Genomic DNA, 228069 nt, shown 5'->3' with positions numbered 1-228069 from the left:
ACGGCCGCCGCGCTGACGCTGTCCGACGGCGCGAACCTGGTCGACACGGTCTGGAAGCAACTGGAGAAGTCCGGCGCGGGCCTCAACCTGCCCGAGCTGACGAAGGGCTTCACCGAGGAGTACGGGCTGGTCCTGCCGGACGACCTGAAGCCGCTGCTGGGCAAGAACCTGTCGGTCGCGGTCGACAAGGACAGCAGCAACGGCCCGAAGATCGCCGCCCGGATCGAGACCGACCCGGCCAAGGCCGAGGCGGTCGTCGACAAGGTGACCGACCTGATCCAGACCCACTCGCCGGTCGGGGAGATCCCGATCAAGAAGGCGAAGGACGACAAGACGCTCGTCATCGCCACCGATCAGGACTACGCCGACCAGGTCCTCAAGGGCGGCAACCTCGGCCAGTCCGAGAGCTTCAAGCAGGCGGTCCCGGACACGTCCGGCGCCGTGCTGGTCGGCTACGTCGACTTCGCCTCGATCGGCTCGCTGGACGAGGAGATCGGCCGCGACAAGGACTACGCCGCCCTCCGCTCCGCCGGCCTGACCAGCCGCGTAACCGGCGACGGCCAAGGCGAATTCACCCTGCGAGTAGTAGCCAAGTAACCCAACCCCACAAAGCCCGGACAGCCCCAGCGGCTGTCCGGGCTTTGTCGTTCAAGACCCTCGAACAATGCACCCTGGCCGGATGCAGCCAACCAGCCACAGCCCACGTCCCGTCACGCACTATGGCGTGGAGATGCTCGGTACTTGGCCGACGAAGCTCTACGGCTTGGCGGTTGAAGGAGAACCAGACCCTGTACTGCTGCATGCCGCACGTATGTTCGCAGAAGCAACCCTGCCGGCCGACTCCCAAGGCCGAGCCGCGTTCGTCATCGCTCACCGCGCCCGCCCAGCGAACTTCCTGCTCATCTACTGGTGGAGCAGCGACGTAGACCTCTCGCTGGCGTACTTCCGGTCGCCACTGGACCAGCCGACCGCCATCACACCCATGCCCGCCTTCGCGACCGGCTGCGTCTGGGAGCTGGCGCTCGCCGAGAATGAGCGGGTTGCTTGGGTTCGGCACCTGCTCACCGGTGAGCCGGACCTTGAGGCCTATCTCAATGAGGCGCCGCCGGGTGAGGTCAGGTGAGGACGCGGTAGCGGAGGTTGGCGGATGCGCCGACCTGGGAGATCGAGATCGGTTCGAGAGAAACGAGCGGGCCGGTGCTGCGGAAGACAGGGATGCCCTGGCCGAGGAGTACGGGGGCGACGTGAATGAAGAGTTCGTCGAGTAGGCCGGCTTCGATGCATTGGGCGGCTACCGTGCCGCCGAGGATCAGCAGGTCCTTGCCGTCAGCCGCCTCCAGGGCGGTTTTGACGACTGGGCGGATGTCGCCGCTGACGAACGTGTACGCCGGGTTCGGCTCGTCGGTGGGTGGGTTGTGGGTCAGTACGAAGATTGGCCCGTCGTAGGCGCCGCCGTACAGCTCGCCACCGACCCGGCGCCCGGCGTCGTACCCGTTCCGCCCGGCCAGCGCGGCGCCTGACGTCTTCGCCACCTCCATGCCCTCCGGTTGAGGGCCGCTGCCGGCCGCCTTCATCCACTCCATCGAGTGCTCCGGGCCGGCGATGAAACCGTCGAGGGACATCGTCACGTGGTACAGGACCTTCGCCATCGTTCTGCCTCCTTGGTGGGGTTTGACCATCAAGACGAGCGAGCCCGCGAAAACTCATCGGTGGATCGTGTCGAAATCCGGCAAACAGTCTCTACCTAGGGGTAAAGACACCTAGGAAGGACCAGAAAATGCCTCACATCACCGCAGTCCGGACCGTCTCGATCCCCGTCAGCGACCAGGACCGGGCGCTGGAGTTCTACGAGCGGAAGCTCGGCTTCGAGAAGCTGTGGGACGCGCCGCTGCCGCAGCTCGGCGGCCGCTGGCTCGTCGTCGGTCTGCCGGGCGGTACCACCACCGTCGCCCTGCTACAGGCGTCGGACACCGGCGTCGACACAGGCATCCGGCTCGCCACGACGGATGCCGCGGCTGCCCACGCGGCGCTCGGCGAGCAGGGCGTGGAGACGAGCGAGCTGATCTCCTGGCCGGGCGTGCCGCCGATGTTCACCTTCACCGACCAGGACGGCAACCGGCTCTACCTGACCCAGGAGTAATACCCTGCAGGTATCAGGAGGTGGCGTAATGGACGTCGATCTGCGCAAGGTCCGGTACTTCGTCGCGGTGGCCGAGGAGCTGCATTTCGGCCGCGCGGCGGAGCGGCTGCACATCGCCCAGCCGGTGCTGTCGCGGCAGATCCGGGCGCTGGAGGACGAGCTCAAGGTCCTGCTGTTCGTCCGTACCAAGCGGGCGACCGAGCTGACCGAGGCTGGCCGGCAGTTGCTGGAGGACGGACGTCCGTTGCTCGCAGCGGCCGAGGCGGCCCGGGTCCGGGTGGTCCAGGCCGCGCGGCCGGCGGGCACCTTCACGATCGGGTTCATGCCGGGTATCACCGTCACGACGGCGGTGCGCGCGTTCACCAAGCAGTACCCGGAGCTGACGATCGAGCTGCTCCGGACGTCGTGGCACGACCAGGTCGAGGTACTACGAGACGGCCGCGCCGACGTCAGCATCGTCCGGCTGCCGATCGACCAGCAGGGTTTGACGGTCCGCCCGCTGTTCGAGGAGTCGCGGGTGGTCATGCTGCCCACCGATCATCGGCTCGCGGGCAAGCCGTCGCTGCGGATCAGCGACCTCGCCGACGAGCACCTGTTGCAGGACCCGGACGCCGTACCGGAGTGGCGCGACATCGCCGTCGAGCTCCGGGAACGGCGGCCAGGCCGGGTACCGGTCTTCCACAACGTCGAGGAGAAACTCGAGCACGTTGCTGCCGGCAACGGAATCTCGGTGCTGCCACTCTCCACCGCAAGCTTCTACACCCGCCCGGACGTGGTCGCGGTGCCGATCGAGGACATCGGCCCGAACCACGTCTGCCTGGCCTGGAGCGCCGGCCGGCGGGCCCGAACCATCCATGACTTCGCGGAGATCGCGATCGGACTCACCTGGAGCACCTGATGAGCTATCAGAAGGACCCGCGGGTCGACGAGTACATCGACAAGCTGCCCGACTGGCAGCAGGAGATCTGCCACCGCGTGCGCGACCTCGTGCACGCGGCCGACCCCGAACTCGAAGAGACGATCAAGCGCACGGTTCAGCCGTACTTCGTGCTGCAGGGCAACGTCTGCGCGCTGCTGGCCGCCAAGACGCACGTCAACATCTTCCTGTACGACGGCGCGATCGTCCCCGACCCGGAAGGCATCATCACCGGCGGCCACGACAACAAGACCGCCCGGATGATCTCCCTCCACGAGAACGACCCGATCAACGAGCCCGCCCTGACCGCGATGCTCCGCCAGATCATCGCCAACAACCGCGCAGGCGGCTGGCGCAAACTCAAGAACGCCTAGCCCAAGGGGCTGCCCGATCGGGCCTCGACGTGACCCTCGGGGCACGAGACGATCTGTTGATGGTGAGGACTGGGGTGGTGTTCGCGGTGGCGATGGCTGTGCTGGTGGGTGGTTGCTCGCCGGACGGCAACTCGTCACCGGCGCCGAACTCGACCTTCACCGACGCCGGCGGGCAAATGCTGCCCGACCCAGCGACGACCGTGCTCGACCCAGCGAAGGCGGCGGCCTTGCAGGCCGTGCTGGCGAAGGTGATCAGCGATCCGTCGACCGAGTCGGGCTCCCGTGGCGTCACCGCAGCAGTGGTGACTGACAAGTGGATCTGGTCGGGCGCGGCCGGCAAGGACGCGGCCGGTACTGCGCTCACCCCGCAGACGAGTATGGGCGTCGCGAGCATCACCAAGACCTTCGTCGCCTCGGAGGTGATGCTGCTCGCGAAGGCCGAGAAGGTCGACCTCGACGCCCCGCTGTCGCAGTACCTGAAGCACAAGCTGACCGCCAACAACGCGACCGTGCGGCAACACCTCAGCATGCGTTCCGGCGTACCGAACTTCCTGGCCGACGACTACGCCAAGATGGACGTCGCGATCAAAGCCGCGCCCGGCAAACACTGGACGCCGGAGCAGGCGCTCTCCTACGACACGGCCGAGCCGACGAAACCGGACGTCCGCTACGACTACAGCAATCCCAGTTACGTCCTGCTCGGCATGCTGATCGAGAAGGTGACCGGCGAACCACTCGCGACCGTGCTCACCCGCGACCTGGCCAAGCCAGCCGGGTTGCAGCGCGCCGCCTTCCAGGACGGCCAGAAGCCGGCCGCCCCGCTCGCCGAGGACCGCAACCCGGTCTGCGGGAAAGCTGTCGACGGGTACACACCATGCCGCGCGGTCGCGAGCCTGTCGGCCGCCAACGCCGGCCTCGCCGCCGACGCGCCGACCGTGGCCCGCTGGGGATATGAGTTGTACGGCGATCGCGTCGTACCGGCCGACCTGGTCCAGCAGATGACGGCCGGCGACGGCGAGTACGGCCTCGGGACGATGCTGTTCTCGGAGATCTACGGCATCGGTACGGCGTACGGGCACCGCGGCGTACTGCCCGACTACACCAGCCTGCTGGTCACCGTCCCGTCCCGCAAGGTCTCCGTCGCCGTGATCCTTGCTGACGGCAACAAGCAACCGGAGGGCGTGGTCACCGAACTGATCACCGCTCTGCAGCCGCTGCTCGGCAGCTGAAGAAGATCACCTGGGCGGCCTCCTTCCAGACCGGTGTGTTGCCCACCGGCTCAGCCGTCCGCTCGATCTGCAGCCCTGAACCCACGAGAGTGTTGATGTAGGTGGAGAGCGTCCGGTGGTAGGAGACCCGCGGCAGGATCTCCCAGCGGGTCGGGCTGTTGTGCGGGCCTTCTTCGAAGTACCGGCCGGCGATCCGGCGGTAGGTGCCTTCGATGTGGTCGATCAGTTCGCCGTGGGCGGGCGGCTTGTAGCAGGGGTGGATGATCGCGGCCACGAACCAACCGCCGGGCTTGAGGATGCGGGCGACCGATCGGAGCGTCGGTTCGAGTTCGGGGATGTCCATCAGCGCCATGTAGCAGACGGCGCCGTCGAACGAGGCGTCGGCGAGCGGCTGGAGGTCGTGCGCGTTGCCGTGCACGTACTCGATCCCGCGCGGGGTGTGCTGTTCGAGTGACCGGGCATGGGCCAGCAACGGCGCGGAGGCGTCGATGCCGACCACCTGCGCGCCGAGATCCGCCAGCCGGCGCGCCTCCCGTCCTTGCCCGCAGGCGACCGCCGCGACCCGTTGGCCGCGGGGATCACCCACCAGCTCGTCGAAGGTCGGATCGTCCAGGCCGGCACCGTCCGGATCGATGGTCGCGTGGTAGGCGTCGGCCAGCTCGTCGTACGAACTCGTCAGATTGCTCATGCTCGTCCATGCATGTTCGTGCACCTTTTGGGTACCAGGGGTTGTTCTCCGTTGGAGAACGTACATGGCCGGCCGATGGTGCCGGGCACCAGCGAACACCAGTTCTGAGGAAGAATCATGGTACGAGTCGGCCTGCTGCTCCGCGTACACGCAAGACCGGGTAAGGAGTCGGAGGTGGCTCAGTTCCTGACCGACGCGCAGGCGATCGTCGAGGAGGAGCCCGATACCCGGGCCTGGTTCGCCGTCCAGTTCGACGCGTCCACGTTCGGCATCTTCGACGTGTTCCCCGACGATGCCGGCCGGCAGGCGCACCTGGCCGGCGGCGTGGGGACCGCGCTCGGGAAGCGCGCTGACGAGCTGTTCACCGTGGCACCCGCGATCGAGAACGTCGACATCCTCGCGTCGAAGCTTCCGGCCTGATCCCGCGGACGCGGGCCGGACAGAGGTCCGGCCTGCGTCTCGGCAAGGGCACTCAGCTCGCCCACTGAGAGGAATCGTCAATGCTGTCGCTGCGCGCCCGCCACCGCCTGCGCGTGGAGATGTGGGCAGGTCGACCTGCTGCTTGCCGACCGCGATGAACGGCCCGGTAGTGGGCAGGCGATCGCGGCCGCTTACTCTGCGGCGAGCGCCTCCAGTACGCCCTCGCCGTACTTGGCGAGTTTGTTCTCGCCGACGCCGCTGATCTTGCCCAGCTCGGCCAGGCTGCCCGGCAGGTCGGTGGCGATCTGCCGCAACGTCGCGTCGTGGAAGATCACGTACGCCGGTACGCCGGTCTCCTTCGCGACCGCGCCACGCCAAGCGCGCAGCCGCTCGAAGATCGGCTCGGCCTCCGGAGCGAGGTCGGCAACGGCCTTCTTCTTGCCGCCACTGGACCGCGAACTGGATCGGGCGGCCCGCTCCGGCTCGCGGCGCATCATCACGTCGCGGCGGCGGCCGAGCACCTCGGCGCTGTCCTCGGTGAGCAGCAGCGTGCCGTAGTCGCCCTCGACCGCGAGCAGGCGTTGCGCGAGCAGTTGGCGGATGACGCCGCGCCACTCGGTGTCCTTGAGCTCGGTGCCGATACCGAAGACGGTCAGGTCGTCGTGCCGGAACTGCTTGACCTTGTCGGTGGTCTTGCCGAGCAGGATGTCGATCACCTGGCCGGCGCCGAACTTCTGGTTGCGCTCGTGCTGCAGCCGGTAGACGGTCGAGAGCAGCTTCTGCGCCGGTATGGTGCCGTCCCACGACTCCGGCGGGGTGAGGCAGGTGTCGCAGTTGCCACACGGCTCACCGGTCTGCCCGAAGTACGCGAGGAGTTGTTGCCGACGGCATTGAACCGTCTCGCACAACGCGAGCATCGCGTCGAGGTGGGTGCCGAGCCGGCGACGGTGGGCCGCGTCGCCTTCGGAGGTGTCGATCATCTTGCGTTGCTGGACGACGTCCTGCAGTCCGTACGCCAGCCAGGCGGTCGACGGCAGGCCGTCACGGCCGGCCCGGCCGGTCTCCTGGTAGTAGCCCTCGACCGACTTCGGCAGGTCGAGGTGCGCGACGAACCGGACGTCCGGCTTGTCGATGCCCATCCCGAAGGCGATCGTCGCGACGACCACCAGCCCGTCCTCGCGCAGGAACCGCGACTGGTTCTTCGCGCGGACCCGGCTGTCCAGACCCGCGTGGTACGGGACGGCCTCGATGCCGTTCTGGGTGAGGAAGGTCGCCGTCTTCTCGACGCTGTTGCGGGACAGGCAGTAGACGATGCCGGCATCGCCGGCGTGCTCGGTGCGGAGCAGATCGAGCAGCTGCTTCTGCGGGCTGTCCTTCGGCACGATCCGGTACTGGATGTTCGGCCGGTCGAAGCTCGCGACGAAGTGCTTCGCCGACTTCAGGTTCAGCCGGGTGGCGATCTCGGCGTGCGTCGCCTCGGTCGCGGTGGCGGTCAGCGCGATCCGCGGTACGTCGGGCCAGCGCTCGTGCAGCTGCGACAGCATCAGGTAGTCGGGCCGGAAGTCGTGCCCCCACTGCGACACACAGTGCGCCTCGTCGATCGCGAACAGCGCGATCTTGCCCTGGTCGAGCAGCCGCGTCGTCGCCTCCACCCGGAGCCGCTCGGGCGCCAGATAGAGCAGGTCGAGATCGCCGGACAGGAACGCCTGCTCGACCTCGCGCCGTTGCTCGTAGTCCTGCGTCGAGTTGAGGAAGCCGGCCCGGACGCCGAGTGCCGTCAGCGCGTCGACCTGGTCCTGCATCAATGCGATCAACGGCGAGATGACCACTCCGACGCCCGACCGGACCAGGGCGGGGATCTGGTAACAGAGCGACTTCCCACCACCGGTCGGCATCAGCACCAGGGCGTCACCACCGCCGACGACGGTCTCGATGATGTCCTGTTGCTCACCCCGGAACGAGTCGTACCCGAACACCCGGTGCAAGACCTGCAAGGCCTCGCTCGAGGTGTCGTCCAGCGGCTGGCTCGTCTCTGTCACCCGGCGATTCTACGGAGTTCCCGCAGTCACTGCTGTTCCCCTGTGGACAACGCGCCGATCTCGCCGCGATAGGTCCCGATACTCCACACATTGCCCTCCGGATCAGCCACGCTGAATCCATACGAGCCGTAGTCCTCCGAGCGCCTTTCCCGTACTACGGTCGCGCCCGCCGCGATCACCTTGGGCCACACCGCATCGGGGTCCTCGCAGACCAGATAGATCGACTGCCGTTGCCCGGCGAAGTGGTCGAACTCGTTCGGCTCGGCGTTGCGGTCGACCGAGCTGACCATCACGCCACCACCGGCCGGCCAGACCAGCTCGGCGTGCGCGATCGAGCCCTCGGCGACCCCGGCGTACGAGGCGGCCAGAGTGAACCCCAGCCCTTCGGTGAGGAACTTCAGTGCGGCCTGGCCGTCGCGGTAGACCAGCGTCGGCCAGACCCCGATCACGGTGTCGTTCGTCGTCGTGTTCATACCCCCGACTCTGCGACCTCGGTCCGCGCGTCGTCTTGGACGAATGGGAGCTCTTCGAGCATCCATTGCCGCGGCGAGCACCCTGCGATCGCGTGCCATTCGCGAGTGAGGTGCGCTTGATCGGCGTACCCGAGATCAGCCGCGAGATCCGCCAACCTGGTCTGCGGTTTCGCCTTCAACCAGCGGACGGCCCGCTCGAACCGTAGGACCCGTGATGCGACCTTCGGCGCCAGCCCGTACTCCGCACGAAACTGCTCGGTCAGATGCCGTCGGCTCCACCCGACCTCTCGAGCCAGTTCCTGTACGCCGATGCCGCCCGCCGTCTCGCACAGCCGTCGCCAGGCCCAGCCGAGCTCGGCCCGTGGCGCGCCGATCGGCTCGTCCCGCCACGCCTCGAGCAGCAGCCGCTCTACGAGGTCGAATCGCTCGTGCCAGTGCGGCGTCGCGCGAAGCCGCTCGCCGAGCTCCTGTGCCGGCATTCCGAGCTGCTTGTCGAGGTCGATGATCGTGGTGGCGAGCTCACCCGACGGCAGACCCAGCAGCGCTCGCGACCCGGCCGGCGTGAGCGCGAGCTGGATGCCGGCCACGTTGGGGGAGTCGGCGATCCGGACTGCGGTCGAGTGCAGCCCGCCGACGAGGGTCTGGAACTTCTCCACCGGCTCGTCCGGCCAGGCGACACCGAGCGGCTCGTCCAGGCTGATCACGATCGTGAGGTACCGCGAGGGCAGGCCGCGATGCAGCTCCAGAGGCGCACCCCGGTACGCATAGCCGGTGAGGTCGCCGAGGTACGGGCGCAGGGCGGGATGCGCCCTGCGCACGTGGTACTCGAAGCCCTCCATCTGCCCAGGCTAAAGCCGGCCTAGGACAAAAGATTCAGCTCAGCGGTCGCCGCACGAGGATCATCCGGCCGAAGTCCGTCGGCGCCAGCCGGACCAACTCGAAGCCGGCCGCGACCGCCTCGGCGGCCAGGTCCTCGGCGGACCGCGCGAACGGCACCTCCTGACCCTGCGCGACCAGCTTCCGCAAGGCGTAGGCGGGCCGGTCTGACTCATCGGGCTCGGGCGGTTCCATCTCCTGCAGGACGAGCACGCCACCGGGCTTGAGCGAGCGCAGGATCACCGCGAGCGTCGCCGCCCGGGTGGGCTCGGGGAAGAAGGGCTGAGCCCAGAACGCGCCACTGAACGAGGCCGGCTCGTCGAAGTCCCGCGCGTCCATGCAGCGGACGTCGACCCGGTCGGCCACGCCGTGCTCCTTCACCCGGCGCAGCGTCTCAGCGGCCACGGTAGGAACCAGTTCGATCGCCACCGCCCGGAACTCGGGGAGCAGAGTGGCCAGCGTCAGCGTCGCTCCGGCGACACCACAGCCGACGTCGAGCCAGCGCCCGGCACGGATCGCTTCGCTCACCTCAGGCAGCTTCGGCAGGAAGCTCTGCTCGTACAGGGTCCGGGTGACCGTGGTGGCTTTTCCGCCGAGGGCGCGCGCGACGACCAGGGCATCGGGCTCGGTCAACGGCAGCGGTCCGGGACCCTCGGCCGCCGTACGGATCAGCCGGGACATCACCTCGGAGTGGTCGAGCAGCTCGTCCAGCCCGATGTAGGAGTCGTCCGCGGCCAGTGCCTCGAACGGCCGGGTCAGCTGGACGGTCCCATCCTGCTGCCGCACGATGCCGTTCGCTTCCAGCAACGACAAGATGTCGGCGAGCCGGGTCGGCGGCAGGCCGGAGAACTCGGCCAGCGTCTCGAGGTCGCGCGGCTCGGCGAGGTACTTCGTCCAGCCACGGTCCCGCAGCGTCGTGATCAAGGTCAGGACCTGCGCGCCGGTGGTCCAGGCGGCCAGCGACTCCCGGGCCGCCGAGGCCAGCGCGAAGCGTTCCAGTGGGTTTTCCGCGTCAAGGGTGCTCACGAGGACAGGATGCGGACGGCCGGCCGAAGTTCGATCGTTTGATTGTGAACTGGATCACGCTGAGATGGCGTGCGCCTGCCCGGCCCGGCTGGCGTGGAAGAACCTGCAGCTCTGCACCAGGCCGTCGCTCAGCTGCTGGACCCAGACGACGGCCGGCGGGCAGTGGTACGGGTCGTGGGCGGGGTTGATCAGGTCGATCTCGGCGACCGTGAGGTCATGGCTGGCGACGACGTTGGTGATCCGCCCACGGACACCGAGGTCGATGTCGTGGTCCATCCCCTTGACGAAGGCGTCGAAGCCCTTCAGGTGAAGGCCGCCCGAGAAGACGAACTCCGCCTCGGGTGACCAGGACGCGGCCAGCACGTCGGGCAGGTCGCCACGTTGCGCCGCGACGAGGACGTCCTCGACCTGGCGGCGTCGTACCGAGGCGAGTGCCGACACGTCGCCGTACGCGTCGTCCGCTGTCGCCAGGAGGCTCGCGCAGAGCTTGCTGCGGGCCTCGGACAGCCGGCTGCGGACGGTACCGACCGGCACTCCGCAGGTGGCGGCGATGTCCTGGTACGCCGTGACGCCGCTGAAGTGCCTCAACATGACCACGAGTCGCAGGGGTGGCGACAAGCGTTCCAGCGCATGCCACACCCAGTCGCGGGACGCGTGCTGCTCCAGGAGCTGGGCGGGATCGGGCTCGGCGGACGGTGGTACCGCGTGGAGGTGCTCATCGAGCGGCAACGGCTGCCTGGCACGTAGTTGCATCCGGCAAGCATTGCGAACGATCTGGCGCAGCCATGGCCCGATCGCCTCCGGGTCCCGGACGTCGCCGATCCGGGCCAGCGCGACCGTCGCCGCCTCCTGGACGGCGTCCTCGGCGTCGGGGCCGTAGCCGAGCACGCTGATCGCGACGGCGGTCATCCCGGGCCGGTGCCGGGCGAGCAGGAGGCCGAGGGCGGCGACGTCGCCGGACTGGGCCGCTCGTACCAGCTCTGCGTCGTCCACAGGGCCAAGATACGTGCTGCCGACCAGTCGCATTCTTGGTATACGGGACCAGTGTTTCGACATCTGGACCTGGAGTGGCACCATGACAAGCAGTCGTTCGCCAGTGGATTTGGAGAGATCGTCGTGCCTGAACTGAGGTCCCGTACCGTCACCCACGGCCGCAACATGGCGGGCGCCCGCGCCCTCATGATGGCCTCCGGCGTCGCCCGAGAGGACTTCGGCAAGCCGCTCATCGCGGTAGCGAACAGCTTCACCGAGTTCGTCCCGGGTCACACCCACCTGCAACCGGTCGGCCGGATCGTCTCCGAGGCGATCCAGGCGGCCGGCGGGATCGCCCGCGAGTTCAACACGATCGCGGTCGACGACGGCATCGCGATGGGCCACGGCGGGATGCTCTACAGCCTGCCGTCCCGCGACCTGATCGCCGACTCGGTCGAGTACATGGTCGAGGCGCACTGCGCCGACGCGCTGATCTGCATCTCGAACTGCGACAAGATCACCCCGGGCATGCTGATGGCCGCGCTCCGGCTGAACATCCCGACCGTGTTCGTCTCCGGCGGCCCGATGGAGGCCGGCCGGGCCACCCTGGTCGACGGCACCGTCCGCAAGCTGGACCTGATCGACGCGATGTCCGAGGCCGTCAACGAGAACGTCTCCGACGCCGACATCCTGCGGATCGAGGAGAACGCCTGCCCGACCTGCGGCTCGTGTTCGGGCATGTTCACCGCCAACTCGATGAACTGCCTGGCCGAGGCGATCGGCCTGGCGCTGCCGGGCAACGGCTCGGTGCTCGCCACCCACACCGCCCGCAAGGCCCTGTACGAGAACGCCGGCCGGACGGTCGTCGAGATCACCAGGCGGTACTACGAGACGGACGACGAGACCGTCCTGCCGCGCAACGTCGCGTCCCGCGCGGCCTTCGAGAACGCGATGGCGCTCGACATCGCGATGGGCGGCTCGACCAACACGATCCTGCACCTGCTCGCGGCAGCCCAAGAGGCCGAGGTCGACTTCGACCTGGACGACATCAACGCCGTCTCGCGTCGCGTGCCCTGCCTGGCGAAGGTCGCGCCGAACGTCGCTCCCGGTGGCACGTACTACATGGAGGACGTGCACCGCGCCGGTGGCATCCCGGCGATCCTCGGCGAGCTGTACCGGGCCGGGTTGCTGAACGAGGACATCCACACCGTGCACAGCGCCTCGATCGACGACTGGCTGAAGACCTGGGATGTGCGCGGCGGATCACCGTCGGCCGAGGCGGTCGAGTTGTGGCACGCGGCCCCTGGTTGCAAGCGGTCGGCGACGGCGTTCTCGCAGTCCGAGCGTTGGGAGACGCTGGACACCGACGCGGCTGGTGGGTGCATCCGCGATGCGGCGCACGCGTACTCGGTCGACGGCGGGCTGGCGGTGCTGAAGGGCAACCTCGCGGTCGACGGCTGTGTCGTGAAGACGGCCGGCGTCGACGAGTCGATCTGGACCTTCGAGGGGCCGGCCGTGGTCTGCGAGTCGCAGGAAGAGGCGGTCGAGAAGATCCTGGCCAAGGCGATCAAGCCGGGCGACGTGGTGGTCATCCGGTACGAAGGGCCCAAGGGTGGTCCCGGGATGCAGGAGATGCTCTACCCGACCTCGTTCCTGAAGGGTCGTGGGCTGGGCAAGGTCTGCGCGCTGATCACCGACGGCCGCTTCTCCGGCGGTACTTCGGGATTGTCGATCGGTCACGCGTCGCCGGAAGCGGCGTCGGGCGGGACGATCGCGCTGGTGGAGGACGGCGACCGGATCCGGATCGACATCCCCGGCCGGTCGATCGAGTTGCTGGTGACCGACGACGTACTGGCTGCTCGCCGCGAGGCGCTCGGCGGGGTCTACGCCCCGAAGGCGCGCGATCGCAAGGTGTCCGCCGCACTGCGCGCCTACGCCGCCATGGCGACCAGCGCCGACAAGGGCGCCGTCCGCGACGTCAGCAAACTCGGCTGACCTTCTTACAGATCGCCTTCGAGGTCGAAGGCGAGGGTGATTGCCTCGGCGAGGGCTGCTTCCTGGTCGGGGAGGAGGTAGCCGATCAGGCGGCCGAGCTGGAGTTTCGGGATGGTCTGGATGTTGTCGCAGCTGATCGCGCTGGGGTGATCCAGGCCGTTCTGGGCGCCGACCAGTACCTCGGTCGACAGGCCGCGGATGGTGCTGGTGATCGGGGCGACGGTGACGTTGGTCAGTCGCGGCCGGATCAGCTCGCGGGTCAGGACGACGACCGGCCGGGGTTTGTCCAGCCGGGCGATGTGCAGTGGCCGCATCAGTCGAGGTCGGTCAGTACGGTCCCACCGGCGGCGACCGCCAGTCCGTCGAGGTCTTCGTAGTCTCCGTGGGCGGCGAGGATGGCCGCGTCCCGCTCGGCCAGCTCACGCCGGCGCTCCCGCTCCATCGCGCGCGCGACCACCGACGCCCGGCTGGGCGCCTTGTTGTCATCAACCAACCGGTCCATGAACTCGACGAGCTCGTCCGGCAGCCGTACGGTGATCTGCTTGCTCATACCAGAACCATACCGTTCTGGGATTCAATTCTCTACCGCACGCGGTCGTAGACCATCGCCAGCTCGCCGAGCTTGCCGGTCTCCTGATGCGTGACGGCCCACTTCGTCGCCGGTACGCCGTCCTCGAACAGGCGCTCTCCGCCGCCGGCGATCTCGGGGGTGACCATCAGGTAGAGCCGGTCGAGCAGGTCCGCGGCGAGCAGTGCCTTGATGATGCTGGCGCTGCTGTTGACCAGGATCTCGCCCTCGCCGGTCGCCTTGAGCTCGGTGACGACGTCCGCGACGGGGCCGTTCACGAGGCGGGTCCGCTCCCAGGGTGCCTCGGTGAGAGTGGTGGAGAAGACGACCTTGTCGGTGTCGACGAGCCACTGCGCGTAGCCGCGATCGCGCGGGTCGGCGTCCTGGTTGCCGATGATCGTCGGCCAGAAGCCCAGGAATCCTTCGGCGTTGAGCCGCCCGAGGACTGCCGTGGTGGCGTTCTCGTGCAGGCGGGTCAGGTGGTCGCGGGCCACGTCGGTGGTCGCGTACGGGACGATCGCGGCCAGGTCGTACGGGCCGCCGGGGCCGTTGTAGCGGCCGTCGAGGGAGAGGCTGAGGTTCGCGGTCACCAGACGGGTCATTGCGCACTCCTTGGGGTGGTGGCGGCGAGGGTCGCCGCGAGCTTGTCGAGGCTCTGGCCGAAGCCGAGCTCGATCCCTGCGATGAAGTCGGCGGACTGGATCGTGCTGTCGGTGATCCGCAGCTCGACCTCCAGTTCGGTCCCGGCGTCGGACGGCCGGAGCGTGTAGCCGGTGTGAGCGGTGAAGGCGGTACTTCCGTCAGGCAGCACAGGGGAGTTGCGGTAAGCGAGCTGCTCGCCGGCCCGTACGTCGGTGACGACTCCTTCGGAACGGCCCGCGACCTGGTCGGAGCCGTCGGCATCCTCCGCGTCGCGGTACTCCAGTACGACCCGCCCACCCGGTCGCGCCTCGAAGACGAGCTCCGAAACCCGAAGATCCTCCGGCGCCCACCACTGAGCCAGCAGCTCGACCTCGGTCAGATACCGCCATACCTGCTCGGCAGATGCCGGCAATGACCGTACGAACCTGAAGGCCCGTCCATCGGCCCAGCCGGCCTCTTCGGCGGCGAGCCGCTCAGCGTCGACGCTGAGCCGGTGTCGATCGAAGCTCTCGCTGACCTGGTCAGCGCTGTCGGCCAATCGGTTGAGCGCGGCCGCTAGCTCCCGCAGCGGATGGGACTGCAGCGCATAGACCCGCCGCTGCCCAGTGCGCTCCGAGGTGACAACCCCGGCCCGCTCCAGCGTCTGTAGATGCTTGGTCGTCTGGGGCTGCCGCGCCTCCGCAAGCTGAGCCAGCACTCCCACCGACCTCGGCCGCTCGGCCAGTAACTCCACCAGCCGCCACCGAGCCGGGTCGGCAAGTGCGGTGATCAGTGCGTCCATGACCCAAAGCATTCCCCATGGAGAATATTCCTGTCAAGGAATATTTCTGATCACCCAGCAGTCAGGCGGTGGGGAAGTAGTGGCCGTTGTCCAGGTCGGTGAGCAGGCCGGGTTGGGTGGGTTCCCAGCCGAGGGTCCGGCGGGTGATGAGGTTGGAGGCCGGGTAGCTCTGCGTGACGATGTTCGCGAGGAACCCGAAGTAGCCCGGCAGCATCAGTTCGTCGAGGGGGATGCTTACGGCGGGCAGGCCCAGGCGGTTGCCGATGGCTTCGGCGATCTGGCGGAGCGGGATGCCTTCATCCTGGACCGCGTGCCAGTGTTTGCCGGCCGGGCCTTTCTCCAGCGCCAGGCGGAACAGGGAGGCGACGTCGCGGATGTGTACGGCGTTCCACAGGTTTGTGCCGTCTCCGGGGTAGCCGGCGAAGCCTTTTTCTTTCGCGAGTGCGATCAGGGTGGGGAGGAAGCCGGCCTGGTCGGTGGTGCTGTGGGCGATGTTGGCGATCCGTACGACCGACGACCGGACTTCGCGTTCGGCGAGGTCGAGGACGGCGGTTTCCACGACGTTGCGAACCCGCAGAGTGCCCTTGTGCTCGTCGCCGACGGGGAGGGCGGGGTCTTCCTCGGTGGCCGGCCGGCCCAGTTGCCCGGACGACCCGATGCTTCCTGCCGCGACCAGGGGCTTGTGAGTTCCCGCGAGCGCCTCGCCGTACGCGAGCATGATCGGGAGTTCTGCGGCGGATACGGCGTCCATCCCGCCGTACGGAAGCAGGTCTTGGCGGTGTGCGACGTGGATGACGCCGTCGGAGTCGGCGGCTGCCTCCATGAGCCCGTCGAGATCCTGGAGGTCGCCGCGACGCACCTTGGCGCCGAGCGCGGACAGTGCCGCCGCGGCCGGGTCCGACCGGGCCAGGCCGGTGACCTCGTGCCCGGCGGCGATCAGCTCGGGAATGATGTACGAACCGGAATGGCCGGTCCCGCCGGTGACGAAAACGCGCACGCTACTGCTCCTTGTGAATGATGCGGCGAAAAGAATGGCGGTACGAGTGCGTTCAGCCGGTGAATTCGCTGACGCCGAGGGCGAAGTCGAAGTGGCCGACCCCGTTTCCGGCCAGGCTCACCGTGACCAGGCCCATTCCTTCCAGCCAGTGCGCCATTTTCAGCCCGCCGGCATCCAGCGGGCGCAGCCCGAGGCTCTCGACGAACGCCGCCACGCCCGCCTTGGCCGGCGCGTCGTCGCCGGCGATGAAGACGTCGGGCCGGCCCTTCTCCAAGACGTTGCGGAAGATGGTGTTGAACGCCTTCACCACGCTGGCGCCGGCCGGGGCCACCTTGGCGGCCTCCTGCGCGATCGAGGTCTCCGCGCCGTGGGCCAGCCCGTCGAACGTGGCGTTGAAGGGGTTGCTGATGTCGACGATGACCTTGCCCGCGAGGGCGTCTGCGTACTCGGCGACGACCGGTACGACACCGTCGGCCAAAAGAGCCGTGATGACGATGTCCCCGGCCGGGACGGCGCCCCACTCGCCCGTCGTCGCGCCGCCGCCCAGAGCCTTGGCCAGGTCGTCGCGCTTGGACTGATCGCGTCCCATGACCTCGACGCTGTTGCCGCCCGCCACCGCGAGCGTGCCGATCGTCCGCGCCATGTTCCCGGTGCCGATGATGGTGATGCTACTCATAAGGTGTTCTCATTTCCTGTGGTCTGCAAAAACACAATCGATTTCATTGAAGTTGCATATTGAGGCTGCCATTGACCGGAGTTGGTGTCCAAGACCTCTTTCAGCCGTGGTGATACCTTGGCGGCATCACCGGAGGCGGGAGGCGTCATGGATCTGGACCTGCGCAAACTGCGCTACTTCCTCGCCGTCGCCGAGCAGTTGCACTTCGGCCGCGCCGCTGAAGAGCTGCATATCGCGCAGCCGGCCCTCAGCCGCCAGATCCGCGCGCTGGAGAAGGATCTGGGCGCGGCGCTGTTCACCAGGGACCGCCACGGCGTGGCGCTGACCGACGCCGGCCGGCAATTACTGACCGACTCCGGTCCGCTGCTCGCCTCGGCGGACGCGGTCCGCCGCCGGGTGACCGTGGCTGCCCACGGCAGCCGGCGACTGGCGGTCGGCTTCCGGACCGGGATCCCGGTCATCCCGGCGGCCCAGGCGTTCGAGGCCCGGCATCCGGACGTGGTCGTGGACGTGCAGCGGATCGAGTGGGACGACCAGGCACCGATGCTGCTGGACGGCCGTATCGACGTCGGCTATGTGCGGCTGCCCATCGACGAGACCGGCCTGCGCGTGATCCCGCTGTACGCCGAGCCGCTCATGGTGGTACTGCCCGCAGGCCATCGGTTGGCCGGCAAGGAGGAGGTCACCGAGGCCGACCTGGCCGGTGAGCCGCTGGTCTGGCATGCCGGCCCGAGCACGCACCCCACCAGGCGCCCACACCCCGACTCCGGGCTCCGGGTGCGCGGCGTGGAGGAGAAACTCGAGCACGTCGCGGCCGGCCGGGGCATCTCGTTCGTGGCGCGTTCGGAGACGCTGTTCTACTCGCGTCCGGACATCGGCTACGTATCCATCCCGGAGCTCGCGCCTGACCAGGTGTGCCTCGCGATGGCGGCCTCACGCATCTCGCCGCTGGCCGAGGATTTCTTCGCCGCGGCGCAGGCGACGGCCGAGATCACCGCAGAGTGTGGAAACTACGAGGCCTACGCAGGCGATCGAGCCTGAACCGTAACCGACCTCAGTTGGGGGACATGTCGGCCCAGGCGAGGTCGATCGCGGGGAGGGACGGGAGGGCGGTGATCGCGGCCAGCTCGGTGTCGAGGAGGCCGACGAGCTGGGCCAGGCGGGTGGTGGTGTCGAGGGCTTCGAGGAGCTTCTGGCGGTCGGGGGTGACCAGCGTCATCGCGGCCGAGATCAGGTATGAGAGTGTGCCGGGCTCGTCGGGGAGTGCGCCGATGTGCAGGCCGGGTTGCGAGATCTCGCTGACGGCAGCGGCGTACCGGCGGAAGCGCTCGACCGCGACGGTCGCAGTGCCGAGGGGATCGTCGCCTGGTTCCTCGTCGAGCCACTCGACGTCGGCGACGAGGTAGTCGCCGCCACTGTCGAGCTCGGCGACCTTGAAGCGCCGGTTGCCGGTCAGGGTGACCTCGACCGGGCCGTCGTCGTCGATGTCGAGCGAGATCTCCGAGATCGTCGCCGCGCAGCCGGTGCCGTACAGCGACCGGAACACCCGGTCGCCCAGCTCGTACCCGTCCCGGACCGCGACTGCGCCGCAGACCATCTCGCCGCCGTTCTCGACCAGATCCCGGATCACCGACCGCCCCTGGACGTCCGTGACCGGGATAGGAAGCACCAGCCCAGGAAAGATCACTGTGTCGACAGTGAGAAGCGGCAGGCGGGAGTCCATACCGTTGAGCCTAGGGCATGCCTGACGATCCCCCCTCGTGCTGCGCGGCACCCGGCACGGCACCTCGCACCGAGCACCTGCTCGCGACTGAGGGGGGATCGTCAGGCATGCCCGTGGCAACCACTCGCCGCCGTGGTCCGCGCAGTAGACGGCGCGCGGGGGCCGGGGGAGCCGACCACTAGACTGAGGCTCATGATTCGCCGCGTCGACCTGCGGGGCCGAGTGGCTGCTGGAGAGGTTCTCAACCTTCAGGCCCTGGTTCCCCGAGCCGTGTTCGACGTCGAGGCTGCCCTCGACGTCGTCCGACCGATCTGCCTGGACGTCCGTCATCGCGGGCTCGAGGCGATCAGGGAGTACGGCGAGAAGTTCGACCATGTGGCCGTGGCGGAGTTGCGGGTCCCTGCCGAGGCGTTGAAGACGGCGCTGGAGGAGCTTGATCCAGAGGTCCGCGCCGCGCTTGAGGAGTCGATCCGGCGGGTGCGTGAGGTCAGCATGGACGAGCGGGGCAGTGACGTCGAGTCGCAGCCTGCCCCGGGTGGCCGGGTGACCCAGCGGCTGGTGCCGGTGCAGCGGGTCGGGCTCTACGTGCCCGGCGGCCGCGCGCCGTTGGCGTCCAGCGTGGTGATGAACGTCGTACCGGCGCAGGTAGCCGGGGTCACGTCGTTGGCGTTGGCATCGCCGCCGCAGAAGGAATTCGGCGGACTGCCGCACCCGACCGTGCTCGCGGTGTGCGCGATGCTCGGGATCGACGAGGTGTACGCGATGGGCGGCGCGCAGGCGATCGCCGGGTTCGCGTACGGCTTCGAGGGCTGCCGCAAGGTCAACCTGATCACCGGGCCGGGCAACATCTACGTGGTCGCGGCCAAGCGGTTCGTGCAGAGCGAGGTCGGCATCGACTCCGAGGCCGGGCCGACCGAGATCGCCGTACTGGCCGACGACTCCGCCAATGCGGCCCACGTGGCCGCCGACCTGATCAGCCAGGCCGAGCACGACCCGATGGCGGCCAGCGTGCTCGTCACCCCGAGCGAGACGCTCGCCGCGGCTGTCGAGGCCGAGCTGGCCATCCAGGTTCCGCAGACCAAGCACCACGAGCGGGTCGCGGAAGCACTGGGCGGCCAGCAGTCGGCCGTCGTACTGGTCGATGACCTGGACCAGGGCACGGCCGTTGTGGATGCGTATGCGGCCGAGCACCTGGAGATCCAGACGGTCGACGCCGAGGAGCGTTCGCTGCAGATCAGCAACGCCGGCGCGGTCTTCGTCGGCGGCTGGTCGCCGGTCTCGCTGGGCGACTACTGCGCCGGGTCGAACCACGTGCTGCCGACCGCCGGCTGCGCGTGCCACTCGTCCGGCCTGTCCGTGCGCAGCTTCCTGAAAGCGATGCACGTCGTGAACTACACCCGCGAGGCCCTGCAAGAGGTAGCAGGGCACGTGGTGGCGCTCGCCCACGCCGAGGATCTGCCTGCGCACGGCGCCGCCGTGTCGGTGCGCTTCAAGAGTGAGGACTGATGGGCCGTTTCGATGGGCTGCCGATCCGCGACGAGCTGAAGAGCTTCGAGCCGTACGGCGCGCCGCAGCTGGACGTCCCCGTCCTGCTCAACGTCAACGAGAACCCGTACCCGCCGAGCGAGGCGATCGTCGCGGACATCACCGCGTCGGTGGCCGAGGCGGCGCGCGGGCTGAACCGCTACCCCGACCGCGAGTTCCTTGCCCTGCGCGCCGATTTCGCGGCGTACCTGGCCCGGGAGTCCGGTGCCCAGCTCACGGCCGAGCAGGTGTGGGCGGCCAACGGTTCCAACGAGGTGATGCTGCACATCCTGCAGGCCTTCGGTGGACCAGGCCGTACTGCGCTGTCGTTCGCCCCGACGTACTCGATGTATCCGGAGTACGCCCGCGACACCAACACCGCGTGGGTCACCGGTCGCCGCTCGGAGGACTTCACCCTCGACCAGAGCAAAGCGCTCGCGGCCATCTCGCGACACCGGCCGTCGGTCGTCCTGCTCGCCTCACCCAACAACCCCACCGGCACTGCGCTGCCGATCCAGCTGGTCGAAGCGGTCGCCGCCCGGACAGCCGCGATCGGCGCGGTGCTGGTGGTCGACGAGGCGTACGCGGAGTTCCGGCGTACCGGTACGCCGAGCGCGGTCACGTTGTTGCCGTCGTACCCCAATCTGGCGGTGGCCCGGACGACGTCCAAGGCTTTCGCTCTGGCGGGTGCCCGCGTCGGGTACCTTGCCGCGAGCAAGCAACTGGTCGATGCCCTGCGCATCGTCCGGCTGCCGTACCACCTGTCGGCGGTGACCCAGGCGGTCGCGCGGGCCGCGTTGCGGCACTCCGACGAGTTGCTCGGCCGGGTCGGCCAGTTGCGGACCGAGCGTGATGAGACAGTGGAGTGGCTGCGGGCGCAGGGGCTGCGCGCGGTCGATTCGGATGCGAACTTCGTCCTCTTCGGCACCTTCGCCGACCGGCACGCGGTGTGGCAGTCGCTGCTGGACGACGGCGTACTGATCCGCGAGACCGGGCCGAACGGCTGGCTGCGGGTGTCGATCGGCACCGGTGCCGAGATGGCCGCCTTCCGGGCTTCGCTGGAGAAGGTGCTCAAGACCGATCTAGGAAGGTCACTATGACCAGAACGGCCCGGGTCGACCGGGAGACCAGCGAGTCCAAGGTGCTCGTCGAGCTCGACCTCGACGGCACCGGGCGGGCGGAGATCTCCACCGGCGTCGGCTTCTACGACCACATGCTCAACGCGCTGGCCAAGCACGCGCTGCTCGACCTGCACGTGAACACGGTCGGCGACCTCGAGATCGACGCGCACCACACGGTCGAGGACACCGCGATCGGCATCGGCCAGGCGCTGAAGGAGGCGCTGGGCGACAAGCGCGGCATCCGGCGCTTCGGCGACGCGACCGTACCGCTGGACGAGGCGCTCGTGCACTGCACGGTCGACCTGTCCGGCCGTCCGTACTGCGTCCACACGGGCGAGCCCGACGGACAGGTGTACGCGATCATCGGCGGCGACTACGCCGGTTCGCTGACTCAGCACGTGTTCGAGACGCTCGCCTTCAACGCGGCGATCTGCATCCACATCCGGGTGCTGTCCGGCCGCGATCCGCACCACATCGTCGAGGCGCAGTTCAAGGCGTTCGCGCGGGCGCTGCGGGATGCCGCGGAGCTCGACCCACGGCAGCCGGGCATCCCGTCGACCAAGGGCGCCCTGTGAGGTTGGCACTGTGACCGCTAAGAAGGTCGTGCTGTTCGACTACGGCTCGGGCAACATCCGCTCGGGCGAGCGCGCGCTGCAGCGGGTCGGCGCCGACGTCACGGTGACGAGCGACTTCGACCAGGCGCTGAACGCCGACGGACTACTGGTCCCCGGCGTCGGCGCCTTCGAGGCCTGTATGAACGGGCTGAAGGCAGTCCGCGGTGACGAGATCGTCGACCGCCGGCTGACCGGTGGCCGGCCGGTGCTCGGCATCTGCGTCGGCATGCAGATCTTGTTTGCCAAGGGCATCGAACACGGCGTCGAGACCGAGGGCTGCGAGCAGTGGCCCGGCATCGTCGAGCGGCTGCAACCGCTCGGCGGCGAGCCGGTCCCGCACATGGGCTGGAACACCGTCGCGGTCGACGGTACGACGAAGCTCTTCGACGGGATCGAGAAGGAACGCTTCTACTTCGTCCACTCGTACGGCGTCCGCGACTGGCATCTCACCGACACCCGGGCCTCGGTGACCCCGACGGTGACCTGGACGGAGTACGGCGGTGACCGTTTCGTCGCCGCGGTCGAGAACGGGCCGCTGACCGCGACCCAGTTCCACCCCGAGAAGTCGGGCGACGCCGGCGCGGAGCTGCTGGCCAACTGGATCCGGTCCTTCTAGTGCCGTACTACGTCCACGGCGCGGATCAGCCGGATGTCCTGGACGGGCTGATCGAGCTGTCCGAGGCGCACTGGTCCTATATGGATCGGTTCGCCGATCGGCTGATCCTGCGCGGGCCGACGTTGTCGGATGACGGCGAGGAGCACACGGGGAGTGTGCATGTCGTCGATGTCGCGGATCGTGCGGCGGCTGAGCGGTTCGCTTACGAGGAGCCTTACTGGTCGGCTGGTTACTACCAGCCGCTCACGATCGCGCGAGCCGTCGTACTGGTCGATCGGCCGGACGACGCTCCGCGAGCCCTGGTGACCGCGGAGTGGGAGCCGGCCGACCTGACCGAGCTGGCCCCGTCGCTGCTCGAGGACGACCGGCTGAGCTTCGTGGCGCTGCTTGTCGAGGACGACGGCTCGCACTCCATCGGCATCGTCGCGGCAGTCGCCGGCGCGCCCTCCGAGGCAGCCGATGTGATCCGCCCCGCGGCCGACGGGCTGACCGGCGGAGTGGCGATGACGGTCACCGCCCGTCGCTGGCAGCGGGGCGGGCGCTCACAGAGCGATTCCTGACACGCGTTCTCTTGCCGTTCGACTGGCGTTCACCGTAGGTTCACTGGCGACCACTGCTTGTGCTGACAAGGAGACCGCCTGTGACCATCGAGAGCCCCCTGTCCAGACGTCAGTTCGTCGCTCGTGCCGCTGCGGCCGGTGTTGCGGTCGGGGTGGTGGGGTCGGTCGATGCGCTCTACACCTCCGAGCCGGCGCACGGTACGTCCGGCCCGAAGGTGGGCTACGGGCCGCTGGTCGAGGATCCGGCCGGCATGCTCGACCTGCCCAAGGGCTTCAGCTACAAGATCCTGTCGCGCGAAGGCGCCACCCGGCCCGACGGCGGGCTGGTCCCGAGCCGGTTCGACGGGATGGGTGCCTTCCCGGACCGGCACGGCGGGTCGCGGCTGGTCCGCAACCACGAGTGCTATCCGGACGCGCCGATCCCGGTCAAAGGGCCGGCCGAGCGGACGTACGACCCGGGCGCGGGCGGCGGCAACAGCACGCTGATCGTCGACCGGCACAACCACCTCGAGAAGGAGTACATCGCCCTCGGCGGTACGGCGATCAACTGCTCCGGCGGCAAGACGCCCTGGCGCACCTGGCTGACCTGCGAGGAGACCGAGGACAAGGCCGGCGTCAAGGGTTACACCAAGGACCACGGCTTCATCTTCGAGGTCGATCCGTACGACGACCGCCGCAACCGCAACCCGGTGCCGTTGAAGGCGATGGGCCGGTTCCAGCACGAGGCGGTCGCGATCGATCCGGCGACCGGGATCGTGTACGAGACCGAGGACGCGTTCGTGGCGCCGCTCGGCGGGTTCTACCGGTTCCTGCCCAACCGGCCGCGCGGCGGCTGGGGGAGTCTCCGGGCGGGTGGCGAACTCCAGGCGATGCGCGTGGCCGGCGTACCGGATCTTTCGGTGATCCAGGAGGCGGGCACCGTGCTGCGTGGTGTCGAGTGGGTCAAGGTGCCTGATCCGCTGGCGACCAGCGAGTCGGTGCGGGCGCAGGACTTCGCCAAGCCGATCACGGGTGGCTACAAGCTCGAAGGCGCCTGGTGGGGTGTGCTCGACCGGTGCGTGTACTTCGTGTCGTCGTTCGCGCTGACCAGCCTCGGGCCGAAGATGGAGCACAACGGCCAGGTCTGGAAGTACGACCCGCGGCGCAAGACGCTGCGGCTCGAGCTGATCTTCAAGCGCGCGGTGCCGACCGACCCGAACCCGGAGTTCGACTCACCCGACAACATCACCATGTCGCCGTACGGCGGCCTGATGATGTGCGAGGACGGCCTCGGCGACCAGCACCTGCTCGGCACCACCGAGGACGGCCAGGTCTTCAAGTTCGCCCGCAACCGGGTCAACAACGGCACCCCCGAGGCTCCCGAGTACGGCGAACTCTCCGGCGTCGGCTTCTCCGCCGACGGCCGCACGATGTTCTTCAACATCTACACCCCCGGCATCACCTACGCCATCACCGGCCCCTGGCGCCGTCGCCGCTGACCGACCCCGCCACCGCCGGCCGTGCCCCCCGCCCCGAGGCACGGCCGGCTGCCTCCGCGCATCGATAGCATGCGCAGAACGCAACAGAGGTGGGGGACAGGATTATGGAGCGGCTCACCGAGGACGATCCGGTCGAGGTCGGGCCCTATCGACTCATCGCGCGGATCGGGCAGGGCGGGATGGGGACCGTGTACCTCGCCGACTCTGCCGATAGCGGCAGTGGAAACGTAGCGGTCAAGGTTCTCCGTGCGGACTTTGCACGCGACGAAGCCTTTCTTGCGAGGTTCCGCCAAGAGGTCGGAGCATGTCAGCGCGTCAGTGGTCGCTGCTGCGTTCGATTCCTCGGCGCCGACCTGGAGGCATCGCCGCCGTGGCTGGTCACCGAGTACGTGGCCGGTCCCACGCTCGCAGAGTACGTCGCAAGCCGGGGCTCCTTGGGGTATCGCATGCTGACCGGCTTCGCGGCGGGCATCGCCGAAGGGCTCGCTGCCATCCATACGGTCGGTCTGGTCCACCGGGATCTGAAGCCGTCCAACGTGATCCTCAGCGCCGATGGCCCGCGTCTCATCGACTTCGGTATCGCCCACCACCCGGACGACACGTCCTTGACCGCCACTGGCACGGTTGTCGGATCGCCCGGCTGGATGGCCCCCGAGCAACTGCTCGGCGAAACGATCGGGCCTGCCACTGACGTGTGGGCGTGGGGCGCGACCGTTGCCTACGCAGCCACGGGACGGGCTCCCTTCGGTACCGGACCGACGCGGGAGGTGAGCCAACGGGTACTTTCCGGTTTGGCCGACCTCACCGGCTTACCCGATCCGATGGCCGGCCACGTGCAGTCGGCGCTTTCGCCGGATGCCGGTTCCCGGCCCACGGCAGCTCAACTGCTGACCATCTTCACCAAGACGTCCGAGCCCGGAGCGATCTCGGCAACTCTTGCTGATACCTGGCAGTCGTCGGATACCGGCGTGCTGCAGGCCTCAAGCGGGGCTCGCAGCAACAGGTGGCCGGTCGTAGCCGGGATGGCGATCGCGGTCGCAACTGTTGCGGTAGTTGTCGCTGCGCTGCTCACCGTCAACAGGAAGCCTCCAGTAAGTGCGTCCTCTGCGACCACATCGACTCAGCCCACGATCTCGCTCACGACCCGGCCAAGCTCTGCGAAATCCTCCGCTGCCAGAACGCCGACGCCGACGGACCCGTGGTCGATGGCCAAGTTCAGGCCGTCGAACGAGCGTTCGCTGGCCAATCTCTTCCGGGCCTTCTCGGAGCAACCCAACTACATCCCGGACTTCCCATTGACGATGAACGGTTGCGGATCGCGAGCCATGCGGACGCACTGGCGCAGTGTGGGCGACGCCATCACTGCCGGAAGGGTCGACTATTCGGACACGCCGGAGACGGCCACCCGGAAGGACGCCAGGCAGCTCGCCACCGCGACCAGCGGCTGGATAGACACCGGCGGCTGCGAGCAGCCTGTCTTCTTCGTCGGTACCGGCGGCCAGAGCACGCTGGTGGATATCACCTACGAAACCCGGATCTACGAAGCTGCGCCGTGATCGTGGTGCCTGACACCATCTCAGCCGGCCGGGCCGTCGTAGACCCACAGCCCGTTCTCGCGGAGGAAGTGGCTGTTCTCGGTCTGGTCGCCGGGTTCGCCGGCGGCGAGGTAGTTCGCGCGGAACTCGACGGTGCCTTCGGTGTGGAAGGGGGTGCCGTCGGTGGCGTTCAGGATTTCCAGGCCGGTCCACTCGATGTCGTCTTCGAGGTGGAGTTCGCGCGGGCGGGTTGTGGAGCGCCAGCTGCGGAGGAGGTAGCCGGCGTCTCGTACTGCGAAGGCGGAGTAGCGCGAGCGCATGAGTCGCTCGGCGGTAGTGGCCTGGGTCCGGCCCTCGTGGATGCTGCCGCAGCAGTCAGCGTAGGCGGCGTCGAGGCCGCAGGGGCAGGGCGTTCGTTTGGCCATCCCCCGATTGTGCCTTGGCACCAGAAGTGAGCAGGTACTGGCCAGTGGCGTAAGTGGACATCACCAGCGCGCCGCGTCCGGGGAAGTCGCGACCGGCCATCCGCATCGCGATCAGCGCGTCGGAGACGAGGAACAGCGCCCCGCCGAGGCCGCTGCGCTTGTCGTGCCAGCCCGAGGCGACAGCGGTTGCTGTGAGCAACAATGCGTAGGCCGCAACAGGGACCCGTTGCGAGCCGAGGTCCTTGGAGAGCAGGGCGATCAGGGCTGCCCACAACGCGCCGTACGCCGCCAGCACCCGCCACGACTTCTCGCCGGGCTTGGTGAGGTACACGGCGAGGTAGCAGGCGTGGGCGGCAGCGAAGGCAGCGATACCGGCCAGCTGCAGATCGGTCTCCAGCAACAGGTCGCCGGCTGCCGAGGCGAGCAGCGCCGCCTGGATCAGCGGAGGGATGTCCTCCTGCGTCCGGGTCCAGGACAACAGCAAGGGCATCAGCGTCACCTTGCTCGTCTGCTTAAGCAGTTTGATGTCGACGGCAACTGCCGCGACATGGATCGCCGCAGCACCCCAGTACGCCGCCAAGCGCCGCCGCCCGCTCGCCAGCTGTCCCAGCTTCATGCGCCGGAGTCTCCCGTACGCCGGTGTCGTACGGGCTAACCCTTGGTGACGAGACGGCTCAGACGGCGCCCGGGAAGGCGACCGGTGCGCCACCCCAGTTGAGCTGGGTCGTCGCCGTGGTGATCAGCGTCTGGATCGCCAGCGCCCGGACCTGGTCCTGCTCGGCACCCTCGACCAGGTCGGCGTACACGGCCGCCAGCCGCCGCTCGATCAGCAGGATCAGGCTGCTCGCCGTCTGCGGGGTCGACACGGCCAGGGGCAGGTCGTACGCCGGTTCCGCGGCAACCGGCGTCTCGCCAGCTGCCGTGAGGAGGGCGGCGAGCTTGTCACGCTGCCGGCGGTGCTGCTCGTACAGCTCGTCCGCGGCCCGGAACTTGGCCCCGTTCAGCTTGCCGCCGGCCACGCCCACGCCGTACAGGGCAGCGTGCTCGCCGGCCAGCGCCGACTGGAGGGCATCAACTTGGCTCACCGGGCGGCCTGCTTCTTCTTGGCGGTGACAGTCAGGGAGTTCGCCAGCTGGCTCTCGGCGGCGGCAACCATGGCCAGCAGGCGGGCGTTAGGCCCGGACAGCTTCGCCGCGGCGATCGCGTGGGCGACGGACAGCTTCTGCTCCCTCGTGGCCAGGTCGGCCATCGCGGCCTCGGACCCCTTCGGAAGGGCGGGCAGTGGGGGAGCAGTGGCCGGACCGGCCCCCGACACCTCGTTGAGCTTCGCCAGATGCTGAGCGTGGTACTTCGCTGCGGTGGTCAGCTGGGTGCGCAGCGCAGGGTAGAGCTTGCTGGCCGCTGTGAGCCGCTGGGCTACTTGGGCCACCTGCCCGGCCGCCGCTGACATGGCGGCGACCACTGCGGGGTCGGTGCTCGGCTCCGGCTTGCCGTCCGGGCCCTTGGTGCTCTTGGAGTCGCCGCCGGCCGCCGGCCCGCCACCTGGGTCGTCCTTGCACCCTGCGAGCAGGGCCGTAGTACCGGCTGACAGGGCAACCGTCCGCAGCGTGGCCCGGCGGGAGACCAGCGCTGCCGACCAGCGAGTGAGGGGCTCAGGATCGTTCGGCATAGGCCGAAACCCTATCCCGAACGGAGGTACGTGCTCGGCCACTTCGGTGGGCCGGATATGGTGGGCTACTGCCCTCGGTCGGATCGCCGGGGCGCACGGCGCTGCAGAACGCGGCGTCACAACTGGAGAGAGAGGCAGGTCTACCTGTGAGCCGAAGGACTGACCACACGGACCCCGAGAGCCTCGAAAACTTCCTGCGGCCGCTCGTCGCCCAGTTCGGCTGCGACCTGGAGGCTGCCGAAGTCACGCCGATCGGCAAGCGCCGGCTCCTGCGGGTGCTGGTCGACCGCGACGGCGGGATCAACCTGGACGATGTCGCCGACGTCACCCGGGCCATCTCGAAGGCGCTCGACGCCGACGAGGTGATGGGCGACGGCGCGTACACGCTCGAGGTGTCCAGCCCCGGCGTCGACCGGCCGCTCACGCTGCCGCGGCACTGGCGGCGCAACGTCTCCCGCCTGGTCGAGGTCACCCTGGTGGCCGGCGGCAAGGTGACCGGCCGGATCACCTCGGCCACCGACGAGGCGGCCGTACTGGACGTCAAGGGCCGGCCGCGGACGATCGCCTACGGCGACCTCACCAAGGCCAAGATCCAGATCGAGTTCAACCGGCCAGCCGGCAACGACGAAGCAGAATCCGCCGCTGACGGCGTGGTAGAGGAGAACTGATGGATATCGACATGGCCGTCCTGCGGTCCCTGGAACGTGAGAAGGACATCGCGTTCGACATCGTGGTCGAGGCGATCGAGCAGGCGCTGCTGGTGGCGTACCACCGGACCGAGGGCGCGCAGGCGCAGGCCCGGGTCGAGCTGGACCGCAAGAGCGGGCACGTCACCGTGCTGGCCAAGGAGCTCGCCGAGGACGGCACGGTCGCCCGCGAGTTCGACGACACGCCGGCCGACTTCGGCCGGATCGCGGCCACCACGGCCAAGCAGGTCATCCTGCAGCGGCTGCGCGACGCCGAGGACGAGGTCCGGTACGGCGAGTTCGCGGGCAAGGAGGGCGACATCCTGTCGGGCATCGTCCAGCAGGGCCGCGACCCGCGCTCGGTGATGATCGACCTGGGCAAGATCGAGGCCGTACTGCCCGCGCCGGAGCAGGTGCCGGGGGAGAAGTACGAGCACGGCTCCCGGCTGCGGGTCTACGTGGTCGGCGTCCGCAAGGGCTTCAAGGGCCCGCAGATCACCGTCTCCCGGACGCACCCGAACCTGGTCAAGAAGCTGTTCGCGCTCGAGGTGCCGGAGATCGCCGACGGCACCGTCGAGATCACCGCGATCGCGCGCGAGGCCGGGCACCGGACCAAGATCGCCGTCCGGACGCTGAACCCGTCGGTGAACGGCAAGGGCGCCTGCATCGGCCCGATGGGCCAGCGGGTGCGCAACATCATGCACGAGTTGCACGGCGAGAAGATCGACATCATCGATCACAGCGACGACCCGGCGACGTTCGTCGGGAATGCGCTGTCGCCGGCACAGGTTTCGTCGGTAGAGGTGGTGGACGCCGCGGCACGCGCCGCGCGGGTCGTCGTACCGGACTATCAGCTCTCGCTGGCGATCGGCAAAGAGGGGCAGAATGCCCGCCTGGCGGCCCGGCTCACGGGCTGGCGGATCGACATCCGGCCGGATACGGATGTGACTCGTGAGAACGAGAAGGTAGACTGATCTCTCGGTCGGTCGACTGAGTCGTCACCACACCCTGAGGAACTGAAGATTCACACTGCAGACGCGCGCCCTGAGAAGGTTCAGGAACGTACCTGCATCGGGTGTCGGAAGCGGGACAGTCCGGCTGATCTGCTGCGGATGACGGTTTCCGGAGGACGTGTCCTCCCGGATCCCGCGCATCGGGCACCCGGCCGCGGGGCGCATCTGCACCCGGTGACCGAGTGTCTCGACCTGGCCGAGCGGCGAAAGGCGTTCCCACGGGCCTTCAAGGTCCAGGGTCCGCTTGATATTTCGCTTGTGAGGGCACAGGTGGAGCGGTAAGCAATGAGTTGCAGCAAAGCGAGCGGCCGCCCGGCCGCCCATGGCCTACCAGGCCGTGAAGACATGAAGGCGGGTCATCGACTCATGACCACTCGATGAGTGTCGAACGATGAGTGCAATGCGATGAGCATGTACGTCAACTAACGGTCCGCGCCCCCAAGGCTCGGACCAGAGGGAGAGTAGTGGCAAAGGTCCGAGTCTACGAGCTCGCGAAAGAGCTCGGAGTTACCAGCAAGGTCGTCCTGACCAGGCTGAACGACATGGGAGAGTTCGTCCGATCGGCGTCCTCGACGATCGAGGCACCCGTCGTCCGACGGTTGGCGGAGGAGTTCGAGAAGAACCCGCCGAAGAAGCGCGCGGCCAAGAAGGCCGCCGCCAGCACCTCAGCAGCGCCGCAGGCGACCGCTCCGGTCACCCCGGCAGCGCCGCAGGCGCCGAGCGCTGAGAGCAGCGCACCGGCTGCCCCGGCCCCGGCCGCTCCGGTCAAGGCTGAGCCCACGGTGGTCGAGACCGCCGCGAGCACTGCCACGTCCGGCGCAGAGGTCACCGAGTCGGCCACCCCGGCCGCCTCGAGCCCGGCTCCGGCCAGCGCTGAGACCAGCACGTCGGTACCGGCACCGGCTCCGGCCCGTCCGGCTGGCTCCGCGCCGTCCCCGGCCCGTCCGGGTCCGCGGCCTGGCCCCAAGCCTGGTCCGCGCCAGGAGAGCCCGGCTGCTCCGGCATTCGAGGCTCCGGCGGCGAAGGCTGCCGAGGCTCCGGCTGCTCCGGCGCCGGCTGCCCCTGCTGCTCCGGTGGAGACCCCGGCCGCACCGGAGGTACAGGCTCCGGCCGCCTCCGCGGCGCCGTCGGCTCCGGCCGGTCAGCGTCCCGGTCCGGCAGCACCGCGCCCGACAGGTGACCGTCCCGCGCCGCGTCCGGCCGGTCCGGGCGGCAACGCTCCGCGTCCGGGTGCCGCTCCGCGTCCCGGTGGTGCCCCCCGTCCGGGTGGCGCTCCGCGTCCGGGAGCTCCCGGTGGCGACCGTGGTGGCCGTCCGGGCGCACCGCGTCCGGGCAACAACCCCTTCAGCTCGACCCAGGGCATGCAGCGCGGTGGCGCGCGTCCGGGTCCGGGTGGCGCTCCGGCGGCCCCGGCCCAGGGTGGTAGCCCGGCGGGTATGCCGCCGCGGCCGCCGCAGGCCCGTACGGGCGGTTCCGACCGTCCGCGTCCCTCGGGTGGCGTACCGGGCGCACCGCGTCCGAACCCGGCGATGATGCCGAAGTCCTCAGCCGGTACCTTCACCGGCCGTCCGTCGGGTCCCGGCGGTGGTTCGGGTGGTCCTGGTGGCGGTGGCGGCCGTGGCCGTCCCGGCGGCGGTTCCGGTGGTCCCGGTGCCGGTGCCGGCGCGCGTCCCGGTGGCGGCGGTGGCGGCGGCTTCCGTCCGGGTGGTGGCCCCAGCGGTCCCCCCGGTGGTGGCGGTGGCGGTCGTCCCGGTCCGGGTAACCGTGGCCGTGGCGGAACACAGGGCGCCTTCGGTCGTCCGGGTGGTCCGGCCCGTCGTGGTCGCAAGTCCAAGCGCGCCAAGCGCCAGGAATTCGACAACATGCAGGCTCCGGCCGTCGGCGGCGTGCGCGTCAAGCACGGCGACGGCGAGGTCGTTCGCCTGGCCCGTGGTTCCTCGCTGACGGACTTCGCCGAGAAGGTCGGCGTCGACCCGGCATCGCTGGTTCAGGTGCTGTTCGCCCTGGGCGAGATGGTGACCGCGACCCAGTCGGTCAACGAGGAGACCCTCGAGCTGCTCGGCACCGAGCTGAACTACGACGTTCAGGTCGTCTCGCCGGAAGACGAGGACCGCGAGCTGCTGGAGTCGTTCGACATCGACTTCGGCTCCGACGAGGGCGACGACACCAACCTGGCGGCCCGTCCGCCGGTGGTCACCGTCATGGGTCACGTCGACCACGGTAAGACGAAGCTGCTGGACGCGATCCGGCACGCGAACGTCGTGGCCGGCGAGGCCGGTGGCATCACCCAGCACATCGGCGCGTACCAGGTGACGACCGAGGTGGACGGCAAGGAACGCGCCATCACCTTCGTCGACACCCCGGGTCACGAGGCGTTCACCGCCATGCGTGCTCGTGGTGCGCAGGCCACCGACATCGTCATCCTGGTGGTCGCGGCCGACGACGGCGTGATGCCGCAGACGATCGAGGCGCTGAACCACGCCCGCGCGGCCGGTGTGCCGATCGTGGTCGCGGTCAACAAGATCGACGTCCCGGCGGCCGACCCGGTCAAGGTCCGCGGTCAGCTCACGGAGTACGGGCTGGTTCCCGAGGAGTACGGCGGCGACACCATGTTCGTCGACGTCTCGGCGAAGTCGCGGATCAACATCGACGGCCTGCTCGAGGGCGTCGTCCTGACCGCCGACGCTGCGCTGGATCTCCGGGCCAACCCGGACATGCCGGCCCAGGGTCTCGCGATCGAGGCGCACCTGGACAAGGGCCGTGGACCGGTCGCGACCGTGCTGGTCCAGCGCGGAACGCTGCGGGTCGGCGACTCGATGGTCGCGGGTCCGGCGTACGGCCGGGTCCGGGCGATGCTCGACGAGCACGGCAACTCGGTCGAGGAGGCCCTGCCGTCGCGGCCGGTGCTCGTCCTCGGTCTGACCGCCGTGCCCGGCGCGGGTGACAAGTTCCTCGTGGTGGAGGACGACCGGATGGCCCGGCAGATCGCTGAGAAGCGGGAAGCCCGGGCTCGTGCGGCGGCCAACGCCAAGCGGCGCGCACGTCGTACCCTCGAGGACTTCATGGCCTCGATGGAGAAGGGGCAGACGCAGGAACTGCTGCTCATCCTCAAGGGCGACGGCTCTGGTTCGGTCGAGGCGCTGGAAGACGCGCTGGTCCGGATCGAGGTCAGCGACGAGGTCTCGCTCCGCGTCATCGACCGTGGTGTCGGTGCGATCAACGAGAACGACGTCAACCTGGCCATCGCGTCCGACGCCGTCATCATCGGCTTCAACGTGCGGCCGGCCGGCAAGGCCGGGGATCTGGCCGAGCGTGAAGGCGTGGACATCCGGTTCTACTCGGTCATCTACGCCGCGATCGACGACATCGAGGCGGCCCTGAAGGGCATGCTGAAGCCGATCTACGAGGAAGTCACTCTGGGTCAGGCGGAGATCCGGGAGATCTTCAAGTCGTCGAAGGTCGGAAACATCGCGGGTTGCTGGGTCACCAACGGTGTGATCAAGCGGAACGCGAAGATCCGGTTGATCCGCGATGGCGCGGTGGTCGTCGAGAACGGCGAGCTGTCGTCGCTCAAGCGGTTCAAGGACGACGCCTCCGAGGTCCGCGAGGGCTTCGAGTGTGGTCTGACCGTGCAGAACTACAACGACATCCGGATCGGCGATGTCGTCGAGGCGTTCGAGCTGCGCGAGAAGGCCCGCAGCTAGTACGCAGTACTGCCCTAGTAACGTCCGGAGTGACGGTTTGTTCTCCCGTCGCTCCGGACGTTACGTATGACGTGGACACAGAGGGAGTGAGCCCTGATGGGTGAAGCAAGGGCGAAGCAGTTGGCCGACCGGATCCAGGTCCTGGTCGCGGAGCTGCTGGAGCGCCGGGTCAAGGACCCGCGACTCGGCTTCGTCACGGTGACGGACGCGAAGCTGACCGCCGATCTGGGCGAGGCGAGCGTCTTCTACACGGTGTACGGCGGCGAGCAGGACCGCGTGTCCACCGCGGCGGCGCTCGAGTCGGCCCGCGGGCTGATCCGCAGCGAGGTCGGCAAGGCACTCGGCCTGCGACGGGCTCCGAGCCTGGCGTTCTACCTGGACGCCGTACCGGAGACCGCTGGTCAGATCGAGGAGTTGCTGGCGAAGGCCCGCCAGGCCGACGCCGAGGTGGCGAAGGCTGCCGCCGGCGCCAAGCCGGCCGGCGACGCCGACCCCTACAAGCGCCGCGAGGACGATGACTCCGACGACGAGTGACGCCGTGGACGCGCCTGCCTCCTCCCCTCCGGAGGACGCAGGCGCGTCCGCTGCGTCGAGTACCACTGCTTTGGACACGTCTGTTGCGGATGGCATCGTCATCGTCGACAAGCCGGCGGGGGTGACCTCGCATACGGTGGTCGCTCGGGTGCGGCGGCTGGCGGGGACCCGGAAGGTGGGTCACGCGGGGACGCTGGATCCGATGGCTACCGGCGTACTGGTGGTCGGGCTGAACCGGGCGACTCGGTTGCTGGGGCATCTGCAGCTGGCTGACAAGTCGTACGACGCGACGATCCTGCTCGGTGCGACGTCGTCCACGGATGACGCCGAGGGCGAGATCACCGTCGCTGCAACTCCTGAGGCATTGGCTTCGGTGACTGCTTCGGCGATCGAGGCGGCGGTGGAGGCCTACCGCGGGCCGATCTCGCAGATCCCGTCAAAGGTGTCGGCGATCAAGGTCGACGGCAAGCGCGCGTACGAGCGGGTCCGGGCCGGCGAAGAGGTCGAACTCAAGGCGCGGAACGTGACGATCAGCCGGTACGACGTACTCGACATCCGAACTGTTGCCGGCGGCATCGAGGTGGACATCTCCGTCGACTGCTCCAGCGGCACCTACATCCGCGCCCTCGCCCGCGACCTGGGCGCCGACCTCAACGTGGGCGGCCACCTCACCGCGCTTCGGCGTACCCGCGTAGGCGCCTTCGACATGTCCTCCGCGCACACCCTGGAAGACCTGGGCGAGTCCTTCACCATGCTCCCCATCGCCGAGGTAGCCGCCGACACCTTCCCGCGCTTCGACGCCGACGCCGAGCAGGCAGCAGCCATCCGCACCGGCCGCCCGCTGCCGGGTCTGAAGCTGACAGCCGGCGTGCAAACCGCCATGTTCGACCCCGACGGAACCTTCCTGGCCCTCTACGAACCCCACGGCCCCCTGGCCAAACCCACCGCCGTCTTCGTCAGCTAGTACTTCCTCCCCACGCGTCGCGGGGCGCAGCGTTGAGCGGGGTGCGGTGGTTTGCGTACCTAGCGACAGGTAGTGCACCCCGAGACGCTGTACGCAGGATCGGCATTTGCGCTCAAGGTGCACTAGATGGCGTCGACTACGTCCTGTCGTTGAGTACGCCTGGGCGATCGGGGAGGCCGTCGGTGCGGCGACTTCGCCACGCGACGAGCAGTAGCGGGAGCTGGGTGACGCCGTACAGGACGTGGAAGAGGTAGTGGCGTAGCGACTGCTCTGGGTCGAACGGGAGGATCGGCAGGGGGAGAACGCTCAGAAATGCGCCACCGACCAGGTGTAGGCCGCCCCACACCAGCGCCGCCCAGACTGCCGCTCGGTGCGCACCCGTCAGCCAGAGGACTGCTATCCCCACGAAGCCGAGCGACGGCAGCAGCGTCTCGGGGCTGACGAAGGTCTGGCCCGGCAGGTCGGCGAAGTTGTGGACGACAAACCCAGTCCACGCAAGCACCAACGCCCCACCCGCCATCCGCGCCTTCATCCGTGAAGGCTAGGCGGATTCCAGCCTGGGAAGGCGGACTTCTACCCGATCGGGCAGAAGGGCAGCCCGGTTGATACGGCCCCGGTACTGGCCTGTTCGTCGACGACAACGGACCGGACCTCGCCCGGATAATCTGGAGCATCATCGCCCCGCGCAAACTTCCCCAGCCCGGAGGGACTGCAATGGCTCAGGTCGGTCAGACGCTGTCGTTCGCCGCGAGCCTTTACCGGCAGCGGTTGAGCGTTGCCTGGGTCGGGTATGCCCGGAATGATCCGATGGCGTTGTTGCAGCTCAGGCCGGGGCGGGATGATCCGTATCGGATCTACGAGCGGATCCGCCTAGAGGGGCCGTTGGTTCCTACGCGGTTGGGGAACTGGGTCACGACGAGTCATACCGTCTGCGATCTGGTACTTCGGGATCGGCGGTTCGGGGTGCGGCCGGCCGGGGCCACGGTCGGTGATACGCCCACTGACGAGGTCGACCTGTCGTTCCTCGATATGAATCCGCCTGATCACACTCGCTTGCGGCGGCTGGCTCAGCCGGCGTTCAGTCCTAAGCAGATGGCTGGTTATCGGCCGCAGATCGAGGCGACGGTCGACGAGTTGCTGGACCAGGCCGGCTCGAGCTTCGACTTGGTCAGTGGGTTGGCTGCGCCGTTGCCGATTGCGGTGATCACCAATCTGCTCGGGATTCCGGAGGCGGATGCGGAGAACTTCGCTCGGTACGGGACTGTCATCGGTGGTGCGCTCGATGGGGTGCAGTCGTTGTCGCATGCGGCTCGGTTGCAGAAGGCTGATGCTGAGTTGGGGGCGCTGTTCACGGAGTTGTTCGCGCTGCGTCGGCGGGAGCCGGCCGACGACATCATTTCTCGGCTGGTGGCGGCGGAAGGTGAGCAGATTCGGCCGGCGGAGATGTTGCCGATGTGCATTCTGCTGCTGGTCGCAGGGTTCGAGACGACGGTCAATCTGATCGGGAACGCGGTCAATGCGCTGCTTGATCATCCTGACCAGTGGGACGCGCTTTGTGCTGACCCGGCGACGATGGCGGCCAAGGCCGTTGAGGAGACGCTTCGATTCGACCCGCCCGTGCAACGTACCGGCCGTTTCGCTCTGCAGCCGTTGGAGTTGGCCGGAAAGCCTGTCCACGAAGGGCAGTTCGTCGTCACCCTGCTCGGCGCGGCCAACCGGGACCCCGAGGCATTCACCGACCCCGACACCTTCGACATCACCCGAGAGCACACCGCAGATCACCTGGCCTTCTCCAGCGGCATCCACTACTGCGTCGGCCAGCCGTTAGCCCAGCTAGAAGCCACCATCGCCCTCAAAACCCTCGCCGAACGAGCCCCCACCCTCCGCCGCACCGGCCCCACCCGCCGCCGCAACTCCAACACCATCCGCGGCCCCATCCACCTCCCCGTCCACACCGGCACCCCGGTACGCCGCACCGCCACCCCACCGGCTCACCGCTGAGCGACGCCGCCCACCCGCCGCTGAAGAGGCCGGCTGGCCCACCGCTGAGCGGCGCCGTCGGCCCGCCGCTGAGGAGGCCCGCCGGCCCACCGATGAGGAGGGGCGCCACTCCACCAGCTCACCGATGCGCAACGCCGTCGGCGCCACCGATGAGCAGAGTTGTCGACTAGCGAGGCTCGAACGGGGATGTAGAGGCAGCGGTGCGCTTGATTCGGGCTTGGGCGTCCACGGCGGCCTTGCGGTGCCAGCGGGTGCGTTGCCAGCGTTGGAGTACTGATCGGCGGCGGCGGGTGTCGAGGTCTTGGGTCATGGCTGTGCGTAGGGCGCTGGTGGTCAGCATGAGGTCGGTGTAGGCGGTGGCGGTCAGTGGGCCGGAGGTGTCGGGGGACTTGTGCTGGAGTACGGCGTCGAGGAGTTCCTGGACATCGCCGTACCGGGCTCGGGCCGACTCCGACATGAAGAGGCCGCCCTTCGAGTAGTACCAGGTGCGGTACGACTCGTGGAGCTGCTCGAGTTGGTCGCGCGTCGGCTCGGTGCGCGGCCACCGCGGAACTGCGCCGGTTGCCTTCCACAGTTCTGGGTAGGCCGCGAGCCGTTGATCGCGAAGGTTCTCGTCGATCCCCGCGCGAGTGGAGATCCAGCTGTTGACGAGCGCGATCACCCCGGCGGTCAGCAACGCAAGAACCCCGGTCACCACGGCACGCATCAACTCGGACGACATCAGTCGCAGTGTGGACCCGCTCCTGTCGCTGGACAAGAGCTAGCGTGGGGTGCTTGGCCGGGGCGGCGATGGGGAGGTTGCGGTGCGGTTGGAGCTGGCGCGGATTCTCGATGCTCGCGGGCAGATCGATCCGGTGTTCCGGGAGACGCCACAGTATGAGTGTGGGGCCTTGGGGGAGGTGTTGGGGTGTCGGGTGGTTTTGAAGGTGGAGACGGCGAATCCGGTGCGGTCTTTCAAGGGACGCGGGACGGAGACCGTTCTGGCCAGGCTGTCGGATGCATGTGCGGTGGTTTGCGCGAGTGCGGGGAATCTTGGGCAGGCGCTGGCCTACAGCGGGCAGCGGCGGGGAACGGCGGCGACGGTCTTTGCTTCGGCGGCTGCCAATCCGGTGAAGGTTGAGCGGATGAAGGCGCTCGGGGCTGACGTGGTTCTGGTGGAGGGGGAGATCGAGGCGGCGTTGGAGGCTGCTGAGCGGTTCGCGGCTGAGACGGGGGCGTACTTGGTTGAGGACAGCAAGGACATCGGTACTTGCGAAGGGGCGGCGACGATCGGGGTCGAGCTGTCGGAGTCGGGGATCGGGCTTGACGCGGTGCTGATCTCGCTGGGGGCTGGTGCGATGGCTTCGGGGGTGGGGTTCGCGGTGAAGAGCTTGTCCAGGGGGACTGAGGTGATCTGTGTTCAGCCGGAGCGGGCGCCGGCGATGACGTTGGCCTTGCGGGCCGGGCGGGCGGTTGAGGTCGGTGCGCCGGACACGATCGCGGACGGTGTCGCGGGGCGGTCGGTGATTCCGGAGGTACTCGAGGACCTGGCCGAGGTCGCGGATGACGCGGTCCTGGTGACGGAGGCCGGGATCGTGGAGGCGATGCGGCTCATTCATACGCATGCGGGGTTGGTGGTCGAACCGGCTGCGGCGCTGGGAGTTGCCTCGATTCTGGAGAGCGACGGCCGGTACGCCGGTAAGACTGTCGCCACCATCCTTTGCGGAAGCAACGTGACTCCAGCGGACTTCAAACGCTGGACCGTCTAGGCGACGTCGGGGCGGGTCATCAGGGGTGAGCGCAGGTGTAGCTCGAGGTTGGAGGTCGTCAGGGGCACGGTGCTCCAGGTCGCCACTGCTCTAGACGCGTTGACCTCCAGCCGGACGCGGTGCGGCGTGGTGATGACGTACAGGTCGGCGATGAAGGTGTCGCCCTGCCAGGCGCCGGTTGCGACGACAGGGCGGCCGAGGGGAGAGCTCTCGCGCCATTCGCTGTGGCCTACTGAGAGCTTGAGGGATGGGCCGAGTTGCAGGAGCCAGCCACCGGTGACCGGCTCGATGGCTACTGCGGTTCCGTCGGGCAGGGCTGAGTTTTCGGCGGAGGCATCGATCGTGGCCCGGGTCGAGCTGGACGGGTGCGCTGAGCCCGGTACGGGCGTGAAGGACAGCCCTCGCAGGCGATCGGCGAGCAGTTCGTCGTCTTGAGGGCTGTCCGGGTTGCCCAGGGCAGGCAGGAGGTAGTCCCAGAAGAGGCCGGGGAGGACGTCTGTCGGGTCGACGGCGCCGGTGAGGACGATGACGAGCTCGTGGGACGGTACGACCACGCAGTACTGACCGTAGGAGCCGTGCCCGTGGTACCCGTGGCGTGAGATCCAGAACTGGTAGCCGTACCCGCGCTGGAAGTCGGGGTTCGGCGACCAGTTCGGCAGCGGCAGTGTCTCGATGTGAGCCCTCGTCGCCAGCTCCAGCCACTCGCGCGGTGCGAGCTGCTGATCGCGCCAGACCCCGCCGCGGAGCAGCAGTTCGCCAAACGCGGCGATGGCCTCGGTCGTGAGATGCAGTCCGTGGAATCCGAAGGCGGCACCGCTCGCCACCCGGTCCCACTCGGCGCCCTCGATCCCCATCGGCTGGAACACCCGCTCGTCGAGAAACTCCGGCAGGCCACGGCCCGTGACCCGCTCGACCATCCGAGCCAGGATGTAGGTGGTCGAGTTGTCGTAGGTGTGGCGCGTCCCCTCAGCGTCGGCGAAGGGAACGCGCAGGAAGCCCTTCGTCAGATCGCCAGGCTCCAGCCGCCAGGCCTCGTCGAGACTGTCCGGGTCGTGTCCCGCCGTCATGGACAGCAGGTGATGGACGGTGATGCGGCGTCCCTGCTCGGAGACGTCGGCCGGTACGTGGTCAGGCAGCACGTCCACCACCAGATCGTCGAGCGACAGCAGCCCGTCGGTGATCGCGAGTCCGACGGCGACCGACGTGAATGACTTGGTCAGCGAGTAGAGCAGGTGCACGCGCTCCGCGGAGTACGGCGCCCACCAACCCTCCGCGACGATGTGGCCGCGGTGCACGACCATGAGCGAGTGGCATTCGACCGATCGCGCTTCGAGCTGGTCCAGCAGCGCGCCGACCGCCCGGGACGACATTCCTGAGGCGGCCGGCGTCGATCGGGGCAGTAGAGGCATCCGGGCACGCTAACAACTCGGCCGGCCCCGCGTCACCGGAAATATCAGCGGGTGTTCCGCCGGCGCAGCAGCTTCTTCAGGCCTTGGGTGGATTGGAAGAGCAGGGCCACTCCGCAGACGGCGATGATGACGAAGAGGATGGTCTGGTTGCGGTCGGGGGTGCCGCTGAGTAGTTCGGTGCCGCTCCAGATGAGCAGCAGGGCGGCGGCGCCGAGGGCCAGATAGCCGGTGGCGAGGTTCCGCGGGGTGAACTGCCACCAGGGTTCGTCGGCGGGCCATACGGGCTTGTCGTTCATGGTTCGGTTCCTTTCGGAGTCGGTACTTCGAAGCTAGGGCGCGCGGTCGGCCCTGAGCCTCGACCGCGCGGACGAACCCACGCGACGGGCGTCGTACTTTTGGCCAGGTACCCGACTGCCCTCGCGGTTGACGCCGGCAACCAACCGGACCAGGCATGCTGGGCACATGACTACGCCAGCGCACCCGGCCCACCAGCGGTGGATGCCGTTCGGCGTCGAGGTCGTGGTGCTCTGGGTGGCACTGTTCGCCGACGGCTGGCTGAACTACGCCGGCCGGCCCGTCGGGGATGTCGCGATCCTGGCGGTCCGGATGGTTGCCATGGTCATCGGCGGCGCGATCGTCACGCTGGTGCTGATCCGGCACCGGTTCCCGCGACTCGTCCTCACCACCGCGGCGGCGTCGCTGGCCTCCCTGCTCGTGACGGTTGTCGCCGTGCAGACGTTGGCCTCGCAAGACCGGCAGATCATCCGGCCGTCCGTCGCCGAGGCTCTCGGGCTGGCCATCCTGGTCGGTACGGTCTGCCGTCGGTCGGCGCCTCGTGAGGCGATCCCGTTGGCCGTGCTCGCCGGGATCGCGATCACGCTCAACCCGTTGCTCCGGCCTGGCGTCGACTCCGATTGGGCGCTGCTCGCGGTTCCGGCCGCGGTGTTGTGGGGTGCTAGCGCGGGGGTTGGTCTCGTACTACGTGACGCCGACAACCTCCGTCGGACGGCACAGACCACCACCCGCGAGCTGGAGCGCCTCAACCTGGCCAGGGAGCTGCACGACTTCGTCGCTCACCACGTGACGGGGATCGTGGTGCTCGCCCAGGGCGCGCAGATGTCGCCGCGCCAGGATCCCGGCGTACTGGTCGAGATCGAGCAGGCCGGTACGGAGGCGCTGACCGCGATGCGGCGGCTGGTGGGGATGTTGCGCACGGACACGTTCGCGACGCTGGCCGACGCGTTGAAGGATGCTTGCGGCAACGATTCGTCGGTACGGCTGCGCAGCGGCGACTTCGTAGTACCGGCCGAGTTGATCGATGTGGCGCACCGGATCGCGTTGGAGGCGGTGACGAATGCCCGGCGGTATGGGTCACCGGCTTCGCGGATCGACGTGACTGCGCGCCTCGACGGGCAGTTGCTCGTGCTGCAGGTCGCCAATCAGGTTGCCGCTGGCAACCATGGCGAGACGGCGCGTGGTGGCGGTTCGGCGTACGGGCTGGTGGGGATGCGGGAACGGGCGGAGGCGGTGGGCGGTACGTTGATGGCTGGTGTCGATGTGAACGGCCGGTGGCTGGTGACGGCGGCGTTGCCGCTGGCTCGCGACCGGTCTTGGATCTAGGAGCTGTTGATGGTCACGCGGGTGCTGATCGCCGATGATCAGGCGATGGTTCGGACCGGGTTCCGGTTGATCCTGGAGTCGGAGCCTGGGCTGGAGATCGTCGGCGAGGCGGGTGACGGCGCGGAAGCGGTCCGGCTGGCGCGCGAGCTGCGGCCGGACGTGACGCTGATGGACATCAACATGCCACGCGTCGACGGCCTCCAGGCGACCCGGCTGCTCGCCGGCGCGGGCGTCGCCGAACCGCTGCGGATCGTGGTGGTGACGACGTACGACCTCGACGAGAACGTGTACGCCGCGCTGCGTGCCGGCGCCTGTGGCTTCCTGGCCAAGGACGCCGGCCCGCGGCTGCTGATCGAGGCGGTCAAGGCTGCCGCTCAAGGCGACTCGATGGTCTCCCCGTCGGTCACGACCAGGCTGCTCGAACAGTTCACCCGCGACGCCAAACCGGTCGCCGCCAACCCACTGACCGATCGGGAAACCGAGGTGGTCAAGGCGGTGGCACGCGGCCGCACGAACAACGAGATCACCGACGAACTAGTCGTCTCCCTCTCCACGGTGAAGTCCCACCTCTCCAGCGCCCAACGCAAACTGAACCTCCGCAACAGAACCGAGCTCGCGATCTGGGCCTGGGAGAACCGCCTGGTCTCCTGAGTACGGCGGGCAGGCGCCCGCCAGTACTCCGAAGTGCAACGAGGCATCCCCCTTTTGCGCCCAACGCCTCGCGGCCGCCATCCACAGCACCTAGACGAGCTCACTACCGCAGCCAGCTCAGCCGCGTTGCGCGTCAACGGCGGGGCTGTTGGCCAATGCCGTAAGGGGTTTCCTCGGCAAGACAGCTCCGTCGCGTGGGGAGAGCCGGGTGTGGGGAACGCCGGGCCCGCCTGCCACCGGGGTGGGTGGCAGGCGGGGGTGAAAGTAGTTAGCAGGCGTAGACGATGGGTTGGAGGGTGTTGGTGCTTACGTCGTACCCGGCTGCTGTCCACTGGGTGTTGCGGTTGAAGATGTGGGTGAGCATGGTGCCTTCGGGGAAGGTGAGTTTGGTGCCGTCGGAGCGGATGATCATCGACGGGTAGTCGCCGTTCGCGCCCCACATGCCTTCGGTGACGGCGTCGTGGGAGGTGTTGAGGTCGATGACGCCCCGCTCGACCGGGGTGATGCGGGTGTTGCGGGTGTTCCAGATCAGGCCGGTCGTGCCGTCGGAGGCGTACTGCTGGCCGCCGATCGTGGTGCCTTCGATGTCGCGGGCCCAGACGTCGCCCTCGGTCAGGCCGCCGAGCGCGGTCGGCTGGGTGTTCCAGTTCTTCCACAGGTAGCTCGTCGCGCCGAACGCGCCGTCGGGAGTGACGCGCCCGACGATCAGACCCTCGTCGGAGATGTCGTCGAGGTACTCGACGGTGGCCCCCGCCGGCGTCGGGAGCAGTCGAGGCTGACGACCCGCCGGCCAGACGAAGGCGACGCGCTTGCCGGCCGCCTCGTCCCAGCTGAGGCCGACGATGTCCTGCGCGGCGTTCATCCCGTGGAAGGTCGGGAACTTCAGGCTGGCAGGGATATCGAGGATCCGGTACGAGTCGGTCTTGGCCGAGTAGATCCAGTACTCGTCCTTGTCACTGCCATAGGTGGTACCGAGCACCAACCCACCCTTGATGACCGAGTAGCCGAACGATTCGGCGCCGGCCAGCGAAGTGCCGAGCCAGCGCGGTACGCCGTCCACCCAGAGCACCGCCTGCGGGTGCTGGTGTCCGTCGCGGTTGGCCTCTCCGAGGATGTACCGCCCGGACGGGTCCGCGGTGGTGACCTGGCTCGATCCGGGCAACGAGTCGGCGGGCAGGTTGAGTACGGTTTTGACGCAGTTCGCTTGTACTGCTTGGGTTTCCGGGCTTGCGGCGAAGGCCTGCGTGGCCGGCACCGCGGTGGCGAGAAGAGTTACTGCAGCAACGACGCTTCTGTTCATGCTGGTAATCCCCCAGACGAAGTGGCGGACCAGGGAGTGGTCCGTCCTTGCCTGTCGGACGGCACCGTCCGGACCGAAGTTCGGTCCGGACGAGCCATTGCAGCAAGTTGCAGAAGTGGAACTCAGACGTCGATGCGGGACCCCATGATCACGACCCGGTCGCGCGGCAGGCTGAAGTACTCGGCCGCGTCTGCGGTGATGCCGGAGGTGGCGATGAAGAGCCGCTTGCGCCAGCGCGTCATCCCGGGCGCGTCGCCGAGACCCAGTTCGATCGTCGACAGGAAGTACGAGGTGTCCTGCAGATCGGCGGACATCTCGGGGCTCTTCTCGGCCGCGAGGCGTACTACCGCGGGGACGTCCGGCGTCTGCATGTAGCCGAAACGTGCTGCTACATGGATGATCCCGTCGTCGAGGTGACCGATGTCGTCGACGGTGATGCTGTCGGCCACGTCGACGTGCGGGACCGGGTCGGTCTCGATCGACAGGATCAGTACGTGCTTGTGCAGGATGTGGTTGTGCTCGACGTTGGCACGCATCGCGAGCGGCACGCTGGTCTTGCTGCGGTTGAGGAAGACGGCGGTACCAGGCACCCGCTGCAGCGGTGGCGACGACTCGTGGAGCTCGTCGATGAACTCGCGGAGCGGACCCTCCCGCTGCTCGCGGCGCTGCGTCACCAGCACCCGGCCGCGTTGCCACGTGGTCAGCACGGTGAAGACGGTGAGCGCGATGATCAGCGGCAGCCAGGCGCCGTGCGCGATCTTGGTCAGGTTGGCGGCCAGGAAGAGCAGCTCGATGGTCAGGAAGATCGCGGCGCCGACGATGACCAGCCAGAGCGGCTTACGCCATTGGCGTCGCACGATGTAGAAGAACAGGATCGAGTTGATCACGATCGTGCCGGTGACGGCCATGCCGTAGGCGAAGGCGAGCGCCGCCGAGCTCTCGAAGGCGAAGACCAGGGTGAGGACCGAGATCATCAACGCCCAGTTGACCCACGGCACGTAGATCTGGCCGATCGTCTCCTCGGACGTGTGCTGGATCCGCAGCCGGGGCAGGTAGCCGAGTTGCATCGCCTGCCGGGCGACCGAGAAGGCGCCGGTGATCACCGCCTGAGCGGCGATCACGGTGGCGGCGGTGGCGAGCAGCACCAGCGGCAGCCGGGCCCAGTGGGGGACCAGCAGGAAGAACGGGCTGCTGATGTTGCTCGTGTCCGAAAGGACCAGCGCGCCCTGACCGAGATAGCTCAGGATGAGGGCCGGGAAGACCATGAAGAGCCAGGCCCGGCTGATCGGTCCCCGGCCGAAGTGGCCCAGGTCGGCGTACAGGGCCTCGGCGCCGGTGATCGCCAGGACGACGGCGGCCAGCGCGAAGAACGCGATCGAGAAGTGACCGGTCATGAAGCCGATCGCGTAGGTCGGCGACAGCGCCTTGAGGATCTGCGGGTGGTCGACGATGCCACCGATCCCGGCCACCGCGATCACGGTGAACCAGACGATCATCACCGGGCCGAACGAGCGCCCGATCTTCGCCGTGCCCAGCCGCTGGACCGCGAACAGCACCAGGATGATGGTCGCGGTGATCGGTACGACGAGGTGGTCGAGACCGGGCTGCACCACCTTCAGGCCTTCGACCGCCGACAGCACCGAGATGGCCGGGGTGATCATCGAGTCGCCGAAGAAGAGCGAGGCGCCGAAGATGCCGAGCCCGGCCAGGATGTACTTCGTGCGCGCCGTGCCGGGGACGGCCTTGCCCCCGATCAGCGTGATCATCGCCAGGATGCCGCCCTCGCCGTCGTTGTCGGCGCGCAGCACCAGCAGCACGTACTTGATGGTGACGATCATCGTCACCGACCAGAAGATCAGTGAGATGATGCCGTAGACGTTGCCGGTGGTGACCGGCACCGGGTGCGGGTCTTCGGGGTTGAAGACCGTCTGGACCGCGTAGATCGGACTCGTCCCGATGTCCCCGAACACGACGCCCAGCGCGCCCACCATCAGAGCCGCCTTCGCGAGCGTCCGGCTACCGCCTGCGGCCTTTTCCGTCTCAGTCACGAGGGAATTGAATCACCCGGAGGGGCGGGTCCAGCGGCAGAGGGGCTTAAAGCGCCGGTACGTCGGCGCGGATCACGAGCAGCCGGTGGAGCATCGTCAGCTGGATGGTCGACTCGAGTTGTGGGCGCAGGCGGGCCAGGCAGAGGGTGCCGCCGGCGTCCTCGGCCAGCTTGTGGAGCCTGACGAGGGCGCCGAGGCCGCTCGAGTCGCAGAACATCAGGTCTGCGAGGTCGAGGATGACGCAGCGGCCGGCCTCGGCCAGTGGCTGGGCTGCGGTGAGGAAGCGGGCGGTGGTGCCGAAGTCGAGCTCGCCGGAGACCGTGATCACGACGTCCGAGCCGCGATCGAGGACTTCGAGGGACAGCAGGTCGTCGGTCACCGGACGCCCCCGCGCAGCCTGCGGGTGTCGACCAGTTCCTGGGCGACGTCGCGCAGCTTGACGTTGTTCTGCTGCGAGTAGCGCTTGAGGATCTCGAAGGCGGCGGTGTCGTCGAGGTCGAAGCGCTCCATCAGGATGCCCATCGCCTGCCCGACCAGCTTGCGCGCGTCGACGGCCGCGGCCATCGTCTCGCTGTCCCGGGTGGAGGCGACGGCGATCGAGGCGTGCCGGGCCAGGATGTGCGCGATCGCCTCGTCGTCCACGGAAAACGCGTGCGGCTCGGTGTTGAACAGGGACAGTACGCCGATCAGCTGCTCGCCGGACCACATCGGCACATGCAGGGCCGAGCCGATCCCGTACTGCGTGAACTGGTCGATCAACGCCGGCCAGCGGGTCTCGGTGGCCGTGTCGCGGACGTGGACGGTGACCCCTTGGCTGACTGCGGTGAGCAACGGGCCGTCACCGAGCTCGGACTGGGCCTCGTAGATCGCGGTGACCACCGGGTCGGTCACCGCGGCGATCTCCCGGCTGCCTCGCAGGGTGAGCGTGACGCCGGCGTACGAGCACGCCTCGGCCTGCAGTGCGAACTGGACGACCGACTCGACCGTTTCGGCCATCCCGTCCGCGTCGTGCAGCTCGACCGCGAGACGGGCGAAGGCATCCGCCCCGAAGGCCTCCTGAAGGTCCCCGGGATCGGAGAGCCGAGCGTACTGATCCATGGCGCAATCATGCACCGCCCTACCCCCAACGCAGCCGGGCGGCGCGGAATTGAGGCCCAGACCGTTGCGTCAGCGGACGGGCGCTCCGAGGGCCAGCAACGCGGTGTCGTCCGCGAGTCGCGGACCGAACCCGGCCAGCACTTCGGAGAGTGCCGCGACGAGCGCGTCCGGTGACGTACCGGCGTACTGGCGGGCGAGTGCGCGGAGGGCTTCCGGACCGTACAGATCCCGCTGGCCGTTGACGCGGGCCTCGGTCAGGCCGTCGGTGTAGAGCAGGAGCAGATCGCCTGGGTCGAGAGTGATTTCGGTCTGCGGGAACTGCGACGAAGGCAGGATGCCGATCAGGGTGCCGTCGCGGCTGCGCAGGTATTCGCAGGTGCCGTCGGCGCGGATCAGCAGTGGTGGCGGGTGGCCGCCGGATGCGAACCGGATGGCGATCCGGCCGGTCTCGGAGTCGCTCAGCAGGGTCCCGAAGACGGCTGTGCAGTAGCGCAGGTCGCCACTGGAGAAGCGTTCGTACAGGAGCTCGTTGAGGGTGCTCAGTGCGGCCGCCGGGTTGTGCATCGCGGCGGCGCGCAAGGTGTAGCGGGCCAGTGAGGTGACGGCTGCGGCGGCGGGGCCTTTGCCGCAGACGTCGCCGAGGAAGAAGGCCCAGCGTTCGGAGTCCAGGGCGAAGACGTCGTAGAAGTCGCCGCCGAGCTCGTCGGGTGAGGCGGTGTGGTAGTACGCCGCGGTGGTCACGCCGGGCACGGTCGGCATGGTTGCCGGTAGCAAGGATTGCTGGAGCACGGCCAGGGCGTCCTGGAGCCGGGCGCGGTCTTCTTCGGCTTGCCCGCGGGCGACCTCGGCTTGGCTGCGGGCGATCTCGGCTTGGTGGTGGGCCCGCTCGGCTGCTTGGCGCTCGCGGAGCAGTTCCTCTTCGTAGGCGCGCCGGATCTGGGCGTCGAAGACGGTGGTGCGGACTCGGCCGTCGGGCTGGACTGCCGACGACACGAGCACGGGCATCCGCTGACCGTCTTGGCGCCTGAGTTCGAGCGCGACGCCGGCGACTTCGCCTTGCAGGCGCAGCAGGGGAGCGAAGTGGGTCTCGTGGTAGAGCTTGCCGCCGACGCTGAGCAGGTCGGCGAACCGGAGCTGTCCGACCACGGCGTCGCGGTCCAGGCCGAGCCAGCCGAGCACGGTGCTGTTGACGCTGACGATGGTGCCGTCGATCGTCGTCGTGAGATGGCCGCAGGGGTAGGCCTCGTCGTCGGCGCTCATCGCAGCGTCGCGAGGAAGGCGGCGATGGCGCTGTTGGTTGCCTCGGGCGACGAAAGATGGGGGCAGTGACCGGTCGCGTCGAGGGTGACGAGGGTCGAGCCTTCGACGGTCGAGTGCACGTACGCGCCGACCTGGCGTGGGGCGATCAGGTCCTCGGCCGACTCGATGATCAGGGTCGGCACCCGTACGCCGGCCAGGTCGGCGCGCGAGTCGGAGAGGAACGTAGTACGGGCGAACACGCGAGCCATCGCGGGGTCGGTGGCGCAGAAGCTGTTGGTCAGCTCCTCGCCGAGTTCGGGGCGGTCCGGCGTACCCATGATCGCCGGTGCCATCGCGGCGGACCAGCCGAGGTAGTTGGACTCCAGCGAGCTGAGTAGCTCGTCGATGTCCTGTGCGGTGAAGCCGCCACTGTAGTCGCCGTCGTCGATGTAGCACGGCGACGGCGCGACCATCACGAGGGCGCCGATCCTGGTGGGTGCCTTCTGGGCAGCGAGTACGCCGATCATCGCGCTGACCGAGTGGCCGACGAACACGGCGTCGGTCAGGTCGAGCGCGGCACAGACCTCGACCACGTCATCGGCGTACCCGCCGAGCGTCGAGTAACGCGTCTCGTCGAAGGCCGCCAACTCCGATCGCCCGGAGCCGACGTAGTCGAAGAGCACGACCCGGTACTCCGAAGCCAGCGCGGGGACCGTCAGGCGCCACATGTTCTGGTCGCAGCCGAACCCGTGGGCCAGGACGACCGTCCGCCCGTCCGGATTGCCCGTGACGACGACGTTGTTCCGGCGCAAGGTGTCCACGGCGGTCATCCTTGCATCGAGGTGCGCGGTTCAGAGGTGCGGAACGTCCGGCGGTAGGTGGTGGGGGAGACGCCGGCGGTCTCGCGGAGCTGCTGGCGCAGGTTGGTACCGCTGCCGAGGCCGGTGCGGTCGGCGATCTGGTCGACGGTCAGGTCGGTGTCCTCGAGGAGTTGGCGGGCGTAGTCGAGGCGCTGCATGGCTAGCCAGGTGCCGGGGCTCACGCCGGTTTCGGCGCGGAATCTTCTGGTGAAGGTCCGAACACTCATCCGGGCGTGGGCGGCTAGCTCGACCAGGCTCAGTGGGCGGCCGAGTTGCTCGGCGGCCCAGGCTCGGGTGGCCGCAGTACCGCCGTCTTGACCGGGCGGGATCGGGCGGCGGACGTACTGCGCTTGCCCGCCGTCGCGCCTAGGCGGCACGACGCATGCTCGGGCCACCGAACTCGCGACGGCACTGCCGTGGTCCTGGCGGATGACGTGCAGGCAGAGGTCGATACCGGCCGCTACTCCGGCGGAGGTCATTACGTCGCCGTCGTCGATGTAGAGCACCATCGGATCCACCTGTACTGCGGGGAACAGTTGCTGGAACTCCTCCGCCTCGGCCCAGTGAGTCGCGGCGGGGCGGCCGTCGAGGAGTCCGGCGGCGGCCAGTACGAAGGCCCCGGTGCAGATCGCCAGGAGCCGGGTGCTGGGGCGGAGGTGCTTGAGGGCACGCAGTACGTCGTCGTCGAGCAGGCCGTCGGTGTTGACGATGTCGTGGAGGAGACGGGTGGGTGGGATCACGACGGTGTCGGCGGTGGCGAGGACTGACGCGTCGTGCTGCACGGTGATCGAGTAGTCCTCGGCGGTGCGTACCGGCTGGCCGTCGATGGTGCAGGTGACCACCTCGTACAGCTTCTGGTCTTCTGCCGTGACTGCGCCGCCGAAGATCCTCGACGGGATGGCCAGCTCGAAGGGGACGACGCCCGGCAGCGCCAGGACGGCGACGCGGTGCGGGGGTGCGGACATGGCCCGATAGTTTCACATGATGTCCATCAGGCCAGTAGGCAGCGTGCTGGATCGCCGAAAGACTCTGCTGTATGACGACGATGAATGCGGTGGTGGCGCGGGGGATCGGTGGGCCTGAGGTTCTGCAGTTGCAGGAGGTGGAGCGGCCGGTGCCGGGGCTGACCGAGATCCTGGTGCGGGTCCATGCGGCCGGGATCAACCCGACGGACTGGAAGGCCCGCGCGTCCGGCGGGCGAGTGGGTCCGGGCGACTTCCCGCTGATCCTGGGCTATGACGTGGCCGGTGTGGTGGAGGCGGTCGGGGGTGGGGTGACCTGGCTGAAGGTGGGGGACGAGGTGCTGGGGATGCCTAAGTTCCCGGTGCTGCCGGGTGGCTATGCGGAGTACGTCGTTGCGCAGTCGCGGCAGTTCGTGCGAAAGCCGGCGGTACTGAGCTTTGAGGAGGCAGCGGGGTTACCGCTGGCTGCGCTGACCGCTTGGCAGGGGCTGGTCGACACTGCCGGGTTGAGTGCTGGGCAGCGGGTGCTGGTGCATGCTGCGGCGGGCGGTGTCGGGCATCTGGCGGTGCAGATCGCCAAGAGCCTCGGCGCTTATGTGATCGGCACGGCGAGTGCGGCCAAGCACTCATTTGTTCGCTCACTCGGCGCCGACGAGGTGATCGACTATCGCTCGGTGGACTTTGTCTCCGTACTCCGTGAGTCCCCGGTCGATGTGGTTTTCGACCCGATCGCGGGCGACACCAGCCTGCGATCGGTACAGGTCCTCAAGGACGGCGGCGTACTCGTGTCGATCCTCAACGTCGAGGAGGACGCGGCGGCCGAGGCGAAGCGGCGGGGCATCCAGGCCGACTTCACCCTGGTCGAGCCCGACCGGCTCGCCTTGACCGCCGTCACCGACCTGGTCGAGGCCGGCCGGCTGCGGGTGGAGCTCGACTCGGTGTTCCCGCTGGCCGAGGCGGCCGATGCGCATCGGCGGGGCGAGACCAACGCGGCCAGCGGCAAGATCGTGCTTCGGGTCGCCTAGGTCGCAGGGGCGTCGGCGCGCCGGCTGAGGACGGCGAAGGCGATGGTGGACAGCGTGGTCAGGGCGGCCGGCAGGAAGAAGACGTGGGGGAGGCCGATGGCTGCCACGCCCAGGCCGCCGATCGCGCCGCCGATGGCTGAGCTGACGGGGATGGAGCTGAGGAAGATACCGGACGCTGTGCCGACGCCTTCGGGGTACAGGTGCTGCGCGATGGAGACGCCGAGGGCGCCGACGCAGGCCCAGAGGCCGGCTGTGAGGGCTTGGCCGACGAACAGGGCCACTACGGAAGTACTGGTTGCGTAGGCGAGGTTGCCGGCCAGGCCGAGAGCTGCTCCGGCGGTCATCACCTTGAGGCCGCCGAAGCGGTCGGCGAGGCGGGCGACGAGGGGAAGCAGGAGGAGTTCGAGGAGGGGCTGGATCCCGATCACGGCGCCGCGCATGGTGTCGGAGACGTGGAGTTGTTCAGCCATGTAGATCGGGAGGTAGCCGAACTTGATGGTGTCGCCCGTCATCGCGAGGACGCAGATCGCGGTGAAGACCAGCAGCGGCATCATGTGGTCGATCTGGCGCCGGCCTGTCGAGCGCGGGATCAGGGTGACGTCGTCGTACCGCTCCACGCGCTGCCGGCCGAGCGGGATCATCTGCGCGAAGACGCAGGTCGCGGTCGCCACGAGCAGCGCGCGCAGCCCGAACTCCCCACCGAACCAGCTGCCCGCGACCGGCCCGATCATCCACCCGATCACGAACGCCATCCGGACGGTCGCGACGACCCGGTTGTCGGCCTTCGTCGGGTGGCGGCTCAACTCGTCCCGGCAGGCCGCGAACAGCTGCGCCATCGACCCACCGGACACGCTCAAGGCGACCGCGCTGATCACGAACGGCAGCCAGACGGTGTTCGCCGCCGCCATCGCGAGCCACCCGACCGTCCCGACCAGCGCGCAGATCCGAAACCACAACAGCCGCTCAGGAGTCCGATCAGACAGTCGCCCAACCAGGTACCCCGCAACAGGCGCCGCCAGGTTCGTCACGTAGTACAGCCCGGCCACCGGCAACGGCGTATGCAACTCCCGGACGAGGAAGAGCGTGAGCTGCGGCGTCGCCGCCGACATCCCGATCCCGGCAATCAGCAAGGCGAGGAACGACGCCCGGTAGACCTTCGACCCGAAGACGATCCCCAGCGCAGACTCGGACCGGTCCAGCATCACCCTCCCCTAAACCGCTTCAGCAAACTCCCCGGATCTTATCCGTGCGGTCTGCGCTCCGCTCCCGCGTCTCAGCCTGGGCCGCCACGCATACACAACCCTCGCCGGTCGTCGCGACCCGCCGAGGTAACCGGTTGCCGGTCGAGTTGTGTATGCACCGGCTGCCGCCGGCCCACCCGAAGCCCGAGTCGGACGCCGCCATCACGGGGCGACGTACTCTTGAGGGGTGCGTTCCCGTCCCACACTGAGCTGGTCTCCTGGGCCTGATGTGCTGTCGCTTGCGCCTGGGGTGACGGATGTTGCGGCTGTTGCCGAGGTGGTCGGTGGTGGGGGAGTTGTGGTGCTGAGTGGGGCCGGGATTTCCACTGAGTCGGGGATTCCGGATTATCGGGGTGAGACGGGGAGTCTGCGGACTCATACGCCGATGACGTACGGCGACTTCGTGGGGAGTGCGGCGGGGCGGCAGCGGTACTGGGCGCGGAGTCACCTGGGGTGGCGGACGATCGCTCGGGCCGATCCGAACGCGGGGCATCGGGCCGTGGCGGCGTTGCAGGCTCGGGGGTACGTCGACGGCGTGATCACCCAGAACGTCGACGGGCTGCATGGCGCGGCCGGGGCGCGGGATGTGATCGAGTTGCATGGCAATCTCGACCGGGTGATTTGCCTGGACTGCCGGCAGACCACGCCGCGCGAGGAGCTGGATCGGCGGCTGCGTTCCGCCAACCCGGTCTTCGACGCGCAGGCGACGCGGATCAACCCGGACGGCGATGTGGAGTTGCCTGATGAGGTTGTCAAGGACTTCCACCTGGTCGACTGCACCAACTGTGGGTCGCCGCTGCTCAAGCCGGATGTCGTCTTCTTCGGGGAGAACGTGCCGAAGACCCGGGTCGAGCGCTGCTATCGGCTGATCGACGACGCCCGCGCGGTGCTGGTCCTCGGTTCGTCGCTGACCGTCATGTCCGGCTTCCGCTTCGTCCGGTATGCCGCGAAGGCCGGCAAACCCGTCCTGATCATCAACCAGGGCATCACCCGCGGCGACCCGTACGCCGCAGTGCGAGTGAACCTCCCGCTCGGCGAAGCGCTCACCAGCCTCACCGGCGCACTCCTCTGACGCCGGCGTACCCGGTCCGACCTCGGTCCTGTCGCTCTTCGGCCGGCCCTTCGGTCTGACTCTGCGGCTGCCCCGGCGGCGGCCTTTTCGGGTGCGAGGATGCGGTTGTGGAGTCCTACGTCGAGCATCCGCCGCTGCCGGAGCTGGCGGCGATGGTGCGCACGGTGTGGATCCAGCGCACCGGCGGTACGGCGTACGTGCAACGGCATCTGCCCACCGGCGGCGTCGAGATCCACTTCCCGATCGGTGGCCGACCGCAACTGGTTGGCCCGCTGACCGGTCCCGAGGTCGAGGTCATCCCGCCGAACACGACGATCGTCGGCATGCGATTCCATCCGGGGACCGCGCCGCCGCTGCCGACCGTCCTCGACGAGCTGGTGGATCAGCGACTCGGCCTGGCGGACCTGTGGCGCAACTCGGTCGACCGCCTCGTCGAGACAGTCGCCTCAGCCGGTACGCCGGAACGAGGGCTGCTCTTGTTGCAAGCCGAGCTCCTGCAGCAGTTCCGGCGTACCGGCGCCGTCGACCCGCTGGTCAGCGCAGCCGTACGAGCGCTGATGCCCTGGCGCCCAGTCAACATCGACAGCCTCGCGACCCACCTGGCCCTGTCATCGAGCCAACTCCGCCGCCGCTGCCTCCAGACAGTCGGCATGACCCCCAAGGTCCTCCAGCGAACCCTGCGCTTCCAAGGCTTCCTCGCCCTCGCTCAAGCCGGCGCCACACCCAGCGGCCGACGCGGAGCGGACGGCATGGCCGGCCTGGCAATCGACGCCGGCTACGCCGACCAGGCCCACCTCAGCCGGGAATGCCTCCGCCTCACCGGCCTCACCCCCACCCAACTCCTGGGCGGCGACCTCGAACGCTGCCAATGCGGCCACGACCACTCCGCCTCCTACCAACCTTTCCTGGCCACCCGCCCCCCGACCCTCACCACCCAACGACTCCGGGCCTGACGCCCACCCATCCGCTCGTCGCCAGCCGCACCACCGCCCCGTCCTCCGCCATGCGACCGCCCACTGCCCCCCCGACCTCAGCGGGATCCGCGCTGATGGCGATGCACGTTTTGTTCAAGACCTGGGGCGGGTGCTGCTCGTAGTTTCGGTGTCGTGACCGATCTAGCCGCGGACCTGGATGGCGAGGTGTTCTGGCCTCGATCGCCGGGGTATGACGATGTGCGGCGGCCGGTCAATGGTGCTTATCGGGACGTGCGGCCGCGGTTGGTGATTCGGTGCCGGTCGGTTTCGGATGTGGTCAGTGCGGTTCGATACGTGAGGCGTACCGGCGACCGGCTGGCGCTTCGGGGTGGTGGGCATTGTTTTGCCGGGCGGTCGTCGACGGATGGGGTTCTGATTGATCTGTCGGGGCTCGGTGGGATCTCGGTGGTGGGTGAGGTTGCGACGATCGGGGCCGGTGCGCGGCTGGCGGAGGTGTACTCGACGCTGCATTCGTACGGGCGGACCTTGCCGGCGGGGTGTGGGCCGACGGTCGGGATCGCCGGGTTGACGCTCGGCGGCGGGATCGGGTTGCTGGGGCGGCGGTACGGATTGACCTGCGATCGGCTCATCGGCGTACAGGTTGTGCTGGCGGACGGCAGCGTCGTGGATTGCGCTGAGGATCGCGAGCCGGAGCTGTTCTGGGCGCTGCGGGGTGCAGGCGGCGGGCAGTTCGGGGTGGTGACGGTACTGCGGTTCGCCACCGTCCCAGAGCCGTTGGCGACCCGCGTCGAGGCGCGCTGGTCGGGTGGTGCTCTCGAGGACGTCGTGTCGGCCTGGCAGGCGTGGGCGCCGGACGCTCCGGACGAGCTCACCGTCAACCTCTGCGTCGCGTCGGAGCCGGGCGTACCGACGGAGGCGACGCTCTTCGGTGCCTCTCTGCTGGGCGAGGGACCGACTCGCGAACTGCTGCAGCCGCTCGTGTCCTCGGCCGACTCGATCGAGTTGCGGGCCGGGCTGCCGTTTCATCGGTTGAAGAGCACATTCGCCGATCCGCGGGGTGTTCCCGCCGTACGAATGCGGTCGGAGTTCTTCTCGCATTCGATGTCCGCGGGCACGGTCTCGTCGCTCCTGGCCCAGCTGGCGAAGGGTGGCCGGGAGATCGCCTTCACCGCGATGGGTGGGGCGTACAACCGGGTCGCCGAGGATGCGACGGCGTTCGCTCATCGGGGCGAACGCTTTCTGCTCGAACACATCGGCGCGGCGGACGATCCGTGGGTCGACGAGTCGTGGGCGACGGCTCATGTCGACGGCTCTGGACGGGTGTACCCCAATTTCCCCGACCCGGCGCTTGGCGACTGGGCTTCGGCGTACCACGCAGGGAACTGTTCACGGCTGGTGGCGGTCAAGGACGCATACGACCCGGACCGGCTTTTCACCTTCTTCCAGGGAGTGTCATGAGCAAGGTCTTCAGTGCGTTGTCGGTGTCGGTCGACGGGTACATCACCGGGCGCGATCCGGGGGAGGGGCGTGGGCTCGGCGACGCGACGATGCTGTTCGACTGGTACTTCGACGGCGATACGCCGAGCAAGGAGTTCGACGGGTTCACGTTGAGTGCGGCGAGTGCGCGGGTGTTCGACGCGTTCGCCGGGCGGGTCGGGGCGAGCCTCGCCGGGCGGAACACGTACGACGACTCCGGCTGGATCAACGGTGGTACGCCGCATCCTCACGCGCCTCTGGTCGTGCTCACGCATCGCCCGATCCCGGGGGAGCGCGATCGGCAGACCGTGGTCACGACGGGGATCGTGGATGCCGTCGCGGCGGCGCGGTCGGTGGCCGGTGAGAAGGACGTGGCGCTGATGGGTGGTGGGGTGGTGACGGCGGCGCTCGAGGCCGGGCTGGTCGATGAGCTGGTCCTGCATCAGGTGCCGATTCTGCTGGGTGGGGGCCGGCGGTTCTTCCAGTCGTTGCCTTCGCATGTGGGGTTGCGGCTGGTGGAGGCGGTACCGGCGGACGGTGTGACGCATCTTCACTACGAGGTCGTTCGATGATTCTTGTGACCGGTGGGTTGGGAATGATCGGGGCGCAGACGGCTCGTGCGTTGGTGGAGCTCGGGGAGGAGGTGGTGGTTACGGCGTACCGGCGTACGGAGGTGCCATCGTTCTTGGCCGGCAGGGTGGTTGTGGAGACTTTGGACGTCACTGACCGGGAGGCGTTATTTGCCCTTGGCAAGCGTTATGCGGTCACCGGCATCGTGCATCTTGCGGGGACCATTCCTGGTGAGGATGCGGTCGACTACTTCCGTACTGACCTGACGGGGCTGCTGAATGCGCTGGATGCCGCGCGGGCGTGGGGTGTGCGGCGGTTTGCGGTTGCCAGCAGCCTCGGGGTTTATCTGGGGCGGCCGGAGATCCCTTGGCATGAAGAGCTTGCGCTGGTGAATGTGGAGTATCCGCATCTGATCATCGCGTTCAAGAAGGCTGTCGAGCCGCTGGTGACACACAGCCTGCAGGGCACCGGGGTGCAGCCGGTCTTGCTCCGGATCGGAGGTACGTGGGGACCGCTGATGGATCCGGAATCACCGTTCAATCCCATCCCGGCGTGCGTCAGCGCCCTACGCCGCGGCGAGAAGCCGCGCCCCGTCTACGCCGGCGACGGTGGCGACAACACCTATGCCCCCGACACCGGCCGCGCGATCGCCCTGCTGATGACGGCGCCGACCCTGCAACACGACATCTACAACATCTCCAACGGCCGCCGAACCACCAACCGCGAGGTCGCAGACGCCTTGCAGTCCGCCTTCCCCGACGCCGACCTAGACGTCATCCCCGGCAGACAGAGCGGCCCCGGCGACGACCCCTACCTGGACATAACCCGCCTCACCACCGAAACCGGCTTCACCCCCGAGTACGACGTCCCCACCGCCCTCACCCACTACCTGACCTGGCGTACCACCAACCGCCGCTAACCCCACCCCGCCCGCACCCTCCCTTTTGCCTGATTGGGCAGGTTTCATGCGTACGGGGTGGCGGAGCTGCGCTGGCGGTGTGGGTGGACGGTGGGAAATGCGTGGTGGGGTAGTGGGGGCGTCGATACGCTGCCGGGATGGTTGAACTGGTGTCGGAGCGGGCTCAGGTTGCGGGTATCCGGCGGTCGGCCAGGCAAGCCTTGGCGGAGTATCCAGTTGTGGAGCCGCGGCTTTCCTTCATCGCTCATGGGGAGAACACGACGTTCCGGGTTGACTCCGTGGACGGGCGGTTTCTGATGCGGGTGCATCGGGCCAACCGGCATGGGCTGGGGGTTGATTCGAGGGTCGCCGTGGCGGCGGAGTTGGAGTGGCTGGCGGCGTTGGGTAGGGAGACGGAGTTGAGTGTGCCGTCGCCGGTTCGGACGCGTTCGGGGGAGTGGACGGCCGTCGTCGATGGGCGGGTCTGTTCGGTGCTGGGGTGGCAGGGCGGTCGGATTCGGTCCGCGCATCCGAAGGCGGTGCATTTCCGGCGGTTGGGTGGGGTGCTTGCGCGGCTGCACGAGCACGCTTCGGGGTGGACTCCACCAAAGGGATTCACGCGGATGCGATGGGACTGGGAGTCCTTCTTCGGCAACACGATGGAGTACGGCGGGGTGTCCGCGGCCGACTGCTGGGACCTGTTGCCGGCGCAAGTGAACGCCCAGTTCGACGAGGTCGCGCGGCGGATGCAAGCAGTCATGAAGGAGCTTGGCCAGCGAGCAGACGCCTTCGGGCTGATCCACGCCGATCTGCATCTGGACAACGCGCTCTTCGACGGCGAGACCGTGCGGATCATCGACTTCGACGACTGCGGCTTCGGCCACTGGCTCTACGACCTCGCAGTACCGCTGTGGGACAACCACCACCGCGACGACTACCCCGAATACCGCGCGGCGCTGATCGACGGGTACGCGCACCACCGCGAGCTGCCCGACCTCACACACCTCGACGACTTCATCGCCACCCGGTACGTCGCCTTCGGGCTCTGGTACGCCGGGATGGCCCAGGTCAACCCGTCCTTCGCGGCCGGCCGGGACAAGACGATGGGCTACATCCACCGCTCCCTCGACCGCATGCTCTAGAACAGCCTCCACTGCCCCTCGGAGACGACCTCGACCACACCGTCGACGACCTTGATCGCGGACGCATCGTCGATCGCGTACGTCGGTACGGGAATCCGCGCCGCCCACGTCTCGGCGTTGGCCGGCGAAGCGTCGAGATGCTGCGGGTGCTCGAAATGCGGGATCACCGCGAAGTCGACCAGCCCAACGCCCTGCCCAGTGACCAAGAGCCGTGAGACGTCACCCTCGAAGACGACCTCCTCGAGCGGCACCGAGCTTCCACGCGGCGGCTCGGTATACGTCTCAACGAAGGTGGACGCAGTCGCGATACTCCCGGCGCTCACCCCCACATAGACCGCCTCGGAGCGCAACGTAGGCAGCAGCTCAGCGAGCCCGGACCGCCGCATCCAGTCGGCGAGAAACAAGGGATCCCCGCCACACACCAGCAAGGCGTCAGCGTCCCGGACCGCCGGTACCCAAGCCTCTTCGTCGATGCTCGGCAGTACCGACAGCTCCAGCACCCCCAACGACTTCCAGCCCAGGTCGGCCAACCGCCCAGGTCCCTCGCCGGCGATCGCCCGCCGCGCCATCCCTGCCCCACCAGGGAAGGGATACAGAGCCGTGGGAATGATCAGCGCGTTGGACGCTTCGATCGGCTTGCCCAGCAGTTCGGCCAACGCAGCCCGAATGCTGTCGTTCCCCACACCGGCAGAAGTCAGTAGAAGTCTCATAACACCCTTCCCATCCGCGGAACCTCTCTCACCCCCGCAACGAACAGCCCGACCATGATCCGACACGAGCCCCGGAATGAGCACCGGACCGGTCCCCTGCGTGAAAGGGGCCGGTCCGGTGTCCGCCGTACGGATTGGAAAGGGTCAGCGTTGCGCGCCGGTCCGTAGGCGGTTCAGGGTGGCCTTGACGGCCGGGGTGGACTTCGACAGAGCAGCCTTGCGGCTGAGTTCGCGGGCTTCCGTCGTCCAACGCAGTTGCTCGGCGGCGGTGATGGTCGTCGGCGTACCGGTCAGCTTCTTGTAGGTCAGCGACGCCACGCCCGCCTGCCCCTCGTATCGAGGGTGGTAGTTCAGCGCCCGGAGCAGGTTGATGTCCTTGCCCTGGATCCACGCCTGCCCATCAGGAGCACATGCATCATGCCCGGTGGACGGCCCGAAGGTGTCGACATACACAGCCCCGCCGGCCGCCGCGGCGCCCGACACCGCCTGGTTGAGCTTCTGCTCGACCGAATACAGATAGGCGTAGTCGCCATCGGAGAACGGCAGGATCGCCGGACAGACACCCTTCTCCGGCGCGATCTTCGGATACCCGACCAGTACTACGGTCGCGCGCGGCGAGCGCAGCTTGATCCCCTTCACCACCTCGGTGATCCGGGCCTGCGTCTGGGTGATCTTCGCCGCCAGCGTGTCGACGCCGTCGACGGTGAAGTGCTTCTTGCACGGCGCCCCGGCAGGATCGGCCGCGCGCAGCCCCGGGCAGGTCCCGGTGATGTCTCCGAAGACTCCGAAATCGTTGCCACCGATCCCGACGGTGACGAGATCGGTGTCCGGCCGAAGCGCGTCGAACTGCGGTGGGAACGTCCCGAGCGGCGTGCTCTGCGGCTGGGTCATGTTCGTCGTGTCCGCGCCACCGCAGCTGACGTCGGTGAAGGACGTCACCCGCAGCTGAGCAGCCAGCTGCTTCGGATAGTTGTTGGACGACCGCAGGCAGCCGAGCGACAGGATGTCGGGCAGCGGCACCAGCGGCGCCGAGGAGTAGGAGTCACCGAGAGCGACGTACTTGCTGAAAACGACGGGCGCGAAGGCCGGGGCGGCAGCCTGAGCGGTACTCGTGAGAGACATCGAACCGACCAGTACCGCCGAACTGCAGGCGGCGACGAGACGCTGAACCTTCACCGAACCTCCGAGGGTGCGAAAGAAGTGCGGGCCCAATCTAAGTTGAGTCACCGTCCGATTACAAGGGGTGACGATGGGACCTGTTGATACACCTCGACCGGTCACGTGGAATCCTTCTGCCATGCATGTCTGGCACGGTTTGGGCGAGGTGGACCCGGGGTTCGGGCCGTCGGTCGTCACCATCGGCAACTTCGACGGCGTGCACCGCGGTCATCAGGAGGTACTGCGGCACGCCAAGGCGCGGGCCGCCGAGCTCGGTGGACTGCCGGTGGTCGCGATGACCTTCAACCCGCATCCGATGGCGGTACTACGCCCCGGCCACGCTCCCGCGATGATCAGCGAGCCGACGCAGCGGGCGGAGCTCCTCGGCGCGGCCGGCGCGGACGCCGTACTGATCCTGCCGTTCGACCAGGACGTGTCGAACTGGTCGCCGGAAGAGTTCATCGACAAGGTCCTGGTCAAGACCCTGCACGCCAAGGCGGTCGTGGTAGGGGAGAACTTCCGCTTCGGCCACAAGGCCGCGGGACACGTCGACACGCTCGTCGCGGCCGGTGCGGCTGCTGGATTCCAGGTCGAGGGCCTGAGCCTGGCGGGTGACGCCCAGCCGTGGTCCTCGACGTACATCCGGGACCTGATCGCCAAGGGTGACGTCGAAGGGGCCGCCGAGGCGCTCGGACGGCCGCTCAGGGTCACCGGAGTCGTCATCGAGGGCGACAAGCGTGGGCGCGAACTCGGTTACCCGACGGCCAACATCCCCGCCCTGCCCGGCGCGGCGGTTCCGCTCGACGGCGTGTACGCAGGCTGGCTGACCGTCCTCGAACCGGCTCCGGGCGCTCCGCAGTACGCCGAACCGCTGCCGGCCGCGATCAGCGTCGGCAGCAATCCCACCTTCGACGGGATGGACCGCCGGGTAGAGTCGTACGTGCTCGACCGCGACGACCTGGAGCTGTACGGCTCGAAGGTCGCGATCGACTTCGTCACCCGCCTGCGCGGCACCCAGATCCGCTTCGACACCATCGACGACCTCCTGGTCCAGATGAAGCTCGACGTCGACGGGGCACGCCGAATCCTTACCCAGTGACCCGAAGCGACACTCGCTAGGGGTCACGAATTAGGGTGACGCGTCCACGGACTGATATCCTGGGCGCTGCCGTCTGAACGGCCGCGGATCGAGAGTGCCCGGGTGACCTAAGCCCCGGTGCGCCGCGCAACGGACATCGAGAGGATCACTACGTGTCGTCAGCCAATCCTGAGGCGAAGAAGAAGATCATCGGCGAGTACGCCCTGACCGAGGGCGACACCGGTTCCCCCGAGGTCCAGGTCGCGCTGCTCACGCACCGGATCGCCGATCTGACCGAGCACCTGAAGGAGCACAAGCACGACCACCACAGCCGTCGTGGTCTGCTGCTCCTGGTCGGCCAGCGTCGCCGGCTCCTGAACTACCTGTCGAAGAAGGACATCAACCGCTACCGGTCCCTGATCGAGCGGCTCGGCCTTCGCCGATGACGTCGTGAGAAGCGGCCACCGCGTTCCGGGTGGCCGCTTCTCGCGTATCCGTGCAACAGCGCGGAGCACCGCACGACCGTGCGGAACAACTGAATAATCAACGACAACGAGACGACGCGAGACGCGTACCGGCCGACGACCGGTCCTCGGTAGTGGCTTTCGGGACAGCGCGGCAACACCAGGCGCAGCACCCGCGGGCCTCGATCGAAGACCGGCACACCCCGGGAGACTCGCGCCTCACAGTCGTCTCAAGTGACGAGAGGGGTATCCCGTGTCGGGATCCACAAACGCGCCCATGGAGGGCGCAGAGTTCGCTGAAGCCGTCATCGACAACGGCAGCTTCGGCACCCGTACCATCCGCTTCGAGTCGGGCCGTCTGGCCCAGCAGGCCGCCGGCTCCGCCGCCGCCTACCTCGACGGCGACACGATGGTGCTGTCGGCCACCACGGCCAGCAAGAAGCCCAAGGACCAGTTCGACTTCTTCCCGTTGACGGTGGACGTCGAGGAGCGGATGTACGCCGCCGGTCGCATCCCGGGCTCGTTCTTCCGTCGCGAAGGCCGTCCCTCCGAGGAGGCCATCCTGACCTGCCGGCTGATCGACCGCCCGCTGCGGCCGTCGTTCGTCTCCGGCCTGCGCAACGAGATCCAGGTCGTCATCACGGTCCTGGCGCTCAACCCGGACACGCTGTACGACGTGCTGGCGATCAACGCCGCGTCGATGTCCACCCAGATCGCCGGGCTGCCGTTCTCGGGCCCGATCGGCGCCACCCGCGTCGCCCTGATCGACAAGCAGTGGGTCGCGTTCCCGACCCACACCGAGCTCGAGGACGCCGTCTTCGACATGGTGGTCGCCGGTCGCGTCACCGACTCCGGTGACGTCGCGATCATGATGGTCGAGGCCGAGTCCACCCCGGGCACCTTCGACGCCGTCGCCGCCGGCAAGCAGGCGCCGACCGAAGAGGTCGTGGCCCAGGGCCTCGAGGCCTCCAAGGCGTTCATCAAGACGCTGGTCGAGGCGCAGTCCGAGCTGGCTGCCAAGGTCTCCAAGCCGACCGGTGACTTCCCGGTCTTCCCGGACTACCAAGACGACGCGTTCGCCGCCGTCGAGGCCGCTGCCACCGAGGAGCTGTCGCAGGCTCTGACGATCGCCGGCAAGCACGACCGCGAGGACGCCACCGACGCCGTCAAGGCGGCCGTGGTCGACAAGCTGGCCGCCGACTTCGAGGGTCGCGAGAAGGAGCTGTCCGCAGCCTTCCGCTCGCTCACCAAGAAGCTGGTCCGCCAGCGCGTGCTCAAGGACAAGGTCCGCATCGACGGCCGTGGCCTGACCGACATCCGTCCGCTCAAGGCGCAGGTCAAGGTGCTGCCGCGGGTGCACGGTTCGGCGATCTTCGAGCGCGGCGAGACCCAGATCATGGGTGTCACCACGCTGAACATGCTCCGGATGGAGCAGCAGCTCGACACGCTCTCCCCGGAGACGCGCAAGCGCTACATGCACAACTACAACTTCCCGCCGTACTCGACCGGTGAGACCGGCCGGGTCGGTTCGCCGAAGCGTCGCGAGATCGGCCACGGCGCCCTCGCCGAGCGCGCCCTCGTGCCGGTCCTGCCGTCGCGTGAGGACTTCCCGTACGCGCTGCGTCAGGTCTCCGAGGCGCTCGGCTCGAACGGCTCCACCTCGATGGGCTCGGTCTGCGCCTCGACGCTGTCCCTGCTCTCGGCCGGTGTGCCGCTGAAGGCCCCCGTCGCCGGTATCGCGATGGGCCTCATCTCCGGTGAGGTCGACGGCGAGACCGAGTACGTCGCGCTGACCGACATCCTCGGCGCCGAGGACGCGTTCGGCGACATGGACTTCAAGGTCGCCGGTACCAAGGACTTCGTCACGGCCCTCCAGCTGGACACGAAGCTCGACGGCATCCCGGCCAGCGTGCTGGCCGGCGCGCTGACCCAGGCCAAGGAAGCCCGCCTGACCATCCTCGACGTGATGGCCAAGGCCATCGACGCACCCGGCGAGATGAGCGAGTTCGCGCCGCGGGTCATCTCGGTCAAGGTCCCCGTGGACAAGATCGGAGAGGTCATCGGCCCGAAGGGCAAGATGATCAACCAGATCACCGACGAGACCGGTGCCGACATCTCCATCGAGGACGACGGCACGGTGTACATCGGTGCGACGGACGGCCCCTCGGCCGACGCGGCGCGCGCGATGATCAACGCGATCGCCAACCCGACCATGCCGGAGAAGGGCGAGCGCTACCTGGGAACGGTCGTCAAGACGACCAACTTCGGTGCGTTCATCTCCCTGCTCCCCGGCAAGGACGGTCTGCTGCACATCTCGAAGCTGCGCGGCCTGGCCGGTGGCAAGCGGGTCGAGGCCGTCGAGGACATCTTGTCCGTCGGCCAGAAGCTCCAGGTCGAGATCGCCGAGATCGACGACCGCGGCAAGCTGTCGCTGATCCCGGTCCTGGACGAAGATTCAGCCAAGGCTGCTTCTGAAGATGCAGCCAAGGCCGATGACGCAGAGGTCGCTCCCGCCGAGTGACACGTGCCATCACCAGCACGTTGCTGAGCCCGGAGGAGGGCGGTCCGGTCAAACGGACCGTCCTGCCCTCCGGGCTCCGCGTGCTTTCCCAGTCCGTACCGGGCTTCCGCTCGGTCACCTTCGGCGTGTGGGTCGGCGTCGGCTCGCGCGACGAGCCGGTCCACCTGTCCGGCGCGACGCACTTCCTCGAGCACCTGCTGTTCAAGGGCACCGAGCGGCGCGACGCGATGGAGATCTCGGCGTCGCTGGACGCCGTCGGTGGCGAGATGAACGCGTTCACCGGCAAGGAGTACACCTGCTACTACGCCCGGGTGCTCGACTCCGACCTGCCGCTGGCGGTCGACGTGATCTGCGACATGATCACCTCGGCGACGCTGACGGAAGCCGATATCGAGAGCGAACGCGACGTCATCGACGAAGAGATCGCGATGCACGCCGACGAGACGTCGGACCACATCCACGACCTGTTCGCCGAGCAACTGTGGGGTGAGACCCCACTCGGCCGCTCGATCACCGGTACGCCGGAATCGGTGGCCGGCCTGACGCCTCGCCAGGTCCGCGGCTGGTACCGCCGCCGCTACCTGCCCGAGAACATCGTCGTCTCGGTGGCCGGCAACGTCGAGCACTCCGATGTCGTCCGGCTGGTGCGCAAGGCGTTCGAGCGGCACTGGATGACTGCTGAGGCAGAGCCGGCGCCGGTGCGACCTGAGGCGAAGCGTCGCGTCCCGACGTACGGGGGAGTGGAAGTTCACTACCGCGACGTCGAGCAGGCGCATCTCGTGCTGGGCATGCCTGGGTTGGTCCGCAACGACGAGCGCCGGTACGCCGCCGGCGTCCTGCACGGCATCGTCGGTGGCGGGATGTCGTCGCGGCTGTTCCAGGAGGTGCGCGAGAAGCGCGGCCTGGCGTATTCGGTGTTCACGTTCGGCTCGGCGTACGCCGACTCCGGCATGGTCGGCGTCTACGCCGGCTGTCTGCCGAAGAAGGCCCCCGAGGTCCTCGAGGTGGTCCGCGCCGAACTGGCGAACATTGCCGACGGCAACATCACCCCCGACGAACTCCTCCGCGGCAAAGGCCAGATGCGAGGCTCCGTCGTGATGGGCCTGGAAGACACCGGCGCCAAAATGACCCGCATCGCCAAGGCAGAACTCGTCTACGGCGAACTCCCCACCGTCGACCAGATCCTCCACCGCATCGACACGGTCACCCTCGACGACGTAACCACCCTGGCCGCCGACCTCTACGCCGGCGCCCAAACCCTCACCGTCATGGGCCCCTTCAAAGACAAGACCCTCTTCACCGTCTGACCCCTCGAACCGCGGCCTGCCGATTGGTAGGCTGCGGTTCGTTGCGTCACAGCGTTATCTGCCTCTGGGTTCCACTCTGAACGGAATCTCATCGCATTTGGCGGCCGACGTATCTCACCCCGGTGAGATCTCGCCTGCCCTTCTGCGAAAGAGGATCTCGTGCTGGACTCCCTCGGCACCGCGCGTGCCGGACTCCGCGACGCCGCCCGCCACACTCCTGGCTGGCTCGCCATCGCCTCCCTCCTGCTCCTTGCCCAGGCAGTACTGCCCGCTGCTCAGGTCGTCCTGTTGGAAGGCCTGATCGATGACATCGGCACCGATCCGTGGCTCGCGTTGGCCGGGCTCACTGCCGTCGTCGGCGTCATGTATCCGCTGGGCCAGGTCGCGTTGTCGTCCACCCAGCGGATGGCGTTGCGACTCCGCCTGCGCTACCGATCGGACCTCGCGTACGCCGCCGCGCGGTTGACGCCCAGCATGCTGGCCCGGCCCGAGGTGGTGACCGACCTGGAAGCGAGCCAGACGGCGACGGCTGTGATGGACGACGTCCCGGGCCGGACTCTCCAAGTGCTCGGCGCCGCCGTCACCTCGGTGATGCTGTGCGCCGTCGTGTGGGCGATCAACCCGATCTCTGGGCTCCTTGTGGTGGCTGCGTTGGTGCCTACTGTTCTGGGGTTCACGGTCATCTCGCAGATGGAGGCGGATGGGTGGCCGAAGGTTGCGGCGTTTGATCGGCGGGCGAGTTACGCGACCGAGCAGCTCGTGCAGCAACGGCCGGGGACTGAGCTGGCGGTGCTGGGGTCGGGGCGGAAGGTTGCGGCGCTGGTTGCGACTCATCGGGGCAACGCGACTCAGGTGCTCGATCGGATGGTCCGTAAGGCCATGCTGGTGGAGCTCGCAGCGGCGCTTGCAACAGCATTGCTGTTCGGTGGAGCGTTGGTTGCGCTGGTGCTGGGCGGTGCATCGGGAGCGGGGGCGGCCGCAGCGGTGGCGGGCACGGTCTCGGGGCTCAACGCGATCAGGACCTGCGGATATGCGTTCGGGACGATCATCACGGCGGCTCCACAAGCCCTTATCTACAGGCGTTTCCTGGCGAGCGTCCCGCCTGCATCAACTCAGACGGTCAGGCACGGTGTCGGCGAGGTCTGCCTGGAGAACGTGAGCTTCACCTACCCCGGCGCTGCCGAGCCGGCCTTGAGGGACGTGTCGCTAAGGGCTGAGCGGGGCGAGATGATCGCGCTGGTCGGCGTCAACGGCGCGGGTAAGACGACCGCGATCAACGCGCTGATCGGGCTGCTCGGCGTCGACGCGGGGCGGGTACTGATCGACGGGGTCGATGCCGCGACGATGAGCGAGGCCGAGCGCCTCGGGCACTTCGGGATGTTGGTGCAGGAGTTCGGGAAGTTCGAGTTCACGCTGGGAGAGTCGGTTGGGCTCGGGTCGCCGGCGGACGTCGTACCGGATGAGGATGTACGCGCGGCTCTCGAGTCGGCTGAGGCGGGCGCATTCACCCGCGGTCTGGGGCTGGACGAGCAACTTGGGCAGCAGTGGGGTGGGCGGGGGATCTCGGGTGGGCAGTGGCAGCGCTTGGCGTTGGCGCGGATCTGTCTGCGCGACGCGGGGATCTGGATCCTCGACGAGCCGACCTCGGCGATCGACGCGGAGGCGGAGCGGGAGATCTTCGGCGAGCTGAGCCGGACCAGGGCCGGGCGGATCACGATCGTGGTGTCGCATCGGGCGTGGACGTTGCGGGAGATGGACCGGATCTACGTGATCGACGAGGGCCGGGTGGTCCAGAAGGGCAGCTACGCGGAGCTGTTCGCAGTACCGGAAGGGCGGTTCGCGGAGATCTTCGACGGGCAGTCTACGGAGCGTGACGAGGCTCGCTGAGGTCTGATGACTTGGGGTAATTGGGGGTGAGTTCTTGACCTTTGCAGGCGGAGTGTGCGCAGGGTGCTCTGAGGTCTCGTCAAGATAACGCGTTTGTTACTTGCCTCCGGTTTGTCGCTGACAACGTTGACATGGCCAGTTTCGACCAGCCAACATGGCGGCTATTCCGCCTACCGGCCCTCCGCCGAGGAAGTTGGTTCGACGTGCGACGAGTCACTGGGGTTCTGGGGGTGACGCTCGGTCTCGCACTGGTGCTCACCAGCTGTGGCGACGGCAAGGGCAATGGTTCGGGGACGGGTGGCGCCAAGAGCGAGGTGATCGCGCTCGCTTCGGATCCGCTCGACTTCATCAACCCGCTGAACGAGAACAGCAGCCCGGGGATCCAGGTCGCCCAGGCGATGTTCGCGCCGCTGGTGGCGACCGACCCGAACACCGGCAAGGTCGTCAACGTGATGGCCGAGTCCGTCACCCCGGACAAGACCAGCCAGACCTGGACGATCAAGCTGAAGCCCGGCAACAGCTTCCAGAACGGTCAGCCGCTGACCGCGAAGGACTACGTCGACAGCTGGAACCTGACCGCCGAGGGCTCGAACGCCTGGGACAACAACGGCTTCTTCTCCAAGGTCGAGGGGTACGACGCGCTGAACCCGCCGACCGCCGAGGGCGCCACCCCGAAGCCGACCTCGGTGAAGGAGATGAGCGGGCTCAAACAGGTCGACGACCTGACCTTCACGGTCAAGCTCAAGGTGCCGTTCTCGCAGTTCGGGCTGACCCTGCAGTACCTCGGCCTGGCGCCGCTGCCCGAGGAGGTGCGCAAGGACCCGGACGCGTACAAGCGCAAGCCGATCGGCAACGGGCCGTTCAAGCTGGACGGTGACTGGAGCAACGGCGGCGACATCAAGCTGGCCAAGTGGGACGGCTACAAGGGCCCGAACGCGCCCGAGGCGGATGCGATCACCTTCCGCTTCATCCCGAACGCGGACACGGCGTACAACGAGTTCCTGGCCGGCACGGTCGACTTCGTCGGTGTCCCGCCGACCAAGATCAAGACCTTCAAGACCGACGCCCCGGACGGCTGGGTGACCGGTGAGAGCTCGGGCGCGAACTATCTGGTGATGCCGGCCTGGGACCAGCGGTTCAAGAATCCCAAGCTGCGGCACGCGTTCTCGGAGGCGATCGACCGCAAGGCGCTCGCCGACCTGGTCGGCCTGGCGACGCCGTCCAACGGACTGATCTCGCCGGACATCGACGGCTACCGCGCCGACGCCTGCAAGTACTGCAGCTTCGACGTCACCAAGGCCAAGGCGCTGCTGGCCGAGGCGGGCGGCTTCTCCGGTCCGCTGAACATCAACTACAACACCACGTCGGCGACCGGGCAGCTGTTCGCCGAGGCGATCGGCAACATGCTCCGGCAGAACCTCGGGCTCGAGGTCAAGTACACCGGCAAGGTCGGCTCCGAGCTCACCGAGCTGGCCCAGCAGCGCAAGCTCGACGGCCTGCGGTTCGGCGGCTGGGGTCACGACTACCCGTCGATCGAGGACTACCTGACGCCGATGTTCAAGACCACCGGTGACGCGAACTTCGCCCACTACAGCAACCCCGCGCTGGACGCGCTGCTGGCCAAGGGCGACGCGGAGCCGAACCCGGAGGCCGCGATCAAGCTCTACCAGCAGGTGGAGGACATCGCCCTCGAGGACATGCCGCTGATTCCGTTGTACGCCAAGCAGGACGCGTTCCTGCACTCGGCCAAGATCGAGCCGCGGGTCTCGAAGTACACCGGCGTACAGCCGCTTTACGCCACGTTCAAATGACCCGGTTCGTCGTCCGCCGCATCCTGTCGGCGGTGCCGATCGGCCTGATCGTCACGCTGGGGGTCTTCGCGCTCGTCTTCGCGATGCCCGGGGACCCCCTGCGCGAACTGGCCGGTGACAAGCCGATCCCGGCGGCCGTGATGGCGGCCAAGCGGGCGCAGTTCCACCTCGACGACCCGTTCGTGGTGCAGTACCTGCTGTCGATGAAGGACATCTTCACCGGCAACTTCGGTACTACGTTCGCGGGCGCCGACATCGCGTCCCAGCTGCGGCTGCGGATCCCGGTGACGCTCAAGCTGGCCACGATGGGGCTGGTGATCCAGTGGATCGCCGGCCTGCTCTTCGGCCTGTACGCCGGGTTCAGGCGCAACGGCGCGGTCGACCGGATCCTGTTGCTCGCGACGCTGTTCATCCTCGCGGTGCCGCTGCTGGTCGTGTACTTCGCTGCGCAGTACGTGTTCGGCGTCGAGCTGAAGTGGTTGCCGGTGTCAGGGATCGCGCACGGCTATCCGACGTCGTACCTGCTGCCCGCGATCTGTATCGGTCTGACCGGGTTCGCCGGTCTGGCCCGGCTGACCCGGACCTCGATCGTCGAGACCGCCAACGCCGACTTCGTGAAGACCGCCCGGGCGAAGGGGTTGGGGGAGCAGCGGATCCTGTGGGGTCATGTGCTGCCGAACGCGTTGCTGCCGATGGTGACCTTCATGGGCGTCGACGTGGGCGGCATCTTCGCCGGCGCGTTGCTGGCCGAGAGCATCTTCAACCTGCCGGGGCTCGGTCAGTTCATGTTCCAGGCGATCAAGCTGAAAGAAGGTGGCGTGGTCGTGTTGCTGTCCACGCTGGCCTTCGTGATGTTCATCGCCGTCAACCTGATCGTCGACATCATCTACGGCGCGATCGATCCGAGGGTGCGCAATGTCTGAGACGCAGGCGATCTTCGAGTCCGAGGCCCTGGAGCTGGGCGCGCGGACGCTGTCGAACCGCGAGTTGCTCCGGGCATTGCTGCGGAAACCGCAGTTCGTGCTTTGTACGGTGCTCGTGCTGACGTTCTTTCTGATGGCCGCGGTGCCGCGGATCTTCACTGCGACGGATCCGCGGTTCTGTGAGCTGGGCAAGTCGCAGCAGGGACGGGCTCCTGGCCATCCGTTCGGCTTCGACGTACAGGGGTGTGACTACTTCGCCAATGTCATCTACGGTGCCCGGCCGTCGGTGCTGGTGAGTGTCGTGGCGAGTATCGGTGGGTTCTTGATCGCGGCGGTTCTGGGCTTGCTTGCGGGTTACTTTCCCGGCTTTGTGGACAACTTGATCTCCCGTACCGCGGACGTGTTGTTCTCTTTGCCTGGGTTGGTCGCGTTGATCGTCGTCCTCAACTCGGTCCCCAACCGGAGCATCTGGATCATTGTCGGCGTCATCCTGCTGACGTCGTGGCCGCTCGGGATGCGGTTGATGCGCTCGACGGTCTTCTCGGTGCGGAACCGGGAGTTCGTGCTGGCGGCGCGGTCGGTCGGAGTGCCGCCGTTGCGGATCCTGCGCAAGCACGTGTTCCCGAACGCGATGGCGCCGTTGCTGGCGACAACTACCTTGGGGGTCGGCGGGCTGGTCGGGCTGGAAGCGATCCTGACCTTCCTGGGCGTGGGGTTGCAGCCGCCGTCCATTTCGTGGGGCTCGCAGTTCGGCGTCGCGGCGTCGTACCGGGACGCACCTCATCTGTTCATCTGGCCGGCGCTGTTCATCTCGACGATGACGATCTCCTTCATGATCATCGGCGACTCGATCCGCGACGCCCTCGACCCGAAGTTGATGCGATGACTCTGTTGATGTCCCGCCTCCGCCGCGAGGGGTCATCGGGCCTCCTCAGTCCGGACCGGGAGGCCCGATGACCACGGACAACCCGAAACTGGGTGAGGTACTGCTGCAGGTCGACGACCTCAGCGTGGAGTTCGATACTCCGCATGGGCCGGTCCGGGCTGTTGACGGAGTGTCGTGGCAGGTCCGGGCCGGAGAGACGCTGGCGATCCTGGGGGAGTCGGGTTCGGGGAAGAGTGTGTCCACCCAGGCGCTGACGGGGATTTTGGAGATGCCGCCGGGGCGGATCATTTCCGGGACTGCGAAGTACCGGGGGGAAGATCTGATCGCGATGACGGTGAAGGAGCGGCGCCGCATCGTCGGGGACCGGATCACGATGGTCTTTCAGGATTCGTTGTCTGCTTTGAATCCGGTGCAATCGGTCGGGAGGCAGATCGCCGAGTGTTACCGGGTGCATCGGGGAATGTCGAAGTCGGACGCGATGAAGCGGGCGGCGGAGATGCTCGATCAGGTGCGGATTCCGGCTGCTGCCAAGCGGGTGCATGACTATCCGCATGAGTTCTCCGGTGGGATGCGGCAGCGGGTGATGCTGGCGATGGCGCTGGCGCTGGATCCCGACGTACTGATCGCTGATGAACCGACGACTGCGCTCGATGTGACTGTGCAGGCGCAGATCCTGGAGTTGATCGAGGATCTGCAGGCCGAGCGGGAGATGGGGGTCGTGCTGATCACGCATGACCTGGGGGTGGTCTCGGATGTCGCGGACAACGTGGTGGTGATGTACGCCGGGCATGTGGTCGAGCGGGCTGCCACTGCGGCCGCGTTGGAGCGGCCTCTGCACCCTTATACGGAAGGGCTTCTGGGGTCGATGCCGTCGGCCGATCTGAAGGGTCAGGAGTTGCCGACGATTCCCGGTACGCCGCCTTCGCTGCGGGCCATCCCGTCGGGTTGCGCCTTCCGGACCCGGTGCCCGGAGGCTGTCTCGGAGTGTGCGGAGATCGTGCCGCCGCTGTTGACGATCGCGCCGGGTCGGGACGCTGCCTGCATCCGCCGTACGTCGGTCCCCGCACAGGAGGCGGTCTGATGAGTGACGAGTTGCTGCTGGCAACCAATCTGGTCAAGCACTACGACATCAGCCCGGCGTTCTCCTTCGGCCAGAAGACGTTGGTGCGGGCGGTGGACGGCGTCGATCTCGTCCTGCGCCGTGGCGAGTCGCTCGGGATCGTGGGGGAGTCGGGCTGTGGCAAGTCGACCCTCGTCCGGCTGCTCGCCGCTTTGGAGAAGCCGACGTCGGGGTCGGTCCTGTACGGCGGCGAGGACGTCAGCAAGATGGGCGGCCGCGAGCTTCGACGGTGGCGACGGAACGTACAGGTCGTCTTCCAGGACCCGTACTCCAGCCTGAACCCGCGCATGCGCGTCGGCGAGATCATCGCCGAGCCGCTCGAGGTGCATCCGGACGTCTCCCGCGGCCTCGACATCCGTGCCCGGGTGCGGGAGTTGCTGGAGCTAGTCGGCTTGCGTGCCGAGGACGAGACGCGCTTCCCGCACCAGTTCTCCGGTGGCCAACGCCAGCGAATCGGAATCGCCCGCGCCATCGCCCTGAACCCTGACGTACTGCTCTGCGACGAGCCGGTCTCCGCCCTGGACCTCTCCGTGCAGGCCCAGGTGGTAAACCTCCTGATGCGCCTGCAACGAGAACTAGGCCTGAGCATCATCTTCGTCGCCCACGACCTATCCGTCGTACGCCACGTATCCGACCGAGTAGCCGTCATGTACCTCGGCCGCGTCGCTGAGCTCGGCGAGCACCACCAGGTCTACGACGCCCCAGCCCACCCCTACACCCAAGCCCTACTCTCCGCCGAACCCGGCCTGGCCCGCCAAGGCCGCAAACGCATAGTCCTAGCCGGCGACCCACCCTCTCCCGTCTCACCCCCCTCAGGCTGCCGCTTCCACACCCGCTGCCTCCAAGCCCAACCCCGCTGCTCAGTAGAAGTCCCCGACCTCCGCCAACTCCCCACCGGCCAAACGGTCGCCTGCCACTACGCCGAAGAAGCCCAATCCACCTACACAACAACCCTCACCACCTAGCAACTCACCCACCCGGCGCCTCCTTCCCTCCTCCGTCGCTCACACCGTGGTTCACGTGCCCGGGTCGATTGGTGTCAGCAGAGGTCGAGGTGTTCGAAGTCGTAGGTGTAGTTGTCGGGGACTGTCCAGAGGATGTTGGGGTCGGGTTTGATCCAGACTTCTTTGTGGGGGCCCCAGAAGTGGATTTGGACTCCGCCGGTCTGGTGGTTCTTGACGGCCAGGGCGTCGATGAAGTTGGAGAGGGTGCGGGTCTCGCATCTGAACAGGTGGAAGATGCTGTGCCGGCCGTCGCCTTGGCCTACCGAGACGCAGGCGATTCCGTTCGCGGCGGCGCAGATGGCGAGCTTCTCGTTGCGGTTGGCGCTCGTTACGTCCCGCCAGACGAACTCGCCGTCGAACATGGGGGAGATGTCCGGGGTCCAGGCGGTCGTTCCGGTCGCGACCGTGGGGGCTGCTTGTGCCGGCGCCTGCGCTGCCATCGGGACGAGGGCCGCTGCGGCGATCAGCATCAGGGCGGACGCGGCCGCTCGTTTTCTGCTTCTTCTCAAGCGCATTCGATCTCCTCTGTACTTGCTCGCTGCGGTGTAGTCGTCGCCGACCGTAATCAGCGGGCGCGCCCATCGTCTACGTGTTGCGTCAGGGCTGAAAGCTCAGTCCGCATCGGCCCGGACCCGAGGATCCTCGAGCTGGGGCTGGTGGAGGAATTGGTCGGTGATCGTTCTCAGCAGGGTCTGAGCGGTGGTCTCGTAGGAGATGGCCGGAGTGGGAGTCTCGGTTTCGCGGACGAAGTAGCGGCCGGTCACGCCGTCCAGCGCCGGGTCGATGGCTAGGCGGAGGGCCGCGGCAGCACCTTGTTCGGGGGTGAGCATGGTGCGCCTGATCAGCGAGCGGAACGGTCGAAGCGCTGGGGGAATGAGGTCGTCGATGATGCTGGTGGCGACGATCCCGGGATGGACCGCGTTGATGGTCACTCCGGCCGGCGCCCACTCCCGGGCCAGCTGGTAGCCGGCCATGACGGTCAGCAGTTTCGCTCGGGCGTACGCCTGGAAGGGGACGAATCCGTCAGGCGGGTTGAGCCGGGTGAGATCTTGCAGGTCGTCGACCCGGAGTACGGGCGGTCGTGCCGGGCCCGGCAGCTTGAGCTGACGGGTGTCGCGAAGAGTGTCGGAGACGACGTTCACCACTCGTGCCCGGCCGCGGTGCAGCTGATCGGTGAGCAGGGTCATCAACGCGTACGCCGGAAGGTAGTCCACGGCGAGGTGCAGTTCGATTCCGTCGACGGACAGGCGCCGGTCGGGAAAGTGTGCGCCCGCGTTGTTCACGAGCAGGTGAACCGTTTGGTGGCGATCGCGGATCGCCTGGGTGGCGGAGGCCAGTCCCGCTCTGCTGGACAGATCGCCGGCGATCACTTCGACTCGTCCGGGCAGGTCCGCGATTTCGGCGTACAGACTGTCGCCACGCCCCGGATCCCGGGCGATGGTGACCACGCTCGCGCCCCGGCGCGCGAGCTCCACGGCGATGACCCGGCCCATTCCGCCGGTCGCGCCGGTGACCACGGCCAGCCGGCCGGACAGGTCGACGTCGACGTCGACGGGCGCGGTCATCGGTGGATCCTCGGGTACTTGCGGACGAATCGGGGGTCCTCGACCTCGCGAAGGAGGAATCCTGCGAGGTCTGCCCGGCCGATCGAGTCCCACAGCCGGATCGGAAGGTTCTCCCCGACCTGGTACCTGTCGGTGGCGGGGGCATTCTTCAGCATCGGCGGCCGCACGATGGTCCAGTCCAGCATGGAGCCGGTGATCAGCGGCTCCATGGACTCCTTGTCCTTCATCTTGTCGCCGACACCGGCCCAGACCGCCAGCGAGAACAACGACCTGTCATGCGTCTCCAGTACGCCGTGAGCGCTGAGAACGACCAGCCGGGAGACCCTCGCGAGCGTCATCGCCGGCACGGTGGTGCGGATCGCGTCCGTGCAGACCGTGGTCGGCCCCTTGGCCGCTCCGCCGAGAGTGCTGATCACCGCGTCCGCCCCGCTCAGCGCCCGAGCGAGAGAGCCGCCGTCACCGAGGTCGCTCCACACGTACTCGACCAGTCCGGTAGCGGCGTCGAACGATCCCGCCCGGCGGACCAAGGCCGTGACTCGGTGTCCTCGCTCCAAGGCGGCGGCAACGAGCTGCCGGCCGGTACCTCCGGTCGCTCCGAGGACGACCAGCCTCTTCTCTGATACAGATTGTCTCATAGATTCATGGTGCGTCCTTCTCGACTATGAGTCAAGTTGTCTCATAAGCTGAGGGGGTGACCACCGAGAGCGATCCGCGTTTCCATCGAAGCGCCGAGGCGATCCTCGCCGCGGCCCGGGAGTTGCTGATCGGGGAAGGCCCTGCTGCGGTCACGCATGCTCAGGTCGCCGCGCGCGCGGGGGTCGGGCGCGCCACTGTCTACCGGCATTGGCCGCGAGTCGATCAGCTCCTCGCCGAAGCGATGGCCACGGTGCCGATGCCCTTCTTCGACGCTCCCACCCAGCCGGTTCGCGACTGGCTCCATGGCGAGCTCACCGCGATCGCGCGGCAGCTCGAACTGCACGACGTGCGCGCGGTCACCACCACGCTGGCCAACAGCGCGCTGTGGGATCCCGGCATGGACAGCCGCCGGGGCCAGTTCGCCGGCGTTCTGTCCGAGCGACTCGCGCAGGCACTCGACGACGCGGTCGCGGCCGGCGAGGTCCGGCTCCGGATCGCGGCGCGGTCGGCGGCCGCCCTGGCCATCGGGCCGATCTACTACCGCAGCACGATCGAGCACGAGTCCGTCGACAGCGACTTCATCGACGCGGCGATCGACTCCCTCGGCACTTGGCGGGATCGCGGCTGACATCCGGCCTCCAGGCGGTCGGTCCGGTTGCGACGGTCAGGGTGCTTGGGCCGGCGCCTGGGCGGCCAGCGCAATGAGAGTGCAGACTCTTCAGGTGAGCGATGAGCAGCCGGAGCCGGTGGATGAGGCGTTGATCGAGCTGTTCAACGGGCGGGATGGGGAGTTGTCGGAGGTCGTGCTGCGGGATGGGCAGCGGTTGAGGGTGCTCAACATCGCTTGGGGCTATGACCTCGGCGATGAGTACGCACACGTGACGACGAACATCAGTCCGTTCGTCGACGGCATGCCGATCGAGTTCTTCTTCACCGAGGATGTTGTGCGGGTCGTCGAGCCCCGGACGGGTGAGGTGCTTTACCGAGGCGACGTTGCGGGTGGGGAGCAGTAGGCGGGTCGCAGGTGGGTACCGGATGCCTGTTGGGGCAGACATCGGGGTGGTGATGGCGATGTACCAGGCGATCTGGGTCGTCATGCTCCTCAGACGAAGAAGCCAAGGATGCCTGCCGACCAGGAGCTGAGTAGCAGTGCGACCTCGGTTGCCCGGGCCGGTCTAAGGTTCTCCAGTGAGTGTTGAGGTGGTTGCCGGTGGCGATGAGAGGGGCACGGCGGGTGGTCGTGGGCTGATTGTTGCTGGGCTGGTGGTTGCCTCGGCGGTGAGTTTGGCGTGGATCGTGACGGCGGCCCGGAACGTCGGGTACGGGTTCGACATCACTGACGAGGGCTACTACCTGCTGTCCTACCGGTGGTGGAGTAGCAATCCGCTGGCGTTGACCGGGATTCAGTACATCTACGGACCGATCTTTCAGGTGCTGGACTGGGATATCGCGCGGCTGCGGGTCTTCCGGCTGGTGACGATCGTCCTGGGGCATCTGTTCTTCGGGTGGAGTTTCATGCGGTGGCTGCGGGTGCGGCGGCCGGAGGCGCCGAAGACGTGGCTCTGGGAAGCAGCGGGCATCATGACCATCCTCGCGGCGGGTGGCATGTGTTACAGCTGGTTGCCGAGCAGCCCGGCGTACAACGACGTCATCCTGCTGGGGTCGCTCACGGGGGTTTCGTGTGTGCTCTGGGCGGCGACCGCGATCGAGAAGGACAGGAAGCCGCCGATCTGGGCGCTGACGCTGGCCGGTGTGGTGATCAGCGTGATGGTGCTCGCCAAGTGGTCGTCGATCGTGGTGCTGACCTTCATCGTCGTCGCCGCGATCGTCGTGCTCAGCAAGCAAGGGTCGCAGGCGGTTGCCCGGGGCATCTTTTGGGCGCTGGTCGGTGCGACCGGGATCGCCGTCGCGGTGCAGGTGTTCGTGGTGCCGTTGACGGTGGCGATTCCGGGCATCCTCGCGGTCAACCGGTTCATCGCGGGCAGTTCCTACACGCCGGCGACCCTCGTGCAGATGTATTGGAACACCGGCATCAAACTCGTCGGCGAGACGTTCAAGCAGCACTTCCTGCTCTTCATCGCCGCCGCCGTCGGAGTACTGGCCCGCAAGCCCGTACTACGAGCCGCCGCGTGGCTCCTGACAGCGGCCGGGCTCGCGTGGTCGGTCTACCAGGCCGTCGACAAGGGCGAACTCCACGGCGGCGCGGTCAACAACAGCAAGTTCCAGATCACCCTGCTGGCCGCCGTACTGGTCGCGATCATCACCGCCGCGGTGGCGGTGGCGTCGAAGCAATGGACGCCGGGCAAGGAAAACAGAAGGTCCTGGGTGATCCTCGGCCTGCTCACCGTGCTGCCGTTCGTGCAGGCGTTCGGGACCAACACCCCGATCTACCTGATCGGCTTCAACGCGTTCGCCGTCTGGGCCGCGCTGATGATCGCCGTCCTGACCAGCCTCGACAAAGCCCCACTTCTGGCCCGTACGACGACCGCCCTGGTGACAGTCGGCGCGCTCGTCGCCGTCGCTTCCATCTCGTACGGCGGCCTGGTGCTGCACCCCTACCGATCCGCGCCGCACAGCGACCTCACCACCGCGACCAACCTCAAGTCACTCGGCGACCTCAAGCTGACGAAGGGGACGGCCGCGAGGTACCAGGCGCTCGACGAACTGCTGAAGCCGTACACGACACCGTCCGGCCGCCCGATCATCGCGCTCGACAAGATGGCCGGCATCGTCTTGATGCTGCGAGGTCGCCCCTTCGGCGAGGCGTGGGTCGCGCCGCTGGAGCGGGAGCGGACCGCCGCCGGCATCACCGAGGTCTGTTCCACCAAGGAACCGTGGCCGGGCAACCGCCAGCCGCTGCTGTTCTTCAACCGCCCGGTCGGCCGGCTGGAGATCGACGCGCTGCGAACCTGCGGCCTCGACTTCACCGTCGACTACAAACTGATCGCCCCGCCCGCGACCACGATGAACCTGCAGATCTACGTCCCGACCGCCGAGCTGGCCAAGCACACTCCCTGATCACGGCGCCGCCGACGCCAGTGAGATCCTTGACCCCGGATCTGCAAATGCGAGGAAGGCGACGGATGATCAAGGTTGCGGTGCTCGGTGCCAAGGGCAAGATGGGCGCTCAGACGTGCCAGGCAGTTGAGGCATCCGACGATCTGGAGCTGGTTGCCGCCCTCGACCAGGGTGACGACCTGGACGAGCTCACCACCGCGAAAGCCGAGGTGGTCGTCGACTTCACCCGGCCCGAGGTCGTGATGGACAACCTCGGCTGGTGCATCGGGCACGGCATCCACGCCGTCGTCGGCACCACCGGGTTCACCGAGGAGCGCCTCGCGACCCTCCGCAGCCAACTCGAGGCCAGCTCCGGCACCGGCGTACTGATCGCTCCCAACTTCTCCATCGGCGCGGTGCTGATGATGCAGTTCGCGGCCAAGGCGGCCCCGTACTACGAATCCGTCGAGATCATCGAACTGCACCACCCCGACAAGGTCGACGCCCCGTCCGGTACGGCGCAGCGCACCGCGCAACTCATCGCCGAGGCTCGCCGGACCGCCGGATCAGCACCGAACCCCGACGCCACCAGCACCGGCATCGAGGGCGCCCGGGGAGCCGACGTCGACGGCATCCCCGTCCACAGCGTCCGCCTGCGCGGGCTCGTCGCGCACCAGGAGGTCCTGCTCGGTGACGTCGGCGAGACGCTGTCGATCCGGCACGACTCGATGCATCGCGAATCCTTCATGGCCGGCGTGCTGCTCGGCGTACGGAAGATCGTCGGTACGCCCGGGCTGACCGTCGGCCTCGAGCACTTCATGGACCTCAGCTGAGATGACAGCCAAACGAGTAGTAGCGGTGATCGCGGTGGTCTTCATCGCGTACGCCGGACTGCTCGGCTGGCGTGGCGTCCTCCTGATCGGCACCGGCGACCCCGTCGCGATCGTGCTCGGCATCGCAGTGCTGGTGATCCCGCTCGTCGGGCTGTACCTGGTCTGGCGGGAACTCAAGTTCGGCAAGCAGACCGAGGCGCTCGCAAGGGAGCTGGCCGAGTCGGGCGGCCTGCCCGTCGACGATCTGCCGAGGCGGCCGTCGGGGCGGATCGACCGGGCCGCCGCGGACGCCGCCTTCACGAAGTACAAGGAAGAGGCCGAGGCGGCGCCGGACGACTGGCGGGTCTGGTTCCGGCTCTCGACCGCCTACGACGCGGCCGGCGACCGGAAACGGGCCCGGGCGTCGATGCGGACGGCGATCGAGCACCGTACTGAGCGGTAAGCCGGGAGTTTCCTGGCAGTTGGCTGTGAACGGTGTGGCTCAGCCTGACAACGCGGTGCCGATCGGGATACCTTCGGGGTGTGCGTGGCGACCGCCACGGACGAGGTCGGAGACTGGGTGGGCCGTCCTTTGCCTTCAGACGGGTCTCGCCGCGGCTCGGACGACGCCCAGGCAACGGGTTTCGGTGATCTGCTCCGCCGGCACCGGCGAGACGCCGGACTGTCACAGGAGGGACTGGCCGAACTCGCCGGTCTGAGCGTCGACGCCATCGCGGCGCTCGAGCGAGGTCGTCGGCGAGCGCCCAGACCACACACGCTCAGGCTGCTCGGAGACGCCCTCCGGCTCGGCGCGCCCGATCGCGCCCAGCTCACCGCCGCCGCCCGCCGCGACGACAACGCCGGCGGCCCCCGCTCGACGATGCGCCCGGCACCGGTTCCGGCGAACGAGCTGGTCGGCCGCACGGACGAGCTGACCGAGGTCGGCAGGCTCGTCGGCGAACGCGTCACCCGGCTGATGACGCTGAGCGGTCCCGGCGGCGTCGGCAAGACCCGGCTCGCGCTTGCGATCGCCGGCGAGGTCGCGCATCAGTTCGACGACGGCGTCTGCTGGGTGCCGCTCGCCCCGGTCTCCGATCCGGCCGCGGTCGCGTCGGCGGTGGCTGCCTCGACTGGGCTGCACCCGCTCGACGGCGCCCGGCTGGTCCAGGAGATCGCCGAGCAGATCGGCCGGCGCAACCTGCTGCTCGTGCTCGACAACTGCGAGCACGTCGTCGCCGACATAGCGACCATTTGCTCGGCCCTGCTCGAGTACTGCCCGAACCTCTCCATCCTGGCCTCCAGCCGTGAGCTGATGCGGATCGCCGGCGAGAGCGTGTACGTCGTGCAGCCGCTGGCCCTGCCGGAGACGAACGACCAGCTCGACACGTCACCCGCCGTCAAGCTGTTCATCGACCGGGCCACCGCACGCGGACACGAGCCGCTCGAGCAACGTGAGCAGGTGGCCCGCGTCGTGCGCCGCCTCGAAGGCATGCCGCTCGCGATCGAGCTGGCCGCCGCCCGCACCAACGTGCTGACCGTCGAAGAACTCGCCGCCGAGCTGGAGACGTCCTTCGGCATCCTGGCCGGCGGATCCAGTACCGCTGGGCCGCGGCAGCAGTCCCTGTACGGCGCGATCGAGTGGAGCCACGACCTGCTGACCCCTCAGGAGCGTGAACTCTTCGCGCTGCTCTCGGTCTTCGTCGGCGGCTGGACCCTCAACGCGGCGGCCGCCGTGCTGTCCGGGACGGTCGTGCCCGGTCCGCTGGAGCGTGCGAGGGCACTGGACCTGACGAGTCGGCTCGTGGACAAGTCGCTGATCCGGGTGAGCCGCGATCGGGGTATCGCGCGGTACGACATGCTCGCCGTGATCCGCGAGTTCGCGGCCGATCAGCTGGCGGCGGCCGGGCGGACCGATGAGGTTGCTCGGCACCACGCGGCGTTCTACATCTCGCTCGCCGAAGAGGCCGAGAGTCATCTGCGGGGTGCGAACCAGGCGGACTGGCTCGATCGGCTCGATGGTGAGCTCGACAATCTCCGGGCCGCGATGACGTGGTCGTTGCGCTCCGGTACTGCGGGCGAACCAGTTCGCCTCGCCGGTGGGCTGTGGTTGTTCTGCTACCTGCGCGGTCACTACGCGGAGGGCAGCGAGTGGCTCGAGCGGGCGCTGGCGTTGACCGGGGTGGACGGGGTCGAACCGCAGTACCAGGCGAAGGCGGCGCTGGGGGCGGGGATGCTGGCGTTCCTGCAGTGCGAGTACGGGGTGGCGACGACGCGGTTGGAGTCGGCGCTGGCGCAGTACAAGGCGCTTGATGACACGGCTGGTACTGCGCTTGTCATGCAGCGGCTCGGGGGAGTGGCGCGTGAGCGCGGGGACTACGAGACGGCCGAGAATCTGCATTGCCAGAGCTATGACCTGTTCGAGAGTCTGGGCGATCGGTCGGGGATGTCTTGGGCGCACAACCATCTCGGGTTCGTCGCTTGGTTGCGTGGGGATCTGGAGATCGGGGCGCGGCGGTGCAAGCGGGCTCGGGACAGCTTCCGGGTGCTCGGTGATGGTGAAGGGCTGGCGTGGTCGCTGATCAGTCTGGGGACGATCGCGCAGTACAGCGGTGAGCTGACCGAGGCCGAGGATCTGCTGCTGGAGAGTCTGGCGTTGTCGCAGCGGCTCGGGTATCGCGAGGGTGTCGCTTGGTCGCTGAACCAGCTGGGGATTGTCGAGAGGCGGCGCGGGTTCACGGATCGGGCGGTGCATCTGCTCGATGAGAGCTTGGCCGAGCATCGCGATCTTGGCGATCGGTGGCGGACCGCGAGCGTGCTGGAGGAGCTGGCGACGGTGGCGCAGCAGCGGGAGCGCACGGAGTACGCGGCGTTCCTGATCGGTGCGGCCGACGGGATCCGCGAGGTGATCGGCGCGCCGGTGCCGCTGGTGGAGAAGCCGGACCAGCTCGCCACCCGCCGCGCGATCGAGCAAACCCTCGACCGCCGAGCCTTCCGGGCCGCCTGGTCCGCCGGCCGGGCCGCCCCTCTCGCCGCAGTAGCCGACGGCTACCCCGGCCCCGGCGGCTCAAGCACTCCTGACCGCTCAAACCGTCTCTGATCTGCTCAGTAGCAGAAGTTCCATCTGATGGGAACCTGTTCCGGACACGCCGGTAAGCGCTTGCCAAGGGAGATCCAGCACCGCAGGATGGGCAGCCTGATCCGCCCATCAGGAAGGTGCTCGATGACGAACGTGTTCAGCAGGAGGAGTCTGCTCGGAGCCGGGGGAGCAGTGGTCGGGGGAGCGGCGTTAGGCTCGCTCGGCATGAGCCAGGCGTCGGGTGCGACTCCGCAGGCGTCGACCACCGGCCTGTGGCAGTCCGAGCGGGTCCGGTACGACGCGAAGTACCGGCTCGTCTACACCGCCGACGCCGAGGGGAACCGGATCCCCGACTTCAGCTACGCCGGCTACAAGTACGGCGACAGCCCGATCCCGCACGTCCGGACCGTCAAGACGGTCAAGCCGATCGAAGGCGACAACACCGCCCACCTGCAGGCCGCGATCGACGAGGTTGCCGGCCGCACCCCGGATCACGCCGGTTTCCGCGGCGCCCTACTACTTGCCCCCGGCAACTACTCCGTCGCCGGCACGCTGCGAGTGAACCAGTCGGGCGTCGTCCTCCGCGGCTCCGGCGACGGCGCCGACCCGGAACGGCACACCATCATCCAGGCGACCGGCAACACCCCGGTCTCGCGCGACGTGATCGTGCTCGGCGGCGGTACCAGCACCAGCTGGCGTGGCCAGGTCCCCGGAACCAGGACCGACATCACCAGCGACTGGGTGCAGGTCGGCTCACGCTCGTTCGAGGTCGCCGACGCCAGTGCGCTCAAGAAGGGCGACAACATCATCCTGATCCACCCGTGTACGGAAGCCTGGCTCACCGCGGTCGATCACGGCGGTACGGCAACCGACGCGGGCTGGACGGTGGACAGTCAGCCGATCACGTACAACCGCTACATCCACTCGATCCGCGGCAACACGGTGACTGTTGACGTGCCGCTCTTCGAGCATCTGCGGCGCGACCTGGCCCAGTCCTACCTCTACGTCTGGGACCGCGCCGGCCTGGTGACCGGCGTCGGGGTCGAGAGCCTGCGGATCGACATCCAGTTCGCGGGTGACCCGGACGTGGACGAGGCGCATGCGTGGGTCGGCGTGAAGGTCCGCCAGGTCGAGGACGCGTGGGTTCGCGACAGCACCTTCCTGCACTTCGCGAAGGCCGGCGTCGAGACCACCGAGGCGACCCGGGTCACCGTCCGCAACTGCCGCGCCCTCGATCCGGCCTCGGTCGTCACCGGCGGGCTGCGCTACAACTTCAACTGCGAGTCCTTCTCCCAGCAGGTGCTGTTCGTCGACTGCCACGCCACCAAGGCCCGGCACGCGTTCATCTCCAACGGCGCCAGCAGCGCCTCGGGCATCGTCTTCCTGCGCGGTACGTCGGAAGGCGCGCTCGCGTCCAGCGAAGGCCACCGGCGGTGGAGCCAAGGACTGCTCTGGGACAACCACCGCGATGTCGCGCCGCAGGTCGACCTGACGCTGGGCATCTACAACCGTGGCGACTACGGCACCGGGCACGGCTGGGCGACCTCGCACTCGGTCGGCTGGAACTGCGACACCGGCACCGCCAAGCTCGTCGTCCAGAAGCCGCCGACGGCGCAGAACTACGCGATCGGATGCCGGGGAGTGGTCACCGGGGACGGCCCGTTCAGCCAGCCGGCCGGCTACATCGAGGGTGCGAACCGCCCGGGACTGTTCCCGCCGTCGCTCTACCAGGCGCAGTACCTGGACCGCCATCGGTGATCTTTGATCACAGAAAAAGCCTCGCGAGGCACCACGACCTGGGGGATCGAAGGTACCTCGCGAGGGATCTCGGAGCCGGGCTCCATCGCTGAACGAGGTCCCGGCCGGCTGTGTTCTGTCTGACCCCCCAGGCAGTCCCCCCACCCCACAGCCGGCCGAAGCCGCGTTCGGCGATGTCTCCTAGCATCGGGCCCTCCCAGCCGATGCCCGGATCTCCCGCGCTGACTCAAGGTTGCCGTGGTCACGCTGCGTGGCACAGGGACGGAACCCTGACATCGCCCTGACAAACGCAGGGTGACAACGAACGCCTCGGCGCGATCTCGCGGATCGTGACGAGGCGTTCGCTTTGAGTGCCTGGAAATCGGTTCGGAATCGGATTCAAATGAACCCGTCAATAACACTCAGTGCAGATATCCGGAGACCGCTTTGGTGAATCCGGCGATCCGGTTCAGTGGCGTGCCGGCGCCGGGCTCGTCGCCGGAATAGGGAGCCGACGGAGCCGGAATTCCCTCGCCCTTGCAACTGACGTCGCGAGCCGGCGCCACCCCGGTGGTGAGGAACGTGTTGACGATCTTGTCGGCGCACTTGTTCACCCCGCCGTAGATGCCGTGGTCGCCCTCGCCGGTGATCGTGACGAGCCGCGATCCGGCGTAGCGCTGGTGCGCCGCGGCGGCCAGTGAGGCGTTGGTCGCGGGGTCGTGCGCGGACTGCACCATCAACGTCGTCGGCAAGCCTTTACCGGTCGGCGTCGGCATCGTGAGCGCGGGCCGATCCCAGTAGAAGCAGGGGTTCTCGTTCATCGACCAGCCGATCAGCGGGTACTTCGGGCCGAGGTCGGCCGCCAGCTCGTCGCCGACCTCCCGGCCCTGCGGCCAGGGCGTGTCGTTGCAGGTGACGGCGGTGAAGGTCGCGCCCTCCGCGTCGTCGCCGAACGCCTGGCCGATCGGCGGCAGGCCGATCGGTCCGCTGGTCGCCCGCCGGACGAGTTCCTGCTGACGGGCCGGCGGCAATGCGTCGACCTTGTGTTGCGCGGCCTTCGGCCCACCGGCGGTCTGCGCGGCGGACAGACCCCGGAGAAATGCGAGATCCAGCGCCAGTGACTGGAAATCCATCTTTGTATACATATCCGAGGCGACGATCTGGTCGAGCGTGTTCTGGTCGTAGGTGATCTTCATCGACCCGTCCAGGAACTCCTCGACGGCCGGCTGCTTTTTCAGTTCCCGGCGCAGTCGCTCATAAGTTCTGATCACCAAGCGTGGCGACGAGCCCAGCTGCAGCCGGTCGTCGTGCTTGGCCGCCCACGGAGCGAAGTCTTCGCGGAAGCGCCGCTCGAAGGCCTGCGGCTGGGCCTCGAAGGTCTCCGACCACGGTCGGGTGAAGTCGGTGTTCGAGTCGAGCACGAAGCGGCCGACGTGGGCCGGGAAGTAGGTCTGGTAGTACGCGCCGAGCCAGGTGCCGCCGGAGTAGCCGAGCCAGTCGATCTTCTCGTAGCCGAGCAGCCGGCGGATCAGGTCGATGTCCTGGACGGTCTGCGCGGTGTTGACGTAGGGGAGCAGACCGCGGGACTGGCGTTCGCAGTACGGCCGGGTGAGGAGAGCGGCCTCCGAGATGAGGCCGAGGTTCTCGTTGTCGCGGTCGCGCGCGTCCATGGTGAATCCGGGTGCGCCCTGGCAGGTGACGTTGGCGCTGTCGCCGGTGCCGCGCGGGTCGAACCCGACGTACAGGTGGTCCTTGCCGAGGCCGGGCTGACTGGCCAGGTACGGCGCCATGCCGAGCCCTGCTCCACCGGGGCCGCCGGGGTTGCCGAAGATGACCCGGCTCGGCTTCTTCTTGCTCTTGCTGGCAGGGGTGACCTTGCTGACGGCGAGGTCGATGTCGTTGCCGGAGTACTGGTTCGACCAGTCGCGGGGTGCGGTGATCTTGGCGCAGTAGGTCCGGTACTCCGGGTCGCCGCACTGCGTCCAGGCGAGCTTCTGTGTCAAGTACCGGGTGGCCACCTTGTTGGGACCCGACTGCACCCGCTCCGTTCCGGTCTGCAGCGAGGCGGTCGCCCCGGAGCCCGGAATCGCGAGCAGTGCGGCGGTACTGATACCCAGGGCGACGGCCAGGGTACGGAACTTCATACGTTCTCCAAGGAATGGCCAAGCGTGATCGGACCGTCGCAATCTGTCATGTCAGACAGGGCAGGTCGAGCACCACCCCCGGCTCGTCGCGGATCGCTTGAATGCTATGGACGCAAGGTCATTCCGGACTGGACAGCTCTCCCAGCTGGTCGTCGGTCATTGGTACGACCACCAGCTTGGTGGTGCTGGTCCTCGACGGTGCCAGGCTGTCGGCAAGCAAGGTGAAGAAGCGCTCCCAGGTCCCGGGCGCCACTCGCCCGAACCGCAGCTCGACCGCCCCGACCGCGGCCAGCAGCAACGGCAGATCGGTCGGGTCCAGGTCGTCCCGTACCGCGCCCGCCGCCTGCGCGCGACGCAACGCCTCGGTCCCCAGCGGCGCGAACTCGGCACGCAGCCGGGTCACCATCGGCTCCGGCGGGATCTCGGCCAGCAGTACGTCCCGCATCGCCTGGTTGAGTGCGACCCGCTCGGCGAGCTCGCGCAGCAACCAGAAGAAGGCCGGCCCCGGATCGTCCCGGTCCAGCGCCTGCCGGGTCAGCGTCAGCACCTCTTCGAGCATCGGCGCGAGCAGCTCGCTCAGCAGCGCGGCCCGGTCGTCGATGTGCCGGTAGACGGTGCCGACGCCGAGGCCGGCGCGGGCGGCGATCTCCTCGAGCGAGACCGCGAAGCCGCGCTCGACGAACAGCTCGCCGGCGGCGTCCAGCAGTCGCTGCCGGTTGCGCTCGGCGTCCTTGCGCGGGCGGCGGGTGGGCTCGGGAGTGACGGGCATGACATCCACAATACCGGAATCCGTGGTTCCACTTCTGCTACCGTACTAAACGGAAGAACCGATTCCGTTTTACTTGGAGGAGTGTCCAGCCATGCGCCGTTCCCCGTCCGCCGTACTTGCAGCCTGCTGCCTGACCGTCGTCCTCGTGATGGCGTCGGTGGCCGGGGTCAACCTCGCCCTGAAGGACCTGGCGCTCGACCTGGGTGCGTCGAGCGCCCAGCTCACCTGGGTCGCCGACGCCTACACCGTCGCGCTGGCCGCGCTCGTCCTGCCGTTCGGAGCGATCGGCGACGACTTCGGCCGGCGGCGGGCGCTGATCGCCGGGACCGCGATCTTCGGCTTGACCGCTTTCGTGGCAACCTTTGCGGGCTCGGTTGGTCTGGTCATCGCTTGCCGGGCGGTGATGGGGATCGGCGCAGCGCTGGCGATGCCGCCCACGCTGTCGACGATCACGGCCGTGTTCCCCGCGGATCGGCGGGATCGCGCAGTCGGGGTATGGGCCGGATTCGCGAGTGTCGGGGCCGTGCTCGGGTTGCTGCTCTCGGGGAGCCTGCTGGAGGCGTTCTCGTGGCGTTCGACCTTCTTGGCGCTCGCAGCAATGGCCCTGGTCGCGGTCGTCGCGATCGTGCTGCTGGTGCCCGACACCCGCGGCGCCGAGGATCCGGCGGTGGATCTGGGTGGCGCAGCGCTGTCGGCGATCGGGATCGGTGCGCTGGTGTTCGGGCTGATCGAAGGGGCGGATCGCGGCTGGGACCACTGGTTGTCGATCGGCGCGTTCGTGCTGGCCGCTATCGCGTTGTCCAGTTGGGTTCTGCAGGCGCTGCGGCGGGAGCGGCCGATGCTGGATCTGCGGCTGTTCGCGTTGCGTGGCTTCAGCAGCGGGTTCACGACGCTGGTGATCCAGTTCCTCGGGACCTTCGGCTTCTTCTATGTCGGTTTGCAGTACCTGCAGTTGGTACTCGGGTATGGGCCGCTGCGCTCCGCGCTCGGCTTCCTGCCGATGGCCGCCGTCGTGATGCCGCTGTCCTCGCTGTCGCCCCGACTCGCGGCCCGGTGGGGGAACAAGCCGTGGATGGCGGCCGGGCTGGTGTCGATGGCGGTCGGCTTCGTGCTCGCTGCGCGGCTCGGCGCCGATTCGCCGTACTGGCAGTTCCTGATCGCTCTGCTGATCTTCAGTGGTGGGCTGGCGTTGTCGGCGACGCCGTCGACGAACAGCATCGTGTCCGCGCTGCCGCCTGCGAAGCAGGGCGTTGCTTCAGCGGTCAATGACGTGACGCGTGAGTTCGGGGCCGCGCTGGGAATCGCTCTGCTCGGCTCGCTCTTCAGCTCCGCGTACGCCGACCGCGCGGCCGGCCTGGTCGCCGGCCTTCCCCCGGAAGCCGCCACTCACGTGAAGGACTCAGCCGCCGCCGGTCTCGAGGTTGCCGCTGATCCTCGCCTAGGTGCTCATGGGCCGGCCTTGGCCGAGGGGGTGCGGGAGGCCTTTGTGCATGGGATGTCGCACTCCTTCCTCGCCGGCGCGATTGTCGTAGGGGTTGGCCTTGCCTTCGTACTGATCGTCACTCCGCACCGCAGTGTCCCTGTGGAAAAGTCTGCCGAGCTGGCGGTGGTGGGGGACTAGCATCTGGGCGATGCGGATGCTGCTGAAATACGCCTACGGGGTGGTCCCGGGCGCGACTGTGGGCACGTTGGTGCTCGCGTTGGCGTCGGCTGGTTCGGCGGCGGTGCTCAACTTGCTGATCGGGCGGGTGGTGGGAGCGCTGCCCGGCGTACTGGACGGTGGTCCGGTCGGCGGTTCCTTCGTGGCACTGTTTGTTGCTTTCGGCATCGTGTTCGTGCTGGGCGGGGTGCTGCCGGAGGTGTTGTCGACCGCGCAGTGGATGCTCGCGCAGTCGGCCGCGTATGACTTGTGGCCGCGGCTGGCCTCGCCGTTGCTGGCGCCGCGGCGGATCGGGCACCTGGATGATCCGGTCGTGCTTGATGAGGTGGAGCGGGCGCGCGGTGGGCACGGGTGGGCGATCGAGGCTTCGCTGGGGCGGGTTGTCGGGTTGTTCTCGGCTCGGGTGATGTTGATCGGGCAGACGGTTTTGGTCGGCGCGCTCTTCAATTGGGTTGTCGCGGTGGTGCTGGCCGGGGCGGTGCTGGTGACCGAGCGGCGCTACCTCCGGAAGCTCGACGGGGAGCTCGAGGCGTACCAAGGGATGACGGAGGAGCAGCGGCGGGCGCAGTACCTCTTTGAGCTGGGTACGGATGAGGGCGCCAAGGAGTTGCGGGTCTTCGGTCTGCACGGCTGGTTGGTCGATCGGTATCGGACCGAGTGGACGGCCGCGATGCGGGAGATCTGGCGGGCGCGGCGGTCGGGCGCTCTTCGCGGGATGATTCCGCTGGCGGGGTATCTGCTTGTCTTCGCCGCGGCGATTCTGTACGTCGCGGTGCGGGCCCGGCGGGGCGATCTCGGTGTCGCGCAAACGGCGACGGTGCTGCCGGCGATGCTGACCTTGGCGGTGAGCGTGTCGCCGTACACGGCGTTGCAGGTGAGGCGTGGGGTCACGGCGTACAAGGCGATGCTGCACGTCCCGGTGCTGATCGGCGAACGGCATCCGGAAAGGGGTGCTGCCGAGGCGGATTTGGCTCTGGCGCCTCGGCAAGGGATCAGGTTCGAGCAGGTCGGTTTCCGGTACCCGGGCAGCGATCGCGATGTTTTCGACGGGCTCGACCTCGAGCTGCGGAGTGGTGAGGCGCTGGCGCTGGTCGGGGTGAACGGGGCGGGCAAGTCGACGTTGGTGAAGCTGCTGACAGGGACGTACCAGCCGACCCGCGGGCGGATCACCGTCGACGGGGTGGACCTCGCGACGCTTTCGCCGGCCGCGCTGGAGAGCTGGCAACGGCGGGTCGCCGCGATCGTGCAGGACTTCGTCCATTTCCCGCTCTCGGTCCGCGACAACATCGGCTTCGGTCGGATCGAGCAGTACGACGACGACACCGGTCTGGTGCGTGCGGCGTCGAGGGCTGGAGTTGACGAGCTGATCGACGGGCTGCCGCTTGGGTGGGACACGGTGCTCGACAAGGCCTGGGAGGGCGGCGCGGATCTGTCGGGTGGGGAGTGGCAGCGGATCGCGCTGGCCCGGGCGCTGTTCGCAGTACAGGGCGGGGCGAAGGTACTGGTGCTGGACGAACCGGCCGCGGCGCTGGATGTCCGGGCTGAGGCGCGGCTCGTTGCGGAGTACCTGGATCTCACTCGCGGGTTGACGTCGCTGATCATCTCGCACCGATTCTCGGTGGTTCGGGACGCGCATCGGATCTGCGTGCTCGACGGCGGGCGGATCGTCGAGGCGGGGACGCATTCCGAGTTGCTGGCCGGCGATGGGCGCTATGCGCAGATGTTCCGGCTGCAGGCTGAGCGCTACCTGGGAGGTTCCCCGGATGCGTGAGCAGGTGCGGACGGTGGGGTTGTGGTTGATGACGGGGTTGCGGGCGGCGCCGTTTCACTCGACCGCGCTGGTGGTGATGCTTTGCCTGCAGGCGGCGATCGCGCCGGTGCGGACGTACGGGGTGAAGCTGATCGTCGATGGCGTCGGCGGTGCGGGTGAAGGGCCGATCCGGCTGGGCGTCGTGGTCATACTCGCGACCTTCGCCGTTGCCTTCGCGGGGACCTCGGTGGATGGGTATCTGGAGAGCGCGGGGGCGGACCGCGTCGAGCGCTGGGTGCTGTCCGACATCCTGCGGCTCACCACCCACATCCCCGGGATCGAGCAGCACGAGCGGCCGGATGTCGCGGACCGGCTGTCTCAACTGCGTGACAGCGCGCGCGAGCTGGGGTGGTTCGCGTTGGTGCTGTTCCAGCTGATCTCGACCTGCGTCACGATCGTGCTGGTGGTGGCGATGCTCAGCGGCGTACACCCGATCTTCGCTGTTCTGCTCGTGCTCGCGTTCGGGCAGGTGTGGGCCACGAGCCTCGACTCGAAATGGATGCAGGACACGATGGAGCGGATGCAGCCGTATGGCCGGCTGGTGCGTTCCCTGAGTGAGCTGGCTCGCGAGCCACGTGCGGCGACCGAGCTGCGGGTCTTCGGCCTCGGCCCCACGTTGCTCTCGCGGATCCGGTCGTTGTCCGGGACCATGTACGCCGGTGAGCGGCGCGCGATGGTTCGCGGGCTGGCGGTCGTCACGCTGGCCAAGACGATCTTCCGGCTCGCGTACCTCGGCGCTGTCGTCTACCTGATCGTGCTGGCGGGACGCGGCTCGGCGTCACCGGGTGATCTTGCGCTGGTGGTCTTGCTTGCCCCACAGGTCGATGGCGCTGCGTCGGAGGCCGGCGACGGGGTCAGCCGGGTTGGGGTCGCGCTGCGGAGCTTTGGTCGCTATCGCTGGCTGCGCGACTACGCGTCGTCGCATTCCTGGAAGGGCGGCGCGACGCCGGCGCACGACCGATTGGGTGATGCGACGCCGGCGCCTGAGCGGGTGGGTGGTGTGGGGTCGGCGCCTGTTCGGCTTGTCAGCGGGATCGAGTTGCGCGACCTGTCCTTCGCATACCCGGGGACGGACGTTGCGGTGCTCGACTCGGTCAGTCTGGTGATCCCGGCGGGGACGAGCGTGGCGCTGGTGGGGGAGAACGGGGCGGGGAAGTCGACGCTGGTGAAGTTGCTGTCGCGGATGTACGACCCGACGAGCGGCTCGATCCTGGTGGACGGCGTGCCGTTGTCGACGATCGATCCGGTGGCTTGGCGGGAGCGGTTGTCGGCGGGGTATCAGGACTTCGTCAAGTACGAGTTCAGTGCGCGTCTCGTGGTCGGGGTCGGCGACCTTGCTCGTCTCGATGACGAGGAGGCTTTGAGGGCTGCCTTGGTGCGTGGGGAGGCTTTGGAGCTGGTTGAGGAATTGCCGCGCGGGCTGGATACGCAGTTGGGGACGCGGTTCTCGGAGAGTTCGGAGTTGTCGGGCGGGCAGTGGCAGCGGCTCGCGTTGGCGCGGGCGTTTCTGCGCGAGCTACCACTGGTGCTGCTGCTCGACGAGCCGACCGCGGCGCTGGATCCCGAGGCGGAGCACGCTTTGTACGAACGGTTCGCGGAGGCGTCGCGGGTGGCGGCTGCGGAGACGGGCGGGATCACGGTGCTGGTGTCACATCGGTTCTCGACGGTGCGGATGGCGGATCTGATCGTGGTGATGGATCAGGGGCGGGTCGTGGAGGTCGGGAGTCACCAGGCCTTGGTGGGGGCGCGGGGACGGTACGCGGAGCTGTTCGAAGTACAGGCCCGGGCTTATCGATGAATTTGTCGGTGGGTGGTTCTAGGGTCGGTCGCATGGGTGACTGTGGAGATTTGGTGATCGGGCAGCTGGAGTTCTACTGGGACTTCCACCTGCGGCCACGGCTGGAGGGCATGACCGACGCTGAGTACCAATGGGCGCCGGCGCAACCCAGCTGGACGGTGCATGCCGGGCCCGACGGTCAAGTGGTGTTCGACATCGAGGATCCCGAGCCGTCACCGCCGCCGGTGCCGACGATCGCCTGGCGGCTGGTGCACATCGCGGTCGGCTGCTTCGCCGCCCGCTACAACACCTTCTTCGACGACACGCTCGACGCACCGATGTGGGATCCACGCCATCGTCCGACCGACCTCCCGGTGACAGCCGACGCCGGCCTGGCCTTCCTCGACCTCTGGTACGGCAAATGGCACGACGCGATCCGCAACCTCGACGACGCCGGCCTCGCCGCACCCCTCGGCCCCAAGGGCGGCCCCTACGCAAACGACTCGATGCTGTCCCTGATCGTCCACCTCAACCGCGAAACCATGCACCACGGCGCCGAGATCTGCCTACTCCGCGACCTCTACCGCGCCAACGTGGCCACTACATGACCGCCATCGACCAAGACCGCGCCGACGCGACCGCCTTCGTCGACCGTGCCGACGTGACCGCCTTCGTCGATCGTGCCGACGCGACCGCCTTCGTCGACCGTGCCGACGTGACCGCCTTCGTCGATCGGGCTGGGGTACTTGTCGGATGACCGCCTTCGACCTGCACATCGTCTTCGACTGCGCCAACCCGGACCTGGTCGCCCGCTTCTGGATGGAAGCGCTCGGTGGCTACGACTTCCCGATGCCGGTCCCGGACGGCTTCACCACCTGGGACGACTGGGCCGACGCCCAAGGAATCCCCGTCGACCAACGCCCCACCGGCCGCACCCTCGTCGACCAGGACCGCGACCGCCCCGACATCTTCTTCCTCCAGGTCCCCGAAGCCAAGGCCGGCAAGAACCGCCTCCACCTCGACATCAAAGTCGCCCCGGCCTCTCCGGTGCAGACCGCCGAACGAAGATCACCGCGGAAGCCCAACGGCTGACCGCACTCGGCGCCACGATCTCCCAGACGCTGGACGAACCCGACGGTTTCCACCTGATCATGCAAGACCCCGAAGGCAACGAGTTCTGCGTGGCCTGATGGACCCGCTCTGGACCTGCCCGACCTGCGGCCGCACCTTCGCCAACCGCAACCAGACCCACACCTGCCGCCCGCTAGGCGACCTCGACACCCACTTCACCGGCAAGGACCTAACAGTCCGCGAAACCTTCGACCGCGTCGTCGCGGTAGTCCGCGCCCTTGGCCCCGTCGAAGTCCTCCTAGAGAAAACCCGCATCGCCCTCCACGTCCGCATGAGCTTCGCCGCCTTCACCCCACGCCTCCACTGGCTGGACGGCCACGTAGTACTGGCCGAACAACTCAACAGCCCCCGCTTCACCAAGATCGAGGTCTACTCCACCCACAACATCCTCCACGCCTTCCGCCTCCACACCCCCGCAGACGTAGACACCGAAGTAACCAACTGGCTAACCGACGCCTACGCATTAGGCCACCAACACCACCTCCACTAACCAAGTACCGGCCCGAGCTAGCTGTGTAGCGCCGTGAAGACCTGTCGCTGGGTCGTGTCGTCGGGGTCGTGACCGCCGTCGTACATGCGGGCTTTCGCGCCGGCGATGGTCGTCACCAGCCATTCGGCGTGGGCCGGCGTCGAATTGTCATCCTCCGATCCGAACCAGACCTCAACTGGTACGCCGATGTCGCGCAACTTGAAGCCCCACGGCTTACTCAACGCCAGGTAGTCATCGATCCACCCATCCAGCCCGTCAACACAAGCCGCCCGCATCCGTTCGTACCGCCCGCCATCTGGTGCTCCGGTGGCGAACTCTCGCAGTAGCTCTGGTCCTCGGCGGCCGAGTTGGTCGCGGAGGAACGGTTCTCCGCGAACGGCGTCTGCCGGCCAGTCGAGCGAGCCGAAGGCCGTGGTGCCAGGTGGTGCGATGGCTGCGACGGTGCTGCAGCGGATCACCCTGTGGGGGAGGAGTGCGGCGGTCGCGAGGGCGTGCGGGCCGCCGCCGGAGAAGCCGGTGACGGCGAATCGCTTCCAGCCCATCACGTCGGCGAGCACCTCCACATCGGCCGCGACGTCCGCGACGGTTCGGCCGGGTTGCCGGTCGGAGCCGTAGCCGGGGCGACCGTGGAGGAGCAGCCGGAGGCCGGCTTGCTCGATCGCGGTGATGACATCCGGGCGTTCCCATCGAGTCCCGGGCGTCCCGTGGTGGGCGATGACGGGTAGGCCGGCCTCATCGCCGTACAGGCAGTACTTGAGGGTGCGGCCGTCCGCGGTCACGAGCCTGTGGGTGGGAGTCACCCGCCCATTCAATCACTCCGGCAGGAAACGGACTGTGGTCCAGTTTTGTGGTACGGTGGGTTTTCCGTTGTTTTGAAGGGGAAACTGATGACTGTTGCTGTCGTTCCGGGGATCATCGTCGTGTACTCCGATATCTGGTGCTCGTTCGCGCATCTGGCCGTGCATCGACTGCATGCGACGCGCGCCCGGCTGGGGTTGGATGGGCGGGTGGCGTTCGACCACCATGCGTTCCCGCTGGAATTGCTGAACGGGCACAGCAGTCCGCGGCCGGGGACCGATTCGGAGGTGTCGGCGATCGGGCGGCTTGATCCGGAGGCTGGGTGGAAGTTGTGGCAGGCGCCCGACTGGACCTATCCGACGACTACGTTGCCGGCGCTGGAGGCTGTGCAGGCTGCCAAGGAGCAGGGGCTTGCCGCGAGCGAGGCGCTGGATCTCGCGTTGCGCAAGGCGTTCTGGGTCGACAGTCGGTGCATCAGCTTGCGGTCGGTGTTGCTGGAGGTTGCTGCCGAGACGGGAGTCGTCGACGTCGAGCAGCTGGCGGAGGCACTCGACGACGGCCGTGCTCGGAAGCTGGTGATGGCTGACTTCGCCGTGTCCCAGACGGACGCGGTCCAATGCAGCCCTCACCTGTTCCTCGCCGATGGTACGAACGCCGCCAACCCTGGCGTGGAAGTCCACTACACCGACGCCTACGGCACCGGCTTTCCGATCGCCACCGCCGACAACCCGTCGATCTACGAAACCCTCCTACTCCAAGCCGCCAACGCCCTCGAGCCCGCCTGACCCCACCCGCCAACCCGCACCGCCACATCACCCGCCCGCGCTGCCGGCCACGGCCCGTACGGCCACGTCACCCGCCTGGCGAAGGCCGGTTCTGGCTACCTTGAACACCTTGTGGCTGCCTTGAACACGTCACAGCATGTCCCAGGTCGCCGTTTGGTGTTCGAGCCACCCATTGCCGGCTCGTCGTGCCGGCGGTGGAGTCCGGTTCGGGGGTGGCGCGGCGGCTGGGCGGGGTGGTTAGAGCTCGATGCCGGTGTGGGTTTGGATGTGGTCCGGCAGCGGGTCGTGGGTATCGCCGGTGGTGGGCGTGTTGGCAGGATCCATGACGAGAATCTGCGCGCCGCCATCGGAGAAGGGCCGGTGGTAGATGCCCTTGGGTACGACGAAGAGCGAGCCGGCCGGGAGGCTGATCACCCGCTCGTCGGGGTCGCGGACAGCGATGTTGAAGTCGCCGTCCAGCGTCAGGAAGAGCTCGTCGGTGCTGTCGTGGACATGCCAGATGTAGGAGCCCTTCACGTGCGTCACGCGGATGTCGTAGTCGTTGATCCGCGCGGCGATCCGCGGATTCCACAGGTCGTCGAAAGTAGCGAGTACGGCGCGGAGGTCGATCGGTTCGTTGGTCACACAACCATCCTCGCCAGGTGCGTTCCGATCGCGTGAGTGCTAGGAATAACACATGTCGAAACAATCCTCGCAAGGACCGGCGCGGCCGCACAAGGTCGTGGTGATCGTCGGCGAGGGGTCGAATCCGTTCGAGCTCGGGGTGGCGACGGAGCTGTTCGGGTTGCGGCGGCCGGAGCTGGATCGGGAGTGGTACGAACTGGTCCTCTGTACGCCGGAGCCGGCCGTCCGCATGCACAGCGGCTTCTTCCAGCTCACCGGGGTCGCCGGACTCGACCAGGTCGACGACGCGGACACTGTCATCGTCCCGAACCGCCCGGACCCCGAAGTACCGCCGACGCCGGAAGTTCTCGATGCCGTACGCCGGGCCGCCGCGCGCGGAGCGCGATTGGTGAGCTTCTGCACCGGCGCCTTCACCCTCGCGGCGGCCGGGGTGCTCGACGGCGGCCGCGCCACCACGCACTGGCGCTGGGTCGACCTCTTCGCCGCCATGTATCCCGAGGTCAAACTGGAACCCGACGTCCTGTTCGTTGACGAAGGCAACGTCCTCACTGCTGCCGGCAGTGCCGCTGCCCTCGACCTCGGCCTCCACCTGATCCGCCGCGATCACGGCGCCGAGATCGCCAACGCAGTCAGCCGCCGACTCGTCTACACGGCTCACCGCGACGGCGGCCAACGCCAATTCATCGACCAGCCCGTCCCGCCCGTAGCCGACACGTCCCTGGCCCCGCTCCTCACCTGGATCCGCGAGGAACTGGCCAGCCCTCTGACAATCGCCGACATCGCCGCCCACGCCGCCATGAGCCAAGCAACCCTCCACCGCCACTTCCAAGCAGAACTAGGCACAACACCCCTGGCCTGGCTAACCGCCGAACGAGTCTCCCTAGCCTGCCGCCTACTAGAAGCCGGCGAAATCCGCCTGGACGCAGTAGCCCGCCAATCCGGCCTGGGCACCGCGACCAACCTACGAATCCAACTAAGACGCCGCACCGGCCTGACCCCCAGCAACTACCGCCGCCGCTTCACCCTCAACACCTCCGAGTGATGAATTGCCCCCACCCGTACTCGCTCGTTCGCCCCGGAGTCTTGAGCCCACCGAACCACCTGGCATGGACTGCCTTGGCCAAGGGCGGGTGGGATGGCTGACGGTTGGCTCTACTCGTGCTCGCTCGTGGGGCTGGAGTTATGGGTCCGCCCGAGCTGTTTGGTGTGGGCTGTCTTGGGCGAGGGCGGGTGGGGTGGCTGGCGGTTGGTTCTGCTCGTGCTCGCTCGTGGGGCTGGAGTTTTGAGCCCGCCCGAGCTGTTTGGTGTGGGCTGTCTTGGTCGAGGGCGGGTGGGGTGGCTGGCGGTTGGTTCTGCTCGTGCTCGCTCGTCGGGCTGGAGTTTTGAGCCCACCCGAACAAGCTGGTGTGGACCGCCTTGGTCAAGGGGAGCGGATCGCTGCTGGGCTATGGTTTGGCTCCGCCTGTACTCCCTTGTCGCGCGAAACAGCTCAGCCGTTGATGTTGATGTCGACGAATCCGGCCTCGTTATCGGGTCGCGCCGGACCATGCAGCGGAAAGTCCTGCTGGCCAAGTAGCTGCGGACAGCACAGCGTCGGCGCGAATCGCGATGCCACTGTGAGAGCCGATGCTCGTCGGTGCTAGGCGCTGTCGACCCAAGGATCGAAGTCCGCGTTGTCCGGACCGGTAAATGGCCTGCCGGTGATAGTGAGCCGTTCTGATGGCGTGGTGTCCGCAGAGGGCGTCGGTTCGTCTGAGTTGCGGCAGTCGGGCTGCAACTTGTCGACGATCGGCGGCTGCGATTTGGCGTTGTGATCTCCCCACGGGTCGGTGGCCGCTGCGTCCTCTGGGTTGATCCAGCCGATGTCGTGGACATAGGACCAGTGCCATCCGGGCCTGGCCGGAGGATTGGTGTCAGGGCTCGCGACTGCCGTCTCGCCGCTGGCGGCTCGAGCCCAGCAGGCAGTATCTGAGGTCGCAGGTGTCGGGTTCGTGAAGGGCGGTGAAGACCACGGGTCAGCCTCCCGCGCCGCGGGCGATGTGTCCCCGACGGCTGATGGCTGGGCGTCCGTGCCGGATGGTGCTCGACCGTCCATGGCGGATGATGCTCGGCTGTCCGTGCCGGATGGTGGCTGGGTGTCCGTGGTGGATGGTGGCCGGGCGCCCGTGCCGGATAGTGCTCGGCTGTCCGTGTCGGATGGTGGCTGGGTGTCCGTGGTGGATGGTGGCGGTAAGGGGGCGGTGGTGGTCGCTGCGGGTGGTCGGTCAGCTGTTGTGATCGATGGCGGCCAGGGGGTAGTGGCCGTCGGCGCGGGTGCGGTGGCGGGGGTGGTGCTGGGCTGGTCGGGTTTTCGGCCGGTGTTTCGGGGTGGCGGGTCGGCCCAGGTGGGGCGGGTGACGTGGACCTGGTTGTCGATGATGGTGATGGTCCAGTGGCCGTCGTGCAGCGAGTTGTGGTCGACCCGGCAGAGCAGGACGAGGTTGGCGAGGCTGGTGACACCGCCGTCATGCCAGCTCACCAGATGATGCGCGTCGCAGTAGATCGGTGGGGCGTGGCAGATCACGCAGCCCTTGTCGCGCTGGTTCAACGCATTACGCAGACCGTTGGTGACATACCTGAACTCCCGGCCGACATCCAACGGCTGACTGTCCGAGCCCAACACGATCGGGATGATCCCGGCATCACACGCCAACCGGCGGATCGCCCCCGCCGACAGACCGTCGCCGTAGGTCAGATCCCCGGTCGCCTGCCGACCCGCCTCCAGCAGATCGTTCAGGCTGATGGTGACCGCGATATGCGGCTTGATCCCACCCCGGGTCGGCAGATCACCCGACGCCAACGCGATATCGAAGACATCCACCAGCGCATCGGCCTGACGCTTGCCCCGCGACCGTGGATCCTGCTCTCCCTCGTCGGTCTTATGCGGCTTCGCACCCGCCTGCAGAACGGTCTGCAACTTCTCGGCATTCTCACCCGCCAGGTAACCACCGAACTTCACCCCGTCGTCGGCCTTCTTCACCCACACCTCTTCACGGGCCCTGGCCGCATCCTCGCGCGGTTCGGGGCCATCGGTGTCGAGGATGTTGCGGACCTGCTCACCCATACTGCGCAGATCACCAGGACTCATGTACCGGGCCGCCTGCACCATCGCACCAGCCGCCGCATCAACCTCTTCCACGGAAACGTTCGCGCGTTTGGGGAGTTTCTCCAGCGCCGACACGATCGCATCAGCCTGCGCCGACGACAACACCACCACGTCATCCCCGGACAGGTCACCGCCGGACAGATCGTCGTCAAGAAGGTCGTCGCCGGGGAGGGTGTCGCCGGAGAGGTCATCGCCGGGGGCGGGGAGGGCGGCGGCCACGGCCGGGTACTTCGGAAGCGCGAGCGCGAGCCGGACGCGGCGGCGGGCCTCGGCCGGGTCGAGGCGGTAGCGTTTCTCGATCAGCCGGGCCGTGTCATGGGCACCGATCTCCTCGGCGTACCTGATCTCGTCGAGGCGGTGGAGGACCCGGTGGCGGCGCGCCAGGAGTTCTTCGATCGTGGCCTCGATGGCGTCGCAGGCAGACAGCAGTTCGTCGCCGCTCATCGTCTCCACCGCCCGGTCGTCCATACCCACAACGCTAGACGACCCCACCGACAGTTTCTGAACGCGAGAATCCTTTATCTACAAGAGAAAAGGTTCGCATGAGGCAGAGATGTCAGGTCGCGACCGGTGCTGATGTTCCCCGAGCCGGGCGCCGCCGAGAGGTGCGCTCTGGAGGAGACTGCCGTGACGCGATCGTCCCCGACCCAGGCAAGGTCAGCCGGACAGATGGCTCTCGTTGCCGGAGGCCACTGAAGTCGTCGCTCGCAGACTCGCGACTGCTGAGGAGGTGGTCAAGCGTGATGCCCCGAGATATGCCGGGTATGGCCGTGACGCTGAAGCCAGTTGATGTTCGGCAGCCGGGGGTGCCATCCCCAAGAAGCTCCGCCCGAATCGCGCGGGTGGCCAACGCGTCGGTCGCCGTTGGGTGGGTTGAGTACGAGCGGGCTCGCTGGTCACTCGGCAGCCTGGAGTCGCTTTGGCCAACGGCTTGATCGGCTCGTGGATCGGGTCAGCTCAATGCGACGGGCGACGGGCGACGGGCGATGGTCGATGGGCGACGGGGTGCGGTTGCCCCTCATTCATCGCCCGGGCGTCGGCTGGAGCTGCTTGCCCGATGCGTCGGGTGGCTGGTGCGTTCGGGTGGGCGCGACGGCGGTGCGACGAGCGGGTACCGGTGGGGCTAAAGCATCTACTCGGAGGTGGAGGGGTCGGTGTGGAGGCGGACCTGCTTGACCCGTACTGATTCGTCGCCGTAGAGGTCTAGTTCTCGGGTGGCGCCGTCGGGGGACCAGCCGGAGTCTGTGTAGAAGGCGCGGAGGATGTCGTCTGTGGTGTTGACCCAGACGGTGACTCGTTGGAATTTGTCGGCTCGGGTGGTGTCGACTACGGCGTTCAGGAGGCGGGAGCCGTGGCCGGCGCGGGTGGCTGAGGGGTCGACGGCCAGTTCGGCGACTAGGGCGTCGTGGCGGGGGTCGGCGTCTGGGTCGTCGGAGGCGGTGATGGCGGCGAAGCCGACGATGGTTCGGCCGGCCAGGGCGACCAGCACTCGGTTGCGGGCTTCGCCGGGGGCGATCAGGGCGGCTCGCCATTGGGCGGCGAACTGGGCGGGGTTGAGGTCGGCCAGGACGTCAGCGGGGAGCAGGCCCTCGTAGGCGCGGCGCCAGGCTGCTACCTGGATTTCGCCGATCGCGTCGGCCTCGGCGGGGAGGGCGAGCCGGACGCTCGACTCGGCGATCGGGTCCTCGGTGGTGCCCATCGAGGTGAGGCTTTCCGGTTCCGGTACGCCGAAGTCGTCGTGGTTCATGCCGACATCCTTTCAAAGGCCACGACAAAGGCCTCCGGCAGGACACCCGTCGGGTAGGTGTCCTGCCGGAGGCGGCTCAAAAGGGACCAGGAGGAGGGTCAGTAGACGAGCTTCCGCAGCGCAGTCTCGGCGGGGCCCCGGTACGAGCGCTTCTTCATCTGGTAGGCAGCGATCACCGAGACCGTCCAGACCAGGATGGCGGCGCCGAAGGCGGTCCAGCCGGTACTTCCGAAGCGCTGACCCAGGTTGAGGGTGAAGGGCGCCAGCAGCACCATCCAGGACACCGACTGGAACAGGTACCCGGACATCGACCGCTGCCCGAGGGCCGAGATCGCCTGGACCGGCAGACCCAGTTCGGCGGGGCGGCGCGACGCGGTGAGCTTGCCGACCAGGAGGGCGAAGAGGGCGATGTAGCCGGGGCCGCCGTACTGGCCGCTGAGGTTGTGCAGGAACTCGAGCTTCGAGATCGCGGCCTCGTCGACGTGCAGCCAGCCGGCGGCGACCAGGGCGAGCGGAAGACCGCCGAGGACGGTGATGCCCATGCCGACCGCGGCCACCCGGGTCAGGAGCGGCTTAAAAGCCAGCGGGTTCTCCAGGATCTGCTGGCGAGCAGCCCAGATGCCCAGCCAGACGATCACGGTGAAGCCGAGCACGAAGGCGGTGTGGGCCGGGTACTCCTGCAGTCGGTGGACCAGGCTGGAGCCGTAGTTCGTGGCGGCCAGCGACGGGTTCGGGCTGTTGGTCATCGACTGGCCCGGTCCCGAGTTGATGACGGCCGAAGCTGCCAGGCCCGCGGCGACGATCACGTAGACGATCTGGGCACCCCAGATCCACAGGATGATCTTGTGGAAGCGGTCGCCGCGATTCAGCAGTACCAGCGTGCAGATGACGCCGACGATGCCGTAGGCGCCGAGGAAGTCACCGAAGTACAGGAGCGTCGCGTGGGCCAGGCCGAAGGCGACCAGCCAGGCGTTCCGCTTGAGCAGGATCTTGCGTACTCCGCTCGGCGTCGCGCCCGAGTTGCGCTGGCGACGGGCCAGCTGGACCAGGCCGTAGCCGAACATCACCGCGAAGACCGGGTACGCCCGGGCGTCGACCAGGGTGATCTTGACGAAGTTGAGGATCCGCTCGAGGCCGTGCGGGGTGCCGTTCAGGCCGGGGGAGCCGGCGAAGGCGAAGTTGGCGGCGTTGGCCAGGCCGATCAGCAGCAGCATCGCGCCGCGGATCAGGTCCGGCGCCAGCGCGCGCTCGGCGCTGGTGACCGGGCCCCGGTGGTCGGTCACCGGGGGCTGCGAGGTGATGAGCTGCGTCACGGGGATTCATCCCTTTCGAAGAATTGTGGAGGGGTTGAGCTGTTGTCCACAATCCTGTCGCCGCGGCGGCGTCGGACCCAGTGGCCTGAGCCCACACCTGAAGGTGGTGGTAGCACCCCCAAGCCATCGTTGTGACACTTGTCGTCCGATCTGCAGAAAAAGTGTCACAAGTCGGCTATGCTCGGCCCATGGACAGCTTCCAGGCGACGATCGACGCAGACGGCCGGATCGAGCCGCGCGACGCGATGCCCGAGGGGTACCGCAAGACCCTGATCCGGCAGATCGCGCAGCACGCGCACTCCGAGATCATCGGCATGCAGCCCGAGGGCAACTGGATCAGCCGCGCGCCGTCGCTGCGCCGCAAGGCGATCCTGATGGCGAAGGTCCAGGACGAGGCGGGTCACGGCCTCTACCTGTACGCCGCTGCCGAGACGCTCGGCGTGGACCGCGCCGACCTGCTCGACATGCTGCACGAGGGCCGGCAGAAGTACTCCAGCATCTTCAACTACCCGACGCTCACCTGGGCTGACATCGGCGCGATCGGCTGGCTGGTCGACGGCGCCGCGATCGTCAACCAGGTCCCGCTGTGCCGCTGCTCGTACGGTCCGTACGCGCGCGCCATGGTCCGGGTCTGCAAGGAGGAGTCGTTCCACCAGCGGCAGGGGTTCGAGATCCTGCACACGCTGTGCAACGGCACCGACGCGCAGAAGGCGATGGCCCAGGACGCGCTGAACCGCTGGTGGTGGCCGAGCCTGATGATGTTCGGCCCGCCGGACGCCAGCTCGACCCACTCCGAGCAGTCGATGGCGTGGGGGATCAAGCGGCACAGCAACGACGAGCTGCGGCAGCGGTTCGTCGACATGACCGTCCCGCAGGCCGACGTGCTCGGCATCCGGGTGCCCGACGACGGGCTGACCTACGACGAGCAGACCGGTCACTACAGCTTCACCCAGCCGGACTTCACCGAGCTGTACGAAGTTGTCAAGGGCAACGGTCCGTGCAACCAGGAGCGCCTGGCGCACCGGGTGAAGGCCCATGAGGACGGCGCCTGGGTCCGCGAGGCGGCAGCGGCGTACGCGGCCAAGCAGGCACTGAAGAAGGAGACCGCAGCATGATCGAGCCGCTCTGGGAGGTCTTCGTCCGGTCCCGTCGTGGACTGAGTCACGTGCACGTCGGCAGCCTGCACGCGCCCGACGCGACGATGGCGCTGCGCAACGCCCGCGACGTCTACACCCGCCGCCAGGAGGGTGTCTCGATCTGGGTCGTGCCGGCCGCCGACATCACCGCGTCGAGCCCGGACGAGAAGGACGAGTTCTTCGACCCGGCCGCCGACAAGGTGTACCGCCACCCGACCTTTTACGAGGTCCCGGAAGGCGTCGAGCACCTGTGAGCGACCTCTTCATCTACACACTCAGGCTCGGCGACGACGCGCTGATCGCGGCGCAGCGGACCGCCGAGTGGATCGCGGCCGCCCCGCAGCTCGAGGAGGACGTTGCCCTGGGCAACATCGGCCTCGACCAGCTCGGCCAGGCCCGGTCGCTGCTGCAGTACGCCGGGACGGTCGAGGGCGCGGGGCGTACCGAGGACGACCTGGCCTACTTCCGCGACGAGCGCGACTTCCTCAACGCCCAGCTCACCGAGCTGCCGAACGGCGACTTCGCGCGCAGCATGGCGAAGCTCCTGTACTTCGCGACCTACCAGCACCTCCTCTACGAGGAGCTCCGCAGCTCGTCCGACGAGACCCTCGCGGGCGTCGCCGGCAAGGCGGTGAAAGAGGTCGCGTACCACGTCGACCACGCCACCCAGTGGGTACTGCGCCTTGGCGACGGCACCGAAGAGAGCCACGCCCGGATGCAGGCCGGCCTGCAAGAAATGTGGCCGTACACGGCAGAGCTGTTCGCCACCGACGACCTGGTCCAGCGGCTCGACGCAGCCGTCGACCCGTCGACGCTGGAGGAGGAGTGGCTGCGCCGGGTGACCGAAGTGATCGACGCGTCGACCTGCGAGCGGCCGACCTCGGCGTACCAGCACAGTGGCGGTCGCGAAGGCCGTCACACCGAGCACTTCGGCTACCTGCTGGCCGAGCTGCAGCACGTCGCCCGCTCGCATCCGGGAGCGAAATGGTGACGGACACCGCGATCTTCGAGGCGGTCGGGGAGGTCGCGGACCCCGAAGTACCGGTGCTGACGATCGCCGATCTCGGGGTGCTGCGCGGGGTCCGGCACGAGGGCGACGAGGTGGTCGTGACGATCACCCCGACGTACTCCGGCTGCCCGGCGATGGACCTGATCAAGCACGAGGTCGAGCTGACCCTGGACTCGCTGCAGCTGAAGGGTCGCGTCGAGACGGTCCTGTCGCCCGCGTGGACGACGGACTGGATGAGCGACGAGGGCAAGGCCAAGCTCACGGAGTACGGGATCGCCCCGCCGACCGGCCGTCGCGCGGTCGGCGGACCGGTGTCGCTGAGCCTGACGATCCGGTGCCCGCTGTGCGGCTCGCCCGACACCACCGAGCTGAGCCGGTTCGGATCCACCTCCTGCAAGTCGCTCTGGCGGTGCAACTCCTGCCGCGAGCCCTTCGATCACTTCAAAAACCTTTGAACATCCAACGCAGCAAGGCGATCTAGATGACGACGATGACCAGGCGCAGGGCGAGCTTTCATCCGCTCGAAGTCAGTGCGATCGACGAGATCACCGACGACTCGGTCGCGATCACCTTCGACGTACCGGCGGAGCTTGCGGCGGAGTATGAGTTCGCCGCAGGCCAGCACCTGACCGTACGGCGGACCGATGACGACGTCCGGCGCAGCTACTCGATCTGCTCGCCGGCCGGTTCCGGCGTACTCCGGATCGCGGTCAAGCGGATCCCCGGCGGCGACTTCTCGTCGTACGCGTCGACCGCGCTCAAGGTCGGCGACACGATCGACGTGATGACGCCGCTCGGCCGGTTCGGGACGCCGCTCGATCCCGCGCACGCCAAGCACTACGCGTTCATCGCCGCGGGCAGCGGGATCACCCCGGTGCTCTCGCTGGTCGCGACCATCCTGCAGGTCGAGCCGCAGAGCCGGGTCACCCTGCTCTACGGGAACCGCACGGCCGGCTCGGTGATGTTCTCCGACGACCTCGCCGACCTCAAGGACCGGTACGCCGAACGCCTGCACCTCGTCCACGTGCTGTCCCGCGAGTCGACCGACGTCGAGCTGTTCAGCGGGCGGATCGACAAGGACCGGCTGGGCCGGATGATCGACACGATCCTGCCGGTGAAGTCCGTCGACGAGTGGTTCCTCTGCGGGCCGTACGCGATGGTCGTCGGCGCGCAGGAGTTGCTGATCGACCAGGGCGTCGCGCGCGAGGACGTGCACGCCGAGCTGTTCCACGTCGGCGACGAAGCACCGGTGGCGCGGGTCGAGGAGACAGCGACCGATGCCGAGGCGGCCGAGGTGACGGTGATCCTCGACGGCCGTCGCTCGACCTTCCCGTTGGGCGAGCACGGAAAGGCAGTGCTCGACGCGACGCTCGCCGTCCGGACCGATGCGCCCTTTGCCTGTAAGGGCGGAGTTTGCGGGACCTGCCGGGCAAAAGTTGTCGACGGCACCGTTCGGATGGACACCAACTGGGCGCTCGAACCCGACGAGATCCGGGCCGGTTACGTGCTCACCTGTCAGTCCCACCCCACCAGTGACAAGGTCACCCTCGACTTCGACGCCTGAGGGCAGGTTGGTGTCATGACACCGCCGTGAGCCGATGGATGAGGCAGAATCCGAATTCTGCAACCGTCCGCTCACTGGGGGTACATCGATGGCTCGACGTTGGAAGACACTCGCCACGGCCGGCGCGCTCGTCGCCGGTCTGCTCACGGTGGTACCGGCATCTGCCGTGCAGAGCGCGCCGATCCCCAAGCTGGCCTGGCATGCGTGTGACAACGCGCCGGGTTACGAGTGCGCGACGGCGAAGGTGCCGCTGGACTACGACAACCCGCGCGGCGCGAAGATCTCGCTCGCGGTCAGCCGGATCAAGGCGACCGACCCGAAGCGGCGGATCGGCTCGCTGTTCCTGAACCCGGGTGGTCCGGGCGGCTCGGGCGTCCAGTTCCTCCAGAGCGTCGGCCAGAGCCTGTACTCCGACGAGGTGCGCGCCCGCTTCGACCTGGTCAGCTTCGACCCGCGAGGCGTGGCCGGCAGTACTCCGCTGACCTGCTTCAAGACGCAGGACCAGGCCGACGCCGCGACCGCGCCCTTCCCGTTCCCGGTGACGCCGGCCGAGGAGAAGACGTGGCTCGGCTTCGACCGGGCGTACGCCAAGTCCTGCAAGAAGTACGCCGGACCGATCATCGACCACATGTCGACCGCGGACGTCGTTCGTGACATGGACGTGCTGCGGCAGGCCGTCGGGGACAAGAAGCTGACCTACGCCGGCTACTCGTACGGCACCTACATCGGCTCGGTCTACGCGAACATGTTCCCGGACAAGGTCCGCGCGCTCATCATCGACGGCGTCATCGACCCGGTCTCGGACGCCACCGGCCGCGGCCTCGAGTGGGTCCGCAAGCCGGTCGACGCGCGGCTCGAGAGCGAGCAGGGCGCGTACCAGGAGTTGCAGGAGTTCCTCCGCCTCTGCGACCTCGGCGGCTCGAACTGCGCCTTCAGCGCCGGCAACCCCAAGGCCCGGTACGACGCACTCGCGGCCAAGCTGCGCAAGCACCCGCTCACGCTGCCCGACGGCGAGGTCGTCACCTACGCCGACATGGTCTCCCAGACGCTCGGAGCGCTCTACAGCGCCGGCGACTTCCCGGCCCTGGCCGAGTATCTCCAGGGGCTCGCCACCGCGTCGGCCAGCAAGGTGAAGGCGGCACGCACGGCGCTGGCCGCACCGGCGTACGAGCAAGGCGCTGAAGGCTTCTACGGCGTGTGGTGCACCGACTCGCTCAACCCGGCCAGCGCGTCCTACTGGGTCACTGCAGCCAGGGCAGCGGACAAGAAGTGGCCGTACTTCGGCCGCGCCTGGAACTGGGAGGCGAGCATCTGCGCGAACTGGCCGGGCCACGACGCGGACCGGTACCTCGGCCCCTTCACCAAGCGCTCGGCCAACCCGGTCCTCGTGATCGGCAACCGGTATGACCCCGCCACTCGCTACGAGGACGCGGTCAGCACGTCGAAGATCCTCGGCAGCGCCCGGCTCCTCAGCGTCAGCGGCTGGGGCCACACCTCGCTGTTCTCGTCGTCCTGCGCGGACAGCAAGGCGAGTGCCTACCTACTGACCGGCGCCTTGCCCGCGAAGGGCACGGTGTGCAAGCCCGACGAGGTCCCCTTCGCCCAGCCCGCAACCCGTTCGGCAAAGGCCCAGCCGGCGTACCAGTTCAGGCCGCCGACGCGCTGACCCATGGCGGGGCGGAAGCACTTCCGCCCCGCCATGACCGTCAGGCGACGATGATCGGCAGTTGCGTCTCGAAGAGGCCCGCGAAGGTACGGCTGGGCAGGATGTGGCCCTGGTCGGGGGCGCTGCGGACGATGCTGTAGCCCCAGTCGACCGCACGCAGCCGCTGTGTGTGGGTGCCGTGGTGGCCCGGGTTGGTGAAGCCGCAGTCGCCGAGCTGGAAGAACACCTGGTCGAACTGCTGGATCCGCTTGTACTGAAGGGCGTCCCCTCGCGCGTGGGTGAGGAAGTAGGCGGCGAACGAGTCGGCCATCAGCTCGGTCCGCCGGGTCGCCTCGGGGCCGGTGAGCGCGGTGGTGAACAGGTTGTCCGCGAACTGCACCTGGTGCCCGTACTCGTGGGCCAGGATCGCCTGTGCGGTGACGTCGGAGTAGCCGATCGCCTTGAAGGCTTCGAGCACCCCGTCGCCCATCACGATCATCTTCGGGATGACGAAGCCCGGAATGACCGCACCCGGGTAGGCGAAGGCGTTGAAGCTGAAGAACGGGTGGTTGCCGTAGTCGAACTTCGGCTGGTTCACCGTGGTCACGACCTCGGTGGCCAGCGCCGTCGAGATGGCGTCGGGCAGGCCGTAGGCGACGTGGAACAACCGGTACATCCGGGCCGGGTCGGTCAGCATGGTGCCCTTCATCGGGACCAGCCGGATACCGGTCGCGTCAATGTCCCAGAACCGGCCGAGGTCGCGGAAGGTGTGGGTGACGTCGGTGGTGAACTCACCGGTGAGGCCGAAGGTCGACCCGGCGTCCTGCGGCCACAGCAGCGCGTCCAGCAGCAGCGGCTGGAAGCTGTTGAGGGCGTCCGCGAACTGCTGGTCCGCGGCCGTCCAGTCAGCTCGCTGGGCAGCCGCCCAGTCACGGACCGGCGTGGACGGGTTGCACGCGGTGGGGACGACCGCAGCGCTCAGGTCGTCGTCGATCGCCACCTGAGCGTTGAGCTGGGCCGCGAGGGTCGAGCCGTCGGTGGGCCTCAGCGAGTTGAGCTTGGCCGCCAGAGCGGCGGTCTGCTCGGGCGTCACTGTCTGCGTGGCCGCCGCGGTCTGCACACCGGCGGTCGATGCCTGAGCGGCGTTGGCCGCCAGACCGCCCGCCAGCACGAGCGAGAGCAGGATCGCCGACCCTGCAAGGGACTTCTTCATGGTTCTCCTAGGACTTCGCCGGGACGGCGGTGGAGTGGTTGATGCGGCTCAGTATTGGCCGCCGCGGAGGCGCCGGTGGTGGTTCGGAGCTGTCGGAATCCGGCATGGCGGGAAGTTGACGGCTCGCGACTACGGCCCGTGTGGCGCCGAGGAACTGTCGGTCCGCGCTGAAAGAATCGGCGGCTCACGACTGATGGGGGTGGGGCGCCGTGATGGGGCGTTCGCATGCGTTGTCCGGTTGGTGCGCGGGGCTCGCGGTCGCGCCGCTGGTCGGGCTGACGACGATCGCGGAGGTGGTGCCGTTCGCCGCCGCGACGGCTGGGTATGCGTTGCTGCCGGACCTGGATCATCCGGGCGCCGGGGCGTCGCGGTTGCTCGGGCCGATCACCGGGTTCGTGTCGAATGTGGTGCGGGCTTTCTCGAGCTTGCTCTACTCGCTGACGAAGGGGCCGCGGGACGAGGACAGCACGGGGCAGCATCGGCATGCCAGTCATACGCTGGCGGCTGCGATCGGGCTCGGCTTCGCGACGTCGAGTGCGGGCGCGGCGGGCGGTTGGCGCGCAGTACTGGCCGTGGCGCTCGTCGGGTTGCTGCTGGCCGCTGATGCGCTCGGCGACTGGGTCGTGACGTTGGTACTGGCGGCCGGCGCGTGGACGATCGCGGGCACGTGGTTGCCAGGGGAGTCGGCGGTCCACAACCTGCACGCCGGGCTGGATGGGATCGGCAAGTGGATCGGCGTGGCCGTTGCTGTCGGCATGTTCGTGCACTGCCTGGGCGACAGCCTCACGCGATCAGGCTGTCCGTGGTTGTGGCCGCTGCCGATCCGTGGCGAGACCTGGTACGAGATCCGCCTGCCGCGACCGTTGCGCTTCCGCACCGGCGGCTGGGTGGAGAACTTGCTGATCGTGCCGGTGCTGGTCATCGCCGGCGTCTTGCTGCTGCCCGGCGCGATCCAGTTCCTGGTGGATGTCTTCGACGCGGTGGGAGTGAGTGTGGCGCGCCGCTAGGGTCCGACCAGCGGGACGGCGCGCCACACTCACCAGGGGAACTCAGCTGGTCGCGTCAGGGCGGACCAGCTGGGGGAGGACCTTGTCGAACAGCTTCCCGAACGTCACCGTCGGGATGATGTAGCGCGGGGCGAAGGTGAAGGTCGCCAGCGTCAGGCCCCAGGTGGCGGCCCGGCGGCGCTGGTTCGGCGTACCGTGATGGCCTTCCGCGCTGAAGCCGCAGTCGCCCAGGTCGTAGAACGTCTCCAGGTACTGCTGCACCCGCGTCCACTTCAGGTGCGCGCCCTTGAGATGGGACAGGTAGTAGGCCGCGTACGAGTCGGCCATCAACTCCGTACGCCGGGTTGCCTCGGCCCCCGTCAGCGGGCTGTCGAACTGGTGCCGCTCGTACTGCACGTGGTGACCGAACTCGTGCGCCAGGATCGCCTTCGGCGCGACGTCGCCCAGCCCGAGAGCGCGGAAGCCCTCCAGGACGCCGTCGCCCATCACGACCTTGTCGCTCGGCAGCCCGACGCCGGGGATCGCGACGCCCTCGGCCGACCAGGCGAACGCGTTGAAGGTGAAGAGCGGGTGGTTGCCGAAGTCGAACTTGGGCTGGTTCACGATCGTCGCCATCGTGCTCGCCAGCGATGCCGCGTCGGCCGCCGAGAAACCGTGAGCCGCACTGAGGGCACGGGCGACCCGGCCCTGGTCGAGCAGCGTGTCGCCGTGGGCGGGCACGGTCTCGATGTCCTTCGAATTGATGTCCCAGAAGCCCTGCAGACCCTTGAAGGTGTTCTTGACCGTGTTCGTGTACTCGCCGTCCAGCCCGTAGAAGCGGCCCTTGGCCGGCTCGGGGAAGAACAGCGCGTCGTAGGTGATCGGGTCGAGCAGCAGAATGATGAACGCGTTCAGCCGGTCGTCGAGCGTCCAGTCGGCGATCGAGGCGGTGACCCAGTCCGTCACCGGCGTCGTCGCCGGGCACTCGTAGTCGTCCGGGTTGATCGCCTGCTCGGCGGTCTTCTGCAGATCTGAGTCCTGCAGCCCGAGCCGGGCCTTGGTCGCGGCGAACTTCGCCTCGTAACCGGCCGGCAGCTTCGCCTCCAGCTGCTCGAGCAAGGCGTGCGACTGCTCCGGGCTCAGATCACCGGGCGCCGTGGCGACAGCCGCACCGGGAACAGGCGCGGCCTGGGCCGGTGCGGTCATCAGGCTGCCGGTCAGTGCGAGCGTGGCGAGGGCCACGGGCAGAGCGAGGAACTTCTTCATGCCGACTCCTGGGCGGTAGGGGACGGCCTCAGTCTCACCCGCGGTTCACCTTTCAACTGCCGTTCCGCACTGTCGGAATCCGGCATGGCAAGAACCTGACGGGCCGAAATGTGAACAGATAGTGATGAGGCGACTGCGGAGAGTTCCGGCAGGAAGTTTTTCGGATTTTTTTGGTGGAAGGTGTAACGACTGCGGAGGCTGCAGCGATAGGACGAGTGAGCCTGGTGGCTGCCCGGACCCCCGAGCGGACAGCCACCAGGCCTACTCATTTCTTGAGGCGCTGGGAGCGGTAATCTGAGCCCCATGTCCTCTACCTCAGACACCGCCTCGACGGCCCTGCCTTTCGGCAGGTTGACCACGGCGATGATCACCCCCTTCAAGCCCGACGGCTCACTCGATCTCGATGCGGCGCAGAAGGTGGCCAGCAAGCTGGTCGACGAGGGCAACGATTCCCTGATCGTCAACGGCACCACCGGCGAGGCGCCGACCACCAGCGACGAGGAGAAGGTGCTGATCATCCGCGCCACTCTCGAGGCGGTCGGCGATCGCGCGAAGGTCGTCGCCGGGGTCGGGTCCAACAACACCGCCCACACCGTGGAGTCGGCCAAGGCGGCCGAGGCCGCCGGTGCGCATGGCCTGCTGGTCGTCACGCCGTACTACAACAAGCCGCCGCAAGAGGGCATCAAGCTGCACTTCAACGCGGTCGCCGACGCCACCGGACTGCCCGTGATGGCCTACGACATCCCCGGCCGGGCCGGTGTGCCGATCACCACCGAGACGCTGCTCGCGCTGGCCGAGCACCCGCGCATCGTCGCGGTGAAGGACGCGAAGGGCGATGTCGCCGCGACGACGAAGGTGCTGGCCAATTCGGGCCTCTACTACTACTGCGGTGCGGATGAGCTGAACCTTGCCTGGCTGGCGATGGGCGCTGTCGGGATCGCCAGCGTCGTCGGGCATGTCGCCAGCCCGCAGTACCGGCAGTTGATCGACGCCGTCGTCGCAAACGACCTGGACACCGCACGACGCATCGACCGGCAGCTGGTTCCCGCCGTCGAGGCGATCATGACGAGGACGCAGGGAGCCATCATGGTGAAGGCGGCCCTCAAGCTGGCCGGCGTGATCGAGCACGCGACGCTGCGCGCGCCGCTGGTCGAGGCGACCGGCGAGCAGACCGACTGGCTCACCACCGATCTGAAGACGGCAGGACTGATTGCATGAGCCACCCGCACCCCGATCTGCAAGCGCCGGAGCCACTCGCGCCCGGCGCTCTCCGTGTGATCCCGCTGGGCGGCCTCGGCGAGGTCGGCCGGAACATGACGGTCTTCGAGTACGACGGCAAGCTGCTGATCGTCGACTGCGGCGTGCTGTTCCCGGACGAGAACCAGCCCGGTGTCGACCTGATCCTCCCGGACTTCCAGCCGATCCGGGAGCGTTTGGACGACATCGTGGCCGTCGTCCTGACGCACGGCCACGAGGACCACATCGGCGGCCTGCCGTACCTGCTGCGCGAGCGCGGTGACATCCCGGTGGTCGGCTCGCAGCTGACCCTGGCGCTGCTCGAGGGCAAGCTCAAGGAGCACCGGCACCGCAACGTGCCGCAGCAGACCGTCGTCGAGGGCGAGACGGTGCGCTTCGGCCCGTTCGAGTGCGAGTTCGTGGCGGTCAACCACTCCATCCCGGACGCGCTCGCCGTGGCGATCCGGACGCCGGCCGGCCTGGTGCTGCACACCGGCGACTTCAAGATGGACCAGTTGCCGCTGGACAACCGGATCACCGACCTGCGGGCGTTCGCCCGGCTCGGCGAGGAAGGCGTCGACCTGTTCATGGTCGACTCCACCAACTCCGAGGTGCCCGGCTTCACGACCCACGAGCGCGACATCGCGCCGGTGCTCGACGGCGTGTTCAGCAAGGCATCGAAGCAGCGCATCATCGTCGCCTGCTTCGCCTCGCACGTGCACCGCGTGCAGCAGGTGATGGACGCGGCCGTCAAGCATCGCCGCAAGGTCGCGTACGTCGGTCGCTCGATGGTGCGCAACATGGCGGTGGCCCGCGACCTGGGCTTCCTGACCGTGCCCGGCGACACGCTGATCGACATGCGCGAGCTCGACAACTACCCGCCCGAGCAGGTCGTGCTGGTGTCGACCGGTTCGCAGGGTGAGCCGATGTCGGCGTTGTCGCGGATCGCGGCCAACGACCATCACGTAGTACAGATCCAGCCGGGCGACACCGTCGTACTGGCGTCGTCACTCATCCCGGGCAACGAGAACTCGGTGTTCCGGGTGATCAACGGGCTGACCCGGCACGGCGCGAACGTCATCCACAAGGGCAACGCGCTGGTCCACGTCTCCGGCCACGCGTCGGCGGGCGAGCTGCTCTACTGCTACAACATCGTGAAGCCGCGCAACGTGATGCCGGTGCACGGCGAGATCCGGCACCTGCACGCGAATGCCGAGTTGGCGCGGCAGACCGGCGTACCGGAAGAGAATGTGGTCGTGGTCGAGGACGGGGTGGTGGTCGACCTGATCGGCCGTAAGGCCGTCGTCGCGGGCAAGGTCGAGTGCGGGTACGTGTTCGTCGACGGCTCGACCGTGGGCGACATCACCGAGACCTCGCTGAAGGATCGGCGGATTCTCGGCGATGAGGGTTTCATCTCGGTGATCGCCGTGATGGACTCTGTCACCGGCAAACTGATGGCCGGGCCGGAGATCCAGGCACGCGGGTTCGCCGAGGACGACACCGTCTTCGACGAGCTGCGGCCGAAGATCGAGGCGGAGATCGAGAAGGCGATCGGGAGCGGGGTGGACGACATGTACCAGTTGCAGCAGGTCATCCGCCGCGTGGTCGGCAAATGGGTCAGCGACACGCACCGTCGCCGGCCGATGATCATCCCGGTCGTCGTGCAGTCCTAATACAGAGGGGTGGGCCAGACGTGAGTATCACTGGTGTCAATGGAGCCGGGCAGCGCCGGCCCACCATGAAAGAGGTCGCGGCCCGGGCGGGCGTGGCGCTCAAGACCGTCTCCCGGGTGGTCAACGAGGAGCCGAACGTCAGTCCGGAGCTGACCGCGAAGGTCCAGGCCGCGATCAAGGACCTGAACTACACGCCGAACGAGAGCGCCCGGATGCTGCGCCGCGGCAAGACCGGCACGATCGCGGTCGTCATCCGCGACATCGGCGACCCGTTCTTCGCGTCGCTCGGCCGCGCGGTCGAGCTGTGGGCGCGGGGGAGCGGTTCGGTCGTGATGATCGGCCTGACCGACGAGGACCCCGAGCGCGAGCGTGAGGTCTGCCTGGAGTTCGTGGCCCGGCGCCCGGACGCGCTGATCATGGCGCCGATCGGGGAGACCCAGGAGTACCTGGCCCCGCACGTCGACGCCGGGATGGCAGTCGTGACGATCGACCGGCCGGCGCACGGGATCGAGGCCGATGCGGTGCTCGCCGACAACGCGGGCGGTATCGACCAGGCGATCGACCATCTGGTCCGGCAGGGGCATCGGCGGATCGCGTACCTCGGTGACGACGAGCGGATCTTCACGGCGCGCGAGCGCGTGGTCGCCTACCGGGCGGCCATGGCAAGGCACCGGATCGATGTCGATGAAGACCTGGTCCACCTGTCCGAGCCGACCACCGAGGGGATCGGGATCACGCTGTCCGCGGTACTGGACCGGCCCGAGCCTGCGACGGCCATTCTGTCGGCCAACAACATGACCACTGCCGAGGTACTGCGAGGGATGGCCGGCCGCCGCGACCGCGTCGCCCTCGTGTCCTTCGACGACCTGGCGCTCGGCGACCTGCTCAGCCCCGGACTCACCGCGGTGGCGCAGTCGGCCGACGTGATGGCCCGTACTGCGATCCAGCTGATGACCGAGCGGCTGCCCGAGCCGCACCGCCCGGGCCGGACGGTCAGGGTGCCGGTGAAGCTGACGATTCGTGGCTCGGGGGAGATTCCTCCGTCGAGCTGAGCTCGCCGTACCGGGCAAGAGCCAGGGCGGCCGCGATCGCGAGAGCGAACCCGGCCGCTGCCGGTACTACGAACCCGTGGCGGGTCCGGTCGCCCAGCGCCAGGATGCCGACGGCGGCCGGAAACACGGTCTCGCCGACGACGAGCATGGCCGTCGCGGTGGTGATGCTGCCGCGTTGCAGCGCCGAAGCGAAGAACAGCATCGCTGAGGCGCCGGCGACGATCGCTGTATAGACGGCGGGCTCAGTGAGCAGGTCGATCGGCTTGAAGCTGTCGATGATCCGCCCTGAGATCGCCACCACGCCGAAGCTCAGGCCGGCGACCAGGCCCAGCAACGGCGCCCGCAACCTCTTCGGTGCCAGTCCCGCCGAGAGTCCGATGACGACCAGGACCGCTGTCGCGACGACCAGCCCCCACCGGAACCCGCTGCTGACCGAGCTGGCGCCTTCGCTCTCCGCCGACAACCCGAGCAGGCCGAGCCCGACGCACACCGCGCCGACCGCAGCCCACTCACGCCGCCCCAGCCTGATCCCGAGGAACCTCGCCGCCACTGCGGTCACGGCGAGACTGGCCGCCAATGCCGCCTGAACCACGAAGAGCGGAAGTACTTGCAGTGCGGCGAGCTGAACGCCGAACCCGCACAAGTCCAGAGCGATCCCGGCCATGAACCGCCACTGCGAGACCACCCGGAACAACAGCCGTGGATCGACTCCCTCACCACCGCCGGGTGTGGACTGCGCCGCCATCGCCTGCATGACCGACGCCAGCCCGTAGGCAAGAGCGGCAGCCAGGGCGCACAGCAATCCCCACCACATGCGCCTCACACTGTCACAGCCTCTGGTTCAGGAAGGTAACCACCACCTCCGCAAGCTCCTCGCGGTGGTCCGACAGTGCGTGGTCGGTGGGGAACAGGTGATGCTCGGCGTTCTTGTAGGCCTCCACGAGCGGCTGGTGATGCTGCTCGGGTGGCGCGGCGGTGTCTCGGGTCGCCCCGATCAGCAGCACCCGGCGATCAGCCAGCTTCGGTGCGAGGTCCGCGAGGCGCCATTCCGGGCCGTGGGCAACCATCTCGTCCACGAGCGCCCGGCCGCTGGTGCCTTGGAGCGGGAGGAGGTCGCTGTCGAACGGTTCGACGTACTGGTCGGGATCGGGCGCGGTACCAGCGGCTCCGAAGTCGAAGCCGGCGATCGAGCCGACCGTCGGGATCGTGGGATCGGCCGCGACGGTCTGCAGCGCCGCGAACCCACCCATGCTGTGCCCGACCACCGCGAACCTCTCGGCATCGATCCGCGGATCCGCCCGCAACTGCCCGGCCGCGGCCGCCGCGTCCTCGAGAACGTTGCTCCAGGCCCAGGTCCCCGCCGAGCCCCACGATCCGCGGTAATGAAAGACGAGCGTCGCGTACCCGGCCCGCTGCAGCGCGTGGGCGAGATCGAAGTTCCGCTCCCACCCCGGAAATCCGTGCAGCAGCAACACTGCCGGATGGGGCCCGTCACCCGGCGGCAGATGAAGTACTCCGGGCAGCTCGTGCCCGCCGCTGGAGATCGGATAGGCGATCGTGCCGGCGTAGGTCATGCGACTCCTGGTTGTGATCGAACCGGTCGGTACCATCGCAACGCTAACAAGAGATGGGCCCGATCGGTACCATCTGTCTCATGCCCGTCGCCAAAGGAACCTCGCTCGACCCCGACCGGACCCGGGCGGCGATGCTCGAGGCCGCCACCGTCGTGTTCTACGAGCGCGGGCTGGACGGCGTCGGGATCGCCGAGCTGTGCTCATCGGTGGGAGCGTCGAAGGAGACTCTGTACCGGCACTTCGGCTCGAAGGACGGGCTGATCGCCGCCGTCCTGCAGGCACGCAGCGATCGCAACAACGCCTGGCTGCGGCGGGCAGCGGCGACGGGTGGGGACGACCCGGTCGCCCAGTTGACCGCGGTGTTCGCAGTACTGGGGGAGTGGTTCGACCAGCCGCAGTACCGGGGTTGCGCACTCTTGAACGCGGCCACCCAGCGGCATTTCGAGCCGGCCCACAGCATGGCGGTCCAGCATCTCGACGGTTATCAGGCGCTGCTCACCGAGATCGCCGCCGCGGCAGGAGTCGCCGACCCGGACCGGGTCGGGCGCCAGTTGCTCATGCTGCTCCAGGGCGCGACTGTGATGGCCGACCATCTCGCGCTGGGCCGGGCGGCGGCCGATGACGCGCTGGCCGCTGCCCTGCCCTTGCTGGCTACTTCCGGTACTGACTGACCAGCGGACACTGGAACGGGTCGCGGGCGCGGATGCCGACGTTGTTGAGGTAGTCGACGACGATCTTGTACGACTCGAGGAACGCGACCTCGGTGTACTTCACGCCGTGCAGCTCGCAGTACTCGCGGACGATCGGCTGGACCCGGCGCAGCGTGGGCCTCGGCATGCTCGGGAACAGGTGGTGCTCGATCTGGTAGTTGAGCCCGCCCATCGCGAAGTCGGTGAGGACGCCGCCGCGGATGTTGCGCGACATCAGCACCTGGCGACGGAGGAAGTCGATCTTCATCGTGGCCGGCACGAGCGGCATGCCCTTGTGGTTCGGTGCGAACGAGCCGCCGAGGCAGACGCCGAAGACGGCCAGTTGCAGGCCGAGGAACGCGCTGGCCTTGCCGATCGGTAGCAGGACGTACAGCGCGGTCACGTACAGGCCGAGCCGGGAGACGACGACCGCAGCCTCGATCCGCTCGACCTTGGTGGCGCCGCGCCGGAACAGGTGCTGCAGGCTCGACACGTGCAGGCTCAGGCCTTCCAGCGTCAGCAGCGGGAAGAAGAGCCAGCCCTGGCGATCCTGGTACCACTTCATGAAGCCGCGCTTGCGCTGGGCCGCATGGTCGGGTGTGAAGGCGACGACGCCGATCGCGATGTCGGGGTCCTTGCCGAGCTGGTTCGGCGCGTTGTGGTGCTTGCTGTGCTTGTTCTTCCACCAGGTGATGCTCATCCCGGCCAGGCCACCGGCCAGCAGACGGGCGGTCCAGTCGTTCCAGGCGGCCGAGTCGAAGATCTGCCGGTGGGCGCTGTCGTGGCTGAGGAACGCGACCTGGACCAGGATCAGCGCGAGGGCACCGGCCATCAGCAGCTGGAACCAGGAGTCACCGAGCAGGATGAACCCGGTGATGACGCCGCCGAGCGCGGCCAGTACCAGGCCGATGCGAGTCCAGTAGTAGGTGTAGCGGCGTCGCAACAGGCCGAGGTCCCGGACCGTGTGCAGGAGGTCGCTGTAAAGACTCGCGTACTTCTGCTGCGGTCTTTGGGGGTGCGGGTCTTCGGCGAGCAGTTGTGACAAGGAGAACGCCCCATCCGGAGTGCATCAGTCGATGCGCCACCGGGTCCAGGGCAGCGCCACGAGAAGAGTGGCTGTAGTAGCCAACGGAACCACGCTGGGCGACCACACGCAACCGACCGCTCGGTAGGGGCGTGGCGAGGTCAGGCTCAGGGAGTCATCAGGCTCGCGGTGCGGAGTGTGCCGTCCAGCACACCCCTGGCCACGGCCTTCAGCCCACACCCCTTCCCGCGGGCGTAGGAGCGCATCGCCGCGAAGGCGTCCGGCAGGCTGAGACCGGCTCGTTCGGCGAGCATTCCCTTGGCCTGTTCGATCAGGATCCGGCTGTCCAACGCCTGTTGCAGCTGGCCGCACAGCTCTTGCCGGCCGCGGTGCTCGCGCTCGTGCAGCAGGCCGATCGTGGCCATGTCGGACAGCGCTTGCCCCAGCCTCAGCTCCTGCTCGCTGAAGGGGACGGGGCCGGTCCGGAAGAGGTTCATCGAGCCGATCGCCTTGCCTCGCAGGCAAAGCGGGAGCATCTCGGTCGTCGGGTAGCTCGGGTGATCCTGCTCCACCAGCTGGGCGGGGGAGTCGGCGGTGGCGAAGACCCGGAGTACGTGGTCGTCGTCGGTCAGGTCCAGACCGACCGCGTCCACCTCGAGCAGCTCGACTGTTGCCTCGGCCAACATGCCCAGGAAGGCAGCAAGCTCGAAGTCCTCGCCGAGCGTGTCGGCGAGCTTGATGAACACATCAGTGAGGCGTTGTTCCCTGGACTGCACCGGAATTCCCTTCGACCCTGTGAGACTCAATCATCGATGCCCGCGCAAGCCCCCCGCGATTCCCCGGGCGAGTTGTCGGTTAGTTCGTTCCGCAGTCACCCGGACGTCACTGTGGAGGAGCACCTTCGGCTCATGAACTTGAGCCGCCGCCAGCTGCTGGCCGCCACTGCCGTCGCGGGTGCGACCGCCGCCGTACCGAGCGTGACCGCCGCCGCTTCCGTAGTACGCCGGGACCGTCCTGCTCTGCCGTCCGGAATCATGTCGGGCGACGTCACCTCGAACTCCGCTGTCGTCTGGTCGCGCACCGATCGCCGCGCCCGGCTGACCGTCGACCTGACCAGCCACGGCCGGTTCGACCGGGCCGTGACGTTGCGCGGCCCGATCACCTCGGCCGACCAGGACTACACGGCTCAGCTGCCGCTGCGTGGTCTGCGTCCCGGTCAGCGCTACGACTACCGGATCGGCTTCGAGGACGCCTACGGCCGCCGCGGCGAGACCCTCGAGGGCTCCTTCAGTACGCCGGGGCGCAACCGCCCCGTGAGCTTCGTCTGGACCGGCGACACCGCGGGCCAGGGCTACGGCATCAACCCCGACATCGGCGGCATGATCGCGTACAAGGCGATGCACCAGACCCGCCCCGACTTCTTCCTGCACTCCGGCGACAACATCTACGCCGACGGCCCGATCGCGGCCTCGGTGGCGATCCCGGACGGCACCACCTGGAAGAACGTGGTGACCGAGGAGGTCAGCAAGGTCGCCGAGACGCTGGCGGAGTACCGCGGCCGGTACAAGTACAACCTGCTCGACCACAACGTCCGCGACCTGTACGCCGACGTGCCGATCGTCAGCCAGTGGGACGACCACGAGACGCTGAACAACTGGTACCCGGGCGAGATCCTGACCGACGACCGCTACACCGAGAAGCGGGTCGACGTACTGGCCCAGCGGTCCCGGCAGGCGTTCCTGGAGTACCTGCCGATGGTGCACACCGCCGGCCGCAACCGTATCTACCGCAAGGTGAGCTATGGCCCGTTGCTCGATGTCTTCTGCCTCGACATGCGGACCTACCGCGGCGCCAACCCGGCACCGGGTGTCGCCGGTCCGGTCGCGATGCTGGGTGCCGAGCAGGCAGCATGGCTGGTTCGTGAGGCCGCCGCTTCCAAGGCGACCTGGAAGGTGATCGCCAGCGACATGCCGCTGGGTCTGCTGGTGCCGGACGGCACCGAGATCGAGGCTGTCGCCAATGGACTGGCAGGGGCGCCCGGTGGCCGCGAGCACGAGATCGCCTGGGTGCTCTCGCAGTTCAAGCGCCGCAAGGTCCGGAACACGGTCTGGCTGACCGCGGACGTGCACTACTGCGCCGCGCACCACTACGACCCGTCGCGGGCGGCCTTCACCGACTTCGACCCGTTCTGGGAGCTGGTCGCCGGTCCGGTGAACGCCGGTACCTTCGGGCCGAACGCGCTCGACTCGACCTTCGGTCCTCGGCTGGAGTTCGTGAAGGCGGCTGACTTCCCGAACCAGCCGCCGTCGGGTGGCAACCAGTTCTTCGGGCATGTGTCGATCGACCCGCGGTCGGAGGTCTTCACCGCTTCGCTGCGGGATCTGTACGGCAAGGTGCTGTGGAGCAAGGACCTGCCGGCAGCCCACCACTGACAACTCTGGGGAGCGGCCCGCTCACCAGACCGGATGCCCAGCGCGGGATGCCGCCCGCTGAAGGCCTGGTGAGCGGGACGCGCAGTAAGTTGGCCCGCATGAGCTACCCAGAGAGTCGCCGTGACGAGAGTGTCGTCGACACCCTGCACGGCCGCGAGATCGCCGACCCGTACCGCTGGCTGGAGGACCCCGACTCCGCCGAGACCAAGGACTGGGTCTCCCGCCAGAACGCCGCGACCGAGGCCGAGCTGTCGAGCTACCCCGAGCGTGCCTGGTTCCAGGAGACGATGACCGCGATCCTGGCGCGGCCGCGGGCCGGAGTACCGGTGCGGAAGTCCGGCTGGTACTTCGTCGGCCGCAACGACGGCTCCCAGGCGCAGGACGTCCTGTACGTCGCTGACTCGCTGGATGCGCTGCTAGAGGGCGGCCGGGTCATCCTCGACCCCAACAAGCTGTCCGTGGACGGCACTGACTCACTGGCCAGCTTCACCATCAGCCCGGACGGCCGGTACTTCGCGTACGGGGTCAACGAGAGCGGTAGCGACTGGACCACCTTCCGGCTCCGGGAGATCGCCACTGGCGCCGATGTGGACGACGTGGTGACCCGTGCCAAGTTCTCCCAGGCCACCTGGCTGCCGGACTCGTCGGCGTACCTCTACCTGCACTACCCGGCCAGTGGCCGTAGCGAGGGTACCGAGACGCAGGCGCTTGAGGGTGGCCAGCTGAAGCTGCACAAGGTCGGTACTGCGCAGGACGATGACCAGTTGGTGTTGAGCTTCCCCGACAACCCGCAGCTCTTCATCCAGCCCGAGGTCTCCGACGACGACCGCTACCTCGTGGTGACCCTTGCCGAGGGCACCGATCCGGCATCCCGGATCTGGGTCTACCCGGTGGACGGCAGCGTGCTGGGCGAACCGATCAAGGTGATCGACGAGTTCCGCGACGAGAACATCTTCGTGCGGATGTCCGGTGACCAGCTGGTGCTGCAGACCGACCGGGACGCATCTCGGGGCCGGGTGGTGACCTCGGACCTGGCCGGCAACTTCACGGACCTCATCCCCGAGGGCGACAACGCCTTGCTGACCGTCAGCGGCGCATCGTCGGGACTTGCCGTCGTGTCTTTGGTGGACGCTCAGCCGGTGCTCACGTTGCACTCCTTGGGGGGCGCCGACGGCCAGGTCGTGCCGGTGCCCGGCGGGGGCTTCGTGGGGTTGAACGCGTCGACGAAGTACGACGAACTCTTCATCGGGCTCTCGTCGACCACGGATCCGACGGTCGCCTATGTGGTCTCGATGGCGACCGGCGAGTTCCGGGCCCTGCCTGAGCTTGTCCCCGCGGGAGTCGGCTTCCTGTCGCCGGACATCACCGTGAGCCGCCGGGTCGAGCCCGGGCGGCAGGTGCCGTATTTCCTGATCAGCAGGGCGGACCTGGGGTTCGACGAGCCGCGGCCGACGCTGATGTACGGCTACGGCGGCTTCAGCATCCCGATCATGGCCGACTACCGGCCGGGTTGGCCGGCCTGGCTTGCGGCGGGTGGGGTGCTGGTGATCACCAACCTGCGCGGCGGCGGGGAGTACGGAAGCTCCTGGCACGACGAGGGACGGCTGCGGAACAAGCAGAACGTCTTCGACGACTTCATCGCGGTCGGGGAGGACCTGACCAAGACCAAGGTCACCACACCCGCCCAACTGGCCATCCACGGCCGCAGCAACGGCGGACTGCTCGTCGGAGCAGTCATGACCCAGCGGCCGGACCTGTTCGCGGTAGCGCTGCCTGGCGTCGGCGTGCTGGACATGCTGCGCTTCCACCTCTTCACTGTTGGCGCTGCCTGGGCCTCCGACTTCGGACTGCCCGACGACCCAACACAGTTCGAAGACCTGCTCGCCTACTCGCCACTGCACAACCTGCGCGACGGTACGTCGTACCCGGCGACCCTGGTCGTCACTGGCGACCATGACGACCGGGTGGTGCCGCTGCACAGCCACAAGTTCATGGCGACGCTGCAGCACGCGCAGGCGGGGGACAAGCCGGTACTGACCCGGATCGAGGTAAACACCGGCCACGGCTTCGGCAAACCGGCAGCGATGGTCGCCTCCGAGTGGGCCGACCTGCTGGCCTTCGCTGCGCACCACACGGGACTCCAGCCGCAGTAGCGCGATCCGATGGATGCCTTGGGCAACGAACGGTACCGGGCCGCATTCGAGCGTGGCGCGGCTGCCTGTACCGGCTTCGGCGAGGCGATGGAGCTCACGGTCGGGCGCGAGGCCGCAGTACCGGTACTGCGGCCCGCGTCCACGGGACCGGATCGCTGAGCGATCGGGAGTATCAGGTGGCCGAGCTGGTGGCCCAGGGGCTGACGAACAAGGAAATCGCGCTCCGACTCGTGATCAGCAGACGGACCGCGGAATCGCAGGTCGTGCACATCCTGGACAAGCTCGGCTTCAGGTCACGCAGCCAGATCGCTGTCTGGCTCACGAACCAACCGGACCGTTAGGCGTTTGCCGCTCACCTGTGGGGTCCGTGTCTCACCAGGCCTTGGGTCTCAGCCCTGCACCGAGCGGTGGCGTGGGCTCAGGCTTGTCGGTGAGGTGGTGGGTTCACCAGATCTTGGGGGCGACGAGGTCGCGGGGGTCGTTGTGGGGCTGACAGCCGTGCGGCGTCTCGTCGTACTCGGTGGTCAGGCCGTTGGTGGCCAGGCTGCGCACCGCGCTGACAAGGCGGTCGACGTGCTCGCGCGTGGTGCCCAGTCCGAGGCTTGCGCGGACTGCGGTGGCCTCGGGCGAGTTGGCGAGCAGATGGCCGACCAGCGGGTGCGCGCAGAACTTGCCGTCCCGTACGCCGATCCCGTACTCCGCCGAGAGCGCCGCGGACACCAGCGTCGAGCTGACCCCGTCGATGGTGAAGCAGACCGTGCCTACCCGGTCGGCGTCGGCGCCGAAGATGTCGTACGTGTTCACGCCGGCGATCTGGGCAAGGCCGGTGCGGAGCCGGGCGAGCAGGCTGCGCTCGTGCTGCTCGATCGCCTCGCGGTGCTCGGTGATGGCGGCGCATGCGGCGGCCAGCGCGATCGCGCCGATCACGTTGGGGGAGCCGCCTTCGTGCCGGGCCGGGCCCTGGTTCCAGACGGTCGCGTCGCTGGTCACTGCAGCGGTCGCGCCACCGCCGAGGAGGTACGGGTCGGCCGCGTTGAGCCAGTCGGCCCGGCCGATCAGTGCGCCGGCGCCGTACGGGGCGTAGAGCTTGTGGCCGGAGAGTGCGACCCAGTCGACGTCCAGCTCCTGGATGTCGACCACGCGGTGCGGAGCGAGCTGCGCGGCGTCGAGGCAGACGCGGGCGCCGTGGGCCTTGGCGACGGCGGCGATCTCGGCGATCGGGAAGATCTCGCCGGTGACGTTCGAAGCGCCGGTGATGACGACCAGGCGGGGACCCTCGGGTGCTTCGCGCAGAGCGTCGGCGACGGCGGTGACTGCCGCTGCGTGGCTCGTCGGCGCTGCGAGCCTGGTGGTGCGCTCGGCGGGCCAGGGGAGGAGGGCCGCGTGGTGCTCCGACTCGAACACGATCACGGTCGCGTCGGCCGGTACGGCCCGGGCCAGCAGGTTGAGCGCGTCGGTGGTCTGCCGGGTGAAGATCACCTGGTCGTCGTCGCGGGCGCCGACGAAGCCGTGCACCTCGGCGCGGGCCCGCTCGTACCACTGGGTGGTGATCCGCGAGGCGTAGCCGTTGCCGCGGTGCACCGACGCGTACGACGGGAGCGCGGCCTCGACCGCCGCTCGCACCGACTCCAGACACGGCGCGCTCGCCCCGTGGTCGAAGTTCGCGTAGTCGGTCACGCGTCCGTCGGCCAGCGGGACCAGCAGGTCGCTCGCGACGGTGGCGGGGATGTTGCCGGTGGTGAGCTTGGCCAGGGCCGGCCGGGTGGTCACGGCGGTGTTGGCAGGCTCGAGGATGGAGAGGATCGACATGGTTCTGCTCCCGGGTGGTCCGCACTTGCCGAATCGGGGTATCCGAACGGCCGGGTCCTCACCCGGGGCACCCCACCGCGGTGGAGGGTTGCCGGCCAGCGAGCCGGGGCTTGACGCTGACACTCATGACCTGCCGAAGACGGTAACCAACGATCCGTGCTTCGCGCCAGCAGTCATCTCATTTATTGGGATACTCGCACGTATCGTGAGACGCCAGGCGTGAGCGGATGGGCTGTCCGGGGTTGTTGCTTAATGCAATGGCTCGCCAGGGGGCCGCTGGGGGAGGATGCGCGGATGACCTGGATCGCACCTGAGGTCGAGCGGCCCGAGGGCTCGCTCGTCGCGCCCGAGCGGGAGTTGCTCGCCGGCTACCTGAACTTCCACCGCACCACGCTGCTCCACAAATGCGCCGGCCTGACCGCCGACCAGTTGGCCGCCCGGCCGCTGCCGCCGTCGAACCTCTCCCTGCTCGGCCTGATCCGGCACGCCACCAAGGTCGAACGCATCTGGTTCCGCATCCACTTCGCCTCAGCCGGCCCAGCCGTCGCCGGCGCCGCCTCGACCGCTCCCGCCGACCCCGGTTCCCGGCTGGCCCCGGCCACCCCGGTTTTCGACCCGGCGCTCGGCAAGGACGCCGACTTCGAGTTGATCGACGCGAGTCGCGCCCAAGCGGAGTACGAAGCCCTGATCGACGAGTGGGCGCTGTCCGACAAGGCCGCCGACGGCTACTCGCTCGACCAGCAGTTCACCTTCCGTGACGAGGTCTCCTCGCTCCGGATGATCTACATCCACCTGATCGGCGAATATGCCCGCCACTGTGGCCACGCCGACTTCCTTCGCGAACATCTGGACGGCGTGACCGGCGCCTGAGGCCCCTGCGGACACGCCCGGCCGCGTGGGGCTGTGACGCTACGGATGGGGCGGTGTGATCGGCGTGTGACACGTGTGACTCGAGTGGTAGTCGGGGTAGCCTGCTAGACATGGCGACCCGCACGTCTTCCCCGGCGCGGGCGCGGAAGTCGGCAGCCAGCAGCCCCGCATCGGGCCGCTCGGCAGCTGGTGGCCGCTCCCGTCCGTCAGGCGCCCAGAAGCGTGGGCAGAGCACGAAGCGCAGTGGCTCCACCGCTGCGCGCACGGCTGTGCCCAAAACGAGCAACGCGGGTCCGTTCGCGGCCGCCATGCTCGCCCTCGCCAGAGGGCTGGTCAAGGTCTGGATCGGGATCGCCCACCTACTCGGCAGCATGGTCCGCGGTATCGGCCACGGCGCCCGCGACCTCGACCCGGCCCACCGCCGCGACGGCGCCGGCCTCACCCTGATCGGCCTGGCGTTCGTAGTCGCCGCCGCGATCTGGTGGGACATGCCCGGCGCGGTCGGCAAGGGCCTCCGGGTCGCAGTGGGCGGCAGCGTCGGCATGCTCGGCTGGGCCGTGCCGCTGATGCTCCTGTTCATCGCCTTGCGCACCATGCGTCACCCGGACCGCAATGGCCCGGCCGGACGTCAGGTGATCGGTTGGACCGCGGTCTCCCTCGGAGTACTGGGCCTGGTCCACATTGCCAACGGTCTGCCGCGTCCCGGCAACCCATCGGATGGCCGGCTGCAGGATGCCGGGGGAGCGATCGGGTACGTCGTCTCCTCGCTCCTGTCCGACCTCCTCACCCAGTACGTCGCAGCGCCGCTGCTCGTGCTGTTGTCGATCTTCGGTGCCTTGGTGGTGACCGGGACGCCGATTTACGCGATCCCGTTGCGGGTCCGTGCCGCGTTCGACGTACTGCTCGGACGTACTGAGCTTCCTGCCGACGCGCCCTCGGTGACCGCGGCTGCTGACGACACCGTCCGGCTGACTCGCAAGGAGCGGCGCGCGAAGGCCGCCCTGGACGAGGACGGCGAGCCGACCATCAAGCCGTACGACTCGCCGGTGCTCGAAGGCCGCGAGATCAACAAGCGCGGCCGCAAGAAGGCGCCGATCGATCCGGACGAGGAGCCGTACGACGTCGATGCCGACGGCGCTGCTGCTGCGGCCGGTGCACCGCCGATCTACGGTGCCGTCGCGGGTGCGATGAAGGCCGGTTCGAAGAAGGACTCCGAGCCCGAGCCTGCTCCGGAGCCGCCGCCGCACACGCCGTTGCCGCAGCGGGTCGAGCAGCTCAGCCTCTCCGGCGACATCACCTACACGCTGCCCGACGGCCAGATCCTCAAGCCCGGCTCGGTCCACAAGGCCCGCACGAAGGCGTCGGACGCGGTGGTCGGCAAGCTCACCGAGGTGTTCGACCAGTTCGGCATCGACGCCCAGGTGACCGGCTACACCCGTGGCCCGACAGTCACCCGGTACGAGGTCGAGCTCGGCTCCGCGGTCAAGGTCGAGAAGGTCACCGCGCTGTCGAAGAACATCGCCTACGCCGTGGCCTCGGCCGATGTGCGGATCCTGTCGCCGATCCCGGGCAAGTCCGCGATCGGCATCGAGATCCCGAACGTGGACAAGGAGATCGTCAGCCTCGGCGACGTGATCCGGTCCGCGACCGCGCGCAACGACCACCACCCGATGGTGGCCGGGCTCGGCAAGGACGTCGAGGGTGGCTTCGTCGTCGCCAACATGGCGAAGATGCCGCACCTGCTGGTCGCGGGTGCGACCGGCTCGGGTAAGTCGTCGTTCGTCAACTCGCTGATCACCTCCGTGCTGATGCGGTCGACGCCGGACGAGGTCCGGATGGTGCTGGTCGACCCCAAGCGGGTCGAGCTGAACAACTACGAGGGCATCCCGCACCTGATCACGCCGATCATCACCAGCGCGAAGAAGGCGGCCGAGGCGCTGCAGTGGGTCGTCCGCGAGATGGACATGCGCTACGACGACCTGGCGGCCTTCGGGTTCCGGCACGTCGACGACTTCAACAAGGCGGTCCGCGGCGGCAAGATCAAGCCGCCGCCGGGCAGCGAGCGCACCCTCACGCCGTACCCGTACCTGCTGGTGATCGTCGACGAGTTGGCCGACCTGATGATGGTCGCGCCGCGCGACGTCGAGGACTCGATCGTCCGGATCACCCAGCTGGCCCGGGCCGCCGGTATCCACCTGGTGCTGGCCACCCAGCGTCCGTCGGTCGACGTGGTGACCGGTCTGATCAAGGCGAACGTGCCGTCCCGGCTGGCCTTCGCGACCTCGTCGCTGGCCGACAGCCGGGTCATCCTGGACCAGCCCGGCGCGGAGAAGCTGGTCGGCCAGGGTGACGGCCTGTTCCTGCCGATGGGCGCGAGCAAGCCGATGCGGATCCAGGGCGCCTGGGTCACCGAGAACGAGATCCGGGCGGTCGTCGAGCACTGCAAGGAGCAGCTGCAGCCGACGTACCGCGAGGATCTGATCGCGCCGACCGGGCCGAGCAAGGACCTCGACGACGAGATCGGCGACGACCTGGACCTGGTCGTCCAGGCGGCCGAGCTGATCGTGTCCACCCAGTTCGGCTCGACGTCGATGCTGCAACGTAAGCTCCGGGTCGGTTTCGCCAAGGCGGGCCGGCTGATGGACATCCTGGAGAGCCGGGGTGTGGTCGGGCCGAGCGAGGGTTCGAAGGCCCGCGACGTACTGGTGAAACCGGACGACCTAGAGGACTTCGTCGCCACATTGCGAGGAGAGTGACCCGTGACCGCCCATACCGCGATGCCCCGGTCTGAGCAGCACGCTGTCGACATCGACCAAGCCACCCACGAGTTCACCGTCAAGGCCTCCCAGAAGGTGCACGGCGCGCTGGCCGTGGGCGCCGGGCTGGTCGCGATCGGTTTCGCGACCTCGGGGTCGACCAGCCCTACCGGCGTACTGCGCTGGATCGCCGCGGCCGCCTTCGCCGTGCTCGCGGTGATCTGCGCCCGGGCGCTGACCGTCGGCGCGATGCTGGTCGCCGACGAGGTCGGTATCCGGCTGCGGATCCGCAACGAATGGATCGGCACCCGGTGGGAGGAGATCGAGGAGGTCACCGTGCTGAAGCGGCGGCACCTGCTCGACGACGGCCGGATCGCGGTCCACCTGCTCGACCCCGGACCGGTGCTCAGCGAGATGCCGGCCGCGACTCGCAAGGTCACCGATGCCAACCGGCGGCTGACCGGCACCTCACTCGCGGTACCGTTCGGGTTGACGGCCAAGCCGTCCAACGGGGAAGTGGTACAGGCTCTGCACATGCTGGCTGACACGAGATGTCCGGTCAGGGAACAAGTCTGAGCTTCGCGTGACCCCGTCGAGCCCAGGGCGTTGACTGTTGTGACGTCGGCGCACTGGCAGCCAACTTCGTAGACGGTGGAGAGAGGTGGTGGGGCGTGAGCATCGGCAGCGAGCTCACGGCGGCCCGCGAACGGGCCGACATGACGATCGAGCAGCTGAGTACGTCGACCCGGATCAGATCCGGGCTGCTCGCCGCCATGGAGGCCGACGACTTCTCCCGCTGTGGCGGTAATTTCTACGCCCGCGGTCATATCCGGGCGATCGCCCGGGTGGTGAAGGCCGATCCGGAAGCGCTGCTGGCGAAGTTCGACGAGTCGCACCCGGCCCCGCAGCCGGACCGCGTCCGTCGCGAGGAACGCGCCAGCGACAAACGCCCGACCCTGCACTCCGCGCGCCCGCGCTGGGGCCTGGTCCTGGGCGCGATCCTGGTCGGCCTGATGGGCTGGGGCATCATGCGCCTGTTCACCCTCCCCAGCGACGTGGAAGCCAACGCCTCCAAAACCACGCCGACGGCTGCGGTCACCACCCCCGCCCCGAAACCCACCACCAAGCCCTCCGCGAAGCCGACCATCCCGGCAACGCCCAAGAAGCCCGCCGCCCCCCTCCGCACCAAGCTCTCCCTCACCGCCCGCGGCGACGGCTCCTACGTAACCATCCGCAACTCCAAGGGCCTCAAGCTCTTCCAAGGCGTCCTCGGCCCCGGCTCCACCCAGACCATCAACTACGCAGGCGAAATCCGGGTAACCCTCGAAAGCGGCGGCAACATCACCGTCTACATCAACAACACCAAGGTCACCCCACCCGCCAAACGCTTCACAATCCTCCCCACCGGCAAAATAGCCACCCCCGAGGACTAACCCCCAAACTCCTCACCCCCGCAAGCCCACGCACCCACGAGGACCACCCCCAAGGTCCCAGGCACCCGCGAGCCCCGTCGGACCCGCGAGGACCAACCTCGAGGTCCCAGGCACCCGCGAGCCCCGCCGGACCCGCGAGGACCAACCTCGAGGTCCCAGGCACCCGCGAGCCCCGTCGGACCCGCGAGGACCAACCCCCAAGGTCCCAGGCACCCGCCCACCCGCCGGGACCAACCACCTGCAAGCCCCGCCCACCACCGAGGACCAACGGCCGGCGAGGCCCGCCCACCACCGAGGACCAACGGCCGGCGAGGCCAGGCCCCACACGTCTGGCTGCGATGCGGCGAATCCAGACCCGGCAGAGAGTGGTGAACATGCCCGCCCACGCCTTCTGCCGAGGAACCAACCACCAAGGCTCCCGGACTAGTCCCCAAAGGCCCCCGCACCCGCAGCCCGACCAAGCGCGAGGACCAACCACCTGCGAGTCCCGGCCACCTCGTGGTCGAACCGCAAAGGCCCGGCACCCGCAGCCCCGGCTACCCCTAGGACCCCACCCTCGACGAGCCGGCCACCTCCGAGCGCTCACCACTCGCGAGGCCGAACTACTCGCGAGGGTGAACTACTCGCGAGGGTGAACTACTCGCGAGGGTGAACTACTCGCGAGGGCGAACTACTCGCGGTGACGGGGCACCCGGGACCACACGTCAGTTCCTGTCACTCCTCGCGCCCGCAAACTCTGCGCGCACCACCCGGAGCCGACTAGCGTCGAGTCAGTACGTTCGCCCCGCGAAGCCGACCCAAGGCCCCGCCCCGGCGAGCCCTCCGTCCCCCAGGACTGGGGAGGATCCTGCCCCCAAATCGGCAGATTCGCCTCCCCACCTCCCACCAAACTCCTCCCCAACCTCGCACCCGCACACATTCGCCAGCCGACAGCTCAACCTGCACCTAGCGGACGCCATGCCCCAGAACGCCAGCCACAGCCTCCAACTCGAACCCCAGCGCGCGAGGCCCAACCCCGATCCCGCCCCCGGACCGCAGCCCCCGACCGCAGCGCCCGCCTCCAACGCCCGACCGCCGCGCCCGGCTCCAACACCTGATCGTGCGGCCGGCTCCAGCGGCCGATCGTGGCGCCGGGCTGCAGCGCCTGACCGCAGCGCCTGACCGCAGCGCCGGGCTGCAGCGTCCGATCGCAGCGCCCGACCGCAGCGCCGGGCTGCAGCGTCTGACCGCAGCGTCGGCTCCGACGTCTGACCGCAGCGCCGGACTCCAGCGCCGGACTTCAGCACCCGGCTCCAGCGCCTGACCCGCAGTGCCCGGCTCCGACGGCTGACCGCAGTGCCTGGCTGCAGCGTCTGACCGCAGTGTCTGACCGCAGCGCCCGACCGCAGCGCCTGGCTGCAGCGTCTGACCGCAGCGTCCGGCTCCGACGTCTGACCGCAGCGCTGGCTTCAGCGCCTGGCCGCAGCGCCGGACTCCAGCGTCCGATCGCCGCGCCGGACTCCAGCGCCCGGCCGCGGCGCAGCAGCGCAGCGGCGGAGAGGTGGAGGTGGCGGAGGGGTGGAGGTGGCTGAGGTGGCTGAGGTGGTTTGGGTGAGGTCTTGGCTTTGGAGGGTTGGGGTCGTGTTGACGTGGGGTTCTGTCGGTGGGGTGGGAGGTGGCTGCAGGGTATGGCGCGTGAGGTTGGGGTGGATGGCGTTGATTTCGGTGGGGTTGGGGGAGGGGTCATACTCGTGGGTGATGACTACGACTCCCACCACCGTCGCCCTGGTCACGCTGGGCTGTGCTCGCAATGACGTCGACTCCGAGGAGCTGGCCGGCCGGCTCGAAGCCGGTGGCTTCCGGCTCGTCGAGGATGCCGCCGAGGCCGACACCGTGGTGGTCAACACCTGCGGATTCGTCGAGGCCGCCAAGAAGGACTCGGTCGACACCTTGCTCGCCGCCTCCGACTACAAGGAGTCCGGCCGCACGCAAGCTGTCGTAGCCGTCGGCTGCCTGGCCGAGCGCTACGGCGAACAACTGGCCGAGGCGCTCCCCGAGACCGACGCCGTCCTCGGCTTCGACGACTACGCGGACATCTCCGAAAAACTCCGCTCGATCCTCGCCGGCACCAAACACCAGTCCCACGTCCCCCGCGACCGCCGCAAACTCCTCCCACTGGCCCCCGCCGACCGCGCAACCGCCCAAGGCGTAGCCCTCCCCGGCCACGGCGATACCGCCCACCAGCCCCCGAACGCCGCCACGCAGGGCCTGAACGGCGACACCGGGGCCAACGCCGCGCAGGATCTGGACGGCGACACCGGAGCGGGCTCGGGGCGCCGGCCGAACAGCGACACCGGGGTCAGCGAGACACCGGGAGTGCTTGGCGACACCAGGGCCACCGCGCAGCAGATCCTGAACGGTGCGGGTGACGACGCCCAGCGTGAGCAGGGGCTGAAGGGTCGTACGGTCAAGGCCTCTGATCCCGCTGAGCTGACCATCGACGCTCCCGATCTCGCCTCGGCGCCGGCCAGCGGTCCGCGCATCGTTCGGCGTCGGCTGGATGGCGGGCCGATGGCTCCGTTGAAGCTGGCGTCCGGTTGCGACCGCCGGTGCGCGTTCTGTGCGATCCCCGCCTTCCGTGGTGCGTTCGTCTCCCGCCGCCCGACCGAGGTGCTCGGCGAGGCGCACTGGCTCGCCGAGAACGGTGTCCGCGAGGTCTTCCTGGTCTCCGAGAACTCCACCTCGTACGGCAAGGACCTCGGCGACCTCCGCCTGCTCGAGACCCTGGTCGCAGAGATCGCCGAGGTGCCAGGCTTGACCCGCGTCCGCGTCTCGTATCTGCAGCCCGCCGAGATGCGCCCGACCCTGATCACGGCGATGGCCTCGACCCCCGGCGTCGTCCCGTACTTCGACCTCTCCTTCCAGCACGCCTCCGGCCCGCTCCTGCGGCGGATGCGTCGCTTCGGTGACTCCGAGCGCTTCCTCGAGTTGATCGCCCAGGTCCGCGCCCAGGCGCCGACAGCCGGCATCCGGAGCAATGTGATCGTCGGCTTCCCGGGTGAGACCGAGGAGGACGTGGACATTCTCTGCGACTTCCTTTCCCGCGCCGGCCTCGACGCGATCGGGGTGTTCGGCTACTCGGACGAGGACGGCACCGAGGCGGAGACCTACGACGGCAAGCTCGACGAGGACACCATCGCGGCCCGCCTGGACCGCGTCACCCGGCTCGCCGAGGACCTGACCTCGGCCCGCGCTGAGGCCCGCATCGGCGAGACCGTCGAGATCCTGGTCGAGTCGATCGACGGCGACACCGCCGAAGGCCGCGCCGCCCACCAGGGCCCCGAGGTCGACGGCTCGACGACCCTCACCGACTTCCCGGCCGACCTCGCGATCGGCGATCTGGTCACCGCCGAGGTGGTCGGGACCGAAGGCGTCGACCTGATCGCCGCCTTCGGCGCGCAGGTACGCACCCGAGAGGGCGTTCCGGCAGCTAACCTGACCGCGTGACGATCCCGCCGACGAACCCGGTGCCGCGAGCGGCCGCCGGCCAGCTCAGCGCGCCCAGCGCCTGGAATGTGGCGAACGCGCTGACCGTCCTGCGGCTCGTCCTGGTCCCGCTGTTCGTCTGGCTGTTGCTCCGCGACGCCGGTGCGAGCGACGGCAACCGGCTGCTCGCCACCGCCGCCTTCGTGGTCGCGATCGTCACCGACCGGTTCGACGGCGACATCGCGCGCCGCTGGAACATGGTCACCAACTTCGGCAAGATCGCCGACCCGATCGCCGACAAGGCACTCACCGGGGCAGCGTTCATCGGCCTCTCGATCCTCGGCGACCTGCCCTGGTGGGTCACCATCGTCGTGATGGTTCGCGAATGGGGTGTCACCGCGCTCCGGTTCTGGGTGATCCGGCACGGCGTGATGCCGGCCAGCCGCGGCGGCAAGCTCAAGACGGTCCTGCAGGCGATCGCCCTCGGCCTCTACCTCCTTCCGTGGCACTCGGTCGCCGTCGTGCACTGGACCGCGATCGTCTTCATGGCCGCCGCCGTCATCGTCACGATCATCACCGGCCTCGACTACGTAGGCCGCGCCCTCCGCCTCCGAGCCGCCGCAAAGCGCCCGCTCCCGTGACCGCGAACCAAGCTGACTCCCAGGAGCTGTTGCTGGGGCTGGTTGCGCGGTTGAAGGAGCGCGGGGAGACCCTCGCGACGGCGGAGTCGCTGACCGGCGGCCTGGTCGGCGCCGCGTTGACAGACGTGCCAGGCGTGTCAGCGGTCTATCGAGGCGGAGTCGTCGTCTATGCGACCGATCTGAAGGCCACCCTGGCCGGCGTCCCAGCGGATCTGCTGGCCGATGTGGGCCCGGTTCACCCTGACACGGCCGCTGCTCTGGCCACGGGTGTCCGGGAGCGCCTTGGGGCCACCTACGGGCTAGCCACGACCGGTGTGGCCGGTCCGGACCCGCAGGCGGGTATCGAGGCCGGCACCGTCTACGTGGCGGCGGCGGGGCCGAGCACAGTACGGGTCCGGAAGCTGGCTCTGAGCGGTGATCGGGCGGCCGTCCGGCAGGGGAGCGTGCAGGCCGTCCTGGAACTCGCCGCCGACTTGGTGGCGGAAGAACTGGCTTGATCGGGGTGTTGAGACCACCATGGGAACAGGTAGGGCAGACTGGCACGGCGCACCGAAGCTGGACATTGCGAGGAGTAGTGACCCGGCAACGGGTACCGTTGGTCCCCACGGTCGAGCTACGGTGCGAGTAGGTTCGGTCCGACAGGCGGAAGGGAGAAACCTCATGGTGCTGGTTCGTGGCCTCCTGGGCGACGTCCTGCGGCGCAAGCGGCTGCGCCAGGGGCGCACTCTGCGCGAGGTGTCCGCTGATGCTCGGGTGAGCCTGGGCTACCTGTCCGAGGTCGAGCGTGGCCAGAAAGAGGCGTCGAGCGAGCTTCTCGCCGCCATCTGCATGGCACTGGAAGTGCCGCTGTCGACGGTCTTCGCCGAGGTGAGCGAGGATTTGGCCCGCGAAGAGGCCCTGGTGCTGGCTCATCCGGCCATCGAGCCCGAGGTCGTTGCCTCCGCTGCCTGACCCTGGCAGCTCACGGACGTTCATCGTCCGCTCTCCAGCCACGGCGTCCTGGTCGGCCAGACCAGCTGTAGTGCCGCGATGGGTGGCTCTCCAGGCTGCCTGAACATGGTGTTCGCGGTGTAGAGGTGTGTGCTCGAGTCCGGCACCCGGAGCAGCCGCGGCTGCAGGAGATCGCCGAGGTCATCGCCTTCGTCGAACCGGCGCCCGGACAGCACCGCCTCCGCGAGCGGCTGGAACTCGCCCGCGACGAAGCCCGGATGGCAGTTGAAGGTGACGAACTCCGGGTGCCCGTACAGGCTCATCCCGAGGGTGTAGGCGTAGGCCGGATTCCGGTCGTCCGCACCCTCGATGAACTGCACCGTCCAGCCGTGCTTGCGGATGTTGCTCCGCAGTCGCTGCTCGTACTCCGGATTCGTGACGCCGCCGCAGATGTCGCACATGAACCTCTCCTCTCGGACTCGAACAAATGTTCGACTCGTCAGGGAAGGTATCCGGCTGCCCGTCGGATCAGCGGTTCGTCCACAGGCGGATTTCAGGGTTCGGGCTGGCAGGTGGGACACCAGTAGCTGACCCGCTCCCGGGGTGGCTCGCCGATCGGCGCCGTCCGGATGGTCGTCCGGCACCGCCGGCACGGCTTGCCGGGCCGCTCGAACACATAGGACCGCTGGCCGGGCCGATCAACGCCCGTCGTCACCTGGGCCGCGTGCCGGAGGTTCGCCTTCATCAGCCGGCGACTGAGATCCACCGTCGCTGCCAGATCGACGGACCCCGCCGTCCGCCATGGATGCAGACCGAGCAGGAAGCAGACCTCGGTCCGATAGAAGTTGCCGATCCCGGCCAGATTCCGCTGATCCAGCAGAGCCTCGCTGATCGTCCGCTCCGGCTCAGCAGCGAGGTTGGCCAGCGCTAGCTCCCGATCGAAGTCAGGTGAGAGCAGATCCGGCCCCAGATGACCCACCACGGTGTCTTCCTGCTCGGTCGCGACCAGCTCCAGCATTGGCAGCCGATACCCCACAGCTGTCCAGTCAGCGGTCCTCAGCACCGCCCGCACCTGATGATCCGGACCGCCCTTCCAGGACTCGCCCGGCCGGTACAGATGCCAGCTGCCGTCCATTCGGAAGTGACTGTGGATGGTCAGCCCGCCGGACAGCCGCATCAGCAAGTGCTTGCCCTTCGCAACAACTTCGAGCATGGTTCGCCCGCTGAGGTCCGTGGTGGCCAGCGTCGGTACCCGGAAGTCCGTCTCGATCAGCTCATGCCCTCCCAAGGCCTGATCGAGGCGCTTGCATGCGCGCCAGACGGTATCTCCCTCAGGCATGGCTCACGCCCGGAGCCGCAGACCGCGCGGAGTCGCATGGAACCCGGCCTTGGCCAGCGCATCACCGAACGCCGTATGCCGCACCTGTTCGCCATCGGCCGTCTCCACGCTGAGCTTGCCCAGGTGCCCGTCCCTGATCGCCAGCGCCAGCGCATCCACGGCCGGTTGCAGCAGCTCCGGATCCTCAGTGAAGCTCAGCACGGTCCGCCCGCCACGCTCGACGTACACGATCAGTCGCCCGTCGACGAGCATCACAAGTGCGCCCGCCTTCCGTCCAGGTCGATGCCCGCCCGCGTTCTCCCGCTCGGGCCAAGGCAGTGCCGCGCCATAGGGATTGGCCGGATCAGAAGCAGCCAGTACTACGGCACGCGCCGCAGGCTCCTCCTTCGCCCGACCGCCGGCCCCCGACCGAACAGACCCAGACCCCAAGCCACCAGACCCAGACCCACCGGAACCCAGCCCTCCAGTCGGCAACTCGGCCATCGCCCGCAACCGGTCGACCGCCCCCGGTAACGCGAACTGTGCAGCCCCCAGCCCAGCGACGAAGTACCCACGCCGGCACCGCCCGGACTCCTCGAACGCGCTCAGCACCTTGTACACCGCCGCGAACCCGCCTGGCGTCCGCTCTGTAATGACCGAGCCACGCGTGACGATCCCATAGCGATCAAGCAACGTCTCCGCCGCCGCATGGGCTCGTCTGGTCGCATCCTCATTGCGCTCGGGCAGCAACGACCAACGCCCACCTGCCGTCGGCGGACCGCTCCGTGCAGGCATCGCCGGACGCCCCGGCCTCAACGGACGCCCAGGTCGCGCGCGAGGTGTAGTACGACGCGTGCGGTGGGTGCCCCGACCGCCGCCGACCAGCGACCGTACCGGCGCCAAGGTGTCGTTGGTGAGATGCCCGGCCCAGACGAGATCCCACAAGATGCCGACCATCGTCTCGTCGTCGACCACCCCAGCCGTCGCGCCGACGACATCACTCAGTTGCCGGAAGAAGAACGCGCCGCCACCGGCCAATGCGTCCAGCACCGCTTGATGGGTCTCGCCGATCTCGAAGGACGGATCCGGATCGGGCAGCGTGAGGTCGCTGTTGTCCGCGAGGTGCAACGAGACCCAGCCGTCCGTACCGGGCAAAGACCCAGACCCGGCCCACACCACCTCACCAGTCGCCGTCAGCTCGTCCAGCATCGACGGCTGGTACCCCGGGACTCGCGACGGCAGCACAATCGACTCCAGCGCTGACGCAGGGACCGCACAGCCCGCCAGTTGCTCAACTGCACCCAGCAGCACGTCGTACCCACGGCCGCGACTGCTGGTGATGCCTTGCCAGGCAGGGAGGAATCGCGCGAGCGCGGACGGGTCGACCGGCTCGACCTCCTTGCGCAGTGCGGCGAGCGACCGGCGACGGAGCAGCCTCAGGACCTCACTGTCGCACCACTCCATCGCGATTCCGCCAGGCAGGAATTCGCCCTCGACCACCCGCCCGGCCGCTGCCAGCCGACGCAGAGTGTCGGACACGACCGCCACGCCGATGCCGAAGTGTGTCGCCAGATCGATGGCGCGGAAAGGCCCGTGGGTGCGGGCATAGCGCGACACCAGATCGCCCATCGGGTCCGCCACAGACTCAGCGTGGGCTTCGGCGATCCCAGGAGGCAGCGGCACCCCGAGCGCGTCACGCAACCGCGCGACGTCCTCGACCACGGCCCATCGATGCTCGCCGGCAATCCGCACCCGGACCACTCGACGAGCGGCGGCGAGCTCGGTCAGCCAGGCTTCGGCATCCGAGCCGTCGACGCATCGTTGGGACGCTTCGTTCAATGACAGCGGCCCGATCAGGCGTAGTACGTCGAAGAGTCCTTCGCCGTCGCGGGCACGCCGGTCCTCGGCGAGGCGTTGCAGCTCGGCCTCGGTGCGCAGTACGACCTCGGCGTCGAGTAGCTCGCGCAGTTCGGTGCGGCCGAGCAGCTCGGTCAGCAGGCTCTGGTCGAGTGCCAGCGCTGCGGCACGCTTCTCGGCGAGCGGGGTGTCGCCCTCGTACATGAACGCGCCCACGTACCCGAACAGCAGTGACTTCGCGAACGGCGACGCCTCGGGCGTCTCCACCTCGACGACGGAGATCCGCCGCTCGCTGATGCCGGTCAGCAGGTCCTTCAGCGCGTCCAGGTCGTAGACGTCCTGCAGCACCTCACGCAGCGTCTCCAGCACGATCGGGAACGAGCCGTACTTGCTGGCCACACTCAACAACTGCGCCGACCTCTGACGTTGCTGCCACAGAGGTGATCGCTTGCCGGGGTTTCGCCGGGGGAGCAGCAACGCCCGCGCCGCACACTCACGGAAGCGCGCCGCGAAAAGCGCGGAGCCGCCCACCTCCGCAGTGACCAGATCCTCGATCTCTGCCGCGTCGAAGAGCACCAAGTCGGCACCCGGCGGCGGCTCATCCGTCTCCGGCAGGCGCAGCACGATGCCGTCGTCACCGGAGACCGACTGCGCGTCCATGCCGTACCGCTCGCGGAGCCGAGCAGCGATCGCCAAGGCCCAAGGACCGTGGACCTGACCTCCGTACGGCGAATGGATGCAGACCCGCCAGTCGCCCAGCTCGTCCCGGAACCGCTCGACCAGGATCGTGATGTCGTCGGGCACCCGGCTGGTCGCTTCGCGCTGCTCACCGAGATAAGCCACCAAGTTGTTCGCCGCGTACTCGTCGAGGCCGGCGTCACGGGCCCGCTTGATCGCCTTCGCGGGAGGCAGTGCGGCCATCGTCCGGACGAAGGCGCCGGTCGCAGCTCCGAGCTCGGCCGGCCGACCGACCGCGTCGCCCTTCCAGAACGGCAGTCGTCCCGGTTGCCCCGGGGCGGGGGAGACCAGCACCCGGTCGTGGGTGATGTCCTCGATCCGCCAGCTCGACGCTCCCAGTGTGAAGACGTCGCCGACCCGCGACTCGTAGACCATCTCCTCGTCGAGCTCGCCGACCCGGTGATTGGTCGACTCGCCGACCAGGAAGACGCCGAACAGCCCGCGGTCCGGGATCGTGCCGCCGCTGGTCACCGCGAGGCGTTGCGCACCGGGCCGGCCGGAGATCTCCCCGCTGACCCGGTCGAACACGATCCGCGGCCGCAACTCGGCGAACTCGTCCGACGGGTAGCGCCCGGACAGCATGTCCAGCACACCGTCGTACGCCGAGCGGGGCAACGACGCGAACGGGGCGCAGCGGCGTACGAGGGCAAAGAGCTCGTCCACGTCGATCGAGTCGAGGGCGACGATCGAGACGATCTGCTGGGCCAGCACGTCGAGCGGGTTGGCCGGGATGTGCAGGCTCTCGATCAGGCCGTCGCGCATCCGCTGGACCACCACGGCCGTGTCGACCAGGTCGCCGCGGAACTTCGGGAACAGCACTCCACGAGAGACCGCGCCGACTTGGTGGCCGGCCCGGCCGACCCGCTGCAGCCCGCTCGCGACCGATGGCGGCGCCTCGACCTGGATGACCAGATCGACCGCGCCCATGTCGATGCCGAGCTCGAGGCTGCTGGTCGCGACCACGCACGGCAGCCGGCCGGACTTCAGATCGGACTCGATCAGGCCACGCTGTTCCTTGCTGACCGAGCCGTGGTGGGCTTTGGCAATCACTGGGGGAGCCGCCAGGGAGGCACCCGACTGAGCCATCACCTGAGCCGGCGAGCCGGCCTCGGGCAGCTCGAGCTCGGCCCGCTCGGCGGCGATCTCGTTGAGCCGGGCGGTCAGCCGCTCGGCCAACCGGCGCGAGTTCGAGAAGACGATGGTCGAGCGGTGGGCCGAGATCAGGTCGAAGACGTGCTCCTCGACGTGCGGCCAGATCGAGGCGTGCCGGGGCTGACCGGCGGCCGATCCCGACGTCTCGACCTCGGTGTTGGCCAGCTCGGCCATGTCCTCGACCGGCACGACGACGCTCAGGTCCCATTGCTTGGTGAACTTCGGCTGCACGACCTTCACCGGCCGGCCGCCGCCCAGGAAGCGCGCCACCTCTTCGACCGGCCGGACCGTCGCCGACAGCCCGATCCGCTGCGCTGGTTTGGGCAGCAGCGCGTCGAGCCGCTCGAGCGTCAGCGCCAGGTGCGCGCCGCGCTTGGTGCCGGCGACTGCGTGCACCTCGTCGATGATGATCGTCTCGACGCCCCGCAGAGACTCCCGCGCCTGCGAGGTGAGCAGCAGGAACAACGACTCCGGCGTCGTGATCAGGACATCGGAGGGTTTCGTGGCGAAGCGCCGGCGCTCGTTGGCCGGCGTGTCACCCGAGCGGACCGCGACCTCGACGTCGATCGGGGCCTCTCCCAGCCGGCGGGCGGTCTCCCGGATGCCGATCAGCGGTGCGCGCAGGTTGCGCTCGACGTCGACGGCCAGCGCCTTCATCGGCGACACGTACAGGACCCGGCAACGCAGCTTCGGATCCTCGGCCGGTGGCACCGTGGCCAGCCGGTCGAGCGCCCAGAGGAAGGCCGCCAGCGTCTTGCCCGAACCCGTCGGGGCGACCACCAGCGCGTCCCGGCCCGCGGTGATCGCGTCCCACGCCTCGAGCTGGGCCGGGGTGGCCGCTTCGAAGACGTCGTCGAACCACGCCCGGGTCGCGGGCGAGAATCGGCTCAACGCGCTGGATTTCTGCACGATGCCCATCTTGCCCGGCCGCTCCGACAATTTCCGGCCGGACCTTGGCAGCGGGCTGTCCCCGGCTTCTGGAATGATCGTCGGCATGAAGAACCGCGTGCGCCTCGCGCTCGTCATCATCGCCTGCCTGGTCGGCCTGACCGGCTGCGTGAAGCTCGATGGCGACCTCAAGGTCAACTCCGACGAGACCGTCTCCGGCAGCATGAAGATCGGCCTGGACAAGCAGCTGGCGTCCAGCAGCGGCCAGTCGCTCGACCTGCTCCGGCAATCGGTCGAGAAGGGGCTTCAGCAGACCTCGACCGAGGGCGTCACCTGCAAATCCTTCGAGGACGACAAGTACGTCGGCTCGAACTGCACGTTCGACGACGTGCCGTTCCGCTCGATGGGTCAGTCGACCGACGAAGGGGTCGGGTTCCGCAAGGAGGGCGACAAGTTCTTCGTCTCGATCAAGGACCTCGGTCTGGACGGCGATACGAACGGCATCACGCCGGTGGTGAACTTCAAGATCACCATGCCGGGCAAGATCCTCGAGCACGACGCGGGTGCCAAGGTCAGCGGCCGGACGGCGACGTACGACAGCCTCGACAAGCTGGGCAAGGTGTCGCTGACGTCGGAGGCCGGCAGCAGCTTCCCGGCCTGGGCGCTGATCCTGATCATCGTGCTGCTGCTCCTCGGCGGCGGTGCCGTGGCCTTCTTCGTACTTCGTGGTCGCAAGGCCAAGACGCAGCAGCAATACGGCCAGTACGGGCAGTACCCGGGCCAACCGCAGGGCCAGTGGGGCCCCCAGTACGGTGGCCAGCCGGGTGCGCCTGGCCAGTACGGTCCGCCGCAGGGCCAGCTTGGTGGGTACGGGCAGCCTGGTCCGTACGGTCCGGGCCAGCAGGGACCATACGGTCAGCCGGGCCAGCCGCCGCAGCAGTACGGTCAGCCTGGTCCGGGGCAGTACCCTGGGCAGCCGCAGCCTCCGCAGCAGGGTCAGCCTGGCCAGTGGGGACCGCAACAGCCGCCGCAAGGTCCGCCTCAGCAGGGCCAGGGTGGTTGGGGTCAGCCGCCGCAGGGACCGCCCGCACAAGGTCAGCCTCCGCAGGGCCAGCCCCCGCAGGGTCGGCCTCCCCAGGGTCAGCCTCCGCAGCAGGGACAACCCCCGCAGGGACAGCCGCCTCAGCAGGGGCAGGGTGGCTGGGGTCAGCCGCCGCAGGGCGGACAGCAAGGCGGCTGGAACCGGCCGCCGGACAACGATGGGCAGTAATGAGACTGACGGAGTTCTGGACCCGGATGGACAGCCATCTGGGTCCTGCCTACTCGCGAACCTGGGCGGAGACCCAGGCGCTGAGTGAGCTCGGAGGCCGCACGGTCGACGAGGCCCTCGGCGACGGTGAGTCCGCCAAGGAGGTCTGGCGCGCCGTCTGGGCACACCTCCAACTCCCGCCCAGCGAGCGCTAGCTCTACTGGCCAGCCCTATCGGTCACGACCGCTAGCGCGCCCAGCCCTGTTGATCGCCCAACTGGCGCCGCTGCGCAGTTGTCAGTTGCCGGCCAGGGCTCGCTCGGGTTCGGGGTCGCCGAGTTGCTCTGGCGCCGGATCGTGCTTCTGGGCGAGTTTGCTCGGCCACCACAGGTGCCGCCCGATGTCGAGGTTGAGTGCCGTCACCAGCACCGACCGGACGACGATCGTGTCCAGCAGAACGCCCAGGGCGACCGCGATGCCGATCTCCGCGAACGCGACGACCGGCATCGTCGCCAGTACGGCGAACGTGCCGGCCAGCACCAGCCCTGCCGAGGTGATCACCCCACCGGTCGCGGCGACGCCGATCAGCGCCCCGCGCCTGGTCCCGTGCACCTTCGACTCCTCGTGCACCCTGGTCATCAGGAAGATGTTGTAGTCGATGCCCAGGGCCACCAAGAAGACGAAGACGAACAACGGCAGGGAGCTGTCGGCGCCGTTGAAGCCCAGCAGGTGATGGAACACCAACGAGCTGATTCCCAGGGCCGCGCCGAAGGACAGTACGACGGTCGCCACCAGCATCACCGGCGCCACCAGCGCTCGCAGCAGCAGGGCGAGGATCAGCAGCACCACCGCGAGCACGACAGGGATGATCACCTTGTTGTCGTGACTCGAGGCCCGTTGGGTATCCAGCACGATCGCCGCACCACCGCCGGCCAGCGCATCCGCACCATCGACAGCGTGGACGGCTGCCCGCACTCGATCGACGGTGTCCTTCGCTGCTTGGGTGTCGACCGCATCGGTCATCGTGCCCTCGATGTAGGCGAGCCCACTCGAGGTCTGCGGCTCAGCAACTGACGCGATGCCCTTGACCGACGACATCGCAGTACGGATCTCGGCGGCGTGATCTGCCTTGGCTACGACGACCAGCGGGTTCCCTGCGCCCGCTGGGAAGTGCGCCGCGACCACCTTCTCGCCGACTACCGAGTCCGGAGTTCCAGTGAAGGACTCCTCGTTCGACAGCCCGTTGGCGTCAAGGGTGAGCATCCCCAACGCAGCAGCGCCCAGCAGGACCGTGGTCGTGATCCAGGTGAGCCGCGGCCGTACTGCGATCCGTCGCCCGATCCGTCCCCACACACTCGTCTCTGTGTGGTCGTCCGACCCGTACGTCGGCCGGAGCGGCCAGAACACCCAGCGGCCGCATACCACCAGCAGTGCAGGCAGTAGCGTCAGCATGGCGAGTAGGGCGACCACGATGCCGACCGCTGCCACCGGGCCGAGGCCACGGGTCGAGTTCATCGAAGCGAGCAGCAGGCACAGCATGCCGGCCACCACTGTCGAGCCCGATGCGAAGATGGCCGGCCCGGATCGGTGCAGGGCAAAGGCCATCGCCTCATGACGGTCCTCATGCCGCCGGAGCTCTTCTCGATAGCGAGCCACCAGGAGCAGGGCATAGTCCGTCCCCGCGCCGAAAACGAGCACGGTGAGGATGCCTGCGCTCTGTGCGTTCACCGTGAGGTCTGCCTTGGTCGCCAGCAGGTATACGACAGCCTGCGCGGCGAACAGCGCAGTACCGGCTGAGATCAGCGGTAGCAGCCAAAGCACCGGGCTTCGGTACGTGAGCAGCAGGATGACGATCACGACAGCGGCCGCGGAGTACAGCAGCTTGCCGTCGATACCGGCGAACGCCTCCTGCGAGTCGGCAGCGAAGCCACCAGGGCCGGTCAGGTGGAACGACAGGCCATCAGGTCGGTCGGCGGCGACTCGGCGGATGTCGTCGGCTCTGGCGCCGATCGTGTCCCAACCACCGTCGCCTGCGTTGATCGGTACCAGGACCTGCAGCGCCTTGCCGTCGTCGGAGGGGATCGGCCCGACCACCTCGCGGTCGACGTTCGGCAACTTCCCGTACTCCGCCGCGTGCCCGGTCACGGCCTGCTTGTCAGCCTCGGTCAGCCCACCGGGTCGCTCGTAGACCAGCACCGCAGGGATCTCGTCAGGTGATGAGAACTGAGCCGTCGCCTTCAGCACTTCGGTGGACTCGGCATTGCCGGGCAACCAGGACACTGCGTCGTTGTCCTGAGCACCGGTGAGCTTGCCGGCCGGGCTGAAGCACACCGCGACCGCCACGATCCACAACCCGAGCACGATCCACTTCGACACCTTGCCGCATGGCAGCGCCGCGAGCCGCCCTGTTCCAGCCATCCGAAACCACCCCCACGTCCAGCCTCCCGGCTGCCGTGGGACGCGTCAACGAGCCCCGAGTAGTACTCCGGTCACCGTCCGCAGAGGTCTACCCGAAGGGTCATCGGTTCAGGCAGACCAGCCGGTCCGCGCGGCCCAGTCCTCGGCCGGCAGGTAGATCAGGTCGCAGACGGGGTCCTTCAGATCGGCGTACTCGCCGACGGACTCCAGGGGCAGGGTCGCTGCGCGCCGCTTGAACTCGCCGTACGCCGCAGCTGTGTCCGGGTGGGCGCGCAGGTAGTCCCTGAAGAGCAGCGCATACCGCTGGTTGGCGCGGCCGATCACTCGCAGATGCAGGTTCACCCGGCGGCGGTACATGGGCTCGACTACGAGTCGCTTGACCCACTGGAACTCGTCCCTGGGTAGTCCTGGCACCGGGTGGTCGCGGCGAGGCGGCCTCGCCTCCCAGTCCGCTGCCGTCAGCAGTTGGACGGCGTCATCCAGCTCGGACTCGACAGCGACGGTCGCCTGGATGTCCAGGATGTCCTTGGCCGCCAGATTCGGTACCGAGGTCGAACCGATGTGGTCCACCCGCACGACCGTGTCGCCGAGGATGTTGCTGATCACCTGTGCCGTCTTGTCGTACTGCGCGGCCCAGGTCGGGTCCGGATTGACGATGGCGATCGCGCTCATGGGGTGAATCATCGCAGCGACCCGGTGGCACAGACAGCCCCTATCCGATCGGCTTCACCCGGAACGCGCTGGTGCTGAGCAGTTCGGCAGCTGCGTACGCCGCCTTGCGGATGCCCTTGCGCTCGTCGAAGAACCCGCCGACCACACCGACCGCCGGGAGCTTGCCGAGCATCCTGGCGCCGATACTGCCCCGTGGACGGTCCTCGAACACCTCTCCGAGCCCGCCGAAGAGCTTGCTGATCCGCCAGACCAGGCGGATGCCCTTGCGCAGGCCGGCCTCCTCCGACTCGTCACCGAACCCCAGTTGCGCTGCGACGTCCTTGCCGGCCGTGGTCGGGTCGTCGTACCGGAGTACGTCGTCCGGCGTGATCGGGCGCGCGGTGAGCACCCTGGCCATGACGGCGGTCCGGTCCGCGTGCGCCTCGACGCCGTACTCGCGGCAGACCGCACCGATCACCATCGCCTGTACTGCGGCGCCGAGGGTGTCCTTGACCGGCAGGGCGTCCGCGGCGGCGCCACTGACCCGGGGGAGACCCGCCACCACGGCGGCGAACCCGCCGAGCCGCTCCACCCACCAGTCGCAGCGCTGGCCCAGTGGCAGGGTCGGCCACTCTGCGTGTCCGGGCACCTTCATCCGTAGCAGGCGGTCGATCGCCAGGATCAGGCCCTTCTCGGCCAGGTTGGGTTGCTCCTGGGCGGAGTACTCGGTCAGGAGGCCGCGGATGCCGAACGGGTCCTGGGTGCGGAGCGCGTCGAGGACCGAGTCGATGCCGAACTCGACCCGGCTGAGGGCGAGGACGACGGCGGAGTCGGGGACGTCAGGGCGGTCGGTCACGTCCGTCAGGGTAGGGACTGGGCGGGTCGGCGACGATCTCCGGGGTACTTCGGCGTGTCAGTTGTGATTCGAACAGGTGTTCGGGCTATTTTGTCCCGTACGAGTTCCGCGGACGGACCGGGTTTTCCACAGATTCCCGGCAGCACCGAAAACTGTCCGTGGGAACCCATACCGTCTCTGGCGACAACGAATTTCCTCCGGGCGGCTGGGACAGCGGCCCCGATAGTAGATGGGTTAGGTGGCAGTCACATGGCTGGTGCAGCGGCGAAGGACGATCGCAAGGTCGCGGATCGCGAGAAGGCGCTGGCGACCGCGCTGACGCAGATCGAGCGGAACTGCGGCAAGGGCGCGGTGATGCGCCTGGGCGATCAGGAGCGGGCGAAGATCGAGGTCATTCCGACCGGGTCGATCGCGCTCGACATCGCGCTCGGGATCGGCGGCCTGCCGCGCGGTCGTGTGGTGGAGATCTACGGCCCGGAGTCCTCCGGTAAGACGACGGTCGCGCTGCACGCGGTGGCGAACGCGCAGCGGGCCGGCGGGATCGCCGCGTTCATCGACGCGGAGCACGCGCTCGACCCGGACTACGCGCAGAAGCTGGGCGTCGACACCGACGCGCTGCTGGTCTCGCAGCCGGACTCCGGTGAGCAGGCGCTGGAGATCGCCGACATGCTGATCCGCTCCGGCGCGATCGACATCGTCGTGATCGACTCGGTGGCCGCGCTGGTGCCCCGGGCCGAGATCGAGGGCGAGATGGGTGACAGCCACGTCGGTCTGCAGGCCCGGCTGATGAGCCAGGCGCTGCGGAAGATGACCGGTGCGGTCAGCGGGACGAACACCACCGCGATCTTCATCAACCAGCTGCGCGAGAAGATCGGCGTGATGTTCGGCTCTCCGGAGACGACGACCGGTGGTAAGGCGCTGAAGTTCTACGCCTCGGTCCGGCTCGACGTGCGCAGGATCGAGTCGCTGAAGGACGGCACCGACTTCGTCGGCAACCGGACCCGGGTCAAGGTCGTGAAGAACAAGGTGGCCCCGCCGTTCAAGCAGGCCGAGTTCGACATCATCTACGGCCTGGGCATCAGCCGTGAGGGCAGCCTGCTGGACCTCGGTGTGGAGCAGGGCTTCGTCCGCAAGGCCGGCGCCTGGTTCACCTACGAGAGCGATCAACTCGGTCAGGGCCGGGAGAACGCGCGGAACTTCCTGCGCGACAACCCGGATCTGGCCAACGAGCTGGAGAAGAAGATCAAGGACAAGATGGGCATCGGCGTGGTGGCTGAGCCGGTCGACGCCAAGGACGCCAAGGCCGCGGGCAAGGCTGCGGCCGAGGTCGATGTCGACTTCTGATCACAGCTCGTCTCCCGGCGACGACCGTCCGGGCAGCTCCGGGCAGGCCAGTTCCAAGGCCCTGCCAGAGCTGCCCGCCGGAGTCCGCCGGGGGGTAGCAGGAATCACCACGCCGAAGCAGGCGCCGGTGAGCCCCGACCCAGAGGTAGAACGAGTTCCGGTCCAGCCGCTCCCGTGGTCCCTGGATGACAAGCCGGAACCACCCTCCAAGAAGTCGCCCAGAGCACGATCCGGCAGGTCGACCCGGGCCGGTTCTGCTCGTACCGCTTCGGACGGCATCAGCTCGGGCGGCGCTAGCCCGAGCCGTGGTGGTTCGGGCAAAGCCGGCCGCGCTACCGCTGCAAAATCCGGCCGTGCCTTTGGCGATTCCGATCGCGTCAGGGCGGGCCGCATCGGCGGGAGTCGCTCATCCGACGACGGTGCCTTCGACGCTTTCGAAGGCCAAGCAGACGGCATGCCGGATTGGGCCATCAATGACCTAGCCGACGCCGCAACGACCTCCGACGGATCTCCTGAGCGATCTGAAGTCAGCACTGGCTTGTCCGGGCTTGGATCGTCCAGCGCGGGCGATGAACCTGCTGGTGCTGGTGCTGGTGCTGGGCCGGGCGATGGTGTGCGGGAGTGGTCCGGCGGGGCTGGGATGTCGGATGGGTCTGGGCGGCGGCGGTCGGGGATGCGGGGGAGCCGGAAGTTCGGCGGGCGGCGTCCCAGCGAGGCTGCGGAGGTTGAGGTCGACGAGTTCGCGGATCCGCATTCGACGGCGCGGACGATCTTGCTCGACAAGTTGAGTGGGCAGCCACGGACCCGGGCCGAGCTGGCCGATCTGCTGGCGGAGCGGGAGATTCCCGACGAGGTGGCAGATGAGGTGCTCGATCGATTTACCGAGGTCGGGCTGATCGACGATGCCGCCTTCGCCAACGCCTGGGTGGAGTCGCGCCACCGCGGTCGCGGTCTGGGCAAGCGTGCTCTCGCCCAAGAACTCCGCCGGCGAGGAGTCGACGACGAACTGGCTCGCGACGCCATCGAAGAGATCGAGCCCGACCAGGAAGAGGCCACCGCACGCGCCCTCGTCCGCAAGAAGCTCCGCTCGATGCGCTCCCTCGAACGCCAGGTCGCCATGCGCCGCCTGATCGGCATGCTCGCCCGCAAGGGCTACCCCGGCGCCCTCGCCATGACCGTCGTCAAGCAAGAACTAGCCGCCTCCGACGAAGAACTCCCCCTCCTCAACGACTCCGGCCTAGAAGCCGACTAGCAAGCCCGACCACTCCCCATCTGACCTGCCGAACCACTGTCATGAAGTGCAGCTGTGGGACGGGCGGGATGGCCACCGTGTTCTCGCGAGTGGTTGCCGGGTTAGGTGCTGGTGTTGCGGGAGTCGGCGGTTGCCAGGGCTGTGCGTAGGGCGGCTTGTTCTATGGGGTCCCAGGGGCCGGAGGCGGCTAGGGGGATCTCGGTCAGGTAGCGGCGTTCGGGTTCTGGGATTCGGGTTGCGACCAGGTCGGGATCTTTGAGTGCGGTGGCGTAGAGGTTGGGGCCGTCGGCGTAGAAGAGGTCGGCTACTACCAGGCGGTTGTCTGCGCCGCGCATGACGTTTGACGGGTTGTCGTCCAGGGGGCCGCACCAGGGGAGTTCTTCGAGGGCTCGGGTGTGGATGCGGGTGATGACTTCGACCAGGTCGGTGACCTCGGGAGCGCGGGACTTGATCGCCTGGTGGAAGGCGATGGCTTCCTGCATGGGGACGGGCCGGAGCCATTCCATCAGTTGGAGGTCGCCGCCGCCGGTGAGACGGCGGTGGGCGAACAGTACGGGGACCTGGCGGGTGTGGGTGGCCTCGCGGTACAGGGCTGCGGTGTAGGGGCCGGTTGGATCGAATGGGCTGATTCGCGCGGCTGTGGTGCCGTCGGGTGAGCGGAGGGCGATGGCCCAGTCGCCGGCGCCGCACGGAGTCCAGCCCGCGGCGAGGAGTGCTTGTTCGACCTCGCGGTGGGTGGCGTCGGCTTCAACCAGTGCGAGCGTTTCCGTGATCAGCGTGGGCGTCTCGCGGTGGACTTCCTCCGGCGTCATGGCGTGGAGCATAGGCGGCCGTTGGTCGACCCTGCCTTTGAATTACGGCTGGGCGAGAGCCGCGCGTCTGTCACGATCGGAGGCGTGCCGTTTGCGGATGAGCTTGGGTCAGGGGTTGTGGTTGTCGACTACCGGTCGGAGTGGGTGACGGAGTTCGAGCTGATCGCGGACGTGTTGCGGTCCGTGTTGGGAAAGCGGGCGTTGGTTGTCGAGCATGTCGGGTCCACCTCGGTACCGGGGTTGGCGGCGAAGGACTGCATCGACGTACAGGTTCGGGTGCGGTTGCTGGATGAGGATGAGTTGGTCCGGTTGATGTCGGAGGTTGGGTTCAGGTGCCGACCGGAGGCGTGGAATCGGGTTGAGGTGTCCAGTGGGGTGGAGTGCAGGAAGTTGGTGTTCGCGCCACCGGTTGGTGGGCGGACCTGCAATGTCCACCTCCGGATCGGCGATGGGCCGAATGTGCGGTTTGCGTTGCTGTTCCGGGATTACCTCCGGGCCGACGACGCCGCGCGGACAGGGTGGGGAGCCTTCAAGAAACGGTTGGCGATGAGTGCTTCCGATTTGTTCGACTACGGTCAGATCAAGGCCCCGGCAACCGAAGTGCTGATGGCAGGCGCCGAACGCTGGGCACTCGAGACCAACTGGTCCCCGCACCCGAGTCACTAGGCGCTCAGGTGCATCGCGTTGTGGTTATCGGGGTGGCCGGCGTTGGGAAGTCGACGGTTGCGCGTGGGTTGAGCGAGCGCTTGGGACTTCGGCATGTCGAGCTGGACTCGATTTTCTGGCAGGCGAACTGGACCAAGCTCGAGCAGGGCGAGTTCGAGGCGCGCGTTCGGGAGGCCACCCGGTCCGGAGGGTGGGTTGTCGACGGCAACTACTCCGAACGGATCCGGGCGATCGCCTGGGGTGCGGCTGACACGGTGGTCTGGCTCGATCTGCCGCGCGTTGTGGTGATGTGGCAACTGGTACGTCGGACAGTGTGGCGGATTGCCTCCGGGGTGGAGCTCTGGAACGGAAATCGGGAGGGCTCGCTGCGCGACCAGTTCAGCCGCGACCCGGCCAGGTCGATTCTGTTGTGGTCCTGGCGGACCTACGGTCCGACGAAGGCTGAGTACGGTCTGGCGATGCAGGATCCGGAGTTTACTCAGCTGCGGTTCGTCCGGTTGAGGTCGCGGAGGGAGATCGACCGGTTCCTGCGGTCGGCTCACTGAGCCGGACGGCTGGGGAGTTGGAATCGGTGATTCCGGGTCTTCGGGGACGCGATTCCGGCGGTTTCGGGGCCGGATGACGGGTGGGTTTCGGGGAAGGGGACGAGGGGTTAGCGGCGAGGGACGTTGACGGGTCGGGGTTGACGGTGTCTGATCCGAAGTACGGATCGGGTTTGTGTGGTCCGTAGGCTGGGATTTTCGTCCGATCCGCCCCTGACACCTCTCGGAGGGTGCAATGAACGATTTCCAAGACCAGGCGAAGAACTGGCTCCGGAATGTCGTCAAGCAAAACCCGGACAAGATCAAGGCAGGCGTGGAGAAAGCCGGCGACCTGATCGACAAGCAGACCGGCGGAAAGTACGCCGACAAGGTCGATTCCGTGCAGGAGAAGGTCGGCAGCTACGTCGACTCCCACGCGGACCCTGCGGAGCCCGCCGGAGGGCCCGGGACCACCTCGACCGAGCAGAGCAGTGAGGACACCACCACAGACGCACCCACGGCCGGAGCCGATGAAGCAACGGCGGAGCCTGCTGATTCTGGACCAGACCAATCCGCAGGGCCCGGTACGGCCGCCCCTGAGCCGGAGAGCAGCGTCGACGAGGCTGCGCCAGAGCCGACGGGCAGCGTTGATGAAGCTGGGGCTGGGGCCGAGGAGACTGTTGACGAGGCTGCTCCTGACGCGGTGGACGGCACCGTCGTCGGTGGAGAGGCGCCGGATGTCGCGGGCAATCCGAGTAGTTCGGCCGGTTCCGGTATAGAGGGCGCCGACACGGGCAGTACGGCGACCGGTACGTCGGATGGCGGCCTCCCCGGCCCGAGGTAGTACGAGGTAGTACGCGAGGTAGTACTCCGTAATCCCGCCAACGACCCGGGCCTCCCACCTGCCAGTGAGCAGGGGAGGCCCGGGTCGTTGAGGTTGCCGACGACGCTTGCGGCCGGGAGTACGGGAAAGCGGGGTTGGGCGGCGCAGAGTGACTGGAGGGTAACCAAGGGGTGAGGCGGTGTTAGGTCTCGATTTAACCGGGAAACCGGTCGGCGGGTGTTCGTCTTGACCCTGTGGATGGCCGCGCCTAGCCTCGGAATCAGTAAGGGAGCACTCCATCGCGAGATGGCGTACATAGCAGCGGCCGGCTGGACCGGCCGGACAAAAACCCGGGCCACGACCAACACCGTGGCGCGGGGGACGTGAGACCAACGCTCGACCGAGCTGCCGCATAGGACGACCCGGCCCCGCCGGGTGTTTGCAGCACCGCCGAACCGGGTGGTGCTCTTCGTCGTACCGTCCTGCTGATCGCTGTGAAGGCTCCCTTCGACGCCGACAACGTCACGCCCCCGGGCGCGACTCGCAGAGGGGAGACGCCGATGTCACTCGCGGCCATGCCGACGGCGGCATCTGTGGGGCTCGTCCTGATCGGGTTGCTGATCGTCGGCCTGCTGGCCTGGATCGGCCTGACACTGTCGCGCCGCAAGGTCGCCGACCAGTCCGCGGCCGTGAGCGCTGCCCAGGCGAACGCCAAGCTCGAGGCCGCCACGATCACGGCCGGCGCCAAGTCCGCAGCCGAGCTGGTGACCCGGCAGGCGGAAGAAGCAGCGGCGGTACTCCGCGTCCGCACCGAGGCGACCGAGCAGCGTGCCGAGGAGATCCGGCGTGACGCCGAGACCCGCGCGTCCGAAGTACGGCGTGAGGCTGAGCAGCGGGCGTCCGATGTGCGCCGGGAAGCCGAGTTGGAGGCGCAATCCATCCGCGACGACCTGCGTGAGCAGCGGCTGGAGATGGAGCGTCGCGAGCACCGGCTGACCGAGCGTGAAGAACGTCTCGACGAGCAGCATCGCGCGATCGAAGAGCGCCAGAGCGAGCTCACCACCCAGCTCGCCGAGCTCGACCAGCGCAAGGCCGAGATCCGCGATCTCGAGGACGAGCGGCGCCGGATCCTGGAGGGCGTCGCCAACCTGACCACCGAGCAGGCGAAGGCCGAGCTGGTCGCCGCGATCGAGGCGGAGGCGAAGCGGCACGCGCACACGATCGTCCGCGACATCGAGCGGCAGGCGCAGGACGAGGGCGAGATCAAGGCGCGCAAGATCATCACCGGCGCAGTCCAGCGGCTGGCCTCGGAGCAGACCAGTGAGTCGGTCGTGTCGGTCGTGCACCTGCCCAGCGACGACATGAAGGGCCGGATCATCGGTCGCGAAGGCCGCAACATCAGGTCCTTCGAGCAGACCACCGGCGTCAACCTGATCATCGACGACACCCCCGAAGCGGTGCTGCTGTCCTGCTTCGACCCGGTACGCCGGGAGACGGCGCGGCTGACCCTCGATTCGCTGGTGCTCGACGGCCGGATCCACCCGAGCCGGATCGAGGAGATCTACGAGCGGAGCAAGGGTGAGGTCGCCGAGCTGTGCGAGCGGGCGGCCGAGGACGCGATGGCCGATGTGGGGATCACCGATCTGCACCCCGAGCTGGTTCGCACGATGGGGCTGCTGCGCTACCGGACGTCGTACGGGCAGAACGTGCTCAAGCACCTGGTCGAGTCGGCCCACATCGCCGGCATGATGGCGGCTGAGCTGGGGCTGGATGCCAAGCGGTGCAAGCGGGGTGCGTTCCTGCACGACATCGGCAAGGCGCTGACGCATGAGTCCGAGGGCAGCCACGCGATCGTCGGGGCCGAGCTGGCACGCAAGTACGGCGAGGACGATGACGTCGTGCACTGCATCGAAGCGCACCACAACGAGGTCGAGGTGCGGACCGTCGAGGCGGTGCTGACGCAGGCGGCGGACGCGGTCAGCGGTGGGCGGCCGGGGGCGCGGCGCGAGTCGTTGGAGGCGTACGTGCAGCGGCTCGAGCGGCTCGAGGAGATCGCGATGCATCACGACGGCGTCGAGAAGGTGTTCGCGATGCAGGCTGGTCGCGAGATCCGGGTGATGGTCTTGCCGGACGCCGTCGACGACATCGCCGCGCAGGTGATGGCGCGCGACATCGCCAAGCAGGTCGAGGAGGAGCTGACCTACCCGGGCCAGATCCGCGTCACGGTGGTCCGCGAGTCCCGTGCCACCGAAGTCGCCAAGTAGCAGAGCAGTCGCACATCGGTGAGGTTGCCGGGTGGCCGAGCCGCTGCTGCTGCCACCCTGTCCTTCCTAACTGAGCGTATCCGTCAGCAGTCGCGTCGGCGGAGAGTTATCCACAGGAGTGGCTCAGGCCCTCGAGGGTGCGGCGGTCAGAAGGTGGCTATTGGGTTTACTGGGCTGCCTGAGGTGCCGGCTAGGCGGAGTGGGGCCAGGGATAGCTGGAAGTCCCATTGGCTTAGGGCGGTGGCTGTGGTGGCGCAGGCTTCCAGGTCGCAGTTGTCCAGTAGCCAGAGGCCCATTGCTACCAGGCTTACGGCGTGGACGGGCATGAGGATGTTGTCGTAGCCGGAGGGTTGGACGTCTTGGGGGGTGTCGGCGCCGATCAGGGCTACGCCTCGGTCGTGGAGCCAGGGGAGGCAGGAGGCGTGCCAGCCGGACTGGGTGATGCCGCCGGAGGGCCCGGACTCGTGGCGGGCTCGGCCGTAGCCGGTGCGGAGGAGTACGGCGTCGCCGGGTTGCACTCGGACGCCTTGGCGGCGTTCGGCTTCCTCTAGGTCTTCGGGGAAGACGCCTTCGCCGGGGGCCAGCCACGGGACGTCGCGGACCTTGGCGATGTCTAGGAGGACGCCTCGGGTGGTGATGCCGTTCGCTGCTGCGGTGACGGCTGCCCAGGATGATCCGGTCTCGCCGTCGACCAGGGAGTGGGATCGGCCGTTGTACATCTTGCCGTCCCAGAAGAGGTGGCAGGGGGAGTCGAGGTGGGTGATCGTGTTGCCGTGGAAGAAGATGCCGAGTCGCTCGTTCGAGAAGCCCCAGCGGCGGTCGGCGTGGAAGGCGGGCGGCATGTGCTCGGCGCCTGGCATGTCGGCGGCGCACGGGCAGGCCGTCGTCGACCGCTCCATCTCCTCCGGTACGGCGATCTCCCAGCCGCACGACACACTCCTGCCGTGGCGGACGGCCCGCGCCGCCGCTAGCCGGACGTCGTCGGTGATGAGGTTCAGCGTGCCGAGTTCGTCGTCGTCGCCCCAGCGGCCCCAGTTCGACAGCGTGTCGAAGTACGCCAGTACGTCCTCCTGTGTGGGCATCGTCATCCCGGCATCGACTCCTCAGGTCACGAGGCAGCCGAGTTTATTGATCCAGAGGGCTACTCCGCGTACTTCGAACGCCAGGCCGGCGGTTCGAACGGCGACCCGTAGATGCGCGTCTCCCGGGCGATCCGGCCGTCGCGGAACTCGACGATGTTGGCCACGTGGAAGATCTCGCCGTCGTAGTCCGATCGGCCCAGTACGACGAAGTGGTCGCCCGCGCCGGTGATCCGCTGGATCACGATCGACGGCGGTGACGGGTACTCGCGCTGCATCGCGCGCATCTTGTCCCGGCCGACGATGCGTTCGCCGGACTGCGGCATCTCCAGCACGTAGTCCTCGGTGCGCAGCTCGTGCTCGGCCTCGGCCGACAACGCCAGCTGCCCGTCCATCGGCCAGAGGCGTTCCAGTAGCGCACGGTTCCTGTCGGTCATCGCGACCACCCGCCTTTCTGACGCCAGCCTGCGCAGCGGCCTTCAGCCAGTCTTAAACCGCCTCCAGTTGCCTGGCAACGGCCGCCGGCACCCGCAGCCCGGTCGCCTTCACCGACGCGACGAACTGCGAGACCAGTACGTCGGCCCGCCCAGCCGTCAGCGCCACGACGTCCCGCGACTGCGGCGGATCGAGCCGATGCACGGTCCCCGCAAACCCGGCGGGAACCCCACTGATCGGTACGACGGCCGCGCCCAGCCCCGCCGCGGCAAGGGCCGGCGCCGAGGTCGTCTGTTGGGTGCGGATGACAACCTCGGGTGACACCTGATGCTCGGCGAAGAGCCCGTCGAGCCAGCTCGCGAGGCCATGCGGACCGGCGTACTGGATGACCGGGTAGCCGTGGAGGGCGCTGATGGCGACCGGTCCGGGGTGATCCCCGAGCGGGTCGCCGGCGCTGAAGACGATGACCAGCTCTTCCTGAGCAAGCAGGTCGACAGCGCCGTCCCAGCGGGTGGGGCGTGGGCCGATCGCGATGTCGATCTCGTCGGCGGTGATCATCGAGGCGAGCGCGTCGGCGCTGTTGCGCTCCTGCAGGGCGAGCCGCACCCGCGGATGACGCCGTCGCCAAGCACGGAGGAGCGGAGCCACGAGGCCGGCTGTCATCGAGCCCGCGCAGCCGATCCGGAGCTGCCCCTCGCCCAACGTGGCCACCGCCCGACCAGCCTGTACTACGCGATCGGCCGACTCCAGGGCCGCGCGAGCGTGCCGCAGCGCCTCGCGCCCGGCGGTGGTCGGCCGGACGCCGCGGGGGAGCCGTTCGAGCAACGGCGAGCCGAGTTCGTTCTCGAGCATTGCGAGCTGGTGCGACAGCGACGGCTGCGAAAGATGGAGCAACGCGGCGGCCCGGGTGATCGACCCGGCCTCGACGATGGCGACGAAGCACTCCAGGGCGCGCAAGGTAGGCATAGAAGCAGTCTATGGCGAGTATCGAAAACTGGTCTTTGTGCCGATGGCACAATCCGCAGAGGCTGGACGCATGACAACAGCGACAGAACTCGGTGGCAAGCAGGTCCTCATCGTGGCGGGTGGATCGGGCATCGGCCGGCAGCTGGCCCAGGACGCCCTGGACCAAGGAGCCCGGGTGACGATTACCGGGCGCAGCGCGGACGCAGTACAGAAGGTGGCGGACTCGATCGACGGCGAGGTGGCGACGGCGGTCGTTGATCTAGGCAACGAGGACTCGATCGCGGAGCTGGCGACGGAGCTGGCGCGACGGGATGTCGTCGTCGAGCACCTGATCTCGCTGGCCAACGCGCCGGCGAAGGGTCCGGTGGAGAAGCTGGAGCGGGAGGCGATCGCCAAGGCGTTTGACGCGAAGGTGATCGGGGCGCTGCTGCTGGTGAAGCATCTGCGGCCGACGACTTCGGTGACGCTCTTCTCCGGCATCGTCGGCTGGCGGCCGAAGCCCGGCATGGTCGTGACGGCGACGACGAACGGCGCGGTTGCGTTCCTGGCTCAGGCGCTGGCGGTCGAGCTGGCGCCGGTCCGGGTCAATGCGGTCTCGCCGGGCATCATCGATTCAGGTGCGTGGGACGGGATGGGCGCGGACAAGGAGCGGATGTACGCCGATGTCGCCGCGAAGAACCCGGCCCGCCGGATCGGTACCACCGAAGACGTTTCGGCGGCGGTGCTGAGCGCCATCACCAATCCGTTCCTGACCGGAACGGTCCTCCACCTGGATGGCGGCGCACGTCTGGCTTAGGGCTCCTTCGGGAGGTGGCTGGGGGTGACGTCGATCTGTTCCTGGATCGCGTACTCGTGCGGCTCGGTCGTGTACTGCTCCTCGACCGACGGCTTGATCAGCTCGATCTCCTCGTCGTGCTTGGCGTTCGCGAGCCGGTACGAGAACCACAGCCCGAAGGCGCCGCCGAGCATGATGATGATGCCGACCGCGGTCAGGTCGACCCCGCTCAGCGTGTCGTGGACGGCGAAGGCGATGATCGCCCCGACCGCGATGAGTGCGATGCCCCCGTTGATCCTCATCGTCACCTCCAGGTGACTGTCCGTGGATGTCTACTTACGCTCAGTACCCGATCCGCTGGTTCTCAAGCAGGGCGCCACGGATCAGCCCGAGCGTCCGGTCGAGGTGTACCCATTGCCCAGATCCCCACCGCCGGAGGCCGTCGCGGGCGTCGGCCTCCTCGGCTGGGTCGAGCTCGTCCTGGTGCAGGCGTAGTACGCGGGCTGTGTAGTCGTCCAGGTAGCGGCGGAGGAGGAAGAAGGCGAACAAGTCTTCGGAGAGCGGTACGTCGCTGGGGTACACGGCTAGCGCGCGGCGGAAGGCCTCGGCATCGGTAGGTTGCTGGCCGTGCAGCAGCATGGCGAGGTCTAGCTCCGGGGGAGCGAGGTGGGCCTCGTCCCAGTCGAGCAGGCTGATCCGGCCGTCGTCGTCGACGAGGATGTTGTCGCCGACGAGGTCGGCGTGGCTGAGCACGTACTGCGTCGGCAGGCGGCGTACCGCTGACTGCAGTCGCTCTAGGCGCTCCAGCTGGTCCATCACCGCGCCCCGGTCGGGCTTCACCGCGCGATCGGACAGGTGCAGCCGCAACTCGTCGGCCACCGGGATGGTGAACCGCTCGCGCGGCAGTGCGACGGACAGCCTCGAAGTGGCCGCGTGCAGTCCGGCAACGGTCCGGCCGAGCTCGTCGAGCACCGCCAACGGCCAGCGCGGCCAGCCCGCCGGAGTCACGCCGGCCAGGAACGGGAACAAGGCGACAACCCCCGCCGCAACGGACGCGGACAACGCGCCCTCGGCAGTCGCCACCGGATAAGGCACCCGGAACCCGAGCTCGTGTAGTCGTAAAACCAACGGCAATCGAGCCACGGCCCCCGCTGCATCCCGCCCATCCGGCCACAGCTTCAGGAAGTACCGGTCGTCATCGGCCTGTACTTCGTACGCTGCCGAGGCCCACCCGACCGGGATGAACCGCAAAGCCTCGAAGGCGAGCCCGTAGTGCTCCCGGAGGGTGTCGAGCAAGGCGGCCCGATCCAGCCGGGGCTCAACGAGCACCGGGCACCGCCCAGCCCCGCGGCAGCTCAGCCGGCCCGAGCCGGCGGCCGGCCGGCATCTCGGCGTACTGGGTCGTCAGCGGAAGGCGGATTGGCCGGTTAGGGCTTGGCCTATTACTAGTTGGTGGACCTCGGAGGTGCCTTCGTAGGTGAGGACTGATTCGAGGTTGTTGGCGTGGCGCATGACCGGGTATTCGCCGCTGATGCCGTTGGCGGCCAGGATCGTGCGGCATTCGCGGGCGATGGCGATGGCTTCGCGGACGTTGTTGAGCTTGCCTACGCTGACCTGCTCGGGGCGCAGGGTGCCCTTCTCCTTGAGGCGGCCGAGGTGGACGGCCAGCAGGATGCCCTTGTTCAGCTCGACGGCCATGTCGGCGAACTTCGCCTGCGTGAGCTGGTACGCCGACAGCGGCTTGTCGAACACCTGTCGATCAGCCGCATACGAAACCGCCGTCTCCAGACAGTCCCGCGCTGCGCCCATCGCGCCGAAGATGATCCCGAACCGGGCCTCGTTCAGACACCCCAGCGGCCCGGACAGTCCACGAGCCTCGGGCAGCATCGCCGACGCAGGCAACCGCACGTCCGAGAAGATCAGCTCCGACGTCACCGACGCCCGCAGCGACATCTTCCGGGTGATCTCCGGTGCGGAGAAGCCGGCCGTAGAGGTCGGTACGACGAACCCGCGCACCCCGTCGTCCGTCCGCGCCCAGACGACCGCCACATCGGCCACCGACCCGTTGGTGATCCACATCTTCGACCCGTTGAGCACCCAGTCGTCGCCGTCGCGCCGGGCGTTGGTGCGCATGCCGCCCGGGTTCGACCCGAAGTCCGGCTCGGTCAGCCCGAAGCAGCCGATCGCCTCGCCGGCGGCCATCCGCGGCAGCCACTCGTTCTTCTGCTCTTCGCTGCCGTACTTCCAGATCGCGTACATCGCGAGCGAACCCTGCACGCTCACCAGCGACCGCATCCCCGAGTCGGCCGCCTCGATCTCCAGACACGCCAGCCCATAAGCCACCGGCCCCAGCCCGGCGCAGCCGTAGCCCGTCAGGTGCATACCCAGCAGACCGAGCGAGCCCAGCTCCTTCGCCAGATCCCGCGCCGGGATGCTGGCCGACTCGAACCACTCGGGCAGGTGCGGCCGCAGTTGCTCGTCCGCGAACCGCCGGGCCGTCGCCCTGATCGCGACTTCCTCTTCGGTCAGCAGCGAGTCGACGTCTACAAGATCAAGCGAAACCGTCATGCGCACACGCTAACGGAGTCACTTGCTGTACCAAGGCCACCACCAGTGTCGCTTGCGTGGGTGCCGTACGACGATCGAGCCGTGCTGGGCCTGGCCGGTGACGATCAGCCGGACGCCGCCGGCGGCCGGGGCGGTCGCCTTGTTCTTGGCGGCGCTGTGGACCATGTCGACGTTGTCGATGTCGACGCTCCAGCCGCGCGGCACGACCATCACCACCGAGCTGTGCTTGGCGTGCGCCTCCACGTGCACCTCGCGCCAGCTGATCACCGCGTCGGTGAAGTCGAGCTTCACCGACGAGTGCTCGGCGACCGCGGTCACCCGCTCGGGCACGACCCAGGCGCCCTCTCGCTTCTGCGCGCTGTGCTTGGCGCGGATCGTCAGCTCGGCCGCGTTGCTGCCGTGCGCGATCGGCAGCAGGTCGGCAGTGGCCGTGCGCAACTCGATCTCGGTCTTGGCGGAGTAGATCTGCGTCAGCCGCTCGTCCATCTCCTCGAAGTCCAGCCGGCCGTCACTGTGGGCTTCCTGGATCACCGCGGCGGCGCGCTCACGGTCATGATCGGATGCCCTGCGGGCGGGCGGCGGCTGTTCCAGACTCATGAGCCCAACGGTAGCGCTGCCGGGAGTCGGGCAGGGATCGTTACCTGTGACAATAGGTCGCGTGAATCAACGCACCGTCGTCATCCTCGGTTCGACCGGCTCGATCGGTACGCAGGCGCTCGAGCTGATCAGCGGCAACCGGGATCGGTTCCGCGTGCTCGCGCTGTCCGCGGGCGGTGACAACGTCGCGTTGCTGGCGCAGCAGGCGCTGGAGTTCGAGGTCGAGGTCGTCGCGGTCGCCAAGGCCACCGCGACCCAGGACCTGCAGCTGGCCTTCTACGCCGAGGCGCAGAAGCGCGGCTACTCCCAGGGACAGTTCCGGATCCCGAAGATCATCACCGGTCCGGACGCGTCGACGGAGCTGGCCGGGATGGCGTGCGACGTAGTACTGAACGGCATCACCGGATCTGTCGGCCTGCAGCCCACATTGGCTGCCCTGGATGCCGGTACCACCCTCGCGCTGGCCAACAAGGAGTCGCTGGTCATCGGCGGCCCGCTAGTGGTGAAGCGGGTCAAGCCGGGCCAGATCGTCCCGGTCGACTCCGAACACAGCGCGATCGCCCAGTGCCTCCGCACCGGTACCGCCGACGAGGTACGCCGTCTCATCGTGACCGCGAGCGGCGGCCCCTTCCGTGGTCGCTCGAGGGCCGAGATGGCCGACGTGACGCCCGAGCAGGCAGCCAACCACCCGACCTGGGACATGGGCCCGGTCATCACGATCAACTCGGCCAACCTGATCAACAAGGGGCTCGAGGTGATCGAGGCGCACCTGCTCTACGGCCTCCCGATGGACCGGATCGAGGTCGTCGTCCACCCGCAGTCGATCGTGCACTCGATGGTCGAGTTTGTGGACGGCTCGACCATCGCCCAGGCGTCGCCGCCGGACATGCGGCTGCCGATCGCGCTCGCGCTGGGCTGGCCTGAACGGATACCGGACGCCGCGCCGAGCTGCGACTGGACCAAGGCGTCGTCGTGGGAGTTCGAGCCGCTCGACAACGAGGCGTTCCCGGCCGTCCAGCTGGCCCGTGAGGCGGGGGAGCGGGGCGGTACCGCCCCAGCCGTGCTGAACGCGGCGAACGAGGTCTGCGTCGAGGCGTTCCGCAGCGGCCGGCTCCCGTTCCTGGGGATCGTCGACACCGTGGCCCGGATCGTGACCGAACACGACGTACCCTCGTACGAGGAACTGTCCATCGACGACGTACTCGCCGCGGACGCCTGGGCCCGGGTCCGGGCCCGCGAACTGACCGGCAGCACGGACCACCAGGGCCAGGAGACCACACAGGTATGAGCGCACTCCTCACTTTCGTCGGCGTGGTGCTGTTCGTGATCGGCATCCTGGTGTCGGTCGCGCTGCATGAAATGGGTCACATGCTGCCGGCCAAGGCGTTCGGCATGAAGGTGACCCAGTTCTTCGTCGGCTTCGGCAAGACCGTCTGGTCGACCAAGCGGGGCGAGACCGAGTACGGCTTCAAGGCGATCCCGGCGGGTGGGTTCGTCCGGATCATCGGGATGATGCCGCCGGCCAAGGGGCAGGACCCGACCAAGGTCCGCAAGGCCAACACCGGGCCGATCCAGTCGCTGGTGGAGAACGCGCGCACCGCGGAGTACGAGACGATCGATCCCGCCGACAACGGCCGGCTGTTCTACCAGAAGGTGTGGTGGAAGAAGCTGATCGTGATGGCGTCCGGTCCGCTGGTCAACGTCGCGATCGCGTTCTTCCTGTTCGCCGGGCTGTTCATGTTCTACGGCGCCAACGTCGCGCAGACCACGGTCGCCACCGTCACCGACTGCGTGATTCCCGCCTCGGAGGCGTCGAAGGCCGGCCGGGTCTGCCAGCCGTCCGACAAGGAGTCGCCGGCCAAGGCCGCCGGGTTCCACGTCGGGGACAAGATCCTGTCCTTCAACGGCACCACCATCAAGAGCTGGGACGACCTGACGCCGCTGATCCGGTCCAACACGGACAAGCCGGCCACCATCGTGGTCGAGCGCGACGGCAAGCAGCAGACGCTGACCACCAACACCATCCTCAACCAGGTGGTGGAGAAGGCCGGCTCGGACAAGTACGTCTCGGTCGGCTTCCTCGGCGTCTCGCCGGAGCAGAAGGTGGTCCGGCAGAACTTCGGCTTCGTCGTCGACAAGATGGGCGAGCTGACCGTCGCCACCGTCAAGGCGCTCGGCAACTTCCCGGAGAAGCTGGTCGGGGTGGCCAAGTCGATCGTCGGCGGCGACCGCGACGCCGACAGCCCGATGAGCGTCGTCGGCGCCAGCCGGGTGGCCGGCGAGGTCGCCTCGAACAACAGCCTGACCGGCGGTGAGCGGATCGCCTTCCTGGTCTCACTGCTCGCCTCGCTCAACCTGTTCCTCGCGCTGTTCAACTTCATCCCGCTGCTCCCGCTGGACGGCGGCCACATGATCGGCGCGATCTGGGAAGGCATCCGGCGCGGGTTCGCCAAGCTGCTCGGCCGGCCCGACCCCGGGTACGTCGATGTGGCCAAGCTGCTGCCGATCGCGTACGTGGCCGCCAGCGTCATCGTGGTGATGGGCGTACTGCTCGTCGTCGCCGACATCGTCAACCCGATCAAGCTCTTCAACGGATAACTCTCAACCGGACAAAGGAAAAATGAGCATCTCCCTGGGCATGCCCGCGCTGCCTCCGCCGACCCTCGCCCCGCGCCGCAAGACCCGCCAGATCAAGGTGGGCAAGGTGCTGGTCGGTGGCGACGCGCCGGTGTCGGTGCAGTCGATGACCACCACGCTGACCTCGGACGTCAACACGACGCTGCAGCAGATCGCCGAGCTCACCGCGGCGGGCTGCGACATCGTCCGGGTCGCCTGCCCGTCGCAGGACGACGCCGACGCGCTGCCGGAGATCGCCAGGCACTCGCAGATCCCGGTGATCGCCGACATCCACTTCCAGCCGAAGTACGTGTTCGCCGCGATCGAGGCCGGTTGCGCCGCGGTCCGGGTGAACCCGGGCAACATCCGCAAGTTCGACGACCAGGTCAAGGAGATCGCGGCCGCCGCCAAGGACCACGGCACCTCGATCCGGATCGGCGTCAACGCCGGCTCGCTCGACCCGCGGTTGCTGAAGAAGTACGGCAAGGCGACGCCCGAGGCGCTGGTCGAGTCGGCCGTCTGGGAGGCGTCGCTGTTCGAGGAGCACGACTTCCACGACTTCAAGATCTCGGTCAAGCACAACGACCCGGTGGTGATGGTCAAGGCGTACCAGCTGCTGTCCGAGGCCGGTGACTGGCCGCTGCACCTCGGCGTCACCGAGGCCGGGCCGGCCTTCCAGGGCACGATCAAGTCGTCGGTCGCGTTCGGCGCGCTGCTGTCCCAGGGCATCGGTGACACGATCCGCGTCTCGCTGTCCGCGCCGCCGGTCGAGGAGGTCAAGGTCGGCCTGCAGATCCTGCAGTCGCTGAACCTGCGCGAGCGCAAGCTCGAGATCGTCTCCTGCCCGTCGTGTGGCCGCGCCCAGGTCGACGTCTACACGCTGGCCGAGCAGGTCACCGCGGGGCTCGAGGGCATGGAGGTCCCGCTGCGGGTGGCCGTGATGGGCTGCGTCGTGAACGGACCGGGTGAGGCCCGCGAGGCCGACCTCGGGGTTGCCTCCGGCAACGGCAAGGGCCAGATCTTCGTCAAGGGCGAGGTGATCAAGACGGTGCCCGAGTCGAAGATCGTCGAGACCCTGATCGAGGAGGCGCTGCGGATCGCCGAGGAGATGGGCGAGTCCGTCGACGGCGGCGAGCCGACCGTGACGGTCGGCTGATTCCAGCGGGTACCCTCGCCGCGTGACGGACTACATCGTGATCAGCGCGACGCGCGGCGAGGCCCGATACGTTCCGGAAGGCATCCCGGTGGTCATCACCGGGGTCGGCAAGACCGCGGCGGCGGTGATCACCGCGCAGGCCCTGGCCGGACGCGACACCAGCGACCTCACGGTCCTGAACGTCGGTACGACGGGCGCACTGCGTGACGGGCTGGCCGGGATCTACCTGCCGAGCGAGGTCGTCAACCACGACCTCAACGCCGAGGCGATCCGCGGGATCGGCCTCGACCCGCAGGAGTCCATCCGGATCGACGGTGGCGACGGCACGGTCCTCGCCTCGGGCGACGTCTTCGTCACCGACCCGGTCGTCAAGGCACGGCTCGCCGAGCGCGCCCACCTGGTCGACATGGAGGCGTACGGCGTCGCCTTCGCCTGCCGCCAGTTCGGCGTACCGGTCCGGCTGATCAAACACGTCTCCGACTCGGCCGACGAGGCCGCGATGGACTGGCCCGCCCTCGTGGACGCAAGCGCCAAGGTCCTGGGCGACTGGCTCCGCACCGAACTCAGCTGAGCAACTCGAGGACCGCGGTCTCCCGGACCAGCCACCGCATCACACCGACGCCGCTGTCGAGCACGGCGCGATTGGCGTGCAACGCCTGCTCGACAGTGACCCAGCACGGCTCGAGTTCCAGCTCCGCCTCGTAGGCCTCGAGCTGCTGTGGGGCGTTCGGCGTCGCCACGCTGGTACAGGTGAAGTAGTGCGAGGTCATCTTGAACACCTCGTACTCCGCATCGACGGCGCGCACGAACTCGACGGTCTCCCCGAGCAGCTTGCCGACGTCGACCTCGCGGAGCCGCATTCCTCCAGGAACTCGCGCTGGAGGGCGGACTGCATCGACTCGCCCGGCTCGACCCCGCCGCCGGGGAACTTGTAGTCGCCGTGCCGGGACTTCAGCAGCAGCAGGTCCCGGCCGCGCTGGAGTACACCGCGGACGGCGGTGCGCTCGATGGTCGGGCCGGTGAGATCCAGCGAGTGGTCATGGGTGAAGGTGCCGAGGTGCATGGGCATAGTCTGACTTGACCTTGACCCTGGGGGCAGGGTTTAGCGTCGGGGTTATGGAGGTCGCGATGCGGATCGGGGATTTGGCGGCTGAGGCCGGGGTGACGGTCAAGGCGGTGCGGTACTACGAGTCTCAGGGGCTGTTGAAGCCCCGGCGGGAGGCCAACGGGTATCGGGCGTACAGCGCCGAGGACGTGATCGTGGTCCGTGAGGTGAAGGCGTTGCTGTCGCTCGGGTTGACGGCGGAGCAGACCTATCCGTTCATCGAGTGCCTGCGGGCCGGCAACGACCGGGCGGACGTCTGCCCGGCGTCGCTGACGGCGTACCGGGCGCGGATCGCGGAGGTCGACCGGCGGATCGCCGAGCTGACCGAGCTGCGGATCAAGCTGGCCGACCTCCTGACCGATGCCGAGAACTGGAGGACCCGACGATGACCGAACTACTCGTGGCCGACGAGACGAACTTCGACCAGCTGGTACTACGGGCAGACAAGCCCGTCCTGGTGGATTTCTGGGCGCAGTGGTGCCCACCGTGCCACCAGATCGTCCCGATTCTGCAGCAGATCGCGGTCGAGCGCGCCGACCGGCTGACCGTGGTGAAGGTGAACTCGGACGAGAACCCGGCCATCTCCTCGAACTACCGCGTGATGGCGCTGCCGACCCTGATGCTGTTCCAGCACGGCGAGCTGATCTGGTCGGTCGTCGGCGCCCGCCCGAAGGCCAAGCTCCTCAAGGAACTGGACGACGCGCTGCTCACCGCCGTCTGATCCATCCCGCTTCGACCAAGCCCCTGGCCGTCCTCGGCCAGGGGCTTGTTTGTTAGCCCGCTAAATTGCTAGCATCCTAGGCATGACCGAAGAGGCCGCCAAGAAGGCGCAGTTCAACGTGTACCTGCCGCCGGACTTGATCCGGCGGATCAAGCATCAGGCGATCGACGAGAGCACGAGCTTGTCGGCCCTGGTCGAGCAGGCGCTGACGGACTACCTGGAGAGGGACCGGCATGAATGAGGTTGTCATCCGCACCTTGCGGTTCTCCAACGACGTGCAGGCGATGCGCGCGTTCCTGGAGACGCTGGGGTTGCGGTCCCGGATCGAGTCGGAGAGCGGGATCTGGATCGACATGGTCGCCGGGCGCGGGATGATCGCGCTGCACGACGCGGCCCGCAGCGATACCGGTGGCGAGCCGGGGCAGACCAGGCTGACCTTCGAGGCCGACGACATCGACGAGCTGTTGGACCGGCTCGACGCGGCCGGCTTCGAGGACGCGAGCATCTTCGACGAGGCGTTCGGGCGGGTGCTGACGGCGAAGGGGCCGGACGGCGCCGGGTTGTGGATCGACGAGCGTCCCAAGGATCTGTACGGCTACAAGTTGCACGACGCCCATCCGGACACCCGGTGGTCGGTCACGCCGATGCTCGGCGTCCCGGATCGGGCCGGTTGGGAGCGGCTGCTGGGCATCCTGGGTGGGGACAACCCCGAGTTGGCGCGGTTCCGGGCGGCGGGCGCTCTCGAAGTACAGATAGAGCTGACTACTTCGGAGAGCCTGGATGCGGTTGCCGAGCGGCTTGCGGCGACCGGATATCACGCGTCGAGGGACGACGGGGGATTGGCGGTGACCGATCCGGACGGGCAGATCGTGCGGATTCGCGGATGATCAGCGTCCGCCGGGCCGTGGTGGACGACGTCGCGGTGGTGCGGGAGATCGGGCTGACGACCTGGCCGGTCGCGTACGCCGGATTGGTGTCGGCCGAGTTCATCTCGGACGGGTTGGCGCAGTGGTGGTCGCCGGCGGCGGTCGAGCGTGGCATCACGCAAGGCATCACCCTCGTCGCGGTGGTCGATGAGCATCTCGTGGGGATGGTGGGCCTTGGCCAGGAGGCCGGCTTCTGGGTGATGTGGAAGCTGTATGTGCTGCCGGGGTATCAGCGGCTCGGGGTCGGGAAAGCCTTGCTGGACGGGGCGATCGAGGCGCTGCCGGTGGGGACGGAGCAGTTGTTGCTGGATGTACTGGTCGGCAACGAGCAGGCGATTCGGTTCTATCGCAAGAACGGTTTCGGTGAGCCCCGGAGTACGCCGGACCGGGACCTCGGCGACGAGCTGATTTGGATGGCTCGCGAACTCTAGATGACCCATTGCGCGCCACGGCGGCGGTAATCGGCTAGGTTCTGCGGCGTGGGCGTACGGGTACTGGGTCCTCGCGACCTCTCAGCAGCGAGGGCCGTCATCGCCCGCGATCCGGTCGTGAACGTCTTCGTCGACTCCTTGGTGCAGGCGTCCGGGCTCGATCCGCGCCGCGGCGCGGAGGTCTGGGGGTACGTCGAGAAGGGCGAACTCGAGGCGCTCTGCCATGCCGGCGGCAACATGGTGCCGGTCGGCGCGGGGGAGGCCGCGCTGCGGGCGTTCGCGGCGTACGCGTTGCGTCGTGGCCGCAACTGCTTCCAGATCCTCGGGCCTGCTCGTGCTGTCGAGCAGTTGTGGACTGCACTGGAACCGCACTGGGGTCCGGCGCGCGAGGTGCGCGACGAGCAGCCGTTCATGGTGATCGAAGGTCCGCCGGCGATCGCGCCGGATCCGCTCGTGCGCGCGGTCGAGCCGGTGGAGCTGGGGATCCTGTACCCGGCGTGCGTCGCCATGTACACCGAGGAAGTGGGTGTGCCGCCGCAGACGGGGCCGGACGGGACGTTCTACCGGTCGCGGGTCGCCGAGTTGATCCGGGCCGGCCGGGCCTTCGCGCGGATCGAGGACGGCAAGGTCGTGTTCAAGGCGGAGATCGGCTCGGTGGGCACCGGGGTCTGCCAGATCCAGGGGGTCTGGGTCGATCCTGAGCGACGGGGTCAGGGGCTGGCCGCTCCTGGCATGGCGGCCGTGGTGGAACTCGCGCGACAGATCTCGCCGGTGGTGACCTTGTATGTCAACGCGTTCAATACGCCGGCGCGAGCGGCGTACGAGCGGGTGGGGTTCCGGACCATCGAGACGTTCGCGACGATCCTGTTCTAAGGCTGAGCGCTGACTGTGATGGCGCGGTGACCGGTGGTGAGGTTGGCTGTTCGACAGCGCCGCCCCCGCCCAGTCGAAGGACAACTGCTGTGTCTATGCTTCCCCCACCCCACCGCCCCGGTCGAAGACTTGCTGTGCCATTGGCCGGTTTGGCCTCCGTCGCGATCGCCGTCGCCGGCTTCGCGCCCGGCCCCTCTGCAGCCGCGCCCCAGCCCGAGGTCGACACCACTCCGTCGTACTACTCGTTCAAACTGCCCGCTGGGGTGACCGTCGCCGAGCTGGTTCGCGACGGCTACGACATCACCCACGGCCACGGCACCCGCCCGACGCTGGTCGCGACCCCTGCTGAGGTTGCTCGCCTTCGCGATCGCGGCGTGCTCGTCGGCAAGACCGGCAACGTCTACCAGCCCGTGATCCGCACAGCCTCGGACCTGGCCGGTACTACGTACTACGGCGGCTACCACACGGCAGCGGGCCATGAGCAGCACAACGCGGCCGTCACAGCCGCCCACCCGGAGCTGGTGAAGCTGTATGACATCGGCGACTCGTGGAAGAAGACGAAGGGGCAGGGCGGGCACGACATCCAGGCTCTGTGCATCACCAAGCTGACCAGTGGCGACTGCGCGCTGGACAGCACTTCTGGCAAGAAGCCGAAGTTCGTCCTGCACACCCAGATCCACGCGCGGGAGGTGGCGACGGGGGAGATCGCGTACAAGTGGATCGATCTGCTCGTCTCGTCGTACGGGACGGATCCGGCGATCACTTCGTTGCTGGACACCCGGGAGTTGTGGGTGATCCCGATCGCGAATCCTGATGGTGTGGACGTGGTCGCGTCGAACCCGACGCAGCCGGTGATGCAGCGCAAGAACGTCGACAACTCCGCGGGTGGGTGCCCGGCCGCTGATGCGGGTGTGGATCTGAATCGCAACTCTAGCTTCCAGTGGGATGTGGAGCAGGGTGGGCCCTGCGACGAGACGTATCCGGGGAAGAGGGCCGTTTCGGAGCCGGAGACGATCGCGATCCAGGGGCTGCTGGACAAGATCTTCCGCGACACGAAGGGGGCGGTCGGTGAGCCTGCGGCGGCCGACACGACCGGGGTGTTCCTGACGTTGCACAGTTTCGGCAACGACATCCTGGCGCCTTACGGGTATACGAACACGGCGGCTCCGAACAAGGCCGCGTTGGTTGCCTTGGGCAAGAAGATGGGGGCGCTGAACGGGTATCCGGTGTCGACCGGTGACGGCGGGGTCGGGTACTTCGCGCCTGGGGCGACGGACGACTGGCTCTACGGGACTCGCGGCGTACCGTCGTACACGTTCGAGATCGGGCCGGACTCGGGGAGCTGTGGCGGGTTCTTCCCCTCGTACTCGTGCTTCACGAGCACCTTGTGGCCGGCGCAGAAACCGGCTCTGCTGTACGCCGCGCGCGCGGCCGCGACGCCGTACGGGAAGCTGCCGTAAACCTGGCTACCCGTGGGTAACACGATCGGCTAAGGTCGTCGGCATGAGCAGACGGAGCAGGAGCACCACCGGACTGGCAGTGCTTTTCGGTGTCATGGGGGTGCTGCATTTCGTGAAGCCGGAGCCGTTCGAGCGGATCGTGCCGCGGCAGTTGCCGCGCAAGAAGGAGCTCGTCTACGCCTCGGGCGTCGCCGAGCTCGCCTGCGCGGCCGGGCTCCTGCACCCACGGACGCGGCGACCGGCAGGCCTGCTCAGCGCGGGCCTGCTGGCCGCCGTGTTCCCGGCGAACGTGCAGATGGCGCTCGACCTGAACCGGTCCGCGGGGCCGCGGGCGAGGGCGATCGGATTCGCCCGGCTGCCGCTGCAGATCCCGCTGATCCGGGCGGCGCTGAAGGCGGCCCGCGAGGGGCGCTGAGGCGGGGCTGTGGAAAGGTGGTGAGAGTACTACCCGTCGGCGGATATCCTCTTTGCCGACAGTAGTTCTTCCACCACTCGTTCACTGCTTGGAGACTCCCGTGATACTGCGCATGTCGTCGCTGTTCCTTCGCACCCTTCGCGAGGACCCGGCGGACGCGGAGGTCCCGAGCCACCGGCTGCTGGTCCGGGCCGGCTACATCCGTCGCGCCGCGCCCGGTATCTACACCTGGTTGCCGCTGGGCCTGAAGGTGCTGCGCAACGTCGAGAACATCGTCCGCGAGGAGATGGACCGGATCGGCGCGCAGGAGCTGGTCTTCCCGGCGCTGCTGCCCCGCGAGCCCTACGAGGCGACCGGCCGCTGGACGGAGTACGGGCCGAACATCTTCCGGATCAAGGACCGCAAGGGCGCCGACATGCTGCTCGGGCCGACGCACGAGGAGATGTTCACCCTCGTCGTGAAGGACCTGTACTCGTCGTACAAGGACCTGCCGCTGTCGATCTACCAGATCCAGAACAAGTACCGCGACGAGGCCCGGCCGCGGGCCGGCGTGCTGCGCGGGCGCGAGTTCGTGATGAAGGACTCGTACTCGTTCGACATCGACCAGGACGGGCTGCAGGCGTCGTACGAGCTGCACCGCAAGGCGTACATCGCGATCTTCGACCGGCTCGGCTTCGACTACGTGATCGTGGCCGCGATGTCGGGCGCGATGGGCGGGTCGGCGTCGGAGGAGTTCCTGGCGATCGCGGAGAACGGCGAGGACACGTTCGTCCGCTCCCCGGGTGGGTATGCGGCGAACGTCGAGGCGGTCGTGGTGCCGCAGTCGCCGGCTGTCGATGCCTCCGGCGTGCCTGCTGCTGAGGTTGTCGACACTCCGGACACGCCGACGATCGATACGTTGGTCGACGCGCTGAACGCGAAGCATGCTCGGGCGGATGGTCGCGAGTGGACGGCTGCTGACACGTTGAAGAACGTGCTGGTGATGCTCGTGCATCCCGACGGGACGCGGGAGCCGTTGGCCATCGGCGTACCGGGCGACCGGAACCTCGACGAGAAGCGGCTGGGCGCGCAGGTCGAGCCGGCCGAGGTCGTCGCGTTCGAGGAGTCGGACTTCGAGAAGAACCCGGCGCTGGCCAAGGGCTACATCGGGCCGGGTGTGCTGGGGGCGGAGAACACTTCGAAGATCCGGTACCTGCTCGATCCCCGTGTGGCTGAGGGTTCGGCCTGGGTGACGGGTGCGGACAAGACCGGCTTCCACGTCATCAACCTGGTGTACGGGCGCGACTTCACCGCTGACGGCACGATCCAGGCGGCTGAGGTGCGCGACGGTGACGAGGCGCCCGATGGTTCGGGTCCGCTGTCGTCGGCGCGCGGGATCGAGATGGGGCACATCTTCCAGCTCGGCAAGAAGTACGCCGAGGCGCTGGACCTGAAGGTGCTCGACCACAACGGCAAGCTCGTCACGGTCACCATGGGCTCGTACGGCGTCGGCGTCACCCGCGCCGTCGCCGCGATCGCCGAGGGCAACCATGACGACCTCGGCCTGATCTGGCCGCGCGAGATCTCGCCCGCGGACGTCCACCTGGTTGCCACCGGCAAGGATGCCGAGGTCTTCGAGAAGGCGGCGTCGATCGCCGCCGAGCTGGAGTCGCGCGGCCTGACGGTGCTGTACGACGACCGGGAGAAGGTCTCACCCGGCGTCAAGTTCAAGGACGCCGAACTGCTCGGCGTCCCCACCATCGCCGTGGTGGGCAAGGGCCTGGCCGACGGCACCATCGAGGTCAAGGACCGCCGCTCCGGCGACCGCACCGACGTCCCGGTCGCCGAAATCGTCGACCACCTGGTCTCAGTCGTCCGCGCCTGACCCGCACACCAACCGCCGCTCCCACCTTCGGGTGGGAGCGGCGGTTTTGGTTGCTGGCGGCAACCGATGGTCGTCGGCGCATACCCAATCCGCTTGGGCAAGCGATTACCGCGGCGTGTCGGGCGGGCTGGCGGGAGTTATGCGTGCATGGCACTCCGGCCCGCCAGCAGGGTCGGCAAGGGGCGGCCGGGGAGCTACGGCTGGGGGCGGAGGCCGTCGAGGATCAGGGCGAGCATGCGGGGGGAGCGGTCGTGGGGGCCGGGGGGTGTGCGCCAGAGGGCGGCCGTTAGTTGCAGGTAGTCGCCGGGGTCGGCGTCGGGGCGGATGGTGCCGGAGGTCTTGCCTGCGTCGAGCAAGGTTGTGATGGCCGTGATGACCGGGTCGTAGGTCTGTTCGGTGATCGTTTGGTGGGCGGTGGGGCTGAGGGCGTCGCCCAGGCCGTGTTTGCGGCGCATCGCTTCGACCAGGTCGGTGGTCCAGCGCTGGAGGGCCTCGACGGGAGTCAGGTCGGCCAGTAGGCCGGGGACTGTCGAGATGAGTCGTTCGACCTCGTCCTGGTAGACGGCCAGGAGCAGGGTCTCCCGGGTGGGGAAGTTGCGGTACAGGGTGCCGGCGCCGACGCCTGCGCGCTGGGCGACCTGGTTCATCGACGTGGCGCCGTCCTCGGTGAAGGCCTCGCGGGCGGCCGCGAGGATGCGGGCCCGGTTCTCCCGGGCGTCTGAACGGACCATGCGCAGCCTCTTCTTGCTAAGTGGAGAGTTCTCCACTACCGTAACTGGAGAACTCTCCGCATAGCTTAGAGGAGCATCATGCAGTACATCAAGCTCGGCACCACCGGCCTCGACGTGTCCCCGATCGCGATCGGCGCGATGACGTACGGCGAACCCGACCGCGGCCATCCCGTCTGGTCGAAGAGCGAGGACGAGGCGCGACCGCTGATCCAGCACGCGCTGGACGCCGGAATCAACTTCTTCGACACCGCCAACATGTACTCCAACGGGTCCAGCGAGGAGATCCTCGGCCGGGCGCTCAAGGACTTCGCCGACCGCGACAACGTGGTGATCGCGACCAAGCTCCGGCACCCGATGCGCACCGGCCCCAACGGCCGTGGTCTGTCGCGTAAGGCGGTGATGACCGAGGTCGACCACTCGCTGCGCCGGCTCGGGACGGACTACATCGACCTGTACCAGATTCACCGCAACGATCACGCCACGCCGTTGGAGGAGACTCTCGAGGCGCTCAGCGATCTCGTGAAGGCCGGCAAGGTGCGCTACCTCGGCGCGTCGTCCATGCACGCCTGGGAGTTCGCGAAAGCACTGCACCTGCAGAAGCAGAACGGCTGGGCGCGGTTCGTGTCGATGCAGGACCACTACAACCTGCTCGCCCGCGAGGAGGAGCGGGAGATGATTCCGCTCTGCCTCGACGAGGGGGTCGGCACGATCATCTGGTCGCCGCTGGCGCGCGGCCGGCTCGCTCGTGGCTGGGACGACGCCCGGTCGACGCAGCGGTCCGAGACCGACGGCGCCTATGCGGACATGCTCTACTCGCCGGAGCAGGAAGCATCCAATCGCGCGATCATCGACGCGGTCGGACAAGTTGCCCAAGGCCACGAAGTCAGCCGTGCGCAGGTCGCGCTCGCCTGGCTGCGGAGGCAGTCGGTCGTCACCGCGCCGCTGGTCGGGGCCGGCTCGATCCAGCAGATCGACGAGGCGGTGGCGTCGCTCGACGTCGAGCTCAGCGCTGACGACGTACAGGCTCTCGAGGCTCCGTACACGCCGCGGTACGACTGGCAGGGCATCTCCGACGAGGCCGAACTGGAAGCCATCCGCCGGCGCGTCCCCGGAATGGCGCTGCGATGAAGACCATCCTGCGGGCCGGCGCACCGGCCCGCACCGGAGCGCTTCTCATCTTCCTCGGTCCGCTCATCTCCTGGGTCGCCGAGTTCGTCACCGCCGCGGCCTGGCAGGACCCCCACTATTCTCCCTTCTACAACTGGGTCAGCCACCTCGGGCTGACCGGTCCGAGCCAGGTCGCCTTCCAGCAGGTCGGCAACTCTCCGCTCGGCGCGGTCATGGACACCGGCTGGGTGCTCTACGGAGTACTGCTGATCGTCGGCGCCTTTCTCGCCTTCGATCTCCGCAAGGGCGTTCGCCCGGTTCTGGTTGTCACCCTCGCCACGATCTCCGGCGTCGGTGTCTCACTCGTCGGCATCTTCCAGGGCTCGAACGCGAACGTCGACAGCGGGCTGATCGCCTTCCACACCTTCGGCGCCCAGGGCGTGATGATCGCCGGGAACATCATGGCCGTCGTCGTCGGCGTGACCGGCTCCCGGATCGGCCTGACCCGCGGACGCTCCATCGCCAGTACCGTGCTCGGCATCGCCGGCCTGGTCGGGTTCGTGGTCTTCATGATTGACGTCTTCACCGGCTGGATGTGGAACATCGGTATGTTCGAACGCTCCGCGATCTACCCGATCATGGTCGGCCACGTGCTCCTTGGCAGCGGCCTGATCGCTGCCCGGCGGCCCGAAACGTCCCCTTACCTGGCGGCCACCGCTGCCCGAGTGTCGAGCTGAGGACAACCAGATACCGCCGAGAGCCTTCTCGCCCACGGCCTCGCGGCCCAAAGCTGATCAGCGGGCGTCTATCTGGATCAGGGTTTGCCGTGTTGCTGGGTCACCTCGGGGCGGCTGGGGAGCGTGATGTGGACGCGGCCGGGGCCGATGTGGGACAGGCGGGCATCCAGGTGGGCCATCAGGCCCTGGCGGTCGAAGCTCGAGCGGATGCGGTCCTGGATGGCTGGGCTCGCCTGCTCGTCCACAGGAGCTCTCCTTGGGGGCTACGTCACATCGAGGGCTGTAAGGGTAGAGCGGGATAATGGGCTTACCTGATGATGGAGCCCGTGACTGACTATCGCCGCGCACGGGGTTGCAGTGCCTGATATTTCGCTGTGGACGCTCGTGTTCTTGGTGGTGGCCGCGTTCTCGGCCGGCTGGATCGACGCGGTGGTCGGTGGTGGCGGGCTGATCCAGTTGCCGGCCATGTTGCTGGGGCTGCCGAACGCATCGCCGGCGCAGATCCTCTCGACCAACAAGATCTCGTCGTTGTTCGGTACGACGACCAGCGCGATCACCTTCGGCATCAAGGTCAAGCCCGACCGGCGGACTGTCCTCCCACTGGCCGGGCTGGCCGCGATCGGGGCGGCGGCCGGCGCGTTGGTGGCGACGCAGATCCCGATGGCATGGTTCAAGCCGATCGTGCTGGTGTTGCTGGTCGGGGTCGCGCTCTACACCTGGTTCAAGCCGGACCTCGGCTCCGCGACCGTACTGCGCTTCGACGGCCGGGCCCACTACCTCGCGGCAAGCCTGGTCGGATTGCTGATCGGGTTCTACGACGGCGCGGTCGGCCCAGGTACCGGCTCGTTCCTGATCTTCGCGCTGGTCGGGCTGATGGGCTACAACTTCCTCCGGGCCAGCGCCAAGGCCAAGATCGCCAACGTCGCCACGAACCTCGGCGCCATCCTCGTCTTCGCCGCCCACGGCGCCCCGCTGTGGCGGCTCGGCCTGATCATGGGCGCGGCCAACATGCTCGGCGGTCTGCTCGGCGCCCGTACCGCGGTCGCCCGCGGCTCGCGTTTCGTCCGGGTGATCTTCCTGGTCGTCGTCTCGGCGCTGATCCTCCGCCTCGCGTACGACGTGTTCTGGCCGCGCTGAAAACCCGGTGCCGGGGCCGACACCCAATCGCTAGGCTCGGGAAATGGTGGACTACGACACTCGGCTACATCAGGTCTACGCCCAAGGACGCGCCCTCCCCGCAGACAGCCTGAACACCTGGATGCAGGCAGCCGCCGGATTCGCGCCTCCCACCCGCCCACTGACAGTCCTCGATCTCGGCTGCGGCATCGGCCGCTTCACCCCGGCGCTCGCCGACACCTTCGGCGGTCCCGTCTACGGCGTCGAACCGTCGGCCCGGATGCTGGAGCAGGCGACCGCACACCCCGACGTCACCTACCTCGAAGGCTCCGCCGAGGCGATCCCGCTGCCCGACACGTCCTGCGATCTGGTCTGGCTCTTCCTGACGATCCACCACTGGTCCGACCCGCTTCAAGGCCTCCGTGAGGTCTACCGGGTACTGCGCCCAGGCGGCAGCGTCATCCTCCGGACCCAGTTCGGCGACCGTATGCCGGACCTCTACTGGTACCGGTACTTCCCCAGTGCCCGTCGCGTCGACGCGCAGATGTACCTGCCCTTCGACGAGGTCCGGGCCCTCGCGACGCGGGCCGGGCTCCAAGCCGAGGAGGAGCCGCACTGGGTCGACGTCACCGAGCCGCGGACCCAGCGGGCGACGTATGAGCGGCTGAAGTTGCGGGCGTTCTCGACCTTCGAGCACATCGCCGAGGACGAACTCGACCGCGGATTCGCTCAGTTCGAACGCGACGCGGACGCCGACCCGGACCGCGAGGTGCCCACGTTCCCTGCAGGCGTCCTGTTGCTCAGGCGACCGTCCAGCTGACATTGACCGCTGTCGGCTTGCGGAAGACCAGGCCATGCGGCGGGGGAGAGGACGGCTCGAGTCGCAGGTCGGGCAGCCGGGTGAGGATCTCCGTGAGGGCGCTGACCGCCTCAAGCCTGGCCAGATGCATGCCCAGGCAGATGTGCGGACCGCTGGCGAAGGCGAGATGACGACGGGCGTTCGCGCGCTGGACGTCGTACCGATCAGGATCAGGAAACACTGACGGGTCGCGGTTGGCGCCGGCCAGCGAGACGCTGACGAAGTCGCCACGCTTGACCGAAGCGCCACCCAGCGAGACGTCGCGGGTCGCATAGCGGTCGACCACTGCGGCGGCAGGCTCCAGGCGGAGTGACTCCTCGATCGCGTTCGGGATCAACGACGGATCGGCCAGAACCAAAGCAAGCTGGGACGGGTTGGTCAGCAGATGCCAGAGGCAATTGGTGATCATGCCCTCGGTCGTCTCGATGCCGCCGAACATCAGCACGGCGGCGTTGGCGACCACCTCGTCGGTCCCGAGCCCCGCAGCAGCCGCCTCGGCGATCAGCGAGTCCGAGTGATCGATGCTCCCGGCAACATGTTGGTGAAGTTTGGCGAACGCGGCAGCACCTTCGGCGGTAACAGGCAGCCCGGCGGCGATCCCGCTGACCGAGGAGGAGATGTCCTGATACCAGTCGAGCACGGTCGCCGCATCGGTCCGGTCGAGCCCGAGCGAGTAGGCGACCACCGCGACCGACAACGGCCCGGCCACCGTGGTCCGGAGGTCGGCAGACCCCAGCGGAGCGATCGCCGAGACAAGCCGATCGGTCTCCTCGGAGACGAACGAGGTGAACCGCGCCCGGGTCTGCGCCAAGCTGAACGGATGCTCGAACGGCGCCCGGTGCTCACCATGCACGGAACCGTCCAGCGACAACATCGACGGCCCCACCACCTGCGCCGTCGAGAACCGCGGGTCATCCACAGTGAATGTCGACGGATCCCGCATCACCTCCATTGCCAATGCCCGGCTGGCCACCACCCAGCCCCCCAGCGCATCGCTCCACCCGACCGGGCGCACACTGGCCAGGTACGGGTGCGGATCCTGCTCCAGCTCGGCCACGGTAGTCATGCTCAGCAGCTTACAAACGACCACCGACTGGCTAAGACCACTCCACGTACTGGTATTGCTGCGACAGATCCGATCTCAACGACTCAGCGGGGCACTGGGTTACAAAACCGCCGGCTTCGCCATCTAGGGTGTGGGCCATGTCAGTGTCTGATTCGGCCCCCACCCCACCGCCCCGGTCTGGGACTCTGGTGCTGCTGCCTGCCGTCGATGTGGCGGATGGGCAGGCTGTTCGGTTGGTCCAGGGCGAGGCCGGGAGCGAGACCTCCTACGGTGACCCGCTGGCCGCGGCGATGGCCTGGCAGGAGGCCGGCGCGGACTGGATCCACCTGGTCGATCTGGATGCCGCGTTCGGTCGTGGCAGCAACCGTGAGTTGCTCGCCGAGGTGACCGGCAAGCTCGACGTACAGGTCGAGCTGTCCGGTGGCATCCGCGACGACGACTCTCTCGAGGCTGCCCTGGCGACCGGCGCGCGCCGGGTCAACATCGGCACCGCCGCGCTGGAGGACCCGGAGTGGTGTGACCGGATCATCTCGCAGTACGGCGACCGCGTCGCGATCGGCCTGGACGTCCGCGGCCGCACGCTGGCCGCCCGCGGCTGGACCAAAGAGGGTGGCGACCTGTACGAGGTGCTCGAGCGACTCGAGCGGGCCGGCTGTGAGCGGTACGTCGTCACCGACGTCACCAAGGACGGCATGCTGCAGGGTCCCAACCTCGACCTGTACCGCGACCTGTGCGCCCGCACCGAGAAGCCGATCGTGGCCTCCGGCGGCGTCTCCAGCCTGGACGACCTGCGTGCGCTGAGCACGCTGGTCAGCGACGGCGTCGAAGGCGTCATCGTCGGCAAGGCTCTGTACGCCGGCGCGTTCACCCTGACCGAGGCACTCGAACTCACCCGTGGAGGCGACAAGTGAGCCTTGCCGACAAGCTGGCAGGCAAGAAGGTCCTGGTCACCGGCATCACCGGATTCGTCGGTGAGGCCCTGCTGCACCGGATGATCGGGGACCTGCCCGGCACCACGGTGGTCGCGATCATCCGACCGAAGGGGTCCCTCAAGGGCACCGACCGGATGGCGCAGATGCTCAAGAAGGACATCTTCAAGCCGTTCTACGGCGAGGGCACCCCGTACGCCGACGCCGCCGAACTCACCGCCGCCCGGGTCGAGGTCGTCGAGGGCGACCTGTCCGACGTACCGGCGCTGCCGAAGGATCTCGACATCGTGGTGCACTGCGCCGGCGACGTCTCCTTCGACCCGCCGATCCACGAGGCGTTCACCACCAACGTGCTGGGCACCAAGAGCCTGCTCGAGCGCATCGTCGAGGCCAGCGACGGCCGTCCGGTGCACTACGTCCACATCTCCACCGCCTACACCGCGGGCCGTCGCCGCGGCGCGATCCCGGAGGCCCCGGTCGACCACAACGTCGACTGGCGCACCGAGGCCGAGGCCGGGATGGCGATGAAGGCACGGATCGAGGAGACCTCGCGCAGCGCCGCGATGCTGATCAAGTTCCGCAAGGAGTCGGAGAAGCTGCACCGCCGGGCCGGTCACCTGACCGCGGCGGCCGACACCGAGCGCCGGCGTACCGAGTGGGTCGCCAAGAAGCTGATCGAGACCGGCACCGAGCGCGCCCGCAGCCTCGGCTGGACCGACTGCTACACCTTCACCAAGGCGCTGGGCGAGCGGGTGGTCGAGGAGTTCGCGGCCAAGCTGCCGACCTCGATCGTCCGGCCGGCCATCATCGAGTCCGCGGTCCAGAGCCCGCACCCGGGCTGGATCGAGGGCTTCAAGATGGCCGAGCCGCTGATCCTGGCCTACGGCCGCGGTGAGCTGCCGGAGTTCCCGGCCAGCCCCGACTCGGTCGTCGAGATCATCCCGGTCGACCACGTCGTCGGCGCGATCTGCGCGGTGATGGCGACCGAGCCCGAGCTGTCGAAGCCGGAGTACTACCACGTCAGCTCCGGCGCCCGGAACCCGCTGACCTTCGAGCAGCTGTACGCCGGTGTGCGCGCGTACTTCTCCAAGCACCCGTTCGACCTGGGCGAGCGCGGCGCGGTCCGGCTGCCGGTCTGGAAGTTCCCCGGCGGCGACTCGGTCGAGAGCATGCTGCGGTACGGCGAGAAGGCGCACAAGATCGCCGACCAGATCATCATGCACGCGCCGCGCGGCGAGCGGACCCGCAAGTACGCCCGCGAGCTGGACGTGCAGAAGCGCCGGATCGACTTCCTCCGCCGCTACATGGACCTGTACTCCGAGTACGCGCAGGCCGAGCTGCAGTTCATCGACGACAACGTGCTCGCCCTGCACAACGCGCTGGAGGGCGACGACCAGGAGAAGTTCTGGTGCGACACCTCGATCGTCGACTGGCAGCACTACCTGCAGGAAGTGCACTGCCCGAGCGTCACCGACTCGCTGCGCCGGCTGGACGTGGTCCGGAAGAAGCGGAACAAGTCGCTGGCCGAGTCGGCCGGCGTGCTGAAGAAGGTGACGCCCTCGGAGGACTCCGAGATCATCGCCGCCTTCGACATGGACGGCACGCTGCTGTCGTCGAACGTGATCGAGACCTACCTGTGGATGCGGCTGCCCGAGCTGGACAGCCACCAGCGGGTCGGTGAGATCGGCGCGATGCTGCGCAAGCTGCCGAAGCTGATCTCGGCCGAGCGCAAGGACCGCGGCACCTTCCTGCGGACGATCTACCGCCGGTACCAGGGCGCCGAACTCGAAGAGCTCAACAAGATCGTCGACGAGACGCTGGCCGGCCACGTGCTCGAGCGGCTGAGCGGGGCTGCCGTCCGGCGGATCCGCGAGCACAAGGCGGCCGGTCACCGGACGATCCTGATCACCGGCGCCGTCCGGCCGCTGACCCGGCCGCTGGAGTCGCTGTTCGACGAGATCGTCGCGGCCGAGCTGGCCGTCGACGACCGCGGCCGCTGCACCGGGTACCTGACCGGCCCTCCATTGGTGGGCGAGTCACGCGCCGCGTGGATCAAGCACCGCGCCCGCGGCACGAACATCGACCTGTCCAAGTCGTACGCCTACGCCGACAGCCACTCGGACCTGCCGATGCTGACCACCGTCGGCAACCCGGTCGCCGTCTCGCCGGACGTGTCGCTGTTCCGGGCCGCCCGGGCCGCGCGCTGGCAGATCGTCGACTGGAAGACACCCGCCACTTCTTCGCGTCTGGAGATCCCCGGGGTGAACGCCCGATGATGCTCGCGCTCGAGATGTACCGCTCACCGGCCAAGTTCCTGGCCGCGAAGGCGATGGGCAGCCGGATCCCGGCCATCCTGACCGGCCCGGCCGCGCCGCTCCGGCTCGTCACGATCGACGAGCCGAAGGCCGACCGGGAGGGCTGGGCGCGGATCCGGCCGATCCTGTCCGGCATCTGCGGCTCCGACCTCGGCATGGTCACCGGCCACACCAAGCTGTACTTCTCCGCGCTGGTGTCGCTGCCGTTCGTACCGGGTCACGAGATCGTCGGCGAGCTGCTCGACGACTGCGAGGACCTGCCGAAGGGCACCCGCGTGGTGATGGACTCGGTCCTCACCTGCGCCGCGCGTGGCGTGGAGCCGTGCGAGAGCTGCTCGTCGGGCCGTACCAGCCTGTGCGACCGGATCACCGTCGGCCACGTCTCGCCCGGACTCCAGACCGGCTTCTGCCAGGACACCGGTGGCGGCTGGGGCAACGTCATGGTGGCTCACCGCAGCCAGCTGTACGCCGTACCGGAAGGCCTCTCCGATGAGCGGGCAGTCCTGGTCGAGCCGCTGGCCGGTGCCGTGCACACCGCGCTCCGGGCCAAGATCGAGCCGGGCCAGTCCGTACTGGTCAGTGGCGCCGGCGCTGTCGGGCTGTTCGCGACGCTCGCCCTGCGCGAGCTGACCCAGGCCGGCCGGATCACCGTCGTCGCCAAGCACCCGAAGCAGCGTGAGCTGGCCCGGGCGTTCGGGGCGAGCGACGTGGTCGCGCCCGACGAGGTCTTCCGGGGCGTCCGCCGGGCCACCGGTGCCTTCCGGCTGAAGCCGGATCTGAACGCCAAGGAGTTCCTGCTCGGCGGGGTCGACGTCGCCGTCGACGCGGTCGGCAGCAAGGACTCGATCGACACCGTGCTGCGGGTCACCAAGGCCGGCGGCCGGGTGGTCCTGGCGGGCATGCCGTCGACGGGTGCGGATCTGTCGCCGGTGTGGTTCCGTGAGTTGGAGCTGACCGGGACGTACGCGTCCTCGCGGGAGGAGCCGAACGGGCGTCCCGCCTTCGAGACCGCGCTGGAGATGGCCCAGAAGGCTCCGCTGGACGGGGTCGTCGGGGCGCGGTACCCGCTCTACCGGTGGCGTGAGGCGCTCGACCACGCGCAGTCGGCCGGTCGCCTGGGCACCGTGAAGGTCGCCTTCGATGTGAGGGCGTCATGATTGCCGCCACTGTTGTTGCTGCACCGTTGAACGTACGACGAGAGAGGTTCTGACATGTCTCGGCCAGGGTTTGTGCTTGAGGTGGACGACCGGACGCCGCCGCTGCTCGTGCACAACGGTGAGGGTTTCCTGCTGGAGCGGTTCCCGCTCGGTACCCGGGTGGTGTACCCGCCGGAGTCGCTGCCGGCCGTGCGCGACGTGGAGGAGGCGATCCAGAACGCGCTGCTCAACCCGCTGGAGTCCGAGCCGCTGCCGGAGCTGCTGTTCGCCGGGATGAAGCTGACCATCGCGTTCGACGACATCTCGATCCCGTTGCCGCCGATGAAGAAGCCCGACATCCGGCAGCGGATCATCGAGCAGGTGCTGACGATGGCCGCCGACGCGGGCGTCGACGACGTCGAGCTGATCTCGGCCAACGCGCTGCACCGCCGGCTCACCCCGAACGAGCTGCGCGACATCGTCGGCGAGCGGGTCTTCCGGTCGTTCTACCCCGACGGCAAGCTGTACAACTTCGACGCCGAGGACGAGGCGAACCTGGCCCACCTGGGGCAGACCCGGCACGGCGAGGACGTCGAGATCTCCAAGCGGGCGGCCGAGTCCGACCTGCTGGTCTATGTGAACGTGAACCTGGTGGCGATGGACGGCGGCCACAAGTCGACGTCGATCGGGCTGGCGTCGTACAAGTCGCTGAAGCACCACCACAACAGCCACACGATGATCCACTCGCGCTCCTTCATGGACCACAAGCGGTCGAAGATGCACGAGTCGGCCTGGCGGATGGGCGAGATCCTCACCCAGCACGTCAAGGTCTTCCAGATCGAGACCACGCTGAACAACGACATCTTCGGCGGGCCGCTGGAGTTCCTGCAGAAGCGCGAGTGGGAGTGGTCGATCAAGGACCAGGCCGCCTATCTGGGCGCCAAGCGCGGTCTGGACATCGCCCCGACCCGGGTCCGGCGCAAGATCTTCCAGGACGTCCGGGCCAACTACGGCCTGACCGGCGTCACCGCGGGCAAGATCGAGCCGGTGCACGAGAAGACCATCGAGGCGGTGCACCGCCAGCACAAGGTCGAGGTCCAGGGCCAGGCCGACGTGGCGATCATGGGCGTGCCGTTCGTCGGCCCGTACAACGTGAACTCGGTGATGAACCCGATCCTGGCCGCCTGCATGGGACTGGGCTACTACTTCAACTCCTACCTCGGCCAGCCGATCGTCCGCAAGGACGGCGCGGTGATCCTGTACCACCCGGTCGACTACGAGTTCAGCCAGCTGCACCACCCGTCGTACGTGGACTTCTTCGAGGAGGTGCTGTCGGAGTCGACCGACCCGGCCACCATCGAGGCGAAGTTCGAGAAGCAGTACGCCGAGGACCCGTGGTACATCCACCTGTACCGCACCTCGAACGCGTACCACGGCGTGCACCCGTTCTACATGTGGTACTGGATCAGCCACGCGCTGGACCACTGCGGCGACATCGTCTGGGTCGGCGCGAACCGCAAGACGGTCGAGCGGATGGGCTTCCGGTCCGCTTCGACCCTGCAGGACGCGCTCGAGATGGTCAGCCACTCGGTCGGCCGGTCGCCGTCGATCACGTACCTGCACAACCCGCCGCACCTGCTCGCGGACGTCCGCTGATGGGCGCGAGCCTGGTCCGGTTCAGCCGGGACACCGCGCGGGACGTGAAGCAGGTCGCGCGCGGCTTCCGCTGGGGACGGCGTCAGCAGGTGCCGCGGTCGGCCGAGCCGTACGTGGTGAAGAAGGAGTCGTCGGTCTTCCCGACCAAGTGGGCGCGTACGCCCGCGGCGATCGCAGTCCGGGAGGTCCTGCAGAAGGGCGCCCTGAACTCGGTACTCCGCTTCGAGGTGAACCCGCAGGTGAGCGGGCTCGACTCGCTGCGCAAGGTGCACGGGCCGGCCGTCATCGTGGCGAACCACTCGTCGCACCTGGACACGCCGCTGGTGCTCTGCACGCTGCCCGACGACATGCGTCGCAAGACGGCCGTCGCTGCCGCGGCGGACTACTTCTTCGACACGTGGTGGCGGGCGACCGCGTCGGCGATCGTGTTCAACACGTTCCCGATCGAGCGCCGCGGCGGCAAGCTCAGCGCGACCCCGGGCGACCTGCTCGCGGACGGCTGGAACGTCGTCGTCTTCCCCGAGGGCACCCGTTCGCCCGACGGCTGGATGGAACGCTTCCGGATGGGCGCGGCGTACATCGCCGTCGAGCAAGGCGTCCCGGTGATCCCGGTCGGCATCAAGGGCTCCTTCGCCGCGATGCCGCGCGGCCGCGGCTGGCCGGTTCCCGGTCGCCCGACGGTCGCAGTCCGGTACGGCGACCCGCTGTACCCGGCCGAGGGCGAGTCGGCCCGCGACTTCGCCCCACGCATCTCGGCCGCCGTGTCGGCCCTGCTGGACGAAGAGGCATCCACCTGGTGGGAGGCCCGTCGCCGGGTAGCCGCCGGCGCATCCCCATCCCAATCCGGCCCCGACGCCGCCCGCTGGCGCCGAGTCTGGGCGTCCACCACGCCGGTCAAGCCTGCAGAGCAGAAGCGCAGGGCCTGGAAGTAAAGCTCGAAATCAGAAGGGCGGTCGCTCAGCGGCCGCCCTTCTGCTGTTCATCGCTCGCGAGTTCAGCTCTGCTGATCCAGCTCGTACAGGCGAGTCTCCAGCAGCGGGCCGACCTGCTCGATCCCGGCGCCGAGATCGAGCCACGACCGCTCCCGCGCCTCCGGCTCGTCCATCCCGGCGACGGCCAGCGTGTAAACGCCGGTCAGCACCTCCCGCTCACCCGATGGTTGCTGCACCGACAAGACGAACTGCACGGCCAGCCCGGTCCGCACCACCCGCACCTTGCCCGGATCGTCCTCGACTGGTTTGCCGCCGGTGACGAACGAGGGCTCGCCGGTGAACCTCAGCCACTGGACCTCGGCCCCCGCCACCTGCGCCGCCAACGACATCTCAATGCTGTCCCGAACAACCTGCCCGGGATCGTCTCCCAGCCACTCGAGCCAGTGGTCCGGCTCGGTGAGCGCGCTGAAATCGTCCCGTGGGGGTGTGTGCTTCGCGTTGGGGACGAACTCGCCGGTGAGCTGGCCGGAGTCGTCGACGCGCCAACCGCCGCGGATCGCCTCGGGCGGTACTGCGCCGTCCGGATCGTCGACCCAGTCCGCGTCGATGTCGTAGACCCAGCCACCCGGAGTACGGGCCGCTTCGGCGACCAGCTCGGGCGGTGGCGTCCGCATCTCGGTGGCGAGCTCAGCTGCCGGCTTCTTCTGCCACGGTCTGGGAATCTTCACTGGCCAAGTCTGGCCTAGTGGCTCGGCGGCGGCTCACCAGGGCAGTTCTCCGGTCTCGTCCTGGAAGGTTCCGGTCGGACCGTCCGGGCCTATGGTGGCCAGCCGGACCACAAAGGCCGCACTCTGCTCGGGTGACCGGCCGATTCCGAAGGCCGCGGTCATGTCAGTGGCGGTGGTGCCGGGCTCGACCGCGTTGAACCTGATCCCGGGCTCCGCCTTGGCGTACTGGATCGTCAGCATGGTGGCCGCTGCCTTGGACGCCGAGTAGAGCGCGACCGGCAGGTGGTACTCCGGCCGGTCGGGGTTGTTCACCGCCCAGAACGATCCGGCGCTGCTCGACACCGTCACGACGACGGGATTGGTGGACCTGCGCAGCAACGGAAGGGCCGCCTCCGTCACCCGGACGATCCCGACCGCGTTGGTGTCGAACACCCGTAGCGCTTTCGGTCCGTCGATGGTTCCGTCGCCGAGGACTCCCGCGTTGTGCACCAGAACATCGAGCCGGCCCTCGTCCGCGCCGATCGTCGCCAGCGCCTTGCCCACCGAGTCGTCCTCGGTCACATCGAGCTGGACGAACCGCGCGCCGAGCGTTGCCGCGGCCTGCTCACCCCGCTCGACGTCCCGCGCCCCGAGGTAGACCACGTGCCCTAGCTCGAGGAGCTGTCTGGCTGTCTCGAAACCGATGCCCTTGTTGGCTCCGGTGATCAGTGTGACCGTCATACGTCTGCGTCTCCTGTCGAAATATCCGGCCCGAGTGGACCGTTGAAGACGCTATGAGCAGCCACTCGCCGCAACCAGAGCCCTCTCCAGCCCGGGGTGTCGCAGGACCCCCTCTGCTGAACGGCCGAGCCGGACGCAACTTGCTCGGCGCGTTCTTGCGGGCCCGGCGCGAGCTGGTGACGCCTCAGCAGGCGGGCCTTCCTGAGGTCGGCGTGAGGCGGGTACCCGGTCTGCGGCGCGAGGAGGTCGCCATGCTGGCCGGCATCAGCGCCGACTACTACCTGCGGCTCGAGCGCGGCCGGGATCGCAACCCGTCCGTCCAGGTGCTCGAGTCGGTCGCGCGCGTACTACGGCTTGACGACGACCACCTCGCTCACCTCAAGTCCCTCGTCTCCGAGGCGCCCCGGGCGGGTGGCCATCGAGCGTCCGCGGAGATCCCACCGTCCGGTGCGCTCAAGCTCCTGGACTCCCTGGCGCAACCTGCTTTCATCGAAGGCCGATACTTCGACATCCTGGCCTCCAACAGTCTGGCCCGGGCGTTGTCTCCCGGTCTCGCCGTGGGTGGCAACCAGTTGCGCGACTTGTTCCTGGAGCCGGCGGAGCAGGCTCTGCATCCGGACTGGCAAGACGTCACCGAGTGCCTGATCGCGAACCTGCGGCAGTCCGTGGGTCACGACGTCGACGATCCGCGCCTGCTCGAGCTGATCGGCGAACTGTCCGGCGCGAGCGACCGGTTCCGCGCACTCTGGGCCCGCCACGAGGTCCGTGGTCAGCGTGGCGGGCCGCTCCGGATCAATCATCCGCTGGTCGGCGAACTGACCCTGAACCGCGAGCGACTGCAGATCGACGGAGCAGCCGGCCTGAAGCTGGTCGTGTATCACCCCGACGCCGGGTCGAGCGATGCGGACAAGCTGGCCCTGCTGGCGTCCGCGGCGAGCCGGCCGCTGGCCGTTACCGGCTAGGTCGCTCAACCACCGGTATCAGCGCCAGTCTTGCCGGGCTGGTCGGTACCCTTGGCGCGTGAGCCTCGCCGTGCGTGTGATCCCCTGCCTGGACGTTGATGCGGGCCGGGTGGTCAAGGGTGTCAATTTTGCCGACCTGCGCGATGCCGGGGATCCGGTGGAGATGGCTCGGTTGTATGACGCCGAAGGTGCCGATGAGCTGACGTTTCTCGACATCACCGCTTCGTCGGGGTCGCGCGAGACGACGTACGAGGTGGTCGGGCGGACGGCTGAGCAGGTGTTCATTCCGCTGACTGTGGGTGGTGGGGTGCGCGAGGCGGCTGATGTGGATCGACTGCTGCGCGCCGGGGCGGACAAGGTCGGGATCAACACCGGCGCGATCGCGCGGCCGGCCGTGATCGAGGAGATCGCGCACCGATTCGGCAATCAGGTGCTGGTGCTTTCTCTGGATGTCCGCCGGTCCGCAGGGCAGCCGAGTGGTTTCGAGGTGACGACGCACGGTGGGCGGAAGTCGGCCGGGCTGGACGCGATCGAGTGGGCGCGGCGCGGCGCCGAGTTGGGAGCGGGCGAGATCCTGCTCAACTCGATGGATGCCGACGGCACCAAAAAGGGTTTCGACCTGGAGCTGATCCGGGCGGTGCGCGCGGTGGTCGACGTACCGCTGATCGCGAGTGGGGGAGCGGGGTTGCCCGAGCACTTCCCGCCGGCGGTCGAGGCGGGCGCGGACGCGGTACTGGCGGCCAGTGTCTTCCACTTCGGCGACCTGCGGATCGCGGACGTGAAGAAGGACCTCCGCGACGCCGGCGTCGTGGTCAGGTGAGCGACATGGTGACCGAGAACAGTCAGCGGCTGGTCGCTGACGTCGAGCACGAGCTGTCCAACCTGTTCCGCCGGTCGCGCTCGGCCCAGATGATGATGGCCCGTCGGGTGCACCCCGAGATGGACGCCGCCGGCTATGCGCTGATCTCGCAGATCGAGTTCGGCACCGCCTCCGGTCGTGCCGGCGTCCGGGCCTCCGATGTCGCCCAGGCGCTCGGCCTCGACAAGTCCACCGTCAGCCGCGGCCTCAGCCAGCTGGAGACCCTCGGCCTGATCGAGCGAGTTGGCGACCCCGACGACGGCCGGGCCCGTCTCCTCCGCCTCACCGAAACCGGCGCCGAACGCTTCGGCGCCATGCGAATCCAGCGCCAAGCCGAGTTCCGGGCCATCCTCGACCGCTGGGAAACCCCCGACCTGGCAGCCCTGGCCCGCCTGTTGGCCCGCCTGAACCTCGACCTGAGCTAGTACTCGGCCCTGGCCGCCGCGCATGGGTGGGTCGCGGAGGGCCAGGATGAGCGGCTGGGCGGCTGGGTGAGGTGCCTATAGTCGCGGCGTGGACAACGTCTTGGACAATCCGGTGTTGAGTTCGTTGCCTCTTCGTCTACCTCACCAAACCCGGCACCCCCAGCGCCCAGGCGCTCTACTTGCTGGCCCATATGGTTGCAGAAACCAACTAAATGTGTATATAGTTGGGGTATGCAACTAGTCCAGCAGACCTCTGTCCCGGAGGTGGAGCGGGATACGCCGGCCCACGAAGTGCTCGATGGAGTCAGTTCGCTGATCCGGGCCGTGCGTTGTATCGAGCACCGGCACCTGTGGCCCGACTCCGGGCTGCGGCGCGCCGACGCGAGTGTGCTGAAGGTCCTGGCCAAGGACGGCGAGCAGCGCGGGGGTGAGATCGCCACCAAGCTGGGTGTCGACGCCTCCGTGGTGAGCCGGCAGTTGACCGCGCTGGAAGCCGACGGACTGGTGAGCCGTCGGCCCGACCCGGCAGACGCCCGGGTGTCCCTGATCCAGCTCAGCGAACGCGGCCGAGACCGCCTGCACGCTCTGTACGCCGGCTACGCCCGGCAACTCCGCTCCGCACTGGCGGACTGGGATGACGACGAACTGGCCGCGGCTGCCGCAACCCTGCGCCGCGTGGCCTCCGCCGTCACCGAGGCCGCTGAGTTCGCGAAGCAATCAAACCCCTCGACTGGAGACTGATGACTGTCACCGAGACCCGGCCGCAAGCGCCCGCTGCGCCGGAACTCACCCACCGCGAGATCCTCGAGATCCTGGTCGGGCTGCTCGCCGCGCTGTTCACGGCGATGCTCAGCTCGACGATCGTCAGCAATGCCCTGCCGACGATCATCGCCGACCTCGAGGGCTCCCAGACGCAGTACACCTGGGTCCTCACCGCGAGCCTGCTGGCCACCACGGTGTCCACCCCGATCTGGGGCAAGCTGTCCGACCTGATGAGCAAGAAGCTGCTCGTCCAGCTGGCGATCAGCCTGTTCGTGGTCGGCTCCGCACTCGCCGGTATGGCCCACAACGTGCCGTTCCTGATCGGCGCGCGCGTGCTGCAGGGTCTGGCCATGGGTGGTCTGATGGCGCTCGCCCAGGCGATCATCGGTGCGGCGATCCCGCCCCGCGACCGCGGCCGGTACTCCGGTTACATGGGTGCCGTGATGGCCGTGGCCACCGTGAGCGGCCCGCTCATCGGCGGCGTCATCGTCGACACCTCCTGGCTCGGCTGGCGCTGGTGTTTCTACGTCTGCGTCCCGCTCGCCGTGATCAGCCTGGTCATCCTGCAGAAGTACCTGCACCTGCCCCTGTTCAAGCGTGAGGTCAAGGTCGACTACGTCGGCGCGGTGCTGATCAGCATCACCGCCAGCCTGCCGCTGCTCTGGGTGACCTTCGCCGGTCACGACTTCGACTGGATCTCCTGGCAGTCGGTGCTGTTCGTCGGTGGCACGATCCTGTTCGGCATCCTCACCGTGATGGTCGAGAACCGGGTTCGCGAGCCGCTCGTTCCGCTCAAGGTGGTCCGGCAGCGCACCACCGCGCTGGCGATCGTGGCCAGCATGGCCGTCGGCGTCGCGATGTTCGGCAGCGCGCTCTTCCTCGGTCAGTACTTCCAGGTCGCCCGCGGCTACAGCGCGACCGAGGCCGGGTTGCTGACCATCCCGATGATGCTCGGCTCGTTCATCGGCTCCGTCGGAGCCGGCCAGATGGTGACGCGGTTCGGCAAGTGGAAGCGGTACCTGATCGCCGGCGGCGTCCTGCTCACGGCCGGTCTGGGCATCCTCGGCACCATCGACCACACCAGCCCGTACTGGTACGTCGGTCTCGGCATGCTCTTCATGGGCATCGGGATGGGCATGATGATGCAGAACCTGGTGCTCGCCGTACAGAACACCGTCGACGTCAGCGAGATCGGCGCCTCCAGCGCGTCCGTGGCATTCTTCCGGAGCCTCGGCGGTGCGGTCGGAGTCGCAGTTCTCGGGGCCGTCCTGGCCACTCGGGTCAAGGATCTGCTGATCGAGGGCCTCCTGCACGGACCGGGTGGCGCGGCAGCTGCGGCCAAGCTCCAGCAGGGTGGCTCGGACGGTACGAGCCTGCTGGACGTCAACCACCTGCCCCCGCAGTTGGCTGAGCTGGTCCGGCAGTCGTACGGCGATGCGACCGGCCGCATCTTCCTGATCGCGGCCGCCTGTGCGCTGGTCAGCTTGATCGCGGTCTTGTTCATCAAGGAGATCCCGCTGCGACGTACGGTTGCCAAGCTCGACGAGCCGATCGAGCTGGACTGACCGTCACATCGCCGGTGGTTCGAGCCCGTCGAGGTCGCGGGTCCGGATGATCGGCGAGGGGAGCAGCCACAGTACGGCGAGCAGGCCGCCGGCGGCGGAGATCAGCAGCGTCTCCCGGACACCCAGCCAGGTGCCCAGGAGGCCGCCGATCACCGCGCCGAGCGGCCGTACGCCGTAGTTGATGCTGCTGAACGCGCCGGCCACCCGGCTGCGCATATGGTCGTGGGTGACCGAGGCCTGCAGCGAGTTCAGCGGTACGTCGAAGCACATCACCGCGAACCCGCCGACGAACTCGGCGGCGGCGACTGTGGCAGCCCGCATCCAGACCGGTCCGCCGGCGAGCGCGACGATCCCCAACGAGGCCGGGAAGACGACCGAGCCGAGCGCGATCAGCCGCCCGGCGCCGATCAGCCGGGCCAGCCGGTTCGCGGCGAGCGCTCCCACGAGCCCACCGCTGGCGCCGACCCCGAACGCGACACCGATGGTGCCGGCCGACAGGCCCAGGTTGCGGCTGGCGAACAGCACCAGCAGCGCCATCCCGATCATGTTGAAGAAGTTCACCGTGGTCGCGCAGCCGAGACTGGCGCGCAGGTACGGGTGCTTGAGCAGGTACTTCATCCCGGCCCGTGCCCTGGTCAGCAACGACTCCTCGCCGTCGTCGGCCGCGCCCGGCTCGACCTTGAGGCGGCTGACCTGGAACGCGGAGAAGAGGAACGACAACGCGTCGACGAGGAGTGCGATCGGTGCCGTCAGCCATTGGATCAGCAGACCGCCGACCGCTGGACCGGCGATGAACGAGATCGATCTGGTGGACGCCAGCTTGCTGTTCGCTTCGAGGTATTGCTCGCGCTTCACCAGTCGTACGAAGAAGGATGCATAGGCGGTGTTGAAGACGACGTGCGCGGTGCCGGCGAGGATCGCGATCGCGTACAGCTGGCCCAGACTGAGGATGTCCAGCCAGTAGGCCACCGGCAACGACAACAGCAAGACGGTCCGGACGAGATCGGCCGCAATCATCAACGGCCGCTTGTCCCGATGCTGGTCGACCCAGGTCCCGATGAACAACGACGCGAGGTTCGGCAGCCAGACCGCTGCGGTCAGGAAACCAACCTGGCTCGGCGAAGCGTTGAGCAACGTCACTGCGATCAAGGGCAGAGCGAGCTCGCTGACCCGGTCGCCGAACTCCGAAACGCTCTGGGCCGACCAGAACCGCCGGAACTGCCGATCACGCCACAAGCTGGCGGCGCCTCCGGCGCCCGCCTCGCCCGGCGCGGAGGGCGGAGGTGAGCCCGGTGATGTCTCCTGGCCCGCCAGGGCGGCTGGCGCCGATGCAGGCACGCCGGTATCGGCGGGTGGTTGGGCTGGAGTGGTCATGGCGGTCCTCACACGGCGGGTCAGGTGGTTGCTTGGGCACTGCCGGACGGTGGTCGCTCTTCGAGCGGCAGCGGGTCAGGTGGTTGCTTCGGGCAATGACATGCGGATGTGGCGGACCGGGCGGGCGTCTTGGGGGGCGCCGGATTCGCCGCGTTGGACGTAGGGGGCGAGGAGCTCCTCGATCGCGTTCTCGATCGACTCGGCTTCGGCGAGGGTGATGGTCAGGAGGGTGTTCGAGGAGCCGGTGGAGCGGGACCAGGCCGGGTCCAGGACGGGCTCGGTGTCGGAGAGCCATTGCTGGACGTGGTCCAACGCCTGGCTCATCATCTCGGTGCGGAGCATGCGGCCGGCCTCGGCGCCTTCCGGCGTCTCGGGCATCTCGAAGCGGAAGCCGCGGGCGACCGCTTTCCACCAGCGCTGGCGCTTGTCGGAGCCGCCGTCCGGGGGAGGGCTGTCGCTGACCAGCCCGAACGATTCGAGATGCCGCAGGTGCCAGCTCGTCACCGACGGCGAGGCGCCGACGTGCACCGACAACTGGGTCGCGGTGGCCGGTCCGTTCTTCTGCAGGTAGCTGAGTGCGGCGAGCCGGACGGGATGCGCCAACGCACGCATCGCCTGCGGGTCGGTGATCTCGAAATCGCCGTACGGATTTCTGAGAGACATGTTTCGAGAGTAATCTCTCACATCTCCGGAAGGCAAGAACGAAAAAGCCGGCCGGGAAGTGGAACCGACCGGGGGAGCAGCGCGTGTTAGTGGTGTGAGAGAGCTCGACGGCGATCCGGCGGCAGAGGTGGCGGCGCTCTACCGCCGGACCTGGCCACGCCTGATCGGCCTGCTCGTCTCCATCGGCGCCTCGCGGGCCGACGCCGAGGAGCTCGCCCAGGACACGTACGTGAAACTGCTCGACCGCTGGGACAAGATCAGCCGGTACGACGACCCGGACGCCTGGGTGCGGGCCGTCGCGGTCCGGGCCTTGGTGAGCCGGCTCAGGCGTCAGCAGGTCGCAGCACGCGCCATGGCCAAACTGACCGGCCGCGCTTCCGAAGTACAGGGTCCTGATGGGGATGCGGTGGATGTGGCGGCCGCGTTGGCGCGGATCACTCCGACACAGCGGGCGGTGGCGGTCCTGTACTACGTGACGGACCTGTCGATCGAGCAGATCGCCGACGAACTGCAACTGCCGCCCGGCACGGTGAAGTCGCGGTTGGCCCGCGCCCGCCAGGCGCTCGCGCCGCTACTGGAGGTCGAAGAGGAGGTGCCTGGCCATGCCTGATCCCGAGACCGACCTGCTGACCGAGTACGTCGACGAGCGCACCCCCGGGGAGTCGCGCCCCTTCGAGTACGTCGAACGCGCTCTCCGCCGCCGCCGACGCGGCCGCATCGTGCTGGCCGTCGCCGCGACCATCGGCGTGATCGGCGGCGTCGCCACGGTCGCTGCCGTCAACTGGCAACGCGCCGACGAGAGCCCGACCGTCACGACCACAACGACGCCGCCCCCCGCTTTCCTGGACGTCGGCCCGCCGCCCCCACAGTTCAAGCAAGGCACGACCCTGCTGACCCTCGACCGCGAACTCGAGGTGACCAGGGCCTACCCCGACCCGGCCACTCCCGACCGCCTGATCGTCGAAACCACCCGAGGCGACACCGAGACCTGCGTCCCCCACGTAGTCCTCCGAGTCCTCGCCCAAGACGCCAAGACCGTCCGGATCGCCGCCTACCAGTACTCCGTCCTCCCGCAATCGGACGAAGGCATGCAGTGCTTCCGCCCCGAAGGCAAACCCTTCAAAGGCATCCTCGACCTCCACTGGGAACTGGCGACCCGCCAGGTCATCGCCGGCTCCACCGGCAACCGAGTCGTCCTGAACTAGACCCGCAGCGTCTTGCGCCATCTGTCGGTGACGATGTCCGGGCGCATGCCGACGGACAGATAGAGGCCGAGCGCCGGCGTCGGGTTCGAGCTGTCGACGTGCAGCATGGTGCCGCTGAGGCCTGCGGTGGCGTCGATGGCGAACTGGTCCCGGAGGAGGTACTTCGCCAGCCCAAGCCCGCGTGCCGGGGCCAGTACGCCGATCCGGCCGATGTAGCCGGCGTTGTCGGAGCTGATGAAGTTGCGGTCGAACTCGCGGACAGCGACCGGGGTGCCGTCCAGTTCGAGAACGGTCAGCTGGGACCAGTCGAAGGTGGAGCGGGCTTCGCGGGCCGCCACCCACTCGTCGTAGCCGGGTGGGCTCGCGGACGGCTGGTCGTCGAAGGACTCCGCGATCAGCCGGTACGCCGTACGCCGGGCCGCCTCGTCGGGGGCTCCGTTGCGGACCACGACCCCGGTCGGTGGGTCGGGCCGGTCGAGCGGGCCGGTGTGGGCGATCCTCATCCGCTGGATCGAGGTCTCGTGCGTGAACCCGCGGGCGGCGGCCAGCTCAGCCAGTTGCTTGTCGGCGCCGAGCACCGCGATCCGTACCAGCTGCTCGGACAGGCCGGCCGCGCGCGTCGCCTCCGCCGCCCGGGCGACCGCGCGGTCGAACAGCCAGTCGGCCACGGACCGGTCGGCGGTGGTGAGCTCGATGCCGATGCAATCCGGCCGCTGGACGACGGCCGCCGTACCGATGATCTTGTCGTCGGCGGAGATCAGCCAGGTGTCGGTGGTGAGGGCGAGCTGCGGGTTGCGCAGGAAGTCGTCGACACCTTCCGGGCTGTACTGGTGAATGCCGATCAGCGCGACGCTGCGCGCGGCCAGATACTGCTGGATCGCGCCGGCATCCGAGAGCTGCATGGCACGCCAGGTCGCGCCCGGCGGCAGGCCGGCCATCAGGCGGTCGGCAGCGTGCGTCGCCAGACGTCGATGACCAGGACCGCCTCCATGCCGACGGATAGGTAGAGGCCGAGCGCGGGCGTCGGGTTGTTGGTATCGACGTGCAGGATCGTGCCTGCCCGCCCGGCCGCGGCATCGACGGCGAAGGCATCGCGCAGCAGGAACTTGGCCAGCCCCCGACCCCGCGCCTCCTTGAGCACCCCGAGCCGGCCGACGTAGTTGCAGTTCTCGTCCTCGACGAACTGGTCGTTGCTCTCGATGAACCCGACGACCTCACCGTCCAGCTCCAGCAGGCTCAGCTGCGACCAGTCGAACGTCGACTGCGCGTCCCGCGCCGCGAACCACTCCTCGTACGACCGGGGCGTGAACCCGAACTGCCCGGTGAAGGTCTCGGTGAACACCGCATGCGCCGCGCGCCGCGTCTCCTCGTCAGGCGCGCCGCGACGAAGTACCGCACCCTCCGGTACCTCCGGAGCGGCCACCGGCCCCGTGTGATCGATGCGCATCCGGTGGTACGTCGTACCAGGGGCGAAGTCGTTGCCGGCGAGGAGCTCGCGCTTGGCCGTGTCGGTGCGGTAGACGCCGAGGTCGAGCGACACCTCGGTGTGCCCGTGCTCGCGGCCCAGCTCCTTGGCGCGCACGAGGATCTCGGCCAGCAGCCAATCGATGACGGCGGGATCGGGGCTGTAGAGGTCGATGTCGAGCAGGTGGTGATCGCCCTGCCCGAAGACCGTCCCGTAGCCGGTCAGGGTCTCGCCGCTGAAGACGAGCCAGCCGTCCCGGTCGAGGTCGAAGCCGGGCTCACTGAGCTCGTCGGCCATGTCGTCGAGGGTGAAGTCGGCGGACCCGATGGCGGCGACGTTGCGGGCCGCGACCAGCTCGAAGATCGCCTCCGCGTCGTCCTTGGCCGGCCGGCGGAAGGTGTGCCCCGTGGGCAGTGCGGCAGTCATTCCCTCATCGTGCTGAACGACTGCCGCACTGTCTAATGCATTAGCGACCCTTGATCCAGTCGTTGCCGGGGTCGTCCGGGCCGGTGCCGTCGTCGTTCAGCTGCGCCTTGGTGGCCGGCGCGGGCTTGATCGCGGCGACGGGCGCCTGGTCGGTCCAGGAGGCGAGGGTGACGCCGACCGCGTCCTCGACCGAGCGCGGGCTGGTCAGGTAGTTGTTGCTGATCATCGAGAAGACCAGCTTGCGGCCGTCCTTGTTCGTGACGTAGCCGGACAGCGCCGTGACGCCGGTCAGCGAGCCGGTCTTGCCGTGCAGGTTGTTCGCGGCCGGCGTGCCACCCATCCGCGTCCGCAACGTACCGCCGGTGAAGCGATCCGCGTTGCCCGCGATCGGCAGCGCGTCGTACCACTGCTGGAACCACGGCTCCTTCTCGGCGGCCAGCAGGATGTTCGTAATGCTGTTGGGCGTCAGGTTGACCTTGCGGGACAGGCCCGAGCCGTCGGACAGCCGGATCGTCGCGGTGTCCACGCCGACGCTCTTCGCGTACGCCGTGACGATGCCCAGGCCGGTCGGCCAGCTGCCGTTCGCCTTGGTGACCGCGCCCATCGCCTTGACCAGCGTCTCGGCGTGCATGTTGTTGGACAGCTTGAGGAACGGCGTCATCAGCTCGCCGAGTGTCATCGACTCGTCGCGAGCGAGTTGCCGGGCCGTGGCCGGGGTCGCCGCCTCGCGGATCTTGCCCTCGACCTTGATTCCCTCGGCGGTGAGGGCCCGCCGGAAGACGTCAGCGGCGTACAAGGGTGGCTCCCAGACGGTGACCCAGGTGGAGCCGAGGCCGGCGCCGAGCGGTACCGAGCCGCTGACCCGGACGACGTTGGTGCCGTGATCGCGCTGGACCGAGAGCGTGCTCGCCGACCCGGCGGCGCCGGTGGTGGCGGTGTTGATCAGCTTGAGCAGGCCGTTCGCCGGGCGGAGGTTGAGCAGGACGGGGTCTCCGACCGCTGCGCCGGGGCGGCTCTCGACGATCGCCGTACCGGAGTCGTAGTCGCCGTTCGGTGCCAGTGTGAGGGCGGAGATCTGGGCGGCGTAGTAGAACGACTCGTCGTCCCAGGCCCAGCTGTCGCCCAGCCGCACGTTGTCGAAGTAGGTGTCGTCGGCGATCAGATTGCCTTCGACCTTGGTGATCCCGGCCGCGGCGATCTGCTTGGCCAGCCCGACATAGTCGCTCTCGAGTGCGGTCGGGTCACCGAAACCCTTCAGATAAAGGTCTCCCTGCAGTTTCCCGTTCCGCTTGACCGGGGCGGTCGCCAGGACGTCGGTGTGGAACTTGAACCCGGCGCCGAGGGTGTGCATCGCGGCCGTCGAGGTGAACAGCTTCGTGTTGGAAGCAGGCACCAGCCGCGACCCGCCGTTGCGGTCGTAGAGCGTCTCGCCGGTGGTCGCGTCCCGCACCACCAGTCCGACCTGTGACCCCTGGAACCGCGAGTCGGAGAGCAACGTGTCCAACTGCTGCTGCAAGCCGGTCGCCTGCACCTGCTGTACCGCGGCCGGCGCACCGGCCGACTGCCCGACCAGCCCGGCCGTCGCCGCTGAAACCGCAACGAGGGCCATCAGGCCGCGGCCGGACACCCTAGGTAATTTCCTCACAAGAACCCCTCAAGCTTCGGCGGAATCCAACTACCCCGGAGTCTCCATCGCGCTGCCCGTCCGGTCCAGTGATCATGCCCGATCGACCGGTTCAGGCTCTCGATTCTCAGGTGAATCGATGTAAAAGTGGGTCGCACAGGTACCGCCCCACCTGAGGAGCCCTCATGCGCAGCAGCAGAGTCCTAGCGGCGATCGCCGCCTCAGCCCTCCCCCTGGCCATGCTGATTCCACCCGCCCAGGCCGCCGTTCAACGCGTCACCGCGGCAGCGTTCCCGGCCGACGTCATCGGTGAGGACTTCCCCGATCCGGACGTCTTCGAGAAGAACGGCACCTGGTACGCCTACTCGACCAACAACGGCCGCGGCCACGCCCCCGTCGCCTCCGCTCCGAGCGCCAACGGCCCCTGGACGATCCGCGGCGACGCGATGCCCGGCGGCCCATCGTCGAGCTGGGCCCAGGCCGGACGTACCTGGGCACCGGACGTCTACCCCAACCCGGATGGCAGCTTCACCCTCACCTACACCGCGTGGCACAAGGCGTCCGGCCGCCAATGCATCGGCGTTGCCACCTCTGGCTCGGCACTCGGCCCGTTCACCCCGGTCGGCAACCAGCCGCTGATCTGCCCGCTCGACAAGGGCGGCGCGATCGACGCCAACACCTTCGTCGCGAACGACGGCACCCGTTACCTGACCTGGAAGAACGACGGCAACGCGATCGGCCAGCCGTCCACCCTCTGGCTCACCCGCACGACGAACAACGGCACCGCCCTCACCGGCGGCAACACCGCCATGCTCACCTCCAGCGGCGTGATCGAGGCGCCGGACCTGGTCCAGCGGGGGAGCCAGTTCGTCCTCTTCTACTCCGGTGGCGGCTACAACGACTGCAACTACCTGACCTCGTACGCGACCTCGCCCAGCCTCAACGGCCCCTGGACGACGGCCTTCCGCCCCCTGATGACCACGGCCAGCTTCGACAACCACGTCTGTGGTCCCGGCGGGGCTGACTTCGTCGGCGACAAGGTCTTCCTGCACGGCTGGGTCAACGGCTCGAGACACCTGTACGTCGCTGACCTCGGCTGGGCCAACGACTTCCCGGTCGTCCGGGGCAGCCGGGTCCGCACCGAGGCCGAGAGCGGCACCCTCAACCACTGCTCGGTCCGCACCGGGGCTGCCGGCGCATCGCAGGGCGCGGTCGCGGCGTACATCGACTATGCGGACTCGTGGGTCCAGGTATCTGTGTTCGCGCCGTCAGCCGGCGGCTACACGCTCTCGGTCGGCTATGCGAACGGTATGGGCGCCACGGCCAGCCACGGGGTGGTTGTCAACGGCAACGGCCAAGGCTCGATCAGCTACCCGGCCACCGGCTGGGACAACTGGCACCAGGCGTCCGTACCGATCACCCTCACCACCGGCTGGAACACCATCCGCCTCACCAAAGGCACCCTCTACACCGAACTCGACTACCTCGAACTCCAGTAAACCTGCCCCCGACCCCGCCGCCCGACCCCCGCCGCCCGTCCCCGCCCCCGAAACATCTCGGGGGTTAACCCCCGAGCTTGTGGGTTGCCCCCTGAGTATCTGGCTGGGCAACCCACCGTTTCAGGGGTTAACCCCTGAAACGGTGGGCGGGGATCGTAGGCTCGGAGTGGCAGTGATGGGCGAACGGGGAGTTCGAAGTACCTGATGGCTAAACCACCCGAGCAGGTCTCCAGCGATCGGCGGCAGCGCAGGCCGGTCTGGCTGGACCTGCGCCGTACCACCCGCGGCCTGCAGGCGATGATCCTCGGTGGGCTCGCCTCGCTGGTCTCCCTCCTGATCACCTTCTGGACGCTGCCGCAGATCAGCAGCAGTGACGGCGCGTGGCCGATCCTGCGACTGGTCGTGATCCTGGCCGTGATCGGGTTGATCGTGCGCTGGATCCTGGCCGGGATCGCGGTCCTGATCGGCTCGGTCGGGGTGCTGGTCGGCGGCCTGCTGAGTCAGTTCGCCGTCGTCTACCTCGGCGTCACGATCGACCCGGGCGTACATCTGCACGGCGGTCCCGAGGCGGCGCTGGTGGTGTCGATCGTGATGTCGTCGGTGAGCGCCTTCGTCGGCTGGATCGCGTACGCCGGAAGTGACGACGCCTACGTGTCCGAGGTGATGCGCGTCGTCCGTCGCCGGGCCCGCCGGATCGAGGCGGCGCCGAAGACGGGGATGCTGATCATCCAGATCGACGGGTTGTCGGCGCCGCTGCTCAACTGGATGGTGATGTCGGGCAACCTGCCGCATCTGGGTGGCTGGATCCGGGAAGGGCGCCATTCGATGGTCGAGTGGCATACCGGCGTACCGGCGACCACGCCGGCCAGTCAGGCGGGCATCCTGCACGGTGGATCCGGCCAGATCCCGGCCTTCCGGTGGTACGAGAAGGAGACCGGCCGGGTGATGGTGACCAACCGCGCCCGGGACGCCGCCGAGATCGAGGCGCGGATGTCGACCGGGCGCGGGCTGCTCGCCGATGGCGGCGCGAGCATCAGCAACAACTGGTCCGGTGATGCAGACAAGTGCGAGCTGGTGTTCAGCCGGGCCGCGCTGCCGACCGGGCGCAGCCGTGGGTACGTCCGGTTCTTCTCCAGTCCGCAGGGTGCCGCCCGTGGGCTGGTGCTCTGCTGCGCCGAGATGATCAAGGAGCTTCATCAGGCCCGCCGGCAGCGGGTTCGCAACCTGGTACCGCGGGTCAACCGTGGCGGGTCGTACATCTTCCTGCGGGCCATCTCGAACGTCCTGCTGCGTGACCTGAACGTCTCGTTGATCACCGACGAACTGGTCAAGGGCACCCCGGCGATCTACTGCGACTTCGTCGACTACGACGAGGTCGCCCATCACGCCGGCCCGACCCGGCCCGAGTCGCTGCAGACGCTAGAGGGACTCGACCGGGTGCTCGGCGCGCTCCAGCGGATCATCGACATCCTGCCGCACTCGTACGAGATCGTGGTGCTGTCCGACCATGGCCAGAGCCAGGGCTCGACCTTCCTGCAGCGGTACGGCCGGACCCTCACGCAGGTCGTCGACGACCTGGTCGACACCACCAAGGAACCAGTGGCGGCTACCGGCCGGTCCGAGGGCTGGGGCCCGGTCAACGCGTTCCTGACCGAGCTGACCATGCGGACCAGTATGGGCGGCAAGGTGACCCGCAAGGCGCTCCACGCCAAGGCCGTGCGAGGCGAGGTCGAGCTGGGGCCGGCCGACTGCGAGCCGCCGATCGCGGCCGACGAGCAGATGATCGTCACGGCGTCGGGCAACCTGGCGCTGATCTACCTGGCCAGGACTCCGGGGCGGGTGCCACTGGAGGAGATCGAGCTGCTCCACCCTCGGCTGATCCCGGGGCTCGCGACGCATCCGGGGGTCGGGTTCGTCGTGGTGGAGACACTTGCCGAAGGGCCGGTCGCGATCGGCCGGGCCGGAGTCCACGTACTGCGCTCAGGCCGGATCGAGGGCGTCGACCCGCTGGAGCCGTACGGTCCGATGGCGGTGGCGTCGATGCTCCGGCAGGCCGAGATGCCGCACAACGGGGACGTCGTGGTGATCAGCCGGCTCGACGACTACACGCGGGAGGTGGCCGCGTTCGAGGAGCTGGTCGGCTGCCATGGCGGGATCGGCGGCTGGCAGACCGAGGCCGTCCTGGTGCACCCGTGCCGCTGGGCCGTCGACGAGCCACCCGTAGGCTCCGACGCGGTACACCGCCTCCTGATCAGCTGGCTCGACCAGCTCGGCCAGCGCAAGCCCGACGACGCTTTCGAGTCTCAAGCTGAACCTGAGGTCGAGGACCAGGTGGAGAGTTCGTCGGATGCAAGCGTGGAGGCCTGAGAGTGCGGATCACCTGGTGGGGTCACAGCACCACCACCATCGAGGAGCACGGCACCCGGTTGCTGACCGACCCGGTGCTGACCTCCCGGATCGCGCACGTCCGGCGCCGTCGCGGCCCTGCGCCGACGACGGAGGCCGGGCGGTGCGACGCAGTACTGGTGTCGCATCTGCATGCTGATCATCTGCACCTGACGTCGCTACCGAAGGTGTCGCCGGACGCCGCGCTGGTCGTCCCGCGCGGTGCGGCCAAACTGATCGACAGCCACAGTGGCTCGCACTACTCGGACCGTTGCATCGAGGTTGCCCCCGGCAACCAACTACGGATCGGCAAGCTCGACATCACCGTCGTCACCGCCGACCATGACGGCCGGCGGTTGCCCTGGTCCGCCCATCGCGGACCGGCCCTCGGCTTCCGCGTCGAGGGCTCACCGAGCGTCTGGTTCGCGGGGGACACCGACCTGTACGACGCGATGGCGGCCGAGGTGGCTCCGGTGGATGTCGCGCTCATCCCGGTCGGTGGCTGGGGGCCGTCGCTCGGGCCGGGTCACCTCGATCCTGTCCGGGCAGCCGAGGCGGTACGGCGGGTAGGGGCGCGGATCGCGATCCCGGTGCACTTCGGGACGTTCTGGCCGATCGGGTGCGACCGGCTGCGGCCGGATCTGTTCCTGCCGCCGGGAGAAGAGTTCAAGAAGGAGATGGCCCAGGTGGACCCCGCCGTACAGGTGGATCTGCTGACGCCCGCAGAGTCGACCGAGGTGGCCGGGCATGTTGAGTGATGACTTCGGCTGGGTCTACCTGGCGGCGCTGGCCGGTGCGGTGCTGATCGGGGCGGTGCTGCCGGTCCTGCCGACCGGTGCTGCCGTGTCGGCGGGTGCGGTGCTGGCCTCGCACAGCAATCCGATCGGGCTGGTGGGCGTACTGATCGCCGGCGCTGGTGGCGCGTATGTAGGCGACTTGATCGTGTACGCCGGGTGCCGGGCGGGCGGGGAGAAGCTTGCTCAACGGGTCGGGTGGCTGCGGAACAACGCCTCGCTGGACGCATTGCGGATCCGGCTGGCGGAGCATGAGATCACTGTGTTGCTGACGTCGCGGTTGATCCCTGGCGGGCGGGTGCCGGTGCTGCTGGCGGCCGGGTTGGCGGGGTACCGGTGGCACCGGTTCGCGGTGGTGGATCTGATCTCGTCGTCGCTGTGGGCGGTCGTCTACATGGCGATCGGACTGCTCGGCTACGCGCTCTTCCCGAAGCCTTGGCAGGGTGTGGTCGCGGCGATCGCGCTGGTGCTGCTGACCACGGTGGTCAGCAGCATGATCCAGCGCTGGCGGAAGAAGTCCGCCGCCGCGAAGCAACCGACGGGCGAGCCGGTCACCGACTGAGCCGGCGACATCCCGAATGACGCCGGTCTTCACAGCCGGCGACCGGCTACATGCCGAACGACGCTGCTTGGAGGCGCTCGACCGCGGTGGGCTCGCCGTCCAGTTCGACCTGGGCGACCTGCTGGCGGCCGAAGCAGAAGAGGACCAGTTCGACCGGCTCGCCGGTGATGGTGACGGAGCCGTCGGCGGTCGGCTTCTTGGCGACTGATTCGCTGCCGTCCGGCAGGCGTAGTACCAGCCCGGTCGGCGCCTTGCGGGTCATCGACTTGGCGGCGAGCTTGACCTGGCGCCAGAGCCCGTCCTGCTGCTCGGCGGGCAGCGCCCGGACGGTGAAGTCGGGGACGGCGCGGCGGACGTCCTCGTGGTGCACGAGGTACTCGGTGGTGTTGAGGTTGTGCCCGATCCCCGGGATGCCGTAGATCGACAGCCGCGGCGGCCCGTTGCGCACCTTGCCGACGACGCCGGCGAACCCGTACTTCGACTTCGCCTGCTCCATCCGGCGAGCGGTGGTGTCGGCCAGCCCGGCGATCATGATGCCCGGCTGTGCGATCGGGTCGTTCTCCCGGACGTACAGATGAGCGGCGAGATCGAACGTCGTCCAGCCGTCGCACAGAGTCGGCTGATCGGGCCCGGCCTCGTCGAACAGGTCACACAGCGCGAGTCGTTCTACCTTGCTGTAGTCGGTCACAACTCGATCGTAGTTGTCGGCGCGCAATGGCAGAATGTCAATCGTTGTCAGCCTCGTGGCTGGCTACGGTCCTGACGGTGTCGTTCGAAGGATGTCTGCGTGCCACAGCCGAAGGTTCCCAGCAAGGGGAGCGTGACCCGGCGAGGGTTCGCGGTCCTGCGAGTGGCGATCTGGGAAGAGCCGTGGGTGTTCACCTGGTCGGTGGCCGCGAGCATGCTGTACGGCGCGATGACGGTCGCCGACGGCTGGGGGCTCGGCTGGGCGACCGACCACGTGATCCGGCCGGCGCTGGAGCGGGGCGACACCACCTTCGGCGCGGTCGCGTCGCTGATCGCGCTGTTCCTCGGGATCGCGATCCTGCGCGCCATCGGCGTGGTCGGCCGGCGGATCGGGGCCGGCGTGATGCAGTTCCGGCTGCAGGCGACGTACCGGCGTCGCGTCACCCGGCAGTACCTGAAGCTGCCGCTCGAGTGGCACCACAAGCATCCGACCGGCCAGCTGCTGTCCAACGCGAACGCGGACGTCGAGTCGACCTGGTATCCGATCGCTCCACTGCCGATGGCCGTCGGCGTGATCGCGATGCTCGGCTTCGCGATCGCCGCGATGTTCGCCGCCGATGTATGGCTCGCGCTGGTCGGCTGTCTGGTGTTCCCGCTCGTCTTCGTCGCGAACGTGATCTTCCAGCGCACGCTGCAGCCGCTTGCCACTCGGGCGCAGGAGCTCCGCGCGGATGTGTCCGAAGTGGCGCACGAGTCCTTCGACGGGGCTTTGGTGGTCAAGACGCTGGGGCGTGAGGCGGCCGAGACCGAGCGCTTCCGGGGGCCGACCAACGCGCTGCGGGATGCGAACATCGCGGTCAACAAGGCTCGTGGCGCGTTCGACCCGGTGATCGAGGGGTTGCCGCGCGTCGGCGTACTGGCGGTGTTGCTGGTCGGGGTCGGGCGGGTTCGCTCGGGCGCGGCCGATGCTGGTGATGTGGTGCAGGTGGCGTTCCTGTTCACACTGATCGGGTTCCCGATCCGGGCGCTGGGGTGGGTGCTCGGTGAGCTGCCGCGGTCGGTGGTCGGGTGGGACCGGGTGCAGCGGGTGCTCAAGGCTGAGGGCGGGATGGAGTACGGGTCGCTGCGGCTGACGGCGGCGTCGGCGGCTCGGCTCGAGGTGACTGATGTGCGGTTCGGGTATCTGCCGGATCGCGATGTGCTCGCCGGCGTCGACTTCGTGGTCGAGCCGGGGCGGACGGTGGCTGTCGTCGGGCCGACGGGGTCCGGGAAGTCGACGCTGACCACCTTGCTCACGCGGCTGGTCGATCCCGAGGAAGGTGCGGTCGCGGTCGACGGGCTGGACCTGCGGGAGCTGGCTCGGGACGAGTTGGCTGGGTCGGTTGCGTTGGTGGCGCAGACTGCTTGGCTGTTCGACGACACGATTCGCGGGAACATCACGCTCGGCGGGGAGTACTCGGACGAGGACGTGTGGGATGCGCTGCGGATCGCGCAGGGCGACGGGTTCGTGAAGTCGTTGCCGCATGGGCTGGACACGAAGGTGGGGGAGCGCGGTACGACGTTGTCGGGTGGGCAGCGGCAGCGGATCGCGTTGGCCCGGGCGTTGGTCCGGCGGCCGCGGTTGCTGATTCTCGACGACGCGACGAGCGCGGTGGATCCGCAGGTCGAGGCGCGGATTCTGGCTGGGTTGCGGACCGCCGTCCAGGGTGATGAGGCGGCGACGACCGTGCTGGTGATCGCCTATCGCAAGGCGACGATCGCGTTGGCCGATGAGGTGTTGTTCCTCGACGAGGGGCGGATCGCCGACCAGGGGACGCATGTCGAGTTGCAGGAGCGCTCGGCGGCGTACCGGGACCTGGTCGACGCGTACGAGAAGGACGCGGCGCGGCGTGAGGAAGAGGCCGCGCTGGAGGCAGAACTCGATGATCTCGACTCCGAAGGAGCGTCCGCGTGAGCGCCGTATCGTCCAGCCGACTCGATGCCGGGGACAACGCGGGCGGGCTGGAGACGCTCCGCCAGGGGCTGCGGGTGTCGCCGGAGCTGGCGCGCGGGTGGTGGATCACGGGGTTGCTCGCGCTGACGATGACCGGCGGGCGGATCGTCGTACCGATCGCTGTGCAGCAGACCATCGACAAGGGGCTGTCGGGTCCTGGTGGGCCGGACATGTCGTTCGTGGCGTGGATGTGTCTGGCGTGCTTCGGTGGGGTGCTGGTGACGGCTTTCGCGTCGTACCTGACGACGGTGCGGCTCGCGACGAACTCGGAGCGCGGGCTGGCGACGATGCGGATCAAGGCGTTCCGGCATGTGCATGACCTGCCGGTACTGACGCAGAGCACCGAGCGGCGAGGTGCGCTGGTCAGCCGGGTGACGTCCGATGTGGACACGGTGTCGCAGTTCCTGCAGTTCGGCGGGTTCATCTTCTTGGTCAGCATCGGGCAGATGCTGCTCGCGACCGTGGTGATGTTCGTGTACTCGTGGCAGTTGGCGCTGGTCGTGCTGATCTGCTTCCTGCCGTTGTTCGCCAGCCTGAAGGTGTTGCAGCGGTTGATGTCCGCGGCTTATGGGGTGGTGCGGGCGAAGGTGGGGGAGATGTTGTCGGCGATCGCCGAGCCCGTGGTCGGGGCGCAGGTCGTGCGGGCTTACGCGATCGAGAAGCGGACGCAGGAGCGGATCGACGCGTCGATCGAGGACTATCGGAAGACTGCTACGAAGGCGCAGGCGATCACCGGGATCACGTTCTCGATCGGTGGGCTGGCGGCGGGGTTGGCGAATGCCGGCGTACTGACCGCCGGTGTGCTGCTCGGGGTGGACGGGCATGCGACGCTGGGCGAGATCTTGGCATTCATGTTCCTGGTCGCGTTGTTCTCCGACCCGGTGCAGATCGCGACGCAGGTGCTGACCGACGCGCAGAGCGCCTTCGCCGGGTGGCGGCGGGTGCTCGGTGTGATCGCTACGCCGGCTGACGTGGTCGATCCGGGTGAGGCGGGGGTGCATCAGTCGCGGGGGCCGGTGACGGTCGAGTTCCGCGACGTGAACTTCGCTTATCCGGACGGCGAGCTGGTACTCCGTGACGTCGACGTCCGGCTCGAACCGCACCGCCGGGTGGCGGTCGTCGGTGAGACCGGCTCAGGCAAGACGACCTTCGCCAAGCTGCTCACCCGGTTGATGGACCCGACCTCTGGCGCCGTCCTCCTGGACGGTGTGGACGCCCGGGAGATCGCCTTCGCCTCCCTGCGCGAACGAGTCGTGATGGTGCCGCAGGACGGCTACCTCTTCGACTCGTCCCTGGCCGAGAACGTCCGCTTCGGCCGGCCCGACGTCACCGACGCCCAGCTCCTGGATGCCTTCGAGTCTTTGGGCCTGACCGACTGGCTCGAATCCCTCCCCGACGGCCTGGACTCCCCGGTCGGCCAGCGAGGCGAGTCCCTCTCAGCCGGCGAACGCCAACTGGTCGCCCTGGTCCGAGCCAACATCGCCGACCCAGACCTCTTGGTCCTCGACGAAGCCACCTCAGCCGTAGACCCAGGCACCGAGGTCCGGGTCAACGCAGCCCTGGAGCGCCTGATGACCGGCCGCACCTCGGTCACCATCGCCCACCGGCTCTCCACCGCCGAGGCAGCCGACGAAGTCCTGGTCTTCGACAACGGCCGCATAGTCGAGCGAGGCCCCCACGCGGAGTTGGTAGCGGCCGGTGGCGTCTACACCCACCTCCACGACAGCTGGATAGCCCAACGCTCAGCCCTCTGACAACAACAACGCGCGCAGCCGGTGGAGCTGGCCGCGCGCGTTGTTACTTCTAACGGTTAGTGCACACCAGCGCCGGGCTGCGGAACGAGCAGGAACTCGACGCCGCCCTTGTCGTCTACTGCGGCGTCCAGGATCTTGTCGTCCAGGGCGGCGGCCGCGTTGGGCTCGAGGAAGACTCGGGCGCCGGCCTCTTCGAGTATCTGGTCGCCCTTGGCGGGGGACTCGGTGGTGGTGACGGCCAGTGCGGGGTCGGCCGGGTTCTCCTGCGAGATCCGGACCCCGGCACCCTCGGGAGCGCCCTCGACGCCCGTGATGCTCTTGATCACCAGAGTGGCGTTCTCAGTCAGGGTAAGCACTGCTTCTCCTAGCATCGATTGCGGTGAACCCGCCCCGTGCCCCATCCCTCCATCCCCAAACAGCCCCATCCGATGACTTTGTGCTCGACCTGAGCATCCGGCCGCGAAGAATTCGCTCAGGTGGAGCACAAAGTGGGTCATCCCGTGGCCGGGAGATCCGGGGCGGTGCGGGGTCGCGGCCAGTGGTGGGGGTCGTTGGGGTCTGTGGTTCGCCACCTGGGGGTGGGGCCGGTACGACGTGCGCCGCGGGCGAAAGCGGCTTTCACGCGGTCGGCGAGGTCGCCTGGACGAAGTACGGCGTCCTCCCAACCGAAATGGACCAGTTCGAGATCGCGATCGGCGAGCCGCTGGTCGCGCTCGAAGGCCCGTCGCAGGGCCCGCCGGCGTTGCTTGACCGTCGGCGCCTCGAATTTCGCCAGCCCGTCAGCCTCGCCCACCGTCCGATACTGCGGCCACCAGTAGTCGACTCGTTCCTCCGCCCACCACTGGCCGTCCCAGAACTGTGCCTGCAGGACGGGTGCCGGGAGCCCGGCTTCCTCGAACCTGGCCCGGGCGATCGACTCCAGGGCGGACTCCGAGCGGGGATCGCCGAACGCGATGGCACGTTGCGCTCGACGGATACCGGGCCAGTGCCGTTGGCGCCGGAGTACCGACTCGAGTTCCTCGCGGCGAACCTCCCGGGCGAGTGCGTGGTCGACTGTGACCACCGCTTCGGCCAGGGGCAGCCGGCGGGCGAGGTCGACGGTGGTTCGTGCCACGGAGGTTGTCGGCAGGCCTTGGACGACGAGTAGGTCGGCGGGCGGCAGAGTGGCGCGGCGTAGTACGAGGTCGCCGCGGGTTTTGTTGCGGCGATCGGCGCCAGGCTCGCAGGTGAGCCAGACGGCGCCAGACGGTCCTGGCGCGTCGGCAGAACCGTCGCTCCATACCCGCAATCCGGACAACTCGGCAGCCGTCTGGTGACTGACGACCGAGCGAGGGTGCGCGGCCAGCGCACCGCGGATCGTGGCCAGCCGCGGGTCGATGGCGCCGTCGAGGTACTTCCCGTGGGCCCGCTGCAGGCTGCCGTTGCGAACTAGCCGCTGTACGTCGTGATCACCCAGGCCGAGGTCGCGGAGCTGTCCATGCCGCAGCGGCTCGCCGAAGGCGGCCAGCAACCTATCCCGCACCTCACGGCGAAGCCTCTCCATCCCGTCAATCCTCCCCGGCGTCCACCTCCACCGCATTCCCTTCTCCCCACCCCTGTGGATAGGGTCGACTTTGTGCTCCACCTGAGCAAATCAGCCTGGCTGATTTGCTCAGGTGGAGCACAAAGTTGCCTGGCCGGGGTAAGTCGGGTGCGGGGCGGGGGGTGGGTGGTGTGGGATGGGGGTATGACGATTTGGTTGGGGACGCCTGAGGTGGCTGGGCTCTCAGAGGTGGCGGCGAAGCTTGGGGAGTGGCAGAGCGACGGCGGGGTGTTTCAGCTGCATCCGGGGGACCTCGGGTGGTACTGGCGGTTCGGCGGCGAGCGGACCGCGAGCGCCGTGCGGGTGTGGGAGCGGGACGGGGAGCCGGTGGCGATCGGGATGCTGGACGAGCCGGATCTGCTGCGGCTGGCGTTCGCGCCGGAGGCGCTTGGTGATGAGGAGTTGGCGCGGCGGATCGTCGACGACTGCTCGGATCCCGAGCGTGGGGTGCTGATCGAGGGCAAGGTGTACTTCGAGGCGCCGACGGCCGGCGTGATCCAGGAGCTCCTCACCAAGGACGGCTGGACGCTGGACGAGCCGTGGCAGCCGCTCAGACGCGATCTCGCCGAGCCGGTCGAGGACGGCGGTCTCACCATCGAGACGGTCGGGCCGGAGAACGCGGCCGAGCGGACGGCGATCCAGCGGGCATCCTTCGACGGATCGACCTTCTCCGACGACCGCTGGCACGCGATGGCAGCCGGTACGCCGTACGCGACCGCCCGTTGCCTGCTCGGCCGCGACGCGCAAGGCACCGCCGTCGCAGGCGTGACCGTCTGGTCGGCCGGCGAAGGCAAGCCCGGCCTGCTCGAGCCGATGGGTGTGCACCGCGACTACCGCGGTCGCGGCTACGGCCAGGCGATCACCCTCGCGGCGGCGGCAGCTCTCCGCGAGCTCGGCTCGTCGAGCGCGCTGGTATCGACGCCGTGCTTCAACGTCGGTGCCGTCGCCACGTACGAGTCCGCCGGCTTCACTCCACTGGCTCAAACCCGCGACCAGGTCCGCGACTTCTGATGCGCGCCACGGACCGGTCCGCAGGCTAGACGGTGGCGGCCTCGTCCGCGGCGCGGAGTACGCGGAGGATGTTGCCGCCGGCAAGCTTTGCCAGGTCCTCGTCGCTCCAGCCGCGGTCGGCGAGGGCGTAGAAGAGGGACGGGTACGACGCGACGTCCGGCAGGCCGTCCGGGAACTCCGGACAGCCGTCGTAGTCGCCGCCCAACCCGATGTGGTCGACGCCGGCCACCTCGCGGACGTGCTCGACGTGTGCCACCACGTCCTCCAACGTCACGCGCGGCTTCGGTACGTCGTACGCCTCCTTCAGCTTCTTCTGCTGCGCCGGCACCAACGGGTCCAGCCCAAGATCACCGGCCACCTCGCGCGCGCCGGCCACCCAGTCGACGTACGCCTGCGACACGAAGTACGGGACGAAGGTGACCATGCAGACGCCGTCGTTGCCACTCAGCGTCTGCAGGACGTCGTCGGGCACGTTGCGCGGTACGTCGCAGACCGCGCGCGCCGACGAGTGGCTGAAGATCACCGGCGCGCTCGTCACCCGCAGCGCGTGCCGCATGGTGTCGGCGGAGACGTGTGAGAGGTCGACCAGCATCCCGATCCGGTTCATCTCCCGGACGACGTCCTCACCGAAGGAGTTCAGCCCGCCGAGCACCGGCTCGTCGGTCGCCGAGTCGGCCCAGGAGACGTTGTTGTTGTGGGTCAGCGTCATGTACCGCACGCCGAGCGAGCGCATCACTCGCAGGACGCCGAGCGACTCACCGATCGAGTGGCCGCCCTCCATTCCCATCAGGGAAGCGATCCGGCGCTCCTTGAAACAGGCGTCGACATCATCAGCCGTGACGGCGAGCTGCATGGCTTCGGGGAACCGCGCGACGAGACGGTGCACGAAGTCGATCTGCTCGAACGTACGCCGGACCGAGTCCGCGTCCTGCGGCACCCACAGCGACCAGAACTGGGCCGCGACCTGCCCGAGCCGCAGCCGGGGGAGGTCGGTGTTCAGCTTCGGCACCGAGATGCTCAGGTCGTACTTGTCGAGGTCGTACTCGGCCAGCTCGTAGAAGGCGATCGGGAGATCGTTGTGGCCGTCGACCAGCGGATGGTCCTGCAACAGTCCCTGCACCCGGGCAACACTGGAGGTCATTGCGACATCCTGTCAGGATTGCCCGCCGCTCGCACGGGCTGAGCAAGGGTGCGGTCAAGGTGCCCTGTGCGGTGCGAGACAATGGACGGGTGGACACCGAGGAACTCACCTTCGACGCGGCGGGCCTGATCCCCGCGGTGGTGCAGCAGTACGACACCCGCGAGGTGCTGATGGTCGGCTGGATGAACGCCGAGGCCGTACGCCGGACCGCCGCGACCGGCCGGAGCACGTTCTGGTCGAGGAGCCGGCAGGAGTACTGGGTCAAGGGTGAGACGAGTGGCCACCGGCAGCACGTGAAGCAGATCCTCGTGGACTGCGACGCCGACACCCTGCTCGTCCTGGTCGACCAGGAGGGCCCGGCCTGCCACACGGGCACCCGCAGCTGCTTCGAGCACGGTGAGATCGAGGTCAAGGCATGAACTCTCCGGACCTGGAGACCTTCCGCGAGTATGCCAAGGACCGCCGGGTCATCCCGGTCACGCGCCGGCTGCTGGCCGACGCCGAGACGCCGATCGGGGTCTACGGCAAGCTCGCCGCCGAGCGCGAGGGCACGTTCCTGCTGGAGTCGGCGGAGAACGGCGGCGTCTGGTCGCGGTACTCGTTCATCGGCGTCCGCAGCGCCGCCACGCTGACCGAGCGCAACGGTGAGGCCGTCTGGTCCGGCAACCCACCGGTCGGGCTGCCGCAGACCGGTGACCCGCTCAAGGCGCTGCGCGAGACGCTGGAGATCCTGCACACCCCACGACTGCCCGACCTGCCCCCGCTCACCGGCGGCATGGTCGGCTTCCTCGGGTACGACGCCGTGCGCCGGCTCGAGAAGTTGCCGGACACAACGATCGACGACCTCGGGCTGCCCGAGCTGACCTTCCTGTTCGCCACCGACCTGGCCGCCCTCGACCACGAGACCGGCGAGATCTGGCTGATCGCGAACGCGGTCAACTGGGACGACTCCGATGAGCGCGTCGACGAGTCGTACGCCGATGCCGTCCGCCGGCTCGACGCGATGGAGCACGACCTGGCGCAGCCGACCCCGTCGTACGTCGTCAGGGCCGACCGCTTGGCGCTGCCCGACCCGCACCGGCAGCGGTCCAGCGCGGAGTACCGGGAGGCCGTGGAGACCGCCAAGGAGGAGATCCGGGCGGGTGAGGCGTTCCAGATCGTCGTCTCGCAGCGGTTCGAGCTGCAGACCTCCGCGAGCGCCCTGGACATCTACCGGGTGCTCAGAAGGTCCAACCCGAGCCCGTACATGTACCTGGTCCGCCTGGACGGCTTCGACATCGTCGGCTCCAGCCCCGAGGCACTGGTCAAGGTCACCGACAACAAGGTGATCCTGCACCCGATCGCCGGTACCCGCCCCCGCGGCGCGACGCCGGAGGAGGACCGGGCGCTGGAGGAGGAGTTGCGCGCGGATGCCAAGGAACGGGCCGAGCACCTGATGCTCGTCGACCTGGGCCGCAACGATGTCGGCCGGGTCTGCGCGCCGGGCACGGTCGAGGTGGTCGACTTCATGGACGTCCGCCGCTACAGCCACGTCATGCACCTCGAGTCGACCGTCACCGGCCGGCTGCAGGCTGGCAAGACCGCTTTCGACGCGCTCACAGCCGCTTTCCCGGCCGGAACGTTGTCGGGGGCACCCAAACCGCGGGCGATGGAGATCATCGACAAGCTCGAAGTCACCCGTCGCGGCGTCTACGGCGGCGTGGTCGGGTACCTCGACTTCGCCGGTGACGCTGACACGGCGATTGCCATCCGTACTGCGGTCCTGCGCGGCACGACGGCGTATGTCCAGGCGGGCGCGGGCATCGTCGCCGACTCGGACCCGGCCTCGGAGGACGCGGAGTGCCGTACCAAGGCCGCCGCGGTCCTCAACGCGATCGCCGTCGCCGGCACCTTCTCCGAGGTCTGATGCGCCCGCAAAGACTGGTCGATCTGCTGGCCCTGGTGGCGCTCGTGCTGCTGGCGCTCTCGGCGTACCTGACCTGGTCGATCGCCGACCCGGGCAGCGGTCGAGCTGTAGTGAACTTCAACGGGTACGCCGTGACCCGCGCGCCCGTGACGCTGGCACTGGCCTCCGCAGTGGCCGTGATCGTCACCAAGCTGGCCGGTACTGCGCTCCGCCGCGTGCTGTCCGGCCTGATCGTGTTCATGGGCGCCGGAGCCATCGGGGTAGCGCTGACGGTCCGCCCGAACGCGGCAGAGCTCGGCAGGCTGCGGCCGGAGCTCAGCCAGGCGGTGACGGACTCGGTGACCTTGAGCACCGGACCGGCGCCTTGGCTGGCGCTGGCAGGCGGTCTGGCACTGCTCGCGGCGGGCATCGTTGCCGTGCTGACGGCACACCGATGGCGCCGTCCCACGCTGCGCTACGAGCGCGATCCGGCCGTGACACCGGCCGATCAGTGGAAGGCGATCGACGCAGGTGAGGACCCGACGATCTGACTGTCGGAGGCAACCGCCACAATAGGACGGGACGACGACGAGGAGTGGCCCAACGATGGACAATACGACCACGGATCAAGCAGTGACGTACGAGAGCGACGAAGCTCACGGTGGCGGCCTGCACGGCAGCTCCCCGGCGGCCTGGACCGCCGTGGTGATCGTGCTGGTGGGATTCACCCTCGGAGCCATCGCCATGGTGATGGGCCCGGACTGGCTGTTGTTCTGGATCTCGGCCGGGATCGCCGTCGCCGGCGGCCTGGTCGGCAAGGTGATGCAGCTGCTCGGCTTCGGTGTCAAGTCCGACGACCACCACTGACGGGCGGAAACAGACATGACTGTGCTTGACGACATCCTCGCCGGGGTCCGGGAGGACCTCGCGGAGCGCCAGGCGCTGGTCAGCCTGGACGACCTCAAGCTGGAAGCCCAGCGCAAGCCGGACGCCAAGGACCCGATGCCGGTGTTCCGTGGTGACGGGATCGCGATCATCGCCGAGGTGAAGCGGTCCAGCCCGTCCAAGGGCGCGCTGGCCGACATCGACGACCCGGCGGCGCTCGCCTCGGAGTACGCCGAGGGTGGCGCGGCCGCGATCAGCGTGCTGACCGAGAAGCGCCGGTTCGGCGGCAGCCTCGACGACCTGCGCGCGGTCCGCGGCCGGGTCGACGTGCCGGTGCTGCGCAAGGACTTCGTGGTCTCCTCGTACCAGCTCTGGGAGGCCCGGGCAGCCGGCGCCGACATGATCCTGCTGATCGTCGCGGCGCTCGAGCAGGAGGCGCTGGTCTCGCTGATCGAGCGGGCCACGTCGATCGGGCTGACCCCGCTGGTCGAGGTGCACGACGAGGAAGAGACCCTGCGTGCGGTGGACGCGGGGGCCCAGGTGATCGGCGTCAACAACCGCAACCTGAAGACGCTGGAGGTGGACCGCTCGACCTTCGCGCGGGTCGCGCCGGTGATCCCGACCAACCTGATCCGGGTGGCGGAGTCCGGTGTGCGTGGTCCGCATGATGTAATCGAGTTCGCGCGCGCCGGGGCCGATGTCGTCCTCGTCGGTGAAACCCTGGTGACCGGCCGCGATCCGCGGGCCTCGGTCGCCGATCTCGTCGCTGCGGGATCGCACCCCGCCATCCAGCAGCGTCACTAGACGTCTGAGTTTCCCCTGCCCAGGCAGGGGAAACTCATCTCTGGAGGCTAGCAATGACTGCTGTGTTGCCTGATCAGCTCGGGCACTTCGGCCGCTTCGGCGGCAGGTTCATGCCGGAGGCGCTGATCGCGCCGCTCGACGAGCTGACGGTCGCCTGGCAGGAAGCGATGGCCGACCCGGAGTTCACCGGTGAGTTCGGCCGGATGCTGCGCGAGTACGCCGGCGTGCCGAGCCTGCTGTACGACGCCACCCGGCTGTCCGAGGTGGCCGGCGCCCGGATCCTGCTCAAGCGCGAGGACCTCAACCACACCGGCGCCCACAAGATCCGCAACGTGCTCGGCCAGGCGCTGCTCACCAAGCGGATGGGCAAGACCCGCGTGATCGCCGAGACCGGCGCCGGCCAGCACGGTGTCGCCACGGCGACCGCGTGTGCCTACCTGGACCTCGAGTGCGTCGTCTACATGGGCGAGGTCGACACCGAGCGCCAGGCGCTGAACGTCGCCCGGATGAAGCTGCTCGGCGCCGAGGTGATCCCGGTCAAGACCGGCAGCCGCACGCTCAAGGACGCGATCAACGAGGCCCTGCGCGACTGGGTCTCCAGCGTCGACAACACCCACTACCTGCTCGGTACGGCGGCCGGCGGCCACCCGTTCCCCGCGATGGTCCGTGACTTCGTCCGCGGTATCGGCGACGAGGCCCGGGCGCAGTCGCTCGAGCTGCTCGGCCGGCTGCCCGACGCGGCGGTCGCCTGCGTCGGCGGCGGGTCGAACGCGATCGGCCTGTTCGCGGCGTTCGTGCCCGACGCGGACGTGAAGCTGTACGGCATCGAGGCCGGTGGCGACGGGTACGAGACCGGTCGGCACGCGGCGACGATCACCGCCGGGCAGGTCGGCGTATTGCATGGCGCGCGGTCCTACCTGTTGCAGGACGAGGACGGCCAGACGATCGAGTCGCATTCGATCTCGGCCGGGCTGGACTACCCCGGTGTCGGTCCGGAGCACTCGTGGCTGGCGGAGACCGGGCGAGCGTCGTACCGGCCGGTGTCGGACGCGGACGCGATGGAGTCGTTCCGGCTGCTCGCCCGCACCGAGGGCATCATCCCGGCGATCGAGTCGGCGCACGCGATCGCGGGCACGCTCGAGATCGTCAAGGAGCTCGGCCCCGACGCGACCTACCTGGTCTGCCTGTCGGGACGCGGTGACAAGGACATGGACACGGCCGGCACGTACTTCGGCCTGATCGACGGGGACGGCAAGGCATGAGCGACCTGGTTGCCTTGGGCAACGCCGGTGCGGCGATCCGGAAGGCCAACGACGAGGGCCGGGCGGCGCTGGTCGGCTACCTGCCGGCCGGGTACCCGAGCATCGACGGTGGCGTCGACGCGATCAAGGCGCTCGTCGACGGCGGCGCCGACGTGCTCGAGATCGGCCTGCCGTACACCGACCCGGTGATGGACGGCGTCACGATCCAGCGGGCCGCCGAGGCCGCGCTGGCCGGTGGGCTGAGGATCCGCGACGTCCTTTCCACGGTCGAGAAGCTCGCTGCGTACTCCGACGTCCCGGTGCTCGTGATGACGTACTGGAACCCGATCGAGCGGTACGGCGTGGACCGGTTCGCCGTCGACTTCAAGGCGGCCGGGGGAGCGGGCCTGATCACGCCCGACCTGGTCCCCGACGAGGGCGCCGAGTGGATCGCGGCGGCCGACAAGAACGAATTGGACAAGGTGTTCCTGGTCTCGCCGTCGTCGACGGACGCGCGGATCGCGATGACGACCGGCAACTGCCGGGGGTTCGTGTACGCGACGGCCGTGATGGGCGTCACTGGGGCCCGCGACCAGACCTCCGACCTGGCGGCGCCCTTGGTCGCCCGGACGAAGGCGGCGACCGGGTTGCCGGTCGGCGTCGGGCTCGGCGTCTCGAACGGGGACCAGGCCGCCGCCATCGCGGAGTACGCGGACGCGGTGATCGTCGGCTCGGCCTTCGTGAAGGCGCTGGACGCGGGCGGCCCGGCCGGCGTACGGGCTCTGACCGAAGATCTCGCTGAGGGAGTCCGGCGGGAACCACGCAAGCCTGTTGATCGTTGAACCGCCTGTGAGTCGAACCAGGAACGCGGCTGTTTTCTTCGCCGCGGTGGCTCTGCTTGCCCTTGTGGGCTGCAGCGGCGGACAGAAGCAGACGGCCGACAACCCCGGCGGGGCGATCATCCGCACCCCGGCAGGTGATCCGAGCGGGTTGCGGGGGGCAACGCTGGACCGGCCGTACGCGCTGCCGGCCAAGGTGCTGACCGACACGTCGGGCAACGACTTCAACCTGGTCACCTCGACGAAGAAGCCGGTCACGCTGATCTTCTTCGGGTACACCAACTGTCCGGACGTGTGCCCGACGGTGATGGCCGACGTGGCCTCGGCGCTGACCAAGCTCGACGAATCGGTCCGCGACCAGGTGCAGTTGCTGTTCATCACCACCGACCCGGCGCGCGACACGGGGCCGGTGATCCGGAAGTACCTGGACCGGTTCGATCCGTCGTTCATCGGTCTGACCGGTCAGCTGGACTCGATCAAGGACATCGCGAAGGCGGTCGGCGTACCGGTCGAGGGGATGCAGAAGCTGCCCTCGGGTGGGTACGAGGTCGGCCACGGCGCGCAGGTGCTCGGCTTCGGCAAGAACGACAAGGCCGGGGTGCTGTGGCTGTCGAACGCGGCGATCGGTGATCTGGCGCACGACTTCGGCAAGCTGGTGGAGGACAACCAGTGAAGCTGTGGGTGTCGCTGGCCGCGCGGCTGCTGCTGGGCGGGGTGATGCTGGTCGCAGGCGCGCTGAAGGTGACCGATCCGGAGGCTGCGACGCAGGCGGTCCGGGCGTACGAGCTGTTGCCGCAGGGGTTCGACGGGGTGGTGGGGCTGCTGTTGCCGTTCCTGGAGATCGGGATCGGGCTGCTGCTGATCGTCGGCTACGGTGTCCGGCCTGCGGCGGTGGCGGCCGGCGTCTTCATGGTGTTGTTCATCGCCGCGGTGTCGTCGGCCTGGGCCCGTGGGCTGGCGATCGACTGCGGCTGCTTCGGCGGTGGCGGTCAGGTCGCGCCCGGCGATACGAAGTACCTGCAGGAGATCCTGCGGGATGTGGGTCTGCTGGTGGTGGCGGGGTGGCTGTACCTGAACCCGCTCAGCAGGTTCGCGCTCGAATCGGAACCCTCGACAGGAGTCGTCGCGTCGTGACCAACAGCAAGAAGAGGCCAGCCAGCCCGTTGGTGGTGGAGCCGCAGAAGCGCCGGGTGCCGGTCGGGCTGATCGTCGTGGTCGGCGTGGTGGTGCTGGCAATCGTCGCGGCCGTCGGGGTCGACTACTGGCGCAAGCACTCGTCGGTCGACGTGACCTCGAACGGACGGACCGAGCCGGCCGTACTGACCGGCCCTGGTACGACCGGTGAGGGTGTGAGGGTCGGCAAGGACAGCGCGACGACCAACGTGGACCTTTTCCTGGACTTCCGCTGCCCGCACTGCGCCGAGTTCGAGAAGGAGACCGGGCCGGTACTGGACCAGCTGGTCGAGGACGGCACGATCACGCTCACGTACTACCCGCTGAAGTTCGTGAACCCCGGCGCCTCGCCCCGGCTGGCCAACGCGTTCGCCGCGGCCGCCGCGAGCGGCAAGGCGCTGAGCTACGCCGACGAGATCTACGCCGACTTCACCAAGGCGTGGACGAACGACCAGCTGATCGAGCTCGGCAAGAAGCTCGGCATCGACGACGCCAAGTTCGAGGCCGCGATCAAGGACAACAGCTATGCGGGCTGGCTGGAGTCGATCAACAAGACGTCGAACGACCGCAAGGTGGAAGGCACCCCCACCGTGTTCGTGAACGACAAGATGCTGCAGGGTGACCAACTCACCGTCGACGGCCTCAAGGCCGCCATCAGCGGTATCAGCTGACGCTCCGTCTCCCGATCGTGACCACGGGGTTGGTGGTCGCGATCGGGGCGGGTCGAGTAGGGTCCGACTGCCATGTCTAGTCTCGTGCCCGCCGTGATCATCCCGGCGTTCATCCCCAGTCCCAGCCAGGGCGTCTGGCACCTCGGCCCGCTGCCGCTGCGTGCGTACGCCATCTGCATCCTGATCGGCATCTTCGCCGGCTACTGGCTGGGCCGCCGGCGCTGGGTCGCCCGCGGCGGCTCGCCGGAGGTGCTCGCCGACATCATCATGTGGGCGGTCCCGTTCGGCCTGGTCGGGGCGCGGATCTACCACGTGATCACCGACGCCGAGCTGTACTTCGGTGAGGGCAAGCACCCAATCGACGCGCTGAAGATCTGGCACGGTGGGCTCGGCATCTGGGGCGCGGTCGGCTTCGGCTGCCTCGGCGCCTGGATCGCCTGCCGCCGCCACAAGGTGCCGTTCCTGGCGGTCGCCGACGTGATGGCGCCGGGGATCGCGCTGGCCCAGGTGATCGGCCGCTTCGGCAACTACTTCAACCAGGAACTCTTCGGCCGCCCGACCAACCACTGGTGGGGCCTCGAGATCGACCCCGGCCACCGCCCACCCGGCTTCGCAGACTTCGGCACCTTCCACCCCACGTTCCTGTACGAAGCCATCTGGAACCTGGGCGTCATCGCCCTCGTCATCCTGATCGACCGCCGCTTCAAACTGGGCCACGGCCGAGCCTTCGCCCTGTACGTCGCCGGCTACACCGCCGGCCGCGCCTGGATCGAGAACCTCCGCATCGACACGGTCAACGAGTTCGCCGGCCTCCGCCTCAACGTGTGGACCTCGATGATCATGTTCGTCCTGGCGGTAGTCTTCTTCATCCTCAGCGCCCGCCTCAAGCCCGGCCAGGAGGACATCTCCACCCTGTCCGCCACCACGGCCGAGACCACCGACATCGCAGACGCGGACACCCCGGCGACCGCAGCCTCGCCGGACACCTCCACCACCGCTTCAACTGAGGCGGACGGCTCAACGTCCACCACCTCCGCCGCCGACGAACCTGCACCGGGCTTGTCCCCGGCGGTCGAGGCAAACCCGACCCACGCGGACAACTCCACGGACGCGGACACCTCTGCGACCACCGAGTCGAAGGTGATCGAGGAAACGGGACCTCACAGCCCGGTGACGAAGGTCGACGCTGAAGGACCTCGTGACTGAGATCTCCGCCGAACACGCCGGCGACCACACCCACCGGGACGTCACCGGTGGGTGGCTCCGGCCAGCCGTCTTCGGCGCCATGGACGGCCTGGTCTCCAACTTCGCCCTCATCGCCGGCATGGACGGCGGTACCGACAGCGGCTCCAAGTTCATCGTCCTCGCCGGACTGGCCGGCCTGGCAGCCGGCGCCTTCTCGATGGCCGCGGGGGAGTACACCTCAGTAGCCTCCCAACGCGAGCTGGCCAGAGCCGAGATCGACGTAGAACGCCGAGAGATCCAGCGCCACCCCGCAGCCGAGGAACGCGAACTCTCCGAGACCTACCAGCAAAAAGGCCTCGACCCGGATCTCGCGGACCAGGTAGCCAGGCAGTTCCACATCAACCCGGACCAGGCACTCGAAGAACACGTCCGCGAAGAACTGGGCATCGACCCCAACGACCTTCCCTCACCGGTCGTCGCCGCGTCCTCGTCCTTCATCTGCTTCGCCGTAGGCGCCCTGATCCCACTCCTCCCGTACCTCCTGGGCGCCAACTCAGTAATCCCAGCCCTGATCATGTCCCTCACCGCCCTCTTCATCTGCGGCGCGGTAGTCAGCCGAGTCACCTCCCGCTCCTGGTGGTACTCAGGCCTCCGCCAACTCCTCCTAGGCGGCGCCGCGGCAGCCCTCACCTACGGCGTCGGCACCCTGGTCGGTCCCGGTATCGGCTAGTGTCGCGTGGGTGTTTCCTGCGGCGATCGATGAGCGGCCAGAAGTCTTCGTCCACCGATTCGGCGAGGTGTTCGCGCGCTTCGGCGCCGACACCCAGGACTCGGGCAACGTCTCGTACGGCGTACAGGTCGCAGGCCAGCGGTACTTCCTCAAAACAGCCGGCGACCCGGCCGACCCCGAGCCGTTCTCCAAGTTCGAGCGACGCGAAGCCGGCCTGCGCAACGCGGCCCGCCTGGCCGAGGCGGTCGTACATCCGCTGTTACCGGAGTACCACGGCCTGATCGAGTCGCCCGCCGGTCCGCTGCTGGCCTACGAATGGCGCGATGGCGAACACCTCGGCACCCGCCAGGACAACCCCACCAGCGCGTTCCAGCGCTTCCGCGCCCTGCCCGTCGACCAACTCACCGCCGCGCTCGACCAGCTCTTCGACCTGCACGACCTGCTCACCACGCAAGGATGGGTCGAAGGCGACTTCTACGACGGCTCGCTGCTCTACGACTTCGGTACCCGCCAGCTCACCGCGATGGACCTCGACGACTACCAACTCGGTGCCTACCGCAACGACATGGGACGGATGTTCGGCTCGTCCCGGTTCATGGCGCCCGAGGAGCTCTCGCTCGGCGCCCCGATCGACGATCGCACGACCGCTTTCGTGATGGCCCGCTCCGCGCTGATCTTCCTCGCCGACGGCACCCTCGACCGCCCGGCCTTCAAGGGCTCCAACGCCCAGTACGCCGTACTGCAGGAAGCCGTCACCACCAGGTACCCGAGCTACCCGGCGTTCTACAAAGCCTGGCGAGCAGCCTCCGCGACCACCTGATCCAACCGGCACAGCCGCTCGACATGATCACCCGGATCATCCTGCGAGAGCGACCAAGCCGCCCGCGCGACCACCGTGATCGCCGCGGTCAGCACCGCCCCACGCCGTACCGCGTTGTTCGGCCAGCGTTCCTGACTCCCGCTCTGGTACGCCGCCACCAACCCATCGATCGCCGCCTCGGTGGACGCCACCAGATACCCGAGATCGAACCCCAACGGCCCCACCCCGAACTGTTCCCAGTCGACCGCCACCACGTCGTCCCCCTCGCGCCCGATCAGATTCACCGGATGCGCGTCCCCATGCACCACCTGCTGCGGCAACCGATCGAGCTCGTCCATCAACCCGTCCCGGCGCTCCCACAACACCCCACAGTCCCGCCGAAGCCCAGCCGGCAACCGATCCTCGAACACGAGCCGCGCCCACCCGGCGTCCCGCTCATCGCCCGCCAACCGATCCCGCAAAATCCCCCGAGCAAACCACTCCGCCCGCTCGAACTGATTCAGCCCGAACCGCCCCACCGCCGCCGCCAACTCCGCCGGCGCAATCTCCACCCCCTCGACCGCCGCACTCCAAACGGCCACCCCACCCGGATCGCTCTCCACCTTCACACACCGGGGCCCCCGCAACCCCACGGTCCCCTCAACCACCCCACTACCAGCCACCTCAGCCTGCCGCCGCCAGTACGCGTAGTGATCCACCCGCCCGACCCCCGGCAACAACCGCTTGACCACCATCCCGTCAGGCGTCAGCCAGACCCCACCGTTGGACACCCCCGTCCCCGCGGTGAGGGCAACCCAGTCGGCCTCCGGCTTCCACTGCATCCGACTAGATCTACCACCAGTACAGGCAATTCACCCCTCCTGTTCACCCGGATGATGTCACCATGGGGAGAAAGCGGAGTGAGCGCTTGCTTACTCGGTGTGATTGTGGACTGTGAAAGGCGCTCCGACGGTGGAATGGCAGTCCACCTGATGGGCGTCATGAGGTAGTCTCGGGACTCCCGGCTTGGGCCAATGTTGTCCCGCGGCCAGCAGTTGACCGTAGGACGACGGGAGCCCCTGAATGTATGGTCGCCCCCCATTCCCCAGCGAGGGTCTGTACGACGGACGCCACGAGCACGACGCGTGTGGTGTCGCCTTCGTCGCAACCCTGACTGGTGAACCGAGCCACGACATCGTGGCCAAGGCTTTGACCGCCCTGCGCAACCTCGAGCATCGTGGTGCTTCGGGTGCCGAGCCGGACTCCGGCGACGGCGCCGGCATCCTGATCCAGATCCCGGACGCGTACTACCGCAAGGTGTGCGACTTCGAGCTGCCGGTCGCCCGCAGCTACGCGACCGGTATCGCCTTCCTCCCGCAGGATCCCGACGACGCCTCCAAGGCGATCGCCCGGATCGAGGAGCTGGCGGCCGAGGAGAACCTGACCGTTCTGGGCTGGCGCGAGATGCCGACCACCCCGGACCTGCTGGGCGCCACCGCGCGTTCGGTGATGCCCGTGTTCCGCCAGCTGTTCGTGGCGGCCAAGGCCGGTCGCGTGCTCGGCCTGGCGCTGGAGCGGATGGCGTTCCGGCTGCGCAAGCGCGCCGAGAAGGAGACGGAGACCTACTTCCCGTCGTTGTCGGGTCGCACCATCACCTACAAGGGGATGCTGACCACCGACCAGCTCGACAAGTTCTTCCCCGAGCTGACCGACCCCGACCTCGCCTCGGCGATCGGTGTCGTGCACAGCCGGTTCTCCACCAACACGTTCCCGTCCTGGCCGCTGGCCCACCCGTACCGGTACATCGCTCACAACGGCGAGATCAACACCGTGCAGGGCAACCGGAACTGGATGCGGGCCCGCGAGGCGCTGCTCGCCAGCGACCTGATCCCGGGCGACCTGGAGCAGCTCTACCCGATATGTACTCCGGGAGCCTCCGACTCCGCCTCGTTCGACGAGGTCCTGGAGCTCCTCCACCTCGGCGGCCGCTCGCTGCCGCACGCGATGCTGATGATGATCCCGGAGGCGTGGGAGAACGCCACCACGATGGATCCCAAGCGCCGCGCGTTCTACGAGTTCCACTCGACCCTGATGGAGCCGTGGGACGGACCGGCCTCGGTCGTCTTCTCCGACGGTACGAAGGTCGGCGCGGTCCTCGACCGCAACGGCCTGCGCCCCTCGCGGTACTGGGTCACCGACGAAGGACTCGTCGTGCTGGCCTCCGAGGCCGGCGTCCTCGACATCGACCCGGCGACCGTGGTCCAGAAGGGCCGGCTCGAGCCGGGCAAGATCTTCCTGGTCGACGTCGAGGGCCACCGGATCATCACCGACAACGAGGTGAAGTCGGCGCTGGCCGGCGAGAACCCGTACGACGAATGGCTGCACGCCGGCCTGATCCGGTTCGAGGACCTGCACGAGCGCGAGCACGTCGTCCACAGCCACGCCTCGGTCACCCGCCGCCAGCAGGTCTTCGGGTACACCGAGGAGGAGCTGCGCATCCTGCTCACCCCGATGGCCAAGTCGGGTGCCGAGCCGATCGGCTCGATGGGTACCGACACCCCGATCGCCGTCCTGAGCGACCGGCCGCGGCTGCTGTTCGACTACTTCGCGCAGCTGTTCGCGCAGGTCACCAACCCGCCGCTGGACGCGATCCGCGAGGAGCTCGTCACCTCGCTGTCCTCGTCCCTGGGGCCGGAGGCGAACCTGCTCAACCCGGGTCCTGCGTCCTGCCGTCAGGTGGTGCTGCCCTTCCCGGTGCTCACCAACGACGAGCTGGCCAAGCTCCGCCACATCAACCTGGACGGTGACCTGCCCGGCCTCGCGACGACCGTGTTGCGCGGTCACTACGAGGTCGAGGGCGGCGGCTCGTCGCTCAAGGCCCGGCTCGACGAGATCTGCGCCGAAGCCGACGCGGCGATCGCCCAGGGCGCCCGCATCCTGGTCCTGTCCGACCGCCACTCGAACGCCGAGAACGCGCCGATCCCGTCGCTGCTGCTGACCGCCGCGGTTCATCACCACCTGGTGAGGGAGAAGACCCGTACGCAGGTCGGGCTGGTCGTCGAGGCCGGTGACGTCCGCGAGGTGCACCACGTCGCCCTGCTGATGGGCTACGGCGCCGCCGGCGTCAACCCGTACCTGGCGCTGGAGTCCGTCGAGGACCTCTGCCGCCGTGGCACGTACCTGCCCGGCATCGAGCCCGAGCAGGCCGTCCGCAACCTGGTGAAGTCGCTGGGCAAGGGCGTGCTCAAGGTGATGTCCAAGATGGGCGTCTCCACCGTCGCGTCGTACACGGGCGCGCAGATCTTCGAGGCCAACGGCCTGTCCCCGGACCTGGTCGATGAGTACTTCACCGGTACTTCGTCCAAGCTCGGTGGCATCGGTCTCGATGTCATCGCCGAGGAGGTCAGGCGCCGGCACCTGCGGGCGTACCCGGCCGACGGCATCCTCAGCGCCCACCGCAAGCTCGACGTCGGTGGCGAGTACCAGTGGCGGCGTGAGGGTGAGCCGCACCTGTTCGACCCGGAGACCGTGTTCCGGTTGCAGCACTCGACCCGCACGGGCCGGTACGACATCTTCAAGCAGTACACGGCCCGCGTCGACGAGCAGTCGGAGCGGCTGATGACGCTGCGCGGGCTGTTCGGCTTCAAGTCCGACCGCGGACCGATCCCGATCGACGAGGTCGAGCCGGTCTCCGAGATCGTGCGCAGGTTCTCCACCGGTGCGATGAGCTACGGCTCGATCAGCGCCGAGGCGCACACCACGCTCGCGATCGCGATGAACCAGCTCGGCGGCAAGTCGAACACCGGTGAGGGCGGCGAGGACTCCGACCGGCTGCACGATCCGGCCCGGCGGAGCTCGATCAAGCAGGTCGCGTCGGGGCGCTTCGGCGTCACCTCGGAGTACCTGACGAACTCCGACGACATCCAGATCAAGATGGCGCAGGGCGCGAAGCCCGGCGAAGGCGGCCAGCTGCCGGGACACAAGGTGTACCCGTGGGTCGCCAGCACCCGGCACTCCACGCCGGGCGTCGGGCTGATCTCGCCGCCGCCGCACCACGACATCTACTCGATCGAGGACCTGGCCCAGCTGATCCACGACCTGAAGAACGCGAACCCGCTGGCCCGGGTCCACGTGAAGCTGGTCTCCGAGGTCGGCGTCGGCACCATCGCGGCCGGCGTGAGCAAGGCGCACGCGGACGTCGTACTGATCTCCGGGCACGACGGTGGTACCGGTGCGGCTCCGCTGACCTCGCTGAAGCACGCTGGTGGGCCTTGGGAGCTCGGCTTGGCCGAGACGCAGCAGACGCTGCTGCTCAACGGGTTGCGCGACCGGATCGTCGTACAGACCGATGGCCAGCTCAAGACCGGCCGGGACGTGGTCGTCGCGGCACTGCTCGGCGCGGAGGAGTACGGGTTCGCCACGGCTCCGCTGGTCGTCTCGGGCTGCATCATGATGCGCGTCTGCCACCTGGACACCTGTCCGGTCGGCGTCGCGACGCAGAACCCGGTACTGCGTGAGCGCTTCGCGGGCAAGCCGGAGTTCGTCGTCAACTTCTTCGAGTTCATCGCGGAGGAGGTCCGGGAGTACCTGGCCGAGCTCGGCTTCCGCACGCTCGACGAGGCGATCGGGCATGCCGAAGTACTGGACATCAAGCGCGCGGTCGACCACTGGAAGGCCGACGGGCTCGACCTGTCGCCGATCCTGCACGTGCCCTCGTTGCCGGAGGGTGCTTCGCGGCACCAGACCGTCACCCAGGACCACGGGCTCGACAAGGCGCTCGACAACGAGCTGATCCGGATCTGTGCGCCGGCCATCGACAACGGCGAGCCGGTCCGCGCGCAGCTGGCGATCCGGAACGTGAACCGGACCGTCGGCACCATGCTCGGCAACGCGATCACCAAGAAGTACCGCGCGGCCGGACTGCCCGACGGCACGATCGACCTGACCTTCACCGGGTCGGCCGGCAACTCGTTCGCGGCCTTCGTGCCGCGTGGTGTCACGCTCCGGCTGGAGGGCGACGCCAACGACTACGTCGGCAAGGGCCTGTCCGGTGGACGGGTGGTGATCCGCCCGGACCGCGAGGCGCGGTTCGACGCGGCCGACCAGATCATCGCCGGCAACGTGATCGCCTACGGCGCGACGTCCGGTGAGCTGTTCATCAACGGTGGCGCAGGGCAACGGTTCTGTGTCCGGAACTCCGGTGCCACCGCGGTCGTCGAAGCGGTCGGCGACCACGCCTGCGAGTACATGACGGGTGGTCGCGTCGTCGTCATCGGCGCCACCGGCCGGAACTTCGCGGCGGGCATGTCGGGCGGCGTGGCCCACGTGCTGGATCTGGACCCCGCGCTGGTGAACCCGGAGCTGGTCGACCTGCTCCCGCTCACCGAGGCGGAGTCCGAGCTGTTGCACGACCTGGTCCGCAGGCACCACGAGGAGACCGGTTCGGAGCGGGCGGAAAAGCTGCTCGGCGACTGGACCGCCTCGGCTGCCCGCTTCACCACGGTGATGCCTCGTGACTACGCCCGCGTACTGGCAGCCAAGGCGGCTGCCGAACGCGACGGGCTGGACGAGGACGCCACCACGCGAGCGATGATGGAGGCCATCTGATGGCTGACCCGAAGGGATTCCTGACCACCCCGCGCGAGGTCGCCGACCGCCGCCCGGTCGAGGAACGCAAGCAGGACTGGAAAGAGGTCTACCCCGGTGGGCCCGGCAAGGCGCTGCTGCCGATCATCACCAAGCAGGCGGGCCGCTGCATGGACTGCGGCATCCCGTTCTGCCACTCCGGCTGCCCGCTGGGCAACCTGATCCCGGAGTGGAACGACCTGGTCTGGCGCGACGACTGGACCGGCGCGATCGAGCGGCTGCACGCGACCAACAACTTCCCGGAGTTCACCGGGCGGCTGTGCCCGGCTCCCTGTGAGCCGGCCTGCGTGCTGGGCATCAACCAGGAGCCGGTCACGATCAAGAACGTCGAGGTCGCGATCATCGACAAGGCCTGGGAGTCCGGCGACGTCCGGCCCCAGCCGCCGGAATGGCTGACCGGCAAGACGATCGCGGTCGTCGGCTCCGGGCCGGCCGGTCTGGCTGTGGCTCAGCAGCTGACCCGGGCGGGTCACACCGTCGCCGTCTACGAACGCGCCTCGGCGCCGGGTGGGCTGCTGCGGTTCGGCATCCCCGAGTTCAAGATGGAGAAGGTGCAGGTCGAGCGCCGGATCCAGCAGATGAAGGAAGAGGGCACCGTCTTCCGCTCCGGCGTCAACGTCGGCGTCGACGTCACCGGGACGCAGCTCAAGCAGCGGTACGACGCGGTCGTGATCGCCACCGGTGCGACGGCGGCGCGCGATCTGCCGGTACCGGGACGCGAGTTCGGCGGCATCCACCAGGCGATGGAGTACCTGCCGCAGGCCAACAAGGTCGCGCTGGGGGAGACGGTCGAGGACCAGATCGTTGCCACTGGCAAAGACGTGGTGATCATCGGTGGTGGCGACACGGGGGCCGACTGCCTCGGTACCGCGCACCGCCAGGGTGCCCGCAGCGTCACCCAGGTGGAGATCATGCCGCGGCCGTCGGACGAGCGGCCGGAGGGGCAGCCCTGGCCGACGTACCCGATGATCTACCGGGTCGCCTCGGCCCACGAGGAGGGCGGCGAGCGCGTCTACGCGGTCTCCACCAACAACTTCGTGGCGGATGCCGACGGCAACGTTTCTGGTCTGGACCTGGTCGAGGTCGAGCTCGTCGAGGGTCGCTTCACCCCGGTACCGGGCAGTGAGCGCACCATCCCGGCCCAGCTCGTCCTGCTCGCAATGGGCTTCCTCGGCCCGGAGCGTGAGGGCTTCCTGGAGCAGCTGGGCGTCGAACTGGATGAGCGCGGCAACGTGAAGCGCGACAAGTCGTACCAGACCTCGGTCGAGGGCGTCTTCGCCTGCGGCGACGCCGGCCGCGGCCAGTCCCTGATCGTCTGGGCCATCGCCGAAGGCCGCTCCTGCGCCGCCGGCGTGGACACCCACCTCACCGGCTCCTCCACCCTCCCCACCCCCATCCCACCCACAGCCCGCCCCCTGGTGGTCTGACACATCTGAGGGGTTAACCCCGCAGATGGTGGGTTGCCTCGCCAGATTCTGGCCAGGCAACCCACCATCTCAGGGGTTGACCCCTGAAACGGCGTGGGTGTCGTGCGGTGTTTGAACTTGGGCAATAGGTTGGGGACCGTGTTTCGACGGCTGGTGACGAAGGCCCGGCTCCGCAAAGCGGCGCCATGGGCCGCGCTGGTGCTGCTCTGGCTGGTGGTGTCGGTGTCGATCGGCCTGCTCGGCTTCGCCAACGACTCCGAACGCGTCACCATCGGCGCACACGCCGCCAACGTGTCGCCGACCTTCGACAACCACGCCACCCTCGACCTCGGCGCCGTCCTGCCACGCCTCCGCCTGCAGACCGATCTGCCCGCGGACCTCGGTCTCAACATCGACATCCAGGAAACCGACGCCGACAACCTGACCGAGCTGCTCAACCGCGACGCCCTGATCGCCTCCCAGCCCGACGGTGAGATCGCCCGGATCCGCCAGGTGGTCCGCGAGA

General features: G+C 68.3%; 225 protein-coding genes and 1 riboswitch (2 of these 226 cut by a window edge). Of the genes, 145 read left to right on the top strand and 80 right to left on the bottom strand.

All coding sequences use genetic code 11. The features are described from left to right. Both ABD768_RS06155 and ABD768_RS06150 read left to right on the top strand, forming a co-directional pair. Positions 1-597: the end of a DUF3352 domain-containing protein gene (locus ABD768_RS06155; protein ID WP_344838201.1), read on the top strand. 1329 nt of this gene lie to the left of the window's left edge; the window shows 597 of its 1926 coding nt (coding positions 1330-1926); its start codon lies off the left edge, out of view; its stop codon occupies positions 595-597. An 82-nt stretch (positions 598-679) separates the two neighbouring features. After that, positions 680-1123: a hypothetical protein gene (locus ABD768_RS06150; RefSeq protein WP_344838198.1), complete on the top strand. Its 444-nt coding sequence runs from the start codon at positions 680-682 to the stop codon at positions 1121-1123. On the opposite strand, the gene ABD768_RS06145 is transcribed toward ABD768_RS06150, so the two are convergent. Continuing rightward, a complete protein-coding gene (locus tag ABD768_RS06145; protein WP_344838194.1) occupies positions 1116-1649 on the bottom strand; it encodes a dihydrofolate reductase family protein in 534 nt (177 codons plus the stop codon). The two genes, ABD768_RS06150 and ABD768_RS06145, sit on opposite strands and share 8 nt — an antisense overlap. Before the next feature lie 128 nt (positions 1650-1777). On the opposite strand from ABD768_RS06145, the gene ABD768_RS06140 reads away from it, so the two are divergent. Genes ABD768_RS06140 through ABD768_RS06125 form a run of 4 tightly spaced genes read left to right on the top strand, consistent with a single transcriptional unit; the run spans position 1778 to position 4659 of the window. After that, on the top strand, positions 1778-2140 hold the full coding sequence (locus tag ABD768_RS06140) for a VOC family protein (RefSeq protein WP_344838192.1): 363 nt from the start codon (positions 1778-1780) through the stop codon (positions 2138-2140). A 28-nt stretch (positions 2141-2168) separates the two neighbouring features. Further along, positions 2169-3038, top strand: a complete 870-nt coding sequence (locus ABD768_RS06135) for a LysR family transcriptional regulator (RefSeq protein WP_344838189.1) — start codon at positions 2169-2171, stop codon at positions 3036-3038. Then, complete coding sequence (locus tag ABD768_RS06130) at positions 3038-3430, top strand: DUF1801 domain-containing protein (RefSeq protein ID WP_344838186.1); 393 nt, start codon at positions 3038-3040, stop codon at positions 3428-3430. Before ABD768_RS06135 ends, ABD768_RS06130 begins: the two co-directional genes overlap by 1 nt. 59 nt (positions 3431-3489) lie before the next feature. Further along, positions 3490-4659 (top strand): serine hydrolase domain-containing protein, encoded by a 1170-nt coding sequence (locus tag ABD768_RS06125; RefSeq protein WP_343968452.1) that lies wholly within the window; start codon positions 3490-3492, stop codon positions 4657-4659. On the opposite strand, the gene ABD768_RS06120 is transcribed toward ABD768_RS06125, so the two are convergent. Next, a complete protein-coding gene (locus tag ABD768_RS06120) occupies positions 4628-5347 on the bottom strand; it encodes a class I SAM-dependent methyltransferase (RefSeq protein WP_344838183.1) in 720 nt (239 codons plus the stop codon). The two genes, ABD768_RS06125 and ABD768_RS06120, sit on opposite strands and share 32 nt — an antisense overlap. A 174-nt stretch (positions 5348-5521) precedes the next feature. Between ABD768_RS06120 and ABD768_RS06115 the strand changes: the two genes are divergently transcribed. Then, entirely contained in the window at positions 5522-5767 is a 246-nt protein-coding gene (locus ABD768_RS06115; protein ID WP_425552086.1) for a hypothetical protein, read from the top strand. A 191-nt stretch (positions 5768-5958) separates the two neighbouring features. Here ABD768_RS06115 and recQ read toward each other — a convergent pair whose 3' ends face one another. From recQ to ABD768_RS06090, 5 genes are read right to left on the bottom strand one after another with little or no spacing between them, the layout of a single operon-like run. Next, entirely contained in the window at positions 5959-7806 is a 1848-nt protein-coding gene (gene recQ, locus ABD768_RS06110; protein WP_343968444.1) for a DNA helicase RecQ, read from the bottom strand. Positions 7807-7832: 26 nt separating this feature from the next. Further along, positions 7833-8279 carry a VOC family protein gene (locus ABD768_RS06105; protein ID WP_344838178.1) on the bottom strand — a complete coding sequence of 149 codons (447 nt, stop codon included), beginning with the start codon at positions 8277-8279 and terminating at the stop codon, positions 7833-7835. Then, the gene (locus ABD768_RS06100; RefSeq protein ID WP_344838176.1) at positions 8276-9118 is read right to left on the bottom strand and encodes an AraC family transcriptional regulator; all 843 of its coding nucleotides are present in this window, start codon (positions 9116-9118) and stop codon (positions 8276-8278) included. Before ABD768_RS06100 ends, ABD768_RS06105 begins: the two co-directional genes overlap by 4 nt. 34 nt (positions 9119-9152) lie before the next feature. Next, on the bottom strand, positions 9153-10181 hold the full coding sequence (locus ABD768_RS06095; RefSeq protein WP_344838174.1) for an SAM-dependent methyltransferase: 1029 nt from the start codon (positions 10179-10181) through the stop codon (positions 9153-9155). A gap of 54 nt (positions 10182-10235) precedes the next feature. Continuing rightward, a complete protein-coding gene (locus ABD768_RS06090) occupies positions 10236-11174 on the bottom strand; it encodes an RNA polymerase sigma factor (protein WP_344838172.1) in 939 nt (312 codons plus the stop codon). A 123-nt stretch (positions 11175-11297) separates the two neighbouring features. On the opposite strand from ABD768_RS06090, the gene ilvD reads away from it, so the two are divergent. After that, on the top strand, positions 11298-13148 hold the full coding sequence (ilvD, locus tag ABD768_RS06085) for a dihydroxy-acid dehydratase (protein WP_344838170.1): 1851 nt from the start codon (positions 11298-11300) through the stop codon (positions 13146-13148). Positions 13149-13153: 5 nt separating this feature from the next. Here ilvD and ABD768_RS06080 read toward each other — a convergent pair whose 3' ends face one another. From ABD768_RS06080 to ABD768_RS06055, 6 genes are all read right to left on the bottom strand, one after another. After that, on the bottom strand, positions 13154-13462 hold the full coding sequence (locus tag ABD768_RS06080) for a type II toxin-antitoxin system PemK/MazF family toxin (RefSeq protein ID WP_343968430.1): 309 nt from the start codon (positions 13460-13462) through the stop codon (positions 13154-13156). After that, positions 13462-13698: a ribbon-helix-helix domain-containing protein gene (locus ABD768_RS06075; RefSeq protein WP_343968428.1), complete on the bottom strand. Its 237-nt coding sequence runs from the start codon at positions 13696-13698 to the stop codon at positions 13462-13464. The genes ABD768_RS06080 and ABD768_RS06075 overlap by 1 nt, the downstream gene beginning before the upstream one ends. Positions 13699-13730: 32 nt before the next feature. Next, positions 13731-14318 carry a dihydrofolate reductase family protein gene (locus ABD768_RS06070; RefSeq protein WP_344838165.1) on the bottom strand — a complete coding sequence of 196 codons (588 nt, stop codon included), beginning with the start codon at positions 14316-14318 and terminating at the stop codon, positions 13731-13733. Next, positions 14315-15139: a metalloregulator ArsR/SmtB family transcription factor gene (locus ABD768_RS06065; RefSeq protein WP_343968424.1), complete on the bottom strand. Its 825-nt coding sequence runs from the start codon at positions 15137-15139 to the stop codon at positions 14315-14317. Before ABD768_RS06065 ends, ABD768_RS06070 begins: the two co-directional genes overlap by 4 nt. Before the next feature lie 61 nt (positions 15140-15200). Further along, positions 15201-16136 carry an SDR family oxidoreductase gene (locus ABD768_RS06060; RefSeq protein WP_344838163.1) on the bottom strand — a complete coding sequence of 312 codons (936 nt, stop codon included), beginning with the start codon at positions 16134-16136 and terminating at the stop codon, positions 15201-15203. A 52-nt stretch (positions 16137-16188) separates the two neighbouring features. Beyond that, positions 16189-16812 carry an NADPH-dependent F420 reductase gene (locus ABD768_RS06055; protein ID WP_343968420.1) on the bottom strand — a complete coding sequence of 208 codons (624 nt, stop codon included), beginning with the start codon at positions 16810-16812 and terminating at the stop codon, positions 16189-16191. Positions 16813-16959: 147 nt separating this feature from the next. Between ABD768_RS06055 and ABD768_RS06050 the strand changes: the two genes are divergently transcribed. Next, positions 16960-17853: a LysR family transcriptional regulator gene (locus ABD768_RS06050; protein WP_343968418.1), complete on the top strand. Its 894-nt coding sequence runs from the start codon at positions 16960-16962 to the stop codon at positions 17851-17853. 13 nt (positions 17854-17866) lie between these two features. Here ABD768_RS06050 and ABD768_RS06045 read toward each other — a convergent pair whose 3' ends face one another. Then, a complete protein-coding gene (locus ABD768_RS06045) occupies positions 17867-18535 on the bottom strand; it encodes an LON peptidase substrate-binding domain-containing protein (RefSeq protein WP_343968417.1) in 669 nt (222 codons plus the stop codon). A gap of 192 nt (positions 18536-18727) precedes the next feature. Between ABD768_RS06045 and hisD the strand changes: the two genes are divergently transcribed. The 7 genes from hisD (at position 18728) to ABD768_RS06010 (ending at position 26004) form a co-directional block, all read left to right on the top strand. Then, positions 18728-20041, top strand: a complete 1314-nt coding sequence (gene hisD, locus ABD768_RS06040; RefSeq protein ID WP_344838157.1) for a histidinol dehydrogenase — start codon at positions 18728-18730, stop codon at positions 20039-20041. Further along, entirely contained in the window at positions 20041-21159 is a 1119-nt protein-coding gene (locus ABD768_RS06035; protein ID WP_343968413.1) for a histidinol-phosphate transaminase, read from the top strand. Before hisD ends, ABD768_RS06035 begins: the two co-directional genes overlap by 1 nt. Further along, complete coding sequence (hisB, locus tag ABD768_RS06030) at positions 21156-21755, top strand: imidazoleglycerol-phosphate dehydratase HisB (RefSeq protein ID WP_344838154.1); 600 nt, start codon at positions 21156-21158, stop codon at positions 21753-21755. The genes ABD768_RS06035 and hisB overlap by 4 nt, the downstream gene beginning before the upstream one ends. Positions 21756-21765: 10 nt before the next feature. Then, complete coding sequence (gene hisH, locus ABD768_RS06025; protein ID WP_344838151.1) at positions 21766-22410, top strand: imidazole glycerol phosphate synthase subunit HisH; 645 nt, start codon at positions 21766-21768, stop codon at positions 22408-22410. Further along, the gene (locus ABD768_RS06020) at positions 22410-22970 is read left to right on the top strand and encodes a YciI family protein (RefSeq protein WP_344838148.1); all 561 of its coding nucleotides are present in this window, start codon (positions 22410-22412) and stop codon (positions 22968-22970) included. Before hisH ends, ABD768_RS06020 begins: the two co-directional genes overlap by 1 nt. An 80-nt stretch (positions 22971-23050) precedes the next feature. Next, complete coding sequence (locus tag ABD768_RS06015; protein ID WP_344838145.1) at positions 23051-24448, top strand: alkaline phosphatase PhoX; 1398 nt, start codon at positions 23051-23053, stop codon at positions 24446-24448. A gap of 104 nt (positions 24449-24552) precedes the next feature. After that, a complete protein-coding gene (locus tag ABD768_RS06010) occupies positions 24553-26004 on the top strand; it encodes a serine/threonine-protein kinase (RefSeq protein ID WP_344838143.1) in 1452 nt (483 codons plus the stop codon). Positions 26005-26024: 20 nt separating this feature from the next. Here the strand turns inward: ABD768_RS06010 and ABD768_RS06005 are convergent, their stop codons facing one another. From ABD768_RS06005 to ABD768_RS05990, 4 genes are read right to left on the bottom strand one after another with little or no spacing between them, the layout of a single operon-like run. Next, complete coding sequence (locus ABD768_RS06005) at positions 26025-26408, bottom strand: YchJ family protein (RefSeq protein ID WP_344838140.1); 384 nt, start codon at positions 26406-26408, stop codon at positions 26025-26027. Next, a complete protein-coding gene (locus ABD768_RS06000; protein WP_344838138.1) occupies positions 26359-27024 on the bottom strand; it encodes a lysoplasmalogenase family protein in 666 nt (221 codons plus the stop codon). The genes ABD768_RS06005 and ABD768_RS06000 overlap by 50 nt, the downstream gene beginning before the upstream one ends. A gap of 58 nt (positions 27025-27082) precedes the next feature. Continuing rightward, positions 27083-27493, bottom strand: a complete 411-nt coding sequence (locus tag ABD768_RS05995; RefSeq protein ID WP_343968397.1) for a ferritin-like domain-containing protein — start codon at positions 27491-27493, stop codon at positions 27083-27085. Continuing rightward, positions 27490-28077 carry a cell division protein FtsK gene (locus tag ABD768_RS05990; protein WP_343968393.1) on the bottom strand — a complete coding sequence of 196 codons (588 nt, stop codon included), beginning with the start codon at positions 28075-28077 and terminating at the stop codon, positions 27490-27492. Before ABD768_RS05990 ends, ABD768_RS05995 begins: the two co-directional genes overlap by 4 nt. Before the next feature lie 146 nt (positions 28078-28223). Here ABD768_RS05990 and rimP point away from each other — a divergent pair, with 146 nt between their 5' ends. The 6 genes from rimP to truB all read left to right on the top strand — a co-directional run bounded on the left by rimP (position 28224) and on the right by truB (position 34978). Continuing rightward, complete coding sequence (gene rimP / locus ABD768_RS05985; protein WP_344838133.1) at positions 28224-28745, top strand: ribosome maturation factor RimP; 522 nt, start codon at positions 28224-28226, stop codon at positions 28743-28745. Then, positions 28745-29737: a transcription termination factor NusA gene (gene nusA / locus ABD768_RS05980; RefSeq protein ID WP_343968389.1), complete on the top strand. Its 993-nt coding sequence runs from the start codon at positions 28745-28747 to the stop codon at positions 29735-29737. Before rimP ends, nusA begins: the two co-directional genes overlap by 1 nt. Positions 29738-29779: 42 nt before the next feature. After that, positions 29780-30058: a YlxR family protein gene (locus ABD768_RS05975; protein ID WP_343968810.1), complete on the top strand. Its 279-nt coding sequence runs from the start codon at positions 29780-29782 to the stop codon at positions 30056-30058. A 182-nt stretch (positions 30059-30240) separates the two neighbouring features. After that, positions 30241-33480, top strand: a complete 3240-nt coding sequence (infB, locus tag ABD768_RS05970) for a translation initiation factor IF-2 (protein ID WP_343968387.1) — start codon at positions 30241-30243, stop codon at positions 33478-33480. A gap of 96 nt (positions 33481-33576) precedes the next feature. Continuing rightward, on the top strand, positions 33577-34014 hold the full coding sequence (rbfA, locus tag ABD768_RS05965; protein WP_343968385.1) for a 30S ribosome-binding factor RbfA: 438 nt from the start codon (positions 33577-33579) through the stop codon (positions 34012-34014). Further along, positions 33995-34978: a tRNA pseudouridine(55) synthase TruB gene (gene truB, locus ABD768_RS05960; protein ID WP_344838130.1), complete on the top strand. Its 984-nt coding sequence runs from the start codon at positions 33995-33997 to the stop codon at positions 34976-34978. The genes rbfA and truB overlap by 20 nt, the downstream gene beginning before the upstream one ends. Before the next feature lie 136 nt (positions 34979-35114). On the opposite strand, the gene ABD768_RS05955 is transcribed toward truB, so the two are convergent. Beyond that, positions 35115-35510: a hypothetical protein gene (locus ABD768_RS05955; protein WP_343968383.1), complete on the bottom strand. Its 396-nt coding sequence runs from the start codon at positions 35508-35510 to the stop codon at positions 35115-35117. Between the two features lie 182 nt (positions 35511-35692). On the opposite strand from ABD768_RS05955, the gene ABD768_RS05950 reads away from it, so the two are divergent. Continuing rightward, entirely contained in the window at positions 35693-36979 is a 1287-nt protein-coding gene (locus ABD768_RS05950) for a cytochrome P450 (RefSeq protein ID WP_344838127.1), read from the top strand. 166 nt (positions 36980-37145) lie between these two features. Here ABD768_RS05950 and ABD768_RS05945 read toward each other — a convergent pair whose 3' ends face one another. After that, complete coding sequence (locus ABD768_RS05945; protein ID WP_344838124.1) at positions 37146-37700, bottom strand: hypothetical protein; 555 nt, start codon at positions 37698-37700, stop codon at positions 37146-37148. Between the two features lie 49 nt (positions 37701-37749). On the opposite strand from ABD768_RS05945, the gene ABD768_RS05940 reads away from it, so the two are divergent. Continuing rightward, on the top strand, positions 37750-38727 hold the full coding sequence (locus ABD768_RS05940; RefSeq protein WP_344838121.1) for a threonine ammonia-lyase: 978 nt from the start codon (positions 37750-37752) through the stop codon (positions 38725-38727). Here the strand turns inward: ABD768_RS05940 and ABD768_RS05935 are convergent. Together ABD768_RS05935 and ABD768_RS05930 are read right to left on the bottom strand one after the other, a co-directional pair. Beyond that, complete coding sequence (locus ABD768_RS05935; RefSeq protein ID WP_344838120.1) at positions 38724-40136, bottom strand: serine hydrolase domain-containing protein; 1413 nt, start codon at positions 40134-40136, stop codon at positions 38724-38726. The genes ABD768_RS05940 and ABD768_RS05935 overlap by 4 nt on opposite strands. Before the next feature lie 44 nt (positions 40137-40180). After that, positions 40181-40432 (bottom strand): hypothetical protein, encoded by a 252-nt coding sequence (locus ABD768_RS05930; protein ID WP_344838118.1) that lies wholly within the window; start codon positions 40430-40432, stop codon positions 40181-40183. 166 nt (positions 40433-40598) lie between these two features. On the opposite strand from ABD768_RS05930, the gene ABD768_RS05925 reads away from it, so the two are divergent. Together ABD768_RS05925 and ABD768_RS05920 are read left to right on the top strand one after the other, a co-directional pair. After that, the gene (locus ABD768_RS05925; RefSeq protein WP_344838117.1) at positions 40599-41756 is read left to right on the top strand and encodes a sensor histidine kinase; all 1158 of its coding nucleotides are present in this window, start codon (positions 40599-40601) and stop codon (positions 41754-41756) included. 9 nt (positions 41757-41765) lie between these two features. Further along, entirely contained in the window at positions 41766-42407 is a 642-nt protein-coding gene (locus tag ABD768_RS05920) for a response regulator (RefSeq protein ID WP_344838115.1), read from the top strand. Between the two features lie 268 nt (positions 42408-42675). On the opposite strand, the gene ABD768_RS05915 is transcribed toward ABD768_RS05920, so the two are convergent. The 7 genes from ABD768_RS05915 to ABD768_RS05885 all read right to left on the bottom strand — a co-directional run bounded on the left by ABD768_RS05915 (position 42676) and on the right by ABD768_RS05885 (position 49917). Beyond that, positions 42676-43707, bottom strand: coding sequence for a hypothetical protein (locus ABD768_RS05915; protein ID WP_344838113.1), 1032 nt, complete (start codon positions 43705-43707; stop codon positions 42676-42678). Positions 43708-43829: 122 nt separating this feature from the next. Continuing rightward, positions 43830-45755 (bottom strand): potassium transporter Kup, encoded by a 1926-nt coding sequence (locus ABD768_RS05910; protein ID WP_343968365.1) that lies wholly within the window; start codon positions 45753-45755, stop codon positions 43830-43832. A 46-nt stretch (positions 45756-45801) separates the two neighbouring features. Next, a complete protein-coding gene (locus ABD768_RS05905) occupies positions 45802-46134 on the bottom strand; it encodes an STAS domain-containing protein (protein WP_343968363.1) in 333 nt (110 codons plus the stop codon). Beyond that, positions 46131-46853 carry a GAF and ANTAR domain-containing protein gene (locus ABD768_RS05900; protein WP_344838111.1) on the bottom strand — a complete coding sequence of 241 codons (723 nt, stop codon included), beginning with the start codon at positions 46851-46853 and terminating at the stop codon, positions 46131-46133. The genes ABD768_RS05905 and ABD768_RS05900 overlap by 4 nt, the downstream gene beginning before the upstream one ends. A 69-nt stretch (positions 46854-46922) precedes the next feature. After that, positions 46923-48113 (bottom strand): PP2C family protein-serine/threonine phosphatase, encoded by a 1191-nt coding sequence (locus ABD768_RS05895; RefSeq protein WP_344838109.1) that lies wholly within the window; start codon positions 48111-48113, stop codon positions 46923-46925. Then, on the bottom strand, positions 48110-48922 hold the full coding sequence (locus tag ABD768_RS05890) for an alpha/beta fold hydrolase (protein ID WP_343968358.1): 813 nt from the start codon (positions 48920-48922) through the stop codon (positions 48110-48112). Before ABD768_RS05890 ends, ABD768_RS05895 begins: the two co-directional genes overlap by 4 nt. Continuing rightward, on the bottom strand, positions 48919-49917 hold the full coding sequence (locus ABD768_RS05885) for a GlxA family transcriptional regulator (protein ID WP_344838106.1): 999 nt from the start codon (positions 49915-49917) through the stop codon (positions 48919-48921). Before ABD768_RS05885 ends, ABD768_RS05890 begins: the two co-directional genes overlap by 4 nt. 71 nt (positions 49918-49988) lie before the next feature. On the opposite strand from ABD768_RS05885, the gene ABD768_RS05880 reads away from it, so the two are divergent. After that, positions 49989-50939 carry an NADP-dependent oxidoreductase gene (locus ABD768_RS05880; RefSeq protein WP_344838105.1) on the top strand — a complete coding sequence of 317 codons (951 nt, stop codon included), beginning with the start codon at positions 49989-49991 and terminating at the stop codon, positions 50937-50939. Here the strand turns inward: ABD768_RS05880 and ABD768_RS05875 are convergent. After that, a complete protein-coding gene (locus ABD768_RS05875) occupies positions 50936-52141 on the bottom strand; it encodes an MFS transporter (RefSeq protein ID WP_343968352.1) in 1206 nt (401 codons plus the stop codon). The genes ABD768_RS05880 and ABD768_RS05875 overlap by 4 nt on opposite strands. A gap of 226 nt (positions 52142-52367) precedes the next feature. On the opposite strand from ABD768_RS05875, the gene ABD768_RS05870 reads away from it, so the two are divergent. From ABD768_RS05870 to ABD768_RS05845, 6 genes are all read left to right on the top strand, one after another. Beyond that, positions 52368-53252 carry an NAD-dependent protein deacetylase gene (locus ABD768_RS05870; RefSeq protein ID WP_344838101.1) on the top strand — a complete coding sequence of 295 codons (885 nt, stop codon included), beginning with the start codon at positions 52368-52370 and terminating at the stop codon, positions 53250-53252. Positions 53253-53359: 107 nt separating this feature from the next. Then, the gene (locus ABD768_RS05865) at positions 53360-54205 is read left to right on the top strand and encodes a helix-turn-helix domain-containing protein (protein WP_344838098.1); all 846 of its coding nucleotides are present in this window, start codon (positions 53360-53362) and stop codon (positions 54203-54205) included. 153 nt (positions 54206-54358) lie between these two features. Beyond that, positions 54359-55645, top strand: a complete 1287-nt coding sequence (locus ABD768_RS05860) for an FAD-binding oxidoreductase (RefSeq protein WP_344838095.1) — start codon at positions 54359-54361, stop codon at positions 55643-55645. Continuing rightward, a complete protein-coding gene (locus tag ABD768_RS05855; protein ID WP_343968346.1) occupies positions 55642-56235 on the top strand; it encodes a dihydrofolate reductase family protein in 594 nt (197 codons plus the stop codon). The genes ABD768_RS05860 and ABD768_RS05855 overlap by 4 nt, the downstream gene beginning before the upstream one ends. Further along, the gene (locus ABD768_RS05850) at positions 56232-57152 is read left to right on the top strand and encodes an NAD-dependent epimerase/dehydratase family protein (protein ID WP_344838092.1); all 921 of its coding nucleotides are present in this window, start codon (positions 56232-56234) and stop codon (positions 57150-57152) included. Before ABD768_RS05855 ends, ABD768_RS05850 begins: the two co-directional genes overlap by 4 nt. 137 nt (positions 57153-57289) lie before the next feature. Beyond that, positions 57290-58273, top strand: coding sequence for a phosphotransferase enzyme family protein (locus ABD768_RS05845; RefSeq protein WP_344838089.1), 984 nt, complete (start codon positions 57290-57292; stop codon positions 58271-58273). Here the strand turns inward: ABD768_RS05845 and ABD768_RS05840 are convergent. Then, positions 58270-58983, bottom strand: a complete 714-nt coding sequence (locus ABD768_RS05840; protein WP_344838087.1) for a Type 1 glutamine amidotransferase-like domain-containing protein — start codon at positions 58981-58983, stop codon at positions 58270-58272. The two genes, ABD768_RS05845 and ABD768_RS05840, sit on opposite strands and share 4 nt — an antisense overlap. Positions 58984-59127: 144 nt before the next feature. Then, entirely contained in the window at positions 59128-60159 is a 1032-nt protein-coding gene (locus tag ABD768_RS05835; RefSeq protein WP_343968337.1) for an SGNH/GDSL hydrolase family protein, read from the bottom strand. 121 nt (positions 60160-60280) lie between these two features. On the opposite strand from ABD768_RS05835, the gene ABD768_RS05830 reads away from it, so the two are divergent. The 10 genes from ABD768_RS05830 to ABD768_RS05785 all read left to right on the top strand — a co-directional run bounded on the left by ABD768_RS05830 (position 60281) and on the right by ABD768_RS05785 (position 73103). Continuing rightward, positions 60281-61240: a bifunctional riboflavin kinase/FAD synthetase gene (locus tag ABD768_RS05830; RefSeq protein ID WP_344838084.1), complete on the top strand. Its 960-nt coding sequence runs from the start codon at positions 60281-60283 to the stop codon at positions 61238-61240. Between the two features lie 152 nt (positions 61241-61392). Continuing rightward, positions 61393-61665, top strand: coding sequence for a 30S ribosomal protein S15 (gene rpsO, locus ABD768_RS05825; RefSeq protein ID WP_164604166.1), 273 nt, complete (start codon positions 61393-61395; stop codon positions 61663-61665). 295 nt (positions 61666-61960) lie between these two features. After that, a complete protein-coding gene (locus ABD768_RS05820; RefSeq protein WP_343968334.1) occupies positions 61961-64204 on the top strand; it encodes a polyribonucleotide nucleotidyltransferase in 2244 nt (747 codons plus the stop codon). Further along, a complete protein-coding gene (locus tag ABD768_RS05815) occupies positions 64201-65511 on the top strand; it encodes a M16 family metallopeptidase (protein ID WP_344838080.1) in 1311 nt (436 codons plus the stop codon). Before ABD768_RS05820 ends, ABD768_RS05815 begins: the two co-directional genes overlap by 4 nt. Before the next feature lie 159 nt (positions 65512-65670). Continuing rightward, positions 65671-67398: an ATP-binding cassette domain-containing protein gene (locus ABD768_RS05810; RefSeq protein ID WP_344838077.1), complete on the top strand. Its 1728-nt coding sequence runs from the start codon at positions 65671-65673 to the stop codon at positions 67396-67398. A 230-nt stretch (positions 67399-67628) separates the two neighbouring features. After that, complete coding sequence (locus tag ABD768_RS05805; RefSeq protein ID WP_344838075.1) at positions 67629-69209, top strand: peptide ABC transporter substrate-binding protein; 1581 nt, start codon at positions 67629-67631, stop codon at positions 69207-69209. Then, entirely contained in the window at positions 69206-70132 is a 927-nt protein-coding gene (locus ABD768_RS05800) for an ABC transporter permease (RefSeq protein WP_343968329.1), read from the top strand. The genes ABD768_RS05805 and ABD768_RS05800 overlap by 4 nt, the downstream gene beginning before the upstream one ends. Further along, positions 70125-71018, top strand: a complete 894-nt coding sequence (locus ABD768_RS05795; RefSeq protein ID WP_344838072.1) for an ABC transporter permease — start codon at positions 70125-70127, stop codon at positions 71016-71018. The genes ABD768_RS05800 and ABD768_RS05795 overlap by 8 nt, the downstream gene beginning before the upstream one ends. A gap of 67 nt (positions 71019-71085) precedes the next feature. Further along, positions 71086-72099, top strand: a complete 1014-nt coding sequence (locus ABD768_RS05790; protein WP_344838070.1) for an ABC transporter ATP-binding protein — start codon at positions 71086-71088, stop codon at positions 72097-72099. Then, the gene (locus tag ABD768_RS05785; protein WP_343968326.1) at positions 72099-73103 is read left to right on the top strand and encodes an ABC transporter ATP-binding protein; all 1005 of its coding nucleotides are present in this window, start codon (positions 72099-72101) and stop codon (positions 73101-73103) included. The genes ABD768_RS05790 and ABD768_RS05785 overlap by 1 nt, the downstream gene beginning before the upstream one ends. A gap of 74 nt (positions 73104-73177) precedes the next feature. Here the strand turns inward: ABD768_RS05785 and ABD768_RS05780 are convergent, their stop codons facing one another. The 3 genes from ABD768_RS05780 to ABD768_RS05770 form a co-directional block, all read right to left on the bottom strand. Next, positions 73178-73657 carry a hypothetical protein gene (locus ABD768_RS05780; protein WP_344838067.1) on the bottom strand — a complete coding sequence of 160 codons (480 nt, stop codon included), beginning with the start codon at positions 73655-73657 and terminating at the stop codon, positions 73178-73180. A 96-nt stretch (positions 73658-73753) separates the two neighbouring features. Beyond that, positions 73754-74707, bottom strand: coding sequence for an SDR family NAD(P)-dependent oxidoreductase (locus ABD768_RS05775; protein WP_344838064.1), 954 nt, complete (start codon positions 74705-74707; stop codon positions 73754-73756). Next, on the bottom strand, positions 74704-75342 hold the full coding sequence (locus tag ABD768_RS05770; RefSeq protein WP_344838061.1) for an NAD(P)-dependent oxidoreductase: 639 nt from the start codon (positions 75340-75342) through the stop codon (positions 74704-74706). Before ABD768_RS05770 ends, ABD768_RS05775 begins: the two co-directional genes overlap by 4 nt. A 56-nt stretch (positions 75343-75398) precedes the next feature. Between ABD768_RS05770 and ABD768_RS05765 the strand changes: the two genes are divergently transcribed. The 7 genes from ABD768_RS05765 (at position 75399) to ABD768_RS05735 (ending at position 83986) form a co-directional block, all read left to right on the top strand. Then, the gene (locus ABD768_RS05765) at positions 75399-75971 is read left to right on the top strand and encodes a TetR/AcrR family transcriptional regulator (protein WP_343968318.1); all 573 of its coding nucleotides are present in this window, start codon (positions 75399-75401) and stop codon (positions 75969-75971) included. Positions 75972-76065: 94 nt separating this feature from the next. Then, positions 76066-76356 (top strand): hypothetical protein, encoded by a 291-nt coding sequence (locus tag ABD768_RS05760; protein WP_344838057.1) that lies wholly within the window; start codon positions 76066-76068, stop codon positions 76354-76356. Positions 76357-76531: 175 nt separating this feature from the next. Next, positions 76532-78361 (top strand): hypothetical protein, encoded by a 1830-nt coding sequence (locus ABD768_RS05755; protein ID WP_344838055.1) that lies wholly within the window; start codon positions 76532-76534, stop codon positions 78359-78361. A 65-nt stretch (positions 78362-78426) separates the two neighbouring features. After that, positions 78427-79173: a 4-hydroxy-tetrahydrodipicolinate reductase gene (gene dapB, locus ABD768_RS05750; protein WP_344838053.1), complete on the top strand. Its 747-nt coding sequence runs from the start codon at positions 78427-78429 to the stop codon at positions 79171-79173. Position 79174: 1 nt separating this feature from the next. After that, positions 79175-79615, top strand: a complete 441-nt coding sequence (locus ABD768_RS05745) for a hypothetical protein (RefSeq protein ID WP_344838051.1) — start codon at positions 79175-79177, stop codon at positions 79613-79615. 84 nt (positions 79616-79699) lie between these two features. Next, complete coding sequence (locus ABD768_RS05740; protein ID WP_344838049.1) at positions 79700-82249, top strand: ATP-binding protein; 2550 nt, start codon at positions 79700-79702, stop codon at positions 82247-82249. A 123-nt stretch (positions 82250-82372) separates the two neighbouring features. Then, the gene (locus ABD768_RS05735) at positions 82373-83986 is read left to right on the top strand and encodes a hypothetical protein (protein ID WP_343968307.1); all 1614 of its coding nucleotides are present in this window, start codon (positions 82373-82375) and stop codon (positions 83984-83986) included. A 401-nt stretch (positions 83987-84387) separates the two neighbouring features. On the opposite strand, the gene ABD768_RS05730 is transcribed toward ABD768_RS05735, so the two are convergent. Then, on the bottom strand, positions 84388-86109 hold the full coding sequence (locus tag ABD768_RS05730; RefSeq protein WP_343968306.1) for an alpha/beta fold hydrolase: 1722 nt from the start codon (positions 86107-86109) through the stop codon (positions 84388-84390). 118 nt (positions 86110-86227) lie between these two features. Then, on the bottom strand, positions 86228-86878 hold the full coding sequence (locus tag ABD768_RS05725) for a TetR/AcrR family transcriptional regulator (RefSeq protein ID WP_343968305.1): 651 nt from the start codon (positions 86876-86878) through the stop codon (positions 86228-86230). A gap of 91 nt (positions 86879-86969) precedes the next feature. Here ABD768_RS05725 and ABD768_RS05720 point away from each other — a divergent pair, with 91 nt between their 5' ends. The 8 genes from ABD768_RS05720 to ABD768_RS05685 are packed head-to-tail and all read left to right on the top strand — an operon-like array spanning position 86970 to position 93746. Continuing rightward, positions 86970-88499 carry an MFS transporter gene (locus ABD768_RS05720; protein WP_344838046.1) on the top strand — a complete coding sequence of 510 codons (1530 nt, stop codon included), beginning with the start codon at positions 86970-86972 and terminating at the stop codon, positions 88497-88499. A gap of 10 nt (positions 88500-88509) precedes the next feature. Then, positions 88510-90309: an ABC transporter ATP-binding protein gene (locus ABD768_RS05715; RefSeq protein ID WP_344838043.1), complete on the top strand. Its 1800-nt coding sequence runs from the start codon at positions 88510-88512 to the stop codon at positions 90307-90309. Then, positions 90302-92146, top strand: coding sequence for an ABC transporter ATP-binding protein (locus tag ABD768_RS05710; protein ID WP_344838040.1), 1845 nt, complete (start codon positions 90302-90304; stop codon positions 92144-92146). The genes ABD768_RS05715 and ABD768_RS05710 overlap by 8 nt, the downstream gene beginning before the upstream one ends. Positions 92147-92178: 32 nt before the next feature. Continuing rightward, positions 92179-92733 (top strand): DinB family protein, encoded by a 555-nt coding sequence (locus ABD768_RS05705; protein ID WP_344838037.1) that lies wholly within the window; start codon positions 92179-92181, stop codon positions 92731-92733. After that, the gene (locus ABD768_RS05700) at positions 92730-92882 is read left to right on the top strand and encodes a hypothetical protein (protein ID WP_344838034.1); all 153 of its coding nucleotides are present in this window, start codon (positions 92730-92732) and stop codon (positions 92880-92882) included. Before ABD768_RS05705 ends, ABD768_RS05700 begins: the two co-directional genes overlap by 4 nt. Continuing rightward, complete coding sequence (locus ABD768_RS05695) at positions 92879-93217, top strand: VOC family protein (RefSeq protein ID WP_344838031.1); 339 nt, start codon at positions 92879-92881, stop codon at positions 93215-93217. The genes ABD768_RS05700 and ABD768_RS05695 overlap by 4 nt, the downstream gene beginning before the upstream one ends. After that, positions 93193-93315, top strand: coding sequence for a VOC family protein (locus tag ABD768_RS05690; protein ID WP_344838662.1), 123 nt, complete (start codon positions 93193-93195; stop codon positions 93313-93315). Before ABD768_RS05695 ends, ABD768_RS05690 begins: the two co-directional genes overlap by 25 nt. Continuing rightward, positions 93315-93746 carry a DUF5655 domain-containing protein gene (locus ABD768_RS05685; RefSeq protein ID WP_344838027.1) on the top strand — a complete coding sequence of 144 codons (432 nt, stop codon included), beginning with the start codon at positions 93315-93317 and terminating at the stop codon, positions 93744-93746. The genes ABD768_RS05690 and ABD768_RS05685 overlap by 1 nt, the downstream gene beginning before the upstream one ends. Before the next feature lie 17 nt (positions 93747-93763). Here the strand turns inward: ABD768_RS05685 and ABD768_RS05680 are convergent, their stop codons facing one another. Next, the gene (locus ABD768_RS05680) at positions 93764-94546 is read right to left on the bottom strand and encodes an alpha/beta fold hydrolase (protein WP_344838024.1); all 783 of its coding nucleotides are present in this window, start codon (positions 94544-94546) and stop codon (positions 93764-93766) included. 87 nt (positions 94547-94633) lie between these two features. On the opposite strand from ABD768_RS05680, the gene ABD768_RS05675 reads away from it, so the two are divergent. Next, positions 94634-95329, top strand: coding sequence for a DsbA family oxidoreductase (locus tag ABD768_RS05675; protein ID WP_344838021.1), 696 nt, complete (start codon positions 94634-94636; stop codon positions 95327-95329). 237 nt (positions 95330-95566) lie between these two features. Here ABD768_RS05675 and ABD768_RS05670 read toward each other — a convergent pair whose 3' ends face one another. Continuing rightward, a complete protein-coding gene (locus ABD768_RS05670) occupies positions 95567-95953 on the bottom strand; it encodes a cupin domain-containing protein (RefSeq protein WP_344838017.1) in 387 nt (128 codons plus the stop codon). 52 nt (positions 95954-96005) lie between these two features. Between ABD768_RS05670 and ABD768_RS05665 the strand changes: the two genes are divergently transcribed. Further along, positions 96006-96995: a helix-turn-helix domain-containing protein gene (locus tag ABD768_RS05665; RefSeq protein WP_344838015.1), complete on the top strand. Its 990-nt coding sequence runs from the start codon at positions 96006-96008 to the stop codon at positions 96993-96995. Between the two features lie 597 nt (positions 96996-97592). Here the strand turns inward: ABD768_RS05665 and ABD768_RS05660 are convergent. The 3 genes from ABD768_RS05660 to ABD768_RS05650 form a co-directional block, all read right to left on the bottom strand. Then, entirely contained in the window at positions 97593-99566 is a 1974-nt protein-coding gene (locus tag ABD768_RS05660) for a DUF222 domain-containing protein (RefSeq protein WP_344838013.1), read from the bottom strand. Positions 99567-100230: 664 nt separating this feature from the next. Next, the gene (locus ABD768_RS05655) at positions 100231-100845 is read right to left on the bottom strand and encodes a GNAT family N-acetyltransferase (protein WP_343968280.1); all 615 of its coding nucleotides are present in this window, start codon (positions 100843-100845) and stop codon (positions 100231-100233) included. A 98-nt stretch (positions 100846-100943) separates the two neighbouring features. Next, positions 100944-102158, bottom strand: coding sequence for a DUF418 domain-containing protein (locus tag ABD768_RS05650; protein ID WP_344838010.1), 1215 nt, complete (start codon positions 102156-102158; stop codon positions 100944-100946). A gap of 188 nt (positions 102159-102346) precedes the next feature. Here ABD768_RS05650 and paaA point away from each other — a divergent pair, with 188 nt between their 5' ends. From paaA to ABD768_RS05620, 6 genes are all read left to right on the top strand, one after another. After that, a complete protein-coding gene (gene paaA / locus ABD768_RS05645; RefSeq protein ID WP_343968276.1) occupies positions 102347-103273 on the top strand; it encodes a 1,2-phenylacetyl-CoA epoxidase subunit PaaA in 927 nt (308 codons plus the stop codon). Further along, positions 103270-103548: a 1,2-phenylacetyl-CoA epoxidase subunit PaaB gene (gene paaB, locus ABD768_RS05640; RefSeq protein ID WP_343968274.1), complete on the top strand. Its 279-nt coding sequence runs from the start codon at positions 103270-103272 to the stop codon at positions 103546-103548. The genes paaA and paaB overlap by 4 nt, the downstream gene beginning before the upstream one ends. Next, complete coding sequence (gene paaC, locus ABD768_RS05635; protein WP_344838007.1) at positions 103545-104285, top strand: 1,2-phenylacetyl-CoA epoxidase subunit PaaC; 741 nt, start codon at positions 103545-103547, stop codon at positions 104283-104285. Before paaB ends, paaC begins: the two co-directional genes overlap by 4 nt. Then, the gene (gene paaD / locus ABD768_RS05630; RefSeq protein WP_343968270.1) at positions 104279-104758 is read left to right on the top strand and encodes a 1,2-phenylacetyl-CoA epoxidase subunit PaaD; all 480 of its coding nucleotides are present in this window, start codon (positions 104279-104281) and stop codon (positions 104756-104758) included. The genes paaC and paaD overlap by 7 nt, the downstream gene beginning before the upstream one ends. A 26-nt stretch (positions 104759-104784) precedes the next feature. After that, positions 104785-105867, top strand: a complete 1083-nt coding sequence (paaE, locus tag ABD768_RS05625; protein ID WP_344838002.1) for a 1,2-phenylacetyl-CoA epoxidase subunit PaaE — start codon at positions 104785-104787, stop codon at positions 105865-105867. Positions 105868-105955: 88 nt separating this feature from the next. After that, positions 105956-107533, top strand: a complete 1578-nt coding sequence (locus ABD768_RS05620; RefSeq protein ID WP_344838000.1) for an alpha/beta hydrolase — start codon at positions 105956-105958, stop codon at positions 107531-107533. Positions 107534-107573: 40 nt separating this feature from the next. On the opposite strand, the gene ABD768_RS05615 is transcribed toward ABD768_RS05620, so the two are convergent. After that, positions 107574-108725, bottom strand: coding sequence for a hypothetical protein (locus ABD768_RS05615; protein WP_343968263.1), 1152 nt, complete (start codon positions 108723-108725; stop codon positions 107574-107576). Positions 108726-108937: 212 nt separating this feature from the next. Between ABD768_RS05615 and ABD768_RS05610 the strand changes: the two genes are divergently transcribed. Further along, complete coding sequence (locus ABD768_RS05610) at positions 108938-109732, top strand: metal-dependent hydrolase (protein WP_343968261.1); 795 nt, start codon at positions 108938-108940, stop codon at positions 109730-109732. A 42-nt stretch (positions 109733-109774) separates the two neighbouring features. Here the strand turns inward: ABD768_RS05610 and ABD768_RS05605 are convergent, their stop codons facing one another. Next, positions 109775-110977: a hypothetical protein gene (locus ABD768_RS05605; protein WP_343968259.1), complete on the bottom strand. Its 1203-nt coding sequence runs from the start codon at positions 110975-110977 to the stop codon at positions 109775-109777. A 303-nt stretch (positions 110978-111280) separates the two neighbouring features. On the opposite strand from ABD768_RS05605, the gene dapA reads away from it, so the two are divergent. The 3 genes from dapA to ABD768_RS05590 are packed head-to-tail and all read left to right on the top strand — an operon-like array spanning position 111281 to position 114938. Further along, positions 111281-112195 (top strand): 4-hydroxy-tetrahydrodipicolinate synthase, encoded by a 915-nt coding sequence (dapA, locus tag ABD768_RS05600; protein WP_344837996.1) that lies wholly within the window; start codon positions 111281-111283, stop codon positions 112193-112195. Then, complete coding sequence (locus tag ABD768_RS05595; protein ID WP_344837994.1) at positions 112192-113886, top strand: ribonuclease J; 1695 nt, start codon at positions 112192-112194, stop codon at positions 113884-113886. Before dapA ends, ABD768_RS05595 begins: the two co-directional genes overlap by 4 nt. 20 nt (positions 113887-113906) lie before the next feature. After that, positions 113907-114938 carry a LacI family DNA-binding transcriptional regulator gene (locus ABD768_RS05590; RefSeq protein WP_344837992.1) on the top strand — a complete coding sequence of 344 codons (1032 nt, stop codon included), beginning with the start codon at positions 113907-113909 and terminating at the stop codon, positions 114936-114938. Here the strand turns inward: ABD768_RS05590 and ABD768_RS05585 are convergent. Then, positions 114880-115752, bottom strand: a complete 873-nt coding sequence (locus ABD768_RS05585) for a DMT family transporter (protein ID WP_344837990.1) — start codon at positions 115750-115752, stop codon at positions 114880-114882. The two genes, ABD768_RS05590 and ABD768_RS05585, sit on opposite strands and share 59 nt — an antisense overlap. 13 nt (positions 115753-115765) lie before the next feature. Further along, positions 115766-116512, bottom strand: coding sequence for an alpha/beta hydrolase family protein (locus tag ABD768_RS05580; RefSeq protein ID WP_344837988.1), 747 nt, complete (start codon positions 116510-116512; stop codon positions 115766-115768). 80 nt (positions 116513-116592) lie between these two features. Between ABD768_RS05580 and ABD768_RS05575 the strand changes: the two genes are divergently transcribed. Next, complete coding sequence (locus ABD768_RS05575; protein WP_344837985.1) at positions 116593-117183, top strand: TetR/AcrR family transcriptional regulator; 591 nt, start codon at positions 116593-116595, stop codon at positions 117181-117183. On the opposite strand, the gene ABD768_RS05570 is transcribed toward ABD768_RS05575, so the two are convergent. Next, positions 117164-118246, bottom strand: coding sequence for a fatty acid desaturase family protein (locus ABD768_RS05570; RefSeq protein ID WP_343968242.1), 1083 nt, complete (start codon positions 118244-118246; stop codon positions 117164-117166). The genes ABD768_RS05575 and ABD768_RS05570 overlap by 20 nt on opposite strands. Before the next feature lie 146 nt (positions 118247-118392). After that, on the bottom strand, positions 118393-119001 hold the full coding sequence (locus ABD768_RS05565) for an ANTAR domain-containing protein (RefSeq protein WP_344837982.1): 609 nt from the start codon (positions 118999-119001) through the stop codon (positions 118393-118395). Between the two features lie 132 nt (positions 119002-119133). Between ABD768_RS05565 and ABD768_RS05560 the strand changes: the two genes are divergently transcribed. The 4 genes from ABD768_RS05560 to ABD768_RS05545 all read left to right on the top strand — a co-directional run bounded on the left by ABD768_RS05560 (position 119134) and on the right by ABD768_RS05545 (position 123151). Beyond that, positions 119134-120657, top strand: coding sequence for an alkaline phosphatase D family protein (locus ABD768_RS05560; RefSeq protein WP_344837979.1), 1524 nt, complete (start codon positions 119134-119136; stop codon positions 120655-120657). A 98-nt stretch (positions 120658-120755) separates the two neighbouring features. After that, complete coding sequence (locus ABD768_RS05555; RefSeq protein ID WP_344837977.1) at positions 120756-122810, top strand: prolyl oligopeptidase family serine peptidase; 2055 nt, start codon at positions 120756-120758, stop codon at positions 122808-122810. Positions 122811-122819: 9 nt separating this feature from the next. Beyond that, positions 122820-122969, top strand: coding sequence for a hypothetical protein (locus ABD768_RS05550; protein ID WP_343968232.1), 150 nt, complete (start codon positions 122820-122822; stop codon positions 122967-122969). A gap of 17 nt (positions 122970-122986) precedes the next feature. Continuing rightward, positions 122987-123151 (top strand): response regulator transcription factor, encoded by a 165-nt coding sequence (locus tag ABD768_RS05545; protein WP_343968230.1) that lies wholly within the window; start codon positions 122987-122989, stop codon positions 123149-123151. A gap of 103 nt (positions 123152-123254) precedes the next feature. Here the strand turns inward: ABD768_RS05545 and ABD768_RS05540 are convergent, their stop codons facing one another. Next, positions 123255-124619: an aminotransferase class V-fold PLP-dependent enzyme gene (locus tag ABD768_RS05540; protein WP_343968228.1), complete on the bottom strand. Its 1365-nt coding sequence runs from the start codon at positions 124617-124619 to the stop codon at positions 123255-123257. A 16-nt stretch (positions 124620-124635) separates the two neighbouring features. Beyond that, positions 124636-124750: riboswitch (SAM riboswitch) on the bottom strand. A 163-nt stretch (positions 124751-124913) separates the two neighbouring features. Here ABD768_RS05540 and ABD768_RS05535 point away from each other — a divergent pair. The 8 genes from ABD768_RS05535 to ABD768_RS05500 all read left to right on the top strand — a co-directional run bounded on the left by ABD768_RS05535 (position 124914) and on the right by ABD768_RS05500 (position 134735). Then, positions 124914-125489, top strand: coding sequence for a DinB family protein (locus ABD768_RS05535; RefSeq protein WP_344837974.1), 576 nt, complete (start codon positions 124914-124916; stop codon positions 125487-125489). Between the two features lie 110 nt (positions 125490-125599). Continuing rightward, entirely contained in the window at positions 125600-128245 is a 2646-nt protein-coding gene (locus ABD768_RS05530; protein ID WP_344837971.1) for an FtsK/SpoIIIE family DNA translocase, read from the top strand. A 3-nt stretch (positions 128246-128248) separates the two neighbouring features. After that, positions 128249-128821 carry a hypothetical protein gene (locus tag ABD768_RS05525; RefSeq protein WP_343968224.1) on the top strand — a complete coding sequence of 191 codons (573 nt, stop codon included), beginning with the start codon at positions 128249-128251 and terminating at the stop codon, positions 128819-128821. 95 nt (positions 128822-128916) lie between these two features. Next, positions 128917-129678, top strand: a complete 762-nt coding sequence (locus tag ABD768_RS05520) for a helix-turn-helix domain-containing protein (RefSeq protein ID WP_343968222.1) — start codon at positions 128917-128919, stop codon at positions 129676-129678. A gap of 1737 nt (positions 129679-131415) precedes the next feature. Next, complete coding sequence (locus ABD768_RS05515; protein ID WP_343977486.1) at positions 131416-133164, top strand: MiaB/RimO family radical SAM methylthiotransferase; 1749 nt, start codon at positions 131416-131418, stop codon at positions 133162-133164. Next, positions 133161-133784 carry a CDP-diacylglycerol--glycerol-3-phosphate 3-phosphatidyltransferase gene (pgsA, locus tag ABD768_RS05510; RefSeq protein ID WP_343977489.1) on the top strand — a complete coding sequence of 208 codons (624 nt, stop codon included), beginning with the start codon at positions 133161-133163 and terminating at the stop codon, positions 133782-133784. The genes ABD768_RS05515 and pgsA overlap by 4 nt, the downstream gene beginning before the upstream one ends. Beyond that, a complete protein-coding gene (locus ABD768_RS05505) occupies positions 133781-134281 on the top strand; it encodes a CinA family protein (RefSeq protein WP_344837966.1) in 501 nt (166 codons plus the stop codon). Before pgsA ends, ABD768_RS05505 begins: the two co-directional genes overlap by 4 nt. A 163-nt stretch (positions 134282-134444) precedes the next feature. Next, positions 134445-134735, top strand: a complete 291-nt coding sequence (locus ABD768_RS05500; RefSeq protein WP_328322728.1) for a helix-turn-helix domain-containing protein — start codon at positions 134445-134447, stop codon at positions 134733-134735. Positions 134736-134755: 20 nt separating this feature from the next. Here ABD768_RS05500 and ABD768_RS05495 read toward each other — a convergent pair whose 3' ends face one another. From ABD768_RS05495 to ABD768_RS05485, 3 genes are all read right to left on the bottom strand, one after another. Then, positions 134756-135175, bottom strand: a complete 420-nt coding sequence (locus tag ABD768_RS05495) for a DUF4262 domain-containing protein (RefSeq protein ID WP_344837963.1) — start codon at positions 135173-135175, stop codon at positions 134756-134758. Between the two features lie 92 nt (positions 135176-135267). Further along, positions 135268-136053 (bottom strand): Fpg/Nei family DNA glycosylase, encoded by a 786-nt coding sequence (locus ABD768_RS05490; protein ID WP_344837960.1) that lies wholly within the window; start codon positions 136051-136053, stop codon positions 135268-135270. A gap of 3 nt (positions 136054-136056) precedes the next feature. After that, positions 136057-140697, bottom strand: a complete 4641-nt coding sequence (locus ABD768_RS05485; protein WP_344838659.1) for an ATP-dependent helicase — start codon at positions 140695-140697, stop codon at positions 136057-136059. 76 nt (positions 140698-140773) lie between these two features. On the opposite strand from ABD768_RS05485, the gene ABD768_RS05480 reads away from it, so the two are divergent. After that, on the top strand, positions 140774-141937 hold the full coding sequence (locus ABD768_RS05480; RefSeq protein ID WP_344837957.1) for an LppM family (lipo)protein: 1164 nt from the start codon (positions 140774-140776) through the stop codon (positions 141935-141937). After that, positions 141937-142131: a DUF3046 domain-containing protein gene (locus tag ABD768_RS05475; protein ID WP_343977506.1), complete on the top strand. Its 195-nt coding sequence runs from the start codon at positions 141937-141939 to the stop codon at positions 142129-142131. The genes ABD768_RS05480 and ABD768_RS05475 overlap by 1 nt, the downstream gene beginning before the upstream one ends. 81 nt (positions 142132-142212) lie before the next feature. On the opposite strand, the gene ABD768_RS05470 is transcribed toward ABD768_RS05475, so the two are convergent. The 3 genes from ABD768_RS05470 to ABD768_RS05460 all read right to left on the bottom strand — a co-directional run bounded on the left by ABD768_RS05470 (position 142213) and on the right by ABD768_RS05460 (position 145840). Further along, the gene (locus tag ABD768_RS05470) at positions 142213-144333 is read right to left on the bottom strand and encodes an MMPL family transporter (protein WP_344837954.1); all 2121 of its coding nucleotides are present in this window, start codon (positions 144331-144333) and stop codon (positions 142213-142215) included. Positions 144334-144441: 108 nt separating this feature from the next. Next, the gene (locus tag ABD768_RS05465; protein ID WP_344837951.1) at positions 144442-145005 is read right to left on the bottom strand and encodes a GrpB family protein; all 564 of its coding nucleotides are present in this window, start codon (positions 145003-145005) and stop codon (positions 144442-144444) included. Positions 145006-145045: 40 nt separating this feature from the next. Further along, positions 145046-145840 carry a hypothetical protein gene (locus ABD768_RS05460; protein ID WP_344837948.1) on the bottom strand — a complete coding sequence of 265 codons (795 nt, stop codon included), beginning with the start codon at positions 145838-145840 and terminating at the stop codon, positions 145046-145048. Positions 145841-146089: 249 nt separating this feature from the next. Between ABD768_RS05460 and recA the strand changes: the two genes are divergently transcribed. After that, positions 146090-147184 carry a recombinase RecA gene (recA, locus tag ABD768_RS05455; protein ID WP_343977517.1) on the top strand — a complete coding sequence of 365 codons (1095 nt, stop codon included), beginning with the start codon at positions 146090-146092 and terminating at the stop codon, positions 147182-147184. A 673-nt stretch (positions 147185-147857) separates the two neighbouring features. Continuing rightward, positions 147858-148436 (top strand): regulatory protein RecX, encoded by a 579-nt coding sequence (locus ABD768_RS05450; RefSeq protein WP_344837946.1) that lies wholly within the window; start codon positions 147858-147860, stop codon positions 148434-148436. Between the two features lie 101 nt (positions 148437-148537). On the opposite strand, the gene ABD768_RS05445 is transcribed toward ABD768_RS05450, so the two are convergent. Continuing rightward, a complete protein-coding gene (locus ABD768_RS05445; RefSeq protein WP_344837943.1) occupies positions 148538-149248 on the bottom strand; it encodes a hypothetical protein in 711 nt (236 codons plus the stop codon). 84 nt (positions 149249-149332) lie between these two features. Between ABD768_RS05445 and ABD768_RS05440 the strand changes: the two genes are divergently transcribed. From ABD768_RS05440 to rny, 4 genes are all read left to right on the top strand, one after another. Then, positions 149333-149914, top strand: a complete 582-nt coding sequence (locus ABD768_RS05440; protein ID WP_344837940.1) for a GrpB family protein — start codon at positions 149333-149335, stop codon at positions 149912-149914. 32 nt (positions 149915-149946) lie between these two features. After that, positions 149947-150459 (top strand): P-loop NTPase family protein, encoded by a 513-nt coding sequence (locus ABD768_RS05435; protein WP_344837938.1) that lies wholly within the window; start codon positions 149947-149949, stop codon positions 150457-150459. Positions 150460-150691: 232 nt separating this feature from the next. Beyond that, entirely contained in the window at positions 150692-151279 is a 588-nt protein-coding gene (locus ABD768_RS05430) for an Rv0909 family putative TA system antitoxin (RefSeq protein WP_344837935.1), read from the top strand. Between the two features lie 539 nt (positions 151280-151818). Continuing rightward, positions 151819-153522 (top strand): ribonuclease Y, encoded by a 1704-nt coding sequence (rny, locus tag ABD768_RS05425; RefSeq protein ID WP_343977535.1) that lies wholly within the window; start codon positions 151819-151821, stop codon positions 153520-153522. 146 nt (positions 153523-153668) lie between these two features. Here the strand turns inward: rny and ABD768_RS05420 are convergent, their stop codons facing one another. Genes ABD768_RS05420 through ABD768_RS05410 form a run of 3 tightly spaced genes read right to left on the bottom strand, consistent with a single transcriptional unit; the run spans position 153669 to position 156002 of the window. Beyond that, complete coding sequence (locus ABD768_RS05420; protein WP_344837931.1) at positions 153669-154610, bottom strand: cyclase family protein; 942 nt, start codon at positions 154608-154610, stop codon at positions 153669-153671. Positions 154611-154663: 53 nt separating this feature from the next. Then, positions 154664-155038: a nuclear transport factor 2 family protein gene (locus tag ABD768_RS05415; RefSeq protein WP_344837928.1), complete on the bottom strand. Its 375-nt coding sequence runs from the start codon at positions 155036-155038 to the stop codon at positions 154664-154666. Positions 155039-155090: 52 nt separating this feature from the next. After that, complete coding sequence (locus ABD768_RS05410; protein WP_343977545.1) at positions 155091-156002, bottom strand: LysR family transcriptional regulator; 912 nt, start codon at positions 156000-156002, stop codon at positions 155091-155093. Between the two features lie 70 nt (positions 156003-156072). On the opposite strand from ABD768_RS05410, the gene ABD768_RS05405 reads away from it, so the two are divergent. Then, the gene (locus tag ABD768_RS05405; protein ID WP_344837926.1) at positions 156073-156798 is read left to right on the top strand and encodes an SDR family oxidoreductase; all 726 of its coding nucleotides are present in this window, start codon (positions 156073-156075) and stop codon (positions 156796-156798) included. Here ABD768_RS05405 and ABD768_RS05400 read toward each other — a convergent pair. The 4 genes from ABD768_RS05400 to ABD768_RS05385 form a co-directional block, all read right to left on the bottom strand. Then, positions 156795-157079, bottom strand: a complete 285-nt coding sequence (locus tag ABD768_RS05400) for a DUF6458 family protein (protein ID WP_343977550.1) — start codon at positions 157077-157079, stop codon at positions 156795-156797. The two genes, ABD768_RS05405 and ABD768_RS05400, sit on opposite strands and share 4 nt — an antisense overlap. Before the next feature lie 40 nt (positions 157080-157119). Continuing rightward, positions 157120-158106, bottom strand: coding sequence for a phosphotransferase enzyme family protein (locus ABD768_RS05395; protein ID WP_344837923.1), 987 nt, complete (start codon positions 158104-158106; stop codon positions 157120-157122). Positions 158107-158181: 75 nt separating this feature from the next. Continuing rightward, positions 158182-159345, bottom strand: coding sequence for an acyl-CoA dehydrogenase family protein (locus tag ABD768_RS05390; RefSeq protein ID WP_344837921.1), 1164 nt, complete (start codon positions 159343-159345; stop codon positions 158182-158184). Positions 159346-159363: 18 nt separating this feature from the next. Beyond that, positions 159364-159942 (bottom strand): DUF1707 SHOCT-like domain-containing protein, encoded by a 579-nt coding sequence (locus ABD768_RS05385; protein ID WP_343977559.1) that lies wholly within the window; start codon positions 159940-159942, stop codon positions 159364-159366. A gap of 61 nt (positions 159943-160003) precedes the next feature. Between ABD768_RS05385 and dxr the strand changes: the two genes are divergently transcribed. The 4 genes from dxr to ABD768_RS05365 are packed head-to-tail and all read left to right on the top strand — an operon-like array spanning position 160004 to position 164285. Next, positions 160004-161230, top strand: coding sequence for a 1-deoxy-D-xylulose-5-phosphate reductoisomerase (dxr, locus tag ABD768_RS05380; protein ID WP_344837918.1), 1227 nt, complete (start codon positions 160004-160006; stop codon positions 161228-161230). After that, positions 161227-162540, top strand: coding sequence for a M50 family metallopeptidase (locus ABD768_RS05375; RefSeq protein ID WP_343977570.1), 1314 nt, complete (start codon positions 161227-161229; stop codon positions 162538-162540). The genes dxr and ABD768_RS05375 overlap by 4 nt, the downstream gene beginning before the upstream one ends. Positions 162541-162562: 22 nt before the next feature. After that, the gene (gene ispG, locus ABD768_RS05370) at positions 162563-163714 is read left to right on the top strand and encodes a flavodoxin-dependent (E)-4-hydroxy-3-methylbut-2-enyl-diphosphate synthase (RefSeq protein ID WP_343977573.1); all 1152 of its coding nucleotides are present in this window, start codon (positions 162563-162565) and stop codon (positions 163712-163714) included. Between the two features lie 22 nt (positions 163715-163736). Further along, on the top strand, positions 163737-164285 hold the full coding sequence (locus tag ABD768_RS05365) for a nucleosidase (protein WP_343977575.1): 549 nt from the start codon (positions 163737-163739) through the stop codon (positions 164283-164285). Here the strand turns inward: ABD768_RS05365 and ABD768_RS05360 are convergent. Then, positions 164278-164574 carry a hypothetical protein gene (locus tag ABD768_RS05360; RefSeq protein WP_344837914.1) on the bottom strand — a complete coding sequence of 99 codons (297 nt, stop codon included), beginning with the start codon at positions 164572-164574 and terminating at the stop codon, positions 164278-164280. The genes ABD768_RS05365 and ABD768_RS05360 overlap by 8 nt on opposite strands. Beyond that, on the bottom strand, positions 164481-164675 hold the full coding sequence (locus ABD768_RS43080) for an NUDIX domain-containing protein (protein ID WP_425558410.1): 195 nt from the start codon (positions 164673-164675) through the stop codon (positions 164481-164483). The genes ABD768_RS05360 and ABD768_RS43080 overlap by 94 nt, the downstream gene beginning before the upstream one ends. Here ABD768_RS43080 and ABD768_RS05355 point away from each other — a divergent pair. The 10 genes from ABD768_RS05355 (at position 164655) to ABD768_RS05310 (ending at position 171509) form a co-directional block, all read left to right on the top strand. Beyond that, complete coding sequence (locus ABD768_RS05355; protein ID WP_344837911.1) at positions 164655-164795, top strand: hypothetical protein; 141 nt, start codon at positions 164655-164657, stop codon at positions 164793-164795. The genes ABD768_RS43080 and ABD768_RS05355 overlap by 21 nt on opposite strands. 35 nt (positions 164796-164830) lie before the next feature. Continuing rightward, complete coding sequence (locus tag ABD768_RS05350; protein ID WP_344837909.1) at positions 164831-165208, top strand: MerR family transcriptional regulator; 378 nt, start codon at positions 164831-164833, stop codon at positions 165206-165208. Beyond that, a complete protein-coding gene (gene trxA, locus ABD768_RS05345) occupies positions 165205-165540 on the top strand; it encodes a thioredoxin (protein ID WP_344837906.1) in 336 nt (111 codons plus the stop codon). Before ABD768_RS05350 ends, trxA begins: the two co-directional genes overlap by 4 nt. Positions 165541-165622: 82 nt before the next feature. Next, positions 165623-165781 carry a ribbon-helix-helix domain-containing protein gene (locus ABD768_RS05340; RefSeq protein WP_344837904.1) on the top strand — a complete coding sequence of 53 codons (159 nt, stop codon included), beginning with the start codon at positions 165623-165625 and terminating at the stop codon, positions 165779-165781. After that, a complete protein-coding gene (locus ABD768_RS05335) occupies positions 165774-166427 on the top strand; it encodes a VOC family protein (RefSeq protein ID WP_344837901.1) in 654 nt (217 codons plus the stop codon). The genes ABD768_RS05340 and ABD768_RS05335 overlap by 8 nt, the downstream gene beginning before the upstream one ends. Continuing rightward, positions 166424-166897 (top strand): GNAT family N-acetyltransferase, encoded by a 474-nt coding sequence (locus ABD768_RS05330; protein WP_344837899.1) that lies wholly within the window; start codon positions 166424-166426, stop codon positions 166895-166897. Before ABD768_RS05335 ends, ABD768_RS05330 begins: the two co-directional genes overlap by 4 nt. A gap of 48 nt (positions 166898-166945) precedes the next feature. Further along, positions 166946-167770, top strand: coding sequence for a GNAT family N-acetyltransferase (locus ABD768_RS05325; RefSeq protein ID WP_343977594.1), 825 nt, complete (start codon positions 166946-166948; stop codon positions 167768-167770). A 134-nt stretch (positions 167771-167904) separates the two neighbouring features. Beyond that, on the top strand, positions 167905-169230 hold the full coding sequence (locus tag ABD768_RS05320) for a M14 family zinc carboxypeptidase (RefSeq protein WP_344837896.1): 1326 nt from the start codon (positions 167905-167907) through the stop codon (positions 169228-169230). Between the two features lie 43 nt (positions 169231-169273). Then, entirely contained in the window at positions 169274-169645 is a 372-nt protein-coding gene (locus ABD768_RS05315) for a DoxX family protein (protein ID WP_343977599.1), read from the top strand. A 100-nt stretch (positions 169646-169745) separates the two neighbouring features. Then, positions 169746-171509 (top strand): proline--tRNA ligase, encoded by a 1764-nt coding sequence (locus ABD768_RS05310; protein ID WP_343977602.1) that lies wholly within the window; start codon positions 169746-169748, stop codon positions 171507-171509. Positions 171510-171703: 194 nt separating this feature from the next. Here ABD768_RS05310 and ABD768_RS05305 read toward each other — a convergent pair whose 3' ends face one another. Further along, on the bottom strand, positions 171704-172240 hold the full coding sequence (locus ABD768_RS05305) for a TetR/AcrR family transcriptional regulator (RefSeq protein ID WP_344837892.1): 537 nt from the start codon (positions 172238-172240) through the stop codon (positions 171704-171706). A 78-nt stretch (positions 172241-172318) separates the two neighbouring features. Between ABD768_RS05305 and ABD768_RS05300 the strand changes: the two genes are divergently transcribed. Together ABD768_RS05300 and ABD768_RS05295 are read left to right on the top strand one after the other, a co-directional pair. After that, the gene (locus ABD768_RS05300) at positions 172319-173368 is read left to right on the top strand and encodes an aldo/keto reductase (protein ID WP_344837889.1); all 1050 of its coding nucleotides are present in this window, start codon (positions 172319-172321) and stop codon (positions 173366-173368) included. Further along, positions 173365-174084 carry a DUF998 domain-containing protein gene (locus ABD768_RS05295; RefSeq protein ID WP_344837886.1) on the top strand — a complete coding sequence of 240 codons (720 nt, stop codon included), beginning with the start codon at positions 173365-173367 and terminating at the stop codon, positions 174082-174084. Before ABD768_RS05300 ends, ABD768_RS05295 begins: the two co-directional genes overlap by 4 nt. Positions 174085-174161: 77 nt before the next feature. On the opposite strand, the gene ABD768_RS05290 is transcribed toward ABD768_RS05295, so the two are convergent. After that, positions 174162-174329 carry a hypothetical protein gene (locus tag ABD768_RS05290; protein WP_344837883.1) on the bottom strand — a complete coding sequence of 56 codons (168 nt, stop codon included), beginning with the start codon at positions 174327-174329 and terminating at the stop codon, positions 174162-174164. A gap of 112 nt (positions 174330-174441) precedes the next feature. Here ABD768_RS05290 and ABD768_RS05285 point away from each other — a divergent pair, with 112 nt between their 5' ends. Both ABD768_RS05285 and ABD768_RS05280 read left to right on the top strand, forming a co-directional pair. Then, positions 174442-175221, top strand: coding sequence for a sulfite exporter TauE/SafE family protein (locus tag ABD768_RS05285; RefSeq protein WP_344837881.1), 780 nt, complete (start codon positions 174442-174444; stop codon positions 175219-175221). Between the two features lie 43 nt (positions 175222-175264). Continuing rightward, complete coding sequence (locus ABD768_RS05280) at positions 175265-176020, top strand: class I SAM-dependent methyltransferase (protein ID WP_344837879.1); 756 nt, start codon at positions 175265-175267, stop codon at positions 176018-176020. On the opposite strand, the gene ABD768_RS05275 is transcribed toward ABD768_RS05280, so the two are convergent. Then, positions 176001-177125 carry a cytochrome P450 gene (locus ABD768_RS05275; RefSeq protein WP_344837876.1) on the bottom strand — a complete coding sequence of 375 codons (1125 nt, stop codon included), beginning with the start codon at positions 177123-177125 and terminating at the stop codon, positions 176001-176003. The genes ABD768_RS05280 and ABD768_RS05275 overlap by 20 nt on opposite strands. Positions 177126-177262: 137 nt before the next feature. Here ABD768_RS05275 and priA point away from each other — a divergent pair, with 137 nt between their 5' ends. Genes priA through ABD768_RS05250 form a run of 5 tightly spaced genes read left to right on the top strand, consistent with a single transcriptional unit; the run spans position 177263 to position 184093 of the window. Continuing rightward, a complete protein-coding gene (gene priA / locus ABD768_RS05270; RefSeq protein WP_343977623.1) occupies positions 177263-178036 on the top strand; it encodes a bifunctional 1-(5-phosphoribosyl)-5-((5-phosphoribosylamino)methylideneamino)imidazole-4-carboxamide isomerase/phosphoribosylanthranilate isomerase PriA in 774 nt (257 codons plus the stop codon). After that, positions 178033-180330 carry an HAD-IB family hydrolase gene (locus tag ABD768_RS05265; RefSeq protein ID WP_343977626.1) on the top strand — a complete coding sequence of 766 codons (2298 nt, stop codon included), beginning with the start codon at positions 178033-178035 and terminating at the stop codon, positions 180328-180330. Before priA ends, ABD768_RS05265 begins: the two co-directional genes overlap by 4 nt. Continuing rightward, positions 180327-181526 carry a zinc-dependent alcohol dehydrogenase gene (locus tag ABD768_RS05260; RefSeq protein WP_343977629.1) on the top strand — a complete coding sequence of 400 codons (1200 nt, stop codon included), beginning with the start codon at positions 180327-180329 and terminating at the stop codon, positions 181524-181526. Before ABD768_RS05265 ends, ABD768_RS05260 begins: the two co-directional genes overlap by 4 nt. A gap of 54 nt (positions 181527-181580) precedes the next feature. Continuing rightward, a complete protein-coding gene (gene larAH, locus ABD768_RS05255; protein WP_344837873.1) occupies positions 181581-183161 on the top strand; it encodes an NPN-dependent hydroxyacid isomerase, LarAH14/15/16 family in 1581 nt (526 codons plus the stop codon). Further along, positions 183161-184093, top strand: coding sequence for a lysophospholipid acyltransferase family protein (locus tag ABD768_RS05250; RefSeq protein ID WP_344837870.1), 933 nt, complete (start codon positions 183161-183163; stop codon positions 184091-184093). Before larAH ends, ABD768_RS05250 begins: the two co-directional genes overlap by 1 nt. Positions 184094-184155: 62 nt before the next feature. Here the strand turns inward: ABD768_RS05250 and ABD768_RS05245 are convergent, their stop codons facing one another. Both ABD768_RS05245 and ABD768_RS05240 read right to left on the bottom strand, forming a co-directional pair. Next, positions 184156-184821, bottom strand: coding sequence for a hypothetical protein (locus ABD768_RS05245; protein WP_344837868.1), 666 nt, complete (start codon positions 184819-184821; stop codon positions 184156-184158). 33 nt (positions 184822-184854) lie between these two features. Then, positions 184855-185541: an SDR family NAD(P)-dependent oxidoreductase gene (locus ABD768_RS05240; RefSeq protein WP_344837865.1), complete on the bottom strand. Its 687-nt coding sequence runs from the start codon at positions 185539-185541 to the stop codon at positions 184855-184857. Positions 185542-185681: 140 nt separating this feature from the next. Between ABD768_RS05240 and ABD768_RS05235 the strand changes: the two genes are divergently transcribed. The 5 genes from ABD768_RS05235 (at position 185682) to ABD768_RS05215 (ending at position 190114) form a co-directional block, all read left to right on the top strand. Further along, positions 185682-186503 (top strand): helix-turn-helix domain-containing protein, encoded by an 822-nt coding sequence (locus ABD768_RS05235; RefSeq protein ID WP_344837862.1) that lies wholly within the window; start codon positions 185682-185684, stop codon positions 186501-186503. Between the two features lie 58 nt (positions 186504-186561). Then, positions 186562-187323 (top strand): imidazole glycerol phosphate synthase subunit HisF, encoded by a 762-nt coding sequence (hisF, locus tag ABD768_RS05230; RefSeq protein ID WP_344837860.1) that lies wholly within the window; start codon positions 186562-186564, stop codon positions 187321-187323. 5 nt (positions 187324-187328) lie between these two features. Next, positions 187329-187787, top strand: a complete 459-nt coding sequence (locus ABD768_RS05225) for a MarR family winged helix-turn-helix transcriptional regulator (RefSeq protein WP_343977648.1) — start codon at positions 187329-187331, stop codon at positions 187785-187787. A 231-nt stretch (positions 187788-188018) separates the two neighbouring features. Continuing rightward, positions 188019-188528 (top strand): MarR family winged helix-turn-helix transcriptional regulator, encoded by a 510-nt coding sequence (locus tag ABD768_RS05220; RefSeq protein ID WP_344837858.1) that lies wholly within the window; start codon positions 188019-188021, stop codon positions 188526-188528. After that, positions 188528-190114 carry an MDR family MFS transporter gene (locus ABD768_RS05215; RefSeq protein ID WP_343977665.1) on the top strand — a complete coding sequence of 529 codons (1587 nt, stop codon included), beginning with the start codon at positions 188528-188530 and terminating at the stop codon, positions 190112-190114. Before ABD768_RS05220 ends, ABD768_RS05215 begins: the two co-directional genes overlap by 1 nt. Before the next feature lie 3 nt (positions 190115-190117). On the opposite strand, the gene ABD768_RS05210 is transcribed toward ABD768_RS05215, so the two are convergent. Together ABD768_RS05210 and ABD768_RS05205 are read right to left on the bottom strand one after the other, a co-directional pair. Continuing rightward, positions 190118-191488: an MFS transporter gene (locus tag ABD768_RS05210; RefSeq protein WP_344837854.1), complete on the bottom strand. Its 1371-nt coding sequence runs from the start codon at positions 191486-191488 to the stop codon at positions 190118-190120. Between the two features lie 75 nt (positions 191489-191563). Further along, positions 191564-192151 (bottom strand): ArsR family transcriptional regulator, encoded by a 588-nt coding sequence (locus ABD768_RS05205; RefSeq protein ID WP_343977671.1) that lies wholly within the window; start codon positions 192149-192151, stop codon positions 191564-191566. A gap of 94 nt (positions 192152-192245) precedes the next feature. Between ABD768_RS05205 and ABD768_RS05200 the strand changes: the two genes are divergently transcribed. Together ABD768_RS05200 and ABD768_RS05195 are read left to right on the top strand one after the other, a co-directional pair. Beyond that, complete coding sequence (locus tag ABD768_RS05200) at positions 192246-192761, top strand: RNA polymerase sigma factor (RefSeq protein ID WP_344837851.1); 516 nt, start codon at positions 192246-192248, stop codon at positions 192759-192761. Beyond that, positions 192754-193356: a hypothetical protein gene (locus tag ABD768_RS05195; RefSeq protein WP_344837849.1), complete on the top strand. Its 603-nt coding sequence runs from the start codon at positions 192754-192756 to the stop codon at positions 193354-193356. Before ABD768_RS05200 ends, ABD768_RS05195 begins: the two co-directional genes overlap by 8 nt. On the opposite strand, the gene ABD768_RS05190 is transcribed toward ABD768_RS05195, so the two are convergent. The 3 genes from ABD768_RS05190 to dacB are packed head-to-tail and all read right to left on the bottom strand — an operon-like array spanning position 193353 to position 196874. Next, a complete protein-coding gene (locus ABD768_RS05190) occupies positions 193353-194294 on the bottom strand; it encodes a GNAT family N-acetyltransferase (protein ID WP_344837847.1) in 942 nt (313 codons plus the stop codon). The two genes, ABD768_RS05195 and ABD768_RS05190, sit on opposite strands and share 4 nt — an antisense overlap. Beyond that, entirely contained in the window at positions 194294-195247 is a 954-nt protein-coding gene (locus tag ABD768_RS05185) for a GNAT family N-acetyltransferase (protein ID WP_344837845.1), read from the bottom strand. Before ABD768_RS05185 ends, ABD768_RS05190 begins: the two co-directional genes overlap by 1 nt. A gap of 40 nt (positions 195248-195287) precedes the next feature. Beyond that, entirely contained in the window at positions 195288-196874 is a 1587-nt protein-coding gene (gene dacB, locus ABD768_RS05180) for a D-alanyl-D-alanine carboxypeptidase/D-alanyl-D-alanine endopeptidase (RefSeq protein ID WP_344837843.1), read from the bottom strand. 182 nt (positions 196875-197056) lie between these two features. Here dacB and ABD768_RS05175 point away from each other — a divergent pair, with 182 nt between their 5' ends. The 4 genes from ABD768_RS05175 (at position 197057) to ABD768_RS05160 (ending at position 202111) form a co-directional block, all read left to right on the top strand. Next, a complete protein-coding gene (locus tag ABD768_RS05175) occupies positions 197057-198370 on the top strand; it encodes a family 43 glycosylhydrolase (RefSeq protein WP_344837841.1) in 1314 nt (437 codons plus the stop codon). A gap of 204 nt (positions 198371-198574) precedes the next feature. Further along, positions 198575-200737, top strand: a complete 2163-nt coding sequence (locus ABD768_RS05170; protein ID WP_343977692.1) for an alkaline phosphatase family protein — start codon at positions 198575-198577, stop codon at positions 200735-200737. A 2-nt stretch (positions 200738-200739) separates the two neighbouring features. Next, the gene (locus ABD768_RS05165; protein WP_344837838.1) at positions 200740-201513 is read left to right on the top strand and encodes an MBL fold metallo-hydrolase; all 774 of its coding nucleotides are present in this window, start codon (positions 200740-200742) and stop codon (positions 201511-201513) included. Beyond that, complete coding sequence (locus tag ABD768_RS05160; RefSeq protein ID WP_344837836.1) at positions 201503-202111, top strand: DedA family protein; 609 nt, start codon at positions 201503-201505, stop codon at positions 202109-202111. Before ABD768_RS05165 ends, ABD768_RS05160 begins: the two co-directional genes overlap by 11 nt. Positions 202112-202157: 46 nt before the next feature. Here ABD768_RS05160 and ABD768_RS05155 read toward each other — a convergent pair whose 3' ends face one another. Then, positions 202158-202799, bottom strand: coding sequence for a TIGR03085 family metal-binding protein (locus tag ABD768_RS05155; RefSeq protein ID WP_343977701.1), 642 nt, complete (start codon positions 202797-202799; stop codon positions 202158-202160). 99 nt (positions 202800-202898) lie between these two features. Here ABD768_RS05155 and ABD768_RS05150 point away from each other — a divergent pair, with 99 nt between their 5' ends. Further along, on the top strand, positions 202899-204752 hold the full coding sequence (locus ABD768_RS05150) for an ABC transporter ATP-binding protein (protein WP_344837833.1): 1854 nt from the start codon (positions 202899-202901) through the stop codon (positions 204750-204752). Further along, positions 204749-206545, top strand: coding sequence for an ABC transporter ATP-binding protein (locus tag ABD768_RS05145; protein ID WP_343977707.1), 1797 nt, complete (start codon positions 204749-204751; stop codon positions 206543-206545). Before ABD768_RS05150 ends, ABD768_RS05145 begins: the two co-directional genes overlap by 4 nt. Before the next feature lie 56 nt (positions 206546-206601). On the opposite strand, the gene ABD768_RS05140 is transcribed toward ABD768_RS05145, so the two are convergent. After that, a complete protein-coding gene (locus tag ABD768_RS05140; RefSeq protein WP_344837831.1) occupies positions 206602-206901 on the bottom strand; it encodes a Fe-S cluster assembly protein HesB in 300 nt (99 codons plus the stop codon). 137 nt (positions 206902-207038) lie between these two features. Beyond that, entirely contained in the window at positions 207039-208088 is a 1050-nt protein-coding gene (locus tag ABD768_RS05135) for a hypothetical protein (protein ID WP_344837828.1), read from the bottom strand. 183 nt (positions 208089-208271) lie between these two features. Here ABD768_RS05135 and ABD768_RS05130 point away from each other — a divergent pair, with 183 nt between their 5' ends. After that, entirely contained in the window at positions 208272-209138 is an 867-nt protein-coding gene (locus ABD768_RS05130) for a GNAT family N-acetyltransferase (protein ID WP_344837826.1), read from the top strand. A 25-nt stretch (positions 209139-209163) separates the two neighbouring features. On the opposite strand, the gene ABD768_RS05125 is transcribed toward ABD768_RS05130, so the two are convergent. Continuing rightward, positions 209164-210279, bottom strand: a complete 1116-nt coding sequence (locus ABD768_RS05125; protein WP_344837823.1) for a dipeptidase — start codon at positions 210277-210279, stop codon at positions 209164-209166. 89 nt (positions 210280-210368) lie between these two features. Here ABD768_RS05125 and hisI point away from each other — a divergent pair, with 89 nt between their 5' ends. The 13 genes from hisI to ABD768_RS05060 all read left to right on the top strand — a co-directional run bounded on the left by hisI (position 210369) and on the right by ABD768_RS05060 (position 220512). Then, on the top strand, positions 210369-210698 hold the full coding sequence (hisI, locus tag ABD768_RS05120) for a phosphoribosyl-AMP cyclohydrolase (RefSeq protein ID WP_343977722.1): 330 nt from the start codon (positions 210369-210371) through the stop codon (positions 210696-210698). Next, positions 210695-212185 carry an anthranilate synthase component I gene (locus ABD768_RS05115; RefSeq protein WP_343977725.1) on the top strand — a complete coding sequence of 497 codons (1491 nt, stop codon included), beginning with the start codon at positions 210695-210697 and terminating at the stop codon, positions 212183-212185. The genes hisI and ABD768_RS05115 overlap by 4 nt, the downstream gene beginning before the upstream one ends. After that, a complete protein-coding gene (locus tag ABD768_RS05110; protein WP_343977728.1) occupies positions 212185-212715 on the top strand; it encodes a Trp biosynthesis-associated membrane protein in 531 nt (176 codons plus the stop codon). The genes ABD768_RS05115 and ABD768_RS05110 overlap by 1 nt, the downstream gene beginning before the upstream one ends. Positions 212716-212770: 55 nt before the next feature. Continuing rightward, the gene (locus ABD768_RS05105; protein ID WP_343977731.1) at positions 212771-213031 is read left to right on the top strand and encodes an HGxxPAAW family protein; all 261 of its coding nucleotides are present in this window, start codon (positions 212771-212773) and stop codon (positions 213029-213031) included. Positions 213032-213046: 15 nt separating this feature from the next. Next, entirely contained in the window at positions 213047-213853 is an 807-nt protein-coding gene (gene trpC, locus ABD768_RS05100; RefSeq protein WP_343977734.1) for an indole-3-glycerol phosphate synthase TrpC, read from the top strand. Positions 213854-213906: 53 nt separating this feature from the next. Then, positions 213907-215115, top strand: coding sequence for a tryptophan synthase subunit beta (trpB, locus tag ABD768_RS05095; protein WP_344837817.1), 1209 nt, complete (start codon positions 213907-213909; stop codon positions 215113-215115). Then, positions 215112-215936: a tryptophan synthase subunit alpha gene (trpA, locus tag ABD768_RS05090; RefSeq protein WP_343977739.1), complete on the top strand. Its 825-nt coding sequence runs from the start codon at positions 215112-215114 to the stop codon at positions 215934-215936. The genes trpB and trpA overlap by 4 nt, the downstream gene beginning before the upstream one ends. A gap of 7 nt (positions 215937-215943) precedes the next feature. Further along, on the top strand, positions 215944-216606 hold the full coding sequence (locus ABD768_RS05085) for an SCO family protein (RefSeq protein ID WP_343977742.1): 663 nt from the start codon (positions 215944-215946) through the stop codon (positions 216604-216606). Beyond that, on the top strand, positions 216603-217067 hold the full coding sequence (locus ABD768_RS05080; RefSeq protein WP_344837814.1) for a MauE/DoxX family redox-associated membrane protein: 465 nt from the start codon (positions 216603-216605) through the stop codon (positions 217065-217067). Before ABD768_RS05085 ends, ABD768_RS05080 begins: the two co-directional genes overlap by 4 nt. After that, complete coding sequence (locus tag ABD768_RS05075; RefSeq protein WP_344837812.1) at positions 217064-217777, top strand: DsbA family protein; 714 nt, start codon at positions 217064-217066, stop codon at positions 217775-217777. The genes ABD768_RS05080 and ABD768_RS05075 overlap by 4 nt, the downstream gene beginning before the upstream one ends. A 72-nt stretch (positions 217778-217849) precedes the next feature. After that, positions 217850-218983 (top strand): prolipoprotein diacylglyceryl transferase, encoded by a 1134-nt coding sequence (lgt, locus tag ABD768_RS05070; protein ID WP_344837809.1) that lies wholly within the window; start codon positions 217850-217852, stop codon positions 218981-218983. Next, positions 218976-219692 (top strand): VIT1/CCC1 transporter family protein, encoded by a 717-nt coding sequence (locus tag ABD768_RS05065; RefSeq protein ID WP_343977752.1) that lies wholly within the window; start codon positions 218976-218978, stop codon positions 219690-219692. Before lgt ends, ABD768_RS05065 begins: the two co-directional genes overlap by 8 nt. Before the next feature lie 10 nt (positions 219693-219702). After that, positions 219703-220512 carry a hypothetical protein gene (locus ABD768_RS05060; RefSeq protein ID WP_343977755.1) on the top strand — a complete coding sequence of 270 codons (810 nt, stop codon included), beginning with the start codon at positions 219703-219705 and terminating at the stop codon, positions 220510-220512. Here ABD768_RS05060 and ABD768_RS05055 read toward each other — a convergent pair. After that, positions 220476-221333, bottom strand: a complete 858-nt coding sequence (locus ABD768_RS05055) for a phosphotransferase family protein (protein ID WP_344837804.1) — start codon at positions 221331-221333, stop codon at positions 220476-220478. The two genes, ABD768_RS05060 and ABD768_RS05055, sit on opposite strands and share 37 nt — an antisense overlap. Positions 221334-221574: 241 nt before the next feature. Between ABD768_RS05055 and gltB the strand changes: the two genes are divergently transcribed. The 3 genes from gltB to ABD768_RS05040 all read left to right on the top strand — a co-directional run. Further along, a complete protein-coding gene (gene gltB, locus ABD768_RS05050) occupies positions 221575-226098 on the top strand; it encodes a glutamate synthase large subunit (RefSeq protein WP_344837802.1) in 4524 nt (1507 codons plus the stop codon). Beyond that, on the top strand, positions 226098-227564 hold the full coding sequence (locus ABD768_RS05045) for a glutamate synthase subunit beta (protein WP_344837799.1): 1467 nt from the start codon (positions 226098-226100) through the stop codon (positions 227562-227564). The genes gltB and ABD768_RS05045 overlap by 1 nt, the downstream gene beginning before the upstream one ends. Before the next feature lie 138 nt (positions 227565-227702). Further along, positions 227703-228069, top strand: partial view of a metallophosphoesterase family protein gene (locus ABD768_RS05040; protein WP_344837796.1) — the beginning only. 1184 nt of this gene lie beyond the right edge of the window; only the first 367 of its 1551 coding nucleotides appear in the window; its start codon is at positions 227703-227705; the stop codon falls past the right edge of the window.

Origin of the sequence: Kribbella ginsengisoli (assembly GCF_039537185.1) — a bacterium.
Classification (GTDB): Bacteria; Actinomycetota; Actinomycetes; order Propionibacteriales; family Kribbellaceae; genus Kribbella; species Kribbella koreensis.
This window is presented reverse-complemented; position numbering and strand designations above follow the sequence as displayed.

Bases quoted from the DNA above. Each gene is read 5' to 3' on its own strand.
- ABD768_RS05925 (WP_344838117.1), top strand. From the start codon at position 40,599: ATGACTACGCCAGCGCACCCGGCCCACCAGCGGTGGATGCCGTTCGGC.
- ABD768_RS05125 (WP_344837823.1), bottom strand. From the start codon at position 210,279: ATGACCTCCAGTGTTGCCCGGGTGCAGGGACTGTTGCAGGACCATCCG.
- hisD (WP_344838157.1), top strand. From the start codon at position 18,728: ATGATTCGCCGCGTCGACCTGCGGGGCCGAGTGGCTGCTGGAGAGGTT.
- ABD768_RS05490 (WP_344837960.1), bottom strand. From the start codon at position 136,053: ATGCCTGAGGGAGATACCGTCTGGCGCGCATGCAAGCGCCTCGATCAG.
- ABD768_RS05530 (WP_344837971.1), top strand. From the start codon at position 125,600: ATGGCGACCCGCACGTCTTCCCCGGCGCGGGCGCGGAAGTCGGCAGCC.
- ABD768_RS05785 (WP_343968326.1), top strand. From the start codon at position 72,099: ATGAGTGACGAGTTGCTGCTGGCAACCAATCTGGTCAAGCACTACGAC.
- ABD768_RS05730 (WP_343968306.1), bottom strand. From the start codon at position 86,109: ATGAAGTTCCGTACCCTGGCCGTCGCCCTGGGTATCAGTACCGCCGCA.
- ABD768_RS05675 (WP_344838021.1), top strand. From the start codon at position 94,634: ATGACTGTTGCTGTCGTTCCGGGGATCATCGTCGTGTACTCCGATATC.
- ABD768_RS06050 (WP_343968418.1), top strand. From the start codon at position 16,960: ATGGATCTGGACCTGCGCAAACTGCGCTACTTCCTCGCCGTCGCCGAG.
- ABD768_RS06000 (WP_344838138.1), bottom strand. From the start codon at position 27,024: ATGAAGCTGGGACAGCTGGCGAGCGGGCGGCGGCGCTTGGCGGCGTAC.
- ABD768_RS06150 (WP_344838198.1), top strand. From the start codon at position 680: ATGCAGCCAACCAGCCACAGCCCACGTCCCGTCACGCACTATGGCGTG.
- ABD768_RS05700 (WP_344838034.1), top strand. From the start codon at position 92,730: ATGACCGCCATCGACCAAGACCGCGCCGACGCGACCGCCTTCGTCGAC.
- ABD768_RS05225 (WP_343977648.1), top strand. From the start codon at position 187,329: ATGGTGACCGAGAACAGTCAGCGGCTGGTCGCTGACGTCGAGCACGAG.
- paaD (WP_343968270.1), top strand. From the start codon at position 104,279: ATGGTGACGGACACCGCGATCTTCGAGGCGGTCGGGGAGGTCGCGGAC.
- ABD768_RS05410 (WP_343977545.1), bottom strand. From the start codon at position 156,002: ATGCCTACCTTGCGCGCCCTGGAGTGCTTCGTCGCCATCGTCGAGGCC.
- ABD768_RS06145 (WP_344838194.1), bottom strand. From the start codon at position 1,649: ATGGCGAAGGTCCTGTACCACGTGACGATGTCCCTCGACGGTTTCATC.
- ABD768_RS05585 (WP_344837990.1), bottom strand. From the start codon at position 115,752: ATGTGGTGGGGATTGCTGTGCGCCCTGGCTGCCGCTCTTGCCTACGGG.
- ABD768_RS05430 (WP_344837935.1), top strand. From the start codon at position 150,692: ATGAACGATTTCCAAGACCAGGCGAAGAACTGGCTCCGGAATGTCGTC.
- ABD768_RS05890 (WP_343968358.1), bottom strand. From the start codon at position 48,922: ATGACCGCCGTGGACACCTTGCGCCGGAACAACGTCGTCGTCACGGGC.
- ABD768_RS05390 (WP_344837921.1), bottom strand. From the start codon at position 159,345: ATGACGGTTTCGCTTGATCTTGTAGACGTCGACTCGCTGCTGACCGAA.
- paaE (WP_344838002.1), top strand. From the start codon at position 104,785: ATGACGACGATGACCAGGCGCAGGGCGAGCTTTCATCCGCTCGAAGTC.
- ABD768_RS05895 (WP_344838109.1), bottom strand. From the start codon at position 48,113: ATGAGCGCCGACGACGAGGCCTACCCCTGCGGCCATCTCACGACGACG.
- ABD768_RS05720 (WP_344838046.1), top strand. From the start codon at position 86,970: ATGCGCCGTTCCCCGTCCGCCGTACTTGCAGCCTGCTGCCTGACCGTC.
- truB (WP_344838130.1), top strand. From the start codon at position 33,995: ATGACTCCGACGACGAGTGACGCCGTGGACGCGCCTGCCTCCTCCCCT.
- paaB (WP_343968274.1), top strand. From the start codon at position 103,270: ATGATCGAGCCGCTCTGGGAGGTCTTCGTCCGGTCCCGTCGTGGACTG.
- ABD768_RS05620 (WP_344838000.1), top strand. From the start codon at position 105,956: ATGGCTCGACGTTGGAAGACACTCGCCACGGCCGGCGCGCTCGTCGCC.
- ABD768_RS06135 (WP_344838189.1), top strand. From the start codon at position 2,169: ATGGACGTCGATCTGCGCAAGGTCCGGTACTTCGTCGCGGTGGCCGAG.
- trpB (WP_344837817.1), top strand. From the start codon at position 213,907: ATGACTGCTGTGTTGCCTGATCAGCTCGGGCACTTCGGCCGCTTCGGC.
- ABD768_RS05710 (WP_344838040.1), top strand. From the start codon at position 90,302: ATGCGTGAGCAGGTGCGGACGGTGGGGTTGTGGTTGATGACGGGGTTG.
- ABD768_RS05560 (WP_344837979.1), top strand. From the start codon at position 119,134: ATGAACTTGAGCCGCCGCCAGCTGCTGGCCGCCACTGCCGTCGCGGGT.
- dapA (WP_344837996.1), top strand. From the start codon at position 111,281: ATGTCCTCTACCTCAGACACCGCCTCGACGGCCCTGCCTTTCGGCAGG.
- ABD768_RS05240 (WP_344837865.1), bottom strand. From the start codon at position 185,541: ATGACGGTCACACTGATCACCGGAGCCAACAAGGGCATCGGTTTCGAG.
- ABD768_RS05485 (WP_344838659.1), bottom strand. From the start codon at position 140,697: ATGGGCATCGTGCAGAAATCCAGCGCGTTGAGCCGATTCTCGCCCGCG.
- ABD768_RS05820 (WP_343968334.1), top strand. From the start codon at position 61,961: ATGGAGGGCGCAGAGTTCGCTGAAGCCGTCATCGACAACGGCAGCTTC.
- ABD768_RS05610 (WP_343968261.1), top strand. From the start codon at position 108,938: ATGGGGCGTTCGCATGCGTTGTCCGGTTGGTGCGCGGGGCTCGCGGTC.
- ABD768_RS06140 (WP_344838192.1), top strand. From the start codon at position 1,778: ATGCCTCACATCACCGCAGTCCGGACCGTCTCGATCCCCGTCAGCGAC.
- ABD768_RS05415 (WP_344837928.1), bottom strand. From the start codon at position 155,038: ATGACCGACAGGAACCGTGCGCTACTGGAACGCCTCTGGCCGATGGAC.
- ABD768_RS05190 (WP_344837847.1), bottom strand. From the start codon at position 194,294: ATGGCCGGCCTGCCGCCGGGCGCGACCTGGCGTGCCATGCAGCTCTCG.
- ABD768_RS06010 (WP_344838143.1), top strand. From the start codon at position 24,553: ATGGAGCGGCTCACCGAGGACGATCCGGTCGAGGTCGGGCCCTATCGA.
- ABD768_RS05915 (WP_344838113.1), bottom strand. From the start codon at position 43,707: ATGAACAGAAGCGTCGTTGCTGCAGTAACTCTTCTCGCCACCGCGGTG.
- ABD768_RS05295 (WP_344837886.1), top strand. From the start codon at position 173,365: ATGAAGACCATCCTGCGGGCCGGCGCACCGGCCCGCACCGGAGCGCTT.
- ABD768_RS05445 (WP_344837943.1), bottom strand. From the start codon at position 149,248: ATGACGCCGGAGGAAGTCCACCGCGAGACGCCCACGCTGATCACGGAA.
- ABD768_RS05215 (WP_343977665.1), top strand. From the start codon at position 188,528: ATGACTGTCACCGAGACCCGGCCGCAAGCGCCCGCTGCGCCGGAACTC.
- ABD768_RS05605 (WP_343968259.1), bottom strand. From the start codon at position 110,977: ATGAAGAAGTTCCTCGCTCTGCCCGTGGCCCTCGCCACGCTCGCACTG.
- ABD768_RS05205 (WP_343977671.1), bottom strand. From the start codon at position 192,151: ATGTCTCTCAGAAATCCGTACGGCGATTTCGAGATCACCGACCCGCAG.
- ABD768_RS05580 (WP_344837988.1), bottom strand. From the start codon at position 116,512: ATGACCTACGCCGGCACGATCGCCTATCCGATCTCCAGCGGCGGGCAC.
- ABD768_RS06005 (WP_344838140.1), bottom strand. From the start codon at position 26,408: ATGGCCAAACGAACGCCCTGCCCCTGCGGCCTCGACGCCGCCTACGCT.
- ABD768_RS06100 (WP_344838176.1), bottom strand. From the start codon at position 9,118: ATGGAGGGCTTCGAGTACCACGTGCGCAGGGCGCATCCCGCCCTGCGC.
- ABD768_RS05135 (WP_344837828.1), bottom strand. From the start codon at position 208,088: ATGGAGAGGCTTCGCCGTGAGGTGCGGGATAGGTTGCTGGCCGCCTTC.
- ABD768_RS05875 (WP_343968352.1), bottom strand. From the start codon at position 52,141: ATGCTGGACCGGTCCGAGTCTGCGCTGGGGATCGTCTTCGGGTCGAAG.
- rny (WP_343977535.1), top strand. From the start codon at position 151,819: ATGTCACTCGCGGCCATGCCGACGGCGGCATCTGTGGGGCTCGTCCTG.
- ABD768_RS05850 (WP_344838092.1), top strand. From the start codon at position 56,232: ATGATTCTTGTGACCGGTGGGTTGGGAATGATCGGGGCGCAGACGGCT.
- ABD768_RS05885 (WP_344838106.1), bottom strand. From the start codon at position 49,917: ATGTCCGCACCCCCGCACCGCGTCGCCGTCCTGGCGCTGCCGGGCGTC.
- ABD768_RS05360 (WP_344837914.1), bottom strand. From the start codon at position 164,574: ATGCGGCTCCGCGAGGTCGACGTCGGCAAGCTGCTCGGGGAGACCGTC.
- ABD768_RS05655 (WP_343968280.1), bottom strand. From the start codon at position 100,845: ATGAACCACGACGACTTCGGCGTACCGGAACCGGAAAGCCTCACCTCG.
- trxA (WP_344837906.1), top strand. From the start codon at position 165,205: ATGACCGAACTACTCGTGGCCGACGAGACGAACTTCGACCAGCTGGTA.
- ABD768_RS05260 (WP_343977629.1), top strand. From the start codon at position 180,327: ATGATGCTCGCGCTCGAGATGTACCGCTCACCGGCCAAGTTCCTGGCC.
- ABD768_RS05400 (WP_343977550.1), bottom strand. From the start codon at position 157,079: ATGAGGATCAACGGGGGCATCGCACTCATCGCGGTCGGGGCGATCATC.
- ABD768_RS06130 (WP_344838186.1), top strand. From the start codon at position 3,038: ATGAGCTATCAGAAGGACCCGCGGGTCGACGAGTACATCGACAAGCTG.
- ABD768_RS05405 (WP_344837926.1), top strand. From the start codon at position 156,073: ATGACAACAGCGACAGAACTCGGTGGCAAGCAGGTCCTCATCGTGGCG.
- recA (WP_343977517.1), top strand. From the start codon at position 146,090: ATGGCTGGTGCAGCGGCGAAGGACGATCGCAAGGTCGCGGATCGCGAG.
- ABD768_RS05315 (WP_343977599.1), top strand. From the start codon at position 169,274: ATGAGCAGACGGAGCAGGAGCACCACCGGACTGGCAGTGCTTTTCGGT.
- ABD768_RS06070 (WP_344838165.1), bottom strand. From the start codon at position 14,318: ATGACCCGTCTGGTGACCGCGAACCTCAGCCTCTCCCTCGACGGCCGC.
- ABD768_RS05115 (WP_343977725.1), top strand. From the start codon at position 210,695: ATGAACTCTCCGGACCTGGAGACCTTCCGCGAGTATGCCAAGGACCGC.
- priA (WP_343977623.1), top strand. From the start codon at position 177,263: ATGTCAGTGTCTGATTCGGCCCCCACCCCACCGCCCCGGTCTGGGACT.
- ABD768_RS05470 (WP_344837954.1), bottom strand. From the start codon at position 144,333: ATGGCTGGAACAGGGCGGCTCGCGGCGCTGCCATGCGGCAAGGTGTCG.
- ABD768_RS05735 (WP_343968307.1), top strand. From the start codon at position 82,373: ATGACGAACGTGTTCAGCAGGAGGAGTCTGCTCGGAGCCGGGGGAGCA.
- ABD768_RS05770 (WP_344838061.1), bottom strand. From the start codon at position 75,342: ATGAGACAATCTGTATCAGAGAAGAGGCTGGTCGTCCTCGGAGCGACC.
- dapB (WP_344838053.1), top strand. From the start codon at position 78,427: ATGATCAAGGTTGCGGTGCTCGGTGCCAAGGGCAAGATGGGCGCTCAG.
- ABD768_RS05450 (WP_344837946.1), top strand. From the start codon at position 147,858: ATGCGGGGGAGCCGGAAGTTCGGCGGGCGGCGTCCCAGCGAGGCTGCG.
- ABD768_RS05475 (WP_343977506.1), top strand. From the start codon at position 141,937: ATGAGACTGACGGAGTTCTGGACCCGGATGGACAGCCATCTGGGTCCT.
- ABD768_RS05105 (WP_343977731.1), top strand. From the start codon at position 212,771: ATGGACAATACGACCACGGATCAAGCAGTGACGTACGAGAGCGACGAA.
- ABD768_RS06055 (WP_343968420.1), bottom strand. From the start codon at position 16,812: ATGAGTAGCATCACCATCATCGGCACCGGGAACATGGCGCGGACGATC.
- gltB (WP_344837802.1), top strand. From the start codon at position 221,575: ATGTATGGTCGCCCCCCATTCCCCAGCGAGGGTCTGTACGACGGACGC.
- ABD768_RS05795 (WP_344838072.1), top strand. From the start codon at position 70,125: ATGTCTGAGACGCAGGCGATCTTCGAGTCCGAGGCCCTGGAGCTGGGC.
- ABD768_RS05110 (WP_343977728.1), top strand. From the start codon at position 212,185: ATGCGCCCGCAAAGACTGGTCGATCTGCTGGCCCTGGTGGCGCTCGTG.
- ispG (WP_343977573.1), top strand. From the start codon at position 162,563: ATGAGCATCTCCCTGGGCATGCCCGCGCTGCCTCCGCCGACCCTCGCC.
- ABD768_RS05185 (WP_344837845.1), bottom strand. From the start codon at position 195,247: ATGACTGCCGCACTGCCCACGGGGCACACCTTCCGCCGGCCGGCCAAG.
- ABD768_RS05335 (WP_344837901.1), top strand. From the start codon at position 165,774: ATGAATGAGGTTGTCATCCGCACCTTGCGGTTCTCCAACGACGTGCAG.
- ABD768_RS05595 (WP_344837994.1), top strand. From the start codon at position 112,192: ATGAGCCACCCGCACCCCGATCTGCAAGCGCCGGAGCCACTCGCGCCC.
- ABD768_RS05920 (WP_344838115.1), top strand. From the start codon at position 41,766: ATGGTCACGCGGGTGCTGATCGCCGATGATCAGGCGATGGTTCGGACC.
- ABD768_RS05555 (WP_344837977.1), top strand. From the start codon at position 120,756: ATGAGCTACCCAGAGAGTCGCCGTGACGAGAGTGTCGTCGACACCCTG.
- ABD768_RS06065 (WP_343968424.1), bottom strand. From the start codon at position 15,139: ATGGACGCACTGATCACCGCACTTGCCGACCCGGCTCGGTGGCGGCTG.
- ABD768_RS05615 (WP_343968263.1), bottom strand. From the start codon at position 108,725: ATGAAGAAGTCCCTTGCAGGGTCGGCGATCCTGCTCTCGCTCGTGCTG.
- ABD768_RS05280 (WP_344837879.1), top strand. From the start codon at position 175,265: ATGGTGGACTACGACACTCGGCTACATCAGGTCTACGCCCAAGGACGC.
- nusA (WP_343968389.1), top strand. From the start codon at position 28,745: ATGGATATCGACATGGCCGTCCTGCGGTCCCTGGAACGTGAGAAGGAC.
- ABD768_RS05705 (WP_344838037.1), top strand. From the start codon at position 92,179: ATGGGTGACTGTGGAGATTTGGTGATCGGGCAGCTGGAGTTCTACTGG.
- ABD768_RS05495 (WP_344837963.1), bottom strand. From the start codon at position 135,175: ATGTGCGACATCTGCGGCGGCGTCACGAATCCGGAGTACGAGCAGCGA.
- hisB (WP_344838154.1), top strand. From the start codon at position 21,156: ATGACCAGAACGGCCCGGGTCGACCGGGAGACCAGCGAGTCCAAGGTG.
- trpC (WP_343977734.1), top strand. From the start codon at position 213,047: ATGACTGTGCTTGACGACATCCTCGCCGGGGTCCGGGAGGACCTCGCG.
- ABD768_RS05855 (WP_343968346.1), top strand. From the start codon at position 55,642: ATGAGCAAGGTCTTCAGTGCGTTGTCGGTGTCGGTCGACGGGTACATC.
- ABD768_RS05375 (WP_343977570.1), top strand. From the start codon at position 161,227: ATGAGCGCACTCCTCACTTTCGTCGGCGTGGTGCTGTTCGTGATCGGC.
- ABD768_RS05775 (WP_344838064.1), bottom strand. From the start codon at position 74,707: ATGACCGCGCCCGTCGACGTCGACGTCGACCTGTCCGGCCGGCTGGCC.
- ABD768_RS05515 (WP_343977486.1), top strand. From the start codon at position 131,416: ATGACTACGACTCCCACCACCGTCGCCCTGGTCACGCTGGGCTGTGCT.
- ABD768_RS05550 (WP_343968232.1), top strand. From the start codon at position 122,820: ATGGATGCCTTGGGCAACGAACGGTACCGGGCCGCATTCGAGCGTGGC.
- ABD768_RS05935 (WP_344838120.1), bottom strand. From the start codon at position 40,136: ATGCCTCTACTGCCCCGATCGACGCCGGCCGCCTCAGGAATGTCGTCC.
- ABD768_RS05160 (WP_344837836.1), top strand. From the start codon at position 201,503: ATGTTGAGTGATGACTTCGGCTGGGTCTACCTGGCGGCGCTGGCCGGT.
- ABD768_RS05845 (WP_344838089.1), top strand. From the start codon at position 57,290: ATGGTTGAACTGGTGTCGGAGCGGGCTCAGGTTGCGGGTATCCGGCGG.
- ABD768_RS05790 (WP_344838070.1), top strand. From the start codon at position 71,086: ATGACCACGGACAACCCGAAACTGGGTGAGGTACTGCTGCAGGTCGAC.
- paaA (WP_343968276.1), top strand. From the start codon at position 102,347: ATGGACAGCTTCCAGGCGACGATCGACGCAGACGGCCGGATCGAGCCG.
- ABD768_RS05725 (WP_343968305.1), bottom strand. From the start codon at position 86,878: ATGCCCGTCACTCCCGAGCCCACCCGCCGCCCGCGCAAGGACGCCGAG.
- ABD768_RS05900 (WP_344838111.1), bottom strand. From the start codon at position 46,853: ATGGATCAGTACGCTCGGCTCTCCGATCCCGGGGACCTTCAGGAGGCC.
- ABD768_RS05500 (WP_328322728.1), top strand. From the start codon at position 134,445: ATGGTGCTGGTTCGTGGCCTCCTGGGCGACGTCCTGCGGCGCAAGCGG.
- ABD768_RS05420 (WP_344837931.1), bottom strand. From the start codon at position 154,610: ATGACGATGCCCACACAGGAGGACGTACTGGCGTACTTCGACACGCTG.
- ABD768_RS05045 (WP_344837799.1), top strand. From the start codon at position 226,098: ATGGCTGACCCGAAGGGATTCCTGACCACCCCGCGCGAGGTCGCCGAC.
- ABD768_RS05250 (WP_344837870.1), top strand. From the start codon at position 183,161: ATGGGCGCGAGCCTGGTCCGGTTCAGCCGGGACACCGCGCGGGACGTG.
- ABD768_RS05840 (WP_344838087.1), bottom strand. From the start codon at position 58,983: ATGAGACTTCTACTGACTTCTGCCGGTGTGGGGAACGACAGCATTCGG.
- ABD768_RS05830 (WP_344838084.1), top strand. From the start codon at position 60,281: ATGCATGTCTGGCACGGTTTGGGCGAGGTGGACCCGGGGTTCGGGCCG.
- ABD768_RS05340 (WP_344837904.1), top strand. From the start codon at position 165,623: ATGACCGAAGAGGCCGCCAAGAAGGCGCAGTTCAACGTGTACCTGCCG.
- ABD768_RS05660 (WP_344838013.1), bottom strand. From the start codon at position 99,566: ATGGACGACCGGGCGGTGGAGACGATGAGCGGCGACGAACTGCTGTCT.
- ABD768_RS05535 (WP_344837974.1), top strand. From the start codon at position 124,914: ATGACCTGGATCGCACCTGAGGTCGAGCGGCCCGAGGGCTCGCTCGTC.
- ABD768_RS05220 (WP_344837858.1), top strand. From the start codon at position 188,019: ATGCAACTAGTCCAGCAGACCTCTGTCCCGGAGGTGGAGCGGGATACG.
- ABD768_RS06120 (WP_344838183.1), bottom strand. From the start codon at position 5,347: ATGAGCAATCTGACGAGTTCGTACGACGAGCTGGCCGACGCCTACCAC.
- ABD768_RS05990 (WP_343968393.1), bottom strand. From the start codon at position 28,077: ATGCCGAACGATCCTGAGCCCCTCACTCGCTGGTCGGCAGCGCTGGTC.
- ABD768_RS05175 (WP_344837841.1), top strand. From the start codon at position 197,057: ATGCGCAGCAGCAGAGTCCTAGCGGCGATCGCCGCCTCAGCCCTCCCC.
- ABD768_RS06125 (WP_343968452.1), top strand. From the start codon at position 3,490: ATGGTGAGGACTGGGGTGGTGTTCGCGGTGGCGATGGCTGTGCTGGTG.
- ABD768_RS05350 (WP_344837909.1), top strand. From the start codon at position 164,831: ATGGAGGTCGCGATGCGGATCGGGGATTTGGCGGCTGAGGCCGGGGTG.
- ABD768_RS05480 (WP_344837957.1), top strand. From the start codon at position 140,774: ATGAAGAACCGCGTGCGCCTCGCGCTCGTCATCATCGCCTGCCTGGTC.
- ABD768_RS05540 (WP_343968228.1), bottom strand. From the start codon at position 124,619: ATGTCGATCCTCTCCATCCTCGAGCCTGCCAACACCGCCGTGACCACC.
- ABD768_RS05575 (WP_344837985.1), top strand. From the start codon at position 116,593: ATGCCCGTCGCCAAAGGAACCTCGCTCGACCCCGACCGGACCCGGGCG.
- ABD768_RS06035 (WP_343968413.1), top strand. From the start codon at position 20,041: ATGGGCCGTTTCGATGGGCTGCCGATCCGCGACGAGCTGAAGAGCTTC.
- trpA (WP_343977739.1), top strand. From the start codon at position 215,112: ATGAGCGACCTGGTTGCCTTGGGCAACGCCGGTGCGGCGATCCGGAAG.
- ABD768_RS06105 (WP_344838178.1), bottom strand. From the start codon at position 8,279: ATGAACACGACGACGAACGACACCGTGATCGGGGTCTGGCCGACGCTG.
- ABD768_RS05745 (WP_344838051.1), top strand. From the start codon at position 79,175: ATGACAGCCAAACGAGTAGTAGCGGTGATCGCGGTGGTCTTCATCGCG.
- ABD768_RS05130 (WP_344837826.1), top strand. From the start codon at position 208,272: ATGACGATTTGGTTGGGGACGCCTGAGGTGGCTGGGCTCTCAGAGGTG.
- ABD768_RS05305 (WP_344837892.1), bottom strand. From the start codon at position 172,240: ATGGTCCGTTCAGACGCCCGGGAGAACCGGGCCCGCATCCTCGCGGCC.
- ABD768_RS05945 (WP_344838124.1), bottom strand. From the start codon at position 37,700: ATGTCGTCCGAGTTGATGCGTGCCGTGGTGACCGGGGTTCTTGCGTTG.
- ABD768_RS05330 (WP_344837899.1), top strand. From the start codon at position 166,424: ATGATCAGCGTCCGCCGGGCCGTGGTGGACGACGTCGCGGTGGTGCGG.
- ABD768_RS05275 (WP_344837876.1), bottom strand. From the start codon at position 177,125: ATGACTACCGTGGCCGAGCTGGAGCAGGATCCGCACCCGTACCTGGCC.
- ABD768_RS05950 (WP_344838127.1), top strand. From the start codon at position 35,693: ATGGCTCAGGTCGGTCAGACGCTGTCGTTCGCCGCGAGCCTTTACCGG.
- ABD768_RS05930 (WP_344838118.1), bottom strand. From the start codon at position 40,432: ATGAACGACAAGCCCGTATGGCCCGCCGACGAACCCTGGTGGCAGTTC.
- ABD768_RS05170 (WP_343977692.1), top strand. From the start codon at position 198,575: ATGGCTAAACCACCCGAGCAGGTCTCCAGCGATCGGCGGCAGCGCAGG.
- ABD768_RS06045 (WP_343968417.1), bottom strand. From the start codon at position 18,535: ATGGACTCCCGCCTGCCGCTTCTCACTGTCGACACAGTGATCTTTCCT.
- ABD768_RS05780 (WP_344838067.1), bottom strand. From the start codon at position 73,657: ATGCGCTTGAGAAGAAGCAGAAAACGAGCGGCCGCGTCCGCCCTGATG.
- ABD768_RS05880 (WP_344838105.1), top strand. From the start codon at position 49,989: ATGACGACGATGAATGCGGTGGTGGCGCGGGGGATCGGTGGGCCTGAG.
- ABD768_RS06075 (WP_343968428.1), bottom strand. From the start codon at position 13,698: ATGAGCAAGCAGATCACCGTACGGCTGCCGGACGAGCTCGTCGAGTTC.
- ABD768_RS05955 (WP_343968383.1), bottom strand. From the start codon at position 35,510: ATGAAGGCGCGGATGGCGGGTGGGGCGTTGGTGCTTGCGTGGACTGGG.
- ABD768_RS05300 (WP_344837889.1), top strand. From the start codon at position 172,319: ATGCAGTACATCAAGCTCGGCACCACCGGCCTCGACGTGTCCCCGATC.
- ABD768_RS05195 (WP_344837849.1), top strand. From the start codon at position 192,754: ATGCCTGATCCCGAGACCGACCTGCTGACCGAGTACGTCGACGAGCGC.
- ABD768_RS05465 (WP_344837951.1), bottom strand. From the start codon at position 145,005: ATGAGCGCGATCGCCATCGTCAATCCGGACCCGACCTGGGCCGCGCAG.
- ABD768_RS05685 (WP_344838027.1), top strand. From the start codon at position 93,315: ATGGACCCGCTCTGGACCTGCCCGACCTGCGGCCGCACCTTCGCCAAC.
- larAH (WP_344837873.1), top strand. From the start codon at position 181,581: ATGTCTCGGCCAGGGTTTGTGCTTGAGGTGGACGACCGGACGCCGCCG.
- rbfA (WP_343968385.1), top strand. From the start codon at position 33,577: ATGGGTGAAGCAAGGGCGAAGCAGTTGGCCGACCGGATCCAGGTCCTG.
- ABD768_RS05210 (WP_344837854.1), bottom strand. From the start codon at position 191,488: ATGACCACTCCAGCCCAACCACCCGCCGATACCGGCGTGCCTGCATCG.
- ABD768_RS05800 (WP_343968329.1), top strand. From the start codon at position 69,206: ATGACCCGGTTCGTCGTCCGCCGCATCCTGTCGGCGGTGCCGATCGGC.
- ABD768_RS05695 (WP_344838031.1), top strand. From the start codon at position 92,879: ATGACCGCCTTCGACCTGCACATCGTCTTCGACTGCGCCAACCCGGAC.
- ABD768_RS05665 (WP_344838015.1), top strand. From the start codon at position 96,006: ATGTCGAAACAATCCTCGCAAGGACCGGCGCGGCCGCACAAGGTCGTG.
- ABD768_RS05385 (WP_343977559.1), bottom strand. From the start codon at position 159,942: ATGAGTCTGGAACAGCCGCCGCCCGCCCGCAGGGCATCCGATCATGAC.
- lgt (WP_344837809.1), top strand. From the start codon at position 217,850: ATGTCTAGTCTCGTGCCCGCCGTGATCATCCCGGCGTTCATCCCCAGT.
- ABD768_RS06080 (WP_343968430.1), bottom strand. From the start codon at position 13,462: ATGCGGCCACTGCACATCGCCCGGCTGGACAAACCCCGGCCGGTCGTC.
- ABD768_RS05715 (WP_344838043.1), top strand. From the start codon at position 88,510: ATGCGGATGCTGCTGAAATACGCCTACGGGGTGGTCCCGGGCGCGACT.
- ABD768_RS05055 (WP_344837804.1), bottom strand. From the start codon at position 221,333: ATGCAGTGGAAGCCGGAGGCCGACTGGGTTGCCCTCACCGCGGGGACG.